This window comes from Ensifer sp. ENS03 (assembly GCF_014852035.1).
Taxonomy (GTDB): Bacteria; Pseudomonadota; Alphaproteobacteria; order Rhizobiales; family Rhizobiaceae; genus Ensifer; species Ensifer adhaerens.
Genome location: NZ_JACVAV010000001.1, coordinates 279161 through 506020, shown reverse-complemented (window position 1 = coordinate 506020; position 226860 = coordinate 279161). Strand labels below are relative to the sequence as shown.

The 226860-nt window shown below is 63.4% G+C and carries 208 protein-coding genes, 3 tRNA genes, 1 pseudogene and 1 riboswitch (1 of these 213 running past the window's edge); of the genes and pseudogenes, 96 read left to right on the top strand and 116 right to left on the bottom strand.

The genetic code is table 11. The features are described 5' to 3' along the window. Positions 1-243: 243 nt before the first annotated feature. Positions 244-552: a chorismate mutase family protein gene (locus tag IB263_RS02520; RefSeq protein ID WP_034797078.1), complete on the top strand. Its 309-nt coding sequence runs from the start codon at positions 244-246 to the stop codon at positions 550-552. A gap of 32 nt (positions 553-584) precedes the next feature. On the opposite strand, the gene IB263_RS02515 is transcribed toward IB263_RS02520, so the two are convergent. Beyond that, positions 585-1751 (bottom strand): pyridoxal phosphate-dependent aminotransferase, encoded by a 1167-nt coding sequence (locus IB263_RS02515; RefSeq protein WP_113079610.1) that lies wholly within the window; start codon positions 1749-1751, stop codon positions 585-587. A 206-nt stretch (positions 1752-1957) separates the two neighbouring features. Further along, positions 1958-2386, bottom strand: coding sequence for a large conductance mechanosensitive channel protein MscL (gene mscL, locus IB263_RS02510; RefSeq protein ID WP_034797082.1), 429 nt, complete (start codon positions 2384-2386; stop codon positions 1958-1960). A gap of 261 nt (positions 2387-2647) precedes the next feature. Here mscL and IB263_RS02505 point away from each other — a divergent pair, with 261 nt between their 5' ends. Then, the gene (locus IB263_RS02505; protein ID WP_192437520.1) at positions 2648-6151 is read left to right on the top strand and encodes a PAS domain-containing hybrid sensor histidine kinase/response regulator; all 3504 of its coding nucleotides are present in this window, start codon (positions 2648-2650) and stop codon (positions 6149-6151) included. A gap of 62 nt (positions 6152-6213) precedes the next feature. Here the strand turns inward: IB263_RS02505 and IB263_RS02500 are convergent, their stop codons facing one another. Beyond that, positions 6214-6864 (bottom strand): response regulator transcription factor, encoded by a 651-nt coding sequence (locus IB263_RS02500; protein WP_034797087.1) that lies wholly within the window; start codon positions 6862-6864, stop codon positions 6214-6216. Between the two features lie 81 nt (positions 6865-6945). Beyond that, a complete protein-coding gene (locus IB263_RS02495; RefSeq protein WP_034797089.1) occupies positions 6946-7365 on the bottom strand; it encodes a hypothetical protein in 420 nt (139 codons plus the stop codon). 169 nt (positions 7366-7534) lie between these two features. Between IB263_RS02495 and IB263_RS02490 the strand changes: the two genes are divergently transcribed. Together IB263_RS02490 and IB263_RS02485 are read left to right on the top strand one after the other, a co-directional pair. Beyond that, positions 7535-7882, top strand: coding sequence for a DUF952 domain-containing protein (locus tag IB263_RS02490; protein WP_034797103.1), 348 nt, complete (start codon positions 7535-7537; stop codon positions 7880-7882). Then, positions 7879-8964, top strand: a complete 1086-nt coding sequence (locus IB263_RS02485; protein ID WP_192437518.1) for a quinone-dependent dihydroorotate dehydrogenase — start codon at positions 7879-7881, stop codon at positions 8962-8964. Before IB263_RS02490 ends, IB263_RS02485 begins: the two co-directional genes overlap by 4 nt. Here IB263_RS02485 and IB263_RS02480 read toward each other — a convergent pair. From IB263_RS02480 to IB263_RS02470, 3 genes are all read right to left on the bottom strand, one after another. Further along, positions 8940-10295, bottom strand: a complete 1356-nt coding sequence (locus IB263_RS02480) for an MATE family efflux transporter (protein WP_192437516.1) — start codon at positions 10293-10295, stop codon at positions 8940-8942. The two genes, IB263_RS02485 and IB263_RS02480, sit on opposite strands and share 25 nt — an antisense overlap. A 309-nt stretch (positions 10296-10604) precedes the next feature. Continuing rightward, positions 10605-11108 (bottom strand): CAP domain-containing protein, encoded by a 504-nt coding sequence (locus IB263_RS02475; protein ID WP_192437513.1) that lies wholly within the window; start codon positions 11106-11108, stop codon positions 10605-10607. Between the two features lie 2 nt (positions 11109-11110). Beyond that, positions 11111-11377, bottom strand: coding sequence for a DUF6460 domain-containing protein (locus tag IB263_RS02470; protein ID WP_034797119.1), 267 nt, complete (start codon positions 11375-11377; stop codon positions 11111-11113). Between the two features lie 162 nt (positions 11378-11539). On the opposite strand from IB263_RS02470, the gene IB263_RS02465 reads away from it, so the two are divergent. Further along, complete coding sequence (locus IB263_RS02465) at positions 11540-12493, top strand: methyltransferase (protein ID WP_192437511.1); 954 nt, start codon at positions 11540-11542, stop codon at positions 12491-12493. Between the two features lie 106 nt (positions 12494-12599). Beyond that, entirely contained in the window at positions 12600-13235 is a 636-nt protein-coding gene (locus IB263_RS02460; protein WP_034797123.1) for a YitT family protein, read from the top strand. Positions 13236-13331: 96 nt separating this feature from the next. Here the strand turns inward: IB263_RS02460 and IB263_RS02455 are convergent, their stop codons facing one another. Next, entirely contained in the window at positions 13332-13796 is a 465-nt protein-coding gene (locus tag IB263_RS02455; protein ID WP_034797125.1) for a carboxymuconolactone decarboxylase family protein, read from the bottom strand. A 34-nt stretch (positions 13797-13830) separates the two neighbouring features. Further along, positions 13831-14334, bottom strand: a complete 504-nt coding sequence (locus IB263_RS02450; RefSeq protein ID WP_192437509.1) for an Rrf2 family transcriptional regulator — start codon at positions 14332-14334, stop codon at positions 13831-13833. A 108-nt stretch (positions 14335-14442) separates the two neighbouring features. On the opposite strand from IB263_RS02450, the gene IB263_RS02445 reads away from it, so the two are divergent. After that, positions 14443-16989 carry a ligase-associated DNA damage response DEXH box helicase gene (locus IB263_RS02445; RefSeq protein WP_034797128.1) on the top strand — a complete coding sequence of 849 codons (2547 nt, stop codon included), beginning with the start codon at positions 14443-14445 and terminating at the stop codon, positions 16987-16989. Between the two features lie 114 nt (positions 16990-17103). Continuing rightward, positions 17104-17829 (top strand): ligase-associated DNA damage response endonuclease PdeM, encoded by a 726-nt coding sequence (gene pdeM / locus IB263_RS02440; RefSeq protein WP_060581904.1) that lies wholly within the window; start codon positions 17104-17106, stop codon positions 17827-17829. A gap of 51 nt (positions 17830-17880) precedes the next feature. Here the strand turns inward: pdeM and IB263_RS02435 are convergent, their stop codons facing one another. The 4 genes from IB263_RS02435 to IB263_RS02420 all read right to left on the bottom strand — a co-directional run bounded on the left by IB263_RS02435 (position 17881) and on the right by IB263_RS02420 (position 24113). Further along, positions 17881-18117, bottom strand: coding sequence for an Lrp/AsnC ligand binding domain-containing protein (locus tag IB263_RS02435; RefSeq protein WP_034797129.1), 237 nt, complete (start codon positions 18115-18117; stop codon positions 17881-17883). Between the two features lie 113 nt (positions 18118-18230). Next, a complete protein-coding gene (locus tag IB263_RS02430) occupies positions 18231-19031 on the bottom strand; it encodes a TIGR02186 family protein (RefSeq protein WP_060522335.1) in 801 nt (266 codons plus the stop codon). Then, positions 19031-19957, bottom strand: coding sequence for a sulfite exporter TauE/SafE family protein (locus IB263_RS02425; protein ID WP_034797131.1), 927 nt, complete (start codon positions 19955-19957; stop codon positions 19031-19033). The genes IB263_RS02430 and IB263_RS02425 overlap by 1 nt, the downstream gene beginning before the upstream one ends. Positions 19958-20297: 340 nt before the next feature. Then, positions 20298-24113 carry a peptidoglycan-binding protein gene (locus IB263_RS02420; RefSeq protein WP_192437506.1) on the bottom strand — a complete coding sequence of 1272 codons (3816 nt, stop codon included), beginning with the start codon at positions 24111-24113 and terminating at the stop codon, positions 20298-20300. A 481-nt stretch (positions 24114-24594) separates the two neighbouring features. Between IB263_RS02420 and IB263_RS02415 the strand changes: the two genes are divergently transcribed. From IB263_RS02415 to IB263_RS02390, 6 genes are all read left to right on the top strand, one after another. Beyond that, positions 24595-26391 carry an acyl-CoA dehydrogenase C-terminal domain-containing protein gene (locus tag IB263_RS02415; protein ID WP_192437503.1) on the top strand — a complete coding sequence of 599 codons (1797 nt, stop codon included), beginning with the start codon at positions 24595-24597 and terminating at the stop codon, positions 26389-26391. A 72-nt stretch (positions 26392-26463) separates the two neighbouring features. Beyond that, complete coding sequence (locus IB263_RS02410; protein ID WP_034797134.1) at positions 26464-27672, top strand: acetyl-CoA C-acetyltransferase; 1209 nt, start codon at positions 26464-26466, stop codon at positions 27670-27672. 11 nt (positions 27673-27683) lie between these two features. Beyond that, positions 27684-28088 (top strand): YbaY family lipoprotein, encoded by a 405-nt coding sequence (locus IB263_RS02405; protein ID WP_162251930.1) that lies wholly within the window; start codon positions 27684-27686, stop codon positions 28086-28088. Positions 28089-28099: 11 nt separating this feature from the next. Beyond that, a complete protein-coding gene (locus IB263_RS02400) occupies positions 28100-30316 on the top strand; it encodes an FAD-dependent oxidoreductase (protein WP_192437501.1) in 2217 nt (738 codons plus the stop codon). A 165-nt stretch (positions 30317-30481) separates the two neighbouring features. Further along, on the top strand, positions 30482-30910 hold the full coding sequence (locus IB263_RS02395; RefSeq protein ID WP_192437499.1) for a GNAT family N-acetyltransferase: 429 nt from the start codon (positions 30482-30484) through the stop codon (positions 30908-30910). A gap of 73 nt (positions 30911-30983) precedes the next feature. Beyond that, positions 30984-31817, top strand: coding sequence for a methyltransferase domain-containing protein (locus IB263_RS02390; protein WP_090295017.1), 834 nt, complete (start codon positions 30984-30986; stop codon positions 31815-31817). A 26-nt stretch (positions 31818-31843) separates the two neighbouring features. Here the strand turns inward: IB263_RS02390 and IB263_RS02385 are convergent, their stop codons facing one another. Further along, positions 31844-32728 (bottom strand): DMT family transporter, encoded by an 885-nt coding sequence (locus IB263_RS02385; protein WP_034797139.1) that lies wholly within the window; start codon positions 32726-32728, stop codon positions 31844-31846. 220 nt (positions 32729-32948) lie between these two features. On the opposite strand from IB263_RS02385, the gene IB263_RS02380 reads away from it, so the two are divergent. Beyond that, the gene (locus IB263_RS02380) at positions 32949-33530 is read left to right on the top strand and encodes a LysE family translocator (protein WP_192437497.1); all 582 of its coding nucleotides are present in this window, start codon (positions 32949-32951) and stop codon (positions 33528-33530) included. A gap of 68 nt (positions 33531-33598) precedes the next feature. Here IB263_RS02380 and IB263_RS02375 read toward each other — a convergent pair whose 3' ends face one another. Beyond that, the gene (locus tag IB263_RS02375) at positions 33599-34063 is read right to left on the bottom strand and encodes an SRPBCC family protein (protein WP_090295021.1); all 465 of its coding nucleotides are present in this window, start codon (positions 34061-34063) and stop codon (positions 33599-33601) included. 133 nt (positions 34064-34196) lie between these two features. Between IB263_RS02375 and IB263_RS02370 the strand changes: the two genes are divergently transcribed. Continuing rightward, a complete protein-coding gene (locus IB263_RS02370; protein ID WP_192437495.1) occupies positions 34197-34706 on the top strand; it encodes a helix-turn-helix domain-containing protein in 510 nt (169 codons plus the stop codon). 19 nt (positions 34707-34725) lie between these two features. Here the strand turns inward: IB263_RS02370 and IB263_RS02365 are convergent, their stop codons facing one another. Further along, the gene (locus IB263_RS02365) at positions 34726-35808 is read right to left on the bottom strand and encodes a calcium:proton antiporter (RefSeq protein ID WP_371814034.1); all 1083 of its coding nucleotides are present in this window, start codon (positions 35806-35808) and stop codon (positions 34726-34728) included. 187 nt (positions 35809-35995) lie between these two features. Between IB263_RS02365 and IB263_RS02360 the strand changes: the two genes are divergently transcribed. The 3 genes from IB263_RS02360 to IB263_RS02350 all read left to right on the top strand — a co-directional run bounded on the left by IB263_RS02360 (position 35996) and on the right by IB263_RS02350 (position 38013). Beyond that, on the top strand, positions 35996-36649 hold the full coding sequence (locus tag IB263_RS02360; RefSeq protein ID WP_060581859.1) for a helix-turn-helix transcriptional regulator: 654 nt from the start codon (positions 35996-35998) through the stop codon (positions 36647-36649). A 13-nt stretch (positions 36650-36662) separates the two neighbouring features. After that, entirely contained in the window at positions 36663-37475 is an 813-nt protein-coding gene (locus IB263_RS02355; RefSeq protein WP_060607139.1) for a thermonuclease family protein, read from the top strand. A gap of 127 nt (positions 37476-37602) precedes the next feature. Then, complete coding sequence (locus tag IB263_RS02350) at positions 37603-38013, top strand: tellurite resistance TerB family protein (protein WP_034797150.1); 411 nt, start codon at positions 37603-37605, stop codon at positions 38011-38013. Positions 38014-38047: 34 nt separating this feature from the next. Here the strand turns inward: IB263_RS02350 and IB263_RS02345 are convergent, their stop codons facing one another. From IB263_RS02345 to IB263_RS02335, 3 genes are all read right to left on the bottom strand, one after another. After that, entirely contained in the window at positions 38048-38881 is an 834-nt protein-coding gene (locus tag IB263_RS02345; RefSeq protein WP_090295025.1) for a transporter substrate-binding domain-containing protein, read from the bottom strand. Positions 38882-39025: 144 nt separating this feature from the next. Next, a tRNA-Gly gene (locus tag IB263_RS02340) sits at positions 39026-39100 on the bottom strand. Between the two features lie 81 nt (positions 39101-39181). Continuing rightward, on the bottom strand, positions 39182-40279 hold the full coding sequence (locus tag IB263_RS02335; protein ID WP_090295027.1) for a 2'-deoxycytidine 5'-triphosphate deaminase: 1098 nt from the start codon (positions 40277-40279) through the stop codon (positions 39182-39184). 74 nt (positions 40280-40353) lie between these two features. Beyond that, positions 40354-40432, top strand: a riboswitch (SAM riboswitch). A 44-nt stretch (positions 40433-40476) separates the two neighbouring features. Here IB263_RS02335 and IB263_RS02330 point away from each other — a divergent pair. Then, positions 40477-41661 (top strand): O-succinylhomoserine sulfhydrylase, encoded by a 1185-nt coding sequence (locus tag IB263_RS02330; RefSeq protein WP_034797156.1) that lies wholly within the window; start codon positions 40477-40479, stop codon positions 41659-41661. A 56-nt stretch (positions 41662-41717) separates the two neighbouring features. Here the strand turns inward: IB263_RS02330 and IB263_RS02325 are convergent, their stop codons facing one another. Beyond that, positions 41718-41891: a hypothetical protein gene (locus tag IB263_RS02325; RefSeq protein WP_162741141.1), complete on the bottom strand. Its 174-nt coding sequence runs from the start codon at positions 41889-41891 to the stop codon at positions 41718-41720. Here IB263_RS02325 and apaG point away from each other — a divergent pair. After that, positions 41890-42282, top strand: a complete 393-nt coding sequence (gene apaG / locus IB263_RS02320) for a Co2+/Mg2+ efflux protein ApaG (protein WP_034797159.1) — start codon at positions 41890-41892, stop codon at positions 42280-42282. The two genes, IB263_RS02325 and apaG, sit on opposite strands and share 2 nt — an antisense overlap. A gap of 72 nt (positions 42283-42354) precedes the next feature. Here the strand turns inward: apaG and IB263_RS02315 are convergent, their stop codons facing one another. The 3 genes from IB263_RS02315 to IB263_RS02305 all read right to left on the bottom strand — a co-directional run bounded on the left by IB263_RS02315 (position 42355) and on the right by IB263_RS02305 (position 45864). Continuing rightward, a complete protein-coding gene (locus tag IB263_RS02315) occupies positions 42355-43344 on the bottom strand; it encodes an Hsp33 family molecular chaperone (RefSeq protein ID WP_034797161.1) in 990 nt (329 codons plus the stop codon). 298 nt (positions 43345-43642) lie between these two features. Next, a complete protein-coding gene (gene argF / locus IB263_RS02310; protein WP_034797163.1) occupies positions 43643-44560 on the bottom strand; it encodes an ornithine carbamoyltransferase in 918 nt (305 codons plus the stop codon). Between the two features lie 104 nt (positions 44561-44664). Continuing rightward, positions 44665-45864 (bottom strand): aspartate aminotransferase family protein, encoded by a 1200-nt coding sequence (locus tag IB263_RS02305; protein ID WP_034797165.1) that lies wholly within the window; start codon positions 45862-45864, stop codon positions 44665-44667. A gap of 421 nt (positions 45865-46285) precedes the next feature. Between IB263_RS02305 and IB263_RS02300 the strand changes: the two genes are divergently transcribed. Beyond that, positions 46286-46807, top strand: a complete 522-nt coding sequence (locus tag IB263_RS02300) for a GcrA family cell cycle regulator (RefSeq protein WP_034797167.1) — start codon at positions 46286-46288, stop codon at positions 46805-46807. 69 nt (positions 46808-46876) lie between these two features. Here the strand turns inward: IB263_RS02300 and phoB are convergent, their stop codons facing one another. The 7 genes from phoB to phoR all read right to left on the bottom strand — a co-directional run bounded on the left by phoB (position 46877) and on the right by phoR (position 54749). After that, positions 46877-47560: a phosphate regulon transcriptional regulator PhoB gene (gene phoB, locus IB263_RS02295; protein ID WP_034797168.1), complete on the bottom strand. Its 684-nt coding sequence runs from the start codon at positions 47558-47560 to the stop codon at positions 46877-46879. A gap of 202 nt (positions 47561-47762) precedes the next feature. Next, positions 47763-48476, bottom strand: a complete 714-nt coding sequence (gene phoU, locus IB263_RS02290) for a phosphate signaling complex protein PhoU (protein WP_089043230.1) — start codon at positions 48474-48476, stop codon at positions 47763-47765. 50 nt (positions 48477-48526) lie between these two features. Continuing rightward, on the bottom strand, positions 48527-49342 hold the full coding sequence (gene pstB, locus IB263_RS02285) for a phosphate ABC transporter ATP-binding protein PstB (protein ID WP_034797173.1): 816 nt from the start codon (positions 49340-49342) through the stop codon (positions 48527-48529). A gap of 13 nt (positions 49343-49355) precedes the next feature. After that, positions 49356-50678, bottom strand: a complete 1323-nt coding sequence (gene pstA, locus IB263_RS02280; RefSeq protein ID WP_034797174.1) for a phosphate ABC transporter permease PstA — start codon at positions 50676-50678, stop codon at positions 49356-49358. After that, positions 50675-52159: a phosphate ABC transporter permease subunit PstC gene (gene pstC, locus IB263_RS02275; protein WP_034797175.1), complete on the bottom strand. Its 1485-nt coding sequence runs from the start codon at positions 52157-52159 to the stop codon at positions 50675-50677. Before pstC ends, pstA begins: the two co-directional genes overlap by 4 nt. A 94-nt stretch (positions 52160-52253) precedes the next feature. Continuing rightward, positions 52254-53288, bottom strand: coding sequence for a substrate-binding domain-containing protein (locus IB263_RS02270; protein ID WP_034797176.1), 1035 nt, complete (start codon positions 53286-53288; stop codon positions 52254-52256). A 195-nt stretch (positions 53289-53483) separates the two neighbouring features. Further along, entirely contained in the window at positions 53484-54749 is a 1266-nt protein-coding gene (gene phoR, locus IB263_RS02265) for a phosphate regulon sensor histidine kinase PhoR (protein WP_034797603.1), read from the bottom strand. A 232-nt stretch (positions 54750-54981) separates the two neighbouring features. Here phoR and ppk2 point away from each other — a divergent pair, with 232 nt between their 5' ends. Then, positions 54982-55878: a polyphosphate kinase 2 gene (ppk2, locus tag IB263_RS02260; protein ID WP_192438002.1), complete on the top strand. Its 897-nt coding sequence runs from the start codon at positions 54982-54984 to the stop codon at positions 55876-55878. 85 nt (positions 55879-55963) lie between these two features. Here ppk2 and IB263_RS02255 read toward each other — a convergent pair whose 3' ends face one another. Continuing rightward, complete coding sequence (locus tag IB263_RS02255) at positions 55964-57190, bottom strand: biotin transporter BioY (protein WP_112770589.1); 1227 nt, start codon at positions 57188-57190, stop codon at positions 55964-55966. A gap of 343 nt (positions 57191-57533) precedes the next feature. Between IB263_RS02255 and IB263_RS02250 the strand changes: the two genes are divergently transcribed. Both IB263_RS02250 and IB263_RS02245 read left to right on the top strand, forming a co-directional pair. Then, positions 57534-58544 (top strand): nitronate monooxygenase family protein, encoded by a 1011-nt coding sequence (locus tag IB263_RS02250; protein ID WP_060607147.1) that lies wholly within the window; start codon positions 57534-57536, stop codon positions 58542-58544. Between the two features lie 76 nt (positions 58545-58620). Further along, positions 58621-58696, top strand: a tRNA-Thr gene (locus IB263_RS02245). An 80-nt stretch (positions 58697-58776) separates the two neighbouring features. Here IB263_RS02245 and IB263_RS02240 read toward each other — a convergent pair. The 6 genes from IB263_RS02240 to IB263_RS02215 all read right to left on the bottom strand — a co-directional run bounded on the left by IB263_RS02240 (position 58777) and on the right by IB263_RS02215 (position 64232). Beyond that, positions 58777-59448, bottom strand: a complete 672-nt coding sequence (locus IB263_RS02240) for a VOC family protein (protein WP_192437491.1) — start codon at positions 59446-59448, stop codon at positions 58777-58779. 194 nt (positions 59449-59642) lie between these two features. Beyond that, positions 59643-60875: a hypothetical protein gene (locus IB263_RS02235; protein ID WP_192437489.1), complete on the bottom strand. Its 1233-nt coding sequence runs from the start codon at positions 60873-60875 to the stop codon at positions 59643-59645. Positions 60876-60880: 5 nt separating this feature from the next. Next, entirely contained in the window at positions 60881-61837 is a 957-nt protein-coding gene (locus IB263_RS02230; RefSeq protein ID WP_192437486.1) for a DUF2950 domain-containing protein, read from the bottom strand. Between the two features lie 20 nt (positions 61838-61857). Then, entirely contained in the window at positions 61858-63216 is a 1359-nt protein-coding gene (locus IB263_RS02225) for a DUF3300 domain-containing protein (protein ID WP_192437484.1), read from the bottom strand. Positions 63217-63612: 396 nt separating this feature from the next. Further along, positions 63613-63963, bottom strand: coding sequence for an EF-hand domain-containing protein (locus IB263_RS02220; protein ID WP_034797198.1), 351 nt, complete (start codon positions 63961-63963; stop codon positions 63613-63615). Positions 63964-63980: 17 nt separating this feature from the next. Then, on the bottom strand, positions 63981-64232 hold the full coding sequence (locus IB263_RS02215; RefSeq protein ID WP_034797201.1) for a glycine zipper 2TM domain-containing protein: 252 nt from the start codon (positions 64230-64232) through the stop codon (positions 63981-63983). Positions 64233-64766: 534 nt separating this feature from the next. On the opposite strand from IB263_RS02215, the gene ampC reads away from it, so the two are divergent. Both ampC and IB263_RS02205 read left to right on the top strand, forming a co-directional pair. After that, complete coding sequence (ampC, locus tag IB263_RS02210) at positions 64767-65939, top strand: class C beta-lactamase (RefSeq protein WP_192437482.1); 1173 nt, start codon at positions 64767-64769, stop codon at positions 65937-65939. A gap of 248 nt (positions 65940-66187) precedes the next feature. Then, positions 66188-67402 (top strand): alpha/beta hydrolase, encoded by a 1215-nt coding sequence (locus IB263_RS02205; RefSeq protein ID WP_246810947.1) that lies wholly within the window; start codon positions 66188-66190, stop codon positions 67400-67402. Between the two features lie 21 nt (positions 67403-67423). Here the strand turns inward: IB263_RS02205 and IB263_RS02200 are convergent, their stop codons facing one another. From IB263_RS02200 to IB263_RS02165, 8 genes are all read right to left on the bottom strand, one after another. Then, positions 67424-68116, bottom strand: coding sequence for a response regulator (locus tag IB263_RS02200; RefSeq protein WP_113079603.1), 693 nt, complete (start codon positions 68114-68116; stop codon positions 67424-67426). Beyond that, positions 68113-70809: a sensor histidine kinase KdpD gene (locus IB263_RS02195; protein WP_060607157.1), complete on the bottom strand. Its 2697-nt coding sequence runs from the start codon at positions 70807-70809 to the stop codon at positions 68113-68115. Before IB263_RS02195 ends, IB263_RS02200 begins: the two co-directional genes overlap by 4 nt. A gap of 82 nt (positions 70810-70891) precedes the next feature. Then, positions 70892-71461, bottom strand: coding sequence for a potassium-transporting ATPase subunit KdpC (gene kdpC / locus IB263_RS02190; RefSeq protein ID WP_060581843.1), 570 nt, complete (start codon positions 71459-71461; stop codon positions 70892-70894). A 2-nt stretch (positions 71462-71463) separates the two neighbouring features. Further along, positions 71464-73581, bottom strand: a complete 2118-nt coding sequence (gene kdpB, locus IB263_RS02185; protein WP_192437477.1) for a potassium-transporting ATPase subunit KdpB — start codon at positions 73579-73581, stop codon at positions 71464-71466. Positions 73582-73594: 13 nt separating this feature from the next. Further along, positions 73595-75304, bottom strand: coding sequence for a potassium-transporting ATPase subunit KdpA (gene kdpA, locus IB263_RS02180; RefSeq protein ID WP_192437475.1), 1710 nt, complete (start codon positions 75302-75304; stop codon positions 73595-73597). An 86-nt stretch (positions 75305-75390) separates the two neighbouring features. Then, positions 75391-75477, bottom strand: a complete 87-nt coding sequence (gene kdpF, locus IB263_RS34630; protein ID WP_034797217.1) for a K(+)-transporting ATPase subunit F — start codon at positions 75475-75477, stop codon at positions 75391-75393. A gap of 327 nt (positions 75478-75804) precedes the next feature. Beyond that, a complete protein-coding gene (locus IB263_RS02170) occupies positions 75805-76965 on the bottom strand; it encodes an AI-2E family transporter (RefSeq protein WP_034797607.1) in 1161 nt (386 codons plus the stop codon). Between the two features lie 188 nt (positions 76966-77153). After that, positions 77154-78389 carry an MFS transporter gene (locus IB263_RS02165; protein WP_192437473.1) on the bottom strand — a complete coding sequence of 412 codons (1236 nt, stop codon included), beginning with the start codon at positions 78387-78389 and terminating at the stop codon, positions 77154-77156. 336 nt (positions 78390-78725) lie between these two features. Between IB263_RS02165 and IB263_RS02160 the strand changes: the two genes are divergently transcribed. The 4 genes from IB263_RS02160 to IB263_RS02145 all read left to right on the top strand — a co-directional run bounded on the left by IB263_RS02160 (position 78726) and on the right by IB263_RS02145 (position 83522). Continuing rightward, positions 78726-80426, top strand: coding sequence for a long-chain fatty acid--CoA ligase (locus tag IB263_RS02160; protein WP_192437470.1), 1701 nt, complete (start codon positions 78726-78728; stop codon positions 80424-80426). Positions 80427-80565: 139 nt separating this feature from the next. Further along, the gene (gene pgi / locus IB263_RS02155; protein WP_192437468.1) at positions 80566-82191 is read left to right on the top strand and encodes a glucose-6-phosphate isomerase; all 1626 of its coding nucleotides are present in this window, start codon (positions 80566-80568) and stop codon (positions 82189-82191) included. A 560-nt stretch (positions 82192-82751) separates the two neighbouring features. Next, positions 82752-83306 carry a DUF2975 domain-containing protein gene (locus IB263_RS02150; protein ID WP_060581837.1) on the top strand — a complete coding sequence of 185 codons (555 nt, stop codon included), beginning with the start codon at positions 82752-82754 and terminating at the stop codon, positions 83304-83306. Positions 83307-83309: 3 nt separating this feature from the next. After that, on the top strand, positions 83310-83522 hold the full coding sequence (locus IB263_RS02145; RefSeq protein WP_192437466.1) for a helix-turn-helix transcriptional regulator: 213 nt from the start codon (positions 83310-83312) through the stop codon (positions 83520-83522). A 3-nt stretch (positions 83523-83525) separates the two neighbouring features. Here IB263_RS02145 and IB263_RS02140 read toward each other — a convergent pair whose 3' ends face one another. From IB263_RS02140 to IB263_RS02110, 7 genes are all read right to left on the bottom strand, one after another. Further along, positions 83526-84452 (bottom strand): carbohydrate kinase, encoded by a 927-nt coding sequence (locus IB263_RS02140; protein WP_034797231.1) that lies wholly within the window; start codon positions 84450-84452, stop codon positions 83526-83528. A 92-nt stretch (positions 84453-84544) separates the two neighbouring features. Continuing rightward, positions 84545-85237: an orotate phosphoribosyltransferase gene (locus IB263_RS02135; protein WP_043618867.1), complete on the bottom strand. Its 693-nt coding sequence runs from the start codon at positions 85235-85237 to the stop codon at positions 84545-84547. 27 nt (positions 85238-85264) lie between these two features. Then, on the bottom strand, positions 85265-86302 hold the full coding sequence (gene pyrC, locus IB263_RS02130) for a dihydroorotase (protein WP_034797236.1): 1038 nt from the start codon (positions 86300-86302) through the stop codon (positions 85265-85267). A 186-nt stretch (positions 86303-86488) separates the two neighbouring features. Further along, on the bottom strand, positions 86489-87109 hold the full coding sequence (locus IB263_RS02125) for a nucleoside triphosphate hydrolase (protein ID WP_192437464.1): 621 nt from the start codon (positions 87107-87109) through the stop codon (positions 86489-86491). Next, positions 87106-87888 carry an ATP-binding cassette domain-containing protein gene (locus tag IB263_RS02120; RefSeq protein ID WP_034797240.1) on the bottom strand — a complete coding sequence of 261 codons (783 nt, stop codon included), beginning with the start codon at positions 87886-87888 and terminating at the stop codon, positions 87106-87108. Before IB263_RS02120 ends, IB263_RS02125 begins: the two co-directional genes overlap by 4 nt. Then, positions 87888-88973 (bottom strand): ABC transporter permease, encoded by a 1086-nt coding sequence (locus IB263_RS02115; RefSeq protein WP_034797242.1) that lies wholly within the window; start codon positions 88971-88973, stop codon positions 87888-87890. Before IB263_RS02115 ends, IB263_RS02120 begins: the two co-directional genes overlap by 1 nt. A gap of 198 nt (positions 88974-89171) precedes the next feature. Continuing rightward, positions 89172-90197: a sugar ABC transporter substrate-binding protein gene (locus tag IB263_RS02110; RefSeq protein ID WP_034797243.1), complete on the bottom strand. Its 1026-nt coding sequence runs from the start codon at positions 90195-90197 to the stop codon at positions 89172-89174. Positions 90198-90539: 342 nt separating this feature from the next. On the opposite strand from IB263_RS02110, the gene IB263_RS02105 reads away from it, so the two are divergent. Beyond that, entirely contained in the window at positions 90540-91772 is a 1233-nt protein-coding gene (locus IB263_RS02105) for an ROK family transcriptional regulator (protein ID WP_060581834.1), read from the top strand. Continuing rightward, positions 91772-92200 carry an RbsD/FucU family protein gene (locus IB263_RS02100; protein ID WP_034797249.1) on the top strand — a complete coding sequence of 143 codons (429 nt, stop codon included), beginning with the start codon at positions 91772-91774 and terminating at the stop codon, positions 92198-92200. Before IB263_RS02105 ends, IB263_RS02100 begins: the two co-directional genes overlap by 1 nt. 73 nt (positions 92201-92273) lie before the next feature. On the opposite strand, the gene IB263_RS02095 is transcribed toward IB263_RS02100, so the two are convergent. Then, a complete protein-coding gene (locus IB263_RS02095) occupies positions 92274-92696 on the bottom strand; it encodes a DoxX family protein (RefSeq protein WP_034797251.1) in 423 nt (140 codons plus the stop codon). Between the two features lie 106 nt (positions 92697-92802). On the opposite strand from IB263_RS02095, the gene IB263_RS02090 reads away from it, so the two are divergent. Genes IB263_RS02090 through IB263_RS02080 form a run of 3 tightly spaced genes read left to right on the top strand, consistent with a single transcriptional unit; the run spans position 92803 to position 95532 of the window. Continuing rightward, on the top strand, positions 92803-93012 hold the full coding sequence (locus tag IB263_RS02090) for a hypothetical protein (RefSeq protein WP_159415575.1): 210 nt from the start codon (positions 92803-92805) through the stop codon (positions 93010-93012). Continuing rightward, a complete protein-coding gene (locus IB263_RS02085) occupies positions 92960-93664 on the top strand; it encodes a Crp/Fnr family transcriptional regulator (RefSeq protein ID WP_034797255.1) in 705 nt (234 codons plus the stop codon). Before IB263_RS02090 ends, IB263_RS02085 begins: the two co-directional genes overlap by 53 nt. 5 nt (positions 93665-93669) lie before the next feature. After that, entirely contained in the window at positions 93670-95532 is a 1863-nt protein-coding gene (locus tag IB263_RS02080; protein WP_192437462.1) for a CHASE2 domain-containing protein, read from the top strand. A gap of 48 nt (positions 95533-95580) precedes the next feature. Here IB263_RS02080 and IB263_RS02075 read toward each other — a convergent pair whose 3' ends face one another. Continuing rightward, complete coding sequence (locus IB263_RS02075; protein WP_089043361.1) at positions 95581-96204, bottom strand: FecR domain-containing protein; 624 nt, start codon at positions 96202-96204, stop codon at positions 95581-95583. A 210-nt stretch (positions 96205-96414) separates the two neighbouring features. Between IB263_RS02075 and IB263_RS34625 the strand changes: the two are divergent. Together IB263_RS34625 and IB263_RS34620 are read left to right on the top strand one after the other, a co-directional pair. Continuing rightward, positions 96415-96960 (top strand): annotated as a pseudogene (locus IB263_RS34625) (sel1 repeat family protein); the annotation flags it as partial. Continuing rightward, a complete protein-coding gene (locus tag IB263_RS34620) occupies positions 96937-97275 on the top strand; it encodes a tetratricopeptide repeat protein (RefSeq protein ID WP_309139233.1) in 339 nt (112 codons plus the stop codon). The pseudogene IB263_RS34625 and the gene IB263_RS34620, both read left to right, overlap by 24 nt. Positions 97276-97367: 92 nt before the next feature. Here IB263_RS34620 and IB263_RS02065 read toward each other — a convergent pair whose 3' ends face one another. Beyond that, on the bottom strand, positions 97368-98402 hold the full coding sequence (locus IB263_RS02065) for a proline racemase family protein (protein WP_034797259.1): 1035 nt from the start codon (positions 98400-98402) through the stop codon (positions 97368-97370). Between the two features lie 200 nt (positions 98403-98602). Here IB263_RS02065 and IB263_RS02060 point away from each other — a divergent pair, with 200 nt between their 5' ends. The 8 genes from IB263_RS02060 to IB263_RS02025 all read left to right on the top strand — a co-directional run bounded on the left by IB263_RS02060 (position 98603) and on the right by IB263_RS02025 (position 107874). Then, complete coding sequence (locus IB263_RS02060) at positions 98603-99409, top strand: phosphodiesterase (protein ID WP_034797261.1); 807 nt, start codon at positions 98603-98605, stop codon at positions 99407-99409. Positions 99410-99449: 40 nt separating this feature from the next. After that, positions 99450-99764 (top strand): YkgJ family cysteine cluster protein, encoded by a 315-nt coding sequence (locus IB263_RS02055; protein WP_034797263.1) that lies wholly within the window; start codon positions 99450-99452, stop codon positions 99762-99764. Positions 99765-99950: 186 nt separating this feature from the next. Continuing rightward, positions 99951-103658, top strand: coding sequence for a trifunctional transcriptional regulator/proline dehydrogenase/L-glutamate gamma-semialdehyde dehydrogenase (putA, locus tag IB263_RS02050; RefSeq protein WP_034797273.1), 3708 nt, complete (start codon positions 99951-99953; stop codon positions 103656-103658). 219 nt (positions 103659-103877) lie between these two features. Further along, positions 103878-104462 carry a YigZ family protein gene (locus IB263_RS02045; RefSeq protein ID WP_060607195.1) on the top strand — a complete coding sequence of 195 codons (585 nt, stop codon included), beginning with the start codon at positions 103878-103880 and terminating at the stop codon, positions 104460-104462. Between the two features lie 183 nt (positions 104463-104645). After that, on the top strand, positions 104646-105632 hold the full coding sequence (locus IB263_RS02040; protein WP_089043209.1) for an aldo/keto reductase: 987 nt from the start codon (positions 104646-104648) through the stop codon (positions 105630-105632). A 39-nt stretch (positions 105633-105671) separates the two neighbouring features. Continuing rightward, the gene (locus IB263_RS02035) at positions 105672-106103 is read left to right on the top strand and encodes a DUF1810 domain-containing protein (RefSeq protein ID WP_034797283.1); all 432 of its coding nucleotides are present in this window, start codon (positions 105672-105674) and stop codon (positions 106101-106103) included. Positions 106104-106595: 492 nt separating this feature from the next. Further along, entirely contained in the window at positions 106596-106973 is a 378-nt protein-coding gene (locus IB263_RS02030) for a MerR family transcriptional regulator (protein ID WP_034797291.1), read from the top strand. A gap of 217 nt (positions 106974-107190) precedes the next feature. Next, positions 107191-107874 carry a hypothetical protein gene (locus IB263_RS02025; protein ID WP_113135395.1) on the top strand — a complete coding sequence of 228 codons (684 nt, stop codon included), beginning with the start codon at positions 107191-107193 and terminating at the stop codon, positions 107872-107874. Positions 107875-108109: 235 nt separating this feature from the next. Here the strand turns inward: IB263_RS02025 and IB263_RS02020 are convergent. The 3 genes from IB263_RS02020 to IB263_RS02010 all read right to left on the bottom strand — a co-directional run bounded on the left by IB263_RS02020 (position 108110) and on the right by IB263_RS02010 (position 112437). Then, positions 108110-108186, bottom strand: a tRNA-Arg gene (locus IB263_RS02020). Positions 108187-108507: 321 nt separating this feature from the next. Then, complete coding sequence (locus IB263_RS02015; RefSeq protein ID WP_034797295.1) at positions 108508-109989, bottom strand: HAMP domain-containing sensor histidine kinase; 1482 nt, start codon at positions 109987-109989, stop codon at positions 108508-108510. A 444-nt stretch (positions 109990-110433) separates the two neighbouring features. Then, entirely contained in the window at positions 110434-112437 is a 2004-nt protein-coding gene (locus tag IB263_RS02010) for a methyl-accepting chemotaxis protein (RefSeq protein ID WP_034797297.1), read from the bottom strand. Between the two features lie 397 nt (positions 112438-112834). Between IB263_RS02010 and rpmH the strand changes: the two genes are divergently transcribed. From rpmH to IB263_RS01980, 6 genes are all read left to right on the top strand, one after another. Next, entirely contained in the window at positions 112835-112969 is a 135-nt protein-coding gene (gene rpmH / locus IB263_RS02005) for a 50S ribosomal protein L34 (protein WP_060519824.1), read from the top strand. Between the two features lie 20 nt (positions 112970-112989). Further along, positions 112990-113388 (top strand): ribonuclease P protein component, encoded by a 399-nt coding sequence (rnpA, locus tag IB263_RS02000; protein ID WP_034797300.1) that lies wholly within the window; start codon positions 112990-112992, stop codon positions 113386-113388. Then, entirely contained in the window at positions 113388-115175 is a 1788-nt protein-coding gene (yidC, locus tag IB263_RS01995; RefSeq protein ID WP_192437460.1) for a membrane protein insertase YidC, read from the top strand. Before rnpA ends, yidC begins: the two co-directional genes overlap by 1 nt. Positions 115176-115334: 159 nt before the next feature. Then, a complete protein-coding gene (locus IB263_RS01990; protein ID WP_060519820.1) occupies positions 115335-116267 on the top strand; it encodes a DMT family transporter in 933 nt (310 codons plus the stop codon). Positions 116268-116323: 56 nt separating this feature from the next. Then, on the top strand, positions 116324-116977 hold the full coding sequence (gene yihA / locus IB263_RS01985) for a ribosome biogenesis GTP-binding protein YihA/YsxC (protein WP_060607324.1): 654 nt from the start codon (positions 116324-116326) through the stop codon (positions 116975-116977). A gap of 149 nt (positions 116978-117126) precedes the next feature. Continuing rightward, positions 117127-117663, top strand: a complete 537-nt coding sequence (locus IB263_RS01980) for a DUF1269 domain-containing protein (protein ID WP_060607212.1) — start codon at positions 117127-117129, stop codon at positions 117661-117663. A 13-nt stretch (positions 117664-117676) separates the two neighbouring features. On the opposite strand, the gene msrB is transcribed toward IB263_RS01980, so the two are convergent. From msrB to IB263_RS01960, 4 genes are all read right to left on the bottom strand, one after another. Continuing rightward, entirely contained in the window at positions 117677-118168 is a 492-nt protein-coding gene (gene msrB, locus IB263_RS01975; protein ID WP_192437458.1) for a peptide-methionine (R)-S-oxide reductase MsrB, read from the bottom strand. A gap of 212 nt (positions 118169-118380) precedes the next feature. Continuing rightward, positions 118381-118938, bottom strand: a complete 558-nt coding sequence (locus tag IB263_RS01970; RefSeq protein ID WP_192437456.1) for a fasciclin domain-containing protein — start codon at positions 118936-118938, stop codon at positions 118381-118383. A 165-nt stretch (positions 118939-119103) separates the two neighbouring features. Then, complete coding sequence (locus IB263_RS01965) at positions 119104-119823, bottom strand: anti-sigma factor domain-containing protein (protein ID WP_060607221.1); 720 nt, start codon at positions 119821-119823, stop codon at positions 119104-119106. Next, entirely contained in the window at positions 119820-120359 is a 540-nt protein-coding gene (locus tag IB263_RS01960; protein ID WP_034797319.1) for a sigma-70 family RNA polymerase sigma factor, read from the bottom strand. Before IB263_RS01960 ends, IB263_RS01965 begins: the two co-directional genes overlap by 4 nt. 152 nt (positions 120360-120511) lie before the next feature. On the opposite strand from IB263_RS01960, the gene argB reads away from it, so the two are divergent. Next, positions 120512-121399: an acetylglutamate kinase gene (gene argB / locus IB263_RS01955; RefSeq protein ID WP_034797321.1), complete on the top strand. Its 888-nt coding sequence runs from the start codon at positions 120512-120514 to the stop codon at positions 121397-121399. 86 nt (positions 121400-121485) lie between these two features. Here the strand turns inward: argB and IB263_RS01950 are convergent, their stop codons facing one another. The 4 genes from IB263_RS01950 to IB263_RS01935 are packed head-to-tail and all read right to left on the bottom strand — an operon-like array spanning position 121486 to position 125151. Continuing rightward, a complete protein-coding gene (locus tag IB263_RS01950) occupies positions 121486-122253 on the bottom strand; it encodes an isocitrate lyase/phosphoenolpyruvate mutase family protein (RefSeq protein ID WP_192437454.1) in 768 nt (255 codons plus the stop codon). Beyond that, entirely contained in the window at positions 122250-123329 is a 1080-nt protein-coding gene (locus tag IB263_RS01945; RefSeq protein WP_192437452.1) for a bifunctional transcriptional activator/DNA repair enzyme AdaA, read from the bottom strand. The genes IB263_RS01950 and IB263_RS01945 overlap by 4 nt, the downstream gene beginning before the upstream one ends. A 57-nt stretch (positions 123330-123386) precedes the next feature. Beyond that, positions 123387-124301 (bottom strand): DMT family transporter, encoded by a 915-nt coding sequence (locus IB263_RS01940; protein WP_034797329.1) that lies wholly within the window; start codon positions 124299-124301, stop codon positions 123387-123389. A 58-nt stretch (positions 124302-124359) separates the two neighbouring features. Continuing rightward, positions 124360-125151: a sterol desaturase family protein gene (locus IB263_RS01935; protein WP_060581818.1), complete on the bottom strand. Its 792-nt coding sequence runs from the start codon at positions 125149-125151 to the stop codon at positions 124360-124362. A 155-nt stretch (positions 125152-125306) separates the two neighbouring features. Between IB263_RS01935 and IB263_RS01930 the strand changes: the two genes are divergently transcribed. Both IB263_RS01930 and IB263_RS01925 read left to right on the top strand, forming a co-directional pair. After that, positions 125307-126020, top strand: a complete 714-nt coding sequence (locus IB263_RS01930) for a pyrimidine 5'-nucleotidase (protein WP_060519808.1) — start codon at positions 125307-125309, stop codon at positions 126018-126020. Positions 126021-126185: 165 nt separating this feature from the next. After that, complete coding sequence (locus tag IB263_RS01925; protein WP_060519806.1) at positions 126186-126710, top strand: EF-hand domain-containing protein; 525 nt, start codon at positions 126186-126188, stop codon at positions 126708-126710. Positions 126711-126816: 106 nt separating this feature from the next. Here IB263_RS01925 and IB263_RS01920 read toward each other — a convergent pair whose 3' ends face one another. Next, complete coding sequence (locus IB263_RS01920) at positions 126817-127716, bottom strand: LOG family protein (protein ID WP_034797342.1); 900 nt, start codon at positions 127714-127716, stop codon at positions 126817-126819. 365 nt (positions 127717-128081) lie between these two features. On the opposite strand from IB263_RS01920, the gene dapD reads away from it, so the two are divergent. The 3 genes from dapD (at position 128082) to IB263_RS01905 (ending at position 131438) form a co-directional block, all read left to right on the top strand. After that, entirely contained in the window at positions 128082-128939 is an 858-nt protein-coding gene (dapD, locus tag IB263_RS01915) for a 2,3,4,5-tetrahydropyridine-2,6-dicarboxylate N-succinyltransferase (protein WP_034797345.1), read from the top strand. Between the two features lie 5 nt (positions 128940-128944). Beyond that, entirely contained in the window at positions 128945-129328 is a 384-nt protein-coding gene (locus tag IB263_RS01910; RefSeq protein ID WP_192437450.1) for a DUF805 domain-containing protein, read from the top strand. A 139-nt stretch (positions 129329-129467) separates the two neighbouring features. Then, positions 129468-131438, top strand: coding sequence for a DEAD/DEAH box helicase (locus IB263_RS01905; protein ID WP_060581816.1), 1971 nt, complete (start codon positions 129468-129470; stop codon positions 131436-131438). Positions 131439-131602: 164 nt separating this feature from the next. On the opposite strand, the gene IB263_RS01900 is transcribed toward IB263_RS01905, so the two are convergent. After that, positions 131603-132514 carry a LysR family transcriptional regulator gene (locus IB263_RS01900; RefSeq protein ID WP_034797362.1) on the bottom strand — a complete coding sequence of 304 codons (912 nt, stop codon included), beginning with the start codon at positions 132512-132514 and terminating at the stop codon, positions 131603-131605. Positions 132515-132654: 140 nt separating this feature from the next. Between IB263_RS01900 and IB263_RS01895 the strand changes: the two genes are divergently transcribed. The 5 genes from IB263_RS01895 to IB263_RS01875 all read left to right on the top strand — a co-directional run bounded on the left by IB263_RS01895 (position 132655) and on the right by IB263_RS01875 (position 140077). Continuing rightward, on the top strand, positions 132655-133479 hold the full coding sequence (locus IB263_RS01895) for an alpha/beta hydrolase fold domain-containing protein (protein ID WP_034797364.1): 825 nt from the start codon (positions 132655-132657) through the stop codon (positions 133477-133479). Positions 133480-133558: 79 nt separating this feature from the next. After that, positions 133559-134761: an efflux RND transporter periplasmic adaptor subunit gene (locus tag IB263_RS01890; RefSeq protein ID WP_034797366.1), complete on the top strand. Its 1203-nt coding sequence runs from the start codon at positions 133559-133561 to the stop codon at positions 134759-134761. A 128-nt stretch (positions 134762-134889) separates the two neighbouring features. After that, complete coding sequence (locus IB263_RS01885) at positions 134890-138075, top strand: efflux RND transporter permease subunit (RefSeq protein ID WP_060519801.1); 3186 nt, start codon at positions 134890-134892, stop codon at positions 138073-138075. 222 nt (positions 138076-138297) lie between these two features. Continuing rightward, positions 138298-139491, top strand: coding sequence for a succinyl-diaminopimelate desuccinylase (gene dapE / locus IB263_RS01880; RefSeq protein ID WP_060607241.1), 1194 nt, complete (start codon positions 138298-138300; stop codon positions 139489-139491). Further along, the gene (locus IB263_RS01875) at positions 139478-140077 is read left to right on the top strand and encodes a hypothetical protein (protein ID WP_034797371.1); all 600 of its coding nucleotides are present in this window, start codon (positions 139478-139480) and stop codon (positions 140075-140077) included. Before dapE ends, IB263_RS01875 begins: the two co-directional genes overlap by 14 nt. Before the next feature lie 10 nt (positions 140078-140087). Here IB263_RS01875 and truA read toward each other — a convergent pair whose 3' ends face one another. From truA to def, 3 genes are all read right to left on the bottom strand, one after another. Then, on the bottom strand, positions 140088-140831 hold the full coding sequence (truA, locus tag IB263_RS01870) for a tRNA pseudouridine(38-40) synthase TruA (RefSeq protein WP_192437448.1): 744 nt from the start codon (positions 140829-140831) through the stop codon (positions 140088-140090). Beyond that, complete coding sequence (gene fmt, locus IB263_RS01865) at positions 140831-141766, bottom strand: methionyl-tRNA formyltransferase (protein ID WP_060607250.1); 936 nt, start codon at positions 141764-141766, stop codon at positions 140831-140833. The genes truA and fmt overlap by 1 nt, the downstream gene beginning before the upstream one ends. A gap of 163 nt (positions 141767-141929) precedes the next feature. After that, a complete protein-coding gene (def, locus tag IB263_RS01860) occupies positions 141930-142454 on the bottom strand; it encodes a peptide deformylase (protein ID WP_060581900.1) in 525 nt (174 codons plus the stop codon). Between the two features lie 151 nt (positions 142455-142605). Between def and IB263_RS01855 the strand changes: the two genes are divergently transcribed. From IB263_RS01855 to IB263_RS01845, 3 genes are all read left to right on the top strand, one after another. Continuing rightward, positions 142606-143799 (top strand): DNA recombination protein RmuC, encoded by a 1194-nt coding sequence (locus IB263_RS01855; RefSeq protein ID WP_060519794.1) that lies wholly within the window; start codon positions 142606-142608, stop codon positions 143797-143799. A 52-nt stretch (positions 143800-143851) separates the two neighbouring features. Then, the gene (locus IB263_RS01850) at positions 143852-144751 is read left to right on the top strand and encodes a ribokinase (protein ID WP_192437446.1); all 900 of its coding nucleotides are present in this window, start codon (positions 143852-143854) and stop codon (positions 144749-144751) included. A gap of 358 nt (positions 144752-145109) precedes the next feature. Further along, positions 145110-147515: a methyl-accepting chemotaxis protein gene (locus IB263_RS01845; protein ID WP_110818539.1), complete on the top strand. Its 2406-nt coding sequence runs from the start codon at positions 145110-145112 to the stop codon at positions 147513-147515. Between the two features lie 75 nt (positions 147516-147590). Here IB263_RS01845 and IB263_RS01840 read toward each other — a convergent pair whose 3' ends face one another. Beyond that, on the bottom strand, positions 147591-148535 hold the full coding sequence (locus IB263_RS01840) for a nucleoside hydrolase (protein ID WP_060519791.1): 945 nt from the start codon (positions 148533-148535) through the stop codon (positions 147591-147593). Positions 148536-148775: 240 nt separating this feature from the next. Between IB263_RS01840 and IB263_RS01835 the strand changes: the two genes are divergently transcribed. Both IB263_RS01835 and IB263_RS01830 read left to right on the top strand, forming a co-directional pair. After that, positions 148776-149207, top strand: coding sequence for an Hsp20 family protein (locus tag IB263_RS01835; RefSeq protein ID WP_034797386.1), 432 nt, complete (start codon positions 148776-148778; stop codon positions 149205-149207). 47 nt (positions 149208-149254) lie between these two features. Continuing rightward, positions 149255-149512, top strand: coding sequence for a DUF1150 family protein (locus IB263_RS01830; protein WP_034797387.1), 258 nt, complete (start codon positions 149255-149257; stop codon positions 149510-149512). 275 nt (positions 149513-149787) lie between these two features. Here the strand turns inward: IB263_RS01830 and IB263_RS01825 are convergent, their stop codons facing one another. The 18 genes from IB263_RS01825 to mutS form a co-directional block, all read right to left on the bottom strand. Further along, complete coding sequence (locus tag IB263_RS01825) at positions 149788-150486, bottom strand: tRNA (guanosine(46)-N(7))-methyltransferase TrmB (RefSeq protein WP_113135394.1); 699 nt, start codon at positions 150484-150486, stop codon at positions 149788-149790. A gap of 166 nt (positions 150487-150652) precedes the next feature. Beyond that, positions 150653-151921: a methionine adenosyltransferase gene (gene metK / locus IB263_RS01820; protein WP_034797391.1), complete on the bottom strand. Its 1269-nt coding sequence runs from the start codon at positions 151919-151921 to the stop codon at positions 150653-150655. A 203-nt stretch (positions 151922-152124) separates the two neighbouring features. Beyond that, complete coding sequence (locus IB263_RS01815) at positions 152125-152544, bottom strand: helix-turn-helix domain-containing protein (RefSeq protein WP_034797393.1); 420 nt, start codon at positions 152542-152544, stop codon at positions 152125-152127. 146 nt (positions 152545-152690) lie between these two features. After that, the gene (gene lnt / locus IB263_RS01810; protein ID WP_134885691.1) at positions 152691-154286 is read right to left on the bottom strand and encodes an apolipoprotein N-acyltransferase; all 1596 of its coding nucleotides are present in this window, start codon (positions 154284-154286) and stop codon (positions 152691-152693) included. 228 nt (positions 154287-154514) lie between these two features. Further along, positions 154515-155675, bottom strand: a complete 1161-nt coding sequence (locus IB263_RS01805) for a hemolysin family protein (RefSeq protein WP_090295101.1) — start codon at positions 155673-155675, stop codon at positions 154515-154517. 12 nt (positions 155676-155687) lie between these two features. After that, positions 155688-156194, bottom strand: a complete 507-nt coding sequence (ybeY, locus tag IB263_RS01800) for an rRNA maturation RNase YbeY (RefSeq protein ID WP_060519781.1) — start codon at positions 156192-156194, stop codon at positions 155688-155690. An 18-nt stretch (positions 156195-156212) separates the two neighbouring features. Next, positions 156213-157268, bottom strand: coding sequence for a PhoH family protein (locus tag IB263_RS01795; RefSeq protein WP_034797402.1), 1056 nt, complete (start codon positions 157266-157268; stop codon positions 156213-156215). A 27-nt stretch (positions 157269-157295) separates the two neighbouring features. Further along, positions 157296-158696 carry a tRNA (N6-isopentenyl adenosine(37)-C2)-methylthiotransferase MiaB gene (miaB, locus tag IB263_RS01790; RefSeq protein WP_192437444.1) on the bottom strand — a complete coding sequence of 467 codons (1401 nt, stop codon included), beginning with the start codon at positions 158694-158696 and terminating at the stop codon, positions 157296-157298. Positions 158697-158768: 72 nt separating this feature from the next. Continuing rightward, a complete protein-coding gene (locus IB263_RS01785) occupies positions 158769-159560 on the bottom strand; it encodes a 1-acyl-sn-glycerol-3-phosphate acyltransferase (RefSeq protein WP_060519777.1) in 792 nt (263 codons plus the stop codon). Positions 159561-159714: 154 nt separating this feature from the next. Further along, the gene (locus tag IB263_RS01780; protein ID WP_043615664.1) at positions 159715-160212 is read right to left on the bottom strand and encodes a GNAT family N-acetyltransferase; all 498 of its coding nucleotides are present in this window, start codon (positions 160210-160212) and stop codon (positions 159715-159717) included. Between the two features lie 6 nt (positions 160213-160218). Further along, entirely contained in the window at positions 160219-160878 is a 660-nt protein-coding gene (gene tsaB / locus IB263_RS01775) for a tRNA (adenosine(37)-N6)-threonylcarbamoyltransferase complex dimerization subunit type 1 TsaB (RefSeq protein WP_034797409.1), read from the bottom strand. Between the two features lie 101 nt (positions 160879-160979). Beyond that, positions 160980-161546 (bottom strand): NifU family protein, encoded by a 567-nt coding sequence (locus IB263_RS01770; RefSeq protein WP_034797411.1) that lies wholly within the window; start codon positions 161544-161546, stop codon positions 160980-160982. A gap of 105 nt (positions 161547-161651) precedes the next feature. Beyond that, positions 161652-162143, bottom strand: coding sequence for a universal stress protein (locus IB263_RS01765; RefSeq protein WP_034797413.1), 492 nt, complete (start codon positions 162141-162143; stop codon positions 161652-161654). A gap of 166 nt (positions 162144-162309) precedes the next feature. After that, positions 162310-163374 carry a tryptophan--tRNA ligase gene (gene trpS, locus IB263_RS01760; protein WP_192437442.1) on the bottom strand — a complete coding sequence of 355 codons (1065 nt, stop codon included), beginning with the start codon at positions 163372-163374 and terminating at the stop codon, positions 162310-162312. Between the two features lie 111 nt (positions 163375-163485). Continuing rightward, a complete protein-coding gene (locus IB263_RS01755) occupies positions 163486-163878 on the bottom strand; it encodes a VOC family protein (protein ID WP_192437440.1) in 393 nt (130 codons plus the stop codon). Then, complete coding sequence (murJ, locus tag IB263_RS01750) at positions 163878-165482, bottom strand: murein biosynthesis integral membrane protein MurJ (protein WP_192437438.1); 1605 nt, start codon at positions 165480-165482, stop codon at positions 163878-163880. The genes IB263_RS01755 and murJ overlap by 1 nt, the downstream gene beginning before the upstream one ends. Next, positions 165479-168322, bottom strand: coding sequence for a [protein-PII] uridylyltransferase (locus tag IB263_RS01745; protein WP_034797421.1), 2844 nt, complete (start codon positions 168320-168322; stop codon positions 165479-165481). Before IB263_RS01745 ends, murJ begins: the two co-directional genes overlap by 4 nt. Before the next feature lie 236 nt (positions 168323-168558). Beyond that, positions 168559-171312 (bottom strand): DNA mismatch repair protein MutS, encoded by a 2754-nt coding sequence (gene mutS / locus IB263_RS01740; RefSeq protein WP_089043186.1) that lies wholly within the window; start codon positions 171310-171312, stop codon positions 168559-168561. Between the two features lie 103 nt (positions 171313-171415). Here mutS and IB263_RS01735 point away from each other — a divergent pair, with 103 nt between their 5' ends. Continuing rightward, positions 171416-173701 (top strand): NADP-dependent malic enzyme, encoded by a 2286-nt coding sequence (locus tag IB263_RS01735; protein ID WP_060519765.1) that lies wholly within the window; start codon positions 171416-171418, stop codon positions 173699-173701. A gap of 349 nt (positions 173702-174050) precedes the next feature. On the opposite strand, the gene IB263_RS01730 is transcribed toward IB263_RS01735, so the two are convergent. The 5 genes from IB263_RS01730 to IB263_RS01710 all read right to left on the bottom strand — a co-directional run bounded on the left by IB263_RS01730 (position 174051) and on the right by IB263_RS01710 (position 179894). Beyond that, entirely contained in the window at positions 174051-174941 is an 891-nt protein-coding gene (locus IB263_RS01730; protein ID WP_034797430.1) for a GNAT family N-acetyltransferase, read from the bottom strand. 121 nt (positions 174942-175062) lie between these two features. Further along, entirely contained in the window at positions 175063-177339 is a 2277-nt protein-coding gene (locus tag IB263_RS01725; protein ID WP_192437435.1) for an ATP-binding protein, read from the bottom strand. 55 nt (positions 177340-177394) lie between these two features. Continuing rightward, entirely contained in the window at positions 177395-177886 is a 492-nt protein-coding gene (gene lspA / locus IB263_RS01720; protein WP_060519760.1) for a signal peptidase II, read from the bottom strand. Further along, the gene (locus tag IB263_RS01715) at positions 177883-178743 is read right to left on the bottom strand and encodes an RNA methyltransferase (protein WP_043615629.1); all 861 of its coding nucleotides are present in this window, start codon (positions 178741-178743) and stop codon (positions 177883-177885) included. Before IB263_RS01715 ends, lspA begins: the two co-directional genes overlap by 4 nt. Continuing rightward, positions 178740-179894, bottom strand: a complete 1155-nt coding sequence (locus IB263_RS01710; RefSeq protein WP_192437433.1) for a class I SAM-dependent rRNA methyltransferase — start codon at positions 179892-179894, stop codon at positions 178740-178742. Before IB263_RS01710 ends, IB263_RS01715 begins: the two co-directional genes overlap by 4 nt. A gap of 309 nt (positions 179895-180203) precedes the next feature. Between IB263_RS01710 and IB263_RS01705 the strand changes: the two genes are divergently transcribed. Beyond that, the gene (locus IB263_RS01705; RefSeq protein WP_112770621.1) at positions 180204-180662 is read left to right on the top strand and encodes a carbon monoxide dehydrogenase subunit G; all 459 of its coding nucleotides are present in this window, start codon (positions 180204-180206) and stop codon (positions 180660-180662) included. Between the two features lie 61 nt (positions 180663-180723). Here IB263_RS01705 and IB263_RS01700 read toward each other — a convergent pair whose 3' ends face one another. The 3 genes from IB263_RS01700 to sppA all read right to left on the bottom strand — a co-directional run bounded on the left by IB263_RS01700 (position 180724) and on the right by sppA (position 182566). Further along, a complete protein-coding gene (locus IB263_RS01700; RefSeq protein ID WP_034797442.1) occupies positions 180724-181068 on the bottom strand; it encodes a lipopolysaccharide assembly protein LapA domain-containing protein in 345 nt (114 codons plus the stop codon). Positions 181069-181174: 106 nt separating this feature from the next. Beyond that, on the bottom strand, positions 181175-181552 hold the full coding sequence (locus IB263_RS01695) for an integration host factor subunit beta (protein WP_226020731.1): 378 nt from the start codon (positions 181550-181552) through the stop codon (positions 181175-181177). Positions 181553-181606: 54 nt separating this feature from the next. Next, a complete protein-coding gene (gene sppA / locus IB263_RS01690; protein ID WP_034797445.1) occupies positions 181607-182566 on the bottom strand; it encodes a signal peptide peptidase SppA in 960 nt (319 codons plus the stop codon). Between the two features lie 263 nt (positions 182567-182829). Here sppA and lptC point away from each other — a divergent pair, with 263 nt between their 5' ends. The 6 genes from lptC to ptsN all read left to right on the top strand — a co-directional run bounded on the left by lptC (position 182830) and on the right by ptsN (position 188023). Then, positions 182830-183498: an LPS export ABC transporter periplasmic protein LptC gene (lptC, locus tag IB263_RS01685; protein WP_034797447.1), complete on the top strand. Its 669-nt coding sequence runs from the start codon at positions 182830-182832 to the stop codon at positions 183496-183498. 15 nt (positions 183499-183513) lie between these two features. Continuing rightward, the gene (locus IB263_RS01680; protein WP_034797449.1) at positions 183514-184074 is read left to right on the top strand and encodes an LptA/OstA family protein; all 561 of its coding nucleotides are present in this window, start codon (positions 183514-183516) and stop codon (positions 184072-184074) included. Between the two features lie 12 nt (positions 184075-184086). Next, the gene (gene lptB, locus IB263_RS01675; RefSeq protein ID WP_034797451.1) at positions 184087-184905 is read left to right on the top strand and encodes an LPS export ABC transporter ATP-binding protein; all 819 of its coding nucleotides are present in this window, start codon (positions 184087-184089) and stop codon (positions 184903-184905) included. Positions 184906-185051: 146 nt separating this feature from the next. After that, positions 185052-186590: an RNA polymerase factor sigma-54 gene (gene rpoN / locus IB263_RS01670; protein WP_060607297.1), complete on the top strand. Its 1539-nt coding sequence runs from the start codon at positions 185052-185054 to the stop codon at positions 186588-186590. 223 nt (positions 186591-186813) lie between these two features. Next, entirely contained in the window at positions 186814-187386 is a 573-nt protein-coding gene (hpf, locus tag IB263_RS01665) for a ribosome hibernation-promoting factor, HPF/YfiA family (protein WP_034797455.1), read from the top strand. Between the two features lie 172 nt (positions 187387-187558). Then, the gene (gene ptsN / locus IB263_RS01660; protein WP_034797457.1) at positions 187559-188023 is read left to right on the top strand and encodes a PTS IIA-like nitrogen regulatory protein PtsN; all 465 of its coding nucleotides are present in this window, start codon (positions 187559-187561) and stop codon (positions 188021-188023) included. Positions 188024-188077: 54 nt separating this feature from the next. Here the strand turns inward: ptsN and IB263_RS01655 are convergent, their stop codons facing one another. Beyond that, the gene (locus IB263_RS01655; protein WP_192437431.1) at positions 188078-188890 is read right to left on the bottom strand and encodes a helix-turn-helix transcriptional regulator; all 813 of its coding nucleotides are present in this window, start codon (positions 188888-188890) and stop codon (positions 188078-188080) included. Between the two features lie 150 nt (positions 188891-189040). On the opposite strand from IB263_RS01655, the gene IB263_RS01650 reads away from it, so the two are divergent. Further along, the gene (locus IB263_RS01650) at positions 189041-189808 is read left to right on the top strand and encodes an SDR family NAD(P)-dependent oxidoreductase (protein ID WP_060519753.1); all 768 of its coding nucleotides are present in this window, start codon (positions 189041-189043) and stop codon (positions 189806-189808) included. 11 nt (positions 189809-189819) lie between these two features. Then, entirely contained in the window at positions 189820-191055 is a 1236-nt protein-coding gene (locus tag IB263_RS01645; protein WP_113505716.1) for a D-arabinono-1,4-lactone oxidase, read from the top strand. A gap of 94 nt (positions 191056-191149) precedes the next feature. On the opposite strand, the gene grpE is transcribed toward IB263_RS01645, so the two are convergent. Next, entirely contained in the window at positions 191150-191758 is a 609-nt protein-coding gene (gene grpE / locus IB263_RS01640; protein WP_113505728.1) for a nucleotide exchange factor GrpE, read from the bottom strand. Positions 191759-192020: 262 nt separating this feature from the next. Further along, positions 192021-193100, bottom strand: coding sequence for a heat-inducible transcriptional repressor HrcA (hrcA, locus tag IB263_RS01635; RefSeq protein ID WP_034797467.1), 1080 nt, complete (start codon positions 193098-193100; stop codon positions 192021-192023). Between the two features lie 262 nt (positions 193101-193362). Here hrcA and rph point away from each other — a divergent pair, with 262 nt between their 5' ends. From rph to hemW, 4 genes are all read left to right on the top strand, one after another. After that, positions 193363-194082, top strand: coding sequence for a ribonuclease PH (gene rph, locus IB263_RS01630; protein WP_034797469.1), 720 nt, complete (start codon positions 193363-193365; stop codon positions 194080-194082). A gap of 15 nt (positions 194083-194097) precedes the next feature. Beyond that, positions 194098-194493 (top strand): VOC family protein, encoded by a 396-nt coding sequence (locus tag IB263_RS01625; RefSeq protein WP_113505715.1) that lies wholly within the window; start codon positions 194098-194100, stop codon positions 194491-194493. 17 nt (positions 194494-194510) lie between these two features. Then, positions 194511-195155, top strand: coding sequence for an RdgB/HAM1 family non-canonical purine NTP pyrophosphatase (rdgB, locus tag IB263_RS01620; RefSeq protein ID WP_034797474.1), 645 nt, complete (start codon positions 194511-194513; stop codon positions 195153-195155). 78 nt (positions 195156-195233) lie between these two features. Beyond that, on the top strand, positions 195234-196418 hold the full coding sequence (gene hemW, locus IB263_RS01615) for a radical SAM family heme chaperone HemW (RefSeq protein WP_060580654.1): 1185 nt from the start codon (positions 195234-195236) through the stop codon (positions 196416-196418). A 28-nt stretch (positions 196419-196446) separates the two neighbouring features. Here hemW and IB263_RS01610 read toward each other — a convergent pair whose 3' ends face one another. The 6 genes from IB263_RS01610 to IB263_RS01585 form a co-directional block, all read right to left on the bottom strand. Further along, on the bottom strand, positions 196447-197061 hold the full coding sequence (locus IB263_RS01610) for a glutathione S-transferase family protein (RefSeq protein ID WP_060580653.1): 615 nt from the start codon (positions 197059-197061) through the stop codon (positions 196447-196449). A 107-nt stretch (positions 197062-197168) separates the two neighbouring features. Further along, positions 197169-197540, bottom strand: coding sequence for a DUF1801 domain-containing protein (locus tag IB263_RS01605; protein WP_192437429.1), 372 nt, complete (start codon positions 197538-197540; stop codon positions 197169-197171). 27 nt (positions 197541-197567) lie between these two features. After that, on the bottom strand, positions 197568-197963 hold the full coding sequence (locus tag IB263_RS01600; protein WP_192356877.1) for a DoxX family protein: 396 nt from the start codon (positions 197961-197963) through the stop codon (positions 197568-197570). An 87-nt stretch (positions 197964-198050) separates the two neighbouring features. Continuing rightward, positions 198051-199322, bottom strand: coding sequence for an RNA polymerase sigma factor (locus tag IB263_RS01595; protein ID WP_034797482.1), 1272 nt, complete (start codon positions 199320-199322; stop codon positions 198051-198053). Next, positions 199319-199693 carry a YciI family protein gene (locus IB263_RS01590; protein ID WP_034797485.1) on the bottom strand — a complete coding sequence of 125 codons (375 nt, stop codon included), beginning with the start codon at positions 199691-199693 and terminating at the stop codon, positions 199319-199321. The genes IB263_RS01595 and IB263_RS01590 overlap by 4 nt, the downstream gene beginning before the upstream one ends. A 122-nt stretch (positions 199694-199815) precedes the next feature. Continuing rightward, entirely contained in the window at positions 199816-200775 is a 960-nt protein-coding gene (locus IB263_RS01585) for a DMT family transporter (RefSeq protein ID WP_246810945.1), read from the bottom strand. A 134-nt stretch (positions 200776-200909) separates the two neighbouring features. Here IB263_RS01585 and gcvA point away from each other — a divergent pair, with 134 nt between their 5' ends. Then, complete coding sequence (gcvA, locus tag IB263_RS01580) at positions 200910-201854, top strand: transcriptional regulator GcvA (protein ID WP_127888784.1); 945 nt, start codon at positions 200910-200912, stop codon at positions 201852-201854. A 51-nt stretch (positions 201855-201905) separates the two neighbouring features. Here the strand turns inward: gcvA and dnaA are convergent, their stop codons facing one another. The 4 genes from dnaA to mutM all read right to left on the bottom strand — a co-directional run bounded on the left by dnaA (position 201906) and on the right by mutM (position 206663). Next, on the bottom strand, positions 201906-203351 hold the full coding sequence (gene dnaA, locus IB263_RS01575; RefSeq protein ID WP_060519887.1) for a chromosomal replication initiator protein DnaA: 1446 nt from the start codon (positions 203349-203351) through the stop codon (positions 201906-201908). A gap of 1143 nt (positions 203352-204494) precedes the next feature. Beyond that, positions 204495-204761, bottom strand: a complete 267-nt coding sequence (gene rpsT / locus IB263_RS01570; RefSeq protein ID WP_034797494.1) for a 30S ribosomal protein S20 — start codon at positions 204759-204761, stop codon at positions 204495-204497. A 191-nt stretch (positions 204762-204952) separates the two neighbouring features. Continuing rightward, positions 204953-205726 carry an enoyl-CoA hydratase gene (locus IB263_RS01565; protein WP_060580650.1) on the bottom strand — a complete coding sequence of 258 codons (774 nt, stop codon included), beginning with the start codon at positions 205724-205726 and terminating at the stop codon, positions 204953-204955. A 46-nt stretch (positions 205727-205772) separates the two neighbouring features. Beyond that, on the bottom strand, positions 205773-206663 hold the full coding sequence (gene mutM / locus IB263_RS01560) for a bifunctional DNA-formamidopyrimidine glycosylase/DNA-(apurinic or apyrimidinic site) lyase (RefSeq protein ID WP_192437427.1): 891 nt from the start codon (positions 206661-206663) through the stop codon (positions 205773-205775). Positions 206664-206835: 172 nt separating this feature from the next. Here mutM and ubiE point away from each other — a divergent pair, with 172 nt between their 5' ends. The 5 genes from ubiE (at position 206836) to IB263_RS01535 (ending at position 211313) form a co-directional block, all read left to right on the top strand. Further along, a complete protein-coding gene (ubiE, locus tag IB263_RS01555) occupies positions 206836-207612 on the top strand; it encodes a bifunctional demethylmenaquinone methyltransferase/2-methoxy-6-polyprenyl-1,4-benzoquinol methylase UbiE (protein ID WP_034797505.1) in 777 nt (258 codons plus the stop codon). Positions 207613-207617: 5 nt separating this feature from the next. After that, positions 207618-209192 (top strand): 2-polyprenylphenol 6-hydroxylase, encoded by a 1575-nt coding sequence (ubiB, locus tag IB263_RS01550; protein WP_060608328.1) that lies wholly within the window; start codon positions 207618-207620, stop codon positions 209190-209192. A gap of 222 nt (positions 209193-209414) precedes the next feature. Continuing rightward, a complete protein-coding gene (locus tag IB263_RS01545; protein WP_060580648.1) occupies positions 209415-209945 on the top strand; it encodes a GNAT family N-acetyltransferase in 531 nt (176 codons plus the stop codon). A 169-nt stretch (positions 209946-210114) separates the two neighbouring features. Then, the gene (locus IB263_RS01540; RefSeq protein ID WP_034797516.1) at positions 210115-210375 is read left to right on the top strand and encodes a hypothetical protein; all 261 of its coding nucleotides are present in this window, start codon (positions 210115-210117) and stop codon (positions 210373-210375) included. A gap of 158 nt (positions 210376-210533) precedes the next feature. Beyond that, the gene (locus IB263_RS01535) at positions 210534-211313 is read left to right on the top strand and encodes an SDR family oxidoreductase (RefSeq protein WP_060580647.1); all 780 of its coding nucleotides are present in this window, start codon (positions 210534-210536) and stop codon (positions 211311-211313) included. Positions 211314-211365: 52 nt separating this feature from the next. Here IB263_RS01535 and IB263_RS01530 read toward each other — a convergent pair whose 3' ends face one another. Then, the gene (locus IB263_RS01530; RefSeq protein WP_192437425.1) at positions 211366-212238 is read right to left on the bottom strand and encodes a LysR family transcriptional regulator; all 873 of its coding nucleotides are present in this window, start codon (positions 212236-212238) and stop codon (positions 211366-211368) included. A gap of 357 nt (positions 212239-212595) precedes the next feature. Between IB263_RS01530 and IB263_RS01525 the strand changes: the two genes are divergently transcribed. From IB263_RS01525 to IB263_RS01515, 3 genes are all read left to right on the top strand, one after another. Next, positions 212596-213189, top strand: a complete 594-nt coding sequence (locus IB263_RS01525; RefSeq protein ID WP_034797632.1) for an ankyrin repeat domain-containing protein — start codon at positions 212596-212598, stop codon at positions 213187-213189. A gap of 11 nt (positions 213190-213200) precedes the next feature. Next, positions 213201-213671 carry a nucleoside deaminase gene (locus IB263_RS01520; protein ID WP_112770632.1) on the top strand — a complete coding sequence of 157 codons (471 nt, stop codon included), beginning with the start codon at positions 213201-213203 and terminating at the stop codon, positions 213669-213671. 213 nt (positions 213672-213884) lie between these two features. Then, entirely contained in the window at positions 213885-215153 is a 1269-nt protein-coding gene (locus tag IB263_RS01515; protein ID WP_060608338.1) for an MFS transporter, read from the top strand. A 6-nt stretch (positions 215154-215159) separates the two neighbouring features. Here IB263_RS01515 and IB263_RS01510 read toward each other — a convergent pair whose 3' ends face one another. Then, positions 215160-215936 carry a DUF4239 domain-containing protein gene (locus IB263_RS01510; RefSeq protein WP_060519720.1) on the bottom strand — a complete coding sequence of 259 codons (777 nt, stop codon included), beginning with the start codon at positions 215934-215936 and terminating at the stop codon, positions 215160-215162. Between the two features lie 213 nt (positions 215937-216149). Between IB263_RS01510 and IB263_RS01505 the strand changes: the two genes are divergently transcribed. Then, the gene (locus IB263_RS01505) at positions 216150-217052 is read left to right on the top strand and encodes a cation diffusion facilitator family transporter (protein ID WP_192437423.1); all 903 of its coding nucleotides are present in this window, start codon (positions 216150-216152) and stop codon (positions 217050-217052) included. Between the two features lie 5 nt (positions 217053-217057). On the opposite strand, the gene IB263_RS01500 is transcribed toward IB263_RS01505, so the two are convergent. Further along, entirely contained in the window at positions 217058-218638 is a 1581-nt protein-coding gene (locus IB263_RS01500) for an ABC-F family ATP-binding cassette domain-containing protein (RefSeq protein WP_192437421.1), read from the bottom strand. 161 nt (positions 218639-218799) lie between these two features. Next, the gene (locus tag IB263_RS01495; RefSeq protein WP_060519714.1) at positions 218800-220611 is read right to left on the bottom strand and encodes a diguanylate cyclase; all 1812 of its coding nucleotides are present in this window, start codon (positions 220609-220611) and stop codon (positions 218800-218802) included. A gap of 252 nt (positions 220612-220863) precedes the next feature. Between IB263_RS01495 and coaBC the strand changes: the two genes are divergently transcribed. Further along, positions 220864-222072 (top strand): bifunctional phosphopantothenoylcysteine decarboxylase/phosphopantothenate--cysteine ligase CoaBC, encoded by a 1209-nt coding sequence (gene coaBC / locus IB263_RS01490; RefSeq protein WP_112770636.1) that lies wholly within the window; start codon positions 220864-220866, stop codon positions 222070-222072. Between the two features lie 270 nt (positions 222073-222342). Here coaBC and IB263_RS01485 read toward each other — a convergent pair whose 3' ends face one another. Beyond that, positions 222343-223149 carry a class II glutamine amidotransferase gene (locus tag IB263_RS01485; protein ID WP_034797533.1) on the bottom strand — a complete coding sequence of 269 codons (807 nt, stop codon included), beginning with the start codon at positions 223147-223149 and terminating at the stop codon, positions 222343-222345. 271 nt (positions 223150-223420) lie between these two features. Here IB263_RS01485 and IB263_RS01480 point away from each other — a divergent pair, with 271 nt between their 5' ends. The 3 genes from IB263_RS01480 to iolC all read left to right on the top strand — a co-directional run. Continuing rightward, positions 223421-224548 (top strand): Gfo/Idh/MocA family protein, encoded by a 1128-nt coding sequence (locus IB263_RS01480; RefSeq protein ID WP_060608349.1) that lies wholly within the window; start codon positions 223421-223423, stop codon positions 224546-224548. 304 nt (positions 224549-224852) lie between these two features. Then, entirely contained in the window at positions 224853-225707 is an 855-nt protein-coding gene (locus tag IB263_RS01475; protein WP_060519708.1) for a MurR/RpiR family transcriptional regulator, read from the top strand. 124 nt (positions 225708-225831) lie between these two features. Further along, positions 225832-226860 carry the 5' portion of a 5-dehydro-2-deoxygluconokinase gene (gene iolC, locus IB263_RS01470; protein ID WP_192437419.1) on the top strand. 909 nt of this gene lie beyond the right edge of the window, so 1029 of the gene's 1938 nt are visible here — the first part of the coding sequence; the start codon lies at positions 225832-225834; its stop codon lies beyond the right edge, outside the window.

Genomic DNA, 226860 nt, shown 5'->3' with positions numbered 1-226860 from the left:
CTTAACACGTCAGCAGGCGATCGCCGCAGACGGAGACAGGACCGCACCCTCCTCCCCTGCAAAGCGATCGCCTGCTGAGGTGACCACCTCAAGGGTCGCCGGCTGCGACCCTGTTGCCCCTTCCAAGATAGCTCGCCGTTTGTTAGCAGTGCGCCGCAGAAGCGCCCCGCTTGCTGAGAGCCGAGGGACGCTCGAACATCCTGGGCCCGCGCTTGGCCGCATCCAGGCAATTGGACGAGACAGATGCAGAAAACCCCCGCGCAATGCGAAACCATGGCCGACGTGCGTGCCGAGATCGACCGTCTCGACCAGGCGCTGATGGCGCTGTTTGCCGAGCGCTGGGGCTATATTGACCGCGCGGCCGAGATCAAGGCGCCGCTGAAACTGAAGGCCGACATTCCGGCGCGGGTGATGGAAGTGCGCGAGAATGCCCGCAAGAACGCTGCGCGCGTCAACCTCGATCCTGATTTTTACGAAGACATCTGGGCGCGGCTGATCGGCCACGCGATCGCTCATGAGCAGAAGCTGCTTGGCGAAACCGGCGACGAATAACCTCGCCGCCTCGCTCTTTCAATCTACGGCCGTCAGCGCCCGAGAATGTAACCCTGGAGACGGTCCGCCGCTTCCTTCACGTGGTCCGGATCGCGCAGGAAGCAGGCGCGCATGAACAGCGAGCCGCCGTCGCCGAACGCCGTTCCCGGCGCCAGGCCAACGCCGGTCTTGTCGACGATGTCGATCGCCGCCGCGCGCGAATCCGTGACGCCGTCGATCTTCAGGAACGCATAGAGCGCGCCGTCGGGTTTGAGCGTTTCCACCCGGTTGGTGGCGATCAGCGCGTCGCAGAAGACGTCCCGGTTCTTCGCCGCCTTGGCGACATTGGCATCGACGAAGGCGTCGCCCTCGTCGAGCGCCACGACGGCACCGCGCTGCATGAACTGGGCGACACCCGAGGTCGAATACTGCACCAGATTTTCGAGAACCTGGCCGATCGCGGGTGGAGCCACGATCCAGCCCACACGCCACCCGGTCATCGACCAGTTCTTCGAGAAGGAATTGACGAAAAGGATGCGGTCGCCTTCCTCCATCACGTCGAGGAAGGACGGCGCGCGGGCGCCGCCATAATAATAGAGCGCGTAGATCTCATCGGCGATGATCCAGAGCCCGTGCCTGCGCGCCAGCGTCAGGATCGCGGCCAGTTCGTCGCGGGTCGCGGTCCAGCCGGTCGGGTTCGACGGCGTGTTGATGAACAGCGCCTTGGTCTTCGGACCGATCGCCGCCTGCAGCCGATCGAGATCGAGTTGCCATTTGCCGTGTTCGAAACGAAGCTCCACCGAGACCGGGCGAACGCCGGAGAGATCGGCGGCGGCGGCAAAGTTCGGCCACGCCGGCGTCAGAAGCACCATCTCGTCGCCGGGCGAGGCGATCGCCTCGATCGAGAGCTTGATCGCCTGCATGCCGGAGCCGACGACGTAGAAATTCTCGGGCGAAAGCGACTTCTGAAAGCGCCTTTGATAGTAGCGCGACAGTGCCTCGCGCAGCGGCGGGATACCGCGCTGCCAGGTGTAGAAGGTCTCGCCGCCGGCAAGCGCATCGCGCGCAACGTCGCTGATGAAGGCAGGCGTCGGCAGGTCGCCTTCTCCGACCCACAGCGGGATCAGGCCATCGCGCCCGCGTGCATAGTTCACCACCTCGACGATGCCGCTTTCAGGTGCCGAAAGCGCACGGGGACTGATGGTGCTGAGGATGGTCATCGGCGGGCTCCGGATGCACGACGTTAAAGGCCGCGGCCTTTAGATCATCGTGAAAGATTCCAATGGACTAGAGCGCGTATCGACCGCTCCAGTTCGCCCGTTGCTTCTAGCCGCTTTCGCCAAGGCGATCACGCGACTTTATCTGACCGGTTTATCGATTTTTGTGATGTTTCGCGGCCCCGGCGAAGCCAGGGCCGCGAGGAAAGTCACGCGCGCTGCTTCAGCAGGTCGCGGATTTCACCGAGAAGCAGAATGTCTTCCGGCGGGGGCGCGGCCGGTGCTTCGTCCTTCTTCTTCTCCATCGAAGCGCGCATGCGATTCACCGCCTTGATCATCAGGAAGATGATCCAGGCAAGGATCAGGAAGTTGATGAGCACGGTGATGAAGTTGCCATAGGCAAAGACGGCACCCTGTTGACGGGCGGCGGCGAGAGACGTCGCCGTCACGTTCGCCGAGAGCGGCAGGAAATAATTGGAGAAATCGAAACCGCCGCCGGTCAGCGCACCGACGATTGGCATCACCAGGTCCTCGACGACCGACGTTACGATCTTGTTGAAGGCGGCGCCGATGATGACACCGACCGCGAGATCCATCACGTTCCCGCGGGCAATAAACTCCTTGAACTCATTCAGCATAAATCTCTCCGTATTATCCCCGTTTGAAAACGGCTGGCGGCGCTGTCCCGCGCTGCAAGCGTTTACGGAAACTAAACCAAAGCGGGCAGCGAGAAAACCTTTCTTTGCCTTTGGTCAATTGGCAGCGGATGGAGCAGGAACGGGAAGGCAGCCTGTGCTGTACACCGATTTCTCGTGTCGAGCCTTGAACTTAAGACTCATGCGGCAGGCAATTCTCAACCCGGCGGACTTGTCCTATGCTCCGCCCTGGAGGAATGAGGCATGCTTTCGGGTTCGGTCATCTTTGCCTCGGCCTTCGCCTATCTGCTGCTGCTGTTTGCAGTGGCTAGCTATGGCGACCGGCGGGCCAGGAGGAACAGCGCTGCGCTGAAGGGCAGACCGCTGGTCTATGCGCTGAGCCTTGCCATCTATTGCACCTCCTGGACCTATTTCGGCGGCATCGGCCTTGCTGCCGAACGCGGACTCGAGTTCACCGGCATCTATATCGGCCCGATCCTGATGTTCACGCTCGGCATGCCGCTGATCCGCAAGATCATCCGCCTTGCCAAAACCGAGAAGCTGACCTCCGTCGCCGACTTCATCGCCGCGCGTTACGGCAAGAACCCGGCGGTGGCCGCCATCGTCGCGCTGATCTCGCTGGTCGGCGCCATTCCCTATATCGCGCTGCAGCTGAAGGCGATTTCGAGCTCGGTCGCAGCGATGATCAACACCAGCGACTACGGCATCGGCGCCGGGCAGAGCTACGTCGATCTTCCCCTGCTCGTCACATTGTTTCTCGCCTGCTTCGCCATCGTCTTCGGCACGCGCCATACGGACGCAACGGAGCACCAGGACGGGCTGATCCTTGCGATCGCTATGGAATCGCTGGTCAAGCTGGTGGCGCTTGTCACCGCCGGCTTCTACATCGTCTTCGTCATCTTCAACGGACCGGCTCACCTGTGGTCGCTGGCGGCAGAGAGCCCCGCCGTGCAGTCGGCGCTCTCCTACGAGACCCCTATCGCCCGTTGGGTGCTGTTGATCGTCACGTCGGCTTTCGCGATCATCATGCTGCCCAGGCAGTTCCACGTGACGGTCGTCGAAAACCGCACCGAAGGCGAGCTTCGCACCGCCGGCATCCTCTTTCCGCTCTACCTGATCGGCATCAATCTCTTCGTGCTGCCGATCGCGATAGCCGGCATCCTCACCTTTTCCGGTTCCGGCGACGCGGATCTCTACCTGCTGACCTTGCCGCTCGCCAACGGCCTGCCGGTGCTGACGCTGATCACCTTCATCGGCGGTTTTTCGGCGGCGACCGCGATGGTGATCGTCGCATCCGTGGCGCTGTCGATCATGATCTCCAACGATATCGTCATGCCGGTGTTCCTGCGCCGCAACCTCAGCCAGCGCGGCGGCTTGCAGGAAAACCTCGCGGGAACGCTGCTCAACATTCGCCGTTCGGCGATCTTCGTGGTGTTGTTGCTCGGCTATGGCTACTACCGCTCCGCCGATATCAGCGCCGGCCTCGCCTCGCTCGGCCTTCTGTCTTTCGTCGCCATCTCGCAGATGGCGCCGGCGCTGCTCGGCGGCCTCATCTGGCGACAGGCCAATGCCCGCGGCGCGATCACCGGCATGGTCTCAGGCTTCCTCGTCTGGGCCTATCTGCTCTTCCTGCCGAGCCTCGGCGGACCCGACAATTCCCATGTGGCGACGACGATCTTAAGCTTCCTGTTGCCGTTCACCGACCTCTTCTCCGGCCCCAACGCCGATCCGCTGGTCAACGCGACGGCGCTCAGCCTGCTCGTCAACTGCGCCACCTATATCCTCGGATCGCTGACGCGCACACCGAAGCCGATCGAACGCTTCCAGGCCGGCGTGTTCATCACTCGGCGGTCGCGAACCGAAGGCGCCTTTCGCGGCCGCAAGACCAAGGTCACGGTGCGCGACCTCAAGGCGACGATCGCCCGTTACATGGGTGCTGAGCGCATGCAGCGCTCGTTCCATACGTACGAGCGCCAGACTGGCCGCTGGCTGGACGACAATGCGCCAGCCGACATGGCGGTGGTGCATTTCTCCGAGCAACTGCTCGGCAGCGCCATCGGCTCGTCCTCCGCCCGGCTGGTGCTTTCCCTGGCGCTGCAGCGCGGCGACGACACATCGTCCGAGACGGCCTGGCTGCTCGACCAGGCGAGTGAGGCGCTGCAATACAATCAGGATATGCTGCAGACTGCGCTCTCGCAGATGGACCAGGGCATCGCCGTCTTCGACAACGCCAACAACCTGATCATCTGGAACCGGCGCTTCCGCCAGCTTCTCGACCTGCCGGAGGCAGCCGGCCAGGTCGGCTTCCCGCTTGCCGATATCGTCTCGATCCTCACCAAGCGCGGCGATATTCGCAAGGATCAGGAAAAGGGGCTGATCGCCAACTTCCTGACGCTCGACAAACCCTTCCTGCTCGAACTCGGCAACGGCGAGCGCATCATCGAAGTGCGCACCAACGCCATGCCCGACAAAGGCATCGTCACCACCTATACCGACATCACCCAGCGCGTCGCCGCCGACATGGCGCTGAAGCAGGCGAACGAGACACTGGAACTGCGCGTGGCCGAGCGCACCGGCGAATTGACCCGGGTGAACCGGGAGCTCGCCGAGGCGCGCGCGGCCGCGGAAGAGGCCAATATCGGCAAGACGCGGTTCTTCGCCGCCGCCGGCCACGATATCCTGCAGCCGCTGAACGCCGCCCGCCTCTATTCCTCGTCGCTCGTCGAGCGGCTCGGCGAGTCCGACAACAGCACGCTGGTAGAAAACATCGATTCCTCGCTGGAATCGGTCGAGGCCATCCTTGGTGCCGTGCTCGACATATCGCGCCTCGACACCGGCGCCATGAAGGCGCGGATACAGTCCGTTCCGCTCAACGAGCTGCTCAGAAGGATAGAGACCGATTTCGCCCCGATGGCGCGGGCCAAGGATCTCGAACTCATTATCATGCCGACATCGCTCGTCGTGCGCAGCGATCCGAACCTGCTGCGCCGCGTCGTCCAGAACCTCGTCTCCAACGCGATCAAATACACCCTGGCCGGCAAGGTGCTCGTCGGGGTGCGCAGGCATGGCGCCATGGCGACGATCGAGGTGCTCGATTCCGGCATCGGCATTCCCCAGTCGAAGTTCCGCACCGTTTTCAAGGAATTCGCCCGGCTCGACGAAGGCGCCCGCACGGCGTCCGGTCTTGGGCTCGGCCTTTCGATCGTCGACCGCATCTCGCGCGTGCTCAACCATCCCGTCAGCCTGCAATCGACGCCCGGCAAGGGCACGGGCTTCAAGGTGACCCTGCCACTTGATGCCAGCGCCGGCGAACGGGTCGCTGTCCGTCCGGTGCCACAGAGCAAGGCAAGCGAGGCGCTGAACGGCCTGCGGGTGCTCTGCATCGACAACGAACCGCGGATCCTCGAGGGTATGCGGGTGCTGCTGTCAGGCTGGGGCTGTATCGTCAGTACGGCGGAATCGCTTTCTGCCTGTTCCGAATTCGGCATGCAGCCCGGCGAGAAGCCACACGCGGTCATCGCCGATTATCACCTCGACGACGGGACCGGCATCGAGGCGGTCGCCCGCATTCGGGCATCGACCGGCGAAGCGACGCCGGCGCTGCTCGTGACGGCCGACCGCTCGCCGGAAGTGCGCGCCGCGGCCGAACGCGACGGCATCGCGATCCAGAACAAGCCGGTGCGCCCGGCGGCGATGCGCGCCTGGCTGACGCAACTTTCGACGGCGGCACGAACGGCTGCGGAATGAACGGCTCCCACGTTGTGGTGCCGCCTGGGACGAGAGAAATCACAAAGCCAAGGCCGGCCGCATCAGGCGGCGGCGACGGTGCCGATCTTCGAAAGCTGGATGACCGCCTGGGTGCGGCTGTCGACATTGAGCTTTAGCAGGATCGCCGAGACATGCGCCTTGATCGTCGCCTCGGAGACGCCGAGTTCGTAGGCGATCTGCTTGTTGAGCAGGCCCTCGCCGAGCATGCTGAGCACGCGGGACTGTTGCGGCGTCAAGGTCTGCAGGCGCTGGAGCAGATCGGCGACCTCGGGTTCGTATTCCTGGGCCTGGTCGTAGCCCGCGGGAACGAAGACCTCGCCGGCCATCACCTTCTCGATCCCCTCGCGGATTTCCTCGATGCCGGCCGATTTCGAAAGAAAGCCGGACGCGCCGAGATCGAGCGCGCGATGGATCGTCGCCGGGTCGTCATGGGCGGAAACCACCATGACCGGCAGGCTCGGAAATTCGGCGCGAAGTGCGATCAGACCGGAAAGCCCGCTGACGCCGGGCATGGTCAGGTCGAGCAGCATGAGATCGGCGTCAGGGTTGTCGGCCGCCGCCTTGCGCGCGGCTGCGAAATCGCCGGCCTCGACGATGGCGGGCGCGCCGTCCACGCCGCTCAGTGCCTGGCGCATTGCGCCCCGAAACAGCGGATGGTCGTCCGCGATGATGATGGTCATGTCCGGTGTCATGCTGCTCCCTCCCAAGAGCCCGGGCTGAAATCTGCACGCCCCCACGCGCCGATCCGCATCCCGCATGGCCGATCCGGAAACTCAGGTCTTCTGCGGCTCCTGAGCGGGGTCGCTGCCTTCGAGATCCTTCACGATATCCATGAACCTACGCATCATTCTTTCCATGATGCCCATTGCCCGGTCAATCTCTTCCTCAGCCGGAAGGTCCTGTTTTGCGACACTTTCACCGGCTTTGGCCGCCTTTTCCAAAGCATCGACCCGCTTCGTCAGGAGGTCCAACTCCTGTTCAAAAGCGGCCCGCTCGTCGGCGGCCATGCGGCACACCAACTGGCCGTCCTTCTCCTGGCAGAGCGATACCTCGCCGGTCTGGGTATCGAGCCGGGCGATACCGGTGTCGGACTTCTGCATGCTGTAGCGTCCGGGGGACGGATCCTGCGCGCTGGCGCCGCCGGCCAGAGCCAATCCGGTACCGAACAGAAGTATGGCAGCAGCGTTTTTCATGACATCTTCTCCGTTACGATCCTTGTCGGAACATCACATGTGCGCGAACGAGAAGAGCGAAATCGGTCTTCACCGCCGATTATGCGCGAATCGTCGTCCTTCTGCGATGGACAATCGCCGATATTTACGGCAAGGCCACGACAGAAGATTACGGGGACAGACGGGCACCATGAGTTCCATCATCTACAAAATCGTTCCGGCATTGCTGTGGCAGGAAGCCAAGCGCAGCGGGCGCTTCGACGGCGCGCCGGTCGATCTCGCCGACGGTTACGTCCATTTTTCGACCGGTGAACAGGTGGTCGAGACGGCAGCGCGCTACTTCGAGGGACAGGAAGGCCTGCTTCTGGTCGCCGTCGACGGCGACGCACTTGGCGAAGAGCTGGTCTATGAACCCTCGCGCGGCGGCGCCCTCTTCCCACATCTCTATGCCCCCCTCTTCCTGTCGGCCGTTCTCTGGGAAAAGCCCCTGCCGCTCGGCGCCGACGGCGCGCATATCTTCCCGGAACTTGATGCATGAACCCGCTGACCAGCCTTGCCCGCCGCGGCCTTTTCCTCTTCGATCCGGAGGCCGCGCACGGCCTTTCGATTAAGGCGCTGAAGACCGGGCTCGTGCCGAACTGTCCCGCCAAGGCCGACAAGCGGCTTGCGCAGACAGTCGCTGGCATCGTTTTTCCGAACCCGATCGGCATGGCGGCCGGCTACGACAAGAATGCAGAGGTGCCGGAAGCACTTCTGAAGATCGGCTTCGGTTTCACCGAGATCGGCACCGTCACGCCGAAGCCGCAGGCAGGCAACGACAAGCCGCGCATTTTCCGCCTGGTCGAGGACGAAGCGGTGATCAATCGCCTCGGCTTCAACAATGAAGGCCATGGCGCAGCGCTGGCGCGGCTGAAGGCCTGTTCGCGCGATGCGCTGATCGGCGTCAATATCGGCGCCAACAAGGACAGCGCCGACCGCATCGCCGACTATGTCAGCGGCATCCATACGTTCTACTCGGTCGCCCGCTATTTCACCGCCAACATCTCCTCGCCGAACACGCCGGGTCTGCGCGACCTGCAGGCGCGCGAAAGTCTCGCCGCCCTGTTGTCGGCGGTGCTTGCCGCGCGCGACGAAGAGGCGCTGCGCAGCAATCGCCGTGTTCCCGTCTTCCTGAAGATCGCGCCCGATCTCACCGAAGAAGGCATGGACGATATCGCTGCCGAAGTGCTAGCACACAATCTCGACGGCCTGATCGTCTCCAACACGACGCTTTCGCGCGACGGCCTCAACGATCAGGCCCAAGCGAAGGAGTCCGGTGGCCTCTCGGGCAAGCCACTGTTTGAAAAGTCGACGGCGGTGCTTGCCCGCATGCGCAAGCGTGTCGGCCCGAAGCTGCCGATCATCGGCGTTGGCGGTGTCAGCTCGGCCGAAACCGCGGCCGAAAAGATCCGCGCCGGCGCCGATCTGGTTCAGCTCTATTCCTGCATGGTCTATGAGGGCCCTGCCCTGCCGGGCCGCATCGTACGTGGCCTCTCGGATCTCTGTGAGCGCGAGCGTCTCACCTCGATCCGCGATATCCGCGACAGCCGTCTCGACTACTGGGCCGGCAGGAACGTCTGACGCGCCTTCATCGGGATCCGCGACAAGAGGAACAGCCCGCGCATTAACAGGAACAGGTTGAGCCCCGCCCACAGGCCATGATTGCCGAAGGCGGGGACCAGCACGACGAGCGCTGCGGCATAACCGACAAAGGCCGCCAGCATCATGTTGCGCATCTCGCGCGACCATGTGGCGCCGATGAAGACGCCGTCCATCAAGAAGGCGAGCGCGCCGGTCATCGCCGTCACTGCCGCCCAGGGCAGATATTCGTAAGCCGCCGCGCGAACATCCGGGGCCGTCGTCAGAAGATCGATGAGCCTGCCGCCGAACAGCAGGAAGGCAACGGTCGTCACCAGTGCAAGCCCCAGCGACCAGGCCGCCGTCAGCCGCAGCGCACGGTCGAAGGCCGGGCGGTAACCGGCGCCGATCGAGCGGCCGATGAGCTGTTCCGCCGCATTGGCAAGGCCGTCGAGATAGTAGCCGGCAACGAGGAAGATTGTCATCAGCACCGCATTGGCGGCAAGCGTCACAGGCCCGAAGGCGGTGCCGATGCGGGTCATCAGCGTGAAGGCGGCCAGAAGCAGGAACGAGCGGATCATGATGTCGCGGTTGAGGCCGAAAAGCGGCTTCAGCCGCTCGCGATCGAAGATCTCGGCCCAGCTTGGCGCATCCTTGCGGTCGAAGCGACCATAGACGATGGCAAATCCGGCGAGAGACCCGATCACCTCGCCGGTAACGGTCGCCAGCGCCACTCCCATCACACCCCAGCCGAACACCAGGCCGAGCAGGATCGACAACACGATGTTGATGCCGTTGATCAGCGTCTGCAGCATCAGGCCGATGGTGCCTTCGCCGCGGCCGAGCACGAAGCCAAGGATGGCGTAGTTGGCAAGCGCCGCCGGTGCCGAAAGGATGCGACAGAGAAAGTAGGTGCTGGTGACATCAGCCACTTCAGGCTCCGGTCCCATCAGCCAGAGGCCGCCGGACAAAAGCACCGGCGAAACGAGCAGGCTGACCGTGCCGCATACGAGCGCAATGATCAGCGATCGCCAAAACACCGCCTGCTGCTCGCGCCGGTCGCCGCGGCCATAGGCCTGGGCAACCAGGCCCGTGGTCGCTGCCCGCAGGAAGTTGAAGCTGGTGAAGATCAGGTCGAACAGGATGGCGCCGACGGCAAGGCCCGCCAGCAAGGTTGCCTGCCCCATGCGGCCGACAACGGCGGTATCGACGAGGCCTAGCAAGGGCGTGGTCAGGAAGCCGAGCGTCATCGGCAGCGCAATCGCCAGGATCAGCCGATGGGTGACATGGAACGGGCCGGCAGCGTCGCTCGGCGAGGCGGAAGAGGCGGTCATCGAACGGTCCGGGCGTGGTAGGTGAGAGATGACCGTTTTAGGGAATGAGCATGGGGGGATGCAAGCGCGTCGTGCAGCTCGGCGAAAACGTCCCAATGCGGCAAGAGCCCCTCACCCTAGCCCTCTCCCCCGCAAGCGGGGAGAGAGGACGTGGCGAACGCAACGTCACCCCCGGCATCGATCGAAGGAAAGTCCGGGTATCAGTCACAGTGAATTGGAAGGGCGCGGCAAGCCTCCTTCTCCCCGCCTGCGGGGAGATTGTCCGGGCAGGGGGATGAGGGGCGCAGTTCCATACGAATGCGGACGCTATCAGCCCGAAAGTACCATCGCCCAGAACGGACGGTTGCCGGAGGCTGCGTTCTGCGCGACGGCAACGCCCAGGCCACGGTAATTGCCGAGCATGTTTTCGAGATGCTTGGGCGACCTGTACCAGGCGTCATAGGCGCGTTCGGCATCGTCCTGGCCCACGGCGATGTTTTCGGCGGCCGGAAGCGTCACGCCCTGGCCCTTCATGCGGTCGTAGAAACTGTCGTTCCAGCCGATCAGGTGCTGCATCTTGCCGGCCTTGGCCATGCGCGCCGCCTGGTTCATCGCAGCGACGGACGCCGCATGGTCGGCGACGAGCTCGGTCAGGCCCTTGCCCTTGCGCAGCTTGTTGACATAACCGAGGCTCGCTGCGGTCTGGTCGCTGCCGGTGCCGCTTTCGGGCGTCAGCACCTTGGACGTCGTGCAGCCGGCAAGTGCGCCGAGCGAGAGGATGGCGGTCGCACGCAGCAGGCCGCGGCGTTCGATCAGAAGAAGGCGGTCCTGCATCGTCAACGCCGAAAGTTCAGGACGCGCAGGATGACGAAGGCCGGCACGACGATCACGGCGCCGAGCAGCAGATAGTCGCCCACCCGACCAAGCGCTGCAAAGCCGGTGTACCAGAGGTCGAGCAGGAAGTTGCGGACGGCGAAGTAGATATCGGTCGGATACCAGCCGAACATCCTCATCACGAAGCCGACGAGGATCGACACCACGATGAGCTTGACCAGCACACGCAGCGGCGAGTCACCCAAGAATCTGTTCATTCCGTCCGACATCAGCGAACTTCTCCTGTTTGTCTTCACATAAGCCGCGATCGGCAGCGTCGCAAGTCACCGGCCCCGGCGGGCACGGCCCACGCTTCCGATCGCGCCAGATTCCGCTTGTATTTTGCGGCATCCGGCGTCAGAAGCGCTAATCGCAACCAACATCTCACATTGATGACGCTCAACCAGCTCTCCTCCGGCGACCTGATCGCCGACCGCCGCGCCGACTACGCAAAAATGCTTGCCGAGGGCGGCGAGCCCGCAAGTGCGGCCGAACTCATGGCGCAAGCGCTGGAACAGGCCCCCAACTGGGCAGCCGGCTGGTTTCGGCTCGCGGACTATGAAGAAAAATCTGGCCGGAAAGAGGCGGCGATCGAAGCGCTGAGGAAAACGCTGGCGCTCAGCCCCCAGGATATTTTCGGCGCCGGCCTGAAACTGGCCCTGCTTGGCGCTGCGGCCATGCCCGAACAGCCCCCGAGCCTCTATGTCGAGCGCCTCTTCGACGACTATGCCGACCGCTTCGACAAGGCCCTGGTGGAAAAGCTCGGCTACACCGTGCCGCAGAAGCTCGCAGCCCTCATTCAAAGTCATATCGGGCAAAGCCACACGGGAGGCCTCATCTTCGAGCATGTGACGGATCTCGGCTGCGGCACCGGCCTCTTTGGCGAGCGCATCCGGGATCAGGCACAGTTCCTCGAAGGTTTCGACATCTCCATCAACATGCTCGCCAAGGCCGAGGCGAAATCCACCTACGATCGGCTGGCCCGCGCCGATCTCTCTCTTTCGCCGGAGGTTTCCGGCATCTTCGGCAACTTCGCCACCGCCCGAGCCGATCTCGTCAGCGCCGCCGACGTGCTCATGTATCTCGGCAATCTCGACAGTGTCTTCGACATCACCACCCGCCTGCTCACCCCTCAGGGCCATTTTGCGTTCTCGGTAGAGGACGCCGGCGAGGGGGAGGAGTTCCTGCTGCGGCCGTCGCTGCGCTACGCTCACAGCGAGACCTATGTCCGCGGCCTCTGCGCAACGCATGGACTGAAGCTTGTGGCTATGGAGCACACGGTCATCCGCATGGATGCGGGAGAGCCAGTCTTCGGCATCCTGTTCCTGGCGCGCAAGCCTGCATAAAACGCAAGGCAGAGTCGCAAAAATAGGTCAGCATAACTGACATATTTTTCTTGATTGTTGTTGTGCATTGCAGCATTGCTCAAGCCATCGCAATCGAGGATTTGCCATGGCCCAGATCAGCAGCGTTTTCGGTCTCTGGAACACCAGCCCGACCCGGCACTCCGCCGTCGAGGACCTGCAGGGCATCTTTACCGGCAGCCTGATTGCGGCGCTCGGCCTCTATTTCCTCGCAAGCGCCGGCCTTTTGACCGGCAGCACGGCGGGCGTCGCCTTCCTTTTGCACTATGCTTTCGGAATCAATTTCGGCCTCGCCTTCTTCCTGCTCAACCTGCCGTTCTTCTACCTGTCGCTGAAGCGGCTGGGCCCGGCCTTCACGGTCAAAACCTTCATCGCCATTGGCGTGACCTCGTTCCTGACAGACATCCAGTCGCGCCTCTTCCAGATCGGCACGATCCAGCCGGCCTGGGCGGCCCTGCTCGGCGGACTTCTGCTCGGCTACGGCCTGCTTGCGCTCTACCGCCACCGCGCCAGCCTCGGCGGGGTCGGTATTCTCGGCATCTATCTGCAGGAGCGCTTCGGCATTCGCGCCGGCCTCGTACAGCTTGCGATCGACATGGTGGTGCTTGTCTTCGCCTTCGGCGTGACCTCGCCCACCGTCGTTGCCTGGTCGGTGCTCGGTGCCGTCGTCTTGAACCTGTTCGTGGCCATCAACCACCGCGCTGATCGTTACATCGCGCTCTAGAACGCCGTGCGTTCATCTGAACGCGGATGCTCTAGGATGCAGAGCAGCTAGCCCCGAAGCGGACCTCGGGGCTAGCTGGAAGTTCCTTACGCGATATCAGGCGGCCTTGACCGGCTGATCGACCGGATGCTGCGAGCGCAGGCCGACAGCGACACGGTTCCAGACATTGATGACGCCGATCGCCATGGTGATCTTGGTGATTTCAGCCTCGCTGAAGTGCGCGCGCAGCGGCTCGAAATCCGCGTCGGGTGCGCCGGTCTGGGCAAGGTTGGTCAGCGATTCCGTCCAAGCGAGCACGGCGCGCTCACGCGCGTCATAGATCGGCGATTCCCGCCAGGCGCAGATCAGGTGAATCCACTGCTCGCTCATACCGGTGTGGCGCGCCTCTTTCACATGCATGTCGATGCAATAGGCGCAGCCGTTGATCTGCGAGGCGCGCAGCTTGATCAGGTGGATCAGGCGCGGCTCCAGGCCGGATTCCTTGACGATGTAGCTGTCGAAGGCGGCCGCGGCCTTGTAGGCATCGGGAGCGGCTTGAACGAAGTTGAAACGCGGCTGCATGGACTTCTCCTTGAGCTTAACGGGTTGATGGGGGTCAGGCGCTGGCGGACGATTTGCGCTCGTTGATCGCCAGAAAGGCTTCGGTTCGCGCCCATACGCTGCCGTCATCCTTGGCGTTGAGGTCATCCAGGATGCTGGCGATGGTCACGCGCCTGAGTTCGGTGCGGTAGGCCTGCTCGGCTCTCAGCATCGCAACATTGATGGTGCAGGGCGCGGTCGGCTTGCAGGCATAGGGATTGGGACCGCGCAGCCGGATCTCGTTGCACCGGAACGCCGGCTCCGGGCCTTCGACCGCAATTACGATATCGAGCAAGGTAATCTTCTCCGGCGTCTTCGCGAGCCGGTAACCGCCCTTAGGACCCGGAACTGCCTCCAGCAGTCCGGCACCGGACATCGCCTGCAGGTGCTTCAAGAGATAGCTCGTAGAGACGCCATGGAACTCGGCAAGAGCGGCCGCCGACAGGGTGCTGCCGGGCTGAAGACAGCTCAGCATCGTCACGCTGTGAATGGCCTGCTCGACCCCGTCACCGAGTTTCATGGGCGGCTCCTTAATCGTGGATAATTTTTATCTATGATTAGACCGCGAGTCAATGCCTGTGATTGCACCCATCGGACAGGCTTCTCTTTTGGCGGATTTGATCTACCTTTGTTCTCCGTGAACAGGATCGATTCCAGAGAGCCGCAGGGCGATGCCCTGACCCTGCCCGCTCCCTTTCTGCGCTGGTTCGGCGAGAAGGGCTGGCGGCCGCGTGCGCACCAGCTGGAGCTGCTCGCCCGCGCCGAGGCCGGGGAAAGCACGCTGCTGATCGCGCCGACCGGCGCTGGCAAGACGCTCGCCGGCTTCCTGCCTTCGCTGGTCGATCTCACCCGGCGCGGCAAGATCCCGCCGGGCGCAGCCTTCGTCGGCATCCACACGCTCTACATCTCGCCTCTGAAGGCGCTCGCCGTCGATATCGAGCGCAACCTGATGAAACCGGTCGGCGAAATGGGACTGCCTGTGCGCGTCGAAAACCGTACGGGCGATACGCCGACCGCCAAGCGTCAGCGACAAAAACTCAATCCGCCCGACATTCTGCTGACGACGCCGGAGCAACTCGCGCTGCTGCTCGCCAACGGCGAGGCGCAACGCTTCTTCAAGGACCTGCGCTACGTCGTCTTTGACGAGCTGCATTCGCTCGTCACCTCCAAACGCGGCCATCTTCTCTCCCTCGGTCTGGCGCGGCTGCGCCGGCTGGCGCCCGGCCTGCAGACGATCGGCCTTTCGGCAACGGTCGCTGACCCGATGGATCTGCAGCGTTGGCTGGCGCCGCAAGAGCCGGACGCGCACAACCATGCCGGTCTCGTCCAGGTCCAGGGCGGGGCCAAGCCGCAGATCTCCATTCTGAAGACCGAGGAGCATGTGCCTTGGGCCGGGCACTCGGCACGCTACGCCATCGCCGATGTCTACGAAGCGATCAAGGAGCACGGCACCACCCTGCTCTTCGTCAACACCCGCAGCCAGGCGGAGCTGCTCTTCCAGGAGCTCTGGACGATCAACGACGACAACCTGCCGATCGCGCTGCATCACGGTTCGCTCGACGTCGCCCAGCGCCGCAAAGTCGAGGCGGCGATGGCCGAGAACCGCCTTCGGGCGGTCGTTGCGACCTCGACGCTCGACCTCGGCATCGACTGGGGCGATGTCGATCTCGTCGTGCATGTGGGCGCACCGAAGGGCGCGAGTCGCCTTGCCCAGCGCATCGGCCGCGCCAACCACCGCATGGACGAACCGTCGAAGGCGATCCTGGTGCCGGCCAACCGCTTCGAGGTGATGGAATGCCAGGCCGCACTCGACGCCAACTACATCGGCGCGCAGGACACGCCACCCGTCGGCAAGGGCGCTCTCGACGTGCTCGCCCAGCACGTGCTCGGCATGGCTTGCGCCGCGCCTTTCGATCCGCTCGCATTGTTCGATGAAATCACCACCGCCTCGCCTTATGCGACGCTCGCCTGGGAGACCTTCGAGCGCGTCATCGATTTCGTTGCGACCGGCGGCTATGCGCTGAAGACCTACGAGCGCTATGCCCGCATCCGCAAGACCAAGGACGGGCTCTATCGCGTCTCCAATCCGCTGGTGGCGCAACAGTACCGGCTGAACGTCGGCACCATCGTCGAATCGCCGATGCTGAACGTGCGTTTGGTCAAGCGCAACGCCCGCGGCTCGCTTGGCCGCGGCGGCATGCCGCTCGGCAAGGTCGAAGAGTACTTTCTCGAAATGCTGTCCCAGGGCGACACCTTCATGTTCTCCGGCAAGGTGCTGCGTTTCGAGGGCATCCGCGAAAACGAGTGCCTGGTCAGCCAGGCCTTTACCTTCGATCCCAAGGTGCCGAGCTATGCTGGCGGCAAGTTTCCGCTGTCGACCTATCTCGCCGAGCAGGTCCGCAGGATGCTTGCCGATCCAGCGCGCCGGGCAGCGCTGCCGGAACAGGTGCGCGACTGGCTGTCCTTGCAGAAGGACGTCTCGATGCTGCCGCGCGAAGACGAGCTTCTGATCGAGACCTTTCCGCGCGGCAGCCGCCATTACATGGTCATCTATGCCTTCGAAGGGCGGTTGGCGCACCAGACGCTCGGCATGCTGCTTACCCGCCGGCTCGATCGCGCCGGGCTGAAACCGCTCGGTTTCGTCGCCACCGATTACTCGCTGGCGGTCTGGGCGCTCGACGACCTCGGGGCCACCTTCGAGCTCAGGCGCGGCGCGCTTGCCGATCTCTTCGACGAGGACATGCTCGGCGACGACCTCGAAGCCTGGCTCAACGAATCCTTCCTGCTCAAACGGACCTTCCGCAACTGCGCCGTCATCGCCGGCCTCATCGACCAGCGCCATCCCGGCAAGGAAAAGACCGGCCGGCAGGTGACGGTCTCGGCAGACCTCATTTACGACGTATTGCACGCGCACGAGCCGGATCACCTGCTGCTCGAAGCGACCCGCAACGATGCGGCGACGGGGCTTTTGGACATCGCCCGCCTCGGGGATATGCTGAAGCGAATCAAGGGCCACATCACGCATCGACGGCTCGACCGGATCTCGCCGCTGGCGGTGCCCGTCATGCTGGAGATCGGCAAGGAAATGGTCCAGGGCGAAGCGCAGGACTTCCTGCTGTCGGAAGCCGCCGACGACCTGATCCACGAGGCGATGGGCGGTCTGGATGTGGATTGATAGGAAAATGGTTTCGAGAATGAGCAGTCTGTCGATGTCGGCGGGTTACCCCACTCTGGCCTGCCGGCCAGAGGGGGGTATTATCCTCGCAACACAATGTGCGAGACCGTGACCATGCACCGCCTCGCCCACGCCCTCTCGGCTCAGACGACTGCCCCCCTCCTCCATGCCCAGACAATCGTCAACGGCGTCATCGCGATCTGCGATCCGCTCGGTAGCCTCTACCTGCCGGAGACGGGCACGCTGGTCGTCTCCGACCTGCATCTGGAGAAAGGCTCCGCCTTTGCCCGCCGCGGCATGCTTTTGCCGCCTTACGATACGCTGGCGACGCTGCGTGTGCTTGAAGCGGCGATCGCGCGGCACGACCCGAAGTTCGTCATCAGCCTCGGCGACAACTTCCATGACCGCGTCGGTTCGGCGGCAATGCCCGATGATTTCCGCCACATGATTGCCGCCATGGCGCATGGGCGCGAATGGGTCTGGATCAACGGCAACCACGACCCGGACGGCGCTTTCGGGCTGCCGGGCGCGTCGATGGACGAACTTGGCCATGCGGGCCTGACCTTCCGGCACGAGCCGAAGCGCGGCGATGCCGTCGGCGAGATCGCCGGGCACCTGCATCCGGCAGCAACGGTGGTAAGACGGGAAAGAGCAGTGCGCCGCGCCTGTTTTGCGACCGATGGCACGCGCATGCTGATGCCAGCTTTCGGGGTCACCACTGGCGGGCTCGATCTCAGGCACCGGGCCATGACCGGCCTCTTCGACCGCAGCAAGCTTGTCGCCCATATGCTCGGGCGCGACCGGATCTATTCGGTTCGCTTTGCCAATCTCATCGCCTGAAGAGGGCGGGGAAAACGGCGCGGCTCTCCCGCGCCGGGGATCCGCCGGTAATCAGAAGGCGTTGAAGGTCAGCGTCGTCAGCGAGCGCGAGATGCCCGGCACCGTGGCAATGTTGTCGTTGATGAACTTGCCGATGTCCTGGCCTTCTTCGATATAGACCTTGATGATCAGGTCGTAATCGCCGCTCGTCGAATACATCTCCGAAACGATCTCCTTGCGGTAGATCTCGTCGGCAACCTCGTAGGTCTTGCCGGGAGCGCACTGCAACTGGACAAAAATCGGTTTCATCGAGCTTCCTCTGTTTTTTATTTGCCATGGCATGCGCTGATGAAACGCATTCGGCATGCCTTTCCATAGCGCTCCGGCGCGCAAAAGGAAACGTCGGCGAAGATCGCCCGTCACTATTCCTTGCGGAAGATCACGCTGGCGCCCCAGCCGGTGATGACGGCGAGCAGCACGGCCATGAGGCCATAGAGCAGCGGCTGCTGGTGTGCCGCCTGGGTGATGAACTGTTCCAGGCCGGTCTTGACGACACGCAGCGGCAGCGCCTTGGCGGCGACGAAGACGCCGTCACGGAAGAGATAGGCGCGAACCACATGTACGCCGTTCGGCACGTTGGCCGGCAAGCGCACCGAGGCCTTGAAGAGGCTGGAGCTGATGAACTGCACGCCGCCGGGATCGCGCTCGTAGACGCCGCTGGTCTCGCGGATGCGGCGGAAGGCGTTGCGGAATTCGCCGAGATTGCTGCCGTCACCCACGAAGCCGAGCGGCACCAGCCGCATGTGGTCGACGCCGATGCCCATGTTGCCCATCTCGCCGGGCGGCGCGATCGTCTCGATATCGCGCGTCGACGACAGCGAATAGGATTCAGGCACCAGCTCGAAGGTCATGGAGCTGGTGTTCACCCAGATGCCGAAGACGCGCTCCTTCTTACGCACCGTCGCGTTGTCCTTGGGCCCTTCGAGGCTGACGACGATGTTGTAGCGCCCCTGGGCCAGCAGGCCCTGATCGAAGCCGTCGACGGCGCCGAAGATCGTCAGGTCGGCGCCGCGGAAATCGGAAGTGATGGCGATCTCGTCGGTGGAGATGCCGATCTCCAGCTTCTCGGTGAAGTCGGCATTCTCGTCCTGGATGGCTGCCTGCGCCGGGGCGGCGAAAGCCAGAACAAGGAGAGCGAGAGCTGTGCGGGCGAGGCGGATCATCAGAAACCGAACCCCGCGGATACGACCGAATAGACGTCCTTCGGCGGAATGATGAGCTCGATTGCCAGACGGATGCCGACGGCAAGAACAAGCAAGGCCAGCAATGCGCGCAGCTGTTCGCCGCGCAGCTTCTGGCCGACGCGTACGCCGTATTGGGCACCGATGACACCGGCGATCATCAGTACGAAGGCGAGCACGATATCGACGGTGTAGTTGGTCGAAGCCTGGACGATGACCGTGTAGGCCGAAACGAAGATGATCTGGAACAGCGACGTGCCGACGACGACGTTGGTCGGGATGCGCAGGAGATAGATCATCGCCGGCACCATGATGAAGCCGCCGCCGACACCCATGACCGAGGTCAGGATGCCGATGCAGAAGCCGAGGGCGACAACCGGGATGACGCTCAGGTAGATCTTCGATTTCTTGAAGCGCATCTTCAAGGGCAGGCCATGCACCCAGTTGTGCTGGCCAGGGCGACGCAAGGTCGTCTGCTGGTTCTTGGCCGCCTTGCGCATGGCGACGACGCTCTCCCAAAGCATCAGGCCGCCAACGGTGCCGAGCAGCACGACGTAAAGCAGCGAGATCACCAGGTCGAGCTGGCCGAGGCGACGCAGCAGCGAGAACAGCCAGACGCCGACGGTCGCGCCGGCAAGACCACCGCATAAGAGCACCGTGCCGAGCTTGATGTCGATCGTGCCACGCCGGAAATGCGTGATCGCCCCCGAAATCGACGAGGCCACCACCTGGTTGGCACCGGTCGCTACCGCTACGACGGGAGGAATATTGTAGAAGATCAGGAGCGGGGTGATCAGGAACCCGCCACCGACGCCGAACATGCCGGACAGAAAGCCGACTGCGGCGCCCATACCGAGAATGATGAGTATGTTCACCGACAACTCTGCGATGGGCAGATAAATCGACACGCCGGGACCTCGATATGCCAACGGCCCGCGATGCGGGCGAACCAGTCAGTGTGGCAATCAAATCACCACGATTGAGGGAATATTCGAAGGGCCGGCACCTCTCCCGAGGGCGAGGCGGCCTCCGTCATGCACTCCTGCAGCGTTGCGCTTCCGCCAGGACGTGCCAAGGCCACGAATCGGACCTTGATTGCTGCATCGGTTCTTCCTTAGCCCGATTCCGATTAAGGAATTATGCAGCAGCCCGAGATTTCAACCTTTTCAGCCACATGGCGGATGGCTGCGCCACCCGCAACCCGTGTCGCCCGGCTCTGCGGCTTTATTACGGCGCAAGGCCCAAGGGTCAGGAATTGCGCTTCAGCAATTCCTTGACCAACTGCTCGGTGATTTCGCCCGTCGGCTCCTGGCCGACCGACTTCTGGAAGGCCTTGATGGCGGCGACGGTCTTCTTGCCCATCTGGCCATCCGGCTTGCCAGCGTCAAAGCCGTTGTTGTTGAGGATCGCCTGGATGTTGCGGACCGCCTTGCTCATGTCGACGCTGGCGGTCTTGTTGGCCGGGCCAACCCAGGCATCCGGAACGTCGACGCTGTTTGCCTTTGCGTCGACCGGCTCAGCCTTCCAGGCTTCCGCCTTGGCCTTGGCGCTTTCGAGCTGCTCCGGCTTCATCGCCTTGGCAACTTCGTCGCGCTTGGCGCCGGCATCGAGATCGCCTTCGCGGGCAGCCGCCGAGAACCACTTGTAGGATTCCGTCAGGTCCTGCGGCACGCCGTTGCCACGGGCATAGAGAACCGCAAGGTTGAACTGGCTGTCGCGGATGCCGAGCTCGGCCGCCTTCGCAAACCACTTCGTTGCCTCGTTGAAGTCAGGCGCGCCATCGCGGCCGCTTGCCAGCATCACCGCGAGGTTGTGCATGGCGCTGGCGTTGCCCTGGCCAGCGGAAGCGATATAGAGCGCCTTCGCCTTCGCCGCGTCGCGCGTCACGCCGGTGCCCTTCTCGTAAAGGGTCGCGAGGCGGTACTGTGCCGGCACGACACCGGCATCGGCGGCGCGCTGATACCATTTGGCGGCTTCAGCCATGTTTTCCTGAACACCACGGCCCTCGGTGAAGCGCACGGCGATTTCGTAGAAGGCGAGCGGGTCGCCGCCCTTGGCCGCGGTCACCAGCGCGACCGGACCGAAACCTTCCGGCAACACGACGTCGGTGGGCACAGCGGCAGCAGCTGTCGTCGCCGGGGTCATCTCGGCGCCATCGGCCGGCGCGCTGGCGAGCGAAGCGTTCGCCACCGGCGACGCTGCGGCCGGAGCCGGCTGGAACTCGGTGACCGGCGTCTTCGTTTCGGCGACCGGCGCAAGCATCGGCGCCTTGTCTTCGGGCGTTGCAAAGGTGGTCGTCGGCACGGTCGTTGCCGTCACCGCGATCGAGGCCTCGGGAGGCTTCACGGGCGTTTCGACAGAATCGAGCGGCGTCGCAACGGCCGTCTCAGACGCGGTAACCGGTGCTTCCTGCGCCGCGACGGTCGTGCCCTGCACCAGATGGTCGTCGGCGGCCTTGAACTCGGCTGCCTGCGGAGTGACCATCTGCTCGATGACCGCGACCGGTTCGACCGGCATCTCGTCCTTGTTCAGCATCGAGCTGACCAGCGGGTAGGACATGATCGCCAAAAGGACGGCGCCGACGGCCATGAGGATCGGCCGGCGATGGCGGGCGAAGGCGCCGCCGATGCCGGACGTCGCGGCCTTGTCGCCGGTCTTGTTGAGGGTGTCGGTCTCTTCGACGGCAAGCTGCGCGGCGCGGCGAGCGGCGGCGATGAAGTCCGATTTGTCGCCATCGGCCGGCTGGATGCCTGCCTTGTTCATCTGCCCGGCGCGCACGCGTTCCAGGATCTTCTTCACGTCAGGAACGCCGGAGCCCGGCTCGAGCAGCTGGTTTGCTTCTTCCGGAGCGAGCATTTCGGAGGGATCGATCGACGGGGTCGGCTCGACGAGCTTGCGTGCCTGTTCCGGTGCCGGTTCCGAGCGCTTGCCGGAAAAACGCCGGGTGAGGCCGGCGAGCAGGCCGGTGCGGGCGGCGGCAGCCGGCTCGCGCTCTTCTTCGAGCTCGACGGTCGAAATCTGCGCATCGTCGGCAAGGGCTGTTGCCGGTTCGTCGGGTTGAACCGCGACGGCCTGGTCCTCTGCCTGGAGGGCACGGACATTGCGCTGCAGGTCGTCGTAGCGATCATCAAGATCGCCGCCACCGAAGGGGTCGTGGAACTCCGGCTGTACGGCGCGCGGCATCTGAGCCGCTTCGCGCACCACCGCCATGGCAGGCTGCGCCGCCATTGCCGGCTCGCGGTTTTCGATGCGCTCCAGCTTGTCGGCAATGTGGACGAGCGTTTCGTGCAGCGCCTCGAAGGTGCGCGCGGTCCGCTCTTCGCTGGAGCGGCTCAAGTCCTCAAGCGTCCTCAAGTCTTCGGCGAGTGCCGAGATCGCTGCCAGATCGCCACCGGCGGAGGCCTGCGAAGGGCCGTTCTTGGAATAGGCTTCCATCACAGCTTCGGCGGCCTGGCGCGCGGCTTCCACGATGTACTCGTCGCTGGTCGAGAAATAGTCCTCGAGCGCGGTCATGCGGCTTTCGTAGTCGACGGGCATGGCGCTTTGGGCGACGTCCGCCCGCGGCTGGCTGACCAGCGTCGACAGGTTGGCAATCTGGGCTTCAAGGTTCTGAAGTGCCGCGCGGTCGTCGAACGGCGCGGCGTAGGTCTCTTCCAGACGCTGCGCAATACCGACCAGGCGATCTTCCAGCCGGTCGAAGCGCGGATCGGACGCGGGCTGGGCGCCATGGGTGTCAAGCTCGTCAATCCGGCGGGCGAGATAGTCCAGCCGCTCGGCGAGCGCGTCGTTGACGCTGCCCTGGTCGAGAGCTTCGATCTTGCGGGAAATGTCCGACAGGTAATCGTTGAGGTCTGACTGCGCGGTCCTGCTGCTGCGCTCCATCATCAGCGACAGCTGGTCCAGCCGCTCTTCCAAGCGGGCAGCCGCCTTTTCACCGGCGAGATCCTCGACCCGGACGGTCAAGGCTTCGAGGCGCGCACCGAGCCCACCGTCGTTCGGGCGCGACAGGCTGTCGATCTGGCGGGAGAGATCGCCAAGCCGGCTTTCCAGGCGATTGACAAAGCCGGAATCCAGTCCGGGCGTCGTGCGAGTGTTGGCCGCTATCGCGCGGCTGATTTCGTCGAGACGGCTGTCGAGATCGGCAAACTGCGAGACGAGGCGGCGATCGTCCGGCTGGATCTGGCGACCGAGCATTTCGATCGCCTGGGCGACGGCGATCAGCTTGTCTTCCAGCGCGTCGACGGCGGAGCTTCCCTGGAGCGAGCCGATCTGCGACTTGATTTCGTCCAGGCGATAGGCGAGCGCGACCAGTTCGTCGTCGCGGTTCTGATCAAAGGCGATCAACCGGTCTTCGACACCGCTCCAGCGGTTTTCCATCCGGCGCATGCTGTCTTCGCGCGCGAGACCGTCGATCATCGCGCGCAGGTCGTCAAAATCGCCGCGCAGCGCATCGGCCTGGGCGGGCGATGCCTGGCGGCCGAGATGCTGGATGCTGTCGGCAAGGCGCTGCATGTCGCCGCGCACGTCTTCGGCAAAGCTGTGATCCTGCGCCTGCGCCTTGATGCCGCGAATTTCGGAGCGCAGCGAATTCATCTCGCGCGTCAGGCCGTCAGTGATGTCGCGCTTCAGGTCCTGGCGCAAACCGACAAGCGCTTCGGCGATATCGTTGACCGCGGAGGCGGGCCGCGGAGGTTGGCTGTGAAGCGGTTGCTGGCGCGGCTCTTCGACGAAGCGCTCGGAGACGGGGCGTTCGGGGGCATAACGTTCCGGCTCGCGCTGCGGCATCCGGTCGCGAAGCGTCGGGCGCTCGCGCGAGGTGCTGAGGCTGCGCTGGCGCTGCATGATTTCGGCGACGGCATCGCGGGGCGAGGCCGTTTCCCGCACGGGTTCGCGGGCGGGCAGGCGCTCGGGCGGCCTTGGCGCCGGGTCGCGGGCCGTGCCGCTCATCAGGCCTTCGATCCGCGCCTCCAATCCTTCGATGGTGCGGTTCAAGGCGTCGAGCGACGGCCGCTCGCTATAGGACTGGCTGCCTGCGCGCTGAGGATTTGATCGCAATCCGCTCATGTTGTTCTTCGCCCCTGTCGTCGGCCATCTCGAAAGTCGTCACGGAAGAAAACTGCTTTCTTCACCCCTGTGGCGCTTCCGACGCGGGCAAAACTACAACGATGCGACGCCAGGACAGGTTGCAGCTTTGACCATCTCAACACGCACCTTTCACGAAACGTGGTAAACAAGCGGTTAACCTGCGGATGATTTTTTAACGATTTGGCAGGATCGTGCGAAGTTGAGGCGCCGCGGTGCCGCCGACCTCCCCCACACGCCACCAAACTGCACGACACGCAATTTTTGACGTTTACGCAAACGTCAAAATTTTGTAGCATCCGGCCAACGATGCGAGACCGCCCCGGAGCATCCCGCTGTCCCGTGGAAGCACGGGAGGGAGACGATGCCCTGGAATCAATGAGGATGGCGGCGCATCCGGCATCCTGCAACCGGGCGTCGACGACGAGAGACGGCAGCCCGAAGCACCAAAGGCGAGGAAAGAATGCCCATCTACAAGGCTCCGGTCGACGATACCCTCTTCATCCTGAACGACGTGCTCGGCATCGAGCGCTACAACAACCTGCCCGGATTTGCCGATGCGACGCCCGACATGATCGAAGCGATCGTCGGCGAAGCTGCCAAGCTTGCCGAAGAAGCCCTGTTTCCGGTCAACCTTTCCGGCGACCAGGAAGGCTGCAAGCGTCGCGACGACGGTTCGGTCAGCGTGCCGAAGGGCTTCAAGGAAGCCTTCGGCCTCTACCGCGAAGGCGGCTGGCTTGGCCTTGCCGTGCCAGAAGAATTCGGTGGCCAGGGCCTGCCCTATACGCTGCACACCGCCGTCGGCGAATACATGTCGTCGGCCAACATGGCACTGACCATGTATCCGGGCCTCACCCAGGGCGCGATCGCCGCGATCCTCGTGCATGGCACGGACGAGCAGAAGCAGGCCTACCTGCCGAAGATGGTTGCCGGCACCTGGACCGGAACGATGAATCTCACCGAGCCGCATTGCGGGACGGACCTCGGCCTCCTGCGCACGAAGGCAGTGCCCACCGGCAACGGCGCTTACAAGATCTCCGGCCAGAAGATCTTCATCTCTGCCGGCGAACACGACATGTCGGACAACATCATCCATCTGGTGCTCGCCCGCATTGAGGGCGCGCCCGAGGGTGTGAAGGGCATTTCACTGTTCATTGTACCGAAGTTCAAGCTTGATGCCGCCGGCGAGCCGGGCGAACGCAACGGTGTTTCTTGCGGCGCGATCGAACACAAGATGGGCATCCACGGCAACTCGACCTGCGTCATGAACTATGACGAGGCCGAAGGCTATCTCATCGGCACGGAGAACAAGGGCCTCAACGCCATGTTCGTGATGATGAACGAGGCGCGCCTCGGCGTCGGCCTGCAGGGCCTTTCGATTGCTGAAATCGCCTACCAGAATGCGGCCAACTACGCGCGCGACCGCATCCAGGGCCGTTCGCTCTCCGGCCCGAAGGCGCCGGACAAGAAGGCCGACCCGATCATCGTGCATCCGGACGTGCGCCGCACCCTGATGACGATCAGGGCCTTCAACGAAGCCGGCCGCGCCTTCACGCTCTGGACCGCGCTCAAGTCCGACATCGCCCACCGCTCCGACAATGATGCCGACCGCCAGACGGCCGACGACCTCCTCGGCCTGATGACGCCGATCCTGAAGGGCGTACTTACCGACAAGGGCTTCGACCATGCCGTCATGGCGCAGCAGATGTTCGGCGGTCATGGCTACATCGAAGAACACGGCATGAGCCAGTATGTCCGCGATGCCCGCATAGCGATGATCTATGAAGGCGCCAACGGCATCCAGGCGCTCGACCTCGTCGGCCGCAAGCTAGGCCTCAACGGCGGCCGCGCCGTCATGGCGCTGTTCAAGGAGATCGGCGATTTCTGCGAGGAAAACCGCAGCAACGAAAAGCTCGCCGCCTATACCAAGGCGCTGAAGAAAGGCCTCAACGACCTGCAGGCGGCCACCATGTGGTTCATGCAGAACGCGATGGCCAAGCCCGACAATGCCGGCGCCGGCTCGACCGACTACATGCACCTCTTCGGTCTCGTCGTCCTTGGCTACATGTGGGCGAAGATCGCCAAGACCGCCGAGGAAAAGCTTGCCTCTGGCGAAACGGCGCGCGCAGACTATCTGAAGAACAAGCTGATCACCGCGACCTTCTTCATGGAAAGGATCCTGCCGGAAACGGCCCTGCGCAAGGCCCGCATAGAAACCGGCGCCGACACGCTGATGGCGCTCGATGCGGCCGCTTTCTAATCCCGCCGCGGGTTCGATCTAAAATGTTTTGACGGGCAGCACCTGACGGTGCTGCCGAAAGGGAGATGAGACATGACGAAAGTCTTCGTTTACGACCACGTGCGCACACCGCGCGGCCGTGGCAAGAAGGACGGATCGCTGCACGAAGTGCCGTCCGTTCGCCTGGCAGCCAAGATGCTGGAAGCGGTGCGTGACCGCAACGACCTCGACACCTCGACCGTGGACGACATCATCATGGGTTGCGTCGATCCTGTGATGGACGCAGGCGCGGTGATCCCGAAGGCTGCCGCCTTCGAAGCCGGTTATTCGACCCGTGCGCCTGGCATGCAGATTTCACGCTTCTGCGCCTCCGGCCTCGACGCCGTCAACTTTGGCGCAGCCAAGATCGCCCAAGGCGCCGACGACATCGTGATTGCCGGCGGCGTTGAATCGATGTCGCGCGTCGGCCTCGGCATGTCGGGCGGCGCCTGGTTCATGGACCCCTCGGTCAACCTGCCGGCCTTCTTCATGCCGCAGGGCGTTTCGGCCGACCTGATCGCCACCAAGTACGGTTTTAGCCGCGACGACGTCGACGCCTATGCGGTCGAAAGCCAGAAGCGTGCGGCGCACGCCTGGGAACAGGGCTATTTCAAGAAGTCCGTCGTGCCCTTCAAGGACCAGAACGGCCTGACCATCCTCGACCGCGACGAGCACATGCGTCCGGGCACCGACATGCAGGCGCTCGCTTCGCTCAACCCGTCCTTCCAGATGCCGGGCGAAATGGGCGGCTTCGAAGCCGTCGGCATCCAGGCGCATCCTGAAATTGAGAAGATCAACTACGTGCACCACGCCGGCAACTCTTCCGGAATCGTCGACGGCGCTGCTGCCGTGTTGCTCGGCTCCAAGGCCGGCGGCGAAAGCATGGGCCTGAAGCCGCGCGCCCGCATCCGCGCCTTCGCCAACATCGGCTCCGACCCAGCACTGATGCTGACCGGCCCGGTCGACGTCACCGAGAAGCTTCTGAAGCGCGCCGACATGAAGCTGTCGGACATCGACCTCTTCGAGCTCAACGAAGCCTTCGCGGCCGTCGTGCTGCGCTACATGCAGGCCTTCGACATCCCGCACGACAAGATCAACGTCAACGGCGGCGCGATCGCCATGGGCCATCCGCTCGGCGCAACCGGCGCGATGATCCTCGGCACCGTGCTCGACGAACTGGAGCGCCGCGATCTCAACACCGCGCTCGTCACGCTCTGCATCGGCGCCGGCATGGGCACGGCCACGATCATCGAAAGGGTCTGACGATGGACGTGATGCGCCGCACCCTTCTCGGAGTGATGGGCCTGGGGCTGCTTGCAGCCGCGGGCTGCGTCTCCGACGAGGAGGAAGGCGGCGACAGCTTCACGCTCACCGGTGCGATCTCCAATGTCGCGAGCGGCCCGGTTCCGGCCGGCACCGTCACGATCCGGCTCGAAGAGCAGGGCGTGATGGACGTCGCCGCCAAGCTGATCGCCGAGACTTCGGTTGTCAGCGACGGCAAGGCCACCCGCGTGCCCTTCGTGCTGCAGGTGCCGAAGCCCGAACTCGACAAGACTGTCGACGCGGGCTTCACCATCCGCGTCGAGCGCGACGGCCGGCTGATCGCCACCAACACCAGCAAGCAACGTTACAGCGGCGGATCGAACGTCTCGCTGCAGATCGAACCCATTCTCTACTGAGGGGGAGAACCATGACGAATTACACCAATTTCAAGATCGAGACCGACGCTGACGGCATCGCGCTCGTCACCTGGGACATGCCTGAGAAGTCGATGAACGTCTTCACTCAGGAGGTGATGGAAGAGCTCAACGCCATCGTCGACCAGACCACGGCCGATGCCGCCGTCAAGGGCGTCGTCTTTACGTCCGGCAAGTCGAGCTTCTCCGGCGGCGCCGACCTTTCGATGATCAAGTCGATGTTCACCTTCCAGCAGGAAGAAAAGAAGAAGGATCCGGATAACGCCACCCAGAAGCTCTTCGACCTCGTTGGCCGCATGACCGGGCTCTTCCGCAAGCTCGAAACCTCGGGCAAGCCATGGGTATCGGCGATCAACGGCACCTGCATGGGCGGCGCCTTCGAGCTTTCGCTCGCCTGCCACGGCCGTGTCGCGTCGAATTCCAAATCGGTCAAGATCGCGCTGCCGGAAGTCAAGGTCGGCATCTTCCCGGGCGCCGGCGGCACCCAGCGCGTGCCGCGCCTGACCAATGCGCAGGACGCGCTGCAGATGATGACGACAGGCTCGTCGCTGACGGCAGCCCGCGCCAAGGCGCTTGGCCTGGTGCATGAAGTCGTCGATGCCGACAAGCTGGTCGACGCGGCCAAGGCGATGATCAAGAACGGCCTGAAGCCGGTCCAGCCGTGGGACGAAAAGGGCTACAAGGTTCCGGGCGGCGGCATCTGGACGCCGGCTTCGGCCCAGCTCTGGCCGGCCGCTTCCGGCATCCTGCGCCGCGAGACCTACGGCAACTATCCGGGCGCCGTCGCGATCCTGAAGTGCGTTTATGAAGGCCTGCAGGTACCGTTCGACACGGCGCTCAAGATCGAGCAGCGCTACTTCACCGAGATCCTTCAGACGACCGAAGCCTTCTCGATGATCCGCTCGCTGTTCGTCTCGATGCAGGAACTCGGCAAGGGCGCCCGCCGTCCGGCCGGCGTGCCGAAGTCCGAATTCAAGCATGTCGGCGTTGTCGGCGCCGGCTTCATGGGCGCCTCGATCGCCTATGTGACGGCTGCTGCTGGCATTGCGGTGACGCTGATCGACCGCGACATGGAAGCGGCCGAAAAGGGCAAGGCGCATTCGGAAGGCCTGGTCAAGGATTCGATCGGCAAGGGCCGCCTGACCAAGGAAGAGGGCGAGGCACTGCTTGCCCGTATCACCCCTTCGGCCGATTACAATGATCTGAAGACCGCAGGCCTCGTCGTCGAAGCGGTGTTCGAGGATCGCCAAGTCAAGAAGGACGTGATCGAGAAGGTGGAAGCGGTGATTGCCGAAGACGCGATCTTTGCCTCCAACACCTCGACGCTGCCAATCACCGGTCTTGCCAAGAACTCCAAGCGCCCGGGCCAGTTCATCGGCGTCCACTTCTTCTCACCGGTCGAGAAGATGATGCTGACGGAAGTGATCCTCGGCAAGGAGAGCGGCGACAGGGCGCTCGCCGTGGCACTCGACTATGTCGCGGCGATCAAGAAGACGCCGATCGTCGTCAACGACACCCGCGGCTTCTACGTCAACCGTTGCGTCTTCCGCTACATCCACGAAGCCTATGACATGCTGATCGAAGGCGTGCCGCCGGCGATGATCGAGAATGCCGCCAAGATGGCCGGCATGCCGGTCGGCCCGCTATCGCTCAACGACGAAGTGGCGATTGACCTCAGCCAGAAGATCCTCAAGGCCACCGTCGCCGACCTCGGCGAAAAGGCTGTCGATCCCAAGCACCTGGCGCTGATCAACAAGATGGTCGACGATCTCGACCGTCGCGGTCGCAAGAACGGCAAGGGCTTCTACGAGTATCCGGCCAAGCCCGCCAAGAAGTATCTGTGGCCGGAGCTGAAAACCCTCTATCCGCAGAAGGACGCAGACAAGATCGATGTCGAGGTGCTGAAGCAGCGGCTTCTCGCGACGATCGCGCTCGAAGCGGCCCGTACCATGGAAGAAGGCATCGTCACCGATCCGCGCGAAGCAGACGTCGGCTCGATCCTCGGTTTCGGCTTTGCTCCCTACACCGGCGGCACGCTCTCCTACATCGACGGCATGGGCGTGAAGGCCTTCGTCGAGATGTGCGAGACGCTCGCCAAGGATTATGGCAACCACTTCAAGCCGACGGCACTCCTCAAGGAAATGGCCGAACGCGGCGAGACCTTCTACGGCCGCTTCGACCCCTACGGCGAGAAGAAACAGGCGGCGTAAGGTTCGCTGAATAGCATTGGAAGCAGGCCCCCTCGAGGGCCTGTTTTCGTTTGAGCACGGCCTGCTCGAGGCCCTTGCCGGCTTAGCGCCCACCCGGCCGCCATCACTCTGTTACGGTTGTGGTGCTAGGCCTGCGCGGATTGAACCACACTCCATGACGAAGCCATGACCAAAGCCGCCCTCCGCCCCGCCGTCCCCGACGACGAACCCTATCTGCGCTGGCTGGAAGAAGCCTGCATGCGCAACTATGCGATCGCGCTTTGGGGCAGCTGGCGGCCGCGGCCGGCGGATGCGCTGATCCTTGGCGAGCATCGTATCGTCGTGTCGGACCGCGAAGATGTCGGCTGCGTTTCGGTGACGCGGCGCGAAGACCATCTCTGGGTCAACAAGCTCTATGTCGCGCCCAAACATCAGAAGCGTGGCCATGGCGCTTTCGCTCTGAGGCAGGTGCTTGCCGAGGCGGCATCGATCGGCCTGCCCTTGCGTCTGAGCGTGCTGACGACCAACCCGGCGGTTGCCTTCTATCGCCGTGAAGGTCTTGTGATCTACGAGGAAACTCCCGAGCGACGTTTCATGACGTCCGGCGTGCGTTAAGCTTATCAGCATCTTCTGATTGACGCTCTTCGCGCGCAGGCGCATCCTCCGCGAGGTCAGAGGGGGACACGCCATGAGCGAGCCTGATCTCTATCTTCTTGGGCGCGCCGGGCCCGAAGAAGAACGCCTGAAACGACAGATCGCCAATCTCGCCCCTGATTCCGACCAGCAGCTCGAACGGGTCGGAATCCGGCCGGGCGAACGCGTCGTCGATCTTGGCTGCGGCCCCGGTGGGGTTCTGCACCTACTTGGCAAACGCGTCGGGCCAAACGGATCGGTGCTCGGCATCGAACGCGATCCGAATTTTGTCGAACTCGCCCGCCGTTTCGTTGCCGGCCATGCACTCCCCCAGGTGGATGTGCGCGAGGGCGATGCCTATGCGACAGGCCTGCCGCGCCGTTCCTTCGACGGCGCTCATATGCGGCTGGTGCTCGTCAACGTGCCGCGGCCAGAGCTGATCGTGCTCGAAATGGTGTCATTGGTACGGCCGGGTGGCTGGATCGCGAGCTTCGAGGCCGATTTCCTCGGACATATCTGCGATCCGCCGCTTGCCGCCTGGGACCGGCTGCTTGCCGCCTATGTCGCCTATTCCGCCGCCAGAGGCATCGACCTCAATATCGGTCGCCGGCTGCATCGTCTGTTCCGGAACGCCGGTATCGAGGCGATATCCGTCGACGCGGTCGAGCATGTCTATCCGCCGGGTCACGACCGCCGGCCGATCCTTCGGGATTTCATCGACAATGTCCGCGGCGGGCTTGTCGCCGAAGGCTTCATCGGCCAGGCCGAGCTCGATGCCGATCTGGAAGCACTCGACCAGCATCTTGCCGACCCAAACGTGCTCGTGACCTCACACATGTTCTTCCGGCTGACCGGCCGTGTTCCCGAGGCGCTCGTCATCCAAGCATGACGACGATTTCCGTCCGTCCCGTATCTCTAAGCGGCGGCACCGGCGCGCCGATGCGCCAGTCGTTCGCCGACGATGATCAGCAGGCCAGCCGCAAAGATCAGCCCGGCGCCGGCAAAGACGTTCATGGCCGGAACGTCGCCCCAGATCAGGAAGCCGAGCCCGAAGGCCCAGACGAGCGAGGTATATTCGAACGGCGCGATCACCGAGATCGGTGCCCGGCGCATGCCCTCGAACAGCGCGTACTGGGCGATGCCGGCGATGACGCCGGTTCCGGCCATCAGCGCGACGTCGAAGAGCGCCGGCGGTGTCCAGAAAAAGCCGACGGCAAGCCCGGTCATGCCGATGAAAAAGACGTTGGAGATCGTCATCTGCACCAGGGTCGTTTCCTGAAGTGCCGTCTTGCGCAGCATGACAGTGCCGATCGCCCAGAAGACGGCGGCGATAAGCGCCAGGAACACCGGCAGCGACAGTTTCATGCCGGTGCCGAGCGGATCGCAGGCGATGAGCACGCCGACGAAACCGATGAACACGGCGAACCAGCGGATCGGCGGAACGTCCTCCTTCAGGATCGGTACAGCAAGCAGCGTCACGATGATCGGCGCGGCGTAGTAAAGGGTGGTCATCTCCGCCAGGCCGAGGTCGCGCGCCGCGTTGAAATAGGAAAGCCAGGCAGCGAGCAGCAAAAGATTGCGCACGAAGAGCGGTTTGATCACCGGCGACGAGATGGCGCTGCGCACCAGCTTGCCGCGACCGATCACAAGGCAGAGCAGGAGAATGGTGATGCTGCGGGTAAACAGGATCTGCCAGACCGAGTAGCCGACGACCAGCCATTTGACCGACGCATCCTGCAGCGAAAACAGGAAATAGGAAAACGTCGTCATGACGATGCCTGACAGGACGGTCTTGTTCATGGGAGCCTCGATCACGCCGGCGGGAGGAGAAGCGGCGGAGCCCGTCTGATAGCGCGGCCGCGACGGGCGCGGAAGGGGCATGTCGGGGCGGCGCTGTGGCGATTTCTTGGGGTGGCTTGCACCACGGATCGGACAGCAAGCTTGATGGAGATCAAGAACCGGCGCTTGCGCCGCTGCTAGAAGGCAGCGATAACGACCATGAAACTCGGGTCCCAACGACATGCAGCCGCTCGCCTTTGCCCTTGCCGCCCTCGTCCTGCTCGCGACGCCCGGTCCGACGAATACGCTGCTTTGGCTCTCCGGCGCATCGGCCGGGCTTCGCCGGTCGCTGCCGCTTTTGACCGGCGAGCTCGGCGGCTATCTCGCGGTGATCATTCCCGCCGTCGCGTTGCTCGCACCGTTCCTTGCCGCCCATCCGAACCTCGGCCTGGCGCTGAGGCTCATTGCCGCCTGCTGGGTTCTCTACCTCGCCTATGCGCTCTGGACGACCGATGCCGAGCGCAGCGAAGGTGTCGTCATCTCGGTCGGCCAAGTCTTCATCACGACGCTGCTCAATCCGAAAGCCCTGATCGTCGCCCTGGTGCTGTTGCCGCAGACAGGACTGGCAGCCGTCTGGCCCTGGATCGCCGGCTTCTCCCTGCTGGTCATCGCCGCCGGGTCGATCTGGATCGGGGCCGGCGCCCTGCTGGTGCAGATGTCCAACGGTCTTTCGGCTTCGCACCTGCCGCGCCGGATCGCCGCCGTCTGCCTCACGCTCTTCTCCGTCGGCATCGCCGGCAGCGCGATCGCCGCCATGCACTAGCAAAAATCCCGGAGGACCAGCACGTGTCCTCCGGGAATCGATCGCTATGCGCGGCCAAACGTTGTGCCTCAGGCAGCAACCGCCTCGCCGAGTTCCTTGGCCAACGCCCCCATCAACTCTTCCCAGCCTCCGCGGCGGTACTCGAGCTTGTCGAGCCCGTCGAGGAAGGCCACCTGTTCGGTAAAGACGAGGCGCGTTCCGGTGCCCGCAGGCTGGATATCGACCGTGGCGACGGAGGCAGAAATCCGCCTGTCGTTCTGCGTCATCGTATAGGCAAAGATGATCCGGCGGTTCTCGACGATATCGAGATAGACGGTATCGTCGTAATAGGTCGTCCCGTCGTCCACGCTGAAGCGACCGCTTTCGCGGCCGCCGACGCGGAAGTCGTGGGTGATCTGCGCCCCGGCTTCGACGTTGACGAACCAGCGCTCCTTTGCGGCTGGCTCCGAGAACGCCCTGAACACCTCAACCGGTGTCGCCTTGAAGTTGCGTTCAATGGTGAAGCTCGAATGTTCCACGGATCTGTCGATCATGTCCTGCCTCCTCTGGGTTGGAAATTGATGGCCTATACGCAACTGGTTTCGATTATGAACTGCTATAATTTTGAGATCAGTTGAACGTTAGTGTCAGTGATGCGATAATGCAAGCGGTTTTGAAGAGGTGCCAATGAAGGACGACATGCGCTCGGGTTGCCCGATCAATCTTTCGCTCGAAGTGTTCGGCGACAAATGGAGCCTGCTGATCATTCGCGACATGATCTTCGGCGGCAAACGGCACTTCCGGGAGCTGCTGCGATCGCAGGAGGGTATCTCATCGAATATCCTTGCGGATCGGCTGAAGATGCTGGTCGAACAGGGAATGCTGACGAAGCGCGACGACCCCACGCACAAGCAGAAGGCGATCTACAGCCTGACGGAAATGACGATTGCACTCGTGCCGATCATGGCCCAGCTCGGTGCCTGGGGACGGCGCTACCTGCCGGTCAGCGAAGAGCTCAGCATTCGCGCCGAACTCATGGAGAACGGCGGCCCTGCGCTCTGGGATCGCTTCATGAACGAGCTGCGGCACGACCATCTGGGGATGCCGCTCGATGGCCCGCCGCGGGTGCGCGCCACGCTCCAGGCCGCCTATGAAGAGGTGGTCGCCAGGAAGGCGCAGGAAAAGGCGACGGCCTGACGCTCGCCCGGCGGCCGGTTCAGAGCCCGATCGCCGAGAGCATGACGAAGGTGGCAAACAGCACGAAATGCGTCATGCCCTCGATGGCGTTGGTCTGGCCGTCATTGAGGTTGATCGCGGCAACGATCAGCGTGATCGTCACCATCACCGTCTGCACCGGCGACATCGCCATCAGGAACGGCTGGCCGGTATAGAGCGCGATCGCCTCCATCACCGGCACCGTCAGGATGACGGTCGAAAGCGAAGCGCCGAGCGCGATATTGACGACCGCCTGCATGCGATTTGCGAGAGCGGCGCGCATGGCGGTCATGATCTCCGGAGAGGCGGAAATCGCCGCGACGACGATGGCCGTGACAGCCGGCGGTGCACCGCTCCCTTTCAAGCCCGATGTCAGCAGCGACGACATCACTTCCGCCAGCACACCGATCAGCACGATGCCGAGGATCAGGATCACGATCGACGGCAACACCGGCTGGTCGGGGCCGCCCTCTCTCGCGCCCCCCTCGCCCTTCGCCTTCGGATAGCTGTAGCTGAAGAAGTAGCTGTGCACGCCCACCTGCATGCGCAGGAACAGGGCGTAGAGCGTGATCATCGCGCCGATGGTGAAGGCCGAGTAGAGATGCCATTTCGCCGCCGGCACGAATTCCGGCACGATCATAGAAATCCCCATCGCCGTCAGGATCATCACGCTGTAGGTGCGGGCGGAATCGTCATTATAGGGCTGTTCGCCGTGCTTCAGACCTCCGAGAAGGGCTGCGAGGCCCAGGATGCCGTTGATGTCGAGCATGACGGCCGCATAGATCGTGTCGCGCACCAGCGTCGGCGAGGTCTCGCTGGTCATCATGATCGCCAGAACGACGACTTCGACGAGCACCGCCGAGAGCGTGAGGATCATCGTGCCATAGGGATCGCCGACCTTGGATGCCAGAACCTCGGCGTGATGCGACACCCGCAGCGATGCAAGCACGATCGCAACCACCAGACCGGCCGCACCGAGAAGCGTTGCGAGGCGCCCCATCTCAAGCAGGCGATCTTCGAGCGCAAGCCCGGCGACCGCGGCAAGCATGGCGACGATCAGCAGGCGTTCCGCTTTCATGCGCATCAACAAAACGCCCTCCACCGAAAGCCTGTCCTGCCCATCACCGGAACTATAGGGGCCGCGTCCCGCAAATCAAATGACGGAAAGAGGACTATTTTCCTCCCGATTCTTTACCGCCCTGCAGCGTTTCGGTAGTGTGGCCGGGAACCAAAGCAGCAAGTGGCCGCCTGCCCGGCCTGGATCTCTCGTCATGTTGTCTCACGGCACGATCTGGCACGCTATCGACACCCTGGCCGAGCGCCACCAGCTCTCGCCGTCCGGCCTCGCGCGCCGTGCCGGCCTCGACCCGACCTCCTTCAACAAATCCAAACGTCGCTCCGCCGACGGGCGCGAGCGCTGGCCCTCGACAGAATCGATCGCCAAGGTGCTGGGGGCGACGGGCGCCACCATGGACCAGTTCACCAGCCTACTGCAGCCGGAGGGGGTCCCAGCGCCTTCCGAGCCGGTGGCCGCTGCCACGATCCCGCTGATCGGCTTTGCCCAGGCGGGTGCCGGCGGCTACTTCGACGATGGCGGCTTTCCCGCCGGTCAGGGCTGGGACGTCATCGACTTTCCGACGGATGCGGAAAAGCGCAGCGGCACCTATGCGCTCGGGGTCCAGGGAGACAGCATGCTGCCGCTCTACCGCGACGGCGACATCCTGATCGTCGACCCCGGCGCGCCGATCCGGCGTGGCGATCGGGTTGTGGTGAAGACGCAGGAGGGCGAGGTCATGGCAAAGGTGCTCACGCGCCAGACGCCGCGTGTGATCGAACTTCTATCGCTCAATCCCGAGCATCCGAACCGGAGCTTCGAGACCAGCCAGATCGAATGGATCGCCCGAATTATCTGGGCCAGCCAATAGGACGTCCTTCCTGATGCGGCAGCATTTCTACACCCTTGCCGGCGGCATCGCCGCAATCGCCCTTTTCACCGGCATCCTCTATGCGGGCGCTGTTGCCATCCGCGACCGTGAGACCGCCGCCACACCGGAACTCGTTCTCGAAACGCCCGACATGACAGATTTCGAGGCGACGCCGGATCAGGCCGACGACGAGGTCCCGCTCGATCCCGGCGGCGCGGCGACGACCAGCGAACAATCGCCCACGACGGAAAATGCGGCACGCGCCATCGAGCCACAGCAGTTCGGCCTGCCCGATACGGTCACCAGTGCGCCGCTCGAACGGGTGGAACCGCGTGCGCCGTTGTCGGAACCGAAGAAGGAAGCGAAGGCCGCCGGGCCGACCGTACTCTATCGCCCGGTCGCGGTCGCCGCCGGTGTGATCCAGTTCGACAAGCTGACGCTGCAGATCGACGGCATCGAGCCGGAACAAGCAGAGCGGACCTGCGAAAGCGCCGGCAAGAGCTGGCCCTGCGGCATCGTCGCGCGAACCGCCTTCAGAAACTTCCTGCGCGCACGTGCGGTCAGCTGCGATCTGCCCGAAGGAGATTCCGGCCCTTCGGCCACCGCCTCCTGCACGCTTGGCGGACAGGATCTTGCCACCTGGCTCGTCGACAATGGCTGGGCAACGCCGGTTCCCGGCTCGACCCTCGAAAAACGCGCCGACGCAGCACGCGAGGCGAAGCTCGGTTTTTACGGTGACGATCCGCGCGACCTCAGCCACACGCCGATGACATTCGACGATCCGACCCTCGGCATCGGAGTGGACGCTTCGCAGCCGGACTTGTAAATAGCCGCGACAATTCCCAGCTCTCGACCGGCTGCCGAAAGCGGCAGACGGCTCAACTCTTTGAAACGACGCAATTCCGGATCAGGAACCGTCCCATCCCTGGAATCGCTCTACCGCCGGAAAGCCCATGCAACCAAGCCTCAGCCACCACGAAGCTCTCATCTATGTCATGGTGATGATGTCGGCGGTCGACCGCGAGATGAGCGACGACGAGTTTGCCCGCATCGGCCGGCTGGTTCAGTTCCTGCCCGTGTTCGACGGCTTCGACGAGGACAGCCTCGTCCATATCGGCCATGAATGCTCGGCGCAGCTGGCGGCGCCCGAGGGGCTCGACATCATGCTCGAGATCGTGCGCGAAGCGCTGCCGGAGAAGTTCCACGAGACGGCCTATGCGCTCGCCGTCGAGATCGCGGCCGCCGACCAGCGCATCCGCAACGAAGAAATCCGCCTGCTGCAGTTGCTGCGCGACCGGCTTGGCCTCGACAAGCTGACCTGCGCCGCTATCGAGCGCGGCGCGCTCGCCCGCTTCCGCCGATAGGCCGGCCGGTGATCACGCCGAAAAGTTCTGGCGCCTAATAGATTCCGTTCGGGAAGTAGCGCAGGTAGATTTCCTCCAAGCGGCCGCTGCGCGACAGCGCCAGCAGCGCGTGATCGATCGCCTGGGTCAGGGCAGGCTCGGACTTGCGGTTCATGATTGTCAGGCCTTCACCGAGGAAGCGCTGCGAGAAGTAGGCGCCATCGACAAGCGTGCAGCAGCCGCCAGCAGCGCTACCCGAGATCCAGAAGGACAGCTGCATGCCGTCGGAAAACACCGCCGGCACATCGCCCTTCTGCAGAGCCGTCAGCATGGCCTCGCGGTCGGGATAGACCTTAGCCTCGATCTTCGGGAAAAACGCCTTGAACATCGCCTCATGCGTGGTTCCGGCGACGACACCGACCGGCTTCCCCTTGAGATCGCTCGGCGCCGAGACTGCGCCCGCCGCCTTGGTGTTGACGGCGAAGCGCGCCGGAAGCCGCATGAAGGCGCGGGAAAAGCCGAAGCGTTGGCGCAGTTCCGGACCGACGGCGATACCGGCGGCCACCGCCTCGCCCTGCCCCTCTTCCAGTGCCGGCAGCAGCTCCGCATAGGTCACGGCCTGGATCTGGCATTTGGCCTCGATGTCGAGCTCGCGGCAGATCTCGCGCACGAGATCGACATGAAATCCCGAAAGCTTGCCGGACTGGTCGATGAAGTTGAACGGCGGAAAGTCCACCGTCGTCAGGAAACGCAGGCGCGCCAGGCCCGTGAGGTCGGGCTTGGCGATGCGTTCGCGCGCGTCGAACAGCAGCGGCAGATCCTTAGCCTCGGCCGCAAGCGGCGTCGCGATCAAGGATACGCAAAGGGCGAAAAAGGAAAGAACTTTCATGGGCAGCGGCCGGCACGTCTCATGTGGCAGGGGCGGCCCTTGGAACCGCGGTGATTCATCGAGCGGTAAAGTAACCGGCCGCAGCGCAGCTGACCATAGGCCGCCACGAGAACGCGGTTACACAAGGAACGGGACGAGAAAGAATGGAGCGGGTGATCGGGATCGAACCGACGACATCCAGCTTGGGAAGCTGGCGTTCTACCGCTGAACTACACCCGCGGCGCCTGCGAAACTTCCCGAACCGGGGCGATCTGTCAAGCACCCTTGCGCGGGATCGCGTAAGGGGCGCTGCAAAATCCCCTACTCGGCGCGGAAATGCTTCGAGAGCTTCAGGCCCTGCGCCTGGTAGTTGGAGCCGACGCCGAGGCCATAGAGACCATCCGGCCGTTCCAGCATGTGTTCGTAGATCAGGCGGCCGACGATCTGGCCGTGTTCGAGGATGAACGGCACCTCGTGGCTGCGCACTTCGAGCACGGCTCGGCTGCCCGTGCCGCCGGCCGAGGCATGGCCGAAACCCGGATCGAAGAAGCCGGCATAATGCACGCGAAACTCGCCGACCAGCGGATCGAACGGCGTCATCTCGGCCGCATAAAGCGGTGGAACATGCACCGCCTCGCGCGAGACGAGAATGTAGAACTCATCCGGATCGAGGATCAGTTCGTCGCGGCCACGGCTGTAGAGTGGCTCCCAGAAATCGAAGATCGCGTGCTGCGCTTTCTTGTCGACGTCGATGACGGCGGTGTGATGCTTGCCGCGATAGCCGATCAGGCCTTCCGGCCCGGTGCCCTTCAGATCGATCGACAGCGCGATGCCGCCGCCGCTGACGTTCGGCTTGTCGCTCGCCACCAGCACGTCGCTCTCGTGCAGCGCCTGCAGTTCCTGCTCCGACAGGATAGACTGGCCCATGCGGAAGCGGATCTGCGACAGGCGCGAGCCGCGGCGCACGACGATCGGGAAGGTGCGCGGGCTGATTTCGAGATAGAGCGGACCGCTGTAGCCGGCCGGGATCTTGTCGAATTCCTGGGCGCGATCAGTGATGACGCGGGTGAAGATGTCGAGGCGACCGGTCGAGCTTTTCGGGTTGGCCGAGGCCGACATGCCCTCAGGCAGTTCCAGGCTTTCCATCAGCGGCACGATGTAGACGCAGCCCGTTTCCAGCACCGCGCCATCGGTCAGATCGACGACGTGCAGCTTCAGCCGGTCGAGCTTGTCGGCAACGAGGTGAGACGGGCCTGGCATGAAGCTTGCGCGGACGCGGAAAGCCTTCGAGCCTAGGCGCAGGTCGAGGCTTGCCGGCTGGATCTGATCGACATCCAGCGGCTTCTCGCTTTTGAGGCGTCCCGATTCTAACAGCGCGGCGATCGCGCGATCGGCCAAAATCCCAGTGTCGCGGCCCATTGCAGTCCTCTTTTCAGTTGCGAGACAAAACCAAACTCCGGGAATTGACGCAAGCGTACCCTGGCAGTATTGAAGCTTTATCCCGTGGTGATTTGGCCGGTCGGCTTGCAGCCACGTTAAACAAGTAGCTAAAAAGGCCGGGTGTCAAACCGGCCCTTCACGCGGCCGGTTTTTTTGTTTTTGAAAGTGACCGTCACATGAGCAAAAACTGGCGCCCCGCAACGCAACTGGTCCATGGCGGGACCACCCGTTCCCAGCACGGAGAGACCTCCGAGGCGATCTTCCTTACCCAGGGCTTTGTCTACGAGACGTCGGAAGCTGCGGAAGCTCGTTTCAAGGGCGAGACCGAAGGCTTCATCTACGCCCGCTACGGTAGCCCGACCAACGACATGTTTGAAAAGCGCATGTGCATGCTGGAAGGCGCCGAGGATGCGCGCGCCACGGCATCGGGCATGGCTGCCGTCACCGCCGCCATTCTCTGCCAGCTGAAGGCCGGCGACCACATCGTCGCCGCCCGCGCCCTCTTCGGCTCCTGCCGCTGGGTGGTCGAGACGCTGGCGCCGAAATACGGTATCGAGTGCACGCTGGTCGACGGACGCGACCTCGCCAACTGGGAAAAGGCGATCCAGAAGAACACCAAGGTCTTCTTCCTCGAAAGCCCGACCAACCCGACGCTCGAAGTCATCGACATTGCCGGCGTTGCCAAGCTCGCCAACCAGATCGGCGCCAAGGTCGTCGTCGATAACGTCTTTGCGACGCCGCTCTTCCAGAAGCCGCTGGAACTCGGCGCCCATATCGTCGTCTATTCCGCCACCAAGCATATCGACGGCCAGGGCCGTTGCCTCGGCGGTGTCGTGCTTTCCGACAAGGAATGGATCAACGAGCACCTGCACGACTACTTCCGCCACACCGGCCCGGCGATGTCGCCGTTCAACGCCTGGACGCTGCTGAAAGGTATCGAGACGCTGCCGCTACGCGTGCGTCAGCAGACGGAAACGGCCCGCCGCGTGGCCGACTTCCTGGCAGAACAGCCGCAGGTCGCCAAGGTCATCTATCCTGGCCGCAAGGATCATCCGCAGGCCGACATCATCGCCAAGCAGATGACCGGCGGATCGACGCTCGTCGCCTTCGAACTGAAGGGCGGCAAGGATGCAGCCTTCGCGCTGCAGAATGCGCTGGAGATCGTGCGCATCTCCAACAACCTCGGCGACAGCAAGAGCCTGATCACCCATCCGGGAACGACCACGCACAAGAACCTGACCGACGAGGCCCGCGAAGAGCTCGGCATTTCCGCCGGAACCGTGCGCTTCTCGGCCGGCATCGAGGACAGCGACGATGTGGTGGAAGATTTCGCCCGCGCGCTGAAGGCCGTGAAGGCCTGATTTTTACGAAGACACGGCCGCCGTGATCAACGGCGGCCGACGCCCCTTGCCGGCCGTCACGAGATGGTTTCCGGCGGCGGGGCGCCAAGGCGCCAGGCACGTTTCACCCGCTCGATCGCGTCAGCACGGCCATCCGTCCCATCATGGGATCGCACAATCTTGCCGTTATTCTTGACGAAACCATCTTGCTGTAGAATACCCTGAAAGACCTGAAGCAAGGTGATGCCCATGTATCGCGCTTTGACCCGCGACATAGAAGTTACGGTGGAGCCGTACTATCTCGAAGAGCAGTCGGATCCCGATGATGGCCGCTATGTCTGGGGCTATCGCATCGTCATCTCAAACCACTCGGACGCGTCGGTGCGGTTGATGACGCGCTACTGGCACATTACCGATGAGAACGGGCAAGTCGACGAGGTCAGCGGTCCGGGCGTCATCGGCGAGCAGCCGCTGCTCAATCCCGGCGATACCTATGAGTATTCGTCCGGATGCCCTCTGGATACGCCCTCAGGCGTCATGTTCGGCCACTACAGCATGGAATCGGAAGGCGGAGAGACCTTCAACGTTGCCATCCCCGCCTTCTCGCTCGATTCACCCGGGCTCGTGCGCACCCTGAACTGAAGCCAATCCGGAACAGCGCGTCCTTCGGACTAGCGTCGCTCTAAATCGCGGCCAGTCGGCCGGAGGCGCCCGCTACTGCGGGCGCACCTCGCTTGCTTCGAAGCGATAGGTCGTCGAGCAGAACTCGCAGGTCACCTTGACTTCGCCATCGTCGATGGTGCTTTCGAGGTCGTCCGTGCTCAGGTTGGACAACACCGACTGAAGCTTCTCGCGCGAGCAGCTGCAGCGGTCGTAGACCGCCTGCGGTTCGTAGACGCGGACGCCGCGCTCGTGGAACAGGCGATAGAGCAGCCGCTCGGTTCCGACCATCGGATCGGTCAACTCGTCCATGTCGATCGTTTCGACCATCACCTTGGCTTCGGCCCAGAGATCGTCGTCACCGAACGCGCTTTCACCATCATCACCATCACCGCCGGAAAGGTCGGGCTGGCGCATGCGTTCCGGCGCTTCCGGCAGGAACTGGGCGACCATGCCGCCGGCGCGCCAGCGATGGCGCGGCTTGCCGTTTTCGTCGCGATCGAGAAGCTCGGCCACGCCAAGGCGCACCTTGGTCGGGATCTGCTCCGACTGTCGGAAATAGACGCCGGCGATTTCTTCCAGCGTCGCTCCGTCGAGCGCAACGATCCCCTGGTAACGCTGGGTATGGGCGCCCTGGTCGATGGTGAAGGCGAGCACGCCCTTTCCGAGCAGCTCGTGCGAAAGGGTCCGGCCGTCCTTTTCGGCAGCGGCAAGCGCTTCCTGATCGTAGCGGGCATAGGCGCGCACGCGATCCGGCGTCGAGAAATCAGCGACCACCAGATCGACAGGGCCATCGCCCTGAGTCTGGACGATCAGCTTGCCTTCAAACTTCAGCGAGGTCCCGAGCAACACGGTGAGTACAACGGTTTCAGCAACCAGACGCGCGACCGGAAGCGGATAGTTGTGGCGCTCGAGGATTGCGTCCAGCATGGGGCCGAGCTGCACGGCGCGGCCGCGCACGTCGAGGCCTTCCACCTGGAAAGGCACGACGTGATCGTCACCGGCAAAGTCGAACTCACCAAGCCCTGGCGTCATGTCAGTCATGTCTTGCTCCTTGCCTTCAGCCACCAAGCTGCACCAGAGATATTGCTATCCCCGCGCAACGTGCTCGCTGTCTCAGTTGATCCCGCGATAAACGGATTGTCCACCAGGTATGTGCCGCCGCCATAGCAACGCACCACCTCGACGGTTGCGCGCTCACTACTTTCAGGAGCGCCCGTATGCCGCCTAAATCGTGTCGCACGTGGACAATGTCAAGTGCGGTGAACACGCCCCTATATGGCGCACGCTCGGCGGAGCGCACTGAAGCCTCTTCGCCGTCGCGCGCGACCGGGCAGCCGGCTCAGACGAGCCCCATGCACCAGGCAATGACCGACTTCTGTGCGTGCAGCCGGTTTTCCGCCTCGTCGAAGACCACCGACTGCGGGCCGTCGATCACCTCGTCGGTGACCTCTTCGCCGCGGTGCGCCGGCAAGCAGTGCATGAACAGCGCATCGGAGGCCGCACGCTTCATCAGCGCTTCATTGACCTGGTAGGGCTGGAAGACGTTGTGCCCGCGGGCGCGATGTTCCTGGTTCATCGAGATCCAGGTGTCGGTCACGACGCAATTGGCGTCGGCGACGGCCTGTTCGGCGTCATGACACAAAAGGACCTCGCCGCCATTGTTGCGCGCCCAGTTCAGGAACTTGTCCTGCGGCTCGGAACCGAGCGGCACGGCCATGTTCATGCGGTATCCGAAGCGGGCAGAACCTTCGATCAGCGAATGCAGCACGTTATTGCCGTCGCCGGTCCAGGCAATCGTCTTGCCCTTTACCGGACCGCGATGCTCCTCGAAGGTCAGGATATCGGCCATGATCTGGCAGGGGTGCGTATCGTCGGTCAGGCCGTTGATGACGGGGACCGTCGCATGCTCGGCCAGTTCCAGAAGGCGGCGATGGTCGGTGGTGCGGATCATGATGGCGTCGACGTAACGCGAGAGCACCTTGGCCGTGTCGCCGATCGTCTCGGCGCGGCCGAGCTGCATTTCGGTGCCCGACAGAAACAGGGTTTCGCCGCCGAGCTGGCGCATGCCGACATCGAAGGAAACGCGGGTGCGGGTGGAGGGCTTTTCGAAGATCATCGCCAGCATCTTGCCGGCGAGCGGCTTCTCGGCAGTTCCGGCCTTGGTCGCCGCCTTTCGGACGCGCGCATCGTCGATGATCGTCCGGAGGTCGGCGGCCGTCATGGCCGAAAGATCGAGAAAATGTCTGGTGCCTGCCATCGTACTCGGTTCCTGTCTGAAAAATCGGTCCCTGGTGCGGCACGCTATCGACGTGCCCGCACGGAGGTCATTCTAACGCCTTAGTCGGCCCTGGGTCGCTACCTTCAGGCCGCGGCGTTGCCGCTTGCCTTGCGAACCGCCTCGGCGGCGCGTTCGATACGTGCGAGCCCCTCGCGCGCCTCTTCCGCCGTCACGGTCAGCGGCGGCAGAAGACGCAGGACATTTTCGCCCGCCGGCACGGCCAGGAGCTTTTCGGCGCGGATTTCCTTCAGCAGATCGGCCGAAGGGCCCTTCACCTTGATGCCCAGCATCAAACCGTCGCCGCGGATGTCCTCGATGACATCAGGGAAACGGTCCTTGAGCGACGCAAGGCCCTGGCGGAAGACCAGCGCGACATCGCGCACATGCGTCAGGAATCCGTCGGCCAGAACGACGTCGAGCACGGCGTTGCCGACGGCCATGGCCAGCGGGTTGCCGCCATATGTGGAGCCATGCGTGCCCGCCACCATACCAGATGCGGCTTCCTCAGTCGCGAGGCAGGCGCCGAACGGGAAGCCACCGCCGATACCCTTGGCGACCGCCATGATATCCGGACGGATATCCGCCCATTCATGGGCAAACAGCTTGCCGGTACGGCCGACGCCGGTCTGGACCTCGTCGAGGATCAAGAGCAGGCCGAACTCGTCGCAGAGCGCGCGCAGTTCCTGCATGAACTCCTTGGTCGCCGGACGGATGCCGCCCTCGCCCTGGATCGGCTCGATCAGGATCGCTGCGGTTTCCTCGGTGATCGCATTCTTGACCGCGGCGATGTCGCCGAACGGAACCTGGTAGAAGCCCGGCGCCTTCGGCCCGAAACCTTCGATGTATTTCTGCTGACCACCGGCGGCGATCGTCGCGATCGTGCGGCCGTGGAAGGCGCCTTCGAAGGTGATGACGTGGAACTTCTCCGGGTGGCCCTTGGAGAAGTGGTAACGCCGTGCCGTCTTGATGGCGCATTCCAGCGCTTCCGCGCCCGAATTGGTGAAGAAGACCTTGTCGGCAAAGGTCACCGCCGTCAGCCGGCGGCCGAGGCTTTCCTGGCCCGCAATTTCATAAAGGTTGGACAGGTGCCAGACCTTGTCGGCCTGCGCCTTCAGCGCTTCGACCAGGTGCGGGTGCGCGTGGCCGAGCGAGTTCACGGCAACGCCGGCACCGAAATCGAGATAACGCGTGCCGTCTTCAGCGATCAGCCAGGCGCCCTCTCCTCGCTCGAAACGCAACGGCGCGCGCATGTAGGTATCGTAAAGCGGCGTGGTTGCAGTCATGCGAGGCTCTCCTTCACTCCAGATCGACATCGATCCCGCGCCTCACGCGGGCCGATAAAAATCAAAAATGCCGCCTTTCGGCGGCGCAGGCACTATTCCCATTTCGCGCTGCAATGTCAACAAAACCAAGCCTTGCAGCGCAACATGAAGGGTCGATTCCTGGCAGCAGAAAAATCGTCCGGGAGGGCTTGCAAAAATGCAACGCTGGCCGAGCAAGTTGGGGAAAACTACGAAATCGATTCGGCCTGATTCCCGGGACTCTTGCCACAGAGTCCAGCGGTCAGTACGTTAACATTCAATTACTAGACGCATGCGGCGGACCTAGTCACCAAAAGAGTTATCGCGTTTGCAACCCCGGGGTTTAGCCGGGGTGCGGTGAGGGATTCTGCCATCCCCAACGCTGAGAACGGAGAGTGCAGAAATGAACTGGACTGACGAGCGGGTGGAGAAACTGAAGAAGCTTTGGTCCGAGGGCCTGAGCGCAAGCCAGATCGCGGCACAGCTCGGCGGCGTCAGCCGTAACGCTGTCATCGGCAAGGTTCACCGCCTGAGCCTGCCAGGTCGCGCCAAGGCCGGTGGCAGCACCACGACGGCGGCCCGTCCGAAGCGCCCGACTTCGGCACCGCGCGCGCCGAACTACGCTTCGCGCGTTTCGACCCGCCCGGTTGCACGCGCGGCCGGCGCTGTCGTTCTCAAGGAAGAAATCGAAGTCGATCTCGTTGCCGAGCAGGATTTCAGCACCCGCACCGACGTTGTCGTGCCGATGTCGCGCCGCCTCGAGCTGACCCAGCTCACCGAGCGCACCTGCAAGTGGCCGATCGGCGACCCGCTGAAGGAAGAGTTTCACTTCTGCGGCAACGATTCCCCGGAAGCCTCGCCTTACTGCACCTTTCATGCGCGGCTGGCCTACCAGCCGTCGGGGGAGCGCCGCAGGGCTCGCTAAGAAGCTGGACCGCATTGATAAAGGAAGGGGCCGATCGGCCCCTTTTTTTGTTGGCGACGTTCAGACCGCTCAGCTTTCGAGCGAATAGCCGGCGCCGCGAACGGTGCGGATCACGTCGGGCATGTTCGAGAAGTTCAGAGCCTTGCGCAGACGACCGACATGCACGTCGACGGTTCGCTCGTCGACATAGATGTCATGCCCCCAGACGCCATCCAGAAGCTGCGAGCGAGAGAAGACGCGGCCCGGCGAGGACATGAGGAACTCCAGAAGACGGAACTCGGTCGGGCCGAGGCGCACCTCGCGGCTGCGGCGATGAACGCGGTGGGTCTCGCGGTCGAGTTCGATGTCGCCGCAGCGAAGCAGCGTCGAGAGCACCTCGGGCTTTGCCCGGCGCAGCATCGCCTTGACGCGCGCCATCAGCTCCGGCGTCGAGAAGGGCTTGACCACGTAGTCGTCGGCACCGGTCGCCAGACCCCGGACGCGCTCGCTTTCCTCGCCGCGCGCCGTCAGCATGATGATCGGCAGACGTTCGGTCTCCGGACGCTGGCGCAGCCGACGGCAAAGTTCAATGCCGGAAACACCGGGCAGCATCCAGTCGAGGATAAGCAGGTCGGGCAGCCGCTCCTGAAGCCGGATCTCCGCCTCGTCGCCCCGCAGGATCGTATCGACGTCGAAGCCCTCGGCTTCCAGATTGTAACGCAGCAGAACGCTCAGCGCCTCTTCGTCTTCGACTACGGCGATTTTTGGCAACATCAGGTAACGTCTCCTTACCGCGGGCGGCCTTTGGACTCATCGGCCCGGCCGGCGCTCAGACACTCTAAATCTGGAGCACATCCGCCGTTTTCAAAGGCGGGGCGAAAACCGCATGCTTCAGATACAGGAATTCGGGGCCGCGACCGAAGCCGCGACCGGATCAGATTTCAAAGGGCATGCATGCTTACGGCGCGCTTGGCGCTCAGTCGTTGACCGAGCCCAGCGTCGACGTGGTGTCATCCTTCGGACGCTCGCCTTCCGGCTGAGCACCCGTCGCCATGTAATAGATCGTCTCAGCGATATTGGTCGCGTGGTCGCCGATGCGCTCGATGTTCTTGGCGCAGAACAGAAGATGCGTGCAGGGCGTGATGTTGCGCGGATCTTCCATCATGTAGGTCAAGAGCTCGCGGAACAGCGAGGTGTAGATCGCGTCGATCTCCTCGTCACGCTCGCGGATGCTGTTGGCCTTTTCCGGCGAGCGCGAGGCGTAGACGTCGAGCACTTCCTTGAGCTGGACGAGAGCGAGCTCTGCCAGATGCTCGAGGCCACGGGCGAGCTTGCGCGGAATGCCGGAGCCGGCGACCGCGATCACGCGCTTGGCGGTGTTCTTGCCAAGGTCGCCGACGCGTTCCAGATCGGAGGCGATGCGGATCGACCCCATGATCTCACGCAGGTCGGCGGCGACCGGCTGACGCTTGGCGATCGTGACGATCGCCTTCTCACCGATCTGGCGCTCGGCGTCGTCGAGGACGGTGTCGTCCGAGATCACCTTCTGTGCGAGAGCCAGGTCGGAGTTGACCAGCGCGCGAACGGACTCGGCGACCATCTGTTCGGCGAGGCCGCCCATCTCCGAGATGCGGCGCGTCAGGTACTTCAGTTCTTCGTCATAGGCGGACATGATATGCATGGACATGATCGTCGATCCTTACGGGCGCTTTGCAGTTACTGTTGCAGCCTTATGCGGCCTCAGCCGAAGCGGCCCATGATGTAATCCTGGGTGCGCTGGTCATCCGGATTGGTGAACATCTTGTCTGTGTCGTTCTCCTCGACGAGATTGCCGAGGTGGAACATGGCGGTGCGCTGCGAAACGCGGGCGGCCTGCTGCATCGAGTGGGTCACGATGACGATCGTGAAGTTCGTGCGCAGCTCGTGGATGAGCTCTTCGACCTTGGCGGTCGCGATCGGATCGAGAGCCGAGCACGGCTCGTCCATGAGGATGACTTCCGGGCTCACGGCGACGGCACGTGCGATGCAGAGGCGCTGCTGCTGACCACCGGAAAGGCCGGTGCCGGGCTCCTGCAGACGGTCCTTTACCTCGTTCCACAGACCGGCCTTCTGCAGGCTGGTCTCGACCACTTCGTCAAAGTCGGCCTTGGTGCGGGCAAGTCCGTGAATCCGCGGACCGTAGGCGACGTTGTCGTAGATCGACTTCGGGAACGGGTTCGGCTTCTGGAAGACCATGCCGACGCGGGCGCGAAGCTCGACGACGTCGATCGTCGGGTCGTAGATGTCGTCCTCGTCGAGCGTGATCTTGCCGGTGACGCGGCAGTTCTCGATCGTGTCGTTCATGCGGTTCAGCGTGCGCAGGAAGGTCGACTTGCCGCAACCCGAAGGACCGATCAGCGCCGTGACCGTGTTCTCGCGGATGTTGAGGTTGACGTCGAAAAGCGCACGCTTCTCGCCGTAATAGACCGACACATCCTTGCCGATCATCTTGTAGGGCACGGTGTTCATTTTCTGATCCAGAGCCTTCTCGACTGCTGCTTCTGACATGATGTTCATAGTAATTACCTCACTACCAGCGGCGCTCAAAGCGACGTCGCAACAGAATGGCTCCAAGGTTCATGACGACCAGGAAGATGAGAAGAATGATGATTGCGCCGGAGGTGCGCTCGACGAAGGCGCGCTCCGCCTCGTTGGCCCACATGTAGATCTGCACCGGCAGTGCCGTCGACGGTTCCATCGGCGAACCGGGAAAATCGACGACGAAGGCGACCATGCCGATCAGGAGCAGCGGCGCGGTTTCACCAAGCGCGTGGGCAAGACCGATGATGGTGCCGGTCAGGATGCCCGGCATCGCCAGCGGCAGCACGTGGTGGAAGATGGTCTGCATCTTCGACGCACCGAGACCGAGGGCCGCCGAGCGGATCGACGGCGGGACCGCCTTCAACGCGGCACGGGTGGCGATGATGATCGTCGGCAGGGTCATCAACGTCAGCACGAAGCCGCCGACGACGGCTGCCGAGCGCGGCATGCCGGCGAAGTTGATGAAGACGGCGAGACCCAGGAGGCCGTAGACGATCGACGGAACGGCCGCGAGGTTGTTGATGTTGACCTCGATCAGGTCGGTCAGCCGGTTCTTCGGCGCAAACTCCTCGAGGTAGATCGAGGCGGCGACGCCGATCGGAAGCGACAGCACCAGCACGATCAGCATCATGTAGAGCGAGCCGAGGGCAGCGACGCCGACGCCTGCCGCTTCGGGACGGCTGGAGGCGCCGAAGGTGAAGATGCCGGTGTTGAAGCTCTTCTTCAGGATGCCGGCGCTCGCCAGCTCGTTCATCCAGGTGACCTGCTGGTCCTTGACCTTGCGCTTGCCCTCATCGACCGAGAGATCGATCTGGCCCTTGAAGGCGGAGTCGATGTTGGCCTCGGCCAGCAGCGTGACAGGAACCGTCTTGCCGATGATCGACGGGTCGGCGGCGACCATGTCGCGCAATAGCGTGCGGGAGCTCGCGGAAACCATGTCGGTCGCCTGCTTGACCTGCGGCCGCTTGGTGGCGTCGATGCCGAGCTGCTTGACGAGCGCGTCGCGCACCAACAGCGGATAGTTGGCGGTCATCAGCACCTTGCCGTCGGTCGCGCGTTCGCCTTTGGGGTCGATGACCTTTTCGGTGAATTCGATCGGCAGCGTAATCGTCGTCTGCTGGAATGCGGTGTAGCCGTTGGAAAAGACGGTCCACAGCAGCAATGCCAGGAAGAAGAGACCGGTGCTGATCGCGGCCATGCCGTAGAAGCGGAACCGGCGTTCGGCAGCATAGCGACGCTTGATGCCGATATCGCGCTTGGCGGATGCGGGACGGGCGGAGATCCGGACGGTCGGGGAAGCGATGTCGGTCATTCGTACTGTTCCCGGTATTTGCGCACGATGTAGAGCGCGTAAATGTTGAGGCCGAGCGTGATGACGAAGAGCGTGATGCCCAGTGCGAAGGCCACCAGCGTCTGCGGCGAGGTGAACTCGAGGTCACCAGTCAGCTGGTTGACGATCTTAACGGTCACCGTCGTCATCGGCTCGAAGGGATTGATCTGCATGCGGGCCGCCACACCGGCTGCCAGCACCACGATCATGGTCTCGCCGACGGCGCGCGAGGCGGTGAGCAGCAGCGCGCCGACGATTCCCGGGAGGGCTGCCGGAAGGATGACCTTCTTGACCGTCTCCGAGCGGGTGGCGCCAAGGCCGAGCGAGCCGTCACGAAGTGCCCGCGGCACCTGGGTGATGATGTCGTCCGACAGCGACGACACGAATGGGATCAGCATGATGCCCATGACGATGCCCGCCGTCAGAACGCTCTGTGCCTGGATGAAGTTCTGGTAGTTGCCGGTCATGAGACCGTTCATCTGGGCGGAGATGTCACGCAAGAACGGGCCAACGGTCACCAGCGCAAAGAAACCGTAGACGATGGTCGGGATGCCGGCGAGCACTTCGAGCAGCGGCTTTGCGGTCGAACGCAGGCGCGGGCTTGCATATTCCGCCATGTAGATCGCCGCGAAGAGGCCGATCGGCACCGCAAACAGCATGGCGACGAAGGCGATGTAGAGCGTGCCGGCAAGAAGCGGGATGAGGCCGAACTGGCCCGAAGCGCCGCCGCTGCCGGCAGCGGCAAACCGCGGATCCCATACCGTGCCGAAGAAGAACTCGAACGGCGAGACCATGGTGAAGAAGCGTCCGGCTTCCGACAGCATCGAGGCGACGATGCCGACCGTCGTCAGGATGGCGATGGAGGACGCGACGATCAGCGAGCCGAGAATGACCCGCTCGACCTGGTTGCGGGCGCGGAAGCGGGTCGCGACGTTGCGGATGGCGTAGACGCCGCCGGCAATCGCGATCAGCAGAACGGCGACCGTCATCAGCCAGCGGTTGGTCGCGGTCATCGCGTTGAAGTGCTTGGCGACGGTGACCATGTAGGGATCGCCTTCGCCAGCAAGGGCAACGCCCTTGGACGCGAGCGTCGCGCGAAGATTGGCGGAGCCGCTCTCAAGGGCTGCGAGTTCCTCGCCGCTCAGGCGCAGAAGGCCACCGGCAACGGATTTGACCTGACCGAGCGCGAGCTGCACGGCGGCAGGGCCCTGGCTCTGGACGGTATCCGGCAAGGCCGCGCGCGTGCTTCCGTCGATATACACGGGAGCGGCGAACAGCCAGGTGCCGAGAACGAGTGCGGCCGGAAGCATCGCCCAGATGGCGACGTAGCTACCGTGATAGCCCGGCAGTGAATGCAGGTTGGAGAGCTTGCCGCCGGACTGCGCCAGCGAACGGGCGCGGCCTGCAAAATAAGCAATGAAACCAATAACAATAATGAGCAAAAGAAGGAGCGAAGTACTCATCCGCACGTCTCCCCGGCATCGCCCGTCATGGGTGCCGGCAAATCGAATGAAGGCATGCCCCGGCGCGAAGACATCGCGCCGGGGCTTGTCATTATCAGAGCATGTTGCCGGCAGAGAAAGCCTTGCGGATTTCTTCGCGCTCAGCGTCCGGAGCGGCAACGAGGCCGTATTCGGCGAGCGGGCTTTCCGGGCCGATCATCTGGTCGTCGAGGAAGAACTCAACATATTCCTTGAGGCCCGGGATAACGCCGAGATGTGCCTTCTTGACGTAGAAGTACAGCGGGCGGGAAACCGGGTACTCGCCGGAAGCGATCGTTTCGGTCGACGGTACGATGCCGTTGACGGTCGCGACCTTCAGCTTGTCGGCATTGTTTTCGTAGAACGACAGGCCGAACACGCCGATGCCGTTCTTGTTGGCAGCGATACGGGCGAGCGTTTCGGTGTAGTCGCCGTCGATGTCGACAGCCAGGCCGTCCTTGCGGACTGCGACGCACTTGCTGTGCTGCTGCTTTTCATCGGCAACGGCAGCCTTGATCACGTCAACGGCGCCAGCGTTCTTGCAGCCTGCAGCGAGGATCTTCTCTTCGAAGACTTCGCGGGTGCCGTGCTTTTCGCCCGGGATGTAAGCGGCGATTTCGACGGCCGGCAGGGCGGCGTTGACTTCGGACCACTTCTTGTAGGGGTTGGCGACGATCTTGCCGTCGACGACGACTTCAGCAGCGAGCGCCTTGTAGAGGTCTTCCGGCTTCAGGGCGAGGTCGGCATTGCCGGCGTCGGTCGCAAAGACGATGCCGTCATAACCGATCTTCACTTCCTGGATTTCGGTGACGCCAGCGGCCTTGCAGGCCTCGACTTCGCTGTCCTTGATCTTGCGCGAGGAGTTGGCGATGTCGATGGTATCAGGGCCGACGCCCTTGCAGAATTCCTTCAGGCCAGCGGAGGAGCCGCCGGATTCGACCACCGGGGTCTTGAAGTCGGGGAACGTCTCGCCGAACGTCTCGGCGACGATTTTGGCGTAGGGAAGAACGGTCGAGGAGCCAGCGACCTGAACCTGATCGCGAGCGGCGGCTGCGCCGGCAAATGCGGCCGAAGCGACCAGCGCCGCGACAGTGAGTTTAAGAGCTTTCATAAAAGTTCTCCCGGAATGGGCTTGTGTTGGTGTGCGCCAAGCGTTGCAGCGCTCTTCGCCGTCTTATCGGCTGCCCCTAACTAGCTGCCGATGGCCACACCTTTTATGTCAGTTCGACGAAACATTTATGACAGCTCATGTCATTGAAAATGCTAATGAAAAATGAACACCCCCGGGTTTTCCCGCGCCAATATGTCAGAAGCGGACCGTAAAGGTCGTGCCTTTGCCGACCTCTGAATGGATGAGGAGCCGGGCACGATGCCGCGTGAGAATGTGCTTGGCGATGGCAAGGCCCAGGCCGGTGCCCTTCTTCGAGCGGCTGGCCTCGACATTGACCCGGTAAAACCGCTCGGTGATGCGCGGCACATGCTCGGCCGGAATGCCCGGGCCATAGTCCTTCACGACGACTTCGGCCTCGCCTCCCTCGCCGCCATGCAGGATTACGTCCACCTTCTTGCCTTCCTGGCCGTACTTGCACGCATTCTCGATCAGGTTCTCGAAGACCTCGATGAGTTCGTCGCGTTCGCCGCGGACGACCACGGGCTTGTCCGGCACCACGAGCGAGACGGTGACATCCAGATCCTTCGCCAGCGGCAGCAGGCTGTCGCGGACATGCCCGAGCAGCGGCGCCAGATCGACAGGGTCATCGGGGGCGATATGCGAGCGCAACTCCAGCCGCGACAGCGACAGCAGATCGTCGACAAGCCGGCTCATGCGCGTCGCCTGCTCGTGCATGATGCCGAAGAACTTTTCCTGCGCCTTCAGATCGTTGCGCGCCGGACCCTGGAGCGTCTCGATGAAGCCGCGCAAGGATGCCAGCGGCGTGCGCAGCTCGTGGCTGGCATTGGCGACGAAGTCCGAGCGCATGCGGTCGATGCGGCGCGCCTGAGAGATGTCGCGATAGGTCAACAGGAAGATCCGCTTGACCGGCCCGTCGCCCGGAATTTCAGCCGGAGCGACCCGCACCACATAAACGGCGTCGGACGGCAACTGCTCGTTATGCTCGATCTGGTTCGCCTTGCCGGTCGCCATCGTCTCGCGGACCATGTCGAGGATGCCGGGCGAACGCACCCTTGCTGCAAGATAGGTGTTTGGCGGGATGGTGCCAAAGGCCTTCTCGGCAGCGATGTTCTGGAACACCACCGTCTCGTCGGCGGCAATCACCAGAACCGGCATGTCGAGCGCGTTCAGCGCGGGCACCAGCGGGTCGCTCGCCGGGCCGGCAGCGACCACCGCCTTGGCCGGGCTCAGAATAACCGAGGTTGGCGCGCTACGGTTGAGCAACGCGGCGACGAGAACGATCCAGAAGGGCAGGACAATGAGGAAATGAATACCCGCGACGGTCGCAAGGATCGCCAGGAGCACGGTGAGCCCCAGCAGCCAGCGCTCTGCTTTCAGCCGCGGAACCAGGTTCCGCCAGAACGCCTTCGAACCGTCCACCTCGACATCCTCATGAATCACTTTCTTTTCCTCCCGGACCAAAATGGTCGAGGAATAGCGATCCTTCATGACATGATTTTCACGACCGGCTTGAATCCGCAACGCAATTATGGCCTCCTCCAACGAAATCGGGTCGCGAGCGCCTTGTATATCCGATGACAGGCGCAGGCCCGAAAGTTTGAAAACGCGCATGATCCTTCCGATGATCGAAGCCGGTTTTCGGGCCCGTGCGCCAAGCCGAAAGGGCGAACCGATGGCAGCGACGGATACGGCGGACAAGGCGGAGAACCGCGCGGTGGAACTCGAAATCGGCGGCAAGAGTCGCGTTTTCGACATCGACAATCCCGAGTTGCCGAAGTGGATCGACGACGCGGCATTTTCCTCCGACGACTACCCCTACAAGAAGAAGCTCGACGACGACGAATATCTGGAAACGCTGGAAAAGCTGCAGGTCGAACTGGTCAAGGTTCAGCTCTGGCAGCAGAAGACCGGCAAGCGCATGATGGCGTTGTTCGAGGGCCGGGACGCCGCCGGCAAGGGCGGTGCGATCCATGCGACTATGGACAACCTCAACCCTCGCTGGGCGCGTGTCGTCGCTCTGACCAAACCGACCGAAACCGAACGCGGGCAATGGTACTTCCAACGTTATGTCGCGACCATGCCGACGGCCGGCGAATTCGTGCTGTTCGACCGCTCCTGGTACAACCGCGCCGGCGTCGAACCGGTCATGGGCTTCTGCACGCCCGAAGAGCACAAGCAGTTCCTGAAGCAGGCTCCCCGCTTCGAGAAGATGATCGTGCATGAGGGCATCCAGTTCTTCAAATTCTGGATCAACATCGGCCGCGAGATGCAGCTGAAACGCTTCCACGATCGCCGCCACGACCCACTGAAGATCTGGAAGCTGTCGCCGATGGACATCGCGGCGCTCAACAAATGGGACGATTATACCGCCAAGCGCGACGAGATGCTGAAGGAGACCCACACGGATCATGCACCCTGGACGGTGGTACGCGGCAACGACAAGCGGCGAGCCCGGCTCAACCTGATCCGCCACATCCTTTCCTCGCTCGATTACGAGAGTAAGGACAAGGGCGCGATCGGCGAGGTCGATGACAAGATCATCGGATCCGGCCCCGGTTTCCTGAAATAGACGCCGGCCCTGTCAAAACCGATGACGCCGATGGGGCCGACAGGTTTTCCCGCCGCCCCACCTCGGAAAGCCTTGGCGACCGGCCTTATTGCCCCGGTAGGACGCGGATGGCGTAGAGGCTGAGGCTCTTGCCCTCACCGCTGATATCGCTGTTGATCACGATCTGGCCCGGCGAGCTCGGCGCCAGGCTACGGTCGAAGGTGATCTTGAACAGCATGTCGAGCCGCTCGTCATGCACGGTGAAGCGATGGCGCCCGCATTCGCCGAGCGAGGAGAAATTGCACTCGACCGCGAACTCCGTGGTCTTGCCCGGCTCGGCCTGCACGGTCAACGCCAGCGTCGACGTCTTGCCGGAGAGTTCCGCCAGGACCGCGGCCGGGATTTCGATGGTGATATCCCCTTCCGCGTCGGCGACCGCCGATGTCAGCTGCACGCGTCGCCCGCCTTCGTCGTCCACCGGCTCGACCTTTGCCTGCGCTCCGGGCGCGATCGCGCCGGTTTCCTTGGGCGTGAAGACCTCGACCCAATCGCCGGTAAAGCCCTGCTGCGCGCCGAGTGTCCGCAATCCCGCCGCGCCATCGAAGTCTTCCGACGCGACCGATGCCGGGGGATTGGCAACATTCGTGTCGCGCTCGGCGGCAGATTTCAGCAGGTCATTGGTCTGCACCCACCAGGCCGCGGCCCCTGCTGCGGCGGCAAGCGTGACGACGACCATGGTGAAGGACAGAAAGCGGCTGCGCTTGCGCCGGCGTTTGCGCGTATCTCCGCGGACCGTGGGCGCGATGCTCGCAGCTTCGCCAGCATCCGCCGTGCTCTCGGCGGCTGCACGCGTCGATACCACCGGACCGTCGCGATCGGCACGCAGACCACCGAGACCGCCATCGCTCGCCGCCTGGCGCGGCGCGTCGCCGGCAAAACCGGGTTCCCGACGACCGGCCGCCGGGGCCTGTGGCTGGCTCTGGGGCGGAGTCTGGGCTTGAGGTTGGGGTTGGGCCTGCGTCGGTGACCGGACTTGCGGCTCGACCCGTGGCTGTGCCGGCCCGCGCGCCCGCGCGGCATCATCGAGGCTGACCACCGGAGGTGCCGGTTGTCGCGTCCTCAGTGCCGCTCTCTCTTCCGTTTCGATCGCATGGATGACGGCTTCGAGCCGATGGCGCTGCTGGGCGATGACGTTGCCGTCCTCGATCCCCTGTTTCTGCAACCCGGTTTCGAGCGCCTGACGGGCAGATTGATAGATGCGCGCCCGCGTTTCCGCATTGGCGCGATCGGAGCGCTCAAGGGCATTTCTGATTGCAGTCTCAAGTCCGCTCACATCAAGTCCTTCTGTGTAGGCAGGGCTTTGGACCTGCCGGCGCGCCGCGGTTGACCACCGCTCTCGATCCAACCGCAAGGGCATAAGGGTTAAATCTGGAGGCACGCCGTTGGTTTTGTTAACAATTGCGTAACCGCTGCTGCCAGAATCCGCAAGTCCGGCGACGGGCGCGACCGGCCAAGGCCGGGGAAAACGCTTTGCTTCGCCGCGCCTGCGAGAAAAAGAGGCGGCGACATCACGGCCAAACCGCCCCCTTTGCAAGCGGCAAACTTGCTGCTATCTGTTTTGACGTTTACGCAAACGTCAAAAATTTGGCGCGCCTTACCGAGGGATGGAGAAACCGATGCCGCTTCCGCCAATTCTTTCCGGAACGACGAGACTGCCGGTTGTCGGCGCGCCCCTGTTCATCATTTCCAACCCGAAGCTGACGATCGCGCAGTGCAAGGCTGGCGTGATCGGCGCCTTCCCGGCGCTGAACGCCCGCCCGCAATCGCAGCTCGACGAATGGCTGGCCGAGATCACCGAGACGCTTGCCGACCACGACGCCAAGAATCCCGGCCGGCGGGCCGCTCCCTTTGCCGTCAACCAGATCGTGCACAAATCCAATGCGCGGCTCGAGCAGGATCTGATGCTCTGCATCAAATATAAGGTGCCGGTCGTCATCTCCTCGCTCGGCGCCGTGCCCGAGGTTAATGCCGCCATCCATTCTTATGGCGGCATCGTGCTTCACGACGTCATCAACAACCGTCACGCCAATTCGGCAATCCGCAAGGGCGCCGACGGCCTGATCGCGGTGGCCGCCGGCGCCGGCGGCCATGCTGGCACGCTTTCCCCGTTTGCGCTTGTCCAGGAAATCCGCTCCTGGTTCGACGGGCCGCTGCTTCTCTCGGGCGCGATCGCTACCGGCGGCGCCATTCTGGCGGCCCAGGCGATGGGCGCCGACATGGCCTATATCGGCTCACCCTTCATCGCGACGGAAGAGGCGCGCGCCAGCGACGCCTACAAGCAGATGATCGTCGACAGCAACGCCGCAGACATCGTCTACTCCAATTATTTCACCGGCATCCACGGCAACTACCTGAAGCCCTCGATCTCGGCCGCCGGCATGGATCCGGACAATCTGCCCGAGGCCGACCCGTCGAAAATGGACTTCGGCGCTGCGACCGACGGCGCCAAGGCCTGGAAGGACATCTGGGGATGCGGCCAAGGCATCGGCGCGGTCAAGGAAGTGACATCCGTCGCCCGCATGGTCGACCGGCTCGAGCGCGAATACGATGTAGCGCGCACCCGCCTCGGCCTGCACTCCGCACCCGCAGCGACAGCCAACAAGGAATTTTCAAGTTCTCGCAACTGATGGCTTGAAATCTCGGCGCTTTGCGTTTATCAGCGCCTCACATTCGTTCCGCGGGCTTCCGCGGAACTGCCTCCGGGCCGCTTTAGCTCAGTCGGTAGAGCACATCATTCGTAATGATGGGGTCACGTGTTCGAGTCACGTAAGCGGCACCATTCCTCCTTGAAAAGAAAAGCACGATCGCCAACGGCGAAAGTACCACTCTGTCGTCGGACAAACGATCGCCGAGATTGCCCTATCTCGCTCGGACTTTCCAGCCGTGCTGGGCATCAGACACGGTTCCAGGTGACTTCACGTCGTTCACCCATATCTCCAGTCCATTGGCGCCCGGTCGTTGGCGCTTTTGCGGAAACCACGGCCGGTTCGGGTCGACGGCAATCAGCATGCCTTCATCATTGCCGATCGCGGCAAAGCTGGACGAGGCTGGCCCGACCGTTCCGACACCGAACGTCCAGGCCGCCTCGGCCACCATGCCCTCGACATCATCGGAGGGAACGCCGACCTCGCTCAGGCAGGACAGGTCAGCGCCGCTGAACGGTCGCTTGTCCGCAGGATGGATCAGCCTGCGGCGGCCGATCAATTCGAGCACGGCATTGTCGGGGCCGTCGAAGTAGATCGACCTTGATTGCCAATCTCCTTCAAGGGCAAAGCACGCTTCTCCACCCGGCTCCTTTTGGAGCAATGTCCGCCCCTCCAACCAAGCGACGGCCATGTCAAAACGCGCAAAGGGGACGTTGAAGGCCAGGTGCACGCCGTGTGGCGCTCCCTCAGCGGCCGCGATCAGCTGGATTTCGCTCCAGCCCACCTGGATGGAGTTCCCGGCCGTCGGCAGTTCGAGGACATCGCGAAAGAAGGCAGCACTATTGGCGACGTCCGATGCCGGCAGAATTAATCTGGAGATGTGCATGAAGTCCGATCCGTCACATGGCAATTGGCTCTATCGGACAAGTTCATAAGACCTCAACTTAAGTTGAGGTCAAGACGCTTCCCTATCCTGGACCACGGAAAGCCGGATTTTCTGTTTCGAACCTCACCACAACGGGCCCAAACAGACAGGCCGAGCCTGATCGGGGTACGGCCTCCCCGACGAAGCGACGCTCGTCACAGCAGCAACAGCTTCTTCAGCACCGAAAACACTTCCTTGTAAGGCAGCCTTGTCGCGCCGGCGACGGCGAAGGGAATGAGAGCGGCGGCGGCGACCGGCACGACGGCGTCGCGGCTGATGAGCATGGTCGAAAGCTTCTTGGTCGCATCGAACAGTTTGCCGGGGTCGGCCACGTCGTCGTCGGGTTCCTCGGTCGCGTCGGCTGCCACGTTGCGGCCGAGCACCTTGCGCTCTGCTGCGCGCTGGAAGCGGGTCGCCTGCACGCCGAACATCAGCAGCCCGGTTTCCTTCAGCCGTGCCAGCGGCTTGGAAAAGGCCGACAACGGATAGGCGAAGAAGGCGATCACGATCGCCAGCCACCCGCTCATGATCATGCTGAACGTCGTCATCGACAGCGTCTCCTGCAGCAGGTGCTTCATGACCGCTGCCGCGATCGCCGCGCTCATGCCGAAGACGAAGAACATGTAGGCGTTCGGATATTGCGACAGAAAGCCGAGGCCACCCTTGCCATCGGGATGGGCGGCGACGAGGCGAAGCTCCAGTTGAGCGATCTTGCGCAAAAGTCGCGCCCAGACGAGGTGCCGCCATACGCCGCGCAGGAACAGGAAGACGAAGAGCGGTAGGCTGACGCAGATCGACCACCAGCCGGCGGCGGTAATCCTGTTGCCCTCGGCCGTATGCTCGACGGCCCAGAACGAGGCGTCTGTCGTATGGAAGTTCAGGAAGGAAAGCAGCGCCGCGACCGCGGCGAGTGCCAGGCAGACGGTTTCCGCCAGCCCGGAATCGCGTTGTTTCAGCGCGTTGGAAATCGCGCGCGCGGCTGATGGCATCGAGGTCGGAGCGATGAGCGGCGCGCGCGAAAACTGTCCGAGCTTGATGCGAAGGCCCCGCTCGACCTGCTGTTCGGCCAGCACGAAAGCGGCAATCGCGACGAAGAACTTTGCCCACACGCCCGGATCGGTCAGATAGGCGCCCTGGCTATGGTCGAGCGACAGGCTGTCGGGCAGGCCAAGCAGAAAGGGAACGCCCCAGGCAAGCGCGACGAAAAGCAAAGCCCGCTTTCCTGACTGCAGCGCGTTCGCACGCAACAGCTTCAGCCTTGCCTGCAGCTCGAAGAACGGGCCGCCATGGGACGCGAGGTACTCGGCGATCTTTCCCTGCCGAGCTGCCGGCGCGGCATCCGCCGCGTCGCCGCCGGATGCCTTGGCGCCTGGGTCCGCTCCGCTCATGGCGCTCAATCCTCCACGACCTGCCAGTTGTCGTTGGGATTGAACTGCCGGATCCCTTCAGCAACGCTCTCGGTCTTGTCGCCCAGATCGGCCTGGTAGACGGTGCCGTTGCGGTTGACGACGAAGGTGTGGACGCCCGTTGCGCCATACTTCACCGGCCAGGCGACCAGAGCGAAGCCCGCAATCATGTTGCCGTTGATGATGTAGTCGAACTTGCCGCCGGCGATGTTGTCGCCCTGGCTCGTCAGCACGCGGTAGCGATAACCGAAATAGCCCTTGCCGGCCTGGGCCCTGGCAAGCACTGCGCCATCGGCGAGCGCTTCACCCGCGGGGCTCTGTGGCTGGCCCTCGCCCGCGGGCCAGTAGAGCCCGTCGGTCTTGCCCTCGCCGCTGATCAGCTTCTGCGCGTATTCGAGCGCGCCGTCGCCGTCATGATCTTCCTGCGCATATTCCTCCTGCGCCTCGACATAGGCGCGGACCGTCGCGATCGTGTCGAGTTCGTTGCGGCCGACCAGGCGATTGGCGATCTCCTCGAGACCGGTATAGGTGTCGAAGGCCCATTTTCCGTCGTCGCCCTTGGCAATCGGGAACGGGAAGGGCCAGAGCACCTCGCCGATCTCCAGTACCTTTCGGTTTTCGACGTCCTGTACGGCCACCTTCTTCTTCACGCCCGCCTGGATATCGGCGTAGGCGTCCATCACCCCGTCGCTGGTCTTGGCCTTGGCGGCATCCAGCCCCACCAGGTTCGCGAGCTTGTCGAAATCGCCCGAACCAACGGCGGCCTTGAACGCATCGATTGCCTGTTCCGGTGTGTCGAACGCCGGCGGATCGCTTGCGGCCGCATAGTCGGAGAGCGGAGTGTGCGCCGCGGGATCCTGCGCAGGAGCGACCGTCGCCGAGCCGCTGGCGAGCACGGCGGCTGCAAAGGAAGACAGGAGCAGATTATGTACGCGCTTGGTCATTTTCGTTCTCCTCCCTTGAGTTACCGGTGCCGTCCGCCGCCGCCGCCACCACCACGCCTGATCTCACGGTGCGGCTGGCCACCGCCGCGCTGGCCGCCACCAAGCGCCTGGCGGCCGCGGTCCGACTGCATCTTGGTCACCCGTCCGCTCTGGACCTGACCAAGGGCGGATGGTTTTCCGCCACCGCCGCGATCGATCTTGCCGCCCGGCTTCGGCTTGGCGACCTGGCGATCGGCCCGGGCCGCCGGCTTGGCATTGCCGATCTTGTCGCCCTGAGGCCTCTGCTTGACCTGGTTGCCCGGTTTGCGGTCGCCAGGAGCTGCGTTGGTTCGCCCGAGATTTTCCCGCTGGCGCGCCTCGACCTTGCTCTTGCGGACATCGTCGACCGAGATCCGGCTACCGGATCTATTTGCCGCCGCGCCGATCTCGTTGGTGCGGGCCACCTTCGCCCGGTTGGCGATGTTGTTGCCTTTCGCGGACTTGAAGTCCCGCTCCATGGAGGTGCGATCGATCTTGGCGAACTGGTTCTTGTCGAAGCTGATCTTGCTGCGGTCGACATTTTTCCAGTCGACGTCGTTGAATTTCACCTTGCCGTTGATGTTGTTGAAGCAATTGTTGCAGTCGATATCGACATCGCCGCCGTTCCAGCGCCCGCCCCAGACGCCCCAGTCGTCCCAGTCGACGACCGCGGCAAAGGCAGCACCCGTGACCACGCCGGCAAAGAAGGTCGCCGTCGGATAGTAATAGTTCGGATAGGGCTCGGGATAATAGGCGATCGGGGCCGGCTGATAGCCCGGATCATAGAGCATCTGCGGCTCGTATTGGGGGACGTAGATTTTCTCCGGATTGGCGGCCTGGATCACGACGTTGTCGTTTTCCTGCTTCACCACCACCTTGTCGTCCGACTTGATGACGCCGTCGGCGACCGCCTTGTCGCGCAATTGCTGGATGGCGACGAGCACGTCCTTCTGCTGATAGGCGAGCGCGTCGCTGAGCGACTGGGTCCAGTCGAGGTCGTCGCTCATCATCTTGACGATCTGAGGATAATTCAGCAGCGAGACGATGCTGCCGTCCCAGCTGTCCTTCGGCTTCATGTCCTTCTTGGTCTGCGAAACCTCGAGGAAGCGCTCGGCCTCGACGATCTGCAGCGGGTAGAGCGAGGCAGAGGTCACGAGTGCGACGAGTTCGTCGGGGTAGAGCGCAATGCGCGCGACGAGGACCTCGAGCTCATCTTCGCTGAGCGGTTGCGGCGCCTTTTCGGTCGCCGCCTGGGCGGCGGCCTGCTCCTGCGCCAGCGCAGTGCCCACCGCAAACGAACCCGTCAGCAAGGCAAGCAACGCCACCGTTGGCGCACGCAAGGAACGAGGTCGGTCGAACATGGTCTCTCCTATCCAGGCACAACGATCAACAAACGAGCCCGGGAGATCCCCCGGCTTGGACGTCACGGCGCCGGCCATACGCGGCCGGCGGGGCAATCGCGAGAATTCCCATTCGCTGTCATCGACGTCCCCTTCCGCACGCTTGCGTGGAGAACCTGGTCGCTTGTCAGAAAGCCGAATGGGACAATCAGGAAGAGCGGCATGAGCACCGGCAGCCAGCTGGCCAGCTGCCGGTGAATTTTAGACATGAGAAACAGAACGCCCGGCAATTGCAACCGGAAAATGAGGACGTGCGTGCGCGCACGCCGTCTTTGCTTGCGCGAGAGCCGGGCCGAAGCCCGTGCCCGCCAGCCGCGAACGACCGGGATCAAGGGCGGTCGGCATTGGCTCCGAGCATCATTTCAGGCTGCCGTCGCCGCTTCGATCCGCGGTCTTGAAATCCGCCATCACCCGATCAAGAAACTCGTTCCGGCTGATCTTGCCGTCGCTGTTGGTATCCGTGGCGGCAAACTGCTGAGCGTTCAGCGCCTGCTTCGTCTCGTCGGACGTAAGATTTCCGTCCTTGTTCTTGTCGAGATTGTCGAAGGCGCCCGCCATGAAGGCCTCGTACTCGGACCGCTCGACCGCGCCGTCCTTGTCGCTGTCGAGCGCGCTCATCTGTCCCTGGTTCATCGTCGCAGCTTGCTGCGCGATCGCCGGTGTGATCTGGCCGAGCGCAAGCACGCTCATAAGAACGATTTTCTTCATTCTGCTCTGTTCCTCGATCAATAATAGCGGCATGTCAGCGCGTTGCCGGCAGCAGCGCCGAGTGTCGCTCCACCACCAACGGCCCATAGCTGACCGGTGCCTGAACCAATGGTCGAGCCGATCAGGCCGCCGACAATGGCCCCACCAACGGTTCCGGCAATGCAGCCGAATTCGTTGCCGGTCGAACCGCTCTTGGACATATAGGCCGATTGGCACCCCGATAAGGCTAGGGCGCCGGCAAGAACGATAGTTATGGTCTGCTTGCTCATCTTATCCTCCAATATGGCCGTCTGATTGCAATAGAGATCGGCGGAGGCGCCATTGAGTGGCGTCGGATGTAAATAAGCTTCCGAATATTCTCCCGGAATCAGGGGAGACTCTTCTGTTGGATCAGAAGCAGCTCGCGGATTAGACATGCAGTCTGGCAACAACAGGGCCTTGAACTGCCGGCGAATACTACGCCCGAGAACCCCCGATGACAACGGACAGCGTGATTTTGTAGAGCGCACGGCGCCGGCGCCCCTCCCCGCCGCCCTTTCGGCCTCTGGAATCGTCTACCGCGCGGCGACATCTCACCTTAGATTTTCTAGGGTCTCCCTCGAAATATCGTCATTTGTGCCGTCGGGCCGGGCGGTCTAGCTCTTTGCCGTCCCGTTGGGCACTTCTTGCAGGGTCTCCATGGCCTGGCGGGACATGGGCCGGCAAAGCGCCAGCTCGGACCCGACACAGCATCTCCGACCGTGGCCGGCGACCCTCCCACACCGCGCCACCGACAGCATACCTATCGAGAGAGAACACATCGAATGGATAGAATGGCGACAATTAAATTAGGTCTTTCTACTGCAATCCTTGCGACCCTGGCGTCCAGCGCCTTTGCCGAAGGTGGCGAGCGGGCGCAGATTGCCGCTGCCGTGGACAAGGCGATCCGCCCTATCATGCGCGAACACAAGGTGCCGGGCATGGCCGTCGCCGTCACCGTTGAAGGCCGGCACTACTTCCTGAACTACGGCGTCGCTTCCAAGGAAACGAACGCACCGGTTACCGAGAATACGCTGTTTGAACTGGGCTCGATCAGCAAGGCCTTCGCCGCGACACTGGCGTCCTATGCGCAGGTCACCGGCAAGCTCTCCTTCGACGATCATCCCGGCAAGTACATCCCGGCCTTTGCGGGCACGCCGATCGACAAGGCGACCCTCCTGCATCTTGCCACCTATACGGCTGGCGGACTGCCGTTGCAGTTTCCCGATGCGGTCAAGAGCGACGCCGACATGGTCGGCTATTTCAGCACATGGAAACCGGAGGCCAAGCCCGGCAAGAAGCGTCGCTATTCCAACCCGAGCATCGGCCTCTTCGGCCACACCGCGGCTTTAGCGATGGGCGGCAGCTTCAGCGCGGTTCTCGAACGCGAGATCTTTCCCAAGCTCGGCCTGAAGCACAGCTATGTCCGCGTTCCCGATAGCCAGATGGGCAGCTACGCCTGGGGCTACGGCAAGGCCGACAAGCCAATTCGCGTCACTGCCGGTACGTTCGACGCGGAGGCCTATGGCGTAAAGTCATCGGCGATAGACATGATCCGCTTCGTCGAAACCAACATCCAGCCTGAACTTCTCGACGGCGCGATCCGCAAGGCGGTCGAAGGCACCCATGTCGGATATTTCGACAGCGGCAAGATGGTGCAGGGGCTGGGCTGGGAACAATACCCCTACCCCGTTTCGCTGGAGCGGCTGCTCGACGGCAATTCGCGCGACATGGCCCTGAAAAGCAACCCGGTCAAGGCATTGGATACCCCGAAGCGCCCCGATGGCTCGACGCTCTACAACAAGACCGGCTCCACCAACGGCTTCGGCGGCTATGTCGCCTTCGTACCGGAGAAGAAGATCGGAATCGTGCTGCTTGCCAACCGCAACTACCCGAACCCCGAGAGGATCAAGGCTGCCCACGCGATCCTGAAGTCGCTGGAAGCGGCGGCGAAGTAACGGCAGATCGCCCGCGTCGGTTTCGTGTCGCGGCAAGCCCGCGACACGGGAAACGACATCCATCAACAACTCTGTAGCGAATCTTCAATCAGCGCCTGCTTGCATATTGACGCCGAGTATTGTCATCTGCATTTCGCGAAAGCGCGATCAGATGCAGTCGAGTTCAGGCGTATGTGGGGATGCCGATGTTCGAATGGGTGGGAGTTCAGGGTTCGTTACATCGGGGAGGCGCAGGCAGGGGGCGGACAATGTTCGTGCTTGCGGCGCTGACGCTGCTTGCCAGCTGCGGCGGCCATGCCAAGGGTGTGATGGCGCCCGTCGCACTCACCACTCCGGTCCCGGGCGCATCCACCGTCGACATGCTTGTCGCAACCACGCGCGAACCCTCCGGCGATCCGGCAACGCTCTTTTCCGGCGAGCGCGACGCCAATACTTTCCTTACCGACGTCGCGGTTTCGATCCCGCCGGAAACGGCACGCAAGTCGGGCACGGTGCAATGGCCGCGCAAGCTGCCGCCGGATCCGGCCAAGGAATTCGCCGTCACGCGGGTGAACGAGCTCAAGTCGCTCGATGAAGCCAAGTCCTGGTTCCTGCAGCACGATGTCGGCGGCAATGCCTTCGTCTTCGTGCACGGCTTCAACAATCGCTACGAGGATTCGGTCTACCGGCTGGCGCAGATCGTGCATGACTCGGAGGTCCAGGCAACGCCGGTTCTCTTCACCTGGCCTTCGCGCGCCAACGTGTTCGACTACAACTACGACAAGGAAAGCACGAACTATTCGCGCACGGCGCTCGAAGACATTCTGAAAAAGCTATCCGACGCGCCGAAGGTCAAAAGCATAACCATCCTCGCCCATTCCATGGGTACCTGGCTGACGATGGAATCGCTCCGGCAGATGGGCATCCGCGACGGCAACGTGCCGTCCAAGATCGAGAACGTCATCCTCGCCTCGCCCGATATCGATCTCGATGTCTTCGCCAAGCAGTTTGTCGAGATGGGCAAGAAACGGCCGAAGTTCACCATCTTCGTTTCGCAGGACGACCGCGCCTTGGCGCTTTCGAGCTTCATCTCGGGCGACGTTTCACGCCTTGGCGCAATCGACCCGTCGGCAGAGCCTTATCGCACTCAGCTTGAAAGGGCCGGCATCACTGCCATCGATTTGACAAAGGTTAAGTCTGAGGACGGCCTGCACCACGGAAAGTTTGCGGAAAGCCCCGAGATCGTCCAGCTCATCGGCACGCGGCTCGCCACGGGGCAGACGCTCACAGATTCCGATATCTCGGTTGGAACCGGCATTGCCGCGGTCGTCGCCGGCACGGCGAGAAACGTCGGCAACGTCGCGGCCGTGACGGTCTCGGCGCCTGTGTCGATCCTCGAAAACCCGCAGCCGGCGAAAAAGAAGAAGGTGGTCGTCGGAGACACGCTGGCGACCGACATGCCGACGCCGGTGAAGATAAAGTAAGGGCTTGGCGGCAGCCTGTCGTCAGCCCTCGTCGCCGACGAAGCGATAGCCGACGCCCGGCTCCGTACGGATGATCTGCGGATCGGCCGGATCGCGCTCGATCTTGCCGCGCAGCTGGCCGATGAAGACGCGCAGATAATGCAGGTCTTCGCCGTGCGCGACGCCCCAGACCGAGGTAAGCAGCGTCTTGTGGGTGACGACACGGCCGGCGTGATGCGCCAGCATCACCAGGAGGTCGTATTCCTTTGGCGTCAGCCGGACGGGCTCGCCGTCCTTCGTCACCACCCGCTTGATCGTGTCGATTGCCACGCCATCGGCGGAAAGCTGCGTCTGGCCACCTTCCATCTGCACCCGGTGGCGAAGGGCCGCACGAATGCGGGCCGTTAGTTCGCCGATACCGAAGGGCTTTTCGATGTAGTCGTCGGCGCCGAGATCGAGTGCTGCGATCTTTTCGCTTTCCCGGTCGCGGGCCGACAGGATGATGATCGGCACCTGCGACCAGCCGCGCAGGTTGGCGATGACCTCCTTGCCATCCATATCTGGCAGGCCGAGATCGAGGATGACGACATCCGGCGCCATCGTCGCTGCCGCCTTCAGCGCCTCGGCGCCGGTCATCGCCTCACGAACGTCATAGCCGGCAGCACTCAGCGCGGGTTTCAGGAAACGCTGGATCTGGGGTTCGTCGTCGACGACGAGGATACGCTCCACGCTCATGCACGGTCCTTTTCGGAGATTTCAGCCTTGGCGGCGGGAAAGCGCATGGAAATGCGCGTGCCGCGGCGGCGAAGCGCCGGGCTTTCCGCCTTGATCTGCCCGCCCATCGCCTCGACGAAGCCCTTGGCGATCGACAGTCCCAGCCCCGTTCCCGGCGTACGGCCATCCGCCTTGCCGCGGCGGAAGAATTTCTCGAAGACCTGCTCGAGGTCCCGCGGCGGAATACCCTTGCCGAGGTCGGTCACTGACAGCACGATCTCGTTGCCGTCGGTACGGGCATAGATGCTGATCGGCTCTTCGCCGCCATATTTGTTGGCATTGTCCAGCAGGTTGAAGAGCACCTGGCCAAGCAGCACGCTGTCGCCGCGCATCAGGGGCAAGTCAGGGGCGATGCTGGTTTCGATCTCGCGCTCGGGAAAATATTTGCGAGCGCGATCGACCGCCGCCCGCACCACGTCGGCGACATCGACCCAATCGCGCTTGGCGTTGACGGTGCCGGCCTCGATGCGGGTCATGTCGAGCAGGTTGGCGACAAAGCGCGTCAGCCGACCGCCCTCCTCCTCGATCGACTGCAACAGGTCGTCGCGGCTTTCCGGCGGCATGCGATCACCGAGCTGGCGCAAGCTGGTGACGGCACCGGTGATGGTCGCAAGCGGGGTTCTCAGATCGTGCGAAATGGATGACAGAAGGGCAGCGCGGAAGCGCTCGCCTTCGAGCTTTGCGGCCTGGTCGAGGCTTTCGCGTGACAGGCGGGCGCGGTCGACGGCGATCGCCGTCTGGTCGAGGATCGCTGCCAGCGCCCGCTCCTCGTTGATCTCCAGTGGCTTGTCGGCCTGGACGAAGCCGCAGACGCCGACGACGCCGTGCGGGCTCGTCAGCGGCCGGAAATGGAAAGGGCTGTTCGGCAGGGTTCCCGTGCCGTTGCCGGCCGGCTCGCGTTTGTCCATCGCCCAACGCGCCGCCATGATGTCGGTGACGTCGAGCTCGGTGTCCGGCGGCCAGGCGGCTTTCAGCTGCAGGTCTCCGTCCTCAGGCAGAAGCAGCGCTGAACTGCGTTTCAGCGTCGACTGCATCTGCGTCACCGCCGCCCAGAGCACGTCGTCGGCCTTGGCGGTGCCTGAAAGTTTGCGCGAAAAATCATAGAGCGCCTGAGTCGCGGCGGCGCGCTGGCGGGCGGTCTTTGCCTGCTCCCGTACCCGCGATGCCAGGCTGCCGGCAAGGGCTGCGGCAGCGAGGAAGACGACGAGCGCAAAAACCTCGTGCGGCTCGGCGATGGTGAAGGTGCCGGTCGGTTTGATGAAGAAGAAGTTATAGGCGAGCACCGAAAAAAGTGCTGCCGCGATTGCCGCGATGTGACCGGCATAGGTCGCCGAGGCCAGCACCGCGAGCAGATAAAGCAACGAGATGTTGGGCAGGACGACGAAACGGCCAAGCAGCAGGCCGACGGCGGTCGAGACGACGACCGACCCGGCGGCGATGCCGATCGCGCGCCCACTTCCCGGCGGCAGCGTCCGTTTCATCTTCGTTCGCCGTTTGACGGGCACCGTCTCGCGATCGGTCACAAGGTGAATGCCGATGCCGGACACGCGCTCGGCCAAGGCGTCGGGAAGCGACTGGCGAAACAGCCGCATCGGGAACGGCTGGCGGCGCGCGCCGATGACGATCTGCGTCGCGTGTTCCCGGCGCGCGAGCTTCAGGATTTCCTCGACGAAGTCGTTGCCGATAATACGGCGCGTCTCGGCGCCGAGCTGTTCGGCAAGACGGAAGGTTTCGTCGAGCCGGCGCACGTCTTCGCCATCGCCGCTCTCGCGGTCGGCGCGCTCGATGAAGACGACGATCCAGGGGGCATTCAATCCTTCGGCGAGCCGGCTTGCCGTGCGCACGACCTTTTCGGACAACGGGTCCGAACCAATGCAGACGAGCAGCCGCTCGCCGCTTGCCCAGATGCCTTCGATGGCGTTCTGCTTGAGATAGTCGACCATCTGGTCGTCGACCCGGTCAGCTGTCCGCCTGAGCGCCAGTTCGCGCAGTGCCGTCAGGTTGCCGAGGCGGAAGAAGCGGTCGACGGCGCGCTGTGCGCTGTCGGGCAGATAAACCTTGCCCTCCTTCAGCCGCTCGATGAGCTCGGCCGGCGACAGATCCACAAGTAGTACGTCATCAGCGCGCTTCAATACGGTATCCGGCACCCGTTCGCGCACGGGTACACCGGTGATCTGGGCGACGATATCCGAGAGGCTTTCGAGGTGCTGGATGTTGAGCGCCGTCCAGACATCGATGCCGGCGGCGATCAGTTCCTCAACATCCTGATAGCGCTTGGGGTGCCGGCTTTCGGCCGGATTGCTGTGGGCCAGTTCGTCGACGACGATGATCCGGGGACGCCGCGCGAGGGCCGCATCCAGGTCGAACTCGGAAAGCATTCGGCCGCGATGGTTCACATCGCGGCGCGGCAGTATCTCCAATCCGTCAATGAGCGCAGCGGTCTCGCTGCGCCCGTGCGTCTCGACCAGCCCGACGACGATATCGACACCGTCATCCTTCAGCCGGCGGGCCCGCGACAACATCGCATAGGTCTTGCCGACGCCGGGAGCGGCGCCGAGGAATACGGTCAGTTTTCCCCGGCGGTCCTGCGCGGCAAGCGCCAGCAGTGCGTCTGGGTCCGGGCGACCTTTGGCGTCGCGTTCACTGTCGGGCATGCATTGTCTCAGGCGTGATCGATTCTAATAGCTTAGAGCGGGATGCGGGCGGAATACCGCAAGCACTTTTCCTCATCCCGCTCTAGGTTCGAGGCGCATCAAGGGCCAGGTTGAGTTCTAGCACATTGACGCGCGGCTCGCCTACGACCCCGAACAGCCGATCCTCCGTCGCCTTGGCGACCAGGGCGGCGACATCCGCTTGGCTCAAGCCCCGCGCCTTGGCGACGCGGGCGACCTGGGCTTCGGCGAAGGCCGGCGTGATATGCGGGTCGAGCCCGGAACCTGACGTGGTTGCCGCGTCCGCAGGAATTTCTCCCGCAAGGCCGGCAGCTTTCAGGCGCTCGACATCGGCTGCGACACGATCCCTGAGCTTGACCGAGGTGGTACCGAGGTTGGAGCCGCTCGAAGCCCCCGCGTTATAGGCGTCCGGACCGGTCGCGGAGGGCCGCGGCCAGAAGTATTTGTCGGAAGTAAAGTTCTGGCCGATGAGGGCGGAACCGATGAGGGTACCGTCCTTCTCGATGAGGCTGCCATTTGCCTGCGCGGGCATCAGCACCTGCGACGCGCCGGTGATTGCAAAGGGATAGGCAAGGCCGGTGATCGCGGTCAGGAGCACGATCATGACGATGGCGGGGCGAAGTTGGTTCAGCATGGTTACACCAGATTGAGTGCGTTGACGGCGAGGTCGACGAGCTTGATGCCGGCAAAGGGCAGGACAATGCCGCCGAGGCCGTAGACAGCCAAGTTACGGCGCAGAAGGGCTGCCGCACCGACGGGCCGGTACTTGACGCCCTTCAGCGCCAGCGGGATCAAGGCGACGATGATGAGCGCGTTAAAGATCACCGCCGAGAGGATCGCCGATTGCGGCGAGGCGAGGCCCATGACGTTGAGCGCGGCAAGGGCCGGATAGGTGGTAATGAACAGCGCCGGGATGATGGCGAAGTACTTGGCCACGTCGTTGGCGATCGAAAACGTCGTCAGCGACCCGCGGGTCATCAGCAGCTGCTTGCCGATCTCGACGATCTCGATCAGCTTCGTCGGACTGGAATCGAGGTCCACCATGTTGGCGGCCTCGCGGGCGGCCTGGGTCCCCGTCTGCATGGCGATGCCGACATCGGCCTGGGCGAGTGCCGGCGCGTCGTTGGTGCCGTCGCCGCACATCGCGATCAGGCGGCCGCCCTGCTGCTCCTTGCGGATATAGCCAAGCTTGTCCTCCGGGGTCGCTTCGGCAAGGAAGTCGTCGACGCCGGCTTCGGACGCGATGGCGGCAGCGGTCACCGGGTTGTCGCCGGTGACCATCACCGTGCGGATGCCCATGGCACGAAGAGCGGCGAAGCGCTCCTTTATGCCGGGCTTCACCACATCCTTCAGATGGATGACGCCGAGCAGGCGCGGACCGTCGGCAACCGCAAGCGGCGTGCCGCCGGTGCGGGCCACCTGGTCGACGGCGCGGCGAAACTCGTTCGGCACGTTCTCGTCGCGGATACCGGTGAACTTCAGGACCGAGTCGACGGCACCCTTGCGCAGCCGGCGGCCGCCGAAGTCGACGCCCGAAAGCCTCGTTTCCGCAGCGAAGGGAATGACCGCGTCGATCCGGGTCGCGCCGGCCCGGCTTGCGCCGCCGCCGACGGCGAGCGCCAGGACCTCGCCCTTGTCGGACGCGGGCAGCGACACATCCGGCGTCTGGCGGCCAAATTCACCGGTGGCAAGCGCCGCGATCGAGCGGCCCTCAGGCGTTTCGTCGGCAAGGCTTGCAAGCAGTGCGGCATCGGCAAGCTCGGCCTCGGTAACGCCGGGCACCGGCATGAAGTCGGCCGCCATGCGGTTGCCGAAGGTGATGGTGCCTGTCTTGTCGAGCAGCAGCGTATCGACGTCGCCAGCAGCCTCGACAGCGCGGCCGGAGGTGGCGATGACGTTGAAGCGCACCAGACGGTCCATGCCGGCGATGCCGATGGCTGAAAGCAGGCCACCGATCGTGGTCGGAATCAGGGTGACGAGCAGGGCTGCGAGCACGGTGACCGAGAGCACGGTACCGGAATAGCCGGCGAGCCCCCAGAGCGTGACGACGGCCACCAGGAAGATCAGCGTCAGGCCCGAAAGCAGGATCGACAGGGCGATCTCGTTCGGGGTTTTCTGGCGCTGCGCGCCCTCGATCAGCGCGATCATGCGGTCGACGAAAGTGTCGCCGGGTGCCACGCCGACGCGGATCTTGATCCAGTCGGACAGCACCTGCGTGCCGCCTGTGACAGCCGAGCGGTCGCCACCGGATTCACGGATGACGGGCGCCGATTCACCGGTGATGGCGCTCTCGTTGACAGAGGCGACACCCTCGACGACTTCGCCATCGCCGGGGATCAGTTCGCCAGCCTCGACGAGCACGAGGTCGCCGACCTTCAGCGATGTCGCCGGGATCGTCTGGGTCTCGCGGCCTTCGTCGGCAACGAGCTTGCGCGCCGTCAGTTCGGACTTGGTGCGGCGCAGGCTGTCGGCCTGGGCCTTGCCGCGGCCTTCGGCGACGGCTTCGGCAAAGGTGGCAAAAAGCACCGTGAACCACAGCCAGGCGGCGATCTGACCGGAGAACAGCGGGCTGCCTGTGCCGGTGGCGATGTCGCGCACGAAGAGACCAGTGACCACTGCTGCGACCACTTCGGTGACGAAGATCACCGGATTGCGCACGAGCTGGCGCGGGTCGAGCTTGATGAACGCCGCCTTGATCGCCGGCAGCAGGATCGCCGGGTCCAGAAGACTGGGTGCGATAGGTTTGGAAGACATGTGTCGAATTCCTTTAGAAGGTCTGACCGGCAAGCATCGAGAGATGCTCGACGATGGGACCGAGCGCGAGCGCCGGGAAGAATTGCAGCCCGCCGAGAATGAGGATGATGCCGACAAGCAGGCCGACGAAGAGCGGCGTGTCGGTCGGGAAGGTACCCTTGGACGCCGGCACGCGGGTCTTCACCGCGATCGAACCGGCGATCGCCATGACCGGAACCGCATAGGCGAAGCGGCCGAGCAGCATCGCGAACCCGAGCGTCGTGTTGTACCAGGGTGTGTTGCCGGTGAGCCCGCCGAAAGCCGAGCCGTTGTTGCCGGCCGCCGACGTGAAGGCATAGAGGATTTCGGACAGGCCGTGCGGGCCCGCCGTGCCGATGCTTGCGACGGCAAAAGGCAGCATCGCGGAGACGGCGGCAAAGCCGAGGATCGTCACCGGCAGAATGAGGACGGCGAACATCGCGTATTTCATCTCACGGGATTCGATCTTCTTGCCGAGCAGTTCCGGCGTGCGGCCGACCATCAGGCCGGCAACGAAGACGGCGAGGATCGCAAAGACCACCATGCCATAGAGGCCGGAGCCGACGCCGCCCGGCAGGACTTCGCCAAGCTGCATCAGGAACATCGGCACGAGACCGCCGAGGCCCGTCAGCGAGCCGTGCATACCGTTGACGCCGCCATCCGACAGACCGGTGGTGACAGCCGCATAGAGCGCCGTCATCGCCTGGCCGAAGCGGACTTCCTTGCCTTCCATGTTGCCCTGGGCGGCATCGAGACCAAGGGCGGTCAGGATCGGGTTGCCGTGGGCTTCCGCCCAGTAGACGACCGCAACGCCTGAGATCAGCAGGATCGCGGTGACGGCGATGAAGGCCCAACCCTGGCGGCGGTTACCGACCATCTGGCCAAACGTGTAGACGAGCGCCGCGGAGATCGACAGCATGGCGAAAATGTTGAGATAGTTGGAGAAGGCCGTCGGGTTCTCGAAGGGATGGGCGGCATTGACGTTGAAGAAGCCACCGCCATTGGTGCCGAGCTGCTTGATCGCTTCCTGACTGGCGACAGGGCCGAGCGAGATCGTCTGCTTGGCGCCTTCGAGCGTGGTTGCCGACAGATCGGCGTGGAAGGTCTGCGGCAAGCCGGTCCAGACCATGGCAAGGGCCATGACGACGGCGATCGGCAGCAACACGTAAAGCGTCGAACGGGTGAGATCGACCCAGAAGTTGCCGACGGTCGAGGCGTTCGAGCGGGCGAAGGCGCGGGTGACGGCAAGCGCCATGGCGATGCCGGTCGCGGCGGAGACGAAGTTATGCACCGTCAGGCCGGCCATCTGGCTGAAATGGCTGAGCGTGGTTTCGCCACCGTAGTTCTGCCAGTTGGTGTTGGTGACGAAGCTGACCGCCGTGTTGAAGGCGAGATCGGACGGCATGCCCGAGAAGCCCTGCGGGTTCATCGGCAGGTAGGCCTGCAGCCGGAGGATCGCATAGAGCGAGACAAAGCCGGCGAGGCTGAAGGCGAGCATCGACATCGTGTAGGCGAGCCAGCCCTGTTCCTTCTTCGGATCGACACCGGCCGCAAGATAAAGGCCGCGCTCGACGGGACCGAGGACGGGTGAAAAAACGTTGCGTTCACCGGAGAAGACCCGCACCATATAAAGCCCCAGCGGCTTGATGACGATCAGGACGGCGATGAAGAGGAGGCTGATCTGCAGCCACCCGATGATAGACATGAGATTACTCCGCTAAGGGCGGCCGGACGGCGCAAAGGCGCCCGGCTGATGCGAACGGCCAACGGGTTCGATCCCCGTCAACCGGGTCAGAACCGTTCCGGGCGAACGAGGGTGACGACGAGGTAGGCCGCAAGACCGATGGCGACGGCAAGACCGAGCAGGGCTTCGAACATGACGCCCTCCTAAAGCCGGCTCAGCGCGCGCGCATAAAGCGCGAACACGACAAAGCCGCCGATTCCGGCGGCAAGAAAAAGAACATCGGACATGCAAATTCTCCGGACTGTTGAAGTCCGGATCTTGCGCCCGCAGCGGGTCAATTATCGATTGCGATGGTCGGAAGGAGGCATAAGGAAAAGATAAAGACGCCCGCAAAGATCCGTTCGGGAGCGCGGGAGGCGACCTTCATAGGCGCAGGACCAGTCCGGTATCGGCCTATCTGCCACAAGCTGAAGAGATCCCGAGGCCGCCCGTATGCGACCGCCGGTTCGGCAAAAGAGCACCTAGCCCTTGATAATCTCGTTCACGCTCGTTTCGGTGGGCGTGGTGGCTTCGCGCATCCATTCGCGCCAGATCGCAACGAGCAGCGCCATCAGCACCGGACCGACGAAGAGGCCGAGGAAACCCATGGTCTTCACGCCGCCCACGAGGCCGAAGAAGGTCGGCAGGAAGGGAAGCTTGATCGGGCCGCCGACGAGGCGCGGACGCAGCGTCTTGTCGACGATGAAGAGTTCGGTCGTGCCCCAGGTGAACAGCGCCAGGCCGTGAATGGGCGAACCGCTGGCGACGAGATAGACCGAGACCAGCGTGAAGCAGAGCGGCGCGCCACCGGGGATCAGCGCCATCAGGCCGGTGATGATGCCGAGCGTGACCGGCGACGGCACGCCGGCAAGCCAATAGGCGACGCCAAGCACGATGCCTTCGCCGATGGCGATGATGCCCATGCCGGTGACCGTCGAGCTGATCGTCAGCGGCACGACGCGCGACAGCCGTTCCCAGCGCATCGGGAAGATACGCTCGCCGAGCTTGTCGAGTTGGCCGGAGAAGGACTGCCCATCGCGATAGACGAAGAACAGCGTGATCAGCATGAACAGCAGCGTCAGGAAGGCATGGAACGTCGAGGCACCGACGACCAGAACGCCGCGGTAGATATTGCCGATGTTGGAGCCGCTGACGAGCTGGACCAGTTCGCCGAGCGCGCCCGGATGGCCGATATGCTTGACCCATTGCTCGCCAAGCCAGACACCGGCGATCGGAATGCTCGACAGCCATGCGGGCACGACGGCACCGTTGGCATTGGTCTCGACGGCCCAGACGACCCAGTCGCGCACTTCGTCGACCGCATAGACGGCGGCAATCGAGATCGGCACGACGATGAAGGAGATGACGCAGACGATCGCGATGGTGGCGGCAAGCGTCCGGTTGCCGTTCACACCGGCGAGCAGCCGGCGATAGATCGGCCAGCTGGCAAACCCGATGACGACAGCGGCCAGAACCGGAACGACGAAACCATGGAAGAAATAGACGCCGGCGAGCAGAACGAAGACCAGCATCCAGCGGGCAGCGGTCATGGGGCCGACAAGGGCATGGCGCGAAATGGCAGTGTGCCCGAGGAGCCGTGGCTCCACGGCGAAATTCTCTCGTTCGCGATTACCCAATTGCACCAATGATCCTCCGTCTTCCGACGAGCTTACAGCAAACCCGCGGCCTTGCCAGCCACTCTGACACCGCGCGCCGCCCCTTTGCCCCTGCTTTACGGTAGTTTCAGGGCCGTGGCCGACGCTAGCGGCCGGACATGACAGAAAAATTTAGGAGGGTTCAAGAGCCCCCGGCTTTCTTTCGATAAAGCCGGTCATTCCGCCGCAGGTTTTGCAGCCATACGCGCAGGCTGTGCGCGATCGACGAAGACTGAGGCGAGAAAGATACCGAAGCCGGCAACGCCGAGAACGGCACCGACGAGACCGGTGGAGGTCCAGCCATAACCCGCAGCGATCGAAACGCCGCCGAGCCAGGCGCCTAGCGCATTGGCGAGATTGAAGGCGGAGTGGCTAAGGGCAGCAGCCAGCGTCTGGGCCTCGCCGGCGACATCCATCAGCCGGGTCTGCACGCCCGGGACGACGGCAAAGCCACCGCCGATGAAGAGCACGTTGACGATGGCGATCCACGGATTGCCCATGGTGAAATAGAAAAGCACATAGGCGAAGATGTTGAAGACGATGGCGATACCGATCGCCGGCATCAGCGCCCAGTCGGCAAGCCGCGCCCCGACGATGTTGCCGAGGATCATGCCGGCACCGAAGACCGAAAGCATGATCGGCACATTACCAAGCGAAACACCTGCGACTTCGGTCAGCGCCGGTGTGATGTAGCTGAAGACGGCGAACATGCCGCCACAGCCGATGGCGCAGATGCCGAGCATCAGCCAGACCTGCAGCTTGCCGAGCGCACCCAGCTCGCGAAGCGGCGTCGCCTTCGGGTTGCCCTTGTCCCGCGGTACGTGGGCGAAGGTGAGCGCCATGGTCAGGAGGCTGATGGCGCCGACGATGGCAAACGCGGAGCGCCAGCCGAGCGCCTGGCCGAACCAGGCGACGAGCGGCGTGCCGAAGAGAGTGGCGATGGTCAGTCCCATCATCACCCGGCCGACGGCGCGGGCCCGCTGGTTCGGCGCGGCAAGGCCGGCCGCCACCAGGGCAGCCACGCCGAAATAGGCGCCATGCGGCAGACCGGCGAAGAAGCGCGCGGCAATCAGCGTGTAGAAATCCGGAGCGATGGCGCTCGCGAAGTTGCCGACGGCAAAAACCAGCATCAGGACCAAAAGCACCCGGAAGCGCGAGAAGCGGGCGGCAAGCACCGCGATCAGCGGCGCACCGACGACGACGCCGAGCGCATAGGCGCTGATGACCGCACCAGCCTGGGGCACCGATACCGATACGTCTTCGGCGACTTGCGGCAGGAGACCCATGATCGCAAACTCGCCGGTACCGATCCCGAAGCCGCCGACGGCGAGCGCCACTTCGGCGGCAGAAACACGGGCGCGGCGCGGATCGACGGCAGAGGAGAAGGCTTCGTCACACATGGGCTCACTCATGGGCAATGGCCAGTGTCGCCGTGCCCTGCGGCCGGAGAAAAATCTGGGGGATATGTCGGCGGATGTTGGATTGGACCAACAGGGATATGCTGCAATGCAATACAGGCTTTTCCTGCGGCAGGCAAAGCTTTTGCGGTTCTCGTCATACTTTTTCGCAAGGCTCGCAGAAGCCTGTTAACCGTAAGCTCAGTTGACGTTTACGTCAAAGTTATATAATTCCGAATCTCAGCTTGAAGAGGTGTCGCAAAAGCATCATCCTCATCGGCGTGAGAGGATCGGGAGGGATTTTCTCAGGCCGCATCAGGCCAGCCTGTGGCGACCAGAGGGAGAGAGGTCATGGCGGAAGTCAGCGCACAACAGACGGGTATCAGCCCAGGCAAGATCTGGCTGAAATCCTATCCACCCGGAATAGCCGCCGAAATTGGCCCCCTGCCCTACAAGTCGATCGGCGAATTCTTCGACCACGCCGTTGCCCGCTATTCGAGCCGTCCGGCCTTCACCTGCATGGGCAAGACGCTGACCTTTGCCGACCTCAACGCCCAGTCGGCCAGGATCGGCGCCTGGCTGCAATCGATCGGCCTTGCCAAGGGCGACCGCGTCGCGGTGATGATGCCGAACATCCTCCAGAACCCCGTGATCGTCTACGGCATCCTCAGGGCCGGCTTTACCGTCGTCAACGTCAACCCGCTCTACACGCCGCGCGAACTGCAGCACCAGCTCACCGATTCCGGCGCCAAGGCGATCTTCGTTCTGGAAAACTTCGCGCACACGGTGCAGCAAGTGGTCGACAAGACCTCGGTCAAGCACGTCGTTGTCGCGACCATGGGCGACATGCTGGGCCTGAAGGGTGCGATCGTCAATCTGGTGGTCCGCCGCGTCAAGAAACTCGTTCCCGCGTGGTCGATTCCCGGCCACCTCTCGTTCAAGGACGTTCTTTCCAAGGGCGCCCGAGCCAAGCTGACGAAGCCCAACATCGCCGCGAGCGACGTCGCCTTCCTGCAATATACCGGCGGGACTACGGGCGTCTCGAAGGGCGCGACGCTGACCCATTCGAACCTCTTGTCGAACATGGCGCAGATGGAAATCTGGTTCCAGACGGCGTTCCGCTCGCGCACCCGGCCGGACAAGCTCGTCTTCATGTGCGCGCTGCCGCTCTACCATATCTTCGCGCTGACCGTGAATTCGCTGATGGGCCTTGCCACCGGCGGCAACAACATCCTGATCCCCAATCCCCGCGACATCCCGGGCTTCGTCAAGGAACTCGGCAAGCACAACACCAATATCTTCCCGGGCCTCAACACGCTGTTCAACGCGCTGATGAACAATGCGGAGTTCCAGAAGCTCGATTTCTCGTCGCTGATGTTGACCTTCGGCGGCGGCATGGCGATCCAGCGCCCGGTCGCCGAACGCTGGAAGCAGATGACCGGCTGCTCGATCGCCGAAGGTTACGGCCTGTCGGAGACCTCGCCGGTGGCAACAGCCAACATCCTCGACGCGACCGAGTTCACCGGCACGATCGGCATGCCCATCCCATCCACCGATGTCGAGATCCGCGACGACCAGGGCAATACGCTGGCGATCGGCGAAGTCGGCGAGATCTGCATCCGCGGGCCGCAGGTGATGGCCGGCTACTGGCAGCGGCCGGACGAGACCGCCAAGGCGATCTCGCCGGATGGCTTCTTCCGCTCGGGCGACATCGGTTTCATGAACGCCGACGGCCTCGTCAAGATCGTCGACCGCAAGAAGGACATGATCCTGGTCTCCGGTTTCAACGTTTTCCCGAACGAGATCGAGGAAGTGGCGATGACCCATCCGGGCATCCTCGAATGCGCGGCGATCGGCATTCCGGACGAGCATTCCGGCGAAGCGGTCAAGCTCTTCGTCGTCAAGAGGGATGCAGCACTGACGGAGGAAGAGGTCAAGCGCCACTGCGCCGCCAACCTCACCAACTACAAGCGTCCGCGTTTCGTCGAATTCCGCACCGAACTGCCGAAGACCAATGTCGGCAAGATCCTGCGCAAGGATCTGCGCGGATAAACTACTCCGAAATTCAAACGATTTAAAAAATCCTGAAAACCGCCGCCTCGGCGGTTTTCCAGTCTTGATTTGGTCCACTTAAAGCGAATAGCTACGCAGGCGATTGTCCGACACCCCTGTCCGACCAAGGAGCCCCGCGATGAAAGCGCTTGTCGACCAACTCAAAGCCACCGCCGCTCAAACCAACGCAACCGATATCCGCGCGGCCTTCGCCGCCGACGCAGAACGTTTCGCGCGTTTCAGCACCACGCTCGGCGACCTGCTGCTCGACTATTCGAAATGCGCCGTCAACGACAAGGTGCTGGACGGACTGGAGGCGCTCGCCAAGGCCGCCAAGGTCGAGGAGAAGCGGGACGCCATGTTCCGCGGCGACATCATCAACATCACCGAGGAGCGCGCCGTGCTGCACACGGCGCTGCGCAACCGCGGCAACCGCCCGATCCTCGTCGACGGCAAGGACGTGATGCCCGACGTCAACGGCGTGCTTGCCGCCATGGGCGCCTTTGCCGACGGCATCCGCTCGGGCGCGCTGAAAGGTGCGACCGGCAAGAAGATCACCGACGTCGTCAACATCGGCATCGGCGGCTCGGACCTCGGTCCTGTCATGGCGACGTTGGCGCTTGCGCCCTTCCACGACGGCCCGCGCCTGCACTTCGTTTCCAACATCGATGGCGCCCATATCGCCGATACGCTGAAGCTGATCGATCCGGAAACCTCGCTCTTCATCATCGCCTCGAAGACCTTCACCACCATCGAGACGATGACCAACGCGGCGACCGCCCGCGCCTTCATCGCCGGCAAGCTCGGCGAGGCCGCCGTCGGCCATCACTTCGCAGCCGTTTCGACCGCGCTCGACAAGGTCGCCGCCTTCGGCATCGACCAGGCCCGCGTCTTCGGCTTCTGGGATTGGGTCGGCGGGCGTTACTCGATCTGGTCGGCGATCGGCCTGCCGCTGATGATCGCCGTCGGCAAAGAGAATTTCGGCCGCTTCCTCGATGGCGGCCACGCCATAGACGAACACTTCCGCACCGCGCCGATCCGTCAGAACATACCGGTCCTGCTCGGCCTTCTCGGCTTCTACCATCGCAACGTGCTCGGCTACCCGTCGCGGGCGATCCTGCCCTATGACCAGCGCCTGTCGCGCTTCCCCGCCTATCTGCAGCAGCTCGATATGGAATCGAACGGCAAGGCGGTGACGCTTGAGAGCACGCCGGTCGAATACTCGACCGGCCCGGTCGTCTGGGGCGAGCCCGGCACCAACGGCCAGCACGCCTTCTACCAGCTGATCCACCAGGGCACGGACGTCATTCCCGCCGAGTTCATGATCGCCGCCAACGGCCACGAGAAGAACCTGCGTCACCAGCACGAGCTGCTGATCGCCAATTGCCTGGCCCAGTCGGAAGCGCTGATGAAGGGCCGCACGCTCGCGGAAGCCAAGGCGCAGCTGACCGCCAAGGGTATGGCCGATTCCAAGGCCGACAAGATTGCGCCGCACCGCGTCTTCACCGGCAATCGCCCGTCGCTGACGATCGTCTATGACCAGCTCGATGCCTTCGCGCTCGGCCGCCTGATCGCGCTTTACGAGCACCGCGTCTTCGTCGAGGGCGCGCTCTTCAACATCAATTCCTTCGACCAGTGGGGCGTCGAGCTCGGCAAGGAGCTGGCGACCGGCCTGCTTCCCGTCGTCGAAGGTAAGGAAAGCGCCGAAGGTCACGATTCGTCGACGGCGGGTCTGGTGGCAGCCTTGCTGAAAGCCGCCCATTAAACAAATCCGCTCGGTTCTCCCCGGAACCGCACCACTGAAGACGATAGAGGCCTGAGGCGCTTGTCGCGCCTCGGGCCTCGTGATTTTGCACAACCCGGCAACGTCTTGGCGCCGGGTTTCAGCACCTCCATCAGATCGAGCTTCAACAGCAGCGGAAAATAGTCCGTGTCCGACCCCATCTGCATCCAGGCATTGACCATGACCTTTCGGCCTGACGGGAAGGCGCCACGTCAGCAACGTCCGGAGAACCGGCCGACAGGCTGCCGCGGTTAGGCTCGCCCCGTTTCGAGCGTGCGATCTTTTCCTGCAACAGCCGCAAGCGCGCAGCGTCCGCTTCGGCGGGAGCCAGGAGATAGAGCGTTTCTCCCAGTGGCACGCGGCTCGCGAGCGCCACAGCCGGCACACCGCCCGCGTTGACGTCGAGCGCGTAGCTCTGGCTTTCCGCAGGCGGGCTCCCCTTCTGCCAGGAAAGCTCCAGGGGTCGCATCCAACATCACAATTGACGGCAATTATTTATTGTTTTACGATAAAAATACAAGTGAAACGATAAGGGACTTTGTATGACGAACTCCGCCGAGAGGCTGCGCAAGCTCAGCCGCTTCATGAAGCTCATGATCATATTGTGCGGAGCGTTGTTCTGTTCGGCGGTCGTCTACACGCATTGGCAGATCTTCTTCGACCGGCAAGGCTTCGAACAGGGCGTTCGCGACATCGTCTTCCCTCGGGTCGAGATCATCACTCTGTCCTATCGAGCCATCGGGACCGTCGCCTTTCTGACTGCGATCAACAACGCGCTCGTCATTGCCGGCCTCGCATTCGCCTGGCAGCTTTTCGACAGCTTCCAGCGCGGCGAGATCCTGTCCGGCCGCAATGGCGTGCTGTTGCGGCGGGTGGGACTGACCGCCCTTTTCGGCTCGCTGTGCATGACCGTCAGCAATGGGATCGGCATCCTCGCTGTCACCTATGACAACCCGGGCACCACGGGACATGCGGTGATGTTCGACATCAATGGCGGCACGATGATCGTGCTTCTGATGGCCGGGCTCGTCGTCGGCCTCGGCCATGTCATGGTCATCGCATCGGGGGTCGAGGCGGAGAACAGGAGCTTCGTCTAGCGCATGCCGATTGTCGTCAATCTCGATGTGATGCTGGCGAAACGCAAGGTTCGTTCACGAGATCTTGCCGAACAGGTGGGGATCACCGAGCAGAACATCTCGCTGCTGAAATCCAGAAAAGTGAAGGGCGTGCGCTTCGACACGCTGGAAAAGATCTGCGCAGCACTCGACTGCCAGCCGGGCGATATCCTGGAATACCGCCCGGACCCGGACTAACGATCAAAGACCGATTTCATGCTTCCACGGCGGGTTGGCGCCTGCGCGCGAGACCGTGACGGCCGCCGCCTTGGCGCCGAGCGCCAGCGCGTTGCGAACGGCGGTTTCAGTGAGGCCGGCGACATCGGCCTTGCTCAGGAGACCGGCGAGCTTCAGCGATGCCAGCACGCCGGCATCGAAAGTGTCGCCGGCACCGACCGTATCGACCACGGTCACGCGCTCACCGGCAACCTCGACCTTGTGGCGGGCGGTATAACCGACGGCGCCATCGGCGCCCTTGGTAATCAGCACCAGCTTGGGGCCGCGCCTCAGCCAATCGGCGGCGAGATCGTCGTGGCTGCCCTCCATGCCGAACCAGGCAAGATCCTCGTCGGAGAACTTGATGATATCGGACATCGCCGCCATGCGGTTCATGCGGGCGAGATGCGCTTCCCGGTCCTTGATGAAACCGGGGCGGATATTCGGATCGAAAGAAATGACCCGTTTTTCATGCTCGCGCGTCATCAATGCTTCGTAGGTCGAGCCGCAGGGCTCGGGGATCAGGCTGATCGCGCCAAAATGCAGTGCCTCACAGAAATCGCCGAGCGTTGGCAGGTGCTCGCGGGTAATCATGCGGCCGGCAGTGTTTTCATCGAAGAAGGCGTAGCTGGCATGGCCGTTGACCAGCTTGACGAAGGCAAGCGTCGTGTGCAGCGAGAGCGTCGCGCAGGGGCCGAAATCGACATTCGCCGCCTTCAGCGTGTCGCGCAGGATATCGCCGAACATGTCGTCGGAGAGACCCGTGAAAAAGCCGGTCTGGATGCCGAGGCGGCCAAGGGCGATCGCCGTGTTGAAAATCGCGCCGCCGGCATAGGGCGCAAAGGCACTCTCGCCCGCGGTCGTGTCCCGCGGCAGCATGTCGATCAGCGCTTCTCCGCAGCATACGATCATCGGCTTATCCTCCTCGACAGATTTTCAATCGATTTAAAAATTATGACTGAAGACGCTACGAGGCCCCGGCAGAACCGGGGCCTCGCCAGAGATTACGCCAAGGCGCTGACGCCGCCGTTGCGGCCCGACCAGGCGAGCGGCGCGTTGAGGAAGGCCTCGACCTCACCGAGCGTCTTTTCGTCGAACAGCTTCTGCTCGCGGGCGACCGCAAGCACGTTGCGCCATGTGGCGATCCAGTGCAGGTCGACGCCCTTGCCTTTCATCTCGCCGACCGCTTCCGGGAAGATGTCGTAGTAGAAGAGCGCAATGCCGTGGTCGACGATGCCACCGGCTGCGCGGATCGCGTCGATGAACTTGAACATCGAGCCACCAGCCGTCGTCAGGTCCTCAATGACGAGAACGCGGGCGCCTTCCGGCATATGGCCTTCGATCTGGGCGTTGCGGCCGTGGCCCTTGGGCGCCTTGCGCACATAGATCATCGGCAGACCGAGACGTTCGGCAAGCATGGCGGCGAAGGGAATGCCGGCGGTTTCGCCGCCTGCAACCACGTCGAACTTCTCAAAACCGGCTTCGCGCAGGATCGACGCTGCAGCAAAATCCATCACCGCCGAACGGATGCGCGGATAGGAAATCAGCTTGCGGCAGTCGATATAGACGGGGCTCGCCATGCCGGACGACAGCTTGTAGGGCTTGTCGGCGCTGAAATGCACGGCCTTGATCTCCCAGAGCATCTTGGCGACCAGCTCGGCCATGACGGCCTTGTCGGTGAACGCGTTGGAAAACATCAAACTCTCCTTCAAAACTTCAAGCGATCAAACGACGGCCCAGTGCAGCGGGAACATCGGATCGAAAACGGTGACCGGACCGGCACCGGTCTCGATCTTCTTGGGATAGGTGACAGCCTCTGCCTGTTTCCTGAGCGTGATCGTTTCCTCGTTCACCGGCAGCCCGTACCAGGCGGGACCGTTCAGCGAGGCGAAAGTTTCGAGCTTGTCGAGCGCGCCCTCCTCTTCGAACACATGCGCCAGGCAGCTCATGGTGTTGATCGAGGTGTAGATGCCGGCGCAGCCGCAGGCGCATTCCTTCAGCGGATCGACGTGCGGTGCGGAGTCCGTGCCGAGGAAGAAGCGCTTGTCGCCGGAGACGGCAGCCGCGCGCAATGCCAGGCGGTGGTTCTCGCGCTTGGCGACCGGCAGGCAGTAATAGTGTGGCTTGATCCCACCGACGAGAATGGCGTTGCGGTTGATGATCAGGTGATGGGTGGTGATCGAACCCGCAAGGTTCGCCTTCGACGCCTTGATGTAGTCGATGCCGTCCTTGGTGGTGACGTGCTCCATCGTCACCTTCAGTTCCGGCAGGCGCTTGCGCAAGGGATCGAGCACGGTCTCGATGAACACGGCCTCGCGGTCGAAGATGTCGACATCAGAGCTGGTGACTTCGCCATGCACGCAGAGCGGCAGGCCGATCTTTGCCATGCGCTCCAGCACCGGCATCGCCTCGTCGATGTTGCGCACGCCGCTGTGCGAGTTGGTCGTCGCACCTGCCGGGTAGAGCTTGACCGCCTTGACGAGACCGCTCTTGTGGCCGGCTTCGACGTCGTCGGGATTGGTGCCTGCGGTCAGGTAGAGCGTCATCAGCGGCTCGAACCGGTCCCCGGCCGGAATCGCCGAGACGATACGTTCGCGATAGGCGGAGGCGTCTGCGGTCGTGACGACAGGCGGCACCAGGTTGGGCATGATGATCGCGCGGGCGAAATGGCGGCTGGTATCGGCGATAACGCCCTTCAGCATGTCGCCGTCGCGCAAATGAAGGTGCCAATCATCCGGGCGGCGGATAACGAGGTCTTGCATGGTCAGCGTTCTCCTAGGTCAGAGCAGGCGCAGACGGAAAACCGCAGCCCCGGGCTCGCGCCCGATCCGCGCGCGCAGCTTTGCGAGCCGGCGGGTACGCGGGTGGCGGGCGGTTTCTCATGTGGTGGAACCGCGTCTCGATATCACCAATGCGCCCGCAAACACAATCCGCAATCCGACCATCGCTCAGAAATCCGCAAGCACCAGATCCGCCGCCCGCTGATGGTCGACCACACGATGCGCGTTCGGGATGTCGTTACCGAGAGCCTTGCGCTTCGCCGCCTCCTCGTCATAGCCGTGATCGGACCAGCGCTGCAAAAGCCGCCGCTCCAGTTCTGCCACGCCGGGATTGATGAAGATCGAGAAATCGAAGGCGCCTTCGAGCCTGTCCCACGGCGCCTCGTCGAGCAGCAGGTAGTTGCCCTCGACCAGGATGATGCGGGTCGCGGGCGCAACGATCCTGGCAGAGGCGATCGCGATCTCGCGCGAGCGGTCGAAGACCGGAACCAGCACCTCGCCGTCATTGGCGCGCACCGCGGCGACCGTCGAAAGAAAAGCCCTGACGTCGAACGTCTCCGGCGACCCCTTCCGTGGGAGGAGACCTTTTTCCTCAAGAACGGCATTGTCCATGTGGAAGCCGTCCATCGGCAGAACCGCCGCCCTTTCGCCGCCGGCAACCAGGGTTTCGGCCAGCGCCTCGGCCAGCGTCGACTTCCCGGCACCGGGCGGCCCGGCGATGGCGACGACGAAGCGGGCGGCACCGGCCGCCCGTTTCAGGATTTCGTTTGCAATCGGCTCGACATTCATGCCGCAAGCGCCTCGCGCGGCGGCTCCTTCGCCCCGGTCATGAAGGCAACCGCATCCGACATCGTATGCTCCTTCGGATTGATGACGCAGAGACGCTTGCCGAGACGGTGAACGTGGATGCGGTCGGCCACCTCGAACACATGCGGCATGTTGTGCGAGATCAAGACGATCGGCAGGCCGCGCGAGCGCACGTCGAGGATCAGCTCCAGCACCCGCCGGCTTTCCTTGACGCCGAGTGCCGCCGTCGGCTCGTCCATGATCACCACCTTGGAGCCGAAGGCCGCGGCCCGGGCCACGGCAACACCCTGGCGCTGGCCGCCCGAGAGCGTTTCCACCGCCTGGTTGATGTTCTGGATCGTCATCAGCCCGAGCTCGGACAGTTTCGCCCGCGCCCGCTTTTCCATTTCCGCGCGATCGAGAGTGCGGAAGAGCTTGCCCATGATGCCAGGTTTGCGGATTTCGCGGCCGAGGAACATGTTGTCGGCGATCGACAGCGCCGGCGACAGCGCCAGGTTCTGATAGACCGTTTCGATGCCGGCCGTTCGCGCTTCCATCGGCGAACGGAAGTTGATCAGTTGGCCCTCAAGCCGGATCTCGCCCTCATCCGGCGTGATGGCGCCGGAGATCGCCTTGATCATCGAGGACTTGCCGGCACCGTTGTCGCCGATCACGGCGAGGATCTCGCCGGGATAGAGATCGAAATCGGCATGATCGAGGGCGGTGACGCGACCGTAACGCTTGACCAGGCCGCGCGCGGTGAGAATGGGTTCCTGAGCCATCAGCCTGCTACCTTTCTGATCCATTGGTCGATTGCGACGGCGGTGATGATCAAGACGCCGGTGAGGAAGACTTTCCACTGCGGATCGGCGCCGAGCATGTTGAGCCCCATGGAGACGACGCCGACGATCATCGCGCCGATCAGTGTGCCGAGGATCGACCCGCGGCCGCCGAAGAGCGAGATGCCGCCGATGACAGCTGCGGTGATGGCCTGCAGATTGTAGTCGGTGACGGCGGCGGACGGCGAGATCGAGCCATTGCGGCCGATCGAGACCCAGGCGGCAAGTGCCGCGATCAGGCCGGCAAGCGTATAGGCACTCAGGAGCACGCGGCTGGTGCGGATACCCGAGAGCTTCGCCGCTTCCGGATCGTCGCCAACGGCATAGAGGTGGCGGCCCCAGGCGGTGTGGTTCAGCGCATACCAGAGGCCGAAGACCAGCACGACCATCATCACCACGCCGAGCGTGAAGACGGCGGAGCCCACCTTGAAGCTGACGCCGAAGAGGTGGAGCATCTGGGTGACGGCCGTCACGTCGGCCTCGCGGATCGTCGCGTTGGCCGAATAGATGAAGTTCGTCGACATGATGACATACCAGGTGCCGAGCGTGACGATGAACGGCGGAAGCTTGACCCTGGAGACGAGGAAGCCGTTGAGGAAGCCGCAGGCGCCGCCGACGACGAAGCCGATGAAGATCGCGATCGGTGCCGGAAGGCCGTAGGTGACGGCGCAATTGCCCATGATCACAGCCGACAGCACCATGATGACACCGATCGAAAGATCGATGCCGGCGGTCAGGATCACCAGCGTCTGTGCGGCACCAAGAATGCCGACGATGGCGATCTGCTGAAGGATCAGGGTCAGGGTGTAGGACGAGAAGAACTTACCCCCGATGGCGATGCCGAAGATCAGGATCGCTGCAATGAGCACGATGAACGGCACGGCGGCCGGCGTCGAATGCAGGAAATGCTGGATCTTCTGGACCGCTGTCTTGTCATGCGTATCGAACGACGCGACCTGCGTCGAACTGTTGACCAGGACTTTCTCGAATTCCTGGGATGGCTGCGCGGCTGTGTTGGGCTCGCCCATGGACCTTCCTCCCGTGAACCCCACTCCCAAGGGGTTGCGATGGTGTCGTGCACAGCCCGCCCACAATGACGCGGGCAATAGCACTCTTTAAAAGCTGCGCGGTTTTCGTCGCCTTGTCAAAGACATCGGCGCTTACGCGAAGGGCGGCCGGGGCCGCCCTTCCGTTGCCTTTGCATGGTGACGGTAGAAGGCGGGCAATCAGCCCCAGCACTTCTCCGTGCCGACCTTGGTATCGATCGATTCGACGCCGGCTGCCGGCTTGTCGGTGACGAGCGAGACGCCGGTATCGAAGAAGTCCTTGCCTTCCGTCGGCTTCGGCTTCTCACCGGTATCGGCGAACTTCTTGATCGCCTCGATGCCGAGAGCCGCCATCATCAGCGGGTACTGCTGCGAGGTTGCGCCGATGACACCTTCGGCGACCGACTTGACGCCCGGGCAACCGCCGTCGACCGAAACGATCAGCACGTCCTTTTCCTTGCCGACGGCCTTCAGCGCCTGATAAGCGCCGACGGCGGCCGGCTCGTTGATGGTGTGGATGACGTTGATATCAGGATCCTTCTGCAGAAGGTTCTCCATCGCCTTGCGGCCGCCTTCCTCGTTGCCGTTGGTGACGTCGTGGCCGACGATGCGCGGATCGTCCTCGTCGCCGATCTTGTTCGGATCCTTCGTGTCAATGCCGAAGCCCATCATGAAGCCCTGGTCACGCAGAACGTCGACTGTCGGCTGCGACGGCGTCAGGTCGAGGAAGCCGATCTTGGCGGTCTTGGCACCATCACCCATGGTGGCTGCGGCCCATTGGCCGATCAGCTTGCCGGCGAGCAGGTTGTCGGTGGCAAAGGTCGCATCGGCGGCGGTTGCCGGATCGAGCGGCGTGTCGAGCGCGATCACGAGCAGACCGGCTTCCTGCGCCTTCTTGACCTGATCGACGATCGCCTTGGTGTCGGAGGCGGCGATCAGGATGCCTTTGGCACCGTCTGCAATGCAGGATTCGACCGCAGCCACCTGGCTGTCATGGTCGCCGTCGATCTTGCCGGCATAGGACTTCAGCGTCACGCCGAGTTCCTTGGCCTTGGCAGTCGCGCCCTCTTTCATCTTGACGAAGAAGGGATTGGTGTCGGTCTTGGTAATCAGGCAGGCGCCGACATCGGCGGCTTGCGCGGGCATGGCGAAGACAACGCCAAGCGACAGCGCGCCAAAAGCAGCGGAAAGAACAGTCTTCTTCATGAAATCCTCCCAAGGATTGAAAATCGTGCCGGCGGACCGGCCCTGGCTACACCACCGCAGCATTCTCCTCCGCTGCAACCGGCGCTTCCGAGACAAAAACAAACACTAAATTTCCGGGGTGTCAATAAATAAATCAAATTGAATTATTATTTCGATGTGGCATTGTTGGGATGACAGCGCTCCACCGGAGGATTGGCGCGCCAACCAAATTGACAGAGCCGCGACAAGTGGAAACAAGAGACCTGCGCCAAGCGGGCGGCAGAACGGGATGAGGAACTATGCAGGCGGTTTGCGCCCGCATCCCGCTCACATAATCCAATGCCAACGGGAGGAGACGGTGGCATGTCACTGACAGACGGCCCCGACCGGGGACCGACGCAACCTGAAGTCATCGACCCGAGCGGCGGCGCCAACCAGACGCGCGTGCGCGCCTATAACGAACGGCTGGTCATGTCGCTGGTCCGGCGCCACGGCGGCCTCTCCAAGGCCGACATCGCCCGGCGCTCCGGCCTGTCGGCGCAGACCGTTTCGGTGATCATGCGGGCGCTCGAAAGCGACGGCCTTCTGGTCAAAGGCGATCCCGTCAGAGGCAAGGTCGGCCAGCCCTCGACGCCGATGCGGCTCAATCCGGATGCGGTCTATTCCTTTGGCGTCAAGATCGGCCGGCGCAGCGCCGATCTGGTGCTGATGGATTTCGTCGGCAACATCCGGCTGCATCTGCACCACGTGCATCCCTATCCGTTGCCCGGCGATCTCGTCGATTTCATCATTTCCGGCATGGCGAAGCTCGAACAGCAGCTTGGCCCCGACCAGCGCAAGCGCATCGCCGGCATCGGCATCGCCACCCCTTTCGAGCTCTGGAACTGGGCCGAAGAAGTGGGCGCGCCGCGCGAAGAGATGAACAGGTGGCGCGACGTCGACCTGCAGGCGGCGATCGCTGCCCGTACCACCTATCCGGTGTTTCTGCAGAACGATGGCACCAGCGCCTGCGGTGCCGAGCTCGCCTTCGGCGTCGGCGCCAGCTATCCGGATTTCGTCTATTTCTATATCGGCTCGTTCATCGGCGGCGGTGTTGTGCTGAACTCCGCACTCTTCTCCGGGCGAACAGGAACGGCTGGCGCCGTCGGTCCGCTGCCGGTCTCGGGCAAGGACGGCAAGACCATCCAGCTGCTCAAGATCGCCTCGGTCTTCGTGCTCGAAAACCTCTTGCGCGAACGCGGCATCGATCCGCGGCCGCTCTGGTACTCGGCCGACGACTGGATCGACTTCGGCGAACCGCTCGACATCTGGATCGACGACTGCGGCGCAGCCCTCGCCCAGGCCGTCGTCTCCGCCGTTTCGATCGTCGACTTCTCGGCCGTCGTCATCGACGGCGGCTTCCCGCCCTGGGTGCGGGCTCGGCTGCTTTCCGCCACGCGCAAAGCGCTCTACGACCTCGACCTTCAGGGTGTAACCATTCCCGAACTGGTGGAAGGCATGGTCGGCAGCCATGCGCGCGCCATCGGCGGCGCGAGCCTGCCGCTCTTTTCCCGCTACCTGCTCGACACCAATGTCCTCTTCAAGGAGCTCGGCTGATGCTGAAAGGCCTAAACCCGATCCTCAGTCCCGAACTGCTCGCAACGCTGCGAGCGATGGGCCACGGCGACGAGATCGCGCTGGTGGATGGCAACTACCCCGGCCAGGAACATGCGCGCCGTCTCATCCGGCTCGACGGGCACCCGCTGATCCCCGTGCTCGACGCTATCTTGAGCGTCTTGCCGATCGACGATTTTGTGCCCGAGGCGATCTTCCGGGCCACTGTCAAACAGGACAAGGACACGCTCGACCCGGTCCACCAAGAGATCGTCGCGTGCTGCGGCAAGCACGAACCGAACCGCCGCGTTGTGCCTCTGCTCGGCGCCGATTTCTATCCGCGCGTCAGGGCCGCCCACACGCTGGTCCAGACGAGCGAGCCACGGCTTTACGGCAACGTCATCCTGCGCAAGGGCGTGATTTATCCCTGAGACTTCGCACACAACGAAAAAAGCCCGCCGGCGAACCGGCGGGCCTTGCATTTCATCAAGTGAAATCCGTGCCTCAGGCGCCGCGCTTGTCGATCGACAGCGCGCCCGGGCCAAAGGCGGCGAGCACGAGGAAGCCACCGGCGACCGAGATGTTCTTCATCATCATCAGGCTGTTGAAGACGCTCAGCAGGCCGTTGGCTTCCGGCGGGAAGGTCGGAATGTTGATCGCACCGCTATGGAAGACGAAGGCGGTCACGAGCGTGAAGGCCGCCAGCAGGTAGGCCGCAATCTTCGTCTGGAAACCGACGAGAACGGCAAGACCGGCAACCAGTTCGAAGGCGCCGGCGAGATAGGCAAGCAGCGTCGGCGCGGGCCAGCCGGCACCGGTGATCATTCCGGCGGTCGCCGACGGATCGGTGAGCTTGCCGAAACCGGCCGTGATAAACATGATCGAAAGCAGGATGCGTCCGACGAGGACGACAACATTCTGAGACATGGAAGACTCCTGTGAGAAACGGTTCGTTGGCAACAGAAGTATCAGTATTTTCAAAATCATCTAGCCGTTGCGCGGGCGACAGATCGTTCACAAAAATGAAACGCCGATGACGCATCGTCAACCTTCTATCGGCCACTTCTCGACGCAGGACTGCAAGGCAATGCGGAACTACAACGACGGCGCCTCGTTCTTTTATGTTGCAACGACGGAGCGGCTGGGCGAAGAATTTCGGCGCGGCAGGGGACGCCGCGCGGGGGAATGTCATGAACGAAATCAACAGGAGCCCGGCATTCTGGCGCTCGTTTCCGATCTTTGAAGAATTCGACAAGGACGCTATCGCCGAACTTGCCAATATCGCGACCTATCGGAAATGGCCGGCCGGCACCGTGATCTTCCAGCGCGGAGACGAAGGCAATTACATGATTGTCGTCATCTCCGGGCGCATCAAGCTGTCGCTGATCACGCCGCAGGGCCGCGAACTGATGCTGCGCCAGCACGAAGCCGGCGCGATCTTCGGCGAGATGGCGGTGCTCGACGGTCAGACCCGTTCGGCCGATGCGACCGCCACGACCGCCTCCGAGGGCTATGTAATCGGCAAGAAGGCCTTTCTCGACATCGTCACCAATCGACGGGAGGCGGCCGAAGCGGTCATCCGCTTTCTCTGCGCCCAGCTTCGCGACACGACGGAGCGGCTGGAAACCATCGCGCTTTACGACCTCAACGCCCGGGTGGCGCGCTTCTTCCTCGCGACCCTCCGGCAGATCCACGGCAACGAATTGCCGGAAAGTGCCAATCTCAGGCTGACCATGAGCCAGACGGACATCGCCGGCGTGCTCGGCGCCAGCCGACCCAAGGTCAACCGCGCCATCCAGTGGCTTGAGGAGAGCGGTGCGATCAAGCGCAACGAAGGCATCATCGCCTGCAAGGTCGGTCGCCTGCAGAGCATCGCTGACCCCGAGGAGGACTAGACCGCATGGTCGTTGAGCCACGCCGGCGTTTGCGTTTCACGCCGCTCGCCGGCGGTTGCCTCACGAGCCTGCTTGCGGCCATAGCACTCTATCTCTACGCCGGACCGCTGTTCGAAACCCAGCGCGAGTTGTTCTTCGACAGTCTGACGCAATGGGTTCCGGCCCCCCAGTCGCCCGACCTCGTCGTCGTCGACATCGACCGGCAGGCCCACCAGTCGCGCCCTTCGGGTGAATGGGACCGGACAGCGACCGCCGAGCTTCTGTCGCGACTTGCGACCGCGGGCGCCAAGGTGATTGCAGTCGATTTCGTCTTCAGCGCCGATTGCGACCCCAGCTCCGACGGCAACCCGGCGCTTGCCGCGGCACTTTCGAAGACCGCCGTCGTTCTCGGTTTTCTCGTCGCCGATACGGTGCAGGAGCGGCCGCGTCCCGTGCCGCCGCTGGCGCTCAGCCGCCCCTTCACCGCGCCCGAACTGTGGTTTCTCGACGGCGCGGAAACGTCATGCCGGGCCTTCATGGATCAGGCGAGTGCGGCGGCGGCCTCGTTTCTCGTCGGCGACGAGGATGCGCGCATACGCCGGGTTCAGGCCTATGCCATCCTCGGCAACGACGCCTATCCGACGCTGGCGATCGAAGCGGCCCGGCAGATGCGGGGCGGCGGCACGCCCATCCTCGGCGGCCAGCCGGCCTGGATACGCATCGACGGGCAAACGATCTTGCTCGACGACACCGGAAGCCTGCGTTTCGTCGCAAGTCCCCAGGAACGGCTCAGCGAACGTACGGTTTCGGCGGCCGACGTCTTGTCCGGCAAGGCTTTGCCCGAGCGCTTCGCCGGCAAACTCGTGCTGATCGGCAGCAGCCTGCCAAGCCTCGGAGGCCTCAGACCGAGCGCCTCGATGCCGCTCGAACCCTCGGTGCAGATCCACGCCGACATCGCCAACGCGATCATGACCGGCTTCCTGCCGCAGCGCGACGGCCGATTGCCGCTTGCCGAAGCCGTGGCCGCACTTGTCGCCGGCCTCGGCATCGCCTTTGCCGCCACCCGCCTGCGGCCGCTGACATCGGCGCCGCTCGGCCTTTGCACCGTCGCCGCCGCGGTCGCTGCATCTGCCGTCGTCTACGATGCCAGCGGCTGGCTCATCGATGCCGTCGGCTTCTCGGTCGCGCTTATTGCCGTCCTCGCGGTGACCAGCGTCCTGCAATTTGCCCAGGTCCGGCGCGCGGAAGCGACGGCCCGGCAGAAGTTTTCGCAATATCTGCCGCAGTCGGTGGTCGCCCGCTACATCGACAATCCCGGACTTGCCCGCATGGCTGGCGAGGAGCGCCAGGTGACCGCGCTCTTTACCGACATCGAGAGCTTTTCCACCCTGTCGCAGAGGCTCAAGCCGCGGGAGCTCATCGCCTTGCTCGACATCTATTTTGCCGAAGTCAACGCGCTGGTGGCCGACCATGGCGGCATGGTCGACAAGGTGGTGGGCGATGCGGTGCACGCGTTCTTCAACGCCCCGGAGGATCTGGCTGATCATGTCGACAGGGCCATCGATTGCGCCAAGGCGATCCATGCGCTGACGGAAGAGATGCGCAGGCGTCCGCAGTTCGCCTCCAACGGTTTCGGCCGGACGCGGATCGGGATCGAGACCGGACCGGCCGTCGTCGGCGAGGTCGGCGCCGGCGGCAAGCTCGACTACACGGCCCACGGCGATGCGATCAATCTGGCGGCACGCCTTCAGGAGGCAAACAAGTTTCTCGGCACGGCGATCTGCGTCGGGCCCGCTGCCGCTCAGGAAAGCAAAAGGCCGCTTCGCCCGCTTGGCAGCCACGAGATCCGCGGGTTCTCGACGATGGAACTGTTCACGGTCGCCGACTGAGGCGGCGCGCCGTCTGCTCCCGCCGCTTCGGATAATGTCGGCGTCAGCTCAGCGCGTCAGGCCGACGCTGGCATAGGCCTCCTTGATGCGCGCCTCGCCCCAGTTGGCGGGCTCGCTCGGGGCGTCCCCGCGATGATGAAACTCCACCCCCTGCCCCGCAGCGACGATCTTGGTTACGCCGCCGCGCGCGACCGAAACGCTTCCATGTTCGACGAAGACGGCAAAGGCGGCCCGGCTCGGACCACAGAAGAACTTGGTGCCGCGCACGCCGATCATGCCGAAGGCCGTGCGGACGGCGACATCGACCTTCGGCAGCCCCTCAGGCCGGTCGAAGACCATGCGACCCGTTCCAAGCTCGAGCGTGCCGCCCTGCCCGGCAATGAAGCTATCGACGAGCAGTTCGGTTTCGGCGCCCAGAAGCACGCGCGTATCCGTGCCCAGATTCAAGGTTGCAAAACTCTCGGCGTTCGTGTGCACGCGGTCGTTCTCGAACAGCTGACCGCCGACTGCGAGTGGCTTATCCTTTTTTGCCTGCCTCAGCCGGACATCGCCGCGGATCTCCGTTGCCTCGCCAAGGGCTGAGCCTGCCCAGGCGGGCGTAGCACCACCGCCGACCGCCGTCAGCAACAGACCGCCGACGACGACGCGCCGGCTCACCAGCATCTTGCGCATCGACGCTGCCAGATCTTCCATCGCTTATCTCCCGTATCGCTGCCGCCTTGCGAGGATAGCCCCGGCGCTCCCGGATGCAAGCGGGCGCAGGGCCGGCCCGCAGCAGTCCCTCGCCACTTCGCCCGAGCTTTCGTTGCCGGGCTGTTCCCGCCGGAACAGCCGTCTCCAACGAGCAGGGATAAGTTCACCGTCAAGAGAAGGGAGAGCTTCATGGAAAATCGCAGCGCATCCGGCACCCGCATCATCAACGCCGTATTCCTGGCTGTCGTCAGCTTGCTGGCGGTTGCTGCGATCGCACTTCCTTCAGCCCGCGCCGCCGAGCTTTCCGCAGCCGACGTCTGCGACCGCGAGGCAGGCAGCATTTTCGACCTGCAACGCAATATGGTCTTCCCGGCCGTTGCCACTGAGGACATCAAGATCGGCGTCGCGCTGTCGGCCTGCCGCGAGGCCTATAACCAGAAGAGTGGCGCCCGCACCGAGTTTCAGCTGGCCCGCGTTCTCGACAAGGCCGGCCAGAAGATCCAGTCGCAACGCATTCTCGGCGAAGCCGCCGAACATGGCCACGCGCTGGCCATGACCAACTATGCCGTTCTCGTCGGCGAAGAAGGCGATACCGCCACCGAATTCGCGCTGAACCAGAAGGCCGCGGCCGCCGGCAACATTCTCGCCGCCTACAATCTCGGCGTCTCCTATCGCGACGGCATGGGAACCTCGGTCAACGGCGAACTCGCGATCGCATGGTTCGAGCGGGCATCCCTCGCCGGCGACGACGTCGCCGCCTTCAATCTCGCGGTCATCCTGGATGAAGGAAAGCTGGTCGCTGAGGACAACGCGAAGGCCGCCAAGTTCTACCGGCTTGCCGCCGACAGGGGCAATGTCGATGCCATGGTCAATCTCGGCCTGATGCTCGAGAACGGCGAAGGCATCAACAAGGACATCCCCGCGGCACGGGAAATCTTCCGCAAGGCCGCCAATGAAGGCGATGCGTTTGCCGGCCAGAAGCTCGCCGCACTCAGCGTCAGCGATGGGTTTGAGACAGCCATGCTCCCCAAGGCAAGCCGCATCAAGTAATCGAACACGCCTCCCAAGGGCCACGCGGGTCGGAGATCCCATGATCTTCGGCCCGCGTTTTCGTTTAGAACACCCCCTAAGAACGCGGCCGACTAGCGGATTTCGCCTGCCTGCGGCCCCCAGGTATCGGTGAGCGCGAAGCCATCGGCCAGCGGATCGAACGGGTCGAGCGCCACCTGGTGCAGACCGAAGGTCCAGCCGCGACCGGCAATGGTCGGGATGATCGCCTCGCGACCGGCAACAGTGGTGACCCCTTCGAGGCCCACTTCGAATTCCGAACCGATGATCGAGCGGGACTTCAGGACGTCACCGACCTTGACCTTGCCGCGCGCATGCAGCGTCGCAAGGTTGGCGGAGCTGCCCGTGCCGCAAGGCGAGCGGTCGACGCGGCCCGGCCACATCGTGGTGCAGGTGCGGATCGTGCCGTCAGCCTCGACATCGCGGAACATCACATAGGCGACGCCCTTGATCTCCGGGATTTCCGGATGAACGACGGGGATGGTGCGGTTGACGATGTCCTTCAGGATCATGCCGGCTTCGACGATCTCGCGGGCGTTCGCCTTGTCGATCGTGGTACCGATCTGGCCGACATCGACCAGGGCGTAGAAGATGCCGCCGTAGCAGAGATCGAGCTTGATCTTGCCCCACTTCGGCGTGTCGACCTCGACGTCGAGCTCATGCACGAAGGACGGCACCATCGTCAGCTTCACCTTTTCGCAGCGGCCGTCGCGGCAGGTGGCGGTCGCCTTGACGAGGCCGGAGGCAGTGTCGAGCATGACGACGGTCTCGGGTTCCTTCATCTCTATGATGCCGGATTCCAAAAGCGCGGTCGTGACGCAGATCGAGTTCGAGCCGGACATGGCATGGGCCTGGTCGGCCTGCAGGATGATGAAGCCGGCATCGGCTTCCGGCCGCTTCGGCGGCACCAGAAGGTTGACCGACCCGATCGAGCCGGAGCGCGGCTCCAGGCACAGGAACCGGCGCAGGCTGTCATCGACCGTGTTGATGTGGTTGAGCTGCTCGGCGATCGAGTTGCCCGGGATCTTCGGCACGCCGCCGATCGCGACCTTGCCGATTTCACCCTCGCAATGAACATCCAGCAACTGGATCGTGCGCTTCCACCGCATGCCGTTTCTCCAACGCGTTTGCCATAGCCTTAGCGGCGACCATGGCTGATATATCAGATGCGCCTGCATTACCGCTTTCCGCGGGCGCCCGCAAGAAAAACCGCGGGCCGCAGTTCGTCTGTCGAGCCCAAAGATGCGGCTTGACGCACGCCCGTCGGCGCGACAGCTTGGGCCAATCGGACGCAACCCTCTGGAACTCCATGACAAAGCTGATCATCTTCACCGACCTGCATATGGTGCCTGAGGGTACGACAATCATCGGCCTTGACCCCCATCAGCGGCTGGCCAACGGCATCGCGCATGTCAACCGCTACCATGCGGACGCAGACCGGGTGGTCTTCATGGGCGACCTCACCCACTACGCGGACCGCGCGTCCTACGAGCGCCTGAAGCGGCTGATCGATCAGCTTACGCCGCCGGTCGCCATCACCATCGGCAATCATGACCGGCGCGAGGTGTTCCGCGACGTCTTTGCCGATGCCGAGACCGACGAGAACGGCTTCGTGCAGCAGGCGATCGATTTTGCCGATTGCCGCGTCCTCCTGCTCGATACGCTGTTTGCCCCGCCCTATGATTATCCGACCAGCCATGCCGGCGTACTTTGCGCCAAGCGTCTCGCCTGGCTCGACCGGCAGTTGGCCGATGCCGGCGACCGGCCGGTGCTCATCTTCATGCATCACCCGCCGCACAGGACCGGCTTTAGTGGCATGGACATGATCCGGCTCGCCAACGAGGCGGAGTTTTATGATCTCGTCAAACGGCACGGCAATGTCCGGCACATCTTCGCCGGCCATGTGCACCGCACGATCAGCGGTTCTTCCCGCGGCATTCCCTTCTCGGTCTTCAAGAGCCCGGTGCACCAGCAGCCGATGCCCTTCGATGCACCGGACGCGTCGCTGTCAGTCGACGAACCGGCGGCCTATGGCATCGCTGTCGTGACCGCCGATGGCGTGCTGGTGCATACGGAGGACTACGAGATCGCTCGCCGGGATGCCGCCATCGCGTAAGGCCATTTCGAACGCACGGCCTTCATGCTAGTTTGACGGCATGACCGAACCCGTATCCCTCGACGAAAGCTTCGATTGCCAGAGCTGCGGCGCCTGCTGCGCCTATTCGGCCGACTGGCCGCGTTTCTCGCTGGAGACGGACGAGGAGCTCGACCTGATCCCGGCGGAGTATGTGTCCGCCGATCTCGGCGGCATGCGTTGCGAGGACGATCGCTGCTTGGCGCTCAACGGCAAGCTCGGCGACCATGTCGGCTGCAAGATCTACGCGATCCGGCCGATCGTCTGTCGCACCTGCATGCCGGGCGATGACGAGTGCCTGATGGCCCGCGAGAAGCATTTCGGCAAGGCCGCATAACACCGGATCATCCGGCGATATTGCGAACATTCCGCATCCTCTGCGGCGCCGCGCACGCGGGACGGTGAAACATTCCGCTAAAGATCAAATTTGCCGGATGGATGTACGGCGAAAGGAAGCGTATTTTCCGCCCACGATCGAGGGCGCGCCGCGCCTTCAAAACCGCTTCCCGGAGGATAGCGCTCGATGAGCCAGACACCGCTTCACAAGACCACTGCAGAGACCGGCGCGCCTCAGGCTCCGTTTGCCGAGTTCGCCCCGCCAGTCCGACCGCAGAGCACGCTGCGCCAGGCGATCACCGCCGCCTACCGCAGGCCGGAAACGGAAGCGCTGCCGGCACTGGTCGAAGCCGCAACGCTCGACGCCACCACCCGTGCGGCCGCCGCCAAGACGGCGCGCAAGCTGATCGAGGCACTACGCGCCAAGCACAAGGGTTCGGGCGTCGAAGGCCTCGTGCAGGAATATTCGCTCTCCAGCCAGGAAGGCGTGGCGCTGATGTGCCTGGCCGAAGCGCTGCTGCGCATTCCGGACACCGCAACCCGTGACGCGCTGATCCGCGACAAGATCGCCGACGGCGACTGGAAGTCGCATATCGGCGGTGGCCGCTCGCTGTTCGTCAACGCCGCCACCTGGGGTCTCGTCGTCACCGGCAAGCTGACCTCAACCGTCAACGACCGCAGCCTTTCCGCCGCGCTCACCCGCCTGATCGCCCGCTGCGGCGAGCCGGTCATCCGCCGCGGCGTCGACATGGCAATGCGCATGATGGGCGAACAGTTCGTCACCGGCGAAACCATCGACGAGGCGCTGCGCCGTTCGCGCGCACTCGAGCAGAAGGGCTTCCGCTATTCCTACGACATGCTCGGCGAAGCGGCGACGACGGCTGCCGACGCGGAGCGTTACTACCGTGACTACGAGCAGGCGATCCATGCCATCGGCAAGGCATCGGCCGGCCGCGGCATTTATGAAGGCCCCGGCATCTCGATCAAGCTTTCGGCGCTGCACCCGCGCTACGCCCGTTCGCAGGCGTCGCGTGTCATGGAAGAGCTTCTGCCGAAGGTGAAGGCGCTCGCCGTTATCGCCAAGAAATACGACATCGGCCTCAACATCGACGCCGAGGAAGCCGACCGTCTCGAACTTTCGCTCGACCTGCTCGAAGAACTCTGCCTCGACAAGGATCTCGCCGGCTGGGCCGGCATGGGCTTCGTCGTCCAGGCCTATGGCAAGCGCTGCCCCTACGTGCTCGACTTCATCATCGACCTTGCGCGCCGCGCCGGCCGCCGCGTCATGGTGCGCCTCGTCAAGGGCGCCTACTGGGACGCCGAGATCAAGCGCGCGCAGCTCGACGGTCTCGAAGACTTCCCGGTCTATACCCGCAAGATCTACACCGACGTCTCCTACATCGCCTGCGCCAAGAAGCTGCTGGCTGCAACCGACGTGATCTTCCCGCAGTTCGCGACCCACAACGCCCAGTCGCTGGCGACCATCTACGAAATGGCCGGCAAGGACTTCAAGGTCGGCAAGTACGAGTTCCAGTGCCTGCACGGCATGGGCGAGCCGCTCTATGACGAAGTGGTCGGCAAGGGCAATCTCGACCGTCCCTGCCGGATCTACGCACCGGTCGGCACCCATGAGACGCTGCTGGCTTACCTCGTTCGCCGCCTGCTCGAAAACGGTGCGAACTCCTCCTTCGTCAACCGCATCGCCGACCCGAAGGTCTCGGTCGACGAACTGATTGCCGATCCGGTCGAGATCGTGCGCGCGATGCCGGTCGTTGGCGCACCGCACGACCAGATCGCGCTGCCCGACAACCTCTTCGGCGACACGCGCCGCAACTCCGCCGGTCTCGACCTTTCGAACGAAGCCGGCCTGACCTCGCTGACCGCAGCGCTCCAGGCAAGTGCGACGGTTAACTGGAAGGCCGTTCCGCAGCTGGCAACGGGGCCCGCCTCCGGCGAAACCCGCGCCGTCGTCAACCCCGGCGACCACCGCGACGTGGTCGGCTCGGTCACCGAGGCATCGGAAGCCGACGCCCGCCAGGCAGCGACGCTTGCCGCCAAGGCCGCCGCGAGCTGGGCCGCCGTCTCGCCCGCCGAGCGCGCCGCCTGCCTTACCCGCGCTGCCGACCTGATGCAGGCGCGCATGCCGACCCTGCTTGGCCTCATCGCCCGCGAAGCCGGCAAGTCGCTGCCGAACGCCATTGCCGAAGTGCGCGAAGCGATCGACTTCCTACGCTACTACGCCGAACAGACGCGTCGCACGCTCGGCCCGGCTCACAAGGCGCTTGGTCCCATCGTCTGCATCAGCCCATGGAACTTCCCGCTGGCGATCTTCGCCGGCCAAATTGCCGCCGCGCTCGTCGCCGGCAACCCGGTGCTGGCGAAGCCCGCTGAAGAAACCCCGCTGATCGCCGCCGAAGGCGTGCGCATTCTGCACGAGGCCGGCATTCCCGCCGACGCGCTGCAGCTGCTCCCCGGCGACGGCCGCATCGGTGCGGCGCTCGTTGCCGCGCCTGAGATCGCCGGCGTGATGTTCACCGGCTCGACCGAAGTCGCCCGCCTGATCCAGGCGCAGCTTGCCGATCGACTGTCGCCGGCCGGCCGGCCGATCCCGCTGATTGCCGAAACCGGCGGCCAGAACGCCATGATCGTCGACAGCTCGGCACTTGCCGAACAGGTCGTCGGCGACGTCATCGCCTCGGCCTTCGACAGCGCCGGCCAGCGCTGCTCGGCGCTGCGTGTTCTTTGCCTGCAGGAAGACGTTGCCGACCGCACGCTTTCGATGCTGAAGGGTGCTCTGCATGAGCTCAAGATCGGCCGCACCGACCGGCTCTCGGTCGATGTCGGCCCTGTTATCACCGCTGAGGCCAAGGGCATCATCGAGAAGCACATCGATGCCATGCGCGGCCTCGGCCGCAAGGTCGAGCAGATCGGCCTTGCTTCCGGCACCGAACAGGGCACCTTCGTGCCGCCGACGATCATCGAGCTCGACAAGCTCTCGGACCTCAAGCGCGAGGTCTTCGGTCCGGTTCTGCACGTCATCCGCTACCGCCGCGACGATCTCGACCGGTTGATCGACGACATCAACGCCACCGGCTACGGCCTCACCTTCGGTCTGCACACGCGCCTCGACGAGACCATCGCCCACGTCACCTCGCGGGTGAAGGCGGGCAACCTCTACGTCAACCGCAACGTAATCGGCGCCGTCGTCGGCGTTCAGCCCTTCGGCGGACGTGGCCTCTCCGGCACCGGCCCGAAGGCTGGCGGCCCGCTCTATCTCGGCCGCCTCGTCGCCACCGCCCCGGTCCCGCCGCAGCACAGCTCGGTTCACACCGATCCTGTTCTGCTCGACTTTGCCAAGTGGCTCGACGGCAAGGGTAAAAAGGCGGAAGCCGAAGCCGCCCGCACCGCCGGCAGCAACTCGGCCCTCGGGCTTCACTCGGAACTTCCGGGCCCGGTCGGCGAGCGCAACCTCTATGCGCTGCATCCGCGTGGCCGCGTGCTGCTGGTTCCGACCACCGAAACCGGCCTCTACCACCAGCTGGGTGCCGCCCTTGCGACCGGCAACACCGTCGTCGTCGACGCGGCTTCCGGTCTGCATGCTTCGCTGAAGGATCTGCCGGCGAGCATCGCCGCACGCCTTTCCTGGTCGAAGGATTGGGCCGCCGACGGTCCGTTCGCAGGCGCGCTCGTCGAAGGTGACGGCGCCCGCGTGCGCGAAGTCAGCAAGACGATCGCCGGCCTTCCCGGCCCGCTCGTTCTCGTCCAGGCGGCTTCGAGCGAAGAGATCGTCAAGAACCCCGACGCCTATTGCCTGAACTGGCTGCTCGAGGAGGTCTCGACCTCGATCAACACGGCAGCGGCCGGCGGCAATGCCAGCCTGATGGCGATCGGCTGATCGGTTCCATATCTTGCGAAGCGCCCTCTCCCGTCGTGGGAGAGGGCTAAACTGACTGACATTTCACCAATAGGGCGTCCTCGCCCCTGCACTCGTTCCGGGACAACGGCGAAGTGTGTGCGGTCTCCATCGTGACCGCATCTACCAGAGCACAAGCTGCATCCACCGTGGCGCCGCCCCCAACAATCCGTTATCAGCGTCTGAGAAACGGAAGCAGCCATGTTCACCCTCAAGCGCATCGAAACGGCAAACCAGGACGTCAAGAAGAGCCGGTTTCTGGCCTTTGCCGCGCCCATTGCCGATGAGCAGGCGGCAAAAGACTTCCTCGCCTCCCACTCCGACCCCACCGCCAACCACAATTGCTGGGCTTGGCGCATCGGCCAGGCCTATCGCTTCAGCGACGACGGCGAGCCGAGCGGCACGGCCGGGAAACCGATCCTCGCGGCCATAGACGGCCAGGAGCTCGACCGCGTCGCGGTCGTGGTCACCCGCTGGTTCGGCGGCATACTGCTCGGCAGCGGCGGCCTGGTGCGCGCCTATGGCGGCACGGCGGCGCTGTGCCTCAGGGCGGCGGAAAAGATCGAGATGATCGAGACCGTGCGCGCCACCGTCGCCCTCGACTTTTCCGACATGGCGCTGATCAAGGCGCGGCTTCTCGCGCGCGATGTGGCGATCATCAATGAGAGCTTCACCGACAAGGGGCCCGTGCTGACGGTGGAGGTTCGCAAGGACGAGGCGGAGGCGATCCTCGCCATGGTCGTTGACCTCAGCCGCGGCAAGGCCGTGGTTTCGCTGGACGACTAGCCTCTGTCTCTTAGGTCCGAGAAACCCCATGACGCAGCACCGACCGTAACGAACGGGTCAATGCCGAAAAATGTGCGCGGTATCCTGCGCCACGTCCCGCGCTAATTTACTCGATCCGAACAGTCATATTAGAAGCGCCCCAGCCAGCGTATGATCCGCGACGCACAAACAGGAGACAGCACGATGAAGACGAGAGTTCTTGGCAAGACCGGCGCAACCATATCCGAAATCGGCTTCGGCGCCTGGCAAATTGGCGGCTCCTGGGGCGATGTCAGCGAGGCAGACGGCAAGCGCGCGCTCAATGCCGCGCTCGATGCTGGCGTCACCTTCGTTGACACCGCCGATGTCTATGGCGACGGCCGCTCCGAAAAGATCATTGCAGCGGTGTTGAAGGAGCGCGGGGGCGACAAGCCCTTCGTCGCAACCAAAGCCGGCCGCCGGCTGAGCCCGCATGTTACCGAAGGCTATACTGGCGAAAACATCGAGGCCTTCATTGACCGCAGCCTTTCAAATCTCGGCGTCGAGACGCTCGATCTGGTGCAGCTACATTGCCCGCCGACCGAGGTCTACTATAGGCCGGAACTGTTCGGCGCGCTCGACCGGCTCGTTGCCAAGGGCAAGATCCGCCACTATGGCGTCTCAGTCGAAAAAGTAGAGGAAGCGCTGAAGGCGATCGGATATCCCGGCGTTGCGAGCGTGCAGATCATCTACAACATCTTCCGCCAGCGTCCGCACGAGCTGTTCTTCGCGGAAGCGCAGAAAAAGAATGTTGGCGTCATCGTGCGCGTGCCGCTCGCCTCGGGGCTGCTTTCCGGCAAGATCAGCAAGGATACCGCATTCGCAGCCGACGACCACCGCAACTTCAACCGCCATGGCGAAGCCTTCGATGTCGGCGAGACTTTTGCCGGTGTGCCGTTCGAGGCGGCGCTGGAAGCCGTCGAGCAGCTTCGCCCGCTGGTGCCCGAGGGCGTGCCGATGGCGCAGTTTGCGCTCCGCTGGATCCTCGAGCAGCAGGCGGTCTCCGTGGTGATCCCGGGCGCCCGCAATGAGGCTCAGGCGCAATCCAACGCCGCTGCCAGCGCGCTTGCCGCCATCGACGACGAGACCAAGGCGGCGATTGCCGCGGTTTACGCGCGGCTGGTGAAGGTTCATGTTCATGATCGCTGGTAACTGACGCCTCACCGACGGGGCGACCAAGGGGGCAGCGACATGAGCGATCCCTTCGATCTGCAGCGGTTCGTCACCGCACAGGACCGCGTCTATGCCGCGGTCCTCGATGAACTCGCGCACGGCCAAAAGCGAACGCACTGGATGTGGTTCGTCTTTCCGCAGCTTGCTGGCCTTGGCCATTCGGCAATGGCAGAGCGCTATGCGATATCCGGGCTCGGCGAAGCGTCGGCCTATCTCGCCCATCCGGTGCTCGGCCCCAGGCTGCGCGAATGCACCGAGCGGACCAATGCGGTTACGGGCAGATCGGCCCACGACATTTTCTCCAGCCCCGATGACATGAAGTTCCGGTCATCGATGACCCTGTTTGCCGAGGTCGAGAAAGACGGGGGGCCGTTCGGAGCGGCGCTTGCGCGCTATTTCGCGGGAGAGAAGGATCGGCGCACTATGGAAATCCTGGCGCAACGGCATTGATGCCGGCGTTCAAGCGCTCAAGATGCGCGTTTCGGCGACCGTCAGAGGTTGGGCGTCGAATGGATCAGGAAGAACAGGATCATGAAGGCACAAACCGAAAGGCCAGCAACAATCACCAGCAGTTCTTTCATCATATAGCGATACATCGGCACCTCCTTTCTTCAGCGGCCCCTTCCTCCTTCATATAGGAAGCCGAGGGACCGATTTTCACACTTCGGCGTCAAAAGATCGTGAACCCGCCCGCGCTTTCGTGATCGGATTCTTGATCGTTGCAGCCCGGCTCATTGCCGCCGCGACACCGCGCGCGAGCAGTGTAAATCATTATATACTAACATATATTATTGTCTCCTAATCCTTTCGAGGGTCAGCGTTGCCGGAGCTCCCGCTGACGCGCGCGAAACAAGCGGCACGACAGCCATTGACGAATGGTAGATTGCCTTCTAAATCTACACCCAACGTCAGCTTTAGATAGGTGCCGGATTGTCGTCGCTCATGCAAATTGGGGAACTGTCGGAACGGGCCGGCGTCAGCCACCGCACGATCCATTACTACGAGCGGCTGGGCCTGGTGAAGCCGGCCGAGCGCGAAGGGGCCGGCTACCGATACTATGACGAGACCGCCGCGAAACGACTGGAGAAGATCGCGGCGCTGAAACGTCTCGGTCTCAGCCTCGACGAGATCGCCGCTGTCATCGACCTCTATTTCGAGGATGCAAGCGGCATCCGGGGCAAGGAGCGCGTGCTGGAAATCCTGCAAGCCCAACTCGACAAGACGAACGCCCAACTCGACGAACTCTCTGCATTCAAACGGGACCTCGAAAACAACATCGCCCGCATGCACGGGCTGATCTCCGAGGCGCGGCAAAAGTAAGCGCGGCACCAATTGGATTTGGCATATGCTTAATCTACACTTGACGTCAGGTTACGCTAATAGGTTCACTTGCCCTACTGGCTCGGCCCGCGCCGACTCCGCTTCCGTTGTCGGCAGCGTCAGCTTCTTGAGCGCTCTCCTTGGCGATCCGCGATCGCAGGGCTCGATCTCATGACCACCTTCCGCCCCCCCAAACCAGACAAAAGGAGCTCTGGACATGCCGCATAGATGCCCTCTCGCGGTCCTTGCCGCCCTCGGCCTTGTCGCCGTCACGGCAACCGCAAACATGGCCCTGGCAGAGACTAAGGCAACGCCAGCCGCGACCGGCAGCGCCCACCCCACAGCCGCCACCATCGGCGCCTTCATGCCCGCCGGTTACCGCGAGGCGGGCCGCCGAACCGCCGTCGTCGATGGTGAAGCTGCGGAACTCGTCCGCTACGAGCGCGCCGACGGACGCAACGCCGCCCTCGGCGGCGAGCACTTCAGCACTGTCATCGCCGACGACGGCCGCCTCAAGGGTTTTGCCCGGATCGATCTGGACCTAGTCCGCCACCCGTTGCCGACACGCGAGGAAGCGCAGGCAATCGCCATGGACTTCCTGCGTAAAGCGGCGCCGGACCTTCTGCCGGGAATGAGGATCAGCTGGATCGACCCGCATGACGAGCCGCTACGGGTTGCCCGCAAGGGACGCACCGAGGACCTGACCCTCACGGGCATGAAGGTCAAGATGCGCAACCAGGCCGACGGCCTCTGGATGTGGGTCATCGTCGGCGCGGACCGCAAGGTCATGGTCTTCGAGCGCGACATTCACTGGATCAGCTTTCCCGGACGCCGCGGAACGGAAAAGTGGCTTCACGATGCCTGGCTCGTCGAGAAGGGCTACAGCCTGGGCCAGTCCTGATCGGTCTACCGGATTGAGGGAACGCGAGCCCTCAGGGCCGCTGACTGCTCGATTCGGATCCAGTGAAGGAGCGGCACCGCGATTTACCAGCCGCAAGCCTGGCCCGCGGAACGCTGCAAACGAAGACACTTGAAGGATGTGAGAGGCGCGTCGCGAAACGCAAGGTCGCGACGCGCGACCCAAGTGGCGATCCGGAAGAACCGGATCTAGACATCATCTATGTCTTTGAAAAGAATGGCGCACCCGAAGAGATTCGAACTCCTGACCCCCAGATTCGTAGTCTGGTGCTCTATCCAGCTGAGCTACGGGTGCTTTTGCCTGAAGCGGTCGAACCGCTTGCGTGAGCGGTTCTCTAAAGGGTCCTTTCGGGGATTGCAAGCGCCGTTCTGTAAAAAATTTCATTTTTACGACGGCACGCCCGCTTTGCTGTGGACCGAGGCAACCGCGCCGGCGCTGAACCCGCTGGAAAGTAAGGGGTGCCGCCGCAGGACCTGGCTGCGAAAAATAATTGAAGGGTGCCACCTCCGCCGCCCATGCGCCAGACGAGCCGCGCGCGGTGGTCGGTCAGACCCCGCCCAAATATGGAATCACCAACGGCTCCGGCTCGACACTCAAGAGGGTGAATGTGCGGCGCTAATGGCGGAACTTCGAACGGAAGGCGTCGAGCGGCACCGGCCGGTCGGGCAGCTCGATGCGAAACAGCGTGCCCGGCGTCGGCTTTTCGACGAGCGCGATCGTGCCGCCATGGGCCAACACCAGTTCGCGCGCGATCGCCAGCCCAAGCCCCGTGCCTCCGGAGCGCGCCGAGCCGCGGAAAGCGGCGAACAGGTTTTCCCGCGCCTTGGGCGGCATGCCGGGCCCGGTATCATCCACGGAAATGGTGACGACGCTGCCGATGCGCATGGCGGAAACGGCAACGGTGCGTGGGCGGCCATCCTCCGGCTCGTGATTGGTCAGCGCCTGCACGGCGTTGCGGCAGATGTTGTGCACCACCCGGAAGAGCTGCTCGCTGTCGGCGTCGACCTCGAGGTCGTCCTGCATCTGGATCTGGAAATCGATGCCGGATTGCGGATCGATCGCCAGCAATTCGGCGACATCGGAGACCAGCGGTTTCAGCGCAACGAAGCGTCGATGCGGCTCGGCCTCGGTCGTGCGACCGTAGGACAGGACCTCGCGGGTGTAGCCGACGGCGCGGTCGATGGTGCGCAGCAGGGTCGGCGCGAAGCGCTTGACCACCGGGTCGTCCACGTCGGCCAGGCGGTCGGAAATCAACTGCGCCGAGGACAGGATGTTGCGCATGTCGTGGTTGATCTTCGACACGGCGAGCCCGAGTTCGGCCAGGCTCTTCTGCTGCTTCAGCGTCTTTTGCAGCTCGCGCTGCATGCTGGCGAGATGCTGCCCGGCGACGGCGAGTTCGTCGTGCCCCTGCGGCGGCACGAGCACGCGGGCCGGATCGGCCGGATCGTTGGAAAACTCCTGCATGTTGGCCGTCATGCGCCGGATCGGCGCAATCAGCATGCGGTTGATGGCCAGGAAGATCAGCGCCGCGGTGATCAGCGAAATGATCAGCGACAGGACAAAGACGTTGCGCGAGTAGACGAGCATGGCCTTGCGCAGGCTCGCATCCTTCATCAGGAGCTCGATCGTCGCATCGCTTTCGCCGAGCGGCCCATAGACGCGGATCACGCGGTCGCCGCCGAAGAGCAGCGTATCGAAAGCATCGCGGATGGCTGCGACGGCTGTGGAATTGGCGACGTCGTACTCGCCCTGGATCTCAAGCGGCATGTCGGTGAGCGCGATCATGCGCGAGGCGTCTTTGCGCCGGATGACGATCGCCTTCGTGCCGGTCGCCATCAGCGTGTCCTTCTGGACGCTGCGCGGCAGTTCGACATTCTGCAGACCATCGACGACGACGGCAGCAGCGGCTGCCGTATTCAGCCGATCCTCGAGCCAGCGAATGCGCATGGTGGCAACCGACGGCGCGAAGATCAGCACTTCCGCCAGCATGACGAAGACAATGGTCAAGAGCAGCAGCTTGCCGGATAGGCCGCGGAAAAACCCGGCACTGGTTCTCAATGCCTCGCCTGCCATCGCCGGACGTGTTTCTTCCGCCATGCCTTACAAACTTTCCTGCCCGTCAACCAAAACGCCTGGGACCCCGTATGAACATCCGGGCCATGGGGCATCGCGCCTGGGGCGCATAATAGGAGATGGCCACCGTTTTTCCAATCGCAGACGGACCTTAGAGGGTGCGGCATAGGCGCGGCTGTCTCTTCGTCTCGTGCCGTCGATCATGACAAAGGATCGCGTCCCGCCCATTTTTCTCCCCTTGCATCGCCGAAGCAAATTTCGGCGCGCCGCCGCCTCGGCTCGACCTACCTGCACAGAATTGGCATCGGTGTAAGTCACCCAGGGAACAGTTCGAGTGGCGGTCCTTGCCGACGACAAGGACAGCCGTGCGGCCTGATCGAGGGCAAGCCTGGAAGGCTCACGAAACAGAAAGCCCGCGGCACCTTATGGCACCGCGGGCTCCAATCACTTGGCGAGGCAATTCGCCGATCAGAACTCTTCCCAATCGTCCTTGGCAACCGCCGCAGCGGAGCCGCCGCCGCCAAACGCGCGGGCGACGTTGCCCATCATGCGCCGGGCGGGCGATGCGACCGGCTGGGCCGTCTCCCGAGCCACGGCGATCGGCCGGGCGGCAACATTGTCGACCTTGAAGTAGGCGATCAGGCTCGCGAGATTGTTGGCTTCGCCGGAGAGCTTGTGGGTTGCGGCATTCGCCTCTTCCACCATGGCGGCGTTCTGCTGGGTCACCTGGTCCATCTGGTTGACGGCAGTGCTGACTTCGCTGAGGCCCGTCGACTGTTCGCGCGCGGCCGTCGCGATCGAGTGGATGTGGTCGTTGATTTTCAGGACCCGTTCCTCGATCTCGCCAAGTGCCGAACCGGTCTCCTGTACCAGGCGGACGCCGGTTGCCACTTCGCTGCCCGACTTCGAGATCAGCGACTTGATGTCCTTGGCGGCACTTGCGGCACGCTGGGCGAGCTCACGCACTTCCTGCGCGACGACCGCGAAGCCCTTGCCCGCATCGCCGGCACGGGCTGCCTCGACGCCGGCGTTCAGCGCCAGCAGGTTGGTCTGGAAGGCGATTTCGTCGATCACGTTGGTGATCTGACCGATTTCGCTCGAGGCCTGCTCGATGCGGCCCATGGCGTCGACGGCGTTGCGCACGACGGCCGCCGACTGCGCGGCACTGTGCTTGGCTTCGTTGACCATGACGGTCGCTTCCTGCGCCCGCTCGGTGGAGCTCTTGACCGCAACCGTGATCTGGTCGAGCGCTGCAGACGTTTCCTCAAGGGCTGCGGCCTGCTGCTCCGTCCGCTTCGACAGATCGTCGGCGGCCGAACGCAGCTCGGACGAATTGCCGTTGATCGAGTCGGTGGTCACACGGACCTCGCGCAGCGTCTTTTGCAGCGTGGAAAGGGTTTCGTTGACGTTCTTCTGCAGCTCGGCGAAGGCACCCTGATAATGGCCGTTCATGCTCTGGGTCAGGTCGCCGGCCGCAAGGCTCGCAATCACCCGGCGGGTTTCGGCGATGCCGGCATCGACGCTGCCGACCAGCTCGTTGACGCTGCCAGCAAAGCGGTTGAGGTCGTCGTTCTCGTAGTCCTTGCCGATGCGCTTGGTGAAATCACCGGCGGCAGCGGCCGCAACAACGACGCCGATGCTCGACTGCAGGTCGGCGCTCTTTTCACGCAGTACCGCTTCCTGCGCGTTGAGGTCGCGTACGGCCAGGCCGTTCTGCTTGAAGACCTGAACGGCTTCTGCCATTTCGCCAATCTCGTCCTTGCGGCCCACGAAGGGCACGTCCGCGGTGAGATCGCCGCCAGCCAGTTGCTTCATCTTGCCGGTCAACTCGAGGATCGGACGGCTCAAATGGTTCGTGGCGATGTAGAAGGCCGCTCCAATGCCGGCGATGAGGCCAAGGCCGGCGATAGCAAGAATCGTGATGATCACGCTGCGCTCGAAGGTGGCAACGTCAGCCGTCACGACTTCAAGCGTCTTCAGGTTGATGTCGACGACGCCGTCGATCTGCTCCTGGAACGCCTTGCGGTTGGCGCGATTGGCGTCGGTATTGCCCTGCTCGTTGCCAGCCTGCGGTGAAACTTCTTCGCCAAGCCGCGCCGTCTCGACGCGGAAGGTCCTGAATTCCGCGGCACGGGCGACCAGCGTGTCGAAGGACGCTTTGGTGTCGGCGGGGATCAGCGGGCGCCAATCGGCGAGCAGCGTGTCGATCTTGTCGAGATTCTTGCGAATGCCCTCGGCAAAGGGCTTGGCCTTCTCGATGGTCGGGGCGGCATAGATGCCACGCGATTCCATGACGACCGCGGTCACCAGACGATTGAGGCGTTCCGCGTAGAAGGCGCGCTTCGCCACGTTCTCGTACTGGTGAAACTTTTCGTTGTATTTACTGACAGCAACCAGCGACATGCCGGTCACCGCAACCGCCAGCACGCTCATGATGCCGACGATTAGATTGATCTTACCGCGTATTTTCATCCCGACCTCCACGGAGTGACGAGAGCTTCCGATTATCGGACATGCCGCCGCCCCATATGCACCGGAGAGACCCTAAAATAGGCGTGGTTAATAAAGCTCGTCGCCCTCGACCGGCATTCTGGGGAGATCCAGTTAGGGCTCCATTTACCAATCTCGGCTAGTTGGCCTTCCTTTTCGCGGCCCGACGGATCGCCTTTGGCGGGTGCGCCGGCGCTTTTTGCGGTGCTGTCGCCACTGAATCGCCGCCCGCAATTGACTTTCCGGGAAAATTCCCCTTATAAGCCGCGCACGTCCGGTCAAGCCCTCCTGCCCGAAATGGCGGAGCCATGTCCGATAACGTAAACGCTCCTTGCTACACGCAAACCCAAGAAGGGCCGCACACCGCGGTATTAAATAAATGAAGCGTACCTACCAACCGTCCAAGCTTGTCCGCAAGCGTCGCCACGGCTTCCGTTCGCGCATGGCTACCAAGGGTGGCCAGAAGGTCCTCTCGGCCCGCCGGGCCCGTGGCCGCAAGCGTCTTTCGGCTTAAGCCGAAGTTGCCCGAAACCAGTGTCCGGGCACATGACGTCAGATAAAGACAAAACGACTGTCGGGCGGCTGAAAAGCCGTCCGCAGTTTTTGGCCGTTCGGGCAGGAGAAGGCCGCAGAGGCCCGTTGTTTCTCCTCGAAGTGCTCGACCGCAACGATCCGGAAGGCGAAGCCCGCGTCGGCTTCACCGTCACCAAGAAACACGGCAATGCCGTCGAGCGAAACCGGATGCGCCGACGCCTGAAAGAGGCGGTGCGGCTTTCCGCCGGGTTTGCAATGAAACCCGGACACGACTATGTGATTGTCGCCCGACGCGAACTCCTGAATGCTCCCTTCGACGCCTTGACCCGGGGCCTTCACGAGCGCATCGAAAACAAGCCGAAACAGAAGCGGCCGCCGGCCGGTTCCAGGAAACTATGATGGAAAAAAACCGCAACTATTTCGTGGCGATTGGCCTGTCCGTGCTGATCCTCATTGCCTGGCAGTTCCTTTACGTCAATCCGAAGATGGAAAAGGAACGCATCGCTGCGGAAGCGCTGCAGGCCCAGCAGGCGCAATCGCAGTCGGCAACGCCGACTCAAGCGACGCCGGGCCAGGCTCTGCCGGGCGGCGGCGCGATCCCGGGCGCCGGTGAAAACCGCGACCAGGCGATTGCCAAATCGGCCCGCGTTGCGATCGACACGCCGGCGCTTTCCGGCTCCATCAACCTGACCGGTGCCCGCTTCGACGACCTGAAGCTCAAGGAATACCGCGAGACGGTCGATCCGAAGAGCCCGGTCATCACCCTCTTCAGCCCGGCCGAAACGGTCGACGGCTACTTTGCCGAAATCGGCTATGTCGGCAGCGACGCAACCGGCACCGTGCCCGGCCCGCAGACCGTCTGGACGCTTTCGGGCGGCGACAAGCTGACCGCGGCGACCCCGGTGACGCTGACCTTCACCAACGAGAAGGGCATCACCTTCAACCGCACCATCTCGGTTGACGAACATTACATGTTCCAGGTGGTCGACAGCATCAAGAACGGTGCAGCCGAGCCGCTCAGCCTTTCCTCCTACGGCCGCGTGACCCGCTTCAACAAGCCGACGACGCCGAGCGTCTACGTGCTTCATGAAGGCTTCATCGGCGTGCTCGGCGAGCATGGCTTGCAGGAACTGAAGTACGGCAAGATCGAGGACGAAAAGTCGGTCGAGCCGGGCAAGGCAACCGGCGGCTGGCTCGGCATTACTGACAAGTACTGGGCAGCAGCGATCGTTCCGCCGCAGGCAACCCCCTACGACACGCGCTTCACGCACTTCACCGACGGTCGCGCGCGCTACCAGAGCGACTACATGAGCGACGCGATCACGGTCGCGCCCGGTCAGTCCTCGGAAATCAAGAACCTCGTCTTTGCCGGCGCCAAGGAAGTTCCTGTCGTCGACAACTATGAAGTGGCCTACTCGATCCCCAACTTCGACAAGCTGATCGACTGGGGCTGGTTCTACTTCATCACCAAGCCGATGTTCAAAATGATGGATTTCTTCTTCCGTCTGTTCGGCAACTTCGGCATCGCGATCCTGATCACCACGATCGTCGTCAAGGGTCTGTTCTTCCCGCTTGCCAACAAGCAGTACGCATCGATGGCGAACATGAAGAAGGTTCAGCCGAAGATGGAGGAACTGAAGAAGAAGTTCGGCGACGACCGCATGGGGCTGCAGCAGGCGATGATGCAGCTCTACAAGGAAGAGAAGATCAACCCGCTCGCCGGCTGCTGGCCGATCCTCATCCAGATCCCGGTGTTCTTCGCGCTCTACAAGGTGATCTACATCACCATCGAGATGCGCCACGCGCCGTTCTTCGGTTGGATCCACGACCTTTCGGCGCCCGATCCGACGACGATCGTCAACCTCTTCGGCCTCTTGCCGTTCGACGGTCCGGCCTTCCTGCACCTCGGCGTCTGGCCGCTGATCATGGGCGTTACCATGTTCGTGCAGATGCGCATGAACCCGACGCCGCCGGATCCGACCCAGGCGATGCTGTTCACCTGGATGCCCGTGGTCTTCACCTTCATGCTGGCCTCCTTCCCGGCCGGTCTCGTGATCTACTGGGCCTGGAACAACACGCTTTCGGTGCTGCAGCAGTCGATCATCATGAAGCGCCAGGGCGTGAAGATCGAGCTCTTCGACAATCTCAAGGGCCTGTTCTCGAAGAAGCCCAAACCGGCGGAATGACGCCAGCCGGTAGCACAATCGCAGAGCCCCGGACTTCGGTCCGGGGCTTTTTTTGTTTCCACGCCGCGGCGCGACACGCGGATGGCGTTGACGCGGACGTGCGGTCCGGGCATCTGGCGTTATTGAAATCAGCGCGCCCCTGCTCCAGGACAATTTGTCATGACCGATCCGTCGGCCACCTCCGCCCCGTTCGCCGCCAGCGAGAAGCTTGGCGCCCTGCTCGTCTTCGGCTCGGCCTTCTTCTGGAGCTTTGGCGGCGCGATTGCGCGGTTCCTGCACATTTCCGACAGCTGGACGATCGTCTTCTGGCGCTGCCTGTTTGCCGGCCTGTTCCTGCTCGCCTTCATGCTGGTGCGTGACGGACCGCGCGGCACGGTGGCGCTGTTCAAGGGCATGGGCTGGCCGGGCATCGCCGTCGGGCTCTGTTTCACCATCGCCTCGACCTCCTTCATCATTGCGATCTCCTACACGACGATCGCCAATGTCGTTCTGCTCGGCGCCGGGGTGCCGCTGTTTGCGGCGCTGATGAGCTGGGTGCTGTTTCGCGAGCGGGTCTCGCGCTTCACCTGGGGCGCGATCACCGCCGTCATCTTCGGCGTCGGGATCATGGTCTCGGAAAGCCTGACGGGAACAATGTCACCGGTCGGCGATGCGCTGGCGCTGCTGATCCCCGTCGTCTTCGCGCTGGCAACCGTCATTACCCGCCGATACCCGCATGTGCGCATGACGCCGGCGACCTGCTTCGGCTGCTTTGCCGCAAGCGGCATTGCCGCCAGTCAGTCCTCGGGCCTGGCGGTGACTGGAGGCGAGCTCGCGCTGCTCTTCGTCTTCGGCGCCTTCAACCTCGGGCTTGGCATGGCGCTCTTCGTGACCGGTGCCCGGCTGGTGCCCTCGGCGCTGGCCGCGCTGCTCGGGACGGCGGAAACGGTGCTGGGGCCGCTCTGGGTCGCGATCATCCATGGCGAGGTGCCGAGCAGCCGGACGATCGTCGGCGGCACCTTCATTCTCCTGGCGCTGCTGGCCTACCTGCTCAACGAATTCCGGCGGACGCAAACCATCCCCACACGGCCGGTCCGCACGCCGACGCCTTGACATCCACGGCCAAAACCTTGAAGCCAAGGACTTTCTCGATGAAGGACCGACCGCCGATGGCCGATACCAGACCCAAAGACGACAAGCCGTTGTTCGGCCGGCCGTGGATTTTCATTCGCGGCGTCCCCGCCATGAAATTCCTGCCGCCGGAAGGACCGGCCGAGATTGCCTTTGCCGGTCGCTCGAACGTCGGCAAGTCGTCGTTGATCAACGCCCTGGTCGGCCACAAGGGTCTGGCAAGAACCTCCAACACCCCGGGCCGCACGCAGGAACTCAACTACTTCGTACCGGATGGATTTTCCGGCGAGGCCGACGACCTGCCGCCGATGGCGCTCGTCGACATGCCCGGCTACGGCTATGCCCAGGCGCCGAAGGAACAGGTCGATGCCTGGACAAAACTGGTCTTCGACTACCTGCGCGGCCGCTCGACGCTGAAGCGCGTCTATGTGCTGATCGACAGCCGCCACGGCATCAAGAAGAACGACGACGAGGTGCTCGACCTGCTCGACAAGGCAGCCGTCTCCTATCAGCTCGTGCTGACCAAGACCGACAAGATCAAGGCCGCCGGCGTGCCGCGGCTGATCGCCGAGACGCTCGAAAAGATCAAGAAGCATCCCGCCGCCTTCCCGGAAGTCCTTGCGACCTCCTCGGAGAAGGGCGAAGGGCTCGACGAGCTGCGGGCGGCAATCGGCATCGCGATCGCGCGCTAAAGGGGGCTTCAGGGCGTCCGGCATCGCGCTGCAAGCACCCGCCCATGCGAAATCGATGTCTTTGATCTCTGTCACTACCCCGACATGCAATCCGCTCTATCTCTGCGTTGCGTCCAGAACGGTGGCGCGGCCAGAGATAGGAGTGAGACATGTCCGATTTGATCGTTGTCGGGTTCGATTCCCCCGAGGAGGCTGACAGGGTTCTGGTCCGGCTCGCCGGGCTGAAGAAGGAATATCTGATCGACCTCGAGGATGCGGTGGTCGTCGTGCGCGACACCGAAGGCAAGGTCCACCTCAAGCAGAGCCTCAACCTGACCGCCGTCGGCGCCACCTCGGGCCTGCTCTCCGGCTCGCTCTGGGGCGGCCTGGTCGGCCTCCTGTTCCTCAATCCGCTGGCAGGCTTTGCAATCGGCGGTGCGCTCGGCGCGGGTGCCGGCGCCCTCTCGGGCTCGCTCAGCGACTACGGTATCGACGACGAATTCATCAAGTCGCTCGGCAACACCATCCCGAACAATTCCTCCGCTCTGTTCATCCTGGTGCGCAAGGTTCAGCCGGAAAAGGTTCTCGCCGAATTCCCCGACCTGCGCGGCCGCGTGCTGAAAACGTCGCTTTCGCCCGAACAGGAGCAGAAGCTGCAGGCAGCGCTCTCCGGCACAACACCGGCTGCACCGCCCGCCGGCGCCTAATCGTCCGGCTGGCTTATCGAGACAGCACGAAGGCGAGCGCCAGGCCATTGATGCAATGGCGCTTGCCGGTCGGTGGCGGGCCATCGTCGAAGATGTGACCGAGATGGCCGCCGCAACGGCGGCAATGGCATTCCGTACGGGTCATGAGCAGCGAATTGTCTTCCCGTGTCGCCACGGCATTGGGGAGCGATTGCCAGAAGCTCGGCCAGCCCGTGCCACTGTCATACTTCGCCTCGGACGAATAGAGCGGCAATGCACAACCGGCGCATTGGAAGGTGCCCTTGCGCTTCTCGTGGTTAAGCGCGCTTGTAAAGGGACGCTCCGTGTCCTCGTGCCGAAGGATCCGGTACTGGTCGTCGGTGAGGGCTGCCCGCCATTCGGCATCAGATTTGACGACCTCGAAGGGCTCCATTCCCGCTGCCCATGCAAGCGGCGTGAGCCCGCGCAACGCGAATGCTGCGGCCAATGCCGTGCCTGCCATCAGGAAGACGCGCCGGCTGATCATGCTAACCTCCCACTTGGCCTAAAGCGCGTCACGATCATTCGCGCGGTGCGCTGTAAGTTGTCGATTTGTCGGATGTCGCGATAGACGATACCGCCCGGACACACCCGCTGCAAAACAATGCCGTTCAAAGCATCGTGACGCGGTGAAAGGCCATCGGTCATACGACCGATGGCAAGCGCCAGGCCGCCGGCAGCGACCCGGCGCCGCCGAACTCAGCCTTTCGGCAGGAGCACCTTGTCGATCACATGGATGACGCCGTTCGACTGCTTGACGTCGGCGATCGTTACCGTCGCCGTACCGCCGGTTTCATCGGTCAGCATCAGCTTGCCGCCGTCTTCCCTGGCTTTCAGCACACAGCCGCCGACCGTTTTGACGTCATGCTCGCCGCCGTCCTTCTTGATCATCTCGGCAATCGCCGCCGACATCGCGTCGGCGGCAACGACATGGCAGGTCAGGACCTTGGCGAGCTTGTCCTTGTTCTCCGGCTTCAGAAGCGTGTCGACGGTACCGGCCGGCAGTGTGTCAAAGGCGGCATTCGTCGGCGCAAACACCGTGAACGGCCCCTTGCCCTCCAGCGTCTTCACCAGCCCGGCCGCCTTTACGTCCGCGACCAGCGTGGTGTGATCCTTGGAATTAACGGCGTTCTCGACGATGTTTTTCTCCGCATACATCGGCGCGCCGCCGACCATCGGATTTTCGGCATGGGCGACGAAGGCACTTGCTGCGAGGACGGACGCTGCTGCGACCAAGCGGATGGCAGACGTGAACATCTTCTCTTCCTTCCTGTTGAGGGAGGCGGCGCATGGGCCGCCCGCCGAAGCTGCCGTTCCCTGCGGGGGAACAAGACAAGCAACGGAAGGACGAGAGAAAGAGTTTCAGGAATTTTCAGGAAAGTTGTCGATTGATAAATAAGGGTATTTATCGAGATTACGCGCTCAGAGGTTTCGCGCCTTGCCGAGCGCGATGATCGGTCCGGTGGCCACGCCGGTCGGCGAACCGCCGAGCGGCTCGACGCTGACGGCAAGAACCGAGCCGGCGGAGATCCGCGAGCGGAAGGTCGACGGCACGGCGATTTCGCCCTCCCCGGTCTGCGGCAGGACACCGAGCGAGATTGCCGGATTGCTGCCGTTGATCAGCCAAAGTTCGAGGGATTTCTGTTCCGCCTGGCTGGCGGCCACCGGCGTTACCTGCAAGCGGCCCGATGCCCGGTCGAAGCGGGCGACGAGATCGATGGCGCTGCCTTTCCCCGAGAGTTCGGCAACAAGCGAGGCACCGGTCGACCGCGTCTCGAACAGGCCGGCCATGGAGGCGCCCATCACCAGCAGCGCGGCGAACGAGGCAAGCGCCAGTCCTCGCCAGAGCGCCAGCGAGTGCCAGAGCCCGCGGGACCGTACAGGTTCCGACCGCAACGTATCGAAAAGCTGCCGTTCGATCGCGGAGAACGTCCTGGGTGGGGGCACCACCGGATCATAGGCGTCGTCGAAGGAGGAAAGGTTGCTCTGCCAGCGGTCGACCATGGCGGCAAAGTTGCGATCGGAAGCAAGCCGGGCCTCGACCTTGCGGCGATCGTCGGCAGACAACACGCCGAGCACATACTCGCCCGCGATCACCTCGTCGCGGCGAAAGTCCCGGCCCTCTGGGGTTGGTGTCGTCATCGCTCCATACACTCTCGCAACTTCAGGAGACTGCGCCTCAACCAAGTCCGCATAGTGTTCAGCGGCACCGCGAAGACGTCAGCCAGTTCCTGGTAGCTCAGGCCCTCGACGTAGGCGCGCCGTACCGCTTCCGCGCGGTCTTCTTCAAGCTCCTCCATGCACGCGTCGATCCGCCTGCCTTCTGCTCTCACGACTGCCAACTTTTCCGGATCGGCAGCAGGATCAGCCAAATCGTAGGCTTCGTCAATCACATTGGCAGCCGGTTTGCGCGCCCGGATGAAGTCGATGGCCTGATTACGCGCTATTGCCGCCAGCCAGGAACCCGCAGCCGCCTGTCCTTGCGAAAACCGGCCGGCCCGCTGCCAAATCTTGACGTAGATTTCCTGCAGCGCTTCTTCCGCCTCGCCCCGATTGCCAAGAATACGCAGGCAGATGCCGAAGAGTTTCGGACTGGTCTGCCGATACAGTTCGGCGAAGGCGTCGCGATCGCCGAGCGAAACGCGGCCAAGCAGGCCGGCTATATCCTCATCGATCATAGAACCCGCCCCGAAGCCTCATCTCTCCAGAGATAGGGCGCAGTTCACTTTGAACCAGCCGTATCGTCATTCGGCCTTTATGTTGCTCTCCGATCATTCCATCGATCCGGAACTTGCGCTAAACAGCAGCCGGTATTTTTCGAGGGTCCGCCATGTCCGCCAATGAAAGTGAAATCCAGGCACGCCTGCTCACCCAGGCCCTGCCCTACATGCAGCGCTACGAGAACAAGACGATCGTCGTCAAATATGGCGGCCACGCCATGGGTAACAGCGAGCTCGGTCGCGCTTTTGCAAGCGACATCGCGCTTTTGAAGCAGTCGGGCGTCAACCCGATCGTCGTGCATGGCGGCGGCCCGCAGATCGGCGCCATGCTGACGAAGATGGGCATCGAATCGAAGTTCGAAGGCGGCCTGCGCGTCACCGACGAAAAGACGGTCGAGATCGTCGAGATGGTGCTCGCCGGCTCGATCAACAAGGAGATCGTCGCGCTCATCAACCAGACGGGTGAATGGGCGATCGGCCTTTGCGGCAAGGACGGCAACATGGTCTTCGCCGAAAAGGCACGCAAGACCGTCAAGGATCCGGATAGCAATATCGAGCGCGTGCTCGATCTCGGTTTCGTCGGCGAAGTGGTCGAAGTCGACCGCACGCTGATCGACCTGCTCGCCCGCTCGGAAATGATCCCGGTCATCGCGCCGGTCGCGCCCGGCCGTGACGGCCACACCTACAACATCAACGCCGACACCTTCGCCGGCGCCATCGCCGGTGCGCTGAACGCCACGCGCCTGCTGTTCCTGACGGACGTTCCCGGCGTGCTCGACAAGCAGGGCAACCTGATCAAGGAACTCTCAGTATCCCAGGCCCGCGCGCTGATCGCCGACGGCACGATTTCCGGCGGGATGATCCCGAAGGTCGAGACCTGCATCGACGCAATCAAGGCGGGCGTTCAGGGCGTCGTCATCCTCAACGGCAAGACGGCCCATTCGGTGCTGCTCGAAATCTTCACCGAGCGCGGCGCCGGCACGCTGATCGTGCCCTGATCGGACTGAACTCGTTCGCAACCAACAAGAAAGCGGGAGAAGGCCTCGGCCCTCTCCCGCTTTTCGTTTTAGCGGGCGAAATCCGATCAGCCGTTGTAAACCTCGGTCGCCGCGGCTTTCAATTCTTCCATCATCACGCGGTATGGGCCCGGGCCGTAGCTGACGCGTGACACGCCGGCGCGGGCGAGCGTCTTCAGGTCGGGTGCGGCCGGGCGCATCATGATGTTGACGGGCAGGATCGAGGCGGCGCAGACCTTGGCGATCAGCGCCTCGTCCACCAGCCACGGTACGAAGAAGCCGCTGGCGCCCGCTTCGGCATAGGCCTTGCCGCGGGCGATCGCCTCGTCGACGAGGCCGGCATGCCGGCTCTCGTCACCCTCCTGCAGGAAGAGATCGGTGCGGGCATTGATGAACAGGGGGATGCCGCGCCGGTCAGCCATCTCGCGGATGGCGCGGATGCGCTCCGCCTGCTTTTCGACCGGGTGCACGCCGCCCTTGCCGACGATCTGGTCCTCGAAGTTGATGCCGATGGCGCCGACGTCGAGGATGCGCGAGACATTGGCGGCACCGGTCGCCGCGTCGTCGGAGTAGGCGCCTTCGAAATCGATGCTGACGGGCAGGTCGGTGCTCGCCACGATCAGGCGTGCGATATCGGCAAGCCAGGCCAGAGGCACCTTCTCGCCGTCCCCGAAGCCGTGGGCGGCCGCCACCGACCAGCTTCCGGTCGCAAGCGCCTTGGCACCGGCCTCTGCCACGGCCTTGGCGCTGCCGGCGTCCCAGATGTTGTAGAGCACTACCGGGTCACCCTTCTTATGCAGGGCGGCGAAGGCGAGCGCCTTTTCCTTCTGGTTCATTGTGTTTCCTCCACCAACAGGCTGACTGGTTTCATTTTCGCCTCGTGCCGAAGCAGCCACTGTTTCCGCCAGAGCCCGCCACCGTAACCGGTCAATGAACCATCCGCGCCGATGCAACGGTGGCACGGAATGACGATGGCGATCCGGTTGGAACCGTTGGCCTTGGCGACCGCACGTGCGGACTGGATCGTAGCGACCTCGCGGGCAATGTCACCATAGGAACGTGTCCCGCCGGCGGGAATCTTCACGAGCTTCGCCCAGACGTTGCGCTCGAAGGGCGTTCCCCCGGGCGCAAGCGGAGTTTGAAATCCGCCCGCCTCGCCGGCGAAATAGCTCTTCAACTCGCCTTCGATCTGATCGATCGGCGCCGTCCGGCCGGGGACGATCGCCGAGCGCGTCGCGCGCTTCAACGCCTCCAGCTCCGTCGGCAGCGCCTTGCGTTCGTGGAACTCCAGCAAATGGAGGTGCGTCGCATCGGCAACCGCGACCATCGGCCCGATCGGCGTTTCGATCCAGTCGGACGAGAGCAGCACCCTCCCCTGGGCTGCCGCCGGCGCATCGCCGAGCAGGCGCTGGAAGGCTGCGCGAAACCCGCTCGGCGACTCGTAGCCGGCCTCGAGCTGGGCGTCGATCACCCGACCACCGTCGGCGAGCTGGCGGGCGGCGAGCCCAAGGCGACGATGGCGCGCGAGATCGAGGAAGGTGATGCCGAGCGCGCGCTTGAAGGCACGCCGGACGGTCGAGGGATCAAGCCCGCGGCGCACGATGTCGTCCTCGCTCCAACGGCGCTCCGGTGCTGCTTCCAGCGCCTGCAGAAGCTCCTGGACGAGCGGATCCTTGGCGCCGAACGTGGCAAGCGGCCGGCAGCGCTGGCAGGGACGGAAACCCGTCTCCAGGCAGGTGCCGATCGAGCCGACGAAGATCGTGTTTTCCCGCTTCGGCTTGCGGGCCGGGCAGGACAGGCGGCAGAAGACGCCTGTTGTCTTGACGCAGACGAAGGCCGAACCTTCGTATTCGCTGCTGCGAGCCATCAAGGCGTCGTAGAGCGTTTCATCGGAGGGAAGATCGAACAACATGCCGCGGTTCTAGCATGACCACGGCTCGGGAGACGCCGGTTTTCGGGCGTCTATTTTTCAGATCAGCACCAGCATGACGACACCGAGCACGATCAGCAGGCAACCCAATAGCTCCAGTCTGTTGATCCATTCGCGGAAGATGAAAAAGGACGAGGCGAAGGTGAAGAGCATTTCCACCTGGGCGACGACCTTGACGACGGCCGCCTGCTGCAGGGTCATCGCCATGAACCAGCCGAAGGAGGCAGACGCGCCGACGAAACCGACGACAAAGGCCGGCTTCCAGGCAGCCGCGATGCGCGGCAGCTCGTCGCGTTCGCGCAGCACGATCCAGATCAGCATGACCACGGTCTGCAAGAGGATGACGAAGCCGAGCGTGAAGCTTGCCTGCATCATGTAGTCGGGTGCTGGCAGGCTCGGCGCCAGAGCCAGCGACGCCGAACGGTAGGCGACGGCCGAAAGGCCGAAGAAGGTGCCGGACAGCAAGCCGATGCCGGCCGTGCGCGAGAATACCGAGGTCACCAGCGTGCGCGCACTCAGGGTCGTGCGCGCCACCGAAATCAGCATCACGCCGACGACCGAGATGGCGATTGCCACCAGCGTGCCCTCGCTCGCCTTTTCGCCGAGGAAAATCAGGCCGAAAAGCGCTGCCTGCGCCGGTTCCGTGCGCGAATAGGCGGTGCCGACGGCGAAGTTGCGGAAGGAGAAGAGATGGACGAGCAGGAAGGTTGCGGCGATCTGCGCCAGCCCCCCGATCACTGCCCAGAGGAAAAAAGTGCCGTTCGGCACCGGAAGCGGACGGCCCACCACCTGCCAGAGCACAACGAGATAGAGGAAGGCGAACGGCAGGCCGAAGCCGAAGCGCACGAAGGTCGCGCCCGTCGTGCCCATGACGCCTTTCAAGTGTTTCTGCATTGCGGAGCGGACGTTCTGAAGGAAGGCCGCGGCGATGGTGATGAGGACCCAGGTTTCCATCGTTTCGAGCTAGCATGCAGGCCGGCTCGTTGCCAAGGACCACCTAACGGACCGGTTGCTAGTCCGCCCTTTCCCGCGCCTCTGCGAGCTCCGTGCCCTCGCTGATCGTGATCCGGGGCGCCTCGTCCTCGAAGGTCTTTACCCGCTGATCGTAGTTCGGCGCGAGCGTTCCGAGCACACGGTCCCAGAAGGAGAAATAGTTGGCGTAATTGTATCTGAAGCCCGAATGGTGCTGATCATGAAACGTCGTGCACAGCAGCGGAGACGGGTAGCGCGCGGTGGAGGCGGCAAAATACTCGAAGCCGCAATGGCCGATCATGCCGTTGAAATGTTCGAACAGCCGATGGGCGATGAGCACCAGCGGCGGAAACGGCACGACGAAAACGACGACGGCCGAAAAGCTCTGAAGCAGGAAGTTGTCGAAGACGTCCTCGGAATAGGTGCTCCAGATCGTCGGCGCCACGCTTTTATGATGCAGGGCATGCAGCGGATAGAGCCACTTGGTGTGCAGCAGCCGGTGCATGAAATAGAACCAGGCATCGTAGAGGATCATGCTGAGCACGAAGAGCGGCAGGGCGTTCCACCAGGTAAGCGTCCAGGGCGCCGGCGCCCAGCCCTTCTGCTGGGCGTAGAGTCCGATCGTCAGCGGCAGGCAGGCGCTGAACATCGATTTGAGGCTCTGGCGGATCTCGGCGCTGCGGCGCTTGTCGGAACCGCGTCCCTTCTGGATCTTTCGCTCGGGATTGCGCTCGTTGAGCCATGTGATGCCATAGCCAAGCGCGAAATAGGTAACGACGGTGAACGTGTAAAATCCGAACAGAAAGAGCAGATAGAATACTTCGTTCGACATTGGCATCCGCATCCCCGAGCCAAAAACCGCGCGAGCCGGAAGATGCCACGCACAACCGCCAATTCAAAGCGCTAATCTATGCGACAGCATTACGCCCGGCCCCGCATCGCCATTTTCCCGTTTGCCGCCACGGTCGGTCGTGTCATAAGGCGGTCATGAAAAAGCTCGCCCGCCTGCCGACCCGCTCCGAGTTCGCCCATGTCACCGACTGGGTCTTCGACCTCGACAACACGCTCTATCCCCACCACGTCAACCTGTTTGCGCAGATCGACCGCAACATGACGGCCTATGTGGCGAAGCTTTTGTCGCTCGATCCGGCCGACGCCAAGAAGCTGCAGAAGGACTATTACCGCGACCATGGCACGACGCTCAAAGGCCTGATGGTCCATCACGGCATCGACCCGAACGAGTTCCTCGAGCAGGCCCATGCGATCGACTATTCGATCGTTCCGGCCGACCCGGCGCTCGGCGAAGCGATCAAGTCGCTTCCCGGCCGCAAGTTCATCTTCACCAATGGCAGCGTTGCCCATGCGCAGATGACGGCCCGGGCGCTCGGGATCCTCGACCATTTCGACGACATCTTCGATATCGTCGCCGCCGACTTCGTGCCGAAGCCCGCGGGCGAGACCTATGACAAGTTCATGAGCCTGCACCGGGTCGATACCCGCAATGCCGTGATGTTCGAGGACCTGCCGCGCAATCTCCTCGTGCCGAAGGCGCTGGGCATGAAGACGGTGCTGCTGGTGCCGCAGAACCTCGAATACACCTTTGCGGAATCGTGGGAAAAGTCGAACGACACCGACGAGCAGATCGACTACGTGACGGAAGACCTCACCGGCTTCCTGCGGAGCCTCCTCACAGATCTCTAGAGTGGCGCTGGCGGACGCCGCAAAGACGGCGTCCCGCCCGCTGCGACACAATTCTGCCGCCGAAAAACCCCTTTTCGGCCAATGACTTAAATTACCAAAGTTTAACTGGCGTCGGCTGCACCCGCGTCTATCCTTGCGATCAGAAACAACCGATCGAAAGGACGCATGATGCCGAACAAGACCCTGATCCTCGGCGTGGCTGCACTCTCCGTCGCCGTCACCGGAATGGCCTCCCCCTCCTTTGCTGCCCGCGAAAAGATGACGCCCGAGCAGCGCGGCCAGCGCATGATAGAGCGCCTCGACACCAACAAGGACCAGAAGGTTTCGCTCACCGAGTTCCAGGCGCGGATCTCCGACAACTTCAAAACCTTCGATACCAATGGCGACGGGCAGATCAGCGCCGAAGAAATGAAGGTCAAGCGCGAGGCCTTCCGTGAGGCGCGCAAGACCTGGAAGGAAGCCAAGGCCAAGACCGGCACGGAGCGCGAGACCGCCCTTGCCAAGCTGAGGGAAGCCCGCCCGGCCATGCTGCCTGGGCTGCGCCCGAAGGCCTTCAAGCGTGTCGATGCCGACGGCAACGGTTCCTTGAGCGCCAGCGAAGTTTCAAGCGCCGCGGAAGCCATGTTCAAGCGGCGCGACAAGAATGGCGACGGCGTCATAGACGCGGCCGACTTCACCAAAAAGATCTGACGGGAGCTCTTCTCTCTCCCCACCGCCCGGTGGAAAGGCTCCTGCCTAGCCCATAGCCCCTTGCTCCCCCAGCGAGGGGCTATGCGCTTTTTTTGGACCGCTGCGATCAGCGGCGGCCGTTTGCCATCGGAACGGACTTCGGGTCGACCGTTTCATAGAAGCGGGAAATGATATCCCAGGCTTCATCGGCCGTTTCGACGAACTGGACCAGATCGACGTCGTTCGGCGCGATCGTGCCGAATTCGGCAAGCGCCTCGAAATTGACGATCGAGCGCCAGAATTTTTCCCCGAAGAGAATGAGCGGAACCAGCGCAAGACGCCCGGTCTGCATCAGCGTCATCGTCTCGAAGAGCTCGTCCAGCGTACCGAAGCCGCCCGGGAAAACGGTGACGGCCTTGGCGCGCAACAGGAAGTGCATCTTGCGGATGGCGAAATAGTGGAAGTTGAACGACAGTTCGGGCGTCACGTAGCGATTGGGCGCCTGCTCGTGCGGCAGCACGATGTTGAGGCCGATCGACGGCGCGCCGACATCATCGGCGCCGCGATTGCCGGCTTCCATCACGCCCGGCCCACCGCCGGTGACGACGACATATTCCTTGTAGTGCAGCTTGGCCGAATGCTCGGAGCAGAGCCGCGCGAACTTGCGTGCTTCCTCGTAATAGACCGAGGCGGCTTCGAGGTTCTTGCGCTGCGTCTCGTTCTTCGCCGCCCAGGCGTCGCCGCCGGGCTCAGGAATGCGAGCGCCGCCGAACATGACGACGGTGGAGTTGATGCCGCGCTCTTCCAGCATCATTTCGGTCTTCAGGAGTTCGAGCTGCAGCCGGATCGGGCGCAGTTCCTCGCGGCAGAGAAAATCGTCGTCGATATAGGCGAGGCGATAGGAAGGCGAAGCCGATTGCGGCGTGACCGGAACGGTCTGTGCGCGTTGCCGGCTCTGCGAGCTGTCGGCCAGCGGATCCCAGACCCCATCTTTGCGGCGCAGAGCGCGCTTCTTCATGCGTGCCATATTCTCGTCTTTCCCGTCGCGTTCCGGACAATCGGCATCTCGTCCAGACGCGTCCTATCCTCAATCCTCGGTCATGAAGGTCGCAAGCGCATCAGCGCGCTGCGGCGGCCTTTGCGTATCCCGAACGGGTACGCGGCGCTGTAGTGCCGTGTTCGCCTCAGTTTGCCAAGCCCCGGCCACTCCAGGGACCTGAAAAGCCCTTCAACTTTTCAGGATCACGTCGTGCAGCCACCGCCGCTCAGGACGTGTCAAGGTCGCTGCAGCAGCTAGATCTGCTGCATAATTTTGTCCTTAAATCGATTCCGATTTTCGGATTTATGCAGTAGAGCTTTCGCAGGATAACCGCCGAACTTTAAGGAATTCCGATGACGAACCACGACCTCGCCTCCCTGTCGCAGACGATCGAAGCCGCCTTTGAAGACCGCGACTCCGTCAACACCGGAACGCGCGGCGCGGTGCGCGATGCCGTCGAGACGGCGCTGAACCTGCTCGACAGCGGCAAGGTCCGCGTCGCACAGCGCGGCGAAGACGGTAACTGGACGGTCAATCAGTGGCTGAAGAAGGCCGTACTGCTCTCCTTCCGCCTCAACCCGATGGAAATCGTCAAGGGTGGCCCGGGCCAGTCGGTCTGGTGGGACAAGGTGCCCTCGAAGTTCGACGGCTGGAGCGTCAACGAGTTCGAGAAGGCCGGCTTCCGCGCCGTTCCGAACTGCGTCGTGCGCCGTTCGGCCTACATCGCCCCCAACGCCATCCTGATGCCCTCCTTCGTCAATCTCGGCGCCTATGTCGGCGAAGGCACGATGGTCGATACCTGGGCAACGGTCGGCTCCTGCGCCCAGATCGGCAAGAACGTGCACCTTTCGGGCGGCGTCGGCATCGGCGGCGTGCTGGAGCCGATGCAGGCCGGCCCGACGATCATTGAAGACAACTGCTTCATCGGCGCCCGCTCGGAAGTCGTCGAAGGCTGCATCGTGCGCGAAGGCTCGGTCCTCGGCATGGGCGTCTTCATCGGCAAGTCGACCAAGATCGTCGACCGCGCCACCGGCGAAGTGACCTATGGCGAAGTGCCGCCCTACTCGGTCGTCGTCGCAGGTTCGATGCCCTCGGGCTCGACCATGGGCAACGGCCAGCCGGCGCCGAACCTCTATTGCGCCGTCATCGTCAAGCGCGTCGACGAAAAGACCCGCTCGAAGACCGGCATCAACGAACTGCTTCGGGACTGATCGCGATGACACCGGAGGGGCCGCAGCCGAGCATGACCTGGCTGTTCTTCAGCCCCTCCGGTCGCATCGGCCGCCTGCCCTTCTTTCTCTCCTGGCTGTTCTGGTTCCTGATCGGCGGTTTCATGGTCGCCCGGATGGTTGCCAACGAGGGCAATGAGACGGTGCTGGCGCTCTGGACGCTGGCATTCGTCGTCTCGAGCCTCGTCTCGCTGCCCTCCATCGCCATGCTGGCGATCAAGCGCCTGCACGATATCGGCTATCCCGGCCTGCTTTCCCTCACTCTGTTTATCCCGGTCTTGAGCCCGGTCGTCTTCATCGCCCTTTGCCTCTGGCCGGGCGATCAGGGGCCCAACGAGTTCGGCGCGCGCAGCGACGAACCCGGCCCTTGAACCCTTCGCCCCTGTACAAGAACCGCGTGAGCGCGTATGTAGCGCGCCATGACAGGCCCGCGACGTGTTGGCCGCGGCAATTGGCGCCGAGACGATCCATTCGTCCTGGGCTCTACGACCGATATCCGAAAGACAAGATATGACTGAATTCGAAGGGATCGCGCCTGCGATCGCCGAGGCGTTGGCAAAACGCGGTTACAACGAATTGACGCCGGTTCAACAGGCGATGCGCGATCCGGAACTCGCCGGGCGCGACGCCCTGGTTTCGGCGCAGACCGGTTCCGGCAAGACGGTCGCCTTCGGCCTGGCGCTGGCGCCGACGCTGCTTGGCGACGAACGCCGCTTCGGGCCTGCCGGTGCCCCCCTGGCGCTCGCCATCGCACCGACGCGCGAACTGGCGCTTCAGGTCAAGCGCGAGCTTGAGTGGCTCTACGGTGAGACCGGCGCGACGATCGCCTCGTGTGTCGGCGGCATGGACATGCGCACCGAGAAGCGCACGCTGGAACGCGGCGCCCACATCGTCGTCGGCACGCCCGGTCGCCTTTGCGACCACATTCGCCGCAACTCGCTCGACATTTCTTCGCTGCGCGCCATCGTTCTCGACGAAGCCGACGAAATGCTCGACCTCGGCTTCCGCGAAGACCTCGAATTCATTCTCGAAGAGTCCCCGGACGATCGCCGCACCCTGATGTTCTCGGCGACCGTGCCGAAGTCGATCGCAACGCTTGCCAAGAACTACCAGCGCGACGCCGTACGCATCAGCACCGCTTCCGAACAGAAGCAGCATGTCGACATCGAATACCGCGCGCTCACCGTTGCGCCGAACGATCGCGAAAACGCGATCATCAACGTGCTGCGCTTTTACGAAGCGCGCAACGCCATCGTGTTCTGCTCGACCCGCGCCGCGGTCAACCATCTGACCGCCCGCTTCAATAACCGCGGCTTCTCGGTGGTGGCGCTTTCGGGCGAGCTCAGCCAGAACGAACGCACCCACGCCCTTCAGGCCATGCGCGACGGCCGCGCCCGCGTCTGCATTGCGACCGACGTTGCCGCCCGCGGCATCGACCTACCGGGCCTGGAACTGGTCATTCACGCCGATCTGCCAACCAACTCCGAGACGCTGCTTCACCGCAGCGGCCGCACCGGACGCGCCGGTCAGAAGGGCGTCAGCGCCCTTATCGTGCCGGTCAACCAGCGCCGCAAGGCTGAGCGCCTGCTCGACGGCGGCCGGATTACCGCGACCTGGGCACGCCCGCCGTCGGCCGACGAGGTCAGCCAACGTGACGACGAGCGCCTGCTTGCCGATACGAGCTTTGCCGAGCCGATCCGCGAGGACGAACAGGCGATCGTGGCAGCACTTATCGAGCGCCACGGTGCCGAGCAGATGGCCGCCGCCTTCGTACGCCAGTTCCGTTCCGGACGGTCCGCTCCGGAAGACCTGATCGAAGTCGCTGTCGGCGCCAAGCCGCGCCGCGACGAACGCGCACCGCGCGATGATCGTGCACCGCGCGAGGACTTCGGCGCCGAGCGCGCCGACTTCAGCGACGGCAGCTGGTTCTCGCTGTCCGTCGGCCGCAAGCAGAGTGCGGAGCCGCGTTGGCTTATCCCGATGCTCTGCCGTCACGGCAAGCTGACCAAGCGCGACATCGGCGCGATCCGCATGCAGCAGGAAGAGACCTTCGTCGAGATGACCGCCGAAGGCGCCGAACGCTTCCTGTCGGCGATCGGCAAAGACAAGATGCTGGAGAAGGGCATCCGCGTGAAGCCGCTCGCCGGTGCGCCGGATCTGTCGCAGCAGCGCCAGGAAAAACCGAGTTTCTCGAGGGACAAGCCGAACTTCTCCAAGGATAAGCCGGGCTTTGCCAAGAAGCGCCCCTATTCCGACGACGCCGCTCGCAATGACGACCGCGGCGACTTCAAGCCGAAGCGCAAGTTCGAAAAGAAGGCCGCCTATAGCGATGGGCCCGCCCATACCGAGGACAGGCCGCCGGCGAAGGGCGCCGAAAAGCCCTGGGGCAACAAGAAGAAGGGCAAGACGGACGCTGGCAAGGACGGCGGCTTCAAGCCCAAAACCAAGCCGAAGGGCAACGCCAAGAACCGCCAGGGCTGAGCCCGGCGACGGCAACCCAAAAGCCAATCAACAAGGCGCTGCGATCCGATCGCGGCGCCTTTTTTTGTTATTCCGAGGACCGGGGAGCGAGCGGTCCCGGCACTCCGCCCGGACGCTCAGCGCAACGTGGATCATGCATGGCACCGAGCCAGCGCGCGTGACGGTCAGGCAGCGTCGAGCTGCGACTGGGCGACAATCTTGACCACCCAGTCGGCAAAGACGCGCAGCCGGCTGCTCAGGTGCCGGTTCGGCGGATAGACGAGATAGATCGGCATGGGCTCGACTTCCCAATCCTCCAGCACCGGCCGCATGGCGCCGGTCTCGAGGTCCTCGCGCACCATGAAACGCGGCGCCTGAATGACGCCGAGGCCGGCTCGCGCCGCCGCGAGATAGGTGGTGGCTTCATTCGCCGCCACGGCATAGCGGCCGTTTACCTCGATCTCCTCGTTGCCGCGCTTGAAGTAGAACGGCAACTGCTGCCCGGTCTGCGGCCGGAAGTAGCCGACGACGTAGCAGTTCTTCGAGAGATCCGACGGATGCTGCGGGATCGCGTGGCGCGAGAGGTAATCGGGCGCTGCGCAGGCGACGAAGCTCATCTCGGTGATGCGGCGCGCGATCAGGGACTGGTCGGTGAGCGCACCGACGCGAATGGCGCAATCGACATTCTCGGCCACGTAGTCCACCGTCCTGTCCGAGACCCCGAGGTCTATCTGGATGTCGGGATAACGCTTGTGAAACTCCGGTAGCGCGGGGATCACGATCAGGTTGGCAATCGCGCTTGCCATCTCCACCCTGAGCCGTCCCTTCGGCAAGGTCTGGGCGCTCGAAAGACTGCCGTCGAGTTCGTCGAGGTCGGTCAAAAGGCGGGCAGCGCGTTCGTAATAGAGCGCGCCATCGGGCGTTACCAGCACCCGGCGGGTGGTGCGGTTCAGAAGTTTTGTGCGCAGGTGCGCCTCCAATCCCTGGATGAGATTGGTCAATGTCGCCTTGGGCATATTCAGCGAAGCGGAAGCGCGGGTGAAATTTCCGGTTTCGACGACCCGGAGAAAGGCGCGCATGGCCGTGAGCTGGTCCATTTTCAAGAGCCGTAATTGTTCGAGAATACGAATAGTGTAATCAGATTGAAAAGACTATTCCAGACAGAAGACAATGCTATTCTCCTATCGTGGCGTGTTGTCGCCACATGTGGGTTTGGCTCGGGCCGAAGGCAAGAGAGATGGGCGAACAGTTCAAAGTGGAGACGATGCAGACGGGCCAAGGCTCGTGCACCGCACGCGTCTACCGCGGCGAGACCCTGCTCAATCCGCCGCCGATCGTACTGCACCTGCATGGCGGCTCCTTCGTCGGCGGAACGATCGCTGCCGGCGAGCGCGTTGCCGAGGCACTCGCGGCAGCCGGAGCGGTGGTGATATCTCCGGAATATTCCGCGGCCTGCCTCAATCCCTTTCCTGCGGCCCTCGATGTCGCCTATGCCATGCTGTCGTCGATGCGCGCGCGCTGCCCGCAGTTCGCACACAAGAAGTCGTCGCTGTTCGTGGCCGGCGAAGAGGCTGGCGGCAATGTCGCCGCCGGGGCCGCGCTGATGGCGCGAGACCAGTATCTGACCGATCTCAAGGGCCAGATCCTGCTGTCGCCGATGCTGGATCCGTGCCTGGCAACGGCATCGTTCCGTCAATACTGTCCCCAGTCCTCGGCGCAATCGATCGCCGACGGCTGGCAGCGCTATCTCGGCCAGAACGGTGGCTTCACCCACCCTTACGCCGCGCCGGCCCACTGTACGCGGCTCGCCGGCCTCGTGCCTTCGCTGATCGTGACCAGCGAAGAGTGTCCGATGCGCGACGAGGCTGAAGCCTATGCCGAGCGCCTGCGCAAGGCGGGCGTGGCGGTCGAATCCCACGTGCTGCCCGGACGCGCCGGATGGTTGCCGCAGAACGCAGGCACCGGCGAAAGCTGGTCGGCACAGCAGAAGGAAATTACCGGCATCTTCGCCCGCTTCTTCCAGAAGGCGGGGGCAAAGCCGGCGGAAATGACGGTGCGTTAGGCGGGGCCGCTCAGAGGCTCATTCCCCGATCTGGCATCGAACGCAAAGCGCCGGCTCCCAACCGGCAAGGAGAGAAAAGATGACATCGACAGTGACCCGCCGGGCCCTCTGGGGCGCCGGCCTGAGTATCCTTTTGTCTGTCGGCGGCGGCGCCGCCGTCATGTTCGGCCTGCCGCAGCATTTCGAGGCCGATGCCGCGACCGATGCGTCCGCCGCTCCTCCGCCGGCCGTGCCGGTCTCGGTGGCGCGGGCGCAGTCCAAGCGCATCACCACCTGGGAGGAATTCTCCGGACGCCTTGAAGCGATCGAGCGTGTCGAGGTGCGCCCGCGCGTCGGCGGCGCCATCCTGAAAGCCCACTTCCGCGAAGGTGCGCTGGTCAAGCAAGGTGACCTCCTGGTGACGATCGATCCCGAGCCCTATGCCGCAGCCGTCGAGCGGGCAAAGGCCCAGGTCGAGGCTGCCGAAGCGCGTGTTTCGCTCGCCAAGATCGAGCTCGAGCGCGGCCGCAAGCTGGTGACTACCAGCGCCGTGCCGCAGAGCAGCGTCGACCAGCGCGCCAGCGCCTATGACGAAGCTCAGGCGGAGGTGCGCTCGGCCAAGGCGGCGCTGCGCACGGCCGAACTCGATCTGCAATACACCGAGGTCCGTGCGCCGATCTCCGGCCGCGTCGGCCGGCTCGACGTCACCGCCGGCAACCTCGTTGCTGCCGGTTCCGCCTCGCCTGTGCTGACAACGCTCGTCTCGGTCGATCCAATCTATGCGAGCTTCAACGCCAGCGAAGAAGTGGTCACCACCGCTCTCGCCCGGCTCGCAGCATCGGCCGGCGGCAACGCGATCGAGCGCCTGCCGGTCCAGGTCGGCACCGCCGCCGACGAGGGCACGCCGATCTTGGGCCATATCCAGCTCATCAACAACGAGGTGGATGCGGCAACCGGCACGATCCGGGTACGCGCGGCGCTTGAAAACGCCGACGGCAGGCTGATCCCCGGACAGTTCGTCCGCATCCGCATCGGCGAGCCGGACCCCGAGGAAAAGCTTGTGATCAGCGACCGCGCCATCGGCTCCGACCAGGACAAGAAATTCGTCTTCGTCGTCGGCACCGACAACAAGGTCGAGTATCGCCAGGTGAAGCTGGGGCCGAATTCCGACGGTCTGCGCATCGTCGAAAGCGGCCTGAAGTCCGGCGAGAACATCGTCGTCAACGGCCTGCAGCGGGTTCGCCCCGGCGTCGTCGTGGCGCCGCAGCAGGTCGAGGAAACGACCGCCTCTATCGCCAAGTAATCCCGGCGCCTCTTCGCCCGGTGTGAAGAGGCTCCAGCCAAGGCATCACTCTGCAGACATGGCCGCGCGGCGCGTTTTTTCGCCGCGCCCGCCGGAGGTCTGCCCGAACGCATCCCAAGGGGGATACCATGAACTTCTCACGCTTCTTCGTCGACCGCCCGGTCTTCGCGGGCGTATTATCGGTCCTGATCTTCGTGGCCGGCCTGATCGGCATGACCGGTCTGCCGATCTCCGAATATCCCGAAGTCGTCCCGCCGCAGATCGTCGTGCGCGCGCAATATCCGGGCGCAAACCCGGCCGTCATCGCCGAAACGGTGGCGACACCGCTTGAAGAACAGATCAACGGCGTCGAAGACATGCTCTACATGCAGAGCCAGGCGACCGCCGATGGCCTCATGACGCTGACCGTCACCTTCGCGCTCGGCACCGATCCGGACCAGGCGCAGCAGCTCGTGCAAAACCGCGTCTCGCAGGCCGAGCCGCGGCTGCCCGAGGAGGTGCGCCGCCTCGGCGTCACCACCGTCAAGAGCTCGCCCGACCTGACCATGGTCGTGCACCTGCTTTCGCCCAACGGCCAGTACGACATCAACTATCTGCGCAACTACGGTGTGCTCAACGTCAAGGACCGGCTGGCCCGCATCGAAGGTGTCGGCCAGGTGCAGATCTTCGGCGGCGGCGACTATTCGATGCGCATCTGGATCGACCCGCAGAAGGCAGCCGAGCGCGGCCTTGCCGCAGGCGATATCGCCAACGCGGTGCGCGGCCAGAACGTCCAGGCGGCGGCAGGCGTCATCGGCGCCTCGCCTTCCGTCCCGGGTCTCGATCTGCAGCTTTCGGTCAACGCGCAGGGCCGTCTGCAGACGCCTGAGGATTTCGAGAACATCGTCGTCAAATCCGGCGCCCAGGGCGAAGTGACTCGGTTGGGCGATGTCGCCCGCGTCGAAATGGGCGCGTCCGAGTACTCGTTGCGCTCGTTGCTAGACAACAAGCCGGCCGTCGGCATGGCGGTCTTCCAGGCACCTGGATCGAACGCGATCCAGATTTCGGACGACGTCCGCAAGGCCATGGCCGAGATGAAGCTCACCATGCCTGAAGGCGTCGACTACGGCATCGTCTACGACACGACACAGTTCGTGCGCGCCTCGATCGAATCCGTGGTCGACACGCTGCTCGAGGCGATCGCGCTGGTCGTGCTCGTCGTCATCATCTTCCTGCAGACCTGGCGCGCCTCGATCATCCCGCTCGTCGCCGTTCCGGTCTCGATCGTCGGCACCTTCGCCGTCATGTATGTCTTCGGCTTCTCGATCAACGCGCTCAGCCTCTTCGGCCTCGTGCTTGCGATCGGCATCGTCGTCGACGACGCGATCGTCGTGGTGGAAAACGTCGAACGCAACATCGAGCAGGGACTGTCGCCGGTCCAGGCGACCTACCGCGCCATGCAGGAAGTCTCGGGTCCGATCATCGCGATCGCGCTGGTGCTCGTCGCGGTGTTCGTGCCGCTCGCCTTCATCACCGGCCTCACCGGCCAGTTCTATCGCCAGTTCGCGTTGACGATCGCCATCTCGACCGTGATCTCGGCGCTCAACTCGCTGACGCTCTCCCCGGCGCTGGCTGCCCTTCTCTTGAAGGACCACCACGCGCCGAAGGACTGGTTGACGCGGGTGATGGACAGGCTTTTCGGCTGGTTCTTCCGCGGCTTCAACCGCTTCTTCGGGGCAAGCTCGGAAGCCTATGGCCGCGGCGTGGGTCGCATCCTGACGCGCAAGTCGCTGATCATGGTGGTCTATGTCGTGCTTCTCGGCGTCACCTTCACGCTGTTTCGCGCGGTCCCCGGCGGCTTCGTACCGGCGCAGGACAAGCAGTACCTGATCGGCTTTGCCCAGCTTCCGGACGCAGCCACGCTCGACCGCTCGGAAGATGTGATCAAGCGGATGAGCGAAATTGCGCTCAAGCACCCGGGCGTCGAAAACGCCATCGCCTTCCCGGGCCTGTCGATCAACGGCTTCACCAACTCGTCGAACTCCGGCATCGTCTTCGTCGCGCTCAAGCCCTTCGAGGAACGCAAGACGCCTGAACTGTCCGGCGGCGCGATCGCCATGCAGCTCAACCAGGAATTCGGCGTCATCCAGGATGCTTTCATCGCCATGTTCCCGCCGCCGCCCGTCCAGGGTCTCGGAACGACCGGCGGCTTCAAGCTGCAGCTCGAGGACAAGAACGGCCTCGGTTACCAGGCGCTCGACGAGGCGACCAAGGCCTTCCTCGCCAAGGCCTACCAGGCACCGGAGCTGGCCGGTCTCTATTCGAGCTACCAGATCAACGTGCCGCAGCTCTATGCCGACCTTGACCGCGTGAAGGCACGCCAGCTCGGCGTGGCCGTCACCGACGTCTTCGAGACGCTGCAGATCTACCTCGGCTCGCTCTACGTCAACGACTTCAACGCCTTCGGCCGCACATACAGCGTGCGCGTCCAGGCGGATGCGAACTACCGCAGCCATGCCGACGACATCGGCAAGCTGAAGGTGCGTTCGCAATCCGGCGAGATGATCCCGCTGTCGGCGCTTCTCAAGGTCGAGCAAACGGTCGGCGCCGAACGGGCGATCCGCTACAACGGCTTCCTGTCGGCCGACATCAACGGCGGCCCGGCACCGGGTTTCTCGTCCGGCCAGGCGCAGGAAGCCATCGAACGCATCGCCGCTGAAACCCTGCCTCCGGGCATCGGCTACGAATGGACGGACCTGACCTACCAGCAGATCCTGGCTGGCAACTCCGGCATCCTGGTCTTCCCGCTGGCGCTGTTGCTCGTCTACCTCGTGCTTGCGGCCCAGTATGAGAGCCTGACGCTGCCGATCGCCATCATCCTGATCGTGCCGATGGGCATCATGGCGGCACTCGTCGGTGTCTGGCTGACCGGAGGCGACAACAACGTCTTCACCCAGATCGGTCTGATCGTCTTGGTCGGGCTATCGGCGAAGAACGCCATCCTCATCGTCGAGTTCGCCCGCGAACTGGAACTGTCGGGCAGCACGCCGGTCAAGGCGGCGATCGAAGCGAGCCGGCTGCGTCTGCGCCCGATCCTGATGACCTCGATGGCCTTCATCATGGGCGTGGTGCCGCTTGTCATGTCGACCGGCGCCGGCGCGGAAATGCGCTCGGCCATGGGTATCGCGGTCTTTGCCGGCATGATCGGCGTCACCGCCTTCGGCATCTTCATGACGCCGGTGTTCTACGTGCTGATCCGCAAACTCGCTGGCGAGCGGCCTCTGAAGCACGCGGGAGCCCATATCGAGGCGCCGCATCTCGCACCCGGAGAATAAGCCCTTCTCCATTCCCTTCGCGATCTTCAGGCGGGCCGGATCCTTCCGGCCCGTTGAAGCTGCGGCGCTGCGCCTCCGCCCAGGCGCGGCGCCGTTCTGCGTTCGACGTCACAGTTCCCGTCTCGCGTGCCCCATCCTGCGTGACAGTTCGCTGGCGATCGGATAAACCAGCAGCCTCCATTCCCAAGGCCCTTCGTGGCCATGCAGACGGCATAACGTTAGATGACCTCCACCGATCCGATCGCCAATCTCGCCACCCTCATTCGTTGCCCCTCGGTCACCCCGGCCGAAGGCGGCGCGCTTGCAGCCCTTGAAGCCATGCTGAAGCCGCTCGGCTTCGCGGTCGACCGCGTGATGGCCAAGGAGGCTGGCACGCCCGACATCGAGAACCTTTATGCGCGGCTTGGAACCGAAGGCCCGCATCTGATGTTTGCCGGGCATACGGATGTCGTTCCCGTCGGCGACGAGGCCGCCTGGAGCCACGGTCCGTTTTCGGCCGACATTGCCGGCGGCGAGATGTATGGCCGCGGCGCCGTCGACATGAAGGGTGGCATCGCCTGCTTCGTCGCGGCAATCGCCCGCCATGTCGAAAAGCATGGCGCCCCGAAGGGCTCGGTCTCCTTCCTCATCACCGGCGACGAAGAGGGACCAGCGATCAATGGCACCACCAAGCTCTTGCAATGGGCGGCCGACAAGGGCGAGCGCTGGGATGCGTGCCTGGTCGGCGAACCGACCAACCCGGAGAGCCTTGGCGACATGATCAAGATCGGCCGGCGCGGCTCGCTTTCCGGGCGCATCACCGTTCACGGCGTGCAGGGCCATGCGGCCTATCCTCATCTCGCCGACAGCCCGGTGCGCGGCATCCTGCAGCTGACGCAGGCGCTGATGGACCCACCCTTCGACAACGGCACCGAGAGCTTTCAGCCCTCCAATCTCGAAGTGACGACGATCGATGTCGGCAACAGTGCCGTCAACGTCATTCCGGCCAAGGCGACGGCCGCCTTCAACATCCGCTTCAACGACACATGGACCGCCGAAAGCCTGATGGCCGAGATCATCGCCCGGCTCGACCGTGCCGCGGCAAGCGGTAGCCTGCGTCCGGACCGCGCCCCCGTTCGCTACGAAATCGTCTGGGCCGAGCGCCCGAGCCACGTGTTTCTCACACGCAACAACGCGCTGATCGATTCGCTCTCCGGCGCGGTCGAAGCCGTGACGGGGCGCCAGCCGAAGCTGTCGACGACCGGCGGAACCTCGGATGCGCGCTTCATCAAGGACTATTGCCCGGTGGTCGAGTTCGGCCTCGTCGGCCAGACCATGCACATGGTCGACGAACGGGTCGCCGTCGCCGATCTCGAGACCCTGACCAATATCTATGAAACCTTCATCGCCCGCTGGTTCGGCCATGCCGCTGCTTGATGAGGTGCTTGCCTATATCCGGGGGCTCTGGCTCCTGGCGCAGGGTAACGAAGAAGGCTTCCGCTGGCTCGATTTCAGCGAGAGTGGCCTCTGGCGCTCGTTCACGTCCATGCTCTGGTGCCTGCCGGCGATCGCCGTCACCTGGGCGTCCTGGCGGCTCTACTACCTCTCGGTCATGCCTGATGGCACCACGATCGGCATCGGCTTCATCTTCAAGCTGCTCGTCGTCGATCTCGTCAGCTGGCTCTTGCCGCTGGTGCTGATCGCCATTCTCTCGCGCCCACTCGGATTTGCCGGAGCGGTGGTACCGATCGTCGTTACCACAAACTGGCTCTCGGTTCCGCTCTCCTACGCCATGGCGGTGCCGGCGGCGATCCGTGTCGTCATTCCCGGGAGCCAGGGGCTGACGAGCTTCATCTGGTTGACGCTGCTCGTCATCAGCGTTGCGGTGCTCTTCCGGCTCTTGCGCATGGTGACCGGCAACCAGACGCTGCTTGCCTCGGCGCTGACGGCGCTGTTCCTGTTGCCGTCGATGATGATCGGCGATCTCTTGCAGCGCTTCTTCGGTCTGATCCCGACAAGCTAGGACTTCGGGATCAGTAGTCCACCTGAAGGAAATAAAGCCCATCGGGCGGCGCCACGGGGCCGCAGGCCTTGCGGTTGCGGGCCTCGAGCGCTGCCTGCAGATCATCCGGCGTCCACTTGCCCTCGCCCACCAGCTTCAGCGAGCCGGCGAAGGAGCGGATCTGGTTGTGCAGGAAGCTCTGCGCCGTTGCGCGGATCTCTATAACGCCGGCGACAAGCGCGACGTCCAGCCGATCGAGCGTGCGCACCGGGCTCGCCGCCTGGCAATGGGCGGAGCGGAATGTGGTGAAGTCATGATGCCCGACGAGGCGCTGGGCGCCTGCATGCATGGCTTCATGGTCGAGTGGCTTCGGCACCCACCAGGCGCGCCGGGCTTCAAGCGCCAGCGGCGCGGGCCGCGAGATAATGCGGTAGAGGTAGTGGCGGCGCAGCGCCGAGAAACGCGCGTCGAATTCCTCGGACACTTCCTCGGCCCCGAGGATCGCCACCCGCTCGCCCGCAAGCCCCAGATGGGCATTTAGCGCGTTGCGCAGCGTATAGGGCTTCCACGGACGCGTGAGATCCGCATGCATGACCTGGCCACTGGCGTGCACACCGGAATCGGTGCGGCCGGCGCCGCGGATCGACACGGTCTCTCCGGTCAGCGACAGGATCGCCTTTTCGATCGCCCCTTGCACGGACTCTCCGTTGTCCTGCCGCTGCCAGCCGACATAGTCCGAGCCGTCATATTCGACGGTCAGCTTGAACCGCGGCATCAGCCGACCCTCGTGCCGGGCGCAACCGGCGTTCCGCGCAGGAAGTCGGCCGCACCCAACGCCTTGCCGCCGGCGCGCTGCAGGCGGGTGAGCCGAACGGCGCCCTCGGCGCAGGCAATCGTCAGATTATCGTCGAGCACCGTGCCGGCCTCGGCCTCGCCGGAAGCGGGCTCCGAGTTCAGAACCTTGATGCGCTCCGGCCTGCCGGCGATCTCAAGTTCGAACCAGGCGCCCGGAAATGGCGACAGGCCGCGGATATGGTCGTGGACCTCGCGGGCGGGACGGGCGAAATCGATGCGGGTTTCCGTTTTGCTGATCTTCTGGGCGTAGACGACGCCGTCCTCGGCCTGGACCGTCAGCGGCAGATCGTCGGCCTCGAGTTTTGCCATCGCTTCTCGCATCAGACTGGCGCCGACCTGCATCAGGCGATCGTGCAATTCTCCCCCGGTCATCGTCTCGCCGATCTGAACCGTCTTGGTGAGGGCGACCGGGCCGGTATCGAGCCCCTTTTCCATCTTCATCACCATCATGCCGGTCTCATGATCGCCGGCCATGATCGCGCGCTGGATTGGGGCTGCACCGCGCCAGCGCGGCAGCAGCGAGGCGTGGCCGTTGTAGCAGCCGAGCTTGGTGCCGGTGAGGATGGCCTCGGGCAGAAGCAGGCCATAGGCGACGACGACGGCGACGTCGGCGTCGAAATCACGGAAGGTCTGGCGGTCCGCCTCGTCCTTGAAGTTGACCGGCGTCAGCACCGGAATGCCCAGAAGCTCGGCCGCCTGATGCACCGGCGATTTCTGCAGATCGAGCCCGCGGCGGCCACCCGGCCGCGGTGGCTGGGTGTAGACGGCGACGATCTGATGACCGGCCTCGGCAAGTGCCGCCAGTGTCGGCACCGAAAATTCCGGTGTGCCCATGAAGATGATGCGAAGCGACAAGGCGGTAACTCCGTCCTTTCAGATCACTTCATGCGGGGAAACGGCGAAATGATCTCATTCTCTAAAAACAGGACAATTCCAGGAAAGCCGTTTCACGCTCTTCCTGGAATGTTCAATGGGTTCCCGCCTTCAAAATTTCGCGTGATCTTCCGCGATCGAAGGCTCAGATCGCCTTTGCGCCGCGCGTCTTGGCAGCCTTGGTGAACTTGCGGATCACCATGTCGCGCTTGAGCTTGGAGATGTGGTCGATGAACAAAACGCCGTTCAGGTGGTCGATCTCGTGCTGCAGGCAGGTGGCGAGCAGGCCTTCGGCCTCGATCGTCTGTTCCTTGCCGTCGCGGTCGAGGTGCTTGACGGTGATGACGGCGGGGCGCTCGACCTCGGCGTAGTAGTCCGGAATCGACAGGCAGCCTTCCTCGTAAACCGAATAGGTGTCGGACGAAGCGACGATCTCGGGGTTGATGAAGACAAGCGGCGTCTTCTCGTCGCCCTCTTTCGAAACGTCGAGCACTAGCATGCGCCTGGCGACGCCGACCTGGATCGCGGCAAGGCCGATGCCGGGGGCATCGTACATGGTTTCGAGCATGTCATCGGCCAGACGGCGGACGTCCGCGTCGACGGTTTCGATCGGCGTTGAAACCTGGCGAAGCACAGGATCGGGAAGGATGATAAGCGGCTTGATGGTCATGATGCTCCCATAGCCGATCTTTCCATCGACGCGCAAGGAAATTGCCTTGCCACCTGCGGCACCCGCTCGTCCCTCGTCGGGCGTTAACCGCCGCGCACATATGTTCTTGTTTTGATCTACACTTCGCGAGAGAATCTGTTAGGTTTGGCGCATGGAACCCGCGCCCCTTCCCTTCGCCCAACCGTTGTTTTTCATCGGCACCCTGCCGATTACCCTGGGCCATCTGGCGATTGCCGCCGGCCTTGTGCTGGCTGTTGCCGGCCTGATGGCGCTCTCGCGCCGGCGCAATCCCCGCGACGACGAGCGGCAGGAACAGATGGCAATGCTGCTGGCAGCACAGACGGAGATGCAAGGGCGGGTCGCGGCCATGGCCGAGGTGTTCGGCGCCCGGCAGGCGGAGCTCAACCAGACGCTCAGCCAGCGCATCGACGGCATGACCCATCGCATCGGCGCCTCGATCAGCGAGCAGACCAAGGCGACACACGAGAACCTGCGCCGGCTGCAGGAGCGCCTCGCGGTCATCGACACGGCCCAGAACAACATCCAGTCGCTCGCCAAGGACATGGCCGGACTTCAGGCGATTCTATCGAACAAGCAGACGCGCGGCGCCTTCGGCCAGTCGCGCATGGAAGCGATTATCGCCGACGGGCTGCCGATGGGTGCCTTCGAATTTCAGGCGACGCTGTCGAACGGGGTGCGGCCCGACTGCACCATCCGCATGCCGAACGGCCAGCCGCCGCTGGTCATCGACGCCAAATTTCCGCTCGAAGCCTGGAACGCGATGCGGGATGCTCCGACCCCGGAGCGGCGCCAGCAGATCGCCCAACTCTTTCGCCGCGACATGGAAACGCACGTGCGCGACATCGCCGGCAAGTACCTGATCCCAGGTGAAACGCAGGACACCGCCTTCCTCTTCGTACCCTCGGAATCGATCTTTGCGGAGATCCACGAGCATTTCGAAGCGATCGTGCAAAAGGCGCATCGCCAGCGGATCGTCATCGTCTCGCCCTCCCTGCTGCTGTTGTCGATCCAGGTGATCCAGGCGATCCTCAAGGATGCGCGCATGCGCGAGCAGGCGCACCTGATCCAGGGCGAAGTCGCGCGGCTGATGGAGGATCTCGGCCGTCTCGACGAGCGCGTGCGCAAGCTGCAGGGCCATTTCGCCATGAGCCAGAAGGATGTCGAGGACATCCTCGTTTCCTCCAGCAAGCTCACCCGCCGCGGGGCCAAGATCGAGGCCCTAGAGCTGCAAGCGGAAGGCGGCACACGGGACGCGGACGAACCACGTGCCGCGGTCGACAATCGGGTCGGGCAATTGCGCCTGCGGGTGGTTGACGAGGACTGAGGCTGTCGGGCACTCTCCGGCCCAATTCGCAAAGCCGACAGGATAGTTTCACATGATTACTGTTTTTGGGTCCATCAACATGGATCTGATCGCCACCACCGCGCGCCTTCCGAAGCCCGGCGAAACCGTCGCCGGCACCAGCTTCTCGACCGCCGCCGGCGGCAAGGGCGCAAACCAGGCGCTGGCCGCACGGCGTGCCGGCGCGACGGTGCAGATGGCAGGCGCGGTAGGAAAGGACAGCTTTGCCGACGGCGCGCTCGAACTGTTGAAGGGTGCGGGCGCCGACCTGTCGTTGACCAAGACGGTCAGCGAGCCGACCGGCACCGCCCATATCCTCGTCGGCGGTGACGGCGAAAATGTCATCGTCGTCGTCGCCAGCGCCAATGCGACGGTCGATGAAGCCGATGCGGTGAAGGCCGTCGACGGCATGAAGCCCAGCGATACCTTGATGCTGCAGCTCGAAATTCCGGCCGCTTCGGTCGAGAAGGCGCTCACCGCCGCCAAACAGAAGGGCGTGCGTTCGGTCATCAACATCGCGCCGCTGACACCGGACGCAGCCCGCCTCGGCCGCATGGCCGATATCGTCATTGCCAACGAAACCGAATTCGAACTGCTGGCCGGCAAGAGCGGTATCGGCAGCACTGCGCGCGAAGAAGCGATGAAGGCGCTGCACGCGGAGACCGGCCAGACGGTCATCGTCACGCTTGGCGCCGAAGGCGTGGTGGCCGTACATGAGGGCGAGATCCAGCGCGCCAAGGGCCTGAAGATCGAGCCGGTCGATACCGTCGGCGCCGGCGACACCTTCTGCGGATATCTGGCAGCCAGCCTCGATGCCGGCATCGCCTTCCCCGACGCTCTGCGCCGCGCCGCAGTCGCCGGCTCCCTCGCCTGCCTGAAGAGCGGCGCCCAGCCCTCGATCCCGCTCGCTGCGGACGTGGCGTCGCGTCTCTAAATCCTGCGCCAGAAAGCACGCACTTGAGACGGGCGAAGTCGCCCGTCTCATTTTTCCCAGGCCCTTGCCCGCATAGATTTCACACTCCCGACGGCCGCTTGCGCAATCCGGACAGCCGATGTCGCGGACATAAAACTTTGCGTGCAATTTTATGCAAGCGATGCGTAAAACAGCGTCCGTGTTGGCCCTATCTTAAGAATCTCCAGTCTATTCAGGACCGTGAGAAAACCGGCCGAAGCGCCTGGTCGCCTCCAACATGCCGGTCGGCATCTGACGCTCCATGATGGAGTTCACCCCCATTGCGAAATGCGTCCACCGCAGGTGAAAACCTGCGAACCTCCCAGCACGTGAGGATTTCATGTTCAAGTTCCAAGCCAAATCGCTGGCGACCAAACTGATCGCGGTGACAGGCGGCACGATCGCACTTGTCCTGCTTGCCTCGAATTTCGTTCTCATATCCCAGACCCAGGACCGCGTCGAAACGCTGGTCCTCGAACAGGCAGGCGGCGAAGCCCGCGCGATTGCCTCCGACATTGCCGGCGACATCGGCGAGCTTGCAAGTGCTGCCCGCTCGATGGCGGGCATCCTCGGCCGCGCACATGCCGAAAAGTCGCTGGAGCGCACCGGGGTGATCAACATCCTCAGGGCAAACCTCGAGCAGAACCCGTTTGCCTTCGGCAGCTGGTTCGCGGAAGAACCCAAGGCTTTCGATGGTCGCCAGGAAGACCTCGTCAACAACAAGGAACTGGGCGGTAACGACAAGGGCATCTTCACGCCCTACTGGTCGAAGAGCCGCACCAACGAAATCCAGTACTCCACTTTCGGCGCTGACTATGCGGCCGAGTGGTACAAACTCGCTGCAAAAAGCGGCAAGGGTGCAATCACCCAGCCCTACACCGCGCAGGACACCGACGTTCCGACCGCGATGAGTTCGATCGCCTACCCGGTCATGTCCGGCGGCAAGCTTCTCGGCGTCACCGGCGTCGACATTTCGCTCGCCTCGCTCGGCGATGGCCTCTCGAAGCTGAAGCCCTTCGACACCGGCCGCGTCTACCTGCTGTCGCAGACCGGCAAATGGCTGGTCGCGCCGATCCCGGACCTTCTGCTCAAGGAGTATGACGGCGAAGGCAACGAGGTCGTCAAGAACGCGCTCGCCTCCGGCAAGCCGGGCATCATCTCCAACCTCTCCTATGACGGCAACGAGCCCTTCGACCGTCTCGTCTATCCGTTCACTCTCTCGGGCGTGAACACCAGCTGGGTCGTGCTCGTCGACGTGCCGCGTACCGCGATCAATGCGCCGGTCAAGGATCAGACCTACATGATGATCGTCGGCGGCCTCGTCGTGCTCGGCGCTGTGTTGCTCGGTCTCTATCTCGCGGTTCGTGGTTTCGTGCAGAAGCCGCTGGCAAGCCTCGTCAAGGACGTGAACGACCTCAGCCACGGTGACTACACCAAGGCGATCGCCGGCCAGGATCGTTCCGACGAAACCGGTGAAGTCGCCAAGGCGCTCGAAGGCTTCCGCCATCAGCTTGCCGACACCAAGCGCCTCGAAGGCGAAGCCCGCCATGAGCGCGAACAGGCCGAGCGCGAACGCGGCCGCTCGGAAACCGAGCGTGCAGAATCGAGCGCGCTTCAGCGCGACATCGTCGCCCGCCTCGGCAAGGGTCTCTCGCATCTGTCGTCCGGCGATCTCGCATTCCGCATCACCGACGATTTCCCGGGCGAATACGCGCAGCTCAAGCGTGACTTCAACGCGGCGATGGAAAGCCTCGAAGAGACGATCCGCACCGTCAACCATTCGGTCGTCAACATCGGCAACGGCACCAGCGAAATCAGCAGCGCCGCCAACGACCTGTCGCACCGGACCGAACAGCAGGCTGCAAGCCTGGAAGAGACAGCAGCGGCTCTTGACGAGCTGACCTCGCAGGTCAACGCCAGCGCCGAAAACGCCAAGGTCGCCGCCAAATCGGTGGATGTGGCCAGCAGCGATGCCGGACAGTCGGGCGAAGTGGTGCAGAAGGCGATTGCCGCGATGAAGGGCATCGAGCAGTCCTCGCACGAAGTCAGCCGCATCATCGGCGTCATCGACGAAATCGCCTTCCAGACCAACCTTCTGGCGCTGAACGCCGGTGTCGAAGCAGCGCGTGCAGGTGAGGCCGGCAAGGGTTTTGCCGTCGTCGCCCAGGAAGTGCGCGAACTCGCCCAGCGCTCTGCCAATGCCGCCAAGGAGATCAAGACATTGATCAACACCTCGGCCGGCCAGGTGCGCGAAGGTGTTGATCTCGTCGGCAAGGCCGGTGGCGCGCTCGAAAAGATCGCCGAGCAGGTCGTGCAGATCAACGGCCTCATCCGCCAGATCTCCAGCTCCGCTTCGGAACAGGCCGTCGGCCTGAAGGAGATCAACTCTGCCGTCAACCAGATGGACCAGGTAACCCAGCAGAACGCCGCGATGGTCGAGGAAACGACCGCGGCCGGCATGGCGCTCAACGAAGAAGCCCGAACGCTCAACACGCTCGTGGCCCGCTTCCGGGTCGCGCAGGCGACCGCATCGGCCCAACCGTCCTCGGCGGCTATGCTGCGTGGCACGGCCGAGCGCATGCGCGCGGCCGAACGCCCCGCTCCGGTCCCGGCCCCCGCCCGCGAGGCGCGGCCCGCTCCGGCGGCGAACCCATCGCGAAGCAATTACTCGGCTTCGACGCAGCGGGTGCTGACCCAGACCTCCGGCGCCAACGCGCTTGCCCAGGACAACTGGGAAGAGTTCTGATCAACGGAACGACAAAAGAAAACGGCGCCTCTCGGGGCGCCGTTTTTGTTTGGACTACGATGATTGAGCCGAGGCTCAGATGCGAGCCAGCCGCTCGGTCAAAAGGTCGAAGAAGCCCTGGTCGTCGACGAAGCGCATGACCTTGGCGTTGTGCGGCCGGCCGGTGACCTGCCACCAGTCGACGACGGTCATGCCGGCCGTCAGCTCCGACTTGGTCTCGATCTCGACGTTGCAATCGCGGCCGGTGAAAAGCTCGGGGCGCAACAGATAGGCAATGACCGTCGGATCGTGCAGCGGGCCGCCATCGGTGCCGTACTTCTCGATATCGAAGCGCTCGAAGAATTCGAGCATCTCGGCCATGGCGATCGCCGGGCGGCTGCCGATGTCGCGGATCTTCTGGACGCGCGCCTTGTGGGTCAGCACCCGGTGGGTGACATCGAGCGGCATCATCACGATCGGAATGCCCGAACGGAAGACGATGTCGGCTGCCTCGGGATCGACGTAGACGTTGAATTCGGCGGCGGGCGTGATGTTGCCGCCTTCGAAGAAGCCGCCACCCATCATCACCAGTTCCTTGACCCGCTGCGCAATGTCAGGCGCCTTCTGCAGGGCCAGCGCGATGTTGGTGAGCGGGCCGAGCGTGCAGAGCGTCACGGTGCCCTCTGGCTCCTTTCGCAACGTCTCGACGATGAAGTCGACCGCATGCTGCTCCTCGAGCTTCATTGTCGGCTCGGTAAGCTCTGGGCCGTCGAGGCCGGTCTTGCCGTGCACGTGCTCGGCGGTCACCAGCGGGCGAGCAATCGGCTTGTCGGCGCCCGAGAACACCCGAACCTTCGGCCGGTCGCAGAGCTCGCACAGGATGCGCGCATTGCGGGCCGTCAGTGCCAGCGGCACGTTGCCGGCGACCGCGGTGATGCCGAGCAGGTCGATCTCTTCCGGACTGCCGAAGGCGAGCATGATGGCGGCGGCATCGTCCTGCCCGGGGTCGGTGTCTATGATTATCTTTCTCGGCACGGGCACTTTCTCGTCCTCCCTGGACCACGTTGTTCGGCGCGATCGATACGTTGCATTGGGCCGGACGGGAGTAAACGCCCTGGCGTTCCTTTGTCCCATTCCCGGATTCTGCGAGAGCGGACTATGATTTGCGTGCACGCCGGAGGCAAGCGGCTTGCACTCATTGCGCACAGCTACCATATTGCGGAAAGGATGCTGCAAGGCAGGTCCGAACAACGGTCGCTTGATCTCGCAAGGACTTGAAGAATGAGCCGTATTACCCCTTTTACGAGCCCGCTTCTGCTGGGTTTCGATACGATGGAAAAGACCCTTGAGCGGATCGCCAAGGGCAACGACGGATACCCACCCTACAACATAGAACGCGTTCGCGGCGATGCCTCGACCGACGAACCGGAACGGTTGCGCATCACGCTCGCCGTGGCAGGCTTTTCCGAAGAAGACCTCGAAGTCACCACCGAAGAGAACCAGCTCGTCATCCGCGGCCGGCAGATCGACAACGGCGACCGCGATTACCTGCACCGCGGCATTGCGGCACGCCAGTTTCAACGCACTTTCGTGCTCGCCGACGGCATGAAGGTTCTGGGCGCGGAACTGCGCAACGGCCTGCTCTCCGTCGACCTCGTTCGTCCCGAACCGGTTCGTATGGTAAAGAAAATTAACATTTCAGTCCCAGAGTAGGATAACCGGCGGGATTCTCCCCTCACCGGCGACCACGGAGTGTCACCATGGGACTGAAAGACATCAGCTCGTCGCTGTCGAAGAACGACCTCGCACATCTCGGCGAAGGCGAAATCGGCTACATCCGGAAAATGCGCTCGGAAGAAGTCTCGCGCTGCTTCCCGGAAGCGCCGGAGATGGGACCGGGTATCGATCTCTGGGCGCTCTTCGGTGCCGACGGTACGCCGATCCTTCTGACAGACAACCGTTCCAGCACCTTCTTCAAGGCGGCCGAGGACGATCTGAAGACGGTCACCCTGCACTGACAGGCTGCCGTCGGTGGAGACGGCAATCGGACGTTTGAATGGAAGCCGTCGCTCTCGAGAGCGACGCAAGCGCGAGCGGAAAACCGCTTCGCACCTTTCCTGGAATTGATCTGCTAGTCCGCAAGTCCGGACAGAAAACCGCTTCGCACTTTTCCTGGAATTGATCCTCCAGTCCGCAATTCCGGACGGAAAACCGCTTCGCACTTTTCCTGGAATTGATCTTCCAGTCCGCAATTCCGGACGGAAAACCGCTTCGCACTTTTCCTGGAATTGCTTTAGACGCGCCGGAAGGTGAGATAGGCGGAGCTTCGCCCTTCCCTGCGTGCCTTGGCCTCGTAGCGCGTGCTCGGCCATCCCTCATAGGGCGTCAGCCAATCGGAAGCCGCCTCTGCCGTCCACTCGAAGGCTGCGTGATCGCGGCAGTGCAACAGCGTCCAGTTGACATAGGTATCGATATCCGAGGCGAAGCAGAACACGCCGCCGGGCTTCAGTACGCGGGCGAAGCGATCGAGATTGACCTTGGAGACGAAACGGCGCTTCCAGTGTTTGCGCTTCGGCCACGGGTCCGGATAGAGCAGGTCGATCTGGTCGATCGACGCGGCCGGCAGCCAATCGAGGACCTGGGTGGCGTCGTCGTCATAGAGCCTGACGTTGCTGGCGCCGCGCTCCTCGATATGACCGACGAGCTTGGCCATGGAATTGACGAAGGGTTCGACGCCGATGAAGCCGGTCGACGGCGCTTCGGCCGCACGGTGGATCAGGTGCTCGCCGCCGCCGAAACCGATTTCGAGGCGCATGCGATCCACGCCCTGCGGATAGAGGGTCTTCAGGTCCGCCGGAGGCGGGCTCGAAAGGTCGAGCTTCAGTGTCGGCAACACGGTTTCCAGATGCGCCGCCTGCCGCTCGCGCAACGGCTTGCCCTTGCGGCGGCCGAAAAAGGCCTCGGTTGCTCTGGCGCGGCGCGGTTCGGTCATGTCGTCTTTCCCTTGGTCATACCGATCTGGATCAGGCCAACCCAAAATCAAAATGAACGAAGCGGGCGCTCCTTGTCGGAGCGCCCGCCTTGATTTTTGCAAACGCCTGATAGCAGGACGTTTCGCTATCTTCAATGCGCGGCGTGACGCCGCGCCCCATCGCCTGTTAGGCGGCAGCGCGGCCGTTGACGGCGCCGCTCTGCTCGATCGCAGCCTTCAGCGGCTTCACGAGGTCGAGCTTCTCCCAGGAGAAGGAACCGTCGCGGCCAGCCTTGCGGCCGAAGTGGCCATAGGCCGACGTCTTGGCATAGATCGGCTTGTTGAGGTCGAGATGACGGCGGATGCCGGTCGGCGACAGGTCCATCGTCTTGCGGATCGCATCCTCGACCTGGTCTTCCGAAACCTTGCCGGTGCCGTGTAGGTCGACATAGATCGACAGCGGCTGGGCGACGCCGATGGCGTAGGACAGCTGGATCGTGCAACGGTCGGACAGGCCGGCGGCAACGACGTTCTTTGCCAGGTAACGGGCAGCATAGGCGGCCGAACGGTCGACCTTGGTCGTGTCCTTGCCCGAGAAGGCGCCGCCGCCGTGCGGTGCGGCACCGCCATAGGTGTCGACGATGATCTTGCGGCCGGTGAGGCCAGCATCGCCATCCGGGCCGCCGATGACGAACTTGCCGGTCGGGTTGATGTACCAGGTGCAGTCGTCGGCGATCTTCAGATCGTCGAGGGCTTCGCGGATATAGGGCTCGACAACCGAGCGAACCTTGACCGAATCCCAGGTGTCATCGAGGTGCTGCGTCGACAGAACGATCGAGGTGACTTCCGCCGGCTTGCCGTCGACGTAGCGTACGGTGACCTGGCTCTTGGCGTCAGGGCCGAGCTTGGCGACTTCGCCCTCGCCCTTCTTGCGGGCAGCGGCGAGTAGGTTGAGGATGCGGTGCGAATAGTAGATCGGCGCCGGCATCAGCTCGGCGGTCTCGCGGCAGGCGTAGCCGAACATGATGCCCTGGTCGCCGGCACCTTCTTCGCCCTGCTTGTCGGCAGCGCTGTCGACGCCCTGAGCGATGTGAGCAGACTGGAAGTGCAGGAGCACGTCGATCTTCGCCGTCTTCCAGTGGAAGCCGTCCTGCTCATAGCCGATCTCGCGGATCGCCTTGCGGGCGGCGGACTTGAACTTCGAGGGGTTGATGACGTCGTTGCCGTCCTTGTCCTTCTTCAGAAGGCTCGGCGGCAGGCGCACTTCGCCGGCAATCACGACACGGTTGGTGGTCGCCAGCGTCTCGCAGGCGATACGCACTCCCCAGGGATCGACACCGGTCTTGGCCGCTTCGCGGTAGACCAGGTCCACGATCTCGTCGGAGATACGGTCACACACCTTGTCCGGATGACCTTCGGCTACGGATTCACTCGTGAACAGGTAGTTTGCACGCATGCGGGAAGTCCCCTCAATGAAGAAAAAGCGCTGGCACGGTGTTAGTGGTTTTGCGACCGAAAAACAAGCACACAACGACATAAATATATCTTTATATCGCCATTGCGGCCAATCACTTTGGTGCACCGGAGGGAAAGGTGCGCAAGAAAAAAGCGGCACAAATGGCCGCTTTGTTTTTCAAGTCCCGACGGGGAACGTTGGAACTATTCGCTTTCTGCTTCCGCAGCGAGTGCCTTGACGAGATCGACGAGCCGACGGCGAACCTTCGGGTCGGTGATCTTGACGAAAGCGCGGTTGAGCTGCAGCCCCTCGGAGGACGACAGGAAATCGACGACGTAGTTCGAGCTGGAAGCTTCTGCCATGCCGGACTGACCGGCAGCGTTATCGCCCGGGGCATCTTCGAAGAAGAAGGAAACCGGAACGTTCAGGATGCCTGAAATGTTCTGCAACCGGCTGGCGCCGACGCGGTTCGTGCCCTTCTCGTACTTCTGGATCTGCTGGAAAGTGATCCCCAGACTTTCGCCGAGCTTCTCTTGGCTCATGCCAAGCATCGTACGGCGAAGACGAATCCGACTTCCGACATGAATGTCGATCGGGTTCGGCTTCTTCTTGTTTTCGATCATATCTGCGTTCCCAAACACGCTGTTTCGTTTATCCATCGCCCAGCATGAGACCTACGCTCACCGAAGCGACCGCCAGGGTGATAAGGACAGAGCCAGCACAACAAGGACGATGGTGCGGACCACTATGCAATTTTAGGGGTTTTAGGTCAATTCTTCCTAATATTAAAACCAACACGCGAAAACACTGCAACCAGAAGGAGGAAGATCGCACCCAGCCAGAAAACGCGGCTTCGCATAGCGTCGTCCAACGGGGTAGGCATCCTTCCCGGCAGAAGTGTGTCGACCACTCCCCTATAATTGTAGGATAATCCTACCATTAAAACCCCACGTGCATCAACAATTGCTGATATACCGCTGTTTGCCGCTCGGACAAGGGGGGTGCCGGTTTCAACGGCCCTTAATTGTGCCTGATGGAAATGCTGGCGCGGGCCTGGCGTATCTCCGAACCAGGCGTCGTTGGTAACATTGAGAAGCACATCGGCCCGGCGCGCGGCCCCATCGATCTCGTCCGGGAAGATCGCCTCGTAGCAAACGAGCGGATACAGCGTGCGGCCGCTGGGCAGCGTCAGCAGCGAACGGTTCTTGGCCGCTGTGAAGCCACCGGGCATCGACGCGGCGACCGAACTCAGGCCCCAGGAAGACAACAGATCCTCGAAGGGAAGATATTCGCCGAAAGGCACCAGATGCACCTTGTCGGCAGCGCCGATGATCTGGCCCCGACCGTCGATCATGTAGATCGAGTTGTAGTAGCGGGGCGGCAGACCGGCGCCGGCATCCTCTACGCGCACCGCGCCGGCAATCAGGATCTGGTCGTCATCAAGCACCTCGGCGATACGCGCCAGTGCGTCCGGATTGTCGGTGAGGATGAAAGGGATCGACGTCTCGGGCCAGACGACGATATCCGGCCGCTTGCCGTCTTTCTCCGGAGCCACGGCGGTCAAAGCCAGATGCTCCTCGAACACCGCGGCACGCTCGCCGTCATCGAGCTTCTTTGCCTGGTCGATCACCGGCTGGACGAGGCGCACGGTCAGCGGCGGCTCGGGCGAGGCCGGCGCCGGCTGCGCCAGGCGGTAGAAGCCGAAGCCCACATGGCCGGCAAAAAGCACGACGGCGACCGTGAGCCCGATCCGGCTCCCGCGGCCCGTCGCGATCAGGGCGGGAGCGGCAAAGACGAAGACGGCGAGCATGTTGACGGTCGCGAGATTGATGACGCTTGCCGACTGCATCATCAGCGGCATCGGCATGGCCGCATAGCCGATCGCATTCCAGGGAAAGCCGGTAAAGAGGAAGCTGCGCAGCCATTCGGCAAGCCCGAAGCCCAGGGCGAGTGCGGCGATGCGCCCGACGCCGTCGGACCAGAAAAGGCGGGCGATCAGCGTCGCCAGCGCATAGAACAGCGCGAGAAAGGCCGGCAGGCCGACGACGGCGAGCGGCAGCGCCCAGGCGAACTCATCGGCCTCGACGAGCAGCGCATTCCCGAGCCACCAGAGACCACCGAGGAAGTAGCCGAAGCCGAACCACCAGCCGACAACCGCAGCCGGCCAGAGCCGGCGGATGAAGCCACCGTCCGGACTTCCGGTCGCACCGTCGAGCAGCCAGACGAGAATCGGGAAAGCGACGAAAGCAAAGGCGAAGATGCCGAAGGGCGGCTGGGCCAGAACCGCGAGCAACCCCGCGAAGAAAGCAAGCAAAGCCCGGGGGAACCCGGAAAGTAGCATCACTCTGCCAGCCAATCTTGCCATACAGCCTCCAGTCGATCCCGCAGCCTGCCACGGCGAAGGAGCGAAACAACACCCGAATCAATCGGGGCCAGTCTTCCAAAAAACCGGCTGCTTGTCCCCTTTCGGGGCTGGATTAGGGGGCGAGACGACGGTTCCGGCCCTTGGTCGGTGTTTACGACACAGCCTCGGGAGACGTCACAGGTGGGGGAGGACTTCCCGCGCGCGCAGAAACGCGCGGGAACCGGACAATTATTGTTCGTCGGCCGCTGCCTCGGGCGCGGCTGCACCGTTGGCGCGATTGAGCGCACCGGCCTCCGCAATCGTCTCGCCTTCCGGTCGCAGGACGCGGCGGCGGGCGGGCGGGCGCTTGCGCATGATGCGGACGCGCTTCACGCGGCGCGGGTCGGCGTCGAGGATCTGGAACTCGAAGCCCGGGATCGCCTGAACGACCTCGCCGCGTACGGGAATGCGGCCCAGTGAAGCGAAGATCAGGCCGCCGAGGGTGTCGACGTCTTCGAGCTGTTCGCGCACGTCGAAGTCGGGACCGATCGCCGCGGCGATCTCTTCCAGCTCGACACGAGCGTCGGCGATAAAGACATCGTCCGAAGTGCGCGCGAACATGACTTCGTCATCGTCGTGCTCATCCTCGATGTCGCCGACGACCATCTCGACGATGTCTTCGAGCGAGACGAGGCCATCGGTTCCGCCATATTCGTCGATGACAAGCGCCATCTGGATACGGGCCGCCTGCATGCGCTGCATCAAGTCGGAGGCCAGCATAGAGGGCGGCACGAAGAGAAGCTGGCGGACGATGCCCGCCTCTTCCAACGACTTGCCGAGATCGACACGTGAAAGGTCGAAACTTGCCTTGGGCGAGCGCGGCGTCTTTTCGGACGCAGCCGTCGTCGACGCCTGGGCCTTGCCGTTACGCCGGCGATTGCGGGCCTGTTTGGTGACGTAGGACAGCAGGTCGCGAATGTGGACCATGCCGCGAGGGTCATCGAGCCCGTCGCTATAGACCGGCATGCGCGAGCGGCCGGATTCCTCGAAGATCACCATCAGCTCGCCGATGGTGATGCTCTGATCGACCGCCTCGATGTCGGCGCGCGGGACCATGACGTCCTCGACCCGGACCTCGCGGAAGCGCAGGATGTTGTTGAGCATCGCCCGCTCGCCGGGCGAAAAGACCGTGTTGCTGTCGGCATCGGTCTGCAGCGCGTCAGCAAGATCCTCGCGCAGGCTCGATGGACTTGCGCCGCGCAAAAGGCGCGCGGCCCGGCTCCAGAAGGTGGAAGTGGATTTCGTGCCCTCGTGTCGAGTGGCGGTGCTACTACTGCCCGCCTCCGCCTCTCCGGAGGCATCTGCCTCCTCGGTCGCCAGCGCGACAGGCTGTGTTTTATAATCGCTCATCGGTCCAAACTGTTAATCCGGGGTACGATCCCCGTAGGGGTCAGATAAGCCAAGACGCGCCAAAATGCGAGTCTCCAGGCTTTCCATTCTTTCGGCTTCATCATCTTCCATATGATCATAGCCGAAAAGATGCAGGAATCCATGCACGAGAAGATGCGTCAGATGCTGATCGAAGGACTTCTCGAGCTCCACCGCCTCGCGCTCGAGGGTTTCGCGGGCAACGATGATGTCGCCGAGCATCGGTCCGGGCATCGATCCGGGCGTCACGGGAAAGGCCGGGAAGGACAGAACGTTGGTCGGCTTGTCCTGGTTGCGCCACTCGGCGTTGATCGCGCGCATGGAGGCATCGTCGGTGAAGACGAGCGAGAGCTCCGGCGGCATCTTCGGCAACGGCTGCTTTTCTTCGCTTGCGAGAAAGGCTGCCGCCGCTTCGAGCACGGGCGACGAGAAGGCGAGCAACGCCTCTTCGTCCGGCCAGTTGCCCTCTTCCACGCTGATCTGGATATCCAAAGCCGTCATGATCGCAGCGACCGCCTGTTAGCGGTCGCCCTGCTCGCTTTCGTCGTGCACGGCCGTATGGGATTCGTAGGCCTTGACGATGCGCGCCACCATCGGATGGCGAACGACATCGACATCCTTGAAGCGGACGACCGAGACGCCCTCGACCCCTCTCAGGATCTGCAGGGCCTCGACCAGGCCCGATTTAACGCCGCGCGGCAGGTCCACCTGGCTCGGATCGCCGGTGACGATCATCCGGCCGTTTTCGCCAAGACGGGTCAGGAACATCTTCATCTGCATCGATGTGGTGTTCTGTGCCTCGTCGAGGATGACGGCAGCATTGGCGAGCGTACGGCCGCGCATGAAGGCGAGCGGCGCGATTTCAATGACCCCGGCGGTGATCGCGCGTTCGACCTTGTCGCCCGGCATCATGTCATAGAGCGCGTCGTAGAGCGGCCGAAGATAGGGATCGACCTTCTCCTTCATGTCGCCCGGCAGGAAGCCCAGGCGCTCGCCCGCCTCGACGGCAGGGCGAGAGAGCACGATACGATCGACGGCGCCGCGCTCAAGCAGCTGTGCGGCGTGGGCGACGGCAAGATAGGTCTTGCCGGTACCCGCGGGGCCTACGCCGAAGACGAGCTCGGACCGCTCGAGCGCTCGGATATAGGCATCCTGCGTTGGCGTACGCGCGGCGATCGTCTTCTTGCGCGTCGAAATCTGCGCCATTGTCAATTTGGCTTTACGCTCCATGGTCGGCAATTGTAGCTGATCGTCGGCGGCAACCGCCATACGGATCGCACCCTCGACATCAGACGTATCGATCGACGCGCCGCCCTGCAACCGCCCGTAGAGATAATCGAGAGCACGGCGGGCCTGGTTGGTGGCGACGACGTCACCCGAGATCGCGACGGAATTGCCGCGCGGCCGAGCGTCGATGCGCAGGCGCTCTTCGAGAAGCTTCAAGTTCTGATCGAACTGGCCGAAGAGCTCGCTGGCGAACCGATTGTTCTCGAAGGTCAGCACGAAGTGATTGGCGTCTGTCGCAGTTGTTTTCGACTGGCGCGTGGATGAAGAGATCAATTCGTGTCCGTTCAAGCGGTTCAGGCTCCTTGTTTTCGGTCCTTACCCGATCATCTCCGCAAACAGGCTGTTCGGCCCGGCCTTGATGATTCGCACCTTGATAATGTCACCGATTTGCGATGCTTTTGCATCAACATTCACCGGCTGCAGCCACGGCGAACGCCCGACGAGCTGGCCGGGCATGCGCCCTTCCTTCTCCAAAAGCAGGTCGATTTCGCGGCCGACACAGGACTCGGCAAAGGCGCGCTGCTGGGAAAACAGCAAAGCCTGCAATTTTTCCAAGCGCTTGGCTTTCACGTCCTCGGGAACCTGGTCGCCGAGCTCGGCGCCCGGCGTGCCGGGACGGGTCGAGTATTTGAATGAAAATGCCTGTGCATAACCCACGGCTTCGACGAGGCGCATGGTGTCCTCGAAGTCTTCATCGGTCTCGCCGGGGAAGCCAACGATGAAATCGCCCGACAATGCGAGGTCCGGCTGGACGGCGCGGATGCGCGCGATCAGCGCCAGATATTCCGCCGCCGTATGCCTGCGGTTCATCGCCTTCAGAATACGGTCGGAGCCGGACTGCACCGGCAGGTGCAGGTAGGGCATCAGCTTTACCATCGAGCGATGCGCCTCGATCAGGCTGTCGTCCATGTCGCGCGGGTGGCTGGTGGTGTAACGCAGCCGGGCAAGACCCTCGATCTCGCCAAGACGCGAAAGCAGGTCGCCAAGGCCCCATTCGCGGCCATCGGGCCCGACGCCGTGCCAGGCGTTGACGTTCTGACCGAGCAGGGTGATCTCGCGCACGCCGCCCTCGACCAGCTTTTCCGCCTCCGAGACGATCTGGGCGACGGGGCGGGAAACCTCGGAGCCGCGCGTATAGGGCACGACACAGAAGGTGCAGAACTTGTCGCAACCTTCCTGAACCGTCAGGAAGGCGGTGACGCCGCGCATGCGGGTCTTCGCCCTGTCGGGTGCCGGCAGGTGCTCGAACTTGTCTTCGACGGCATACTCCGTCTGCACGACACGCTCGCCGCTGCGGGCGCGCTTCAGCGCCTCAGGCAGCCGGTGATAGGTGGTCGGGCCGATCACCAGGTCGACGGCCGGTGCGCGCCGCAGGATCTCGTTGCCTTCGGCCTGCGCGACGCAGCCGGCAACGCCGATCACCATCTCGCGGCCTTCCTTGGCCCTTTCCTTCTTCAGATCGCGCAGGCGGCCGAGTTCGGAATACACCTTTTCTGCCGCCTTCTCGCGAATGTGACAGGTGTTGAGCAGGACGAAGTCTGCGTCTTCCAGCACATCGGTCGAGACGTAGCCGTCGCGCGACAGTGCGTCCGTCATGCGGTCGGAATCGTAGACGTTCATCTGGCAGCCGTAGGTCTTGACGAAGACCTTGCGGGCCGGGGCGCGCTCGTCGCCCGTGGCGGGCGTCGTCGACAGAAGGGCGGTTTCCTGGGTCATGCCGGGTTCTTTAGTGCAAAGCGGTCGGAAGTTGAAGTATTTTCGGCGCGGCGGTCCTTGCCCGGGGGCGTTTCAAGCCCGCCCGCGCAGACGATCCGACAGCATGCTGCGGATGCGCTGCTCGACCGTACGGCTCACCTCCTTGCGATTGGTATGGCGGTCGTAGTCGATGGCCTCACCAAAATCGACGTCGACCTCGATCGCGCCCTCACGCAGGATGCCGAGCAAATGCGGCACCAGTTCGGTGTCGCCCGGCCAGGCGGCGATCGGCCGGTTGAAGCGGCCCATCGGCATGCCATGGATACCAGTATAGGAAATCGCGACCGGCTGCACATGCACGAGACCGGTCGGCGAATGCGGCACGGCGGAAGCGGCAGCCCCGAAAAGCGAGGTCTTGATCTCCAGCAGACGGTTGCCGTCGGAGGTCGTTCCCTCGGGAAAGAGCACGACGATTTCACCGGCTGCCATGCGCTCGCCGATTTCGCTCACCTGCTTGCCGGTCGAGCGCTTCTGCTCGCGCTCGACGAAGATCGACGCCTGCAGCCGGGCAAGCACGCCGAAGACCGGCCAGCCCTTCACCTCGGACTTGGCGACGAAGACGACGTCGGCAACCGAGGAGAGCACCAGAATGTCCTTCCAGGAGGCGTGGTTGGCGCAGATCAAAAGCGGCCGACGGCGATCCGCCATGCCATGAACGCGCACCTTTATGCCGAGAAGGTAACAGGCGAGCCGGTGCCAATATCGCGGCAGACGGCGCCGGGGTTTCAGATCAAGCCAGAGGCAGACGACCTGAATCGGCATCAGCACGAGCGAAACCAGCGCCAGAAGCGCTGCGAAGATCGCGATCCGTAGCCAATTGACCATCCGGGAAGAGTTTTCCTGCGCGAGACCTTGAGAATCGCGATGATCTGGAGCCGAACCGCGGCGCGATCATCGTGACCTGTTCCGATAGGGTAATGCGGGATGCGGGCGGAAGACCGCCTTGGCCTTCCTCATCCCGCCCCTGTCCGTGTCGGGACTAGCGAAGATCGAGCCGCATGACAAGCGCGGCGGTCCGCTGGCCGGCCTTGTCCTGGTAATAGGCGCGGCGTTCGCCGACCTTGTTGAAGCCGAGCTTACGGTAAAGCCCAATTGCGGGCTGGTTGGTCTCGTCGACTTCGAGGAACAGGGCCTCGGAGCCCTTGACCAGCGCCTCGCGCATCGCCGCCTGCATCAACCGCCAGCCGAGACCGGAGCGCGCATAACGCGGCTCGACGCCGATCGTCAGGATTTCCGCCTCGCCGGCAACCGCACGCGACAGGACAAACCCACCGAAGGCCGGGCGAAAGCTGCCATTGGTCTGCCGGGCGACAAAGCCGAACACCGTCTCCTGCACCAGAAGCGCATGGATTTCGCCATCGCTCCACGGGGACGCGAAACGCTGACGGTGCAGCGCCGCCGCGGCAATCAGGTCCGCCTCCTCCAAGGGGAAGATGTCGAACTCGGTGCGGCGGGTGAAGTAATCGGTGAAGCTCATCTCGGTCTATGCTCGGGCAATCGCGAAGCCCGCCTGCGGCTTGGCGTCGGGGCCTCGGAGATATAACGGACGCGGCTTGGCCGAGGCTGGATCGGCAGCGGCACCAAGTTTGGCGACGGCGGCGACATCGATGAGTTCCGAAGGCTTGAGCGGTAGATCGGCAGCGACGAGATGCGCGCCGGAGCCGCCTATGACGCCGTCGAAACCGGCAAATCGTTCGCGCGCACTTCCGACGGAGAGTGCTTCGGGCTCACCCGTGGCGCTACCGGTCGCATCGAAAGCCTGGAGATAGACCTCGTCCCGCTTGGCGTCGATGGCGACAAGGACGGGCTTTCCGGCGGCCGTCCGGCGCAGCCCCTCGGCCACGACCGCAAGTGTCGAGACGCCGACGGCGGGTTTGCCGAGCGCAAGCGCCAGGCCGCGAGCGGCCGCTACGCCGACGCGAATGCCGGTGAAGGATCCCGGGCCGACAGTGACGGCGATGCGGTCGATAGCGTCAAGCGACCGGCCGGACGCCGCCAATGCCTCGTCGACGAACTCCATCAGCCGCTCGGCGTGTCCCTTGCCGAGATCGGCCCCGGAACGCCCGAGCACGGCTTCCGTTTCGCTGTCATAGACGGCAACGGAGCAACCGGAACCGGACGTGTCGAGCGCAAGTACAATCATTTCAACGCAGGATCTTTCAGACGCCACAAGCCGCAAAGCCGATCGGGCTTTGCGGCAAAATCGATACGCGAAACCGGCGCGCCGGACAGGCGCGCGCTATATCAGACGGCCTCGACGGCCTCCACCTCGGGAACGAAGTGGCGCAGCAGGTTCTGCACGCCATGCTTCAGCGTCGCGGTGGACGACGGGCAACCGGAGCAGGCGCCCTTCATGTTGAGGAACACAGTCCCATCCTTGAAGCCGCGGAAGGTGATGTCACCGCCATCCTGGGCGACGGCCGGACGTACGCGGGTTTCCAACAGTTCCTTGATCGTGGCGACGATCGTTTCGTCACCCTCGTCGAAGAACTCGTCTTCCTCGTCGGACTGCTCGGCGCGGCCGCTGCCAGCCATGATCGCCTGGCCCGACATGAAGTGCTCCATGATCGAACCGAGGATCGCCGGCTTCAGGTGCTGCCATTCCTGGCCTTCCTTGCTGACGGTAATGAAATCGTAGCCGAAATAGACGCCGGTGACGCCGGGGATCGAAAACAGCCGTGCCGCGAGCGGCGAGCCGGCGCGTGCTTCTTCCTCGTCGCGGAACTCGGCCGTGCCGTTTTCCAGGACGACCTTGCCCGGCAAAAACTTCAGCGTCGCCGGATTCGGCGTGGCTTCGGTCTGAATGAACATGTCTGTCTCCGTTTCGCCGGAGCGGCATCCGCCCAGCTTTTTAGAATAATTCAAAAGAATATAGGAGCATGGCCGTCTAGTCGCAAGAGCACATAGCGACGCAGGTCAGCTGAGCGCGTCGATCTCCTCATCCGTCAGGGCATCCGGGATGACCGTGACGGGGATCGGAAAGGCCGCGGCCTTGCCGGCAATGGACGACACCAGCGGACCGGGGCCTTCTTTCGCCGAGCCGGCCGCGAGAACCAGAATGGCGATGTCGCGATCTTCTTCGATCGCCGCGTGGATCTGCTCCGTGGCCGTGCCCTCGCGGATGACGACCTCGGGCTCGATGCCGATCCGCTCGCGGACCGATTGGGACACCTTGGCGAGCGTCGCCTCGGCCTCCTCGCGTGCTTCCGCACGCATGATTTCCTCGACCCCCAGCCATTGCTGGAAGTCGCCGTCGGCGATCACATAGAGCAGGACGAGGCCACCATTGGAATTCTTGGCGCGCATGCCCGCATAGTGCACGGCGCGCCCGCATTCCGGGGTATCGTCTATCACCGCCATGAATTTGCGGCGGTGTCCTTCAAGTCGAGAGAGTCGGGTCGAGACCATAGGGTGAACAATACATCCCGCGCGAGCCGCCGCAAGGTCTGATTTTTGCGTTTCGGACGAGGGCACGGAAAAGTGCCCGAGGCTTTCCGGTCGAGGTTCACTTCGGCTAGCGAAGTCCGACCATCAAAATGAAACTGGGTCCGGGAGCGCCCCGGACCCAGTCAATTTACTGCAGGAAGCCGATGATTTCCCGCACTTCGCGCATCGTCTTCTCCGCCCGGGCCCGCGCCCGCTCGCCGCCATCCCTAAGGATCGCGTCGATATGGGCGGTGTCGCCCATCAGGCGGCGCATCTCGGCCGTGATCGGCGAGAGAACCTCGACCGCAAGGTCGACCAGCGCCGGCTTGAAGACCGAGAACTGCTGCCCACCGAATTCGGCGAGCACCTGCTCCTTGGTCTTGTCCGACAGCGCCGCGTAGATACCGACGAGGTTGTCCGCCTCGGGGCGACCCTTCAGACCGTCCACTTCGCTCGGAAGCGCGTCCGGATCGGTCTTGGCCTTGCGGATCTTCTTCGAGATCGTCTCTGCGTCGTCCATCAGGTTGACGCGCGAGAGATCGGAGGGATCCGACTTCGACATCTTCTTGGTGCCGTCACGCAGCGACATGACGCGCGGCGTAGCGCCACCGATCAGCGGCTCGACCGGCGGGAAGTAGGCATGGATCGGCTCTTCGCCGACAACCATGTCGACACCGTAACCAGCGCTGCGAATATGCTCCATGAAGTCGATGTTGAACTTCTGGGCGATATCACGCGTCAGCTCCAGGTGCTGCTTCTGGTCGTCGCCGACGGGAACATGGGTGGCGCGATAGACGAGAATGTCAGCCGCCATCAGACTCGGATAGGCCAGCAGGCCGAGCGACGCATTCTCGCGGTCCTTGCCGGCCTTGTCCTTGAACTGCGTCATGCGGTTCATCCAGCCGATGCGGGCGACGCAATTGAAGATCCAGGCGAGTTCCGCGTGCTGCGGCACGGCCGACTGGTTGAAGACAATATGCTTGTTCGGATCGATGCCCGAAGCGATGAAGGCGGCGGCGATCGAGCGGATCTGCCCCTTCAGGTCCTCATGCACGAGCTGCGCGGTGATCGAGTGCAGGTCGACGACGCAATAGATGCAATCGTTGTCTTCCTGCAGCGCCACGAACTTGCGGATCGCGCCGAGATAATTGCCGAGATGGAGATTGCCCGTCGGCTGAACGCCGGAGAATACGAGCGGCTTGAATTCGTTCATGTCGTCCTCAATAGGCTGGTGGAGGGCCCCAGGGCCGGCTGGCCCATGTTGCTAACGGCATGGCTTATGCACGGGTGGCGGGAGGCAATCAAGAGGTCGAGACCTGTAGGTTCACGCCGCCGGTTGCAAGAGATCCCAATGGTTGCCGAACGGGTCGCTGAACACGACTACGGTGCCATAGGGCTCATGGCGCGGCGCCTCCAGAAAGACGACGCCTGCGGCCAGCATCGCCGCATGGTCGCGGGAAAAATCGTCGGTGAACAGTAAGAAGCCGACCCGCCCGCCGGTCTGGTTGCCGATCGCCGCCTGCTGGCGCTCGCCGTCAGCCTTGGCAAGCAGCAGCGCCGTTTCGACGGCCCCCTTGGGACGGACGACGACCCAGCGCTTGGTGGCGTCGAGAACGGTGTCCTCCACGAGATCAAAACCGAGCTTGCCGCAATAGAAGGCGATGCCGGCGTCATAATCCGGCACGACCAGGGCAATGCGTGCGATCGTCTGGCGCATCAGTCACCCGCCTCCGGCGTTGCCGCAGGCTCCGCAGGCGCTTTCGCGCCCCGCTTGATGTTGCGGCGGATCATGCCGAGGCTCGCGCCGCCGAGGCCGAAGGCGAGCCCGAAGTAGATCACCATGGCGACTGCGACCAGGCCCGTCAGCGTCGTTGTCCGCGTCAGCAGGGACGCGGCGGAGGACAGTTCGAAAGCGAACCAGCCGACAGCGTAATACAGCGCCGCCGCCATGCCCGCCGCCGCGAGGACGAGACGCGGGATACGGGTCAGAAGCGGGATGTCCCTGCCCCAATGGCCGCGCCAGACAAGCGTTGCGAAAAGCAGCACGGCATTCACCCAGCCGGCAACGATCTCGGCGGTGGCGATGCCGCTCGCCCCAAGCCGTGGGAACAGGGTGAGCGCCAGGGACACGTTCACGACGACGGAAATCGCGGCGAAGATCATCGGCGTGCGCGTGTCTTCGCGTGCGAAAAAGCCGGGAATGAAGGCCTTGATCAGCACGAAAGCCGGCAGGCCGAGGCCGTAAATTGCCAGGATATGACCGACGATGATGGTCGATTCCGGCAAAAACTTGCCGCGCTCGAACAGCAACCGGACGATCGGCTCGGACATGACGAGCAAAGCGGCGGCGGCCGGCAGCGTCAGGAACAGCGTGAACTCGACCGAGCGGTTCTGCAGGTTCGAGGCCTCGTTGACATTGCCCGAACGCAGCGCGCGGGCGAGTTCCGGCAGAAGCACGGTTGCGACGGCAATGCCGACGACGCCGAGCGGAAGCTGATAGATACGGTCGGCATAGACGAGCGACGACACCGCACCTTCCTGGGCAGACGCAATGTTGGTGTTGATCAGGAGGTTGATCTGGGTGATGCCGCCGGTGATCGCCGCCGGCAGCGCCAGTACGAGCAGGCGCTTCACGTTGGCGGTCATCTTCGGGCGACGAAGGCCGATCTTGATGCCGGCATCGCGCACGGCGATCCAGACGATCGCAAGCTGGACGAGGCCGGCGGCCATGACGCCCCAGGAAAGGCCGTAGCCGACCGCGATCGGATCCTGACCCGCATACCACGCATAGCCGAGCACGCCGATGAGGATGAAATTGAGGAAGACCGGCGCGATGGCCGCCGCGAAATAGCGGTGCAGCGAATTCAGCATGCCCGCCATCATCGCCGCCAGCGACATACAGGCGAGATAGGGGAACATGATCGCCGCAAAGACGATGGTGCTTCCGAGTTTTTCCGGGTCGTCGGCAAAGCCGGGCGCGATCAGGTTGCTGACGATGAAGGGCATCGTCAGTTCCATCGCGATCGTCAGGAACAGGAGCACGGTGAAGAGGACGCCAAAGACCTCCTCGGAGAAACGCCGCGCGCCATCCATGCCGTTCGCCTCGATTTCCCGGGCAAAGAGCGGCACGAAAGCGGAATTGAAGGCGCCCTCGGCAAACAACCGGCGGAAGGTGTTGGGCAGACGGAAGGCGGTGTTGAAGGCGTCGGCAACCGGGCCGGTGCCAAGCGCTGCCGCCATGAAGGTTTCGCGGATGAAGCCGAACAGGCGGCTTCCGAGTGTCGCGCCGCCGACGGTTGCAAATTTCTTGACCAGACTCATGTTTCGGCTTTTGTCGTTCTTTGAGCGGAGGAAACGCCCGGGGGCGGCGCGATGATGCCCGAGGGCATGCGGTCGCGCGCCTCGTCCCCCTCCCCGGCCATGACGGCCTTGAGGCGGGCGGCAATGTTCATCTGACGGTTTTCACTCGTCACCTTCTGGCCGACGAGATCGGTGACGTAGAAGGTGTCGATCACCTTTTCACCGAAGGTGGTGATGTGGGCCGAGGCGATGTCGAGCGAAAGATCGGACAGCACCGCGGTGATCTCGGACAAGAGGCCCGGACGGTCGAGGCCTTCGACTTCGATCACGGTGAACTTGTTCGACAGCGTGTTGCTGATCGTCACTTCCGGCGTCACCGTGAAAGCCTTGGTGCGCTTCTTCACCTTGGTGCGGCTGGCAATGACTTCCGGCAGCCGCTTGCGGCCCGAAAGCACGTCCTCGATCAGCTTGCCGATGCTCGCTGCCCGGCGCATCTCGTCCTCGTCGACGGCGAACTCGCGGTTGACGAGGATGGTATCGAGCGCACGGCCGTCCGAGGTCGTGAAGATCTGCGCGTCGACGATGTTTGCGCCGGCGGCCGCACAGGCACCGGCAATCACCGTCAAAAGCCGCGGATGGTCGGGCGAAAGCACGGTGATTTCGGTGATCGCGTGGAACTGGTGGGTGCGCACCATCGTCGCCAGCGCCTTGCCGGCAGCATCCGCCTCGCGGATGAAGCGCGCATGCCGGATCTGGTCCTCCAGCGCCACCGTCAGGAGATAGGGCTGGTAGTGCAGGCGCACATAATCCTCGCGCTCCTTCTCGGACCAATCGGTCAGCGCCTCGCCGAGCATGACGGCGGCATGGGCCGCACGCTCCTTGCGCGACAACTCGGAGAATCCGCCCGACAGCAACAGCTCGGTCTCGTAGTAGAGCGTGCGCAGCAGCTGCCCTTTCCAGCCGTTCCACACACCCGGGCCGACGGCGCGGATGTCGCAGACGGTCAGGACGAGCAGCATTTTCAACCGGTCGAGTGACTGTACCCGCTCGGCGAAGTCGACGATCGTCTTGCGGTCGTTGAGGTCGCGCGTCTGGGCGACCATCGACATCAGCAGATGCTCCTCGATCAACCAGGCGACGAGTTCCGTCTGCTTCGGCGACAGCCCGAAGCGCGGGCAGAGCTTGCGTGCCACCTTGGCGCCCGCGGTCGAGTGATCCTCCGGCCGGCCCTTGGCGATGTCGTGCAGCAGCACGGCGACATAGAGCGCCTCGCGCTCCTCGATCCCCGGCATCAGCTTGGCGACGAGCGGATGGGCCTCCTCCTCGATGCCTCCTTCGATGCGCGACAGCACGTCGACGGTGCGCAGCAGATGCTCGTCGACCGTATAGTGATGATACATGTTGAACTGCATCATCGAGACGATCTTGCCGAAATCCGGAATGAAGCGGCCGAGCACGCCGGCTTCGTTCATGCGCCGGAGGATCAGCTCCGGCTTGCGGCGGGACGTGAGGATCGACAGGAAGAGGCGGTTCGCCTCCTCGTTTTCGCGCAGCGCCGGCTTGATCAGGCTCAGCGACCGCGTGACCTGGCGCAGTGCCGCCGGGTGGAATTCCAGCCCGTTGATATCGGCGATGTGGAAGAAGCGCAGCAGATTGACCGGATCGCGCTTGAAGACGTCGGGGCTTGCAAGCGCAATGCGACCGCCATCGTCGACGAAATCGAGCGTGCCGGCAATCTTGCGGCTACGATGGGTGAAGCGGCCGATGAGCCCGGAAATGCCGGGCGCGTCCTTGGCCTGCTGGTCTTCGAGTGCTGCGCAGAAGATACGGGTGAGATCGCCGACGTCCTTTGCCACCAGGAAGAAGTGCTTCATGAAGCGTTCGACGGCCGAAAGGCCCGGATGGTCGTGATAGCCGAGTGCCTCGGCGATCTCGCGCTGGATATCGAAAGAGAGCCGTTCCTCGGATTTTCCGGTGAGGAAATGCATGTGGCAGCGCACCGCCCAGAGGAAGTCCTCGGCCTTCTGGAAGAGCTGGTACTCCTGCCGCGAAAGCACGCCGAGCTTGACGAGGTCGGCGGTGTCCTTCAGCCGGTAGAAGTATTTGGCGATCCAGAACAGCGTGTGCAGGTCGCGAAGCCCGCCCTTGCCTTCCTTGACATTGGGCTCGACGAGGTAGCGCGTGTCGCCCGCCTTGCGGTGGCGCTCGTCGCGCTCGGCCAGCTTGGCGGCGATGAAATCCGGGCCGGTGTTGCGCACGATCTCATGATCGAAGCGCGTTTCAAGCTCGGCGCACAAGGTCTCGGAGCCGCAGATATAGCGCGTCTCGAGGATGGCCGTGCGGATCGTCATGTCGGCGCGCGACAGCCGGATGCACTCGTCGATGGTACGGGTGGCGTGGCCGACCTTGAAGCCCAGATCCCACAGGATATAGAGCATGAACTCGATCGCCGGCTCCGCCCAGACGGCCTTCTTGACCGGTAGCAGGAACAGAAGATCGATGTCTGAACCCGGCGCCAGCGTGCCGCGGCCATAGCCGCCGACCGCCGTCACGGCGATCCGGGACGCGGGCGGCGCATTGGCAGCGTCGAAGATCTCGTTCAGCACGAAATCATGCAGCACTGTGATCAGTTGATCCTGCAGCCAGGAAATACGTTCGGCGCAGAGAATGCCGGCACCATCGGCGTTGAACAGCTCGCGGGCCTTCGCCCGGCCGGCGACATTTGCCTGCTTGAAAGCCGCCAGCAATGCCTGACGCATCGGGTCGCGCTGTTCGGCGTGGGCCGAGGCGATGAAGTCGCATTTTGCCCGGAGCGCTGCGACGTCCAGGATTTCGGGAAAGAAGGTTTCGTGTCTGCCCATGAAGTGCCGAGGGGCGTCCTGTCCGACTGGTTGCGTGGTCGTTCGCTGTCAAGCGCTCCTACATGATCCTTGCGACCGAGGCCGAATAAAGACCACACAACAATTCGAGCGCCGCGCCCGCAAAAGCGTGCGGCGCTGTATAGCCTTTTTACAGACGGCTTGCACAGGAAAAAGGCGCAGCGCCGCTCCGGCCAACGGGTGATAGAGTGCGAGCGGAAAACCGCACGCACGTCCTGTCATCCCGCCTTGGCGGCGCTCAGTTCCTTCTTCAGCGCATAGAGCGCATCGAGCGCCTCGCGCGGCGTCATGTCGTCGGGGTTCAGCGCCTTCAGCGCCTCGTCGATCTTGGAGTTTCCGGCGGGCTTCACCTCTTCACGACGGATCGCCACCTGGAACAGCGGCAGATCGTCGATCAGTTGGCTCGCCGGGTTCTTGCGATCGGCGTCCTCGAGCTTGGCGAGCACGTCCTTGGCGCGAGCCACGACCGAGGCCGGCAGGCCAGCGAGACGCGCGACCTGAATGCCATAGGAGCGGTCGGCGGCGCCCGGACCGACCTCATGCAGGAAGATCACATCGCCGTGCCATTCCTTGACGCGCATCGTCGCGTTCGAGAGACGGCCGAGTTTTTCCGAGAGCACGGTCAGTTCATGGAAGTGGGTGGCAAAGAGGCCGCGGCAGCGGTTCGCCTCATGCAGGTGCTCGACTGCCGCCCAGGCGATTGACAGGCCGTCGAAGGTGGCGGTGCCACGACCGATCTCGTCGAGGATCACCAGCGAGCGGTCGGTCGCCTGGTTGAGGATCGCCGCGGTCTCGACCATCTCGACCATGAAGGTCGAGCGACCGCGCGCCAGATCGTCGGAGGCGCCGACGCGGGAGAAGAGCCGGTCGACGATGCCGATATGGGCGCTCGCGGCAGGAACGAAGGTGCCCATCTGCGCCATGATCGCGATCAGCGCGTTCTGGCGCAGGAAGGTCGATTTACCGCCCATGTTGGGACCGGTGAGCAGCCAGATCGCGCCACCCTCCTCGCCCTCAGGCGGAGAGAGATCGCAGCCATTGGCGACGAAGGCATTCGATGCCTGGCGCTTCAGCGCCTGCTCGACCACCGGATGTCGGCCGCCGTCGATGGCAAACATGCGCGAGCGGTCAACGGTGGGGCGGGCATAGGCCTGCTCCTCGGCAAGGACCGCAAGCCCGACCGAGACGTCGAGGGTCGCAAGCGCGAACGCTGCCGCCTTCAGCACCTCGGCCGCGGCAACGACCTCCGCCGTCATCTGGTCGAAGGCTGCGAGCTCGATCGACAGCGCCCGGTCGGCGGCGTTGGCGATCTTGCTTTCAAGCTCGGCCAGTTCCGTCGTGGTGAAGCGCATCGCGTTCGCCATCGTTTGGCGATGGATGAAACGGGCGCGACCGGCGTCGGTGTCGGTCATCGAGCCGGCATTGCCCGCCGTCACCTCGATGAAGTAGCCGAGCACGTTGTTGTGCTTGATCTTCAGCGACTTGATGCCGGTCTCTTCGGAATATTGCAGCTGCAGCCCGGCGATCACCCGGCGCGACTGGTCGCGCAGGCCCCGGACCTCATCGAGCTCGGCATTGGCGCCTTCGCAGACGAAACCGCCGTCGCGCTTCAGAAGCGGCAGCTCGTCGCCAAGCGTCGCATCGAGCAGGCCGAGCAGGCCTGCGGGAAGCGCATCGATTGCGGCGCGCGCCTCCTTCAGTTCGTCCGAGAGCGTTCCTGCGGCCATCAGCCGTGAAATGGACGCGGACGCATGCAAGCCGGCCTGAATTGCGCCGAGATCGCGGGGGCCACCACGGCCGAGCGCCAGCCGCGACAGGGCGCGCGGCATATCCGGCGCGCGACGTAGCGCATCGCGCAGGTCGCCGGCAAAGGACGGCTGGTCCGCCAGGATCTCGATGGAATCGAGACGCTCATTGATACGGTCCGGGTCGGTCAGCGGCGACATCAGCCGCTCGGCAAGAAGGCGGGCGCCGCCGCTTGTCACCGTGCGGTCGAGCGCCTTCAGCAGCGTGCCCTCGCGCGCGCCGGACAGCGTCTTCACCAGTTCGAGATTGCCGCGGGTCGCCGGATCGATGAACAAGGTCGAGGCGGCACTTTCGCGCTCCGGCGTGCCGAGTGCCGGGCGTTCGGCAAGCTGGGTCTTCTCGACATAGGAGATCGCCGCGGAAGCGGCTGCGAGTTCCGCACGGGAAAACGTGCCGAAGCCATCAAGCGTCTTGACGCCGAAGTAGCGGCTGATGCGCCCTTCCGCCGTGGCGCTGTCGAACAAGACCGCCGGCTGCGGCACGGCAACGCGGCCGAGCACGTCGAAGACGGGCCTTAGTTCCGGGTCGTGAAACACGGTGTCTGCAAGGATCAGTTCGCGCGGCTCGATACGCAGGATGTCCGCAAGCAGCCGGCTCTCGGCTGTCTCGGCGAGGCGGAAGATGCCGGTCGAAATGTCGATCCAGGCGAGCGCGTAGGCAGGCTCGGACCCGCTCTTGATGCGCGCCAGCGCCATCAGATAGTTGGTCTCGGACGGCGAAAGCAGTTTCTCTTCGGTGATCGTGCCCGGAGTGACCAAGCGCACGACGTCGCGGCGCACCACCGACTTGCTGCCGCGCTTCTTCGCTTCCGCCGGGTCTTCCACCTGCTCGCAGACGGCGACGCGAAAGCCGAGACCGATCAGTTTCTGCAGGTAATCGTCGGCCGCATGTACCGGCACGCCACACATCGGAATTTCCTGACCCATGTGCTGGCCGCGCTTGGTGAGCGTGATGCCGAGCGCGCGCGAGGCTTCGACCGCGTCCTGGAAGAACAGCTCATAGAAGTCGCCCATGCGGTAGAACAGCAGCGAATCCGGGTTGTTCGCTTTGATCTCGATGAACTGTTCCATCATCGGCGTCGCCGTGGAACGGCTTTCCTCGCTCGCCAATTCGGCTGCGGATAAAACCTCCCCCGCGCGGGTCGAATAGTCTGTCACGAAATTCATGATTGTCCCGAAAAAAGAGATGGCACACTATCGCCAAGGAATTATAGACGACAACCATAAAGAGGCGCGCCGCAAGGCTCGCCCACAGGAGGATTGAGGAAACATGCCGGCCACCGACAAGACCGATCGCACCATGACGAGCGTCACCGCGCAGGAAGCGCTCGATTTTCACTCGCAGGGTCGTCCCGGAAAGCTGGAGATTTCTCCCACCAAGGCGATGGCCACCCAGCGCGACCTGTCGCTTGCCTATTCTCCGGGCGTCGCAGTCCCCGTGAAGGCGATCGCCGAGGACCCCAACACCGCCTATGACTACACGACGCGCGGCAACATGGTGGCCGTGATCTCGAACGGCACGGCCATTCTCGGCCTCGGCAACCTCGGCGCACTTGCGTCAAAGCCTGTCATGGAAGGCAAGGCCGTGCTGTTCAAGCGCTTTGCCGACGTCGATTCCATCGACCTTGAAGTCGATACCGAAAACGTCGACGAGTTCATCAACTGCGTGCGTTTCCTCGGGCCCTCTTTCGGCGGCATCAATCTTGAAGACATCAAGGCGCCGGACTGTTTCATCATCGAGCAGAAGCTGCGCGAGGTCATGGACATCCCGGTGTTCCACGACGACCAGCACGGCACGGCGATCATCGCCGCAGCCGGCCTCATCAACGCGCTGGCCTTGACCGGCCGCGACTTCAAGACGACGAAGCTCGTCTGCAACGGTGCGGGTGCGGCGGCAATCGCCTGCATCGAGCTCATCAAGTCGATGGGTTTTGCCTCTGACAACATCATCCTCTGCGACACCAAGGGCGTGATCTTCGAGGGCCGCACCGAGGGCATGAACCAGTGGAAGTCGGCGCATGCGGTCAAGACCGACCGCCGCACGCTCGCCGAAGCGCTCGACGGCGCCGACGTGGTCTTCGGCCTCTCGGCCAAGGGCGCCCTTTCGGAAGACATGGTGCGCTCGATGGCGCCGCGGCCGATCATCTTCGCCATGGCCAACCCGGATCCGGAAATCACGCCGGAAGAAGTCGCCCGCATCCGCGACGACGCGATCGTCGCCACCGGCCGTTCTGACTATCCGAACCAGGTCAACAACGTGCTCGGCTTCCCCTATATCTTCCGTGGCGCGCTAGACGTGCGCGCGACGACCATCAACGACGAGATGAAGATCGCAGCGGCTGAAGCGCTGGCGAGCCTTGCCAAGGAAGACGTTCCTGACGATGTCGCCGCAGCCTACCAGGGCAACCGTCCGCGTTTCGGTCCGCAATACATCATCCCGGTCCCCTTCGATCCGCGGCTGATTTCGGCGATCCCGATGGCGGTCGCGAAGGCGGCGATGGAAAGCGGCGTCGCCCGCAAACCGATCACCGACCTCGAAGCCTATGGCCGCCAACTCTCCGCCCGCCGCGACCCGATCGCCTCGACGCTGCAGCGCATCTACGAGCGCGTCCGGCGCCAGCCGAAGCGCATCGTCTTTGCAGAGGGCGAAGAGGTGCAGGTCATGCGTTCTGCAATCGCCTATGCCAACCAGCAGCTTGGCACCGCCATCCTGCTCGGCCGCGAGGAGCGCATGCGCGAGACGGCAGAGCGCGAGGGCATCGACCTCGACCGCCCCGGCATCCAGATCGTCAATGCGCGGCTTTCCAAGCGCGTCGGCGCCTATACGGACTATCTCTATGCCCGCCTGCAGCGGAAGGGCTTCCTCTTCCGCGACGCCCAGCGCCTGATCAACAACGACCGCAACCACTTCGCCGCCTGCATGGTGGCGCTCGGTGATGCCGACGGCATGGTGACGGGCCTGACCCGCAACTATTCGACGGCGCTCGAAGACGTGCGTCGCTGCATCGACCCGAAGCCCGGCCATCGCGTCATTGGCGTCTCGATCGCGCTTTGCCGCGGCCGCACGGTGCTCGTCGCCGACACGGCGGTTCACGACATGCCCTCTTCGGAGGAGCTTGCCGATATTGCCGAGGAAGCAGCCGGCCTCGCCAAGCGGCTTGGCTACGTGCCGCGCGTGGCAATGCTTGCCTATTCCACCTTCGGCCATCCCCAGGGCGAACGCTCTGAGCGGGTGCGCGAAGCGGTCAATATCCTCGACAAGCGCCGCGTCGATTTCGAATATGACGGCGAGATGGCCGCCGACGTGGCGCTCAATGCTCGCGTCATGGAGCAATACCCGTTCTGCCGCCTCTCGGGCACGGCGAACGTGCTCGTGATGCCGGCGTTCCACTCGGCATCGATTTCGACCAAGATGCTGCAGGAACTCGGCGGCTCGACGGTGATCGGCCCGCTGCTCGTCGGCTTTGACAAGTCGATCCAGATCGTCTCGATGTCGGCCAAGGATTCCGACATCGTCAACATGGCGGCGATCGCGGCCTACAACGCCGGCATGTAGGACCGGCATTGCCGGTCCGGCGGCTGCTTCATTCTGGTGCAGCCGCCTTCATTCGGGTCAACGCGCGACCCCGATTGGTAGCAATTCGATACAACTATAAAGAAGAAAAGCCCGCTTTCCGAAAAGGAGGCGGGCTTAATAACAGGCAATGCATTTATGTTTAAGGTAATGAAAGACGGAGTCTTGGGAACCCTATACCTGTCGACCCCCGGAAGATCGGCAGTTTCTCCATTTATTTTCTCTATTCGTTCGTCATGAAATTAGAGAAGAACATGACAATACATGTCTCTCTTTCGACCTTGGAAGTCAAATCCATCATTAATAATTGGTTAACCTCACCGGGACCCGGTCAGGAGGCGGCGCCACCGAAACGTCCGGCATCTGCGCCGTAGTAGTTGAGGTAGCGGCCCGAAATATTGCTGATCGGCAAAACGATCAGAACGTCGGTGGTGCGGAACGCATGATCGACCACGGCGCCATCGCCGACCATCGCGCCGAGGCGCATATAGCCCTTGATCAACGGCGGCAGAGCGGCGAGCGCCTTCTTGGCATTGATCGCCTCGGCCGGCATCAAATCCATCGTCCGGTGCAGCTCGGGCCGTGCGCTGACGGCCCAGTCGTCGCGGGCGCGGATGTTGTGGTGCAGGAAGGACAGCGCCAGCGCATGCTCGGCCGGAACGACACCCGGGAACGAACCGCAGCCGAACATCGCGTCCATGCCGTATTTGAGCGCGTAGGCCCAGTTGCCCTGCCACAGGAGTTCGACCGTGCGCTTGGTCCGGTAGTCCGGCAGGACGCAGGAGCGGCCGAGCTCCATGAAGCGCTTGGTCGGATGACGGGCGAGAAGCGCGTCGATCGCGAATTCGGAAGACGAGTAAAAGCCGCCGGAGCGCTCAGCCACATCCTGGCGCAGCAACCGGTATGTCCCGACGATCTGATCTTCGGCGTCGCCTTCGATCGAGGTGTCGAGAACCAGCAGGTGGTCGCAGATCGCGTCCCAGCTGTCGACGTCGCGCTTGCGCCGATCGGCCTCGGGGCCGACCTGCGCCTTCATCTCCTCGACGAAAACCTTGTAGCGCACGGCCTGGGCAGCATCGATTTCCGATGCCGTGCGGGCAAGGCGCGTCTCAAGATTGGCGATCCGGCCAAGCACGTCGGTCGTCGGGACGGCAGCTTTCGTGCCGATGCAAGCCTGAGAAGTGTCAACCACGTTCGCTGAATCCAGTAGCTCGATGGCCATCCGCGTTATCCCGAATCAAATCTGTCTGCGGGGGCTTAGACCACGTTTCTGCAACAACATAGTGACATGAAAGTTGCGTACAACCCCCGCCGCCCGATCAATACCGTAACCATCGCAAGAGTTACCGTTTGCGCAGCAGACGCGCGATCTCCGAGGTCAGCACCTGCGGGTCGGCCGGCTTCGCCAACACCACATCGGCGCCGGCGGCAAGCAGGCGGTCGCGCATATCCTCGCGGATATCGGAAGTCAGCACGATGACCGGCAACCTTGGCAAGGAGCGTATTGCCTCGTCATTACGGATGTGCCGCATCATGGAAAGCCCGTCGCCACCCGGCATATTGAGGTCGGTGACGAGAAGCTCCGGCAAGGCGTTTCCGGCAGGGGCTCGCAGCGTCTCGGCGACCCCCGCGAAGTCGCTGACGAGCTGCACCGCGTGTCCCGAACGCTGCAACAGCGTGCGGATGATCAACGCATTGATCGGATCGTCCTCGGCCAGCAGGATGCCGTGTCCCGGCTGGCGGACGGGTTCAACGGCGGGCTCCTCGCGCAGGACCGGCCTGTTGTCGTTGATCGCGTCGCGTTTTTCGATGCCCTTCAGGCGCCCGAGCAGCACTTCGATCAGCGACTTTTCGCGCAAGGGCCGGATCAGCCAGGCCTCGTAGCCATCCATCTGGTTGACGGGGTGACTGTTGCGCTCCTCCGGATTGATCAGATAGGTACGGCGAACCTCCAGCCGGCCGATGGCCGGCTGGAGTGCGAGGAGCTGCTCGTACTGCTGCGCATGCCGGTGGTCGACGATCACGTCGGTGAGCGGTGCGCCACCTGCCTGCACATCGGCAAGAACATGCTGGGCTGCGGCAAGCGTCGTTGCGCGGTGACAGCGCCCGGCAAGCGTGGCGATGGTTGCCGCCAGCGCCGCCGAGGCCGGGCCATCGGGAGCCATGACCAGCACATGCGACCCGGCGAGGGTGGAGCGGCGCTCCGACGCAATCGCCTCGACTTCGGCAAGCGGCAAGCAGATTTCAAAGCGGCTGCCGCGGCCGGGCGCGCTTGCGGCCGTGAGACTGCCGCCGCAGGCCTGCATGATGCGCCTCGATATCGCGAGGCCGAGCCCTGTGCCCTTGGCGCGTTGCTCGTCGTTGCCGGCCTGCTCGAACTCCTCGAAGATGCGCTTCAGGTCGTCGGGCGACATGCCCGGCCCCGTATCGTCGATACGGATCCGCACGCAATCCTCGATCGTGTCGGCGCTGACGAAGACCCCGCCGACTTCCGTGAATTTGACCGCGTTGCCGATGACGTTGAAAAGCACCTGGCGCAGACGCGCCGCATCGAAGGCCATCAGCGCGGGCACGTCGACGGAAACGGTGGCGCCGATCTCGATGCCCTTCTCGTGGGCGCGATTGGAGAGCATTTCCACGACGCTCTCGATCACGCCGCGCGGATCCTGGCGGCTGGGGCGAAACTGGAAGCGGCCGGCTGAAAGCGACGAGAAGTCGATCAGGTCTTCGACGAGCTGGACCAGAGCGTGGCCGGATTGCTGCATGCCGGCGAGATAGTTCTGCTGCTCGCTCGACAGGCGGGTCTGGCCGAGCAGATGGCTCATGCCGAGAATGCCCGAAAGCGGCGTACGGATCTCGTGGCTGACGGTGGCGAGCAGCCGCGACTTTGCCTGGCTCGCCTCCTCGGCCCGCCGGCGCGCCGCCTCACGCTCGCGCGCGGCCCGCGCTTCCTCGGTGACATCGCGCGCAATGCTGTGACGCATGAGCTTGCCGCTCGCCGGATCGCGGGCGATCACGTCATGCCAATCGAAAAGGCGGACGCCTTCGGCCGCGGCGATGCGCACGAGGTAATGATTGGGCGCAGCCTTCGGCTCGAAGCTCAGCCCAAGGGCGCCGCAGGCCATGCCCCGGACATCCGACCGGCCGCAGACCTGATGGAAGACAGCGTTGGCGTGGACGATCTTTCCGTCCATGCCGCGCATGATCGCAAGGTCACCCAGCGCATCGTGAATGGTCGAAAGCAGCGCCGAGGTTTCGGAGCGGTGCCAATCCTGGTCCCGCTCCACCTCATCGGAAACCGGCACGCTATCAAACGCGCGGATGGCTTCGACGGCGAGCAAAAGCGCACCGACCACGCCGGCCGCGGCAATCGCCGCGGCGAACAGGTGGAAGCCGGCAGTCATGCCGACGACGAGGACAAGGCCGGAAGCGACCAGGCCGAGCAGCGCCAGGGATACGTAACTAAGCGCAGAGCGCGCGCCGGAAGCCGGCTGCGCCGACACCTGACGGGACGCCGGCCCATCGAGCGGGAGCGCCGAAACCGACGCAGCCTTACCCGCCCGGGCGTCTCTCCCGAAGCCGGTTTCGATCCGCTCTGGCAGTCGTGACGGTTCGCTCATGCGTTCCGGCTAACACGACAGGCGTTCCGAATGGCTTCAAGGCTTCGATAAAATCTTAGCGATCCGCTTTTTTCGCGTGCAGTAGTTCGTCAAGAATGATCGCGCCGGCGCCGATGGTGATGAAGGTATCGGCCAGATTGAAGACGGCGAAAGACCACGTCTCCGTATAGAACAGGATGTAGTCGATGACGTAGCCGAAGAGCAGCCGGTCGACGAGGTTTCCGAGCGCGCCGGCGATGATCAGCGCATAGCCGAAATGGGCGAAGAACCGATCCTTCGGCGTGCGCTTCCACAGCCAGAGCACAAAGGCGCAGACGGTGAGCCGCATGCCGACGATGAACCAGCCCTCCATGCCTGACAGCATCGAGAAGGCGACGCCGTAGTTGTAGGTGCGGTAGAGCGCCAGCATCGGTACGACATGGACCGCCTGATTGAAGGGCAGGTAAAGCTCGACCAGATACTTGATCACTTGGTCGGCGATGAGCGCGAAGACGATGAAGACCGCGATCGGCAGCGGCCGCGAAAACAGCACCTGCTTCTCGCTCATGCGCGGGCATCCAGGGTCAGAAGGTGGCGGCGCGCCTCGAACAGCATGATGCCGGTGGCAATCGCCAGATTGAGCGAGTCGGCGCGGCCGGCCTGCGGGATGCGGGCAAGCGCACCGGCTTCTCGAGCGAGTTCCTCCGGCAGACCCGACTGCTCGTTGCCCATCAGAAGCACGACCGGCTTGGTCTTGTAGTCAATGGTGCGATAGTCGACAGCGCCGGCGAGATGGGTCGCGACGACCTTCACGCCGGCGGATTTCTGCCAGCGGATGAAGTCCTCGACGCTGGCGCGCGCCACAGGCATGGCAAAGACCGAGCCCATGGTCGCACGCACGGTTTCGAGCGAAAACGGATCGGTGGTCTCGCCGACGAGAATGACGCCGGAAGCGCCGGCGGCATCGGCGGTGCGGATGACGGTGCCGAGGTTGCCGGGATCGCGGACGCGGTCGAGCGCCACATAGGTTTCGCCCAGCTGCGGCTTCAGGTCCTTCAGCGACTGGTAACGCTGCTCGAAGATGCCGACGACCATCTGAGGATTGTCGCGCCGCGTGATCGTCGACAGCACTTTCTCGCTGACTTCCAGCACCAGGCCGCCCTTGGCGAAGGTCTTTGCCGCCACCTGCTCCACGTGCGGCTTGCCCTTGGCCGCCTTGGCATAGATCAGCGTCTTGATCTTCCAGCCAAGGTCGAGCGCGTCGATCACCAGCTTCAGGCCCTCGGCCATGAAGGAGCGCGTCTCGTCGCGGTGCTTCTTCTGCGTCAGCGCGCGGATGTCCTTGATGATCGGGTTGGTGAGGCTCGTGACCTCCTTCACCTGACCGACACGACCGGTGCCGTGTTCGCTTCTGTCGTTCGTCATTGCGGTACCCAGCGGCTGAAGAGTGAGGTCGAAAGCGCCCTGCCCGGCTCGCGGCCGTCAAGCCCGCCCTCGCGGATGATGAGCTCGCCCGACTCCACCCGGCCGCCGTGGCCGCGCATCGTCTCGCGCATCAGTTCATGGATCGAGTAGAAGCTCGCCCGGATCGAATAGGCCGTCAGCACCAGGCCGCGCGCCTCCGGCGACAGGATCTCGCGGCAGATGTCGAGCATCGCCGCCAGATGGTCGAAAAGCTGCCAGACCTCGCCGTTCGGCCCGCGGCCGAACTTCGGCGGGTCGGTCAGGATGATGTCGTAGCGGCTGCCGCGGCGCTCTTCGCGCTGGATGAACTTCATCGCATCGTCACAGATCCAGCGGATCGGCAGGTTTTCGGCCCGCGCCAGCTGCTGGTTTTCGCGCGCCCAGCCGATTGCCTTCTTGGAGGCGTCGACATGGGTGACCTCGGCGCCGGCCCTGGCGGCGATCAGCGAGGCGACGCCGGTGTAGCCGAAGAGGTTCAGCACCTTCAGCGGCCGCCCTGCCCTTTCCACCTGATCCTTCACCCAGCTCCAGTGCGCGAGCTGTTCCGGGAAGACGCCGACATGGCGGAACGAGGTGAAGCGTCCGTGGAAATCGGTGCCGAGCAGCTGCATCGGCCAGGTCTCGCCGAGCACGGCGCCAGGAAAGCGCCAGCGCCCCATGCCGTCTTCGTCGGTGTCGCCGGTGAAGATCGCGTCGGCTTTTTCCCAGACGCTATCGGGCAGGCTGCGCGGCCAGAGCGCCTGCGCCTCTGGGCGCACGATGCGGTAGGGACCGTATTGCTCAAGTTTTTCGCCGGCGCCGCTGTCGATCAGGTGATAGCCGGATGCGTCCGACGTTTCGAGAATGAGCGGTATGCGCTCGGCCGGCTTTTCGCCCGTTCGCCGCGCGATCACCCGCGCCGGCGTTTCCTGTGCAGGCGCATGCTTTGCTGGCTTCTCGCGCGTCTCCGCCGTCTGTGCTGCCGCCGGTCGCGCCGGCCGTTCCTTGAAGCCGCCGCCCTTCGGCGGTGCCGAACGTTTCTGATCGTAGCGGCCGCCGCCACGCGCTTCGGCACCACGGCCCTTGGCCGTCGTCACGGAGGCATTCTTCGACCGCCGGTCCTTTTCCTTCACGCTGAAATCCCTGGGCTTTGTTAGTGCATGGGCCGCCTGCCTGCGCAGTATCCGGGACGGGCCGGCGGACGCCATGAGGTTTGTCGCCGCAGCCTGAAGCCGCAGCATCTCTTGAAGCTGCAAATAGCATCGCTGATGCTCTTGGCAAAGCCGTTTCCGTTTTGCGAAGATAACGCGCAAGAACCCGCTGCGAATTTTCTTGGGCTGGAACCGGCTTCGCGACAAAATTCCGCGGCAGGTCTAGTGTGTCGAAGCGACATTTGCGCGTCGATATCGGGCGCGCGGCGTCGCATGGGGGGAGGAAAACGCATGGACATGACCGGCGAAGAGCGGATTGCGGCTGGGCGCGACGCGGTGTGGCGCGGCCTCAACGACCCGGAAATCCTCAAGCGATGCATTCCCGGGTGCCAGTCGCTGGAGATGACGTCGCCAACCGAGCTTGCGGCCGTGGTGAAGATCAAGATCGGCCCGGTCTCGGCCTCCTTCACCGGCAATGTCGTGCTCTCCAATCTCAATCCGCCGCAGAGCTATACGATCTCGGGCGAAGGAAAGGGCGGCATCGCCGGCTTTGCCAAGGGCGGCGCCGACGTCGCCTTAACAGAGGACGGTGACGAAACGGTGCTGCATTACGACGTCAAGGCGGAGATCGGTGGCAAGCTCGCGCAGCTCGGCTCGCGCCTGATCGACTCAACCGCCAAGAAACTGGCGCAGCAATTCTTCGCCGATTTTAGCGCCGCCGTCGGCGGTACGGCGGAAGCTGCCAGCTAAAGAGGCGACGCGGACCGAACGGGCGCCCCGTCTCGGTCTTCGCAGGCTTGTGAACTTCTGATCAGTTCTGCGGCGCTGCGAGCGTCGCCTGGGTTGCGAGCTTTTCCGCCTGGCTGCGGTGTTTCTCCGCCTCGCGGTGCCACTTCACTGCTTCGTTCGCCTCGTTGCGCGCGCGCCGCCGGTACTTGCCCTGGCTGAACCAGGTCGCGGCGGCACCGAGGATGACGCCGACGATGACCGCAAGGAACAGGAAGACGAAGAACGGCGCGCTCACGGAAAGCACGCTGTCTTCCGGCCGGAAGGGGTTCAGCGCCAGCGTTACGCTCTGGCGGTTGGCCACGCTCAGCACAATCAGGATGATAGCGACCGGCACGAGAACAACGATGTTGATCAGTTTCTTGAACATTCAATCGCTCCATCTCGCCGACGCCCGTGCGCTTTGCCGGACGCTTGCCGGCAACGGGCCTCGTTTAAAGGGGTCGTTAGGGGTCTCTGGCGACCGCCAAGGATGATCAATCCTCGTCTTCGCCGTTCATGCCCGGGTTGAGGCGCTCGCGCAGTTCCTTGCCGGTCTTGAAAAACGGCACCCATTTTTCCTCGACAAAAACGGAATCGCCGGTGCGCGGGTTGCGCCCGGACCGCGACGGCCGGTTCTTGACCGAGAAGGCGCCGAAGCCACGCAGTTCGACCCGGTTGCCTGCGGCGAGCGCGTCGGTGATCTCATCGAGGACCGCGTTGACGATATTTTCGACGTCGCGGTGGTAGAGATGCGGATTGCGAGCCGCAACAATCTGCACCAGTTCTGACTTGATCACTGTCGCCCCCTCAAATTCTTGTTTGTTTTGCTTTTTCGGTCTGCATTGTGATTTCCGCAAGGCGGTGCGCGGCATTTGCAAAATCACCGACATCGCTCGACGGCTCAGGCTGGGTATATGTCGCCTTGCTCATTGGCCATCAACCTGCCAAACCGAAACAAGACCGTCAAGAAACAACTTGTCGCCTGCAATTTTTTCGAGCCCGCTCATTGCCGGAAAAGCGTCATATCCCAACATCTTGATCCAGTTGCCGACCAGCGCGCCGAGGCCAAAAGGCAGGGTCTTGCGGGGGGCTTCCCAATCGACGATCGGCAGGTCCTTCGACACCTTTTTCTCCGTGAGGAAGGCGCGAATTTCGTCCTCGCCGCCGAGCTTGTCGACGAGCTTGGCCTTCAGCGCCTGGCGGCCAGTGAAAATGCGTCCGTCGGCGAGCAGCAACGCATCGGGACGCGGCAACTTGCGGCGGTCGGCAACCAGGTCGACGAACCAGGCGTAGCTGTCGTCAATCATCGACTGGATCATGGCCTTCGCCTCGTCGCTCGCCGGATGGAAGGGCGAAGGTTCCGCTTTCAGCGGCCGCGACTTGATCGATTCCAGGGAGACGCCGAGCTTGTCCATCAACTCCTTGACCTGCGGATACTGGAAGATGACGCCGATGGAGCCGGTGATCGAGCTCTCACCGGCAACGATCGTATCGCCGCCGAGCGCGATCATGTAGCCCGCCGAGGCGGCAAGCGTGCGCACGTCGGAAACGACCGGCTTCTTGGCCGCCACCTTGCGGATCGCCTTATAGATAACCTCGCCGCCATAGGTGGTGCCGCCCGGCGACGAAATGGTCACCACCAGTGCCTTGACGCTATCGTTGTCGGCAATCTTTTGCAGGCGCTCGAGCAGTTCGCGGTCATCCTGGATCAGGCCGGTGATGGCAACGCGCGCCACATGCTGCCTGTTGTGGCCGACGTCGTCGGCAGCCCCGGACCAGGCAAAGATCGCGAGCGCGACGAGGAGAAGCAGCCCCGCGACCACAAAGCGCCAGAAGCTCAACTTCCGGCGCAGGCTGCGGCGATCGGCGATGGCGAGTTCGTCCATGTGGGTTTCTCCCGATTTGTTGGCGCTGCTTCTGTCAGTTTCCGCGGGAACGTGCTATCTGCGCGCGAAGAGGCATATTCCATAGACGCGCTTGACCACGGTTGAAAGCCGCGGCTGGCGTTTTTGCGCTTCACCCGAGTTTTTTTGCGGCGCCATTGTGCGTCAGCAAAAAATATCCATATTTGCGACGACTTACACCAATGTATGTAAATGACCCCCACGTTGGGTCAGCGACAAAAGCAGTAGAACCGACAGGCCCTTCCATGTTGAACCACGCGCCAGCCCCGGGCATCTTTGCCGATACGGGTGCGAGCTCCGCCGACGCCTATGCGCTCGCCGCACGGCATTCCGCGCGCGTGCGCCGCCTGAAGATCATCCTGCCGATCATCGCCGGCGTCATTGCCGTCATTTTTGCCGCCGTGTCCTTCGTGCGCGCTTTCATGCCCGTCGACCTGCAGATCGAGACCGCGACGATCGAGGACGGCAAGATCGTCATGAAGAATCCGGCGATCTCCGGTCGCAACAAGCAGGGCATCAGCTACTCGATGAAGGCCCAGCGGGCGCTTCAGGATATCGCCAACCCCGACATCATCACGCTGCAGACGATCCACGCAGAAATGCCGATGAAGGATTCGATGATAGCGACCGTTGACGCGACCAACGGCATCTATGATCGCGGCGCCAACACGCTCGACATGAACGCCCCGTTCACCATTTCCGTCAATAATGGCATCAACGCCGACTTCCAGTCGGCCTATCTGGACATCAATGCCGGCGAGATGGAAACGAAGCAGCCCGTTGCGATCAGCATGAAGGGTGGTTCGATCATTGCGCAGACGCTGCGAATGACGGATAAGGGACGTATTGTAATTTTCGAGGGTATGGTGAGGGTCAACGTCGAGCCCGCCGCCATCCGCAAAAACGCGAAATAGGACCCGGTGCACTCCATGTCGGTCACAACCGCATCATTTTTCAAGATTTCCGCCAGCCTGGCCATTGCCGGAGCGGGCGCTTTGATTATTGCCTCCGGCGCTTTTGCGCAGGCCACGTCGAGCAAGATGAAGGGCCTTGAGCTGTCCAACGACAAGCCGATCCAGATCGAGAGCGACAAGCTCGAAATCAAGGACCCGGAAAGCAAGGCGATTTTCACCGGCAACGTCAAGGTCGTGCAGGGCACGACGACGCTGCAGGCCGGCAATATGGTCGTCTTCTACAAGTCCGGTGGCGGCTCGGTTTCGAGCGGCGACGCCGACATCGACCGTATCGAGGTCAGCGAGAAAGTATTCCTGAGCTCCGGCACGCAGCAGGCGACGGCCGATACCGGCTCGTTCGACATGACCAAGCAGGTCTTCGTTCTCAAGGGCGACAAGGTCGTCCTCTCCGAAGGCAAGAACGTCTTCGTCGGCTGCCAGCTCAACGTCCAGATGGAAACCGGTGAGGCCCAGCTCGAAGCCTGCGGCGGCCGCGTGCAGATTCAGCTCGACCCGAAGTCCCGCAAGACGAACTGACGTAGACCGCTCGTGCAACTTCCCTTCCTCCACAAGCGCAAACGGGTCCGCAAGCCGTCGGCGACCACTGCGGTCGCTTCCGGCCATGCGGTCGACAAGGCGCGCTATGACGGCACCCTGATTGCCCGCGGACTGACCAAGGCCTATCGCGAGCGTCGGGTCGTCAACGGCGTGTCGCTGGTGGTGCGGCGCGGCGAGGCCGTGGGCCTGCTCGGGCCAAACGGCGCCGGCAAGACCACCTGCTTCTACATGATCACCGGCCTCGTCCCCGTCGACGAGGGCTCGATCGAGATCAACGGCAACGACGTGACGACCATGCCGATGTACCGGCGTGCACGCCTCGGTGTCGGCTACCTGCCGCAGGAAGCGTCAATCTTCCGCGGGCTGACGGTCGAGGAGAACATCCGCGCCGTGCTCGAAGTTCACGACAAGAACCTGGAGCGGCGCGAAAGCAAGCTCAACGACCTGCTCGGCGAGTTCAACATCACGCATCTGCGCAAGTCGCCGGCGATCGCGCTTTCCGGCGGCGAACGCCGCCGTCTGGAAATCGCCCGTGCGCTTGCGACCGACCCCACCTTCATGCTGCTCGACGAGCCCTTTGCCGGCGTCGACCCGATCTCGGTCGCCGACATCCAGGCGCTTGTCCGGCACCTGACCTCGCGCGGCATCGGCGTGCTGATCACCGACCACAATGTCCGCGAGACGCTCGGCCTCATCGATCGCGCCTACATTATCCATGCCGGCGAAGTGCTGACGCATGGTCGCGCCAACGACATTGTCACCAATCCTGACGTGCGTCGGCTCTATCTCGGCGACAATTTCAGCCTCTGAGACCGCCTCGCGGGCGATTCCGCCCGCGAACGCGCTTGACCAAACCTTTCCGATAAGCAATTTTTGGGCCAATTAAGAAAAGGGCCCGACCGGCGACCGGAGAAGCACCGCGGCCCCTGGAGATTTCTCGGGAGTTTCGCGTCAGCATGGCCCTGTCCGCCAGCCTTCATCTGCGCCAGTCCCAGTCTCTGGTGATGACGCCACAGCTCATGCAGTCGATCCAGCTGCTGCAGATGACGCATCTTGAGCTCAACCAGTTCATCGCCCAGGAAGTCGAAAAGAACCCGCTGCTCGAATTTCAGGCAAATGACGATCAGGTCGCCCCGGAGCAGGGCGAGATGGCCGGCGGAGACGAGAGAGGCGGAAGCGACGACGGCGGCGGCCAGGCGGATCTCTATGACAGCGCCACGTCGCAAAGCGGCGAGCGGCTCGACGACCAGCTCGATGCCGATTTCGCCAATGTCTTCCAGGACGACACCACGCCGCAACGCGCCGATGCGCCGGAACTGCTTGGCCAGTGGAAATCGATGCCCGGCGGCGGCGAGGGCGAAGATTACGACCTCGACGATTTCGTCGCCGGCCGCAAGAGCCTGCGCGAAACGCTTCTGGAGCAATTGCCCTTCGCGCTGCCGGCTCCTTCCGATCGACTGATCGCGCAGCACCTCATCGACCAACTCGACGACGCCGGATACCTGCAGGCGGACCTCGGCGAGGTTGGCGAACGGCTGGGCGCCGCCCATGCCGATGTCCTCAGGGTGCTGCTGACGCTGCAGCAGTTCGATCCGCCCGGTGTATTTGCCCGCTCGCTCGGCGAGTGTCTGGCCATCCAGCTGCGCGCCCGCGACCGGCTCGATCCGGCAATGGAGGCGCTGCTTGCCAATCTCGAACTCCTGGCGCGGCGTGATTTCGCGACGCTGAAGAAGATCTGCGGCGTCGACGAGGAAGACCTGATCGACATGCTGGCGGAAATCCGCAAGCTCGACCCGAAGCCCGGCACCAGCTTCGAGACCAGCGTCAGCGAGGCGATCGTGCCCGATATCGTCGTGCGGGCAGCGCCCGACGGCTCATGGATGGTCGAACTCAATCCGGATGCGCTGCCGCGCGTTCTGGTCAATCAGGACTACTTCGCTTCGGTGTCACGCGGCACGCAGAAAAACAGCGCCGACCAGGCCTTCCTCAACGAATGCCTGCAAAATGCCAACTGGCTGACGCGCAGCCTCGACCAGCGCGCCCGCACGATCATGAAGGTCGCCACCGAGATCGTGCGCCAGCAGGACGCATTCCTCGTCAACGGCATCGGGCACCTCAGGCCGCTGAACCTCAAGACCGTCGCCGACGCCATCAAGATGCATGAATCGACCGTCAGCCGCGTCACCTCGAACAAGTACATGCTGACGCCGCGCGGGCTGTTTGAGCTCAAGTATTTCTTCACCGTCTCGATCGGCTCGGCCGAGGGTGGCGACAGCCATTCGGCGGAATCCGTGCGCCACAAGATCCGCACGCTGATCCACGAGGAGAGCACCGAGGCGGTGCTTTCTGACGACGACATCGTCGACGTCCTCAAGAAGGCCGGCATCGATATCGCGCGGCGCACGGTCGCCAAATACCGGGAAGCGATGAACATCCCCTCCTCCGTGCAGCGCCGGCGGGAGAAGCGCGCGCTCGCCAAGGCCGCCGGTTTCTGAGCACCGGAAGTTAAGGCGCATTAACTTTTTTGCGACCTTCGATTGACTCTCTCCGACACAGACGATATGAGCCCGCCGCAATTGCCGGGGACTGCTCACCCCGGAAGCCTCCGGTGCGACCGGTGGCTGCGACAGAGGCGCGCTCGCAAGTCTGAAAGGCTTGGATGACGGGACCGCTTGGAATAGACTGGCTGCGCAAATCACGAACGAGAGAGGAAACTCCATGAGTGTGCGTGTATCCGGTAAACAGATGGAAATCGGCGATTCGTTCCGCGCCCGCATTGGCGAGCAGATCGAGCAGGCCGTTACCAAATATTTCGACGGAGGATATTCAAGCCAGGTCACTGTGGAAAAATCCGGGCCGCGCTTCAGCGCCGACTGCAAGCTTCATCTCGATACGGGCGTGGTAATGCAGGCGAACGGCCAGGCGAACGATCCACAGGCTGCGTTTGACGCGGCGTCGGATCGCATCGAAAAGCGTCTGCGTCGCTACAAGCGCAAGCTGAAGGATCACCACAACGGCAACGGACAGAACGCTGCCGAGGTGGCTTACACAGTGATGGATTCGGTGCCGTTCGAGGACGACGAAGTTCCCGAGGATTATGCGCCGACCATCGTGGCTGAGAGCTCGAAACAATTAAGGACGATGTCTGTCGCAAGCGCCGTGATGGCGCTCGACATGACGGACGAACCCGTCCTGATGTTCCGCACTCCCGGCAAGGCCGAACTGAATATCGTCTACAGGCGCAACGATGGAAATATTGGCTGGATCGATGCTGCCAATATCAAAGCATGAGCGAAAAAAGAGGGATGCCGGCGTGCCGGCGTCCCTCTCCCGCAACTCAGCGGCCAGGCCGGAAATGTGACTTTTCTGTGCATGGGATCCGCCATGACAAAGATGGTTAGAGCCATTGCGACGCATTTGTGATGATGTTGTCCGGCTCTAACCGGCGAACGAGGACAAAAGAATGGCATTGGCAGGTCTACTGCATCAAAATGCGATCATCCCGGCCATGAGGGCCAACTCGAAAAAACAGCTCCTTCAGGAATTGGCGGCAAAAGCTTCTAAGATCACCGGGGTTCCCGAGCGTGAAATCTTCGACGTGATCCTGCAGCGCGAGCGCCTTGGTTCCACCGGCGTCGGCAACGGCATCGCCATTCCGCACGGCAAGCTCAACAATCTCCCCTCGATCATCGGCATTTTCGCGCGTCTCGACACGCCCGTCGATTTCGAGGCGCTCGACGACCAGCCGGTCGATCTCGTATTCCTGCTGCTCGCTCCGGAAGGCGCCGGCGCGGACCACCTCAAAGCCCTGTCGCGCATCGCCCGCGTGCTTCGCGACCAGGACATGGTCGCCAAGATCCGCTCGAGCGATTCCGCTAGCGCGATCTACACGCTGCTCGACGACGACGCGACCTCGCACGCGGCCTGAGCTTGAACAACGGGGCGCATCCGGCAGGATGCGCACAGTCGCCCGAAGCCTGCATCAGTAGAGCTGACGCCCGTTCAAATGATCAATGAAAATCCGGAACAGGGCACCCTGGCTCGAAATGCCGAGCCGGCGATAGATGTTCTTGCGGTGGATGCGAACCGTGCCCTCGGCGATGTTCATCACCTTGCCGATCGACAGGTTGCTGTGGCCCCTAAGGATGAGGCGCACGATGTTGCGCTGCTGCTTGGTCAGCCGATCTGAACACAGGCTTTCGAACGCCGCCTCCATCGCATCGTCGCCCTCCTCGGAGGGCGACGGCGCAATCGTCTGGCCCTGCTGGCGCCAGTTCGACCTGATGGCCTCGCGCACGATCGGCTCGTAGACGCGCAGCCTGGCCAGCTCCGTCTCGCTGAAAGGCTCGCCGCCGCGGCCGCGCATCAACGAGTAGGTCGCCTGCAGGCCGCCATCGAGCGGGATAACGAAGCCCACCTCCTCGACGAGAACGCCGGATTCCATCGACACGCAGGGATGCACTTCCGCCGACGACGAGAAGTCGGACAGGAAGAACTGGTCAGGCGCAAGCTCGCGCATTCGCCAGAGCCCTGCCGGCTGGCCGGCACAACAGGCGACGTAAAAGGGATCGAGCAGGTAGGCGCCGCCGAGATAGGCGGAGAGCGCATTTGCCGACACCTTGGCCGTATAGCCGTCATGCAGGACGATCGGCCTTGCATCGTAAGGATAGGCAAACGCGACCGAGAGATCGAAGCCGGTGACCGATCGGAGCATCCGATCGAGCGCTCGGCCGAAATCCTCCGTGCCGATCAGGCCAATCATCGCCGAGATATCGGCAGACTCGCTTGCGAGCATTCCCTTGTCATCCCCCAACCCTACGTATCCCCCATGGGATATCGACAGCCCCTCACTCGTCAACAATAATTCCAGGGGAGTGAGAAACCGGATCCGTCGCGGGTCGTCATCGGCGACCGCTGCGAAGGATGCGCCAAGGGGAGGATTGAGATGGCAGGCAGGCTTTCAGGCAAGGTGGCGCTGATCAGCGGTGGCGCGGGCGGCTGCGGTCTTGCCGCATCCGAACTTTTCGCGCGCGAAGGCGCCAAGGTCGGCATCGTCGATCTGCCGCGCAGCAAAGGCGAAGAGGTGGCCGCCTCGATCCGCGCCAACGGCGGCGAGGCGATTTTTGCCCCGGCCGACGTCTCGGTGTCGGCCGAGGTGACGTCCGCCGTCAAGGCGGTTGAAGCGGCCTTCGGCGCCATCACCGTGCTCTTCAACCACGCCGGCATCCTCGCCGTCGGTCCCTTCCTCGAAACGGAGGAGGACGAGTGGGACCGGCTGATGGCAGTCAATGTGCGCAGCATGTTCCTGATGACCAAGGCGGTACTGCCAGGCATGCTTGCGGCCGGCGGCGGCAGCATTGTCTGCACCTCGTCGATTTCGGCCGTGGCCGCAACGCCGATGGAGGTGCTCTATGACACCACCAAGGGCGCCTGCCACATGTTCGCGCGCGCCATCGCCGTGGAATTCCGCGACCGCGGAATCCGCTGCAACGCCGTCTGCCCGGGCTTCATCGCCACCGACCACGGCAAGCGCGAGCTCGTCGGGCTCAGCAAATACGGCGTCGACGTTTCGGAAGCGGCGATCGCCGCGCAGCAGGGCCGCATGTGCGATCCGAAGGAAGTGGCGAACGCGGCATTGTTTCTGGCGAGTGACGAGGCGAGCTTCATCAACGGCACGCATCTGTTCGTCGACAATTGCTTCACCGCGGTTTGAGGGAGGGGAAAATGCTTCAGGCAGGTGGCCACTGGCGCAACTGGGTCGGAAACCAATCATGCATCGTGCGCCATCGCGGCGCGCCGGAGAGTGAGGCGGCACTTGCCGAAATGGTGCGCGAGGCAACCGCGCAAGGGCTGAACGTTCGCTGCGCCGGTTCCGGACATTCCTTCACGCCAGTGGCGCTTACCAGCGGGCTACAGCTGACACTCTCGAGCATGCAGGGCGTCGTCAACATCGACAGCACCCGCAAGCGCGTGGCGGTCAAGGCCGGCACCACCATCAACCAGCTCGGCAAGGTGCTGAAGGAGAACGGCCTGTCGCTGATCAACCAGGGCGATATCGACAGCCAGGCGCTAGCCGGCGCGCTGACGACCGGCACACATGGCACCGGCGCCAGGCTCGGCAACATGGCCTCGCAGATCGTCGGCATGCGGCTGGTGCAGCCCGACGGCAGCATCCTCGTGGTCGACGAGACCACGCCGGATCTGCTGGAGGCGGCACGCGTCTCGGTCGGCATGCTCGGCGTGATCTCGGAGATCACATTACAGGCGATGGAAAGCTACAATCTGCATGAAAATCTCTGGCGCTGCACCTTCGACGAAATGATCGAACAGCACGACGAGCTTGCCGCCAAGCACCGCCATTTCGGTTTCTTCTGGTGCCCGGTTCCGGAGAGCCGCCACTGCTACTGCCTGCCGGACACGGCCTCGGTGTCGACCACGGACAAGACCTCCGACGTCTGCGAGATGAAGGTGATCGACATCACCGAGGAAGCGCCGATGGAGCGCGGGTTCGAGAAGATCGCCTATTCCTCGGAGATCTACCCGATCGAATACGTGCCGAACTTCCACGAGCTCGAATATGCGGTGCCTGTCGCCCACGGCAAGGAAGCGGTAAAGGCGGTGCGCAAGCTGATGCTGGAAAAGCACCCGACCTGCATCTACCCGATCGAGTATCGCTTCACCGCCGGCGACACCGGCTGGATCAGCCCCTTCTTCGAGCAGGATTCGATCACGCTTTCGATCTCGGGCGAACCGGGCACCGACTATTGGGAATATCTGAAGGACGTGGACACGATCCTCAGGCAGTACGGTTCGCGGCCGCACTGGGGCAAGCTGCATTTCCTCGGCGCCGAGGATGTGACGGCGCTCTACCCCCGAGCGGGCGATTTCCGGGCACTGAGGGCCAAGGTCGATCCCGAGGGACGTTTCCTCAACGATCACCTGCAGCAACTGTTCGGATAGCGCCGCCGAACGAACGCACACCGCTACGCTTAGCCCAAACAAGAACGCCGCGCGAAGTTCGCGCGGCGTTCTTGTTGAATTCTGATCAGCAGGATCAGGCGGTCGGCGCGTCGCCGTTTTCGCCAGCGACGACCTTGGGGCCGCCCTTGGAAACGCCGACCATGGCCGGGCGCAGGACGCGGTCGCCGATGGTGTAGCCGGCCTGGACGACCTGCAGCACCGTGTTGTTCGGCACATCCGCATTCGGGATTTCGAACATCGCCTGGTGGAAGTTCGGGTCGAACTTCTGGCCTTCCGGCTCCAGCTTCTTGACGCCGTGGCGCTCAAGCGCCGAGAGCATCGAGCGCTCGGTCATCTCCACGCCTTCGATCAGCGTGTTGAGACCGGCCTCACCGGCTTCCTTGGCTTCCGCCGGAATGGCATCGAGTGCGCGGCGCAGGTTGTCAGATACCGCCAGCATGTCGCGGGCAAAGCCAGCGACGGAGTAGGACTTGGCATCCTTGACGTCGCGTTCGGTGCGACGGCGCAGGTTGTCCATTTCGGCGGCAAGCCGAAGGTACTTGTCGCGCAGCTCGGCGCTTTCGGCCCGGGCGAGTTCCAACGGATCGGGCTCGGCAACGGCTGCTGCCTCGGTAGCGTCCGGTGCGGCGTCGAATACCTCGTCGGTGGCCTCGGGTCCGTGCTTGTTCGTATCGTCGGTCATGACGTTCTCCGCAGTGTCGTCTCTATTGTCCTTCGCATTTCCACGCCGCAAGCGCGAGCCTGCGTTTCAGCAAAAATGCTTAGGGACTGGATTTGAAGCCGATATCGAGGTTTGGGGCCGAAAAATCAAGGGTTCAATCGCGCTCCTACAGCGCCGCACGTCTTATCAGACGCGCAAAGGTCGCTGTAGCACTTTGATTTGCTGCATGTCTTTGTCCTTCATCGAGATCGATCAATGAGACATGCAACGACTAAAAGCGCCCTTAGCGCGAAAGCCGCGACATCAGCTGCGCGGTATAATCGACCATCGGAACGATGCGCGAGTAGTTGAGCCGCGTCGGCCCGATGACGCCGACGGCGCCGACGATGCGGTCCTCGCCATCGCGATAGGGCGCGACGATCAACGACGAGCCGGAAAGCGAAAACAGCTTGTTTTCCGAGCCTATGAATATCCGCACCCCAGGGCCGCTTTCGGCGAGATCGAGCAGCTCGATCATGCTGTCCTTCTTTTCGAGATCGTCGAACAGCATTCTGAGCCGGTCGATGTCCTCGGCACCCTCGAGGCCTTCGAGCAGGTTGGCGCGGCCGCGCACGATCAGGCGCGCCGGCTTCTCGTCGCCCTCGTTGCCCGACCAGATGGCGAGACCGCGCTCGACAAGATCCTGCGACAGCGCGTCGAGCTCGCCGCGCACCGTCAATTTCACCTTTTCGAGCTGCGCCCGCACCTCGGCGATCGTCTGTCCGGCGAGATGGGCGTTGAGGAAGTTCGCCGCTTCCGTGAGCTGCGAACTGGTGACGCCGGCCGGCAGCTCGATGATGCGGTTTTCCACCTGGTCATGTTCGCCGACGAGCACGGCCAACGCCTTGGTCGGCGCCAGGCGGATGAACTCGACATGCTTCAGCACCGGATCGGCCTTGGCGGTGATGACGAGACCCGCGCCGCGCGACATGCCCGACAGCATCTGGCTCGCTTCGGTCAAAAGCGTATCGACCGGCTGGGTATGGTCGTCGCGCCGGACATGGCGGTCGATCGAGGCGCGATCTTCGGGCGATAGATTTCCGACTTGCATGAAGGCGTCGACGAAGAAGCGCAGGCCCGTCTGGGTCGGCAGGCGACCGGCGCTGACATGCGGCGAATAGATGAGGCCGAGATCTTCGAGATCGCTCATCACGTTGCGCACGGAGGCAGGCGACAGCGCCATTGGCAAAAGCCGCGACAGGTTGCGCGAGCCAAGCGGCTCGCCGCTCGTCAGATAGGTCTCCACGATGCGACGGAAGATTTCGCCCGAGCGCTCGTCGAGCGCCGCGGCGATTTCCTTTGCTCCGGGATTGCGCAGTACCATGTCACTCCACATATGCAGGCACATCCTGCCGTGGCCGGAATATAGTGTCCCTGCGGTCCGTTGGCAAAAGGGAAAAAACGGTCGAATGTCCGGCTTTCCACCGGATCCCTTTACCTCTGCCATGCTCTGCAGCGCCGCGCATCCTTGGACGCGCCAAAGGTCGCTGCAGCACCTTAAACTGCTGCATAATTTTGTCCCTAAATCGATTTCGATTTAGGGAATTATGCAGTAGAAGGCTCACGAGATACGATAGGAGTTGACGATGCGGCCATCCGGCAGAAAAACCGATCAAATGCGCAAGGTTTCTTTCGAGCGCAATTTTTCCAAGCATGCGGAAGGCTCCTGTCTGGTGCGGTTCGGCGACACGCATGTGCTGTGCACGGCAAGCCTTGAGGAAAAGGTTCCGGCCTGGCTGCGCAATGGCGGCAAGGGCTGGGTGACGGCGGAATACGGCATGCTGCCGCGCGCCACCGGCGAGCGCATGCGGCGCGAGGCAGCCAGCGGCAAGCAGAGCGGTCGCACCCAGGAAATCCAGCGGCTGATCGGCCGGTCGCTGCGCGCCGTGGTCGATCTGCCGGCTCTCGGCGAACGCCAGATCTCGATCGACTGCGACGTCATCCAGGCCGATGGCGGTACGCGCACTGCTTCGATCACCGGCGCCTGGATCGCGCTCCACGACTGCCTGAAGTGGATGGAAGCCCGCAACATGGTCAAGGTCGAGAAGGTCCTGAAGGATCACGTCGCCGCCATTTCCTGCGGCATCTTCGCCAACCAGTCGGTAATCGATCTCGATTACCTCGAAGATTCCGCTGCCGAGACCGACGCCAACTTCGTTATGACCGGCTCCGGCGGCATTGTCGAGATCCAGGGCACGGCCGAAGGCAAGCCGTTCTCGGAAGAGGAATTCGCGAGCCTGATGGGCCTTGCCAAGACCGGCATTGCCGAACTGGTCGCGCTGCAGAAGCAGGCGATCGCCGGCTGAGGAAGGAACGTCAAGATGGCCCCGGCGCTGGAAGGCATTCTCGAGACCGCCCTTTACGTGGGTGATCTCGATGCCGCCGAGGCCTTCTACGGTGGCATTCTCGGGCTCGCAAAGATCACGCGTGCCGGCAACCGCCACGTCTTCTATCGCTGCGGACCGGGCGTGCTTCTGATTTTCAATCCGGCCGAAACGCTGAAGCCGCCGATCCCGCACGGCACGAGCGGCCAGGGCCACATGTGCTTCCGGGTTTCCGCCGCAGCGCTGGACGCCTGGAAGGCGAAACTGGAAGCGGCGGGCATCGCGATCGAAGCGGACACCCGCTGGCCGAATGGGGCGCGGTCCTTCTATTTCCGCGACCCGGCCGGCAACAGCCTTGAATGTGCGGAACCGGGCCTCTGGTCCATCGACTGAACACGAAACGAGACACCATGCGCAAACTGGACAACAAGACGCTGATCGTCGCCAGCCACAACGCCGGCAAGATCCGCGAAATCCGCGATCTCATCGGCCCGCTCGGCTTCGAGGCGAAGTCGGCGGCCGACCTCAACTTCATCGAGCCCGACGAGACCGGCACCACTTTCGAGGAGAACGCCGCGATCAAGGCGCTCGCCTCGGCCAAGGCCTCCGGCCTGCCGGCACTTTCGGACGATTCTGGTCTCGCGATCGACGCGCTCGATGGAGCGCCCGGCGTCTATACGGCCAACTGGGCCGAGCGCGAAGATGGCAGCCGCGACTTCGCCATGGCCATGCAGAAGGTCGAAGATGCGCTGCAGGAGAAAGGCGCCAAAACGCCTTCCGAGCGCACCGCCCGTTTCGTCTCGGTTCTTTGCCTTGCCTGGCCGGACGGTCATGTCGAGCTCTTCCGCGGCGAGGTCGAAGGTTTCGTCGTCTGGCCGCCGCGCGGCGGCCAGGGCTTCGGCTACGATCCGGTGTTCCAGCCCAAGGGCTACGAGACCACCTTCGGCGAGATGAGCGCCGACGAGAAACACGGCTGGAAGCCGGGTGACGAAGAGGCTCTGTCGCACCGCGCCCGCGCCTTCAAGATCTTTGCCGAGACCTGCCTCGGAGCCTGATCTGAGCGGGATGAGGAAAAGTGCGTGCGGTTTTCCTCATCCCGCTCTCTACTGAAAGTGACCATGAGAGACGCAATAATGCAAACTGCCACGCTATCGGCGATCGGTGACGGCATGGACCCCGGTTTCGGGGTCTACGTGCATTGGCCGTTCTGCGCGGCCAAGTGCCCCTATTGCGACTTCAACAGCCATGTGCGCCACCAGCCGGTGGACCAGCCGCGTTTCGTTGCAGCTTTCCTTAAGGAAATGGAAGAGGTGCGCGAACTCTCCGGCCCGCGCACGGTCACCAGCGTGTTCATGGGCGGCGGCACGCCGTCCTTGATGGAGCCGTCGACGGTCGATGCCATCCTCCAGGGCATCGCTCGCCATTGGCATGTGCCCGACGGCATCGAAATCACCATGGAGGCGAACCCGTCGAGCGTCGAAGCGACGCGTTTCCACGGCTACCGCGCTGCCGGTGTCAATCGCGTCTCGCTCGGCGTCCAGGCGCTGAACGACCGCGATCTGAAGTTCCTCGGACGGCTGCACAATGTCGAGGACGCGCTGAAGGCGATCCGGCTGGCGCGCGAGATCTTCCCGCGCATGTCCTTCGACCTGATCTATGCCCGTCCGAACCAGACGGTCGAAGAATGGGAGCGTGAGCTGAAGGAAGCCGTCTCCTATGCGGTCGACCATCTGTCGCTCTACCAGCTGACGATCGAGGAGGGCACGCCCTTTTACGGCCTGCACAAGGCCGGCAAGCTGATCGTGCCTGATGGCGAGCAGTCGGCAGTGCTTTACGAGGCGACGCAGGACATTACCGCCGCCATCGGCATGCCGGCCTACGAAGTTTCAAACCACGCCCGCCCGGGTGCCGAGAGCCGGCACAACCTCACCTATTGGCGCTACGGCGACTATGCCGGCATCGGCCCGGGCGCCCACGGGCGCCTGGGCATCGGCAATGGCAAGATCGCGACCTCTACGGAGCGCAAGCCGGAGGAATGGCTGCGGCTCGTCGAGACCCATGGTCACGGCATGATCGAGCGGGAATCCCTCGATCTCGAAGCACAGTCCGACGAGTTGTTGCTGATGGGTCTGCGCCTCAAGGAAGGCGTCGACTTGGCGCGATGGCAGACGCTGTCCGGCCGCGACCCGGACCCGGAGCGCGAGCAGTTCCTGATCGATCACGGCTTCATCGAGCGGCTGGGCAATTCGCGTCTGCGCTGCACGCCGGCCGGCATGCTGATCCTCGACGCCGTGGTCGCTGATCTCGCCTGCCCCTGAGGGCAGGCGGTCTTCGCCGGCTACAGACTCAATCGAACGTTTCACCTGACAGCGGCGTGGCCTGCATCGACGGCCGGCCTTCGAATGCATCGAACCAGCGGGTCAGCCTCGGACGGTTGCGAAACGACGGCAGGTTGCGAAACGCCATCCAGGACAGTGCCGTCGCCAGCGCGATCTGCCCGATATCCACGTCTTCCTCGGGCGATAACGTCTGCTCCAGCCAATCGTAGGTCGCCTCGATCTTTTCTTCGTAGCCCTTGGCGAGTTCCGGATAGCGCAGATGTTCGGGGCGCCTCTCCCACTCCCAGCGCAAGCCGATCCCGGTCTGGGCAAGAACCTGCGCCACCGACTGCATGCGCAGCGCCCGCCATCGAGGTTCGCCGACCTCGGGGATCCGCTTGCGTCCCTCGTGCAGCGTATCGAGATAGGCGCAGATGACATCGCTGTCGAAGATCGGCTCTTCGCCCTCACGCAACAGCACCGGAACCTTGCCGAGCGGGTTTTCGGCATAGACCTCGTCGTTGCGCCGCGTTGGGCTCGTCTCGTGGTGGATGACTTTCAGCCGGTCGGCAAGGCCGATCTCGTGAGCAAAGACAAGCGCCTTGCGGGCGAAGGGAGAGTGGGTTTGATAGTAGAGGATCATGGCTGCCTCGCGGGATCTGGCGTGAATTCCTGTTCCCGTGAAGAGATATTGCATCGCAGCCGATAAAGGCGCTCTGTTTCTTCGGCCACGATGCAAGTTTGTTTCGTCTAGGCGGCTTTCATCGGATCGCCCTTCAGCCGGTTGAGCTCGATGCCCCTAGCCACCAGCCGGGCGACCTGAGCGTCGTCCACGTCATCGGTGGTGCGCAGGCGAATATAGGCCATGTCGCCCTTGCCGCCGCCCTTCTCCAGGCGTGCGTCGAAATCAAGCATCTCGGCGCCGCGCCAGAAACCGAAGGTCACGTAATCCTTTGCCCCCTTGAGCAGACAGACCGCGCCGCCGGCCTCATAGATGGGATGGCCCCATTTGACGACGTCATTGAGCGCGCCTGTGGCCAAGAGGGCACCATGCAGGCGCTTCGCCACGTCGGCCGGGACACCGGAGAGGCCGGCAATGTAGTCGTTGACTGTTTTGGTCATGGTCGTCTTTCGAGCGCTCCGTTTCTGTCAGTTGCTGAAGGGAATGAGGGCGCGCAGCCGCGGATCTCGAAGCCAGAGGCCGCCCCAGGCGATCACGCCGAGATAGAAGCCGAAAAGCAGATGGGTGAAGAGCGGGCTGCCGGCCCGCAGATGCGTCGCCATCGCCCCGCCGAGATAGCCGGTGAGCAGAATGGCGCCGAGGATCGAGGTGCGCGGGATCACATAGAGCACCGTGCACAACAATGTGAGAATGCCGAGCAGCCGCGCCAGACCCTGGTCGGCGGAATAGCCGAGCGCGACCATGGTTTCGGTGACGATAGCAAGCGGCACAAGCTTGATGACGGCATCGAAAATCAGGAAGGCAACTAGCACGCCGCTGAGGAAGCGGCCGAGGATGATCGACTTTGCCGTTGGGGCGGGCATAACGAGGCTGGTGGTCACTGATTTCTCTCCTTGGATTTCGTTCTCGGTCCAAGGACGAAAGCGCATGAGGGATCCCGACAGGCACCGTCAGATTTTTCTTTCGGAGATCTCGATACCAGGCGTTTCATCGAGCTTGTCGAGCTGCATGCGGATGTAAGCGCATTCGGCCGCGTTGGTCGCAAGCGCAATCGCATGGTCGAAGGCCACACGCGCCTCGCGGACCTTGCCGAGCTGCTTCAGGAGATGGCCGCTCAAGCCATGGAAATAGAAATAGCCGGAGAGCTTTTCCGCCAAGGGCGCGATCATCGCCAGCGCGACTTCCGGCCCCTGACGCTTCGAAACCGCCACTGCGCGATTGAGCGTGATCACCGGAGAGGGCTGCAGCCGCTCGAGCGCCTGGTAGAGCAGGTCGATCTGCGCCCAGTCGGTCTCATCCGCACGCTCGGCGCGGGCATGCAGCGCCGCGATCGCCGCCTGGATCTGGTAGGCGCCCGGTTGGCGGTACTGCATCGCCCTGTCGATCAGCGCCAAGGCCTCGTCGATCAGCGAGCGGTCCCACAGGCTGCGGTCCTGGTCATCAAGCAGGATGACGGCGCCATCGGCGTCGAAGCGGGCGCGCGCCCGCGAATGCTGGATCATCATGAGCGCCGTCAGCCCCTTGATCTCCGGCTCGGCCGGGAAAAGCTGAAGCAGCAGGCGTCCGAGCCGGATCGCCTCCTGGCACAGGTCGGCCGAGACGCTTTCCGGGCCGTTCATCGCCGAATAGCCCTCGTTGAAGACGAGGTAGATCATCGTGGCGACGGCGGCGAGCCGATCTGACCGGTCGGCCGCATCCGGGGTCTCGAAGGCAAGGCCGGCGGCCGCGACACGCGACTTGGCCCGCGTGATCCGCTGTTCCATCGCCGCCTCGCTGACGAGGAAGGCGCGGGCGATCTGCTTGACAGAAAGGCCCGAGACGATGCGCAGCGCCAGCGCGATCTGCTGCGTTGCCGGCAGCGCCGGATTGCTGCAGACGAACAGCAGGCGAAGAATGTCGTCGCGATAGTGGGAGCCGTCGAGCTGGTCGGCGAGCGCGCCCTCCTGATCCTCGAGGTCGGAAAGAATTTCCTCCGGCGGCAGCGCCGTCTCGCGGGACTGGCGGCGCACCTTGTCGATGCCGCTGTTGCGGCCGACGAAGATCAGCCAGGCGGCGGGGTCGCGCGGCGGGCCGCTCTTCGGCCAGGTCTTCAAAGCCCGGATACAGGCCTCCTGAAACGCTTCTTCGGCAGTGTCGAGGTTGCGGAAATAGCGCAACAGCGCGCCCACGGCCTGCGGCCGGGCCGAAACGAGAGCGAGGTCTATCCAGGCTGTGTCTGTCATGAAGCAAGCTCACTGGGTTTGTAGATGGCAAGAGGACGGATTTCATAGGAGCCGGCGGCCGGATTGGCAGAACTCAGATCACGGGCGAACTCGAGCGCATCATCGAGAGACGCACAGTCGATGACATAGAAACCGAGCAGTTGCTCTTTCGTTTCGGCAAACGGGCCATCGATTACGATCGTCTCGCTGTGACTGTGCCGGAGCGTCGTCGCCGCCGTCGTCGGCATCAAGCGCGCCACCGGCCCAAGCCGGCCTGCCTCCGCATATTTGCTCTGTACGGCCAACAGATCATGCATGACTTTTTCGTCCTGCTCCTTGGTCCAGGCGTTCGTGACATCTTCTTGATTGTAGCAAAACACGGCGTAAAGCATCGGAACTCCAGCTCCTGAAACAAAGACGGTGGCGGCAAGCAATAGCCGACAACCCGGATGAAAAAAACAGGGCCGGTGGTGCTTTCGCCCACCGGCCCGCAATGCGTGCAAATCAGAAATGCTCAAGCGTTGTCGCGGCACTCTAACTTGGTGTCGATGGCCGGTCGGGAAAAGAGGCGCAGAAGCCGCCCGTCGATCGCCGCCAGACCGGCCGCGATCAAGGTCATGCCCAGGAAGTGCTTGGGTTCCAGCGTTTCGCCGAGGAACAAAGCGCCAAGCAGGATGGCGCTGACCGGGATCAGGAAGGTCACCAGCATCAGGTTTGTGACACCGGCCGTTTCCAGGATGCGGAAGAACAGGACGTAAGCGAGCGCCGTGGAAATCAGCGCGATGCCGACGATCGCCGCCCAGACGTCGAAGCCGGGTATGGGAAGCGTCCAGGGATGATCGATCAGCAGCGACAGCGGGACCAGCATGATGCTTGCGGCCGAGACCTGACCGGTCGCAGTCACGATCGGCACCACGCCCATGCGCTTGAAGCGGCGGGCAAAGACACCGGCGAGCGCATAGGAGAGCGCTGCGCCGAGCACGGCGACCTGGGCAAGCAGGTTCGAACCGAGCCCACCGAGCGCTGCCGGGCCAATCATCATCGCAACCCCGAGGAAGCCGACGACGACGCCTGCAAACCGGTTGGCTGTCAGCTTCTCGTCATCGGTCCGGAGATGCGCGACGATCACGCCGAACAGCGGCGTGGTGGCGTTGAGGATCGAGGCAAGGCCGCTTGCGATATGCGTCTGCCCCCAGACGATCAGCGAGAAGGGGATGAGATTGTTGAGCAGCCCCATCCCGAAGAAAGCCAACCACACGCGCGGGTCGCGCGGCATCGACAGTCCCATCAGTCGAACGAAGGCGAGCAGCGCGAGCGCCGCGAGACTGACGCGGAGCGCCACGATCGTGACCGGAGGCAACGCCTTGACGGCGACGCCGATGAAGAAGAAGGAGCCGCCCCACAGAATGGAGAGCAGGATCAACATGCCCCATTCCCGGGCGCCCATGACCTTGGCCTGCGTTGCTTGTGTCATTGCCTTAACCCTCGTTTGTTTGTCAGGCTAAACCGTGATGGCATCGACCATCTTGACTTTGTGCCATTATTCTCAGGATATTGAGCTTCGAACAAACGATCATTTCTCGCCGCATGATTGAGTTTGGCTAAACCATGCAGACATACCTTCCTTCGCTTGCCTCGCTTCGCGCCTTCGAGGCCACCGCGCGACATCTAAGCGTTACCAAGGCCGCGCAAGAACTGAACGTGACGCCTGGCGCCGTCAGCCTGCAGGTGCGCGAACTGGAGCAGGCGTTAGCAGTGACGCTGTTTGAGCGCCGGCCGAGACAGTTGGCGCTGACGGAGGACGGCAGCACCTATTTCGCAACGCTCAGGCGCGCGTTCCGAATGATGCGCGAGGCGACCGAGGAACTGACGGCGCGCAAGCGTGCGCCGGTGCTGACGGTCAGCTGCACGCCCACCTTTGCCGCGCAATGGCTGGTGCCGCGCATCGGCGCCTTCGAGTTACAGGTACCCGGCATCGACGTGCGCATCAGCACCACCAATCGGCTGACCGACTTCAACAGCGATGGGGTCGACATCGCCATCCGTCATGGGCTTGGCCGCTATGACGGTCTTGTGAGCGAACGATTGATCGATGACGACCCGGTGCCGGTCCTTCACCCGGCACTACGCGCCAGGAACCCACTTGACATGCCGGGTGACCTTGCCGCGCATGTGCTCTTGCACGACGTCCATCGTCAGGATTGGAGGCTGTGGCTGGATGCGGCGCGCGCCGACGGGGTGGACGCCGGGCGAGGGCCGGTCTTCGTCAACAGCAACGGCGCGATCGAGGCGGCCAAGGCCGGCGACGGCGTTGCATTGGTGCGCCTGTCGCTGGTCACGCGCGAGCTTGCGGAGGGTGTGCTGGAAGCCCCCTTCCCTGAGGGCGTGATGACCGGGCTTGCCTACCATCTCGTCTACCCGCCGGCCGCACTCGACCGCCCGCCGGTCACGGCCTTTCGCGCCTGGATCATCGAACAGGCACGAGCCGAGCAGGGTGTGGGGAATGCGGCGACCAAGCGTCCGCCGCAGCCGGCACTGAAAGCGGTCCGGTAAAACAAAAGAGCCCGGGCGAACCCGGGCTTTTTTTGCGGCAATGCGCCTCGACTATTCGTTGATCAGGCGCTTCAGCAGCTCGATCTCATGGCTGAGCTTGGTGTCGCCCGAAATCAGCTCCTCGATCTTGCGCACGGCGTGCAGCACGGTCGTGTGGTCGCGTCCGCCGAAGCGACGGCCGATCTCCGGGAAGGAGCGCGGCGTCAGCGTCTTCGACAGATACATCGCGATCTGGCGCGGCTTGACGATGACACGGGTGCGGCGGTTGGAGACGAGCTCCTGGCGCGAGACGTTGTAGTGCTTGGCGACGACGCGCTGGATGTCCTCGATGCGCACGCGGCGGGGTTCGCCGGCGTTGACGAGGTGGCCGAGCAATTCATCGACGCGCTCGAGCGAGAGCTGCGGCTCGAAGGAGCGGCGGAACAGGAGCTGGTTGAAGGCACCTTCCAGTTCGCGGCCGCTGGCGGTCACGTTGCGTGCCACGTGGCTCAGGATTTCGCCAGGAATGTCGAGCGAACCGTCGTCCTGACGGGCCGTGTCCAGGCGGCGCTTCAGCATTTCCAGGCGCATGTCGTAGTCCGGGCCGTCCATCTCGATGGCGACGCCGCCCTGGAGACGCGAACGAACGCGGCTGTCGAGCGATTCCAGTTCCCACGGTGCGCGGTCGGCTGCGACGACGACCTGCTTGGCGGAATCGAGCAGCATGTTCAGCAGGTGGCAGAACTCATGCTGGATCGACTTGCCCTGAAGGAACTGCATGTCGTCGATGATCAGGAGATCGATGTTGCGCAGCGACTCCTTCAAGGACAGTGCGTCGTTGTCGCGGATCGCGGTGGCGAAACGCCACATGAAGTATTCGGCCGTCAGGTAGACGACGCGCGGCGCACGCGCGCTCTGCAGCGCCTGGATGGCAATCGCCTGCAGAAGGTGCGTCTTGCCGAGACCGACGCTTGAATGGATGAAGAGCGGGTTGAACCGCACCGCACCGGCGCCGGCTTCCGCAATCGTCCGGGCGGCGGCAAGCGCCACACGGTTCGAGGAACCCTCGACGAAGTTTTCGAAATTGTAGCGCTGGTCGAGCGGCGAGCCGAAGAGCGGCGCCTGGGTCGGCCTCTGCATGCTTGCGACAGTCGCCGCGGCAACGGTTGCCACCGGCTGGGCTGCGGCCGGACGGCGCGCGGGCTGAGCCGGAGCTGCTTCTGCCGCCTGCGGCAGCGCTTCTTCCTGGGTGGTCGGACGGGCGCCACGGGTTGCCGTGCGCACCAGGATCTCGATCTTCATGATCTCGCCGTCTTCCTGCTGGAAGATCGAGGTGATGAGGTCAAGATAACGGTTGTTGATCCAGGACTTCAGGAACGTGGTCGGCACCGAAAGGCGCACAACGCTCTTGGATACGGAATGGAGCTTCAGACGCCCAAACCAGCTTGCAAAGACATCCGGACCGACTTGAGCTTTGAGACGCGCACTTACCCGCTCGAACAGTGCGTCGTGCCTCATGTCGGTTTTTTCCCCCGCCGCCTGAGATAGATTGCTTCCGGCTTGAAATGCGTCTCCTTCTTTCTGAAGTGCGCCCGCCGTCACCAAATTCATCTGCATTTTGCCGCCTTCCAATTCATGTTCAGATGCCGTCATCGCTGCCGGCCTCATCTCTTATGTCCGTCGCCCGCGGCGCCCGTATGGGCCATGCCGCTTTCGCCGAACGTCACAGTCGCAGACGACGCCGGGCTCCTCATCTCCCGCCTCGCTGCGCGCTACGCGCACCCACCTGCCCTGCTGGGCCGGAGGATGTCCCCTCGCGCCTCTCGTCAACAATCCCTTCGACGCGCTCCCGCGCCGTACCGGATCCTCCTCCTCGTCAACAGCTCGTCGCACCCTCGTACGAAGCGATGAGCCGCGCGTTGGACCTTGGCCTCGCGTCGGGCGCCGCTTGCACCCTCCATCGAGGCCTCCTGCATCTTTCCTTTGTCGTAGCCGATCAAAGGGCAAGACAGGCAGCCGTCAAAGCGCCGCAGCGACCTCTAGGCGTCCGACCGGACGCAGGTGCTGCAGATGGCCGCCTCACAATCACAGGACGAAAGTTTCCCGTCCGGAGTGGTATGAACCATCCGGTTTTTTCACCTTCGACTTGTCTGATTGAACGACGCGGAGCCGCCCTGATACAAAGGACAGAAACATCGAAACCATTTCTTCGAAATGGCCTCTTTTGCTTCTTTTTACAGATGTGGTCCGTGTCCCCTGTGGAGGGCATTTAGGCAGGATCGATGGGCAAGATCAATCGCGATTTTTACGCAACCTTAAGCGCTGGCCGTTGACTCTCCGGCCGCCATTTGCTTGCCGCATTCCGAGTCCGAGAAGAATCCCTGTTGAATCAAGGGTTTTGATTTTTCGCTCTTTGCTTAGCTGGCGAAAAAGAAAAAAAATAAAAATTCGCTTGACTCAGAATGGGCCGAACGGACCCCCAGTCAGAGACATCCTTTTGATAAGGACCTCTCACAAGCCATTGAAATAATTATATAAATCTTGTCATCGCACTGACATAAGCCCAAGCCGCCAGATTAACCATCGCGATGACAGAAGTATGAATCCGAAAAGCCCGGCGCAAGGGCCGGGCTCTCGATTAACAGATTTTTCTTAGCCGGATTAGGCCGAAAGCGACTTTACGCGCTGTGCAAGACGCGAAACCTTGCGCGATGCAGTGTTGGCGTGCAGGACGCCCTTGGTGGCTGCGCGCATCAGCTCGGGCTGAGCTGCCTTGAGCGCTGCGGCTGCAACTGCCTGGTCGCCGGTTGCAATCGCTTCTTCAACCTTGCGGATGAAGTTGCGAACGCGCGAACGACGGGCCTTGTTCACTGCGGTGCGGCGTGCGATCTTGCGGGTCGCCTTTTTCGCCGAAGTTGTATTGGCCATTTGTGCCTCTCTTCGAAAACTGACATGAACTCCGCCCCTCGCCGTGCCGGGTCACTGCGACCTGTCATCAAAGCAATTCGGGAGTATTTCCGGAAAGCCCAGAATGGCGTTCCAAACTGAGGGCGGCGTATAGCGGGAAACCGCCGCCCCGTCAACGCGCAATTTCCAGAATCTGCGCGCCGTGCTCTGGGCTAGCGATGTTTGAACTCCGGTTTGCGCTTGGCAACGAAGGCGGCCATGCCTTCCTTCTGGTCTTCGGTCGCAAACAGCGAGTGGAAGAGCCGACGCTCGAAACGCAGGCCTTCGGCAAGCGTCAGCTCCAGCGAGCGGCTTACGGCCTCCTTGGCCATCATCACCGCGGGCAGCGAGAAGGAGGCGATCTTCTCGGCAGCAGTGAGCACTTCCTCCATCAATTTCTCCGGCGCCACCACACGCGAAACGAGTCCCGCGCGTTCGGCCTCGGCCGCATCCATCATCCGGCCGGTCAGCACCAGGTCCATGGCCTTCGCCTTGCCGACGGCGCGCGTCAGGCGCTGGGAGCCGCCCATGCCGGGAATGACGCCGAGGGTGATTTCCGGCTGGCCGAACTTCGCGGTCTCGGACGCAATGATGAAGTCGCACATCATCGCCAGCTCGCAGCCGCCGCCAAGCGCGTAGCCGGAAACGGCAGCGATCAAAGGCTTGCGAGCTGCCGCCACCTGGTCCCAGCCGCCGATGAAGTCGCCGAGATAGCTGTCGACGAAATCGAGCGCCTGCATCTCCTTGATGTCGGCACCGGCGGCAAAGGCCTTCTCCGAGCCGGCGAGGACCACGGCGCCGATCTCCTTGTCGGCGTCGAAGGCCTTCAGCGCCGCAGCAAGCTCGCGCATCACGGTCGAGTTCAGCGCATTCAGCGCCTGCGGACGATTGAGCGTCACCAGGCCGACGCGGCCGCGTGTTTCGACCAGCAGCGTTTCGTAGGTCATTTCTGTTTCCTCCGGATCATGCACCAGACCGCTCACGGACTGGCGTTCATTTCTGGCAGTGCGGGCAATAGAAGGTTGAGCGTCCCGCCTGCACGATGCGGGCGACCGTACCGTCGCAGCCGGGCGTGCGGCAAGCCTGTCCTTCGCGGTCATAGACGGAGAAGGAGTGCTGGAAGTAGCCGAGCGAGCCGTCGGCCTGGATATGGTCCTTCAGCGACGATCCTCCGGCGGCTATGGCTTCGGCGATGACCTCGCGGATCGCATCCGTCAGGCGCACGAGCCCCTCCTTCGGCTTGCCGCGCTTGTCGACGAGCGCGCCTGCCGGTTTCAGCGGCGACAGGTGCGAGCGCCAGAGCGCCTCGCAGACATAGATATTGCCGAGACCGGCGATGTTCTTCTGGTCAAGCAACGCCGCCTTCAGCGGTTGCGCCTTGCCGGAAAAGCGTGCGGCGAGATAGGCGGCATCGAGCACGTTTCCGGTCGGCTCCTCGCCGAGCGCGCGGAAATAGGCGTGGCTCGCCACCGTGTCGCGGCGAGCAAGGTCCATGAAGCCGAAGCGGCGCGGGTCGTTGTAGATCACCCGCACCGGGCCTTGCGCACCGTCGAGATGGAAGATGACGTGATCGTGCTTTTCATCCTTGCCGCGCGGATGGTGGAATTCGCCGGGCGTTGTTGCCGCCGGCCCCACCTCGATGCGGAAGGAACCGGACATGCCCAGATGGGCGATGATCACGTCACCGGCTTCCAGATCGATCATCAGATACTTGGCGCGGCGCGACAGCGAGACGATGCGCTGGCCGGCAACGGTCGAGGAGAAATTCTCCGGGAAGGGAAACCTCAGATCCGGCCGGCGCAATTCCGCATTCACGAGCAGCGCCCCTTCCATGGTCGGCGCCAGGCCGCGCTTGACGGTTTCGACCTCGGGCAACTCCGGCATGAATGCACTCCTTCGATCTCAGCCACCGGATGCGGTGGTTGGCATTTCCTTGGCGGCCTTCTTATCCTATAGGGGTGCGCTATGCCGCAGCCGCAGTCCCGCCCACGAGATAGCGTGTGACGGGCCTTTTCGCTATGGTGCCGGAAAAAATGGTTCAGGTGGAGTTCTTCGTATGACGGATCAGCGCGTATCGGCCGATGGCGGCATGGAAACATCTTTCGGTTTCCGCAACGTCGGCACGGGCGAGAAGCAGCCGCTCGTCAACGACGTCTTCCACAAGGTGGCCAAGCGTTACGACATCATGAACGACGTGATGTCGGCCGGCCTGCACCGCGCCTGGAAGGATGCGATGATTGCGGCCCTCAACCCGCCACGCCGCGAGGGCTACAGGACGCTCGACGTTGCCGGCGGCACCGGCGATATCGCCTTCCGCATCATCGAAGCCTCCGACCGCAAGGCGCATTCGACGGTGCTCGACATCAACGGCTCGATGCTGGCCGTCGGCGCCGAGCGGGCCGAGAAGAAGAAGCTCTCCGCCAATCTCGATTTCGTCGAGGCCAATGCCGAGGACCTGCCTTTCGAGGCCAATACCTTCGACGCCTATACGATTGCCTTCGGCATCCGCAACGTGCCGCGCATCGACGTGGCGCTGAAGGAGGCATACCGGGTGCTGAAGCGCGGCGGCCGGTTGCTGGTGCTGGAGTTCTCCGAAGTGGAGATGCCGCTGCTCGACCGCTTCTATGATGCTTGGTCGTTCAACGCGATCCCGAAGTTCGGCAAGCTGATCACCGGCGATGAAGCGCCCTACCAGTATCTGGTGGAATCGATCCGCAAGTTTCCGAACCAGAAGGACTTCGCGACGATGATCAAGGAAGCGGGCTTCTCGCGCGTCTCCTTCACCAATTACACCGGCGGCATCGCAGCGCTGCATTCCGGCTGGAAAATCTGATCCCGATGAGCACGCCTGGAGCATATATCCGCCTCGCGCGGATCGGCTGGGTTCTCGTGCGCGAAGGCGTCGTCTCGGCCGTCCCGACGGAGCACCTGCCACCCTTTGCCCGTTTCGCCCAGAAGGCGGCCGGACTTTTGGCGCGGCGCAGAGTGCCGGGAGAGGAGCGTAGCGACCGGCTGTCGCGCGCCGTCGCCCGGCTCGGCCCCTCCTATGTGAAGATCGGCCAGTTCCTCGCAACCCGCCCCGACGTCGTTGGCGCGGAGTTTGCCGCAGACCTGTCGCTGTTGCAGGACCGCATGGCGACCTTCCCGCAGAACGAGGCGAAGGCCGCGATCGAGGGATCACTCGGCCGGACGGTCGACGATCTCTATGCCGAGTTTTCCGAGCCGATGGCCGCGGCCTCGATCGCTCAGGTGCACCCGGCGATCGTGATGCGCGACAGCGGCCCTGAGAAGGTCGCGGTCAAGGTCATCCGTCCCGGCGTGCGGCAGCGCTTCGCCTCCGACATCGAGGCGATGTATCTCGTCAGCCATATGCAGGAGCGTTTCCTGCCCTACACCCGCCGGCTGAAGCCGGTCGAGGTGACCAAGACGCTGGAACAGACGACGAAGATCGAGATGGATCTTCGTCTGGAGGCGGCCGCCCTTTCCGAGCTTGGCGAGAACACCAAGGACGATTCCGGCTTCCGCGTGCCGAAGGTCGACTGGGAGCGGACCGGACGCGACGTCGTCACCATGGAGTGGATCGACGGCGTCAAGATGTCGGACATCGAGGGCTTGAAGGCCGCAGGCCACGACCTCAACCTTCTAGCCGAAGTGCTGATCCAGTCCTTCCTGCGCCACACGCTGCGCGACGGCTTCTTTCATGCCGACATGCATCAGGGCAATCTCTTCGTCGACGATGCCGGCCATATCGTCGCCGTCGACATGGGCATCGTCGGCCGCCTCGGCAAGAAGGAACGCCGGTTCCTGGCCGAGATCCTCTTCGGCTTCATCACCCGCGACTACCAGCGCGTGGCCGACGTGCATTTCGAGGCGGGCTATGTCCCTTCGCACCACGATGCTGCGAGTTTCGCCCAGGCGATCCGCGCGATCGGTGAGCCGATCCACGGCCAGCCGGCCGAAACCATTTCGATGGCGAAGCTGCTGACGCTGCTCTTCGAGGTCACTGAGCTCTTCGACATGCAGACGCGCCCCGAGCTTGTCATGCTGCAGAAGACAATGGTGGTCGTCGAAGGGGTCGCACGCACGCTCAATCCGCGCTTCAACATGTGGAAGGCCTCCGAGCCGGTCGTCGGCAAGTGGATCCGCGACAATCTCGGACCAAAGCGCATCGTCACCGATTTGCGCGACGGCCTGCATGCCGCACTCAGGCTGGCTGAAGCCGCGCCTGAGATCGCCGCCCGCACGGAGAAGTTTTCGAGCGAGATCATGGCGATGAGCGAAAACGGTCTGCGCTTCGACGCCGAGACCGCGCATGCGATCGGCAAGGCGGAAGCGAAACACACGCGCTCCGGCCGCATCGCGCTGTGGCTCATCGCCGCCACGCTTGTCTATATCGCCTGGCAGGTGACCTGATCCCGCCCGCGCCCGAACCGGCGCGGCGGACTTGTCTTTCTACCCACGCTTGCTATCCTTCCCGAATGGACAATCGCTCTATTCTCACCATGGTGCTTTGCACGCATACCCCAGGGGTGTGCGGGAGACCTGTTGCGCTGACTTAAGCGAAATGTCCCCCACCAACCCTGCCGAGGCGAGCAGGGTTGGGACCTGTTTCCTCGGAACCAAAGAGAGGAAACAATGACTGACGCAACCGACCCTTCAGATATCAACATCCGCGCGGCCCGCGTCGTCGATTTCGAAGCGATCGCGGCGCTGATGAGCCAGCCGGGCATCCGCTCGGGCACGCTGCGCCAGCCGTTCGCCACCCCGGAACAGACACGCAAGTGGTTGGAGAGCCTCTCGGACGACAGCGTCGTCATCGTCGCCGAGCGCGCCGACCGGATCCTCGGCATGGCCGGACTGCATCGCAGCAAGGGGCGCCGGCATCATTCCGCGGCCCTTGGGATCAGCGTCGACGACGACCATCGCGGCGAGGGCATCGGTAAGGCGCTGCTGACCGCTCTGATCGACGCCGCCGATAACTGGCTCGGCATCAGCCGCATCGAGCTTACGGTCTTTATCGACAACGAGCCCGCGATCGCACTCTACCGCAAGGCCGGCTTCGAGATGGAGGGTACGCACCGGGCCTATGCGCTGAGGAACGGTGTGCTGGCCGACGTGTTCGCGATGGCCCGCATTCGTGAACCTGCGGCGCCGAAGGCCGCTTGAAGGCCGCAACGGCCGGCAACCGGCACGGACTGTGGCCGGCCGATCGCGGTTCAGCGCAACCGCCGGCAGCATCCTGTTCCATCCGGAACTGCGAATATCTCGGCTTCATGCGACTTTCGTCTCATGGATGACGAAGGCTCATCCCAACCCATCCGGAGGAGAGATCATCATGCGCAAGTTCATCGTCGCAGCCGCTGTCGCCATTACCGCTGCCATCTCCTTTGCAGCACCGTCGCAGGCCGGTGGTATTTCGATCGGCTTCGGCAACGGCTACTACGGTCATGGCTGGAGCGGCCGTGTCGGCTACGTCGGCAGCTATTATGGCGGACCCTACTACTACGAGGACGAACCCTATTGTTTCCTGAAGACGGTGAAGCGCTACGACAGCTACGGCAACCGCTACTACAAGAAAATCCGCATCTGCCGCTAAGCGACAGAATGAGGGAGGGCGCTTGAGAGCCCGGCCGCGGTGCGGCCGGGCTTTTGCATTCCGACATCCACTGACGTCAAAACGATTCCGCTGCGAGAAAATCTGGTGTAGCTCGGATGCCAAGCCATTCTGAATTCCGCAATCGAGGAGGGTCGGTCATGGATCTTGGTATCGCTGGAAAACGCGCGCTGGTGCTCGGCGGCAGCAAGGGGCTGGGGCGTGGCATTGCCGAGGCTCTCGCCGGCGAAGGCGTCATCGTGGCGCTGACCGGCCGCGACGCGACATCGGCGGCCAAGGTGGCAGGCGACATCAGCCCTTCGGCGCGCGGCTACGCCCTCGACCTCTCGAAGCCCGAAAGCCTCGATGGCCTGCTGGACCAGCTCGAAGCCGATTTCGGCGCGATCGACATTCTGGTGCTGAATGGCGGCGGGCCGCCGCCCTCACCTGCCTCGGTCATCGAACCGGACTTCTGGCGGGCGCAATTCGAGACCATGGTGCTGGCCGGCATGCGCATCGCCGGCCGGCTGCTGCCCGGCATGCGGGAACGCCAGTTCGGGCGCATCATCGCCGTCGCCTCCACCAGTATCCGCGAACCGATCGTCGGGCTCACCGCGTCGAATGCGCTCAGAAGTGCGGTTGCCGGCTGGCTGAAGACGCTCGCCGGCGAGGTCGCTGCCGACGGCGTGACCGTGAACCTGCTTCTGCCCGGAAGGCTTGCCACAGACCGCACGCTCAGCTTCGACCGGATGGACGCCGAAAGCGAAGGGCTCGATATCGAGACGGTCGCAGCCCGCAGCCAACGCGACATCCCGATCGGCCGCTACGGCACGCCGGCGGAATTCGGGGCGGCCGCAGCCTTCCTCGCGGGCCGTCAGGCAAGCTACATCACCGGCGTGGCGCTGCCCATCGATGGCGGTCTCAGCCGCTCGATGCTCTGATACCGTTCTGGACATTTCCGCCGACGGCTTGGGGTGAGCTACGAAGGCGAGGTCATACCTCGTCCCGACTGTCATCGCCGATGAGCGCCGAGAGGTCTTCGGCCAACCGCGTGACCAGCGCGCCGGCCTCGGGCCGGTAATAGAGGGCGATCTCCATCGTCTCGATCATCGGCAGTCCTTGCTGCGGCCCCACCGTCCGGTGCCGGTCGTGGACGACGCGGGCCGGGAGCAGGCTGATGCCCAGCCCATCGGCGACCGCCGACTGAATGCTGGCGAGGCTGGAACTGGTATAACTCACGCGCCAGCGTCGCCCTGAGGCATCCAGTGCCGCCACCATGTCGTCGCGATAGAGGCCGCGCGGCGGAAAGACGACGAGCGGCAGAGGATCGAGCGCCAGAACAGGATGGGCGGCGCTGTCGATCCAGCACAGGCTTTCCTGCCACCGTTTCACCGCATCGCCCGTGCCGCGGCGCTGCTTGACGACGACGATATCGAGCTCGCCGCGATCATAGAGCGACCGCAGCTCGCGGCTGAGCCCGCTCGTCACTTCGAGCCTGACATTCTCGTGGCGGCGGGCAAAGGCCGCGAGTGTGCTGGTCGTGCGGCCGGCGGCAAAGTCCTCGGGCAGGCCGAGGCGCAGCGTCGCGGCAACCGATGCGCCCGAGAGAAGCTGCCGCACTTCCGCGTCCAGCGCCAGCATGCGCCGCGCATAGCCGATCAACTGCTCGCCCGCTTCCGTCAGGCGGACCTGGCGATGGCTGCGTTCGAGCAGCCGATGGCCGGCCTGCTCTTCCAGCCGCAGGACTTTCTGGCTGACGGTCGACTGGGTGGAATTGAGCCGGCCGGCCGCAGCGGTGAAACCGCCGCAATCGGCCACCGCCGCGAAGGCTTTCAGCAGATCCAGATCGAAAGGTTGAGCATTCATATTTCCACTTGATAGCATTCATACATTTAATTTCCAAATGAATGCGGCACTGCCTATGGTCGCACACGGGAGGGCCACGCCGGGCGCGGGAGAGGTTCGGCGGCGACGCGTGTCTTGCGCCCTTGAAAAGGTCACGGATCGGCTCAAGTAAGCACGAGATTGCGATGAGCAAGAGCGGCACGGATGGAGCCCTTTCAAGGTTTCCTCGTCCGCCCTTAACCGGAACCATTGCGTCGACCGGCCCATTCGGCCGGCCCGCATGATCGGAAAGAACAAATGCGACCAAGACTTTTCGGCTCGCTGATCGGCGCATCCCTTGCCGCCTTCAGCCTTGCACCTCAAACCGTGGGGGCCTCGATGCTTGAAAACCAGCTGATCTCCGCCGCCGAGACCGGCGATCCAGACAAGGTCAAGGCGCTGCTCAAGGAAGGCGCGAGCATCGAAGCGCGCGACGCCAGCGGTGCGACGGCGCTGCTCGCCGCCACCCATGAAAATCGCGTCGATGCGGCGCGTGCCCTGATCGAGGCCGGCGCCGACGTCAACGCCAAGGACAAGATCCAGGACAGCCCCTATCTTTATGCCGGCGCGCGTGGGCATCTCGACATCCTGAAGTTGACGCTTGCCAATGGCGCCGACCTCAAGAGCACCAACCGCTATGGCGGAACGGCGCTGATCCCGGCCGCAGAGCGCGGCCATGTCGAGACCGTCAAGACCTTGATCGAAGCCGGCATCGACGTCGATCACGTCAACCGCCTCGGCTGGACCGCGCTGCTCGAAGCCATCATCCTCGGCAGTGGCGGTGAAAAGCACATCGAGATCGTACGCCTGCTGATCAAGGCCGGCGCCGACGTGAACCTTGCCGATGGCGAGGGTGTCAGCCCGCTGACCCATGCCCGCCAGCGCGGCTATGGCAAGATCGAGAGGCTGCTGGCCGACGCCGGCGCACGCTAGAAAGAACTCTCATGACCCAGGAACAGACCTATCTGGCCGAGGCAGTAACGCTTGCCCGCCGCAACATCGAGAAAGGCGGACGCCCCTTCGGCGCCGTCGTCGTCAAGGATGGCGAGATCGTCGGTCGCGGCGTCAACGAGATGCTGTCATCCGGCGACCCTACCTCGCATGCGGAACTGAACGCGTTGCGTTCCGCCGCCCAAAACCTTCGTTCCCCGCGGCTCGAAGGCGCCGCCGTCTATGCCAGCGGCCAGCCCTGCCCGATGTGCCTGGCGGCCATGCGCATGGCCGGGATCAGCGAGATCGCCTATGCGAACTCGAATGCCGACGCCGAACCCTTTGGCCTCTCGACCGCAGCGATCTATGCGGAACTGGCAAAACCGCTCGCCGAGCAGGCCATGCGCTTCCGCCATGTGCCGGTCGACGATGCCGAAACGACACCGCTTTACGCCGCCTGGCAAGAGCGCCTGGCCAAGACTTGAGCCGTCGGGCCAACGCCCGGCCATCACGTTGCGAATAGCCCCGAGGCGGCCGACGGCCGCCTCGGGCTTTTCTGTTCATGCCGGGCCCCATTGGGGAATCGACGCCCCCTTGCCGAACACACGTGCCGGCTGTAATCGCATAGGCGTTTCTTCCTTTTGCGCCGCCCCATCCCTTAAGGAGACCGGGCGGTTTCCAGCCAGCAGGTGCCCGTGATGACTGCCTATTCCGAAAAAGCCGGCCGCTTCGTCGCGCTGCTTCTCATCGCGGGCTCCGGTGTGGTGACGATCGCCAAGGGCATGAGCCTGACCTTCCTTGCAATCCGCCTCCAGCGTGACTTCGGCCTCAACCCTGCCAGCATCGGCGCGTTGATCGGCGTGGGTCCGCTGCTCGGCGCGATCGTCAGCCCCTTCGCCGGCACGCTCTCCGATCGGATTGGCCGAAAAGGCGTGTTGACCGTCGCACTCTTCATGGCCGGACTGGCGCTGGCCGGGCTCGGACTGGCACAATCGATCGCCGCCTTCGCGCTGGCCCACATCGTTTCCGCCGTTGCCGCCGCCGTTTTTGAACCGGTCGCGCGCGCCTTGATGAGCGATGCGGCGCCTGAACATCTGCGCCTCAAGGTTTTCTCCTGGCGTTATCTCGCCATCAATGCCGGCTGGGCGATCGGGCCATTGATCGGCGTATGGGTCGGCGCTGCCTATGTGACGCTTTTCGTCATCGCGGGCGTCATCCACGCAGCCTTCGGTCTCGTACTCTTGCTCACGGTACCGGAGGCGAGCAGCAGGCAGGCTATCGAAACCGAACGAACGTCAGGGAGTGCCGGTGGCTGGCGCGGACTTGTCGCCGCCTTGCGTGACCGACGCCTGGTCTTCTTCGTCGTCGGCGGCACGCTGCTTCTCGCCGTTCACGGTCAGTGGTCCGTGACCCTGTCGCAGTATCTCAATACCGGCTTTGAGGACGGCGTCACGCTTTTTGCGCTGCTGGTTTCGACCAACGCGGTAACGGTGCTGGTCGCCAGCACGCCGGCCCGCTTCGTCATCGAACGGATCGGCGCCCTGCATGCGCTGTCGCTTGGCAGCCTGCTGTTCCTGATCGGCGAAATCGGCTTTGCCGCCTCGTCCGGAATGGAAATGCTCGTCGCCTCGATGATCCTTTTCACCATAGGCGAGGTGCTGGTCGTGCCGTCGGAATATGTGCTGGTCGATGGAATTTCCAACGCCGGCAACCGCGGCACCTATTTCGGTGCCCATTCGCTCTCGACGTTTGGAAACTTCCTCGGGCCGCTCACCGGCGGCCTTGCGCTTGGCGCCGTCGGCGGCGCCGGCATGTTCCTGCTGTTCGGGGCATTTGCGGCGGCAGGTGCGCTTCTGTTTGCGATCGGCCATTCCATGCCGCCGCCGCGTCCTGAGGCTGCGCGCACCACAGCGCTCGACGATGGCGCCGCCACGGGAGACCTGCTGCGGCTGGGGCAGTTCGCTTGAGACCGGTTATCCGCCGGTCGCGGGCGACGCGTTGATCTGCTCCTGTACCCGTTCGAGTGGCCCCGGCGCCAGTGCTGCCGGCGGCTGATACGGATTGGAGAAGGCGTAGATCAGGAACAGGATGATGCCGGTATAGGCGCCGAAGAGGCAGAGCAGCAGCAGGTTCCGCCTCCTCGGCGGATAGGCATAGTAGGCGAGCGCGATGAAGATCACGCCGGAGAGTGCCGCGAACCAGAAGATGCTGTCGATCGAGTCCGCGACGTTGCTTTCCCGCTTGGTTCGGCTCTGCGAAACGTCGTGCAGCCGCTCCAGCATCTGGCTGCGCAGGCTCTCCTGACGCTTGTCGGCCGGCACGAGGTTCAGCACATGCTGGTAGGCCTTGTCCCAGAACGCCCAGGCCTCATTTGAAAGACGGCCCTTGTCGGCCAATGACTGCCACTCGCCGTCGATCACCTGGGACACGTAGGCGGAGATCGCCTGCTGGATCGGTGCCTTGAAGCCTTCGCCGTAGCGCGCGGCATCATAGTAGATGTCGGCGATAGCGCCGGCTTCGGTCGCCATTTCGTATTTGAGCTGCTGGTACTCGACCATCTCCTGCGCGAACACGAGCGCAAGGATCAGGCCATGCAGTGCCGAGATCCGGAAGATGACCGAACTGGCCAGCTCCTTTTCATGGCCCTCGGCCTCGCCGCCCATGATCAGCCGCATCAGGAAGTACGCAGCAAGCGTCAGTGCGACCGTGCCACACACGAAGAGTGCACCGAGCAGCATCTCGACGATCATGTCCCCTCCACAGCCCATTCTCCTGCCGCGGGCCTTCGTCAATTCTGAGCCCACGACCGGCGAAAGACAACTGCACGCCCCGGACCAGGCCCTGGGCGGCTGTCTTGCGGCTGGCCGAAACGCTATGCTTGCAGCGCCATCCGCCCGTCTTGCCACCATTTCGACACTGCCAACGCCTACGCACCCCACCAAAACCGGAGTAATAACAAGATCATGAGTGCGCCAAGCGAACAGACAGTCCTCAAACAATCGATCGCGGCCACCGTGGTCGTCGGGGTGACGGGCGTTATCTTCGGTCTGCTATCGGGCTCGGTTTCCATCGTGTTCGACGGCGTCTTCTCGGCCGTCGACGCCTCCATGACCTTGCTTGCGCTTGGCGTGACGCAGCTTATCCCGAAACCGAGCAAGCGCTTCCAGATGGGCTTCTGGCACATCGAACCGATGGTGCTGCTCTTCAATGCCGGCCTTCTGACCCTGCTTTCCTTCTACGCGATGGTGAACGCCGTCGGCTCCATTCTGTCGGGCGGCAATCACCTCGCCTTCGATTGGGCGATCGCCTATGCCGCCGTCGTCGTGGTGATCTGCGCCTTCATGTTCTTCTATGTACGCCGGGCGAACCGGCCGATCGGCTCGGAGTTCCTGGCGCTCGACGTGCGCGCCTGGGCGATGTCCGGCGCGATTACCTCCGCCCTGCTCGTCGCCTTTGCGATCGCCGCCGCCTTGAAGGGAACGGCCTACGAGTACGTCACGCCCTATGTCGACCCGGCGATCCTGATCGTGCTGACGCTCTGCCTGATCCCGCTGCCGATCCGCACGGTCTTCCAGGCGCTTAAGGAGATCTTCCTCGTCGCACCCGCCGAGCTTGACGAGCGCGTGCGGCAGGCAGCGGCGAACGCCGTCACACGCCACGGCTTTGCCGATTACCGCACCTATGTCGCCAAGGTCGGGCGCTCCAAGACAATCGAGGTCTATATGATCGGAACGCCCGAAACCAAGGTCGGCACGCTCGCCGAACTCGACCGGATCCGCGCCGAGATCGGCGAGGAGATCGGTGATCCCGGCCATGACCGTTGGCTGACGATCGCCTTTACCGGCGACGCGCGCTGGGCGGAATAGTCCCGTCAGGAAAGTTCGATCCGCCTGGTGATGCCGATCGCCTCCAGGAAGGCCCGGTCGTGGCTGACGACGAGCAGCGCGCCGTCATAAGCCCTGAGCCCCGCCTCGACCGCCTCGATGGAATCGATATCCAGATGGTTGGTCGGCTCGTCGAGGATCAGGAGCTGCGGCGGATTGCGACCACCGAGCACGCAGGCCAGACCGGCGCGCAGTATCTGTCCCCCGCTGAGGCTCGAGACCATCTGAAGCGCAGCGTCGGCCCGGAACATGAAACGCGCGAGCGCTGCCCGGCAATCGTTCTCGCTGGCATCAGCGTTGAGGGCCCGAAAATTGTCGCGGATAGAGAGCGCGGGATCGAGCAGGCTTACCTTTTGGTCGAGCATGGCGTGATCGACGAGCAGGCGCACGCTGCCGGACCATGGCTGCAGATCACCCGTCAGCAGCGACAGCAGGGTCGTCTTGCCCGAACCGTTGCGGCCGGTAAGCGCAACGCGCTCCGGCCCGACGATCGAGAGCGACAGCCGGTCGACGACCGGCTTCCTCCGCTCATAGCCAACGCCGACGTTATCGACCTGCAGGACGCTGCGACCGGCAGGCAGTCCGGTCGGCGGCAGGCGAACAGTCAGCGGCTGCAGGATTTCGATGCGCTCGCGCGCTTCGACGAGATCGCCGACCGCCTGGTCCCGTCGCCGGTCCGCAAGGCGGGCATTGTCGCCGCCGGTCTTTTCGCTCCGCTCCTTCCTGGCGTCGAGCAAGAGCAGGGGTTCGTCGCCCTTGGCGCGCTTGCGGCGGCCGGCGGCATCCTTGCGCGCCTTGCGTTCGGCCGTCTCCTGGGTCTTGCGCTCGACCTCGGCCAGACGCCGCTCGGCATCGGCGAGATCGTGGCGAGCAGACGCCAGCTCGATCGCCTTGCGTTCACGATAGTGGCTCCAATTGCCGCCGTAGGTGGTGGCGCCGAGCGTTGTCAGTTCGACGATTGCGTCCATCTCTTCCAGGAGTTCGCGATCATGGCTGACGACGATGGCGCCGCCGCGCCAGCCCGCCATCAGCGCAGCGACGGCCGCCCGCCCCTCGCGGTCGAGATTGTTGGTGGGTTCGTCGAGCAGGATGAAGTCCGGCTCCTTGAAGACGAGCGCGGCAAGCTTCACGCGGGTCATCTGCCCGCCGGACAAGGCGGAAAGGCGTGTTTCCGCCGAAGCGTCCAGACCGACGCGCGCCAGCGCTTCCTCCATACGGGCCTCCAGCGTCCAGTCGGCGGAAGCCAGTTCGTCAAGGGTGGCGCGCCCCTCTTCTGCTTTCTGCAGAACCGCAAGCGCGTCGGTGACGCCGAAGAGACTGGCGACGGTCTCGTCGGCCGCGACCTGAACGGTCTGGCTGAGCATACCGAGGCTGCCGATGACACTGACCTTGCCGGCCTGCGGCGTCAGCGTTCCCTCGACCAGTCGCAGCAGGGTGGATTTTCCCACGCCGTTGCGACCGACAAGGCCGGTGCGAACGGGACCAAAGCTCAGGTCGAGATCGGAAAGGAGGCTTCGGCCCTCAGGCGTGGACCACGAAATACGGGAGAGTGAAATCGAAGCAGGCATGGATACGGTTTTCCCTGATGGCAAGACGGTTCGGCTTGGCGGTCAGGGTGAAATCCATCGATGCGTGTATCCTGTTCAAATTTCTATCGCGGTCATAGATAGCATCGAATGCGCCCGTTTCAAGGCAGGCCCTTCGATACAGACCTGCGGGGGCCAGGGGATCAGGCGAGGCTGCGCTGCACCTCGTCGTCGCCGAAGACGAGCCCGGAGGCCCGCACGCTCCGGTTTCGGCCGTGGTTCTTGGAGTCGAGAAGAGCGGCATCGGCCCGGGTCAGGAGCGTGGCTACAGGCCCATCGTCCGGCGCCGAGGCAACGCCGACCGAGACCGAAACCGTGCCCAGAATCCGGCCGCGATGCGACAGCGGCGTCGTGCCGATCCGCGTCCGCAGCCGCTCGGCAAGCTCGAAGCCCGCGGCTTCGCCGGCGTCGGGCATGAGCACGGTGAACTCCTCGCCGCCGAAACGGTAGGCACTGCCGGCATCGCCGACCGTGTCGACGATGATCTGCGCGACATACTGCATGACGACGTCGCCGGCATCGTGGCCGAACTCATCGTTGAAGCGCTTGAAGTGGTCGATGTCGATCATGAGGCAGCTGAGCGGCTTGCCGGCCTGCCCGCGCGGCTGCCGGTTCAGCGCCTCATCGAGGCAGCGCCGGTTGAGCAGGCCCGTCAACGCATCGCGGACGGCGAGATTGGTAAGCTTCTCGCGCAGCTGAAGATTGGCGACGGCGAGCCCGATATTTTCGGCGATCAGTTCGAGATAGAGGCGCGACGCCTCGACCGCGAACTCCTCCTCAGACCGTTCCTCGAAGTAGAGGAGCCCGATCGTGTCGCCCTGGGCCGTCAGCGGCACGCAGAGGCCGATCACGCCTTCATCGTCGAGGTGCTGGCAGGCGATGTCGCTGTGGCCACGGTTGCTCACATGCGGCCGGCCGCGGCGGAGCCCCCAGCAGGCGCTGGACGGAAACGTCGGCGCCGAATGCTGCGGATCGAGCCAGGTACCGACGCGCGACAGGAGCGTCCGGCTGTCGTTCAGCACATAGAGATGGCCGGCGAGGTTGGGAAAGACCTGCGGCGCGAAACGGGCGACGACCTCGGCCAGTTCGTCCTGGCTCTGGCAGGCCTGCAGCCGGTGCATCATCTGCAGGATGAGATCCTTGGTCTGCTGGTCCAGCCGCCGCTCCGCGTCCAGACGGTCCCGCTCCAGGCCGTTTTCGCGGAAGATATGGATCGCCTTGTTCATCTCGCCGATCTCGTCGCTGCGGCGATCGAGCGGGACTTCCACGGCGTAATCCTGCTCGGCAAGTCTTGTGACGATGCCGCTCATGCGGGTGAGCGGCATGGCGACGCGACGCTTGAGGATGAAATAGAGCACGCTCAGGAACAGGGCGGCGGTGATGCCGAGCATCGTCTTGGCGGCGGCCGCATACCAATCGCTGCGCTCCTGCGCCTCGTTGAGGGCCGCGCCGGTGCGGACGTTGGTCAGGTCCCTGAACCGCGCCACCGTCTCAAGAAGGGCGGTCTGCAGACGCTCGTGCTCGGGCCCAAAGAGCTTTTCCTGCGCGCCGGCGCGGTCACCCTTCTGATAGGCCTCGATGGCGGTAACCTCGACCTTGTCGAGCGCTTCCGCCTCGCGAACGATATCCTGCAAGGCGGCGATCTCCGCCGGCGTTGCGCCAAGATTGGTCGCGGTCTTGGTGGCCTCCTCGCGCCGGCGTTCTTCTTCCTCGGCGCGGTGGAAGGCTTCGAGATGGCGCTCGTCGCCGCGCATCACATAAAGACGTGCCTCGTCACTTCGCGTTTCAGCCCCGAGCGCAAGCTCTTCGCCGAGCGTGTCAAGCACCAGATGTTGCTCAACCGCCTGGCGTTCCTTGATCGCGCTGTCGGTCGACAGGATGAAAGCGGCACCGGAAAGCCCCGTCAGAAGGACGGTCACGCCATAGGCCCAGTTTGTGATCGCATTTATTCGCATGGAAGAAGCTTAGCCCCCGCGGATTGAGAGCGGATTAACCGCATTATCAGGCTTCGGCAACAGCCCCTGCCCCGGTTGACGCAAGCGGCGCGGCTTTTGTTCCGGCCCCTCCGGACACGTTGCGCCCGGCAGATCGCTCAAGTAGGTTCGACATCAAAGGCGTCGGTGAGGCCGATCGCCTGGACTATTCTGGTATCGCGTAGGCTCGGCAGCCCATGCCGGGCGAGAGGACGGCCGAAGGGCCGGGTGCAAATGACACTGTCGGGCAAGCGTATTCTCCTCATCATCTCCGGCGGCATCGCGGCCTATAAGAGCCTCGATCTCATCCGACGGCTCAGGGAGCGCGGTGCAAGCGTGCGGCCGGTCATGACGGCGGGCGCACAGGAGTTCGTGACGCCGCTTGCCGTCGGCGCGCTTTCGGCCTCGCATGTCTATCTCGACCTGTTTTCGCGCGAGGACGAGCAGGACGTCGGCCATATTCGGCTGGCGCGCGAATGCGATCTGATCGTCGTGGCACCCGCGACCGCCGACCTGATGGCGAAGATGGCGAACGGCCATGCGGACGATCTCGCCTCGACCATTCTGTTGGCAACGGACCGCCCTGTCCTGGTTGCGCCGGCGATGAACCCGAAAATGTGGGCGCATCCGGCGACGCGCCGCAACCGGGCGACGCTTGCGAGGGACGGCCTCCGCTTCATCGGCCCGGAAGCGGGCGAAATGGCCGAAAGCGGCGAGGCCGGCGAAGGCCGCATGAGTGAGCCGCTGGCGATCGTCGCGGCCGTTGAAGACCTGCTCTTAGGCGCGCCAAAACCGCTTGCCGGGCGCAGCGTCGTCGTCACCTCAGGGCCGACGCATGAGCCGATCGACCCGGTGCGCTACATTGCCAATCGCTCCTCCGGCAAGCAGGGCCATGCGATCGCCGCGGCGCTAGCAAAGCTCGGCGCCGACGTCACGCTGGTCTCCGGCCCGGTGACGATCCCGGATCCGGTTGGTGTGAAAGTCGTGCATGTGGAGCGGGCCGAAGAGATGCGCGATGCGGTGCTTGCCGCCCTTCCCGCCGATGTCGCCGTCATGGTCGCCGCCGTTGCCGACTGGCGGGTGGCGACGGCCGCCGGCAACAAGATCAAGAAGAAGCCGGGCGAGGCGCCGCCGCCGCTGCAGCTTGCTGAAAACCCCGATATCCTGAAGACGGTCGGCCACCATGCGAAGCGGCCAAAGCTCGTCATCGGCTTTGCCGCCGAGACCGAAAACGTCGCCGACAACGGCCGCGCCAAGCTCGAGCGAAAGGGCGCCGACTTCATCCTCGCCAACGACGTCTCGCCGGCAACCGGCATCATGGGCGGCGACCGCAATAAGGTGAAGCTGATCTCACATGCCGGCAATGACGACTGGCCAGAGATGGACAAGGACGCGGTGGCGGAGAAGCTGGCGGCGATGATTGCCGAGCAGCTGGCGCGCTAAACAATCGATCTCATGGCAAATGCCCCTCACCCGAACCCTCTCCCCGCAAGCGGGGCGAGGGGACGCGGCACACGCGATATCGCGTCCCGTTGGCTGCGGGCTTAGCTTCTCCCGTCTAACCTCGAGAACGATGATAATCGGTCGCTTTCTCGAAGAGCCAGTCGTGGACGAGCGAGCGCCACGCGTCCCTCCTCCCCACCTGCGGGGAGGAGGTGGCGGCAGCCGGATGAGGGGCGCGTCGTCCTCGTCGAAGCCGAAAGCGCCGCCGGCTCAGGCCATCTGGCGAGATCTGACCGGCGTGCCCTTGGTCGAAAACAGCCGAACATCGACTCCGTTTTCGCCGACGATGACCGCGGTGCCGTCGGGGATTTCGACCCAGGCACTGTCGTCGTCGTTGAGCGGCTCGGAGACGAGGCAATAGCCACCGCTCGGGCCCATCGGTGCGGCATAGAGCGTCGGCGCCTTCCAGTCGGAGGCGTAGCGCACGGCGTAGAGATCCTGGCCGTCGGAGAAAGCTGCGGTGAAGCGCACCAGCACCTGCCGCTCCAGATGCTCGGCAAGCTGTTCGATAAAGGCGAGCGCCTCGGCGATGGCGCCAAGCGGATCGCGGTCGAGCCCGAACTGCATGGCGAGAAGAAACAGGAGCTCCGAATCCGTCGTGCCGGTGCGCGCCGAATAGAGGTCATTGTCGAGCATGCTCTCCATCGGACGGCGCAGATGCTCGAAGTCGCCGATCTGGCCGTTGTGCATGAAGGACCAGCGGCCGAAGACGAAGGGATGACAGTTGTCGCGCCTGGTTCCGCCGCCGGTCGCGGCGCGCACATGGGCGAGGAAGAGCGGCGAGCGGATTTGCCGTGCGATGCTCTTCAAGTTGCAGTCGGACCAGGCCGGCAGGATATCGCGGTAGCGCCCCGGCTCGGGATGGTCGCCGTACCAGGCGATGCCGAAGCCGTCGCCGTTGGTGGCGGTCTTGGCCCGTGTCGCGCAATGGGACTGTTCGATCAGCGAGTGCGCCGGAGAGGTCACCAGTTCCTCGAGATACAGCGGCTCCCCGCGATAGGCTGCCCAGCGGCACATGCTGATTTCACTCCAGCTCCGCTCCGTTCACTGCGGAGCGATTCGTTAACCATGACGAAACGCCATGTTCCAACGGAACATGGTAAAAATGCGTTAACACATTCCCCCTTCGTCAAGGTGAAGCTAACCGGAACGCACAGTTTTGGCTGTTTCAAACGGCACAACGTCGGTATCGCCGTCGTGTTTCGAACAAACATTCCATATTGACAAAACTTGCAAAATTCATTTCATCTCAGACCAACACGGCAGCGCCGCCAGGGAGGAATTCAGCATGGGCAGCAAGCGCAAACTCGGCATCGGCCTGATCGGCACGGGCTTCATGGGCAAGGCCCATGCGCTCGGCTTCACCATTGCCGCGCGGGTCTTCGACCTGCCCTTCGAGCTCGATCTGGTTTCGGTCGCCGACGTGACCGTCGAGAGTGCCGAACGCGCCCGCGGTCAACTGGGCTTCCGCAAGGCGACCGCCGACTGGCGCGAGCTCTTGACCGATCCGGATATCGACATCATCGACATCACCACGCCGAACCTTTTGCACAAGGAGATGGCGCTTGCGGCGATCGCCCATGGCAAGCACGTCTATTGCGAAAAGCCGCTGGCGCCGACCGTTGCGGAATGCCGCGAGATGGTTGAGGCGGCCGAGAAGGCGGGCGTCGTGACCCAGGTCGGCTTCAACTATCTGAAGAACCCACTGATCTTCCTTGCCAAGGACATCATCGAAAGCGGCGAGATCGGCGAGATCCGCTCGATGCGCGGCATCCATGCGGAAGACTTCATGGCCGACGCGCAGGTTCCGTGGGGCTGGCGCCTGAACCCGGCCAGCGGCGGCGGTGCGCTTGCCGACATCGGCAGCCACATTATCGCCTCCATGCGCCACCTCGTCGGCCCGATCAAACAGGTGCTTGCCGAAACCATCATCCAGATCCCGGAACGCCCGGTGTCCGCTGGCTCCAGCGAAACCCGCGCCGTCGAGGTCGACGACATCACCCGCGCCTTCGTGCGCTTCGAAAACGGCGGCACCGGCAGCTTCGAGGCAAGCTGGATCGCGACCGGTCGCAAGATGCAGCACGATTTCGAGATCTACGGTTCGAAGGGCAGCATCGTCTTCACCCAGGAGCGGCTGAACGAAATCCGCCTCTACAAGACGGGCGATGATATCCGCACCCGCGGCTTCCGCACCATCTGGGCCGGACCGGAACATCCGCCCTATGGCGCGTTCTGCGTAGCGCCGGGCCACCAGATCGGCTTCAACGACCTGAAGGCCATCGAGGTGAAGGAGTTCCTCGACGCCATCGCCGGCGGCAAGTCTCCCTCGACCGATTTCCGCGAAGGCTACGAGGTGCAGAAGGTGCTTTCGGCGACCTATCAATCGGCCAAGACAAACGAATGGGTGCGGATCTAGGCGGCTTCGACGGCCGGCGTGTCGTAGGAAAACCATCTATTTTTGCACGCACGTCGGGACGCTAAACCGCTGCGCACTTTTGCTGGAAATGCCGCCCGTCTTGCTGCGCATTTCGGACGCAAAACCGCTGCGCACTTTTCCTGGACATGCTCTCTGTTTTGGTGCGCATTCCGGACGGAAATCCGCTTCGCACTTTTCCTGGACATGCTCCGAGAAAAATAGAATGCCTGTTCTATCCCGTTCCCGACTAATCGATTAGGGTGAGGCCGAAAGCCAGACTGACATCGAGGGAGACGAGCGAGACATGGCCATGCCGGAAACGACGACAGAGGTGCCGCAGGATTTCGAGGCGCTGAAGGCCGCCATTCTGGAACGCAAGGCGGAGCTGCCGAAACGGCTGCGCCAGGTTGCCGCCTATTCGCTCGACAATCCCGATGAAATCGCCTTCGGCACGGCAGCGAGCATCGCGACTTCCGCCGAAGTGCAGCCGTCGACGCTGGTGCGCTTCGCCCAGCATTTCGGCTTCGAGGGCTTTTCCAGCCTGCAGCAGATCTTTCGCGCCCGGCTGCGTGAGCGCACGCCCGGCTATGAGGACCGGCTGAAGGCGCTCAGCGCCAACGACCACAGCAAGCTCGAAAGCGGTTCGATCTTCAACGGCTTCGTCGCTGCCGCCCACCGCTCGCTCGACAACATCGCCTCCTCGGTGGATCCTGAAGCCTTCGAACGCGCCGTCGATATCCTCGCCAAGGCCGACACCGTCTACCTGATCGCCAAGCGCCGCTCCTATCCGATTTCCAGCTACATGGCCTATGCCTTCGGCAAGCTGAAGGTGAAATACCAGCTCGTCGGCACCGCCGCCGGCATCGACGAGGACATGCTGGCGATGGCGACGAAAAACGATGCCGCCTTTGCCGTCAGCTTCTCGCCCTACGCCTCCGAAAGTGCGGCCCAGGCGCGGCTTCTCGCCGAACGCAAGGTCCCCGTCGTGTCGCTGACGGACTCGGCCTTCTCGCCCTTGGCAGAATCCTCGAAGGTCTGGTTCGAACTGGTCGAGGCCGACCATGCCGGCTTCCGTTCTCTTTCCGCCAGCATGGCGTTTGCCATGGCGCTGACGGTCGCCATCGCCGAGAAGCGCCAGCGCCTCGCCGAGGGCGGCTAGGCAAAACGGAACAGATAGAATGAAAATTCCATATTGACGAAACGTCGGAATTTATGTTTCATACGGCCATCACCCACAGTACGGAAATGGTCGGGCCCGCCAAGGTGTCCGCGGGGAGGAAGCAGTGAGCCAGAACGTTTCGGCACAGGGAGCAAAGCCGCTCGACCTGATCACCATCGGCCGGGCCTCGGTCGATCTCTATGGCCAGCAGATCGGCACGCGGCTTGAAGATGTTTCGAGCTTTGCGAAGTCAGTGGGCGGCTGCCCCTGCAACATCTCTGTCGGCACCGCCCGCCTGGGCCTGAAGTCAGCGCTTCTCACCCGCGTCGGCGACGAACAGATGGGCCGCTTCATCCGCGAGCAGCTCACTCGCGAAGGCGTCGAGACCCGCGGCATCGTCACCGATCCGGAGCGGCTGACGGCGCTCGCGATCCTCGCCGTCGAAAACGACAAGACCTTCCCGCTGCTCTTCTATCGCGACAACTGCGCCGACAACGCGCTTTGCGAAGATGACGTTTCCGAGGAGTTCATCAGTTCCGCCCGCGCCGTGCTCGTCTCGGGAACGCATTTCTCCAAGCCGAACACCGACGCCGCCCAGCGTAAGGCGATCCGCATCGCCAAGGAAAACGGCGCGAAGGTCGTCTTCGACATCGACTACCGCCCGAACCTCTGGGGCCTTGCCGGCCATGACGCCGGCGAGAGCCGCTATATCGCGTCGGATCGCGTTTCGGCGCATCTGAAAACGGTACTTGCCGATTGCGACCTGATCGTCGGCACGGAAGAGGAAGTGCTGATCGCCTCGGGCGATAGTGACCTGCTCCAGGCGCTGAAGACGATCCGCTCGCTCTCCAAGGCGACGATTGTGCTCAAGCGCGGACCGATGGGCTGCATCGTCTATGACGGTCCGATCACCGACGACCTCGAAGACGGCATCGTCGGCAAGGGCTTTCCGATCGAGGTCTATAACGTGCTCGGCGCCGGCGACGCCTTCATGTCCGGCTTCCTGCGCGGCTGGCTCAAAAACGAGCCGCACGCGACGTCGGCTACCTGGGCCAATGCCTGCGGCGCCTTCGCCGTCTCGCGCCTGCTCTGTGCGCCTGAAATCCCGACCTGGACGGAACTGCAGTTCTTCCTGGAAAAGGGCAGCAACGAA

Excerpts from the sequence above, each read along its gene's own strand:
- IB263_RS02520 (WP_034797078.1), top strand. The coding sequence starts at position 244 with ATGCAGAAAACCCCCGCGCAATGCGAAACCATGGCCGACGTGCGTGCC.
- IB263_RS02515 (WP_113079610.1), bottom strand. The coding sequence starts at position 1,751 with ATGACCATCCTCAGCACCATCAGTCCCCGTGCGCTTTCGGCACCTGAA.
- mscL (WP_034797082.1), bottom strand. The coding sequence starts at position 2,386 with ATGCTGAATGAGTTCAAGGAGTTTATTGCCCGCGGGAACGTGATGGAT.
- IB263_RS02505 (WP_192437520.1), top strand. The coding sequence starts at position 2,648 with ATGCTTTCGGGTTCGGTCATCTTTGCCTCGGCCTTCGCCTATCTGCTG.
- IB263_RS02500 (WP_034797087.1), bottom strand. The coding sequence starts at position 6,864 with ATGACACCGGACATGACCATCATCATCGCGGACGACCATCCGCTGTTT.
- IB263_RS02495 (WP_034797089.1), bottom strand. The coding sequence starts at position 7,365 with ATGAAAAACGCTGCTGCCATACTTCTGTTCGGTACCGGATTGGCTCTG.
- IB263_RS02490 (WP_034797103.1), top strand. The coding sequence starts at position 7,535 with ATGAGTTCCATCATCTACAAAATCGTTCCGGCATTGCTGTGGCAGGAA.
- IB263_RS02485 (WP_192437518.1), top strand. The coding sequence starts at position 7,879 with ATGAACCCGCTGACCAGCCTTGCCCGCCGCGGCCTTTTCCTCTTCGAT.
- IB263_RS02480 (WP_192437516.1), bottom strand. The coding sequence starts at position 10,295 with ATGACCGCCTCTTCCGCCTCGCCGAGCGACGCTGCCGGCCCGTTCCAT.
- IB263_RS02475 (WP_192437513.1), bottom strand. The coding sequence starts at position 11,108 with ATGCAGGACCGCCTTCTTCTGATCGAACGCCGCGGCCTGCTGCGTGCG.
- IB263_RS02470 (WP_034797119.1), bottom strand. The coding sequence starts at position 11,377 with ATGTCGGACGGAATGAACAGATTCTTGGGTGACTCGCCGCTGCGTGTG.
- IB263_RS02465 (WP_192437511.1), top strand. The coding sequence starts at position 11,540 with ATGACGCTCAACCAGCTCTCCTCCGGCGACCTGATCGCCGACCGCCGC.
- IB263_RS02460 (WP_034797123.1), top strand. The coding sequence starts at position 12,600 with ATGGCCCAGATCAGCAGCGTTTTCGGTCTCTGGAACACCAGCCCGACC.
- IB263_RS02455 (WP_034797125.1), bottom strand. The coding sequence starts at position 13,796 with ATGCAGCCGCGTTTCAACTTCGTTCAAGCCGCTCCCGATGCCTACAAG.
- IB263_RS02450 (WP_192437509.1), bottom strand. The coding sequence starts at position 14,334 with ATGAAACTCGGTGACGGGGTCGAGCAGGCCATTCACAGCGTGACGATG.
- pdeM (WP_060581904.1), top strand. The coding sequence starts at position 17,104 with ATGCACCGCCTCGCCCACGCCCTCTCGGCTCAGACGACTGCCCCCCTC.
- IB263_RS02435 (WP_034797129.1), bottom strand. The coding sequence starts at position 18,117 with ATGAAACCGATTTTTGTCCAGTTGCAGTGCGCTCCCGGCAAGACCTAC.
- IB263_RS02430 (WP_060522335.1), bottom strand. The coding sequence starts at position 19,031 with ATGATCCGCCTCGCCCGCACAGCTCTCGCTCTCCTTGTTCTGGCTTTC.
- IB263_RS02420 (WP_192437506.1), bottom strand. The coding sequence starts at position 24,113 with ATGAGCGGATTGCGATCAAATCCTCAGCGCGCAGGCAGCCAGTCCTAT.
- IB263_RS02415 (WP_192437503.1), top strand. The coding sequence starts at position 24,595 with ATGCCCATCTACAAGGCTCCGGTCGACGATACCCTCTTCATCCTGAAC.
- IB263_RS02410 (WP_034797134.1), top strand. The coding sequence starts at position 26,464 with ATGACGAAAGTCTTCGTTTACGACCACGTGCGCACACCGCGCGGCCGT.
- IB263_RS02405 (WP_162251930.1), top strand. The coding sequence starts at position 27,684 with ATGCGCCGCACCCTTCTCGGAGTGATGGGCCTGGGGCTGCTTGCAGCC.
- IB263_RS02400 (WP_192437501.1), top strand. The coding sequence starts at position 28,100 with ATGACGAATTACACCAATTTCAAGATCGAGACCGACGCTGACGGCATC.
- IB263_RS02395 (WP_192437499.1), top strand. The coding sequence starts at position 30,482 with ATGACCAAAGCCGCCCTCCGCCCCGCCGTCCCCGACGACGAACCCTAT.
- IB263_RS02390 (WP_090295017.1), top strand. The coding sequence starts at position 30,984 with ATGAGCGAGCCTGATCTCTATCTTCTTGGGCGCGCCGGGCCCGAAGAA.
- IB263_RS02385 (WP_034797139.1), bottom strand. The coding sequence starts at position 32,728 with ATGAACAAGACCGTCCTGTCAGGCATCGTCATGACGACGTTTTCCTAT.
- IB263_RS02380 (WP_192437497.1), top strand. The coding sequence starts at position 32,949 with ATGCAGCCGCTCGCCTTTGCCCTTGCCGCCCTCGTCCTGCTCGCGACG.
- IB263_RS02375 (WP_090295021.1), bottom strand. The coding sequence starts at position 34,063 with ATGATCGACAGATCCGTGGAACATTCGAGCTTCACCATTGAACGCAAC.
- IB263_RS02370 (WP_192437495.1), top strand. The coding sequence starts at position 34,197 with ATGAAGGACGACATGCGCTCGGGTTGCCCGATCAATCTTTCGCTCGAA.
- IB263_RS02365 (WP_371814034.1), bottom strand. The coding sequence starts at position 35,808 with ATGCGCATGAAAGCGGAACGCCTGCTGATCGTCGCCATGCTTGCCGCG.
- IB263_RS02360 (WP_060581859.1), top strand. The coding sequence starts at position 35,996 with ATGTTGTCTCACGGCACGATCTGGCACGCTATCGACACCCTGGCCGAG.
- IB263_RS02355 (WP_060607139.1), top strand. The coding sequence starts at position 36,663 with ATGCGGCAGCATTTCTACACCCTTGCCGGCGGCATCGCCGCAATCGCC.
- IB263_RS02350 (WP_034797150.1), top strand. The coding sequence starts at position 37,603 with ATGCAACCAAGCCTCAGCCACCACGAAGCTCTCATCTATGTCATGGTG.
- IB263_RS02345 (WP_090295025.1), bottom strand. The coding sequence starts at position 38,881 with ATGAAAGTTCTTTCCTTTTTCGCCCTTTGCGTATCCTTGATCGCGACG.
- IB263_RS02335 (WP_090295027.1), bottom strand. The coding sequence starts at position 40,279 with ATGGGCCGCGACACTGGGATTTTGGCCGATCGCGCGATCGCCGCGCTG.
- IB263_RS02330 (WP_034797156.1), top strand. The coding sequence starts at position 40,477 with ATGAGCAAAAACTGGCGCCCCGCAACGCAACTGGTCCATGGCGGGACC.
- apaG (WP_034797159.1), top strand. The coding sequence starts at position 41,890 with ATGTATCGCGCTTTGACCCGCGACATAGAAGTTACGGTGGAGCCGTAC.
- IB263_RS02325 (WP_162741141.1), bottom strand. The coding sequence starts at position 41,891 with ATGGGCATCACCTTGCTTCAGGTCTTTCAGGGTATTCTACAGCAAGAT.
- IB263_RS02315 (WP_034797161.1), bottom strand. The coding sequence starts at position 43,344 with ATGACTGACATGACGCCAGGGCTTGGTGAGTTCGACTTTGCCGGTGAC.
- argF (WP_034797163.1), bottom strand. The coding sequence starts at position 44,560 with ATGGCAGGCACCAGACATTTTCTCGATCTTTCGGCCATGACGGCCGCC.
- IB263_RS02305 (WP_034797165.1), bottom strand. The coding sequence starts at position 45,864 with ATGACTGCAACCACGCCGCTTTACGATACCTACATGCGCGCGCCGTTG.
- IB263_RS02300 (WP_034797167.1), top strand. The coding sequence starts at position 46,286 with ATGAACTGGACTGACGAGCGGGTGGAGAAACTGAAGAAGCTTTGGTCC.
- phoB (WP_034797168.1), bottom strand. The coding sequence starts at position 47,560 with ATGTTGCCAAAAATCGCCGTAGTCGAAGACGAAGAGGCGCTGAGCGTT.
- pstB (WP_034797173.1), bottom strand. The coding sequence starts at position 49,342 with ATGAACATCATGTCAGAAGCAGCAGTCGAGAAGGCTCTGGATCAGAAA.
- pstA (WP_034797174.1), bottom strand. The coding sequence starts at position 50,678 with ATGACCGACATCGCTTCCCCGACCGTCCGGATCTCCGCCCGTCCCGCA.
- pstC (WP_034797175.1), bottom strand. The coding sequence starts at position 52,159 with ATGAGTACTTCGCTCCTTCTTTTGCTCATTATTGTTATTGGTTTCATT.
- IB263_RS02270 (WP_034797176.1), bottom strand. The coding sequence starts at position 53,288 with ATGAAAGCTCTTAAACTCACTGTCGCGGCGCTGGTCGCTTCGGCCGCA.
- ppk2 (WP_192438002.1), top strand. The coding sequence starts at position 54,982 with ATGGCAGCGACGGATACGGCGGACAAGGCGGAGAACCGCGCGGTGGAA.
- IB263_RS02250 (WP_060607147.1), top strand. The coding sequence starts at position 57,534 with ATGCCGCTTCCGCCAATTCTTTCCGGAACGACGAGACTGCCGGTTGTC.
- IB263_RS02240 (WP_192437491.1), bottom strand. The coding sequence starts at position 59,448 with ATGCACATCTCCAGATTAATTCTGCCGGCATCGGACGTCGCCAATAGT.
- IB263_RS02235 (WP_192437489.1), bottom strand. The coding sequence starts at position 60,875 with ATGAGCGGAGCGGACCCAGGCGCCAAGGCATCCGGCGGCGACGCGGCG.
- IB263_RS02230 (WP_192437486.1), bottom strand. The coding sequence starts at position 61,837 with ATGACCAAGCGCGTACATAATCTGCTCCTGTCTTCCTTTGCAGCCGCC.
- IB263_RS02225 (WP_192437484.1), bottom strand. The coding sequence starts at position 63,216 with ATGTTCGACCGACCTCGTTCCTTGCGTGCGCCAACGGTGGCGTTGCTT.
- IB263_RS02220 (WP_034797198.1), bottom strand. The coding sequence starts at position 63,963 with ATGAAGAAAATCGTTCTTATGAGCGTGCTTGCGCTCGGCCAGATCACA.
- IB263_RS02215 (WP_034797201.1), bottom strand. The coding sequence starts at position 64,232 with ATGAGCAAGCAGACCATAACTATCGTTCTTGCCGGCGCCCTAGCCTTA.
- ampC (WP_192437482.1), top strand. The coding sequence starts at position 64,767 with ATGGATAGAATGGCGACAATTAAATTAGGTCTTTCTACTGCAATCCTT.
- IB263_RS02205 (WP_246810947.1), top strand. The coding sequence starts at position 66,188 with ATGTTCGTGCTTGCGGCGCTGACGCTGCTTGCCAGCTGCGGCGGCCAT.
- IB263_RS02200 (WP_113079603.1), bottom strand. The coding sequence starts at position 68,116 with ATGAGCGTGGAGCGTATCCTCGTCGTCGACGACGAACCCCAGATCCAG.
- IB263_RS02195 (WP_060607157.1), bottom strand. The coding sequence starts at position 70,809 with ATGCCCGACAGTGAACGCGACGCCAAAGGTCGCCCGGACCCAGACGCA.
- kdpC (WP_060581843.1), bottom strand. The coding sequence starts at position 71,461 with ATGCTGAACCAACTTCGCCCCGCCATCGTCATGATCGTGCTCCTGACC.
- kdpB (WP_192437477.1), bottom strand. The coding sequence starts at position 73,581 with ATGTCTTCCAAACCTATCGCACCCAGTCTTCTGGACCCGGCGATCCTG.
- kdpA (WP_192437475.1), bottom strand. The coding sequence starts at position 75,304 with ATGTCTATCATCGGGTGGCTGCAGATCAGCCTCCTCTTCATCGCCGTC.
- kdpF (WP_034797217.1), bottom strand. The coding sequence starts at position 75,477 with ATGTTCGAAGCCCTGCTCGGTCTTGCCGTCGCCATCGGTCTTGCGGCC.
- IB263_RS02165 (WP_192437473.1), bottom strand. The coding sequence starts at position 78,389 with ATGAGTGAGCCCATGTGTGACGAAGCCTTCTCCTCTGCCGTCGATCCG.
- IB263_RS02160 (WP_192437470.1), top strand. The coding sequence starts at position 78,726 with ATGGCGGAAGTCAGCGCACAACAGACGGGTATCAGCCCAGGCAAGATC.
- pgi (WP_192437468.1), top strand. The coding sequence starts at position 80,566 with ATGAAAGCGCTTGTCGACCAACTCAAAGCCACCGCCGCTCAAACCAAC.
- IB263_RS02150 (WP_060581837.1), top strand. The coding sequence starts at position 82,752 with ATGACGAACTCCGCCGAGAGGCTGCGCAAGCTCAGCCGCTTCATGAAG.
- IB263_RS02145 (WP_192437466.1), top strand. The coding sequence starts at position 83,310 with ATGCCGATTGTCGTCAATCTCGATGTGATGCTGGCGAAACGCAAGGTT.
- IB263_RS02140 (WP_034797231.1), bottom strand. The coding sequence starts at position 84,452 with ATGATCGTATGCTGCGGAGAAGCGCTGATCGACATGCTGCCGCGGGAC.
- IB263_RS02135 (WP_043618867.1), bottom strand. The coding sequence starts at position 85,237 with ATGTTTTCCAACGCGTTCACCGACAAGGCCGTCATGGCCGAGCTGGTC.
- pyrC (WP_034797236.1), bottom strand. The coding sequence starts at position 86,302 with ATGCAAGACCTCGTTATCCGCCGCCCGGATGATTGGCACCTTCATTTG.
- IB263_RS02125 (WP_192437464.1), bottom strand. The coding sequence starts at position 87,109 with ATGAATGTCGAGCCGATTGCAAACGAAATCCTGAAACGGGCGGCCGGT.
- IB263_RS02120 (WP_034797240.1), bottom strand. The coding sequence starts at position 87,888 with ATGGCTCAGGAACCCATTCTCACCGCGCGCGGCCTGGTCAAGCGTTAC.
- IB263_RS02115 (WP_034797242.1), bottom strand. The coding sequence starts at position 88,973 with ATGGGCGAGCCCAACACAGCCGCGCAGCCATCCCAGGAATTCGAGAAA.
- IB263_RS02110 (WP_034797243.1), bottom strand. The coding sequence starts at position 90,197 with ATGAAGAAGACTGTTCTTTCCGCTGCTTTTGGCGCGCTGTCGCTTGGC.
- IB263_RS02105 (WP_060581834.1), top strand. The coding sequence starts at position 90,540 with ATGTCACTGACAGACGGCCCCGACCGGGGACCGACGCAACCTGAAGTC.
- IB263_RS02100 (WP_034797249.1), top strand. The coding sequence starts at position 91,772 with ATGCTGAAAGGCCTAAACCCGATCCTCAGTCCCGAACTGCTCGCAACG.
- IB263_RS02095 (WP_034797251.1), bottom strand. The coding sequence starts at position 92,696 with ATGTCTCAGAATGTTGTCGTCCTCGTCGGACGCATCCTGCTTTCGATC.
- IB263_RS02090 (WP_159415575.1), top strand. The coding sequence starts at position 92,803 with ATGACGCATCGTCAACCTTCTATCGGCCACTTCTCGACGCAGGACTGC.
- IB263_RS02085 (WP_034797255.1), top strand. The coding sequence starts at position 92,960 with ATGAACGAAATCAACAGGAGCCCGGCATTCTGGCGCTCGTTTCCGATC.
- IB263_RS02080 (WP_192437462.1), top strand. The coding sequence starts at position 93,670 with ATGGTCGTTGAGCCACGCCGGCGTTTGCGTTTCACGCCGCTCGCCGGC.
- IB263_RS02075 (WP_089043361.1), bottom strand. The coding sequence starts at position 96,204 with ATGCGCAAGATGCTGGTGAGCCGGCGCGTCGTCGTCGGCGGTCTGTTG.
- IB263_RS02065 (WP_034797259.1), bottom strand. The coding sequence starts at position 98,402 with ATGCGGTGGAAGCGCACGATCCAGTTGCTGGATGTTCATTGCGAGGGT.
- IB263_RS02060 (WP_034797261.1), top strand. The coding sequence starts at position 98,603 with ATGACAAAGCTGATCATCTTCACCGACCTGCATATGGTGCCTGAGGGT.
- IB263_RS02055 (WP_034797263.1), top strand. The coding sequence starts at position 99,450 with ATGACCGAACCCGTATCCCTCGACGAAAGCTTCGATTGCCAGAGCTGC.
- putA (WP_034797273.1), top strand. The coding sequence starts at position 99,951 with ATGAGCCAGACACCGCTTCACAAGACCACTGCAGAGACCGGCGCGCCT.
- IB263_RS02045 (WP_060607195.1), top strand. The coding sequence starts at position 103,878 with ATGTTCACCCTCAAGCGCATCGAAACGGCAAACCAGGACGTCAAGAAG.
- IB263_RS02040 (WP_089043209.1), top strand. The coding sequence starts at position 104,646 with ATGAAGACGAGAGTTCTTGGCAAGACCGGCGCAACCATATCCGAAATC.
- IB263_RS02035 (WP_034797283.1), top strand. The coding sequence starts at position 105,672 with ATGAGCGATCCCTTCGATCTGCAGCGGTTCGTCACCGCACAGGACCGC.
- IB263_RS02030 (WP_034797291.1), top strand. The coding sequence starts at position 106,596 with ATGCAAATTGGGGAACTGTCGGAACGGGCCGGCGTCAGCCACCGCACG.
- IB263_RS02025 (WP_113135395.1), top strand. The coding sequence starts at position 107,191 with ATGCCGCATAGATGCCCTCTCGCGGTCCTTGCCGCCCTCGGCCTTGTC.
- IB263_RS02015 (WP_034797295.1), bottom strand. The coding sequence starts at position 109,989 with ATGGCGGAAGAAACACGTCCGGCGATGGCAGGCGAGGCATTGAGAACC.
- IB263_RS02010 (WP_034797297.1), bottom strand. The coding sequence starts at position 112,437 with ATGAAAATACGCGGTAAGATCAATCTAATCGTCGGCATCATGAGCGTG.
- rpmH (WP_060519824.1), top strand. The coding sequence starts at position 112,835 with ATGAAGCGTACCTACCAACCGTCCAAGCTTGTCCGCAAGCGTCGCCAC.
- yidC (WP_192437460.1), top strand. The coding sequence starts at position 113,388 with ATGGAAAAAAACCGCAACTATTTCGTGGCGATTGGCCTGTCCGTGCTG.
- IB263_RS01990 (WP_060519820.1), top strand. The coding sequence starts at position 115,335 with ATGACCGATCCGTCGGCCACCTCCGCCCCGTTCGCCGCCAGCGAGAAG.
- yihA (WP_060607324.1), top strand. The coding sequence starts at position 116,324 with ATGGCCGATACCAGACCCAAAGACGACAAGCCGTTGTTCGGCCGGCCG.
- IB263_RS01980 (WP_060607212.1), top strand. The coding sequence starts at position 117,127 with ATGTCCGATTTGATCGTTGTCGGGTTCGATTCCCCCGAGGAGGCTGAC.
- msrB (WP_192437458.1), bottom strand. The coding sequence starts at position 118,168 with ATGATCAGCCGGCGCGTCTTCCTGATGGCAGGCACGGCATTGGCCGCA.
- IB263_RS01970 (WP_192437456.1), bottom strand. The coding sequence starts at position 118,938 with ATGTTCACGTCTGCCATCCGCTTGGTCGCAGCAGCGTCCGTCCTCGCA.
- IB263_RS01965 (WP_060607221.1), bottom strand. The coding sequence starts at position 119,823 with ATGACGACACCAACCCCAGAGGGCCGGGACTTTCGCCGCGACGAGGTG.
- IB263_RS01960 (WP_034797319.1), bottom strand. The coding sequence starts at position 120,359 with ATGATCGATGAGGATATAGCCGGCCTGCTTGGCCGCGTTTCGCTCGGC.
- argB (WP_034797321.1), top strand. The coding sequence starts at position 120,512 with ATGTCCGCCAATGAAAGTGAAATCCAGGCACGCCTGCTCACCCAGGCC.
- IB263_RS01950 (WP_192437454.1), bottom strand. The coding sequence starts at position 122,253 with ATGAACCAGAAGGAAAAGGCGCTCGCCTTCGCCGCCCTGCATAAGAAG.
- IB263_RS01945 (WP_192437452.1), bottom strand. The coding sequence starts at position 123,329 with ATGTTGTTCGATCTTCCCTCCGATGAAACGCTCTACGACGCCTTGATG.
- IB263_RS01940 (WP_034797329.1), bottom strand. The coding sequence starts at position 124,301 with ATGGAAACCTGGGTCCTCATCACCATCGCCGCGGCCTTCCTTCAGAAC.
- IB263_RS01935 (WP_060581818.1), bottom strand. The coding sequence starts at position 125,151 with ATGTCGAACGAAGTATTCTATCTGCTCTTTCTGTTCGGATTTTACACG.
- IB263_RS01930 (WP_060519808.1), top strand. The coding sequence starts at position 125,307 with ATGAAAAAGCTCGCCCGCCTGCCGACCCGCTCCGAGTTCGCCCATGTC.
- IB263_RS01925 (WP_060519806.1), top strand. The coding sequence starts at position 126,186 with ATGATGCCGAACAAGACCCTGATCCTCGGCGTGGCTGCACTCTCCGTC.
- IB263_RS01920 (WP_034797342.1), bottom strand. The coding sequence starts at position 127,716 with ATGGCACGCATGAAGAAGCGCGCTCTGCGCCGCAAAGATGGGGTCTGG.
- dapD (WP_034797345.1), top strand. The coding sequence starts at position 128,082 with ATGACGAACCACGACCTCGCCTCCCTGTCGCAGACGATCGAAGCCGCC.
- IB263_RS01910 (WP_192437450.1), top strand. The coding sequence starts at position 128,945 with ATGACACCGGAGGGGCCGCAGCCGAGCATGACCTGGCTGTTCTTCAGC.
- IB263_RS01905 (WP_060581816.1), top strand. The coding sequence starts at position 129,468 with ATGACTGAATTCGAAGGGATCGCGCCTGCGATCGCCGAGGCGTTGGCA.
- IB263_RS01900 (WP_034797362.1), bottom strand. The coding sequence starts at position 132,514 with ATGGACCAGCTCACGGCCATGCGCGCCTTTCTCCGGGTCGTCGAAACC.
- IB263_RS01895 (WP_034797364.1), top strand. The coding sequence starts at position 132,655 with ATGGGCGAACAGTTCAAAGTGGAGACGATGCAGACGGGCCAAGGCTCG.
- IB263_RS01890 (WP_034797366.1), top strand. The coding sequence starts at position 133,559 with ATGACATCGACAGTGACCCGCCGGGCCCTCTGGGGCGCCGGCCTGAGT.
- IB263_RS01885 (WP_060519801.1), top strand. The coding sequence starts at position 134,890 with ATGAACTTCTCACGCTTCTTCGTCGACCGCCCGGTCTTCGCGGGCGTA.
- dapE (WP_060607241.1), top strand. The coding sequence starts at position 138,298 with ATGACCTCCACCGATCCGATCGCCAATCTCGCCACCCTCATTCGTTGC.
- IB263_RS01875 (WP_034797371.1), top strand. The coding sequence starts at position 139,478 with ATGCCGCTGCTTGATGAGGTGCTTGCCTATATCCGGGGGCTCTGGCTC.
- truA (WP_192437448.1), bottom strand. The coding sequence starts at position 140,831 with ATGCCGCGGTTCAAGCTGACCGTCGAATATGACGGCTCGGACTATGTC.
- def (WP_060581900.1), bottom strand. The coding sequence starts at position 142,454 with ATGACCATCAAGCCGCTTATCATCCTTCCCGATCCTGTGCTTCGCCAG.
- IB263_RS01855 (WP_060519794.1), top strand. The coding sequence starts at position 142,606 with ATGGAACCCGCGCCCCTTCCCTTCGCCCAACCGTTGTTTTTCATCGGC.
- IB263_RS01850 (WP_192437446.1), top strand. The coding sequence starts at position 143,852 with ATGATTACTGTTTTTGGGTCCATCAACATGGATCTGATCGCCACCACC.
- IB263_RS01845 (WP_110818539.1), top strand. The coding sequence starts at position 145,110 with ATGTTCAAGTTCCAAGCCAAATCGCTGGCGACCAAACTGATCGCGGTG.
- IB263_RS01835 (WP_034797386.1), top strand. The coding sequence starts at position 148,776 with ATGAGCCGTATTACCCCTTTTACGAGCCCGCTTCTGCTGGGTTTCGAT.
- IB263_RS01830 (WP_034797387.1), top strand. The coding sequence starts at position 149,255 with ATGGGACTGAAAGACATCAGCTCGTCGCTGTCGAAGAACGACCTCGCA.
- IB263_RS01825 (WP_113135394.1), bottom strand. The coding sequence starts at position 150,486 with ATGACCGAACCGCGCCGCGCCAGAGCAACCGAGGCCTTTTTCGGCCGC.
- metK (WP_034797391.1), bottom strand. The coding sequence starts at position 151,921 with ATGCGTGCAAACTACCTGTTCACGAGTGAATCCGTAGCCGAAGGTCAT.
- IB263_RS01815 (WP_034797393.1), bottom strand. The coding sequence starts at position 152,544 with ATGATCGAAAACAAGAAGAAGCCGAACCCGATCGACATTCATGTCGGA.
- lnt (WP_134885691.1), bottom strand. The coding sequence starts at position 154,286 with ATGGCAAGATTGGCTGGCAGAGTGATGCTACTTTCCGGGTTCCCCCGG.
- IB263_RS01805 (WP_090295101.1), bottom strand. The coding sequence starts at position 155,675 with ATGAGCGATTATAAAACACAGCCTGTCGCGCTGGCGACCGAGGAGGCA.
- ybeY (WP_060519781.1), bottom strand. The coding sequence starts at position 156,194 with ATGACGGCTTTGGATATCCAGATCAGCGTGGAAGAGGGCAACTGGCCG.
- miaB (WP_192437444.1), bottom strand. The coding sequence starts at position 158,696 with ATGACCCAGGAAACCGCCCTTCTGTCGACGACGCCCGCCACGGGCGAC.
- IB263_RS01785 (WP_060519777.1), bottom strand. The coding sequence starts at position 159,560 with ATGGTCAATTGGCTACGGATCGCGATCTTCGCAGCGCTTCTGGCGCTG.
- IB263_RS01780 (WP_043615664.1), bottom strand. The coding sequence starts at position 160,212 with ATGAGCTTCACCGATTACTTCACCCGCCGCACCGAGTTCGACATCTTC.
- tsaB (WP_034797409.1), bottom strand. The coding sequence starts at position 160,878 with ATGATTGTACTTGCGCTCGACACGTCCGGTTCCGGTTGCTCCGTTGCC.
- IB263_RS01770 (WP_034797411.1), bottom strand. The coding sequence starts at position 161,546 with ATGTTCATTCAGACCGAAGCCACGCCGAATCCGGCGACGCTGAAGTTT.
- IB263_RS01765 (WP_034797413.1), bottom strand. The coding sequence starts at position 162,143 with ATGGTCTCGACCCGACTCTCTCGACTTGAAGGACACCGCCGCAAATTC.
- trpS (WP_192437442.1), bottom strand. The coding sequence starts at position 163,374 with ATGAACGAATTCAAGCCGCTCGTATTCTCCGGCGTTCAGCCGACGGGC.
- IB263_RS01755 (WP_192437440.1), bottom strand. The coding sequence starts at position 163,878 with ATGCGCCAGACGATCGCACGCATTGCCCTGGTCGTGCCGGATTATGAC.
- murJ (WP_192437438.1), bottom strand. The coding sequence starts at position 165,482 with ATGAGTCTGGTCAAGAAATTTGCAACCGTCGGCGGCGCGACACTCGGA.
- IB263_RS01745 (WP_034797421.1), bottom strand. The coding sequence starts at position 168,322 with ATGGGCAGACACGAAACCTTCTTTCCCGAAATCCTGGACGTCGCAGCG.
- mutS (WP_089043186.1), bottom strand. The coding sequence starts at position 171,312 with ATGAATTTCGTGACAGACTATTCGACCCGCGCGGGGGAGGTTTTATCC.
- IB263_RS01735 (WP_060519765.1), top strand. The coding sequence starts at position 171,416 with ATGCCGGCCACCGACAAGACCGATCGCACCATGACGAGCGTCACCGCG.
- IB263_RS01730 (WP_034797430.1), bottom strand. The coding sequence starts at position 174,941 with ATGGCCATCGAGCTACTGGATTCAGCGAACGTGGTTGACACTTCTCAG.
- IB263_RS01725 (WP_192437435.1), bottom strand. The coding sequence starts at position 177,339 with ATGAGCGAACCGTCACGACTGCCAGAGCGGATCGAAACCGGCTTCGGG.
- lspA (WP_060519760.1), bottom strand. The coding sequence starts at position 177,886 with ATGAGCGAGAAGCAGGTGCTGTTTTCGCGGCCGCTGCCGATCGCGGTC.
- IB263_RS01715 (WP_043615629.1), bottom strand. The coding sequence starts at position 178,743 with ATGACGAACGACAGAAGCGAACACGGCACCGGTCGTGTCGGTCAGGTG.
- IB263_RS01705 (WP_112770621.1), top strand. The coding sequence starts at position 180,204 with ATGGACATGACCGGCGAAGAGCGGATTGCGGCTGGGCGCGACGCGGTG.
- IB263_RS01700 (WP_034797442.1), bottom strand. The coding sequence starts at position 181,068 with ATGTTCAAGAAACTGATCAACATCGTTGTTCTCGTGCCGGTCGCTATC.
- IB263_RS01695 (WP_226020731.1), bottom strand. The coding sequence starts at position 181,552 with ATGCCGCGCACCGCCTTGCGGAAATCACAATGCAGACCGAAAAAGCAA.
- sppA (WP_034797445.1), bottom strand. The coding sequence starts at position 182,566 with ATGGACGAACTCGCCATCGCCGATCGCCGCAGCCTGCGCCGGAAGTTG.
- lptC (WP_034797447.1), top strand. The coding sequence starts at position 182,830 with ATGTTGAACCACGCGCCAGCCCCGGGCATCTTTGCCGATACGGGTGCG.
- IB263_RS01680 (WP_034797449.1), top strand. The coding sequence starts at position 183,514 with ATGTCGGTCACAACCGCATCATTTTTCAAGATTTCCGCCAGCCTGGCC.
- rpoN (WP_060607297.1), top strand. The coding sequence starts at position 185,052 with ATGGCCCTGTCCGCCAGCCTTCATCTGCGCCAGTCCCAGTCTCTGGTG.
- hpf (WP_034797455.1), top strand. The coding sequence starts at position 186,814 with ATGAGTGTGCGTGTATCCGGTAAACAGATGGAAATCGGCGATTCGTTC.
- ptsN (WP_034797457.1), top strand. The coding sequence starts at position 187,559 with ATGGCATTGGCAGGTCTACTGCATCAAAATGCGATCATCCCGGCCATG.
- IB263_RS01655 (WP_192437431.1), bottom strand. The coding sequence starts at position 188,890 with ATGCTCGCAAGCGAGTCTGCCGATATCTCGGCGATGATTGGCCTGATC.
- IB263_RS01650 (WP_060519753.1), top strand. The coding sequence starts at position 189,041 with ATGGCAGGCAGGCTTTCAGGCAAGGTGGCGCTGATCAGCGGTGGCGCG.
- IB263_RS01645 (WP_113505716.1), top strand. The coding sequence starts at position 189,820 with ATGCTTCAGGCAGGTGGCCACTGGCGCAACTGGGTCGGAAACCAATCA.
- grpE (WP_113505728.1), bottom strand. The coding sequence starts at position 191,758 with ATGACCGACGATACGAACAAGCACGGACCCGAGGCCACCGACGAGGTA.
- hrcA (WP_034797467.1), bottom strand. The coding sequence starts at position 193,100 with ATGGTACTGCGCAATCCCGGAGCAAAGGAAATCGCCGCGGCGCTCGAC.
- rph (WP_034797469.1), top strand. The coding sequence starts at position 193,363 with ATGCGGCCATCCGGCAGAAAAACCGATCAAATGCGCAAGGTTTCTTTC.
- IB263_RS01625 (WP_113505715.1), top strand. The coding sequence starts at position 194,098 with ATGGCCCCGGCGCTGGAAGGCATTCTCGAGACCGCCCTTTACGTGGGT.
- rdgB (WP_034797474.1), top strand. The coding sequence starts at position 194,511 with ATGCGCAAACTGGACAACAAGACGCTGATCGTCGCCAGCCACAACGCC.
- hemW (WP_060580654.1), top strand. The coding sequence starts at position 195,234 with ATGCAAACTGCCACGCTATCGGCGATCGGTGACGGCATGGACCCCGGT.
- IB263_RS01610 (WP_060580653.1), bottom strand. The coding sequence starts at position 197,061 with ATGATCCTCTACTATCAAACCCACTCTCCCTTCGCCCGCAAGGCGCTT.
- IB263_RS01605 (WP_192437429.1), bottom strand. The coding sequence starts at position 197,540 with ATGACCAAAACAGTCAACGACTACATTGCCGGCCTCTCCGGTGTCCCG.
- IB263_RS01600 (WP_192356877.1), bottom strand. The coding sequence starts at position 197,963 with ATGCCCGCCCCAACGGCAAAGTCGATCATCCTCGGCCGCTTCCTCAGC.
- IB263_RS01595 (WP_034797482.1), bottom strand. The coding sequence starts at position 199,322 with ATGACAGACACAGCCTGGATAGACCTCGCTCTCGTTTCGGCCCGGCCG.
- IB263_RS01590 (WP_034797485.1), bottom strand. The coding sequence starts at position 199,693 with ATGCTTTACGCCGTGTTTTGCTACAATCAAGAAGATGTCACGAACGCC.
- IB263_RS01585 (WP_246810945.1), bottom strand. The coding sequence starts at position 200,775 with ATGACACAAGCAACGCAGGCCAAGGTCATGGGCGCCCGGGAATGGGGC.
- gcvA (WP_127888784.1), top strand. The coding sequence starts at position 200,910 with ATGCAGACATACCTTCCTTCGCTTGCCTCGCTTCGCGCCTTCGAGGCC.
- dnaA (WP_060519887.1), bottom strand. The coding sequence starts at position 203,351 with ATGAGGCACGACGCACTGTTCGAGCGGGTAAGTGCGCGTCTCAAAGCT.
- rpsT (WP_034797494.1), bottom strand. The coding sequence starts at position 204,761 with ATGGCCAATACAACTTCGGCGAAAAAGGCGACCCGCAAGATCGCACGC.
- IB263_RS01565 (WP_060580650.1), bottom strand. The coding sequence starts at position 205,726 with ATGACCTACGAAACGCTGCTGGTCGAAACACGCGGCCGCGTCGGCCTG.
- mutM (WP_192437427.1), bottom strand. The coding sequence starts at position 206,663 with ATGCCGGAGTTGCCCGAGGTCGAAACCGTCAAGCGCGGCCTGGCGCCG.
- ubiE (WP_034797505.1), top strand. The coding sequence starts at position 206,836 with ATGACGGATCAGCGCGTATCGGCCGATGGCGGCATGGAAACATCTTTC.
- ubiB (WP_060608328.1), top strand. The coding sequence starts at position 207,618 with ATGAGCACGCCTGGAGCATATATCCGCCTCGCGCGGATCGGCTGGGTT.
- IB263_RS01545 (WP_060580648.1), top strand. The coding sequence starts at position 209,415 with ATGACTGACGCAACCGACCCTTCAGATATCAACATCCGCGCGGCCCGC.
- IB263_RS01540 (WP_034797516.1), top strand. The coding sequence starts at position 210,115 with ATGCGCAAGTTCATCGTCGCAGCCGCTGTCGCCATTACCGCTGCCATC.
- IB263_RS01535 (WP_060580647.1), top strand. The coding sequence starts at position 210,534 with ATGGATCTTGGTATCGCTGGAAAACGCGCGCTGGTGCTCGGCGGCAGC.
- IB263_RS01530 (WP_192437425.1), bottom strand. The coding sequence starts at position 212,238 with ATGAATGCTCAACCTTTCGATCTGGATCTGCTGAAAGCCTTCGCGGCG.
- IB263_RS01525 (WP_034797632.1), top strand. The coding sequence starts at position 212,596 with ATGCTTGAAAACCAGCTGATCTCCGCCGCCGAGACCGGCGATCCAGAC.
- IB263_RS01520 (WP_112770632.1), top strand. The coding sequence starts at position 213,201 with ATGACCCAGGAACAGACCTATCTGGCCGAGGCAGTAACGCTTGCCCGC.
- IB263_RS01515 (WP_060608338.1), top strand. The coding sequence starts at position 213,885 with ATGACTGCCTATTCCGAAAAAGCCGGCCGCTTCGTCGCGCTGCTTCTC.
- IB263_RS01510 (WP_060519720.1), bottom strand. The coding sequence starts at position 215,936 with ATGATCGTCGAGATGCTGCTCGGTGCACTCTTCGTGTGTGGCACGGTC.
- IB263_RS01505 (WP_192437423.1), top strand. The coding sequence starts at position 216,150 with ATGAGTGCGCCAAGCGAACAGACAGTCCTCAAACAATCGATCGCGGCC.
- IB263_RS01500 (WP_192437421.1), bottom strand. The coding sequence starts at position 218,638 with ATGCCTGCTTCGATTTCACTCTCCCGTATTTCGTGGTCCACGCCTGAG.
- IB263_RS01495 (WP_060519714.1), bottom strand. The coding sequence starts at position 220,611 with ATGCGAATAAATGCGATCACAAACTGGGCCTATGGCGTGACCGTCCTT.
- coaBC (WP_112770636.1), top strand. The coding sequence starts at position 220,864 with ATGACACTGTCGGGCAAGCGTATTCTCCTCATCATCTCCGGCGGCATC.
- IB263_RS01485 (WP_034797533.1), bottom strand. The coding sequence starts at position 223,149 with ATGTGCCGCTGGGCAGCCTATCGCGGGGAGCCGCTGTATCTCGAGGAA.
- IB263_RS01480 (WP_060608349.1), top strand. The coding sequence starts at position 223,421 with ATGGGCAGCAAGCGCAAACTCGGCATCGGCCTGATCGGCACGGGCTTC.
- IB263_RS01475 (WP_060519708.1), top strand. The coding sequence starts at position 224,853 with ATGGCCATGCCGGAAACGACGACAGAGGTGCCGCAGGATTTCGAGGCG.